General features: G+C 64.8%; 228 protein-coding genes, 1 tRNA gene and 4 pseudogenes (1 of these 233 running past the window's edge). 149 read left to right on the plus strand and 84 right to left on the minus strand.

Translation table 11 applies throughout. From position 1 onward, the window contains the following. From RAN53_RS09220 to RAN53_RS09270, 11 genes are all read left to right on the plus strand, one after another. Positions 1 to 894 (plus strand): electron transfer flavoprotein subunit alpha/FixB family protein (locus tag RAN53_RS09220; RefSeq protein ID WP_414842974.1); only part of this gene is annotated, 894 nt, incomplete at its 5' end. 381 nt (positions 895 to 1,275) lie between these two features. Next, positions 1,276 to 1,887, plus strand: a complete 612-nt coding sequence (locus RAN53_RS09225; RefSeq protein WP_305796524.1) for a superoxide dismutase — start codon at positions 1,276 to 1,278, stop codon at positions 1,885 to 1,887. 299 nt (positions 1,888 to 2,186) lie between these two features. Then, the gene (gene nrdH, locus RAN53_RS09230) at positions 2,187 to 2,414 is read left to right on the plus strand and encodes a glutaredoxin-like protein NrdH (protein ID WP_305796525.1); all 228 of its coding nucleotides are present in this window, start codon (positions 2,187 to 2,189) and stop codon (positions 2,412 to 2,414) included. Between the two features lie 2 nt (positions 2,415 to 2,416). Then, the gene (gene nrdI, locus RAN53_RS09235; RefSeq protein ID WP_305796526.1) at positions 2,417 to 2,842 is read left to right on the plus strand and encodes a class Ib ribonucleoside-diphosphate reductase assembly flavoprotein NrdI; all 426 of its coding nucleotides are present in this window, start codon (positions 2,417 to 2,419) and stop codon (positions 2,840 to 2,842) included. Further along, positions 2,824 to 4,986 carry a class 1b ribonucleoside-diphosphate reductase subunit alpha gene (gene nrdE / locus RAN53_RS09240; protein ID WP_305796527.1) on the plus strand — a complete coding sequence of 721 codons (2,163 nt, stop codon included), beginning with the start codon at positions 2,824 to 2,826 and terminating at the stop codon, positions 4,984 to 4,986. Before nrdI ends, nrdE begins: the two co-directional genes overlap by 19 nt. A gap of 14 nt (positions 4,987 to 5,000) precedes the next feature. Continuing rightward, positions 5,001 to 5,975 (plus strand): class 1b ribonucleoside-diphosphate reductase subunit beta, encoded by a 975-nt coding sequence (gene nrdF, locus RAN53_RS09245; protein WP_305796528.1) that lies wholly within the window; start codon positions 5,001 to 5,003, stop codon positions 5,973 to 5,975. Between the two features lie 123 nt (positions 5,976 to 6,098). Beyond that, entirely contained in the window at positions 6,099 to 6,878 is a 780-nt protein-coding gene (locus RAN53_RS09250; protein ID WP_305796529.1) for a DUF3450 domain-containing protein, read from the plus strand. After that, positions 6,875 to 8,263 carry a MotA/TolQ/ExbB proton channel family protein gene (locus RAN53_RS09255; protein ID WP_305796530.1) on the plus strand — a complete coding sequence of 463 codons (1,389 nt, stop codon included), beginning with the start codon at positions 6,875 to 6,877 and terminating at the stop codon, positions 8,261 to 8,263. The genes RAN53_RS09250 and RAN53_RS09255 overlap by 4 nt, the downstream gene beginning before the upstream one ends. Beyond that, entirely contained in the window at positions 8,250 to 8,780 is a 531-nt protein-coding gene (locus tag RAN53_RS09260) for a MotA/TolQ/ExbB proton channel family protein (RefSeq protein WP_305796756.1), read from the plus strand. Before RAN53_RS09255 ends, RAN53_RS09260 begins: the two co-directional genes overlap by 14 nt. Further along, positions 8,773 to 9,183 (plus strand): ExbD/TolR family protein, encoded by a 411-nt coding sequence (locus RAN53_RS09265; protein WP_305796531.1) that lies wholly within the window; start codon positions 8,773 to 8,775, stop codon positions 9,181 to 9,183. The genes RAN53_RS09260 and RAN53_RS09265 overlap by 8 nt, the downstream gene beginning before the upstream one ends. Continuing rightward, the gene (locus RAN53_RS09270) at positions 9,180 to 10,007 is read left to right on the plus strand and encodes an energy transducer TonB (RefSeq protein WP_305796532.1); all 828 of its coding nucleotides are present in this window, start codon (positions 9,180 to 9,182) and stop codon (positions 10,005 to 10,007) included. Before RAN53_RS09265 ends, RAN53_RS09270 begins: the two co-directional genes overlap by 4 nt. 24 nt (positions 10,008 to 10,031) lie before the next feature. Here RAN53_RS09270 and dinG read toward each other — a convergent pair whose 3' ends face one another. After that, positions 10,032 to 12,170: an ATP-dependent DNA helicase DinG gene (gene dinG / locus RAN53_RS09275; RefSeq protein WP_305796533.1), complete on the minus strand. Its 2,139-nt coding sequence runs from the start codon at positions 12,168 to 12,170 to the stop codon at positions 10,032 to 10,034. Between the two features lie 5 nt (positions 12,171 to 12,175). After that, on the minus strand, positions 12,176 to 13,450 hold the full coding sequence (gene rhlB / locus RAN53_RS09280) for an ATP-dependent RNA helicase RhlB (RefSeq protein WP_305796534.1): 1,275 nt from the start codon (positions 13,448 to 13,450) through the stop codon (positions 12,176 to 12,178). Positions 13,451 to 13,582: 132 nt separating this feature from the next. Between rhlB and RAN53_RS09285 the strand changes: the two genes are divergently transcribed. Next, positions 13,583 to 13,840 carry a hypothetical protein gene (locus RAN53_RS09285; RefSeq protein WP_305796535.1) on the plus strand — a complete coding sequence of 86 codons (258 nt, stop codon included), beginning with the start codon at positions 13,583 to 13,585 and terminating at the stop codon, positions 13,838 to 13,840. Beyond that, positions 13,840 to 14,667, plus strand: coding sequence for an exodeoxyribonuclease III (gene xthA, locus RAN53_RS09290; protein ID WP_305796536.1), 828 nt, complete (start codon positions 13,840 to 13,842; stop codon positions 14,665 to 14,667). Before RAN53_RS09285 ends, xthA begins: the two co-directional genes overlap by 1 nt. 98 nt (positions 14,668 to 14,765) lie before the next feature. On the opposite strand, the gene RAN53_RS09295 is transcribed toward xthA, so the two are convergent. Beyond that, positions 14,766 to 15,842 carry a 3-deoxy-7-phosphoheptulonate synthase gene (locus RAN53_RS09295; protein ID WP_305796537.1) on the minus strand — a complete coding sequence of 359 codons (1,077 nt, stop codon included), beginning with the start codon at positions 15,840 to 15,842 and terminating at the stop codon, positions 14,766 to 14,768. Positions 15,843 to 16,164: 322 nt separating this feature from the next. On the opposite strand from RAN53_RS09295, the gene rpoE reads away from it, so the two are divergent. The 5 genes from rpoE (at position 16,165) to RAN53_RS09320 (ending at position 21,774) form a co-directional block, all read left to right on the plus strand. After that, positions 16,165 to 16,770, plus strand: a complete 606-nt coding sequence (gene rpoE / locus RAN53_RS09300; protein ID WP_305796538.1) for an RNA polymerase sigma factor RpoE — start codon at positions 16,165 to 16,167, stop codon at positions 16,768 to 16,770. Between the two features lie 189 nt (positions 16,771 to 16,959). Next, positions 16,960 to 17,667 carry a sigma-E factor negative regulatory protein gene (locus RAN53_RS09305; protein ID WP_305796539.1) on the plus strand — a complete coding sequence of 236 codons (708 nt, stop codon included), beginning with the start codon at positions 16,960 to 16,962 and terminating at the stop codon, positions 17,665 to 17,667. A 14-nt stretch (positions 17,668 to 17,681) separates the two neighbouring features. Next, entirely contained in the window at positions 17,682 to 18,650 is a 969-nt protein-coding gene (locus tag RAN53_RS09310; protein WP_305796540.1) for a MucB/RseB C-terminal domain-containing protein, read from the plus strand. 70 nt (positions 18,651 to 18,720) lie between these two features. Beyond that, entirely contained in the window at positions 18,721 to 20,133 is a 1,413-nt protein-coding gene (locus RAN53_RS09315) for a DegQ family serine endoprotease (protein WP_305796541.1), read from the plus strand. A 414-nt stretch (positions 20,134 to 20,547) separates the two neighbouring features. After that, positions 20,548 to 21,774, plus strand: a complete 1,227-nt coding sequence (locus RAN53_RS09320) for a tyrosine-type recombinase/integrase (protein WP_305796542.1) — start codon at positions 20,548 to 20,550, stop codon at positions 21,772 to 21,774. Here RAN53_RS09320 and RAN53_RS09325 read toward each other — a convergent pair. From RAN53_RS09325 to RAN53_RS09430, 22 genes are all read right to left on the minus strand, one after another. Further along, positions 21,737 to 21,928: a helix-turn-helix transcriptional regulator gene (locus RAN53_RS09325; RefSeq protein ID WP_305796543.1), complete on the minus strand. Its 192-nt coding sequence runs from the start codon at positions 21,926 to 21,928 to the stop codon at positions 21,737 to 21,739. The two genes, RAN53_RS09320 and RAN53_RS09325, sit on opposite strands and share 38 nt — an antisense overlap. Continuing rightward, a complete protein-coding gene (locus RAN53_RS09330) occupies positions 21,921 to 22,655 on the minus strand; it encodes a hypothetical protein (protein WP_305796544.1) in 735 nt (244 codons plus the stop codon). Before RAN53_RS09330 ends, RAN53_RS09325 begins: the two co-directional genes overlap by 8 nt. Beyond that, a complete protein-coding gene (locus tag RAN53_RS09335; RefSeq protein ID WP_305796545.1) occupies positions 22,645 to 23,235 on the minus strand; it encodes an HNH endonuclease in 591 nt (196 codons plus the stop codon). Before RAN53_RS09335 ends, RAN53_RS09330 begins: the two co-directional genes overlap by 11 nt. Positions 23,236 to 23,312: 77 nt before the next feature. Continuing rightward, a complete protein-coding gene (locus RAN53_RS09340; RefSeq protein WP_305796546.1) occupies positions 23,313 to 23,879 on the minus strand; it encodes a hypothetical protein in 567 nt (188 codons plus the stop codon). 8 nt (positions 23,880 to 23,887) lie between these two features. Beyond that, on the minus strand, positions 23,888 to 24,565 hold the full coding sequence (dut, locus tag RAN53_RS09345) for a dUTP diphosphatase (RefSeq protein ID WP_305796547.1): 678 nt from the start codon (positions 24,563 to 24,565) through the stop codon (positions 23,888 to 23,890). Next, positions 24,565 to 25,437 carry a hypothetical protein gene (locus RAN53_RS09350; protein ID WP_305796548.1) on the minus strand — a complete coding sequence of 291 codons (873 nt, stop codon included), beginning with the start codon at positions 25,435 to 25,437 and terminating at the stop codon, positions 24,565 to 24,567. Before RAN53_RS09350 ends, dut begins: the two co-directional genes overlap by 1 nt. A 44-nt stretch (positions 25,438 to 25,481) precedes the next feature. Further along, positions 25,482 to 26,012, minus strand: a complete 531-nt coding sequence (locus RAN53_RS09355) for a hypothetical protein (protein ID WP_305796549.1) — start codon at positions 26,010 to 26,012, stop codon at positions 25,482 to 25,484. 69 nt (positions 26,013 to 26,081) lie between these two features. Further along, positions 26,082 to 26,606, minus strand: coding sequence for a single-stranded DNA-binding protein (locus RAN53_RS09360; protein WP_305796550.1), 525 nt, complete (start codon positions 26,604 to 26,606; stop codon positions 26,082 to 26,084). Positions 26,607 to 26,656: 50 nt separating this feature from the next. Further along, positions 26,657 to 27,454 (minus strand): DUF2303 family protein, encoded by a 798-nt coding sequence (locus RAN53_RS09365; RefSeq protein ID WP_305796551.1) that lies wholly within the window; start codon positions 27,452 to 27,454, stop codon positions 26,657 to 26,659. After that, positions 27,451 to 27,816 (minus strand): hypothetical protein, encoded by a 366-nt coding sequence (locus tag RAN53_RS09370; RefSeq protein ID WP_305796552.1) that lies wholly within the window; start codon positions 27,814 to 27,816, stop codon positions 27,451 to 27,453. The genes RAN53_RS09365 and RAN53_RS09370 overlap by 4 nt, the downstream gene beginning before the upstream one ends. Positions 27,817 to 27,867: 51 nt before the next feature. Continuing rightward, positions 27,868 to 29,502, minus strand: a complete 1,635-nt coding sequence (locus tag RAN53_RS09375; protein ID WP_305796553.1) for a lambda-exonuclease family protein — start codon at positions 29,500 to 29,502, stop codon at positions 27,868 to 27,870. After that, positions 29,499 to 30,260, minus strand: coding sequence for a recombinase RecT (locus RAN53_RS09380; RefSeq protein WP_305796554.1), 762 nt, complete (start codon positions 30,258 to 30,260; stop codon positions 29,499 to 29,501). The genes RAN53_RS09375 and RAN53_RS09380 overlap by 4 nt, the downstream gene beginning before the upstream one ends. Positions 30,261 to 30,334: 74 nt before the next feature. After that, complete coding sequence (locus RAN53_RS09385) at positions 30,335 to 30,604, minus strand: hypothetical protein (RefSeq protein ID WP_305796555.1); 270 nt, start codon at positions 30,602 to 30,604, stop codon at positions 30,335 to 30,337. Further along, the gene (locus RAN53_RS09390) at positions 30,601 to 30,828 is read right to left on the minus strand and encodes a hypothetical protein (RefSeq protein WP_305796556.1); all 228 of its coding nucleotides are present in this window, start codon (positions 30,826 to 30,828) and stop codon (positions 30,601 to 30,603) included. The genes RAN53_RS09385 and RAN53_RS09390 overlap by 4 nt, the downstream gene beginning before the upstream one ends. Beyond that, positions 30,825 to 31,160 carry a hypothetical protein gene (locus tag RAN53_RS09395; RefSeq protein ID WP_305796557.1) on the minus strand — a complete coding sequence of 112 codons (336 nt, stop codon included), beginning with the start codon at positions 31,158 to 31,160 and terminating at the stop codon, positions 30,825 to 30,827. Before RAN53_RS09395 ends, RAN53_RS09390 begins: the two co-directional genes overlap by 4 nt. Continuing rightward, positions 31,141 to 31,338, minus strand: coding sequence for a hypothetical protein (locus RAN53_RS09400; RefSeq protein ID WP_305796558.1), 198 nt, complete (start codon positions 31,336 to 31,338; stop codon positions 31,141 to 31,143). Before RAN53_RS09400 ends, RAN53_RS09395 begins: the two co-directional genes overlap by 20 nt. Further along, on the minus strand, positions 31,338 to 31,508 hold the full coding sequence (locus RAN53_RS09405) for a hypothetical protein (RefSeq protein ID WP_305796559.1): 171 nt from the start codon (positions 31,506 to 31,508) through the stop codon (positions 31,338 to 31,340). The genes RAN53_RS09400 and RAN53_RS09405 overlap by 1 nt, the downstream gene beginning before the upstream one ends. 91 nt (positions 31,509 to 31,599) lie before the next feature. Further along, complete coding sequence (locus RAN53_RS09410; RefSeq protein ID WP_305796560.1) at positions 31,600 to 31,761, minus strand: hypothetical protein; 162 nt, start codon at positions 31,759 to 31,761, stop codon at positions 31,600 to 31,602. Then, positions 31,758 to 31,895, minus strand: a complete 138-nt coding sequence (locus tag RAN53_RS09415) for a PA3496 family putative envelope integrity protein (RefSeq protein ID WP_305796561.1) — start codon at positions 31,893 to 31,895, stop codon at positions 31,758 to 31,760. The genes RAN53_RS09410 and RAN53_RS09415 overlap by 4 nt, the downstream gene beginning before the upstream one ends. Continuing rightward, positions 31,892 to 32,296 carry a hypothetical protein gene (locus RAN53_RS09420; protein ID WP_305796562.1) on the minus strand — a complete coding sequence of 135 codons (405 nt, stop codon included), beginning with the start codon at positions 32,294 to 32,296 and terminating at the stop codon, positions 31,892 to 31,894. Before RAN53_RS09420 ends, RAN53_RS09415 begins: the two co-directional genes overlap by 4 nt. A gap of 450 nt (positions 32,297 to 32,746) precedes the next feature. After that, entirely contained in the window at positions 32,747 to 32,959 is a 213-nt protein-coding gene (locus RAN53_RS09425) for a hypothetical protein (RefSeq protein ID WP_305796563.1), read from the minus strand. Beyond that, complete coding sequence (locus RAN53_RS09430; protein ID WP_305796564.1) at positions 32,956 to 33,420, minus strand: helix-turn-helix transcriptional regulator; 465 nt, start codon at positions 33,418 to 33,420, stop codon at positions 32,956 to 32,958. The genes RAN53_RS09425 and RAN53_RS09430 overlap by 4 nt, the downstream gene beginning before the upstream one ends. Before the next feature lie 375 nt (positions 33,421 to 33,795). On the opposite strand from RAN53_RS09430, the gene RAN53_RS09435 reads away from it, so the two are divergent. The 34 genes from RAN53_RS09435 (at position 33,796) to avd (ending at position 55,103) form a co-directional block, all read left to right on the plus strand. After that, complete coding sequence (locus RAN53_RS09435; protein WP_305796565.1) at positions 33,796 to 34,023, plus strand: YdaS family helix-turn-helix protein; 228 nt, start codon at positions 33,796 to 33,798, stop codon at positions 34,021 to 34,023. A gap of 55 nt (positions 34,024 to 34,078) precedes the next feature. Continuing rightward, positions 34,079 to 34,405: a hypothetical protein gene (locus RAN53_RS09440; protein WP_305796566.1), complete on the plus strand. Its 327-nt coding sequence runs from the start codon at positions 34,079 to 34,081 to the stop codon at positions 34,403 to 34,405. Positions 34,406 to 34,424: 19 nt separating this feature from the next. After that, a complete protein-coding gene (locus RAN53_RS09445; RefSeq protein WP_305796567.1) occupies positions 34,425 to 34,628 on the plus strand; it encodes a hypothetical protein in 204 nt (67 codons plus the stop codon). A 113-nt stretch (positions 34,629 to 34,741) separates the two neighbouring features. After that, complete coding sequence (locus tag RAN53_RS09450; protein WP_305796568.1) at positions 34,742 to 35,722, plus strand: replication protein; 981 nt, start codon at positions 34,742 to 34,744, stop codon at positions 35,720 to 35,722. Next, positions 35,722 to 36,402 carry a DUF6475 domain-containing protein gene (locus tag RAN53_RS09455; RefSeq protein WP_305796569.1) on the plus strand — a complete coding sequence of 227 codons (681 nt, stop codon included), beginning with the start codon at positions 35,722 to 35,724 and terminating at the stop codon, positions 36,400 to 36,402. The genes RAN53_RS09450 and RAN53_RS09455 overlap by 1 nt, the downstream gene beginning before the upstream one ends. Continuing rightward, positions 36,402 to 36,956, plus strand: coding sequence for a hypothetical protein (locus tag RAN53_RS09460; protein ID WP_305796570.1), 555 nt, complete (start codon positions 36,402 to 36,404; stop codon positions 36,954 to 36,956). The genes RAN53_RS09455 and RAN53_RS09460 overlap by 1 nt, the downstream gene beginning before the upstream one ends. Further along, positions 36,953 to 37,255 carry a hypothetical protein gene (locus RAN53_RS09465; protein WP_305796571.1) on the plus strand — a complete coding sequence of 101 codons (303 nt, stop codon included), beginning with the start codon at positions 36,953 to 36,955 and terminating at the stop codon, positions 37,253 to 37,255. Before RAN53_RS09460 ends, RAN53_RS09465 begins: the two co-directional genes overlap by 4 nt. Continuing rightward, on the plus strand, positions 37,252 to 37,710 hold the full coding sequence (locus RAN53_RS09470) for a hypothetical protein (protein ID WP_305796572.1): 459 nt from the start codon (positions 37,252 to 37,254) through the stop codon (positions 37,708 to 37,710). Before RAN53_RS09465 ends, RAN53_RS09470 begins: the two co-directional genes overlap by 4 nt. Next, positions 37,707 to 37,880 (plus strand): hypothetical protein, encoded by a 174-nt coding sequence (locus RAN53_RS09475; RefSeq protein WP_305796573.1) that lies wholly within the window; start codon positions 37,707 to 37,709, stop codon positions 37,878 to 37,880. The genes RAN53_RS09470 and RAN53_RS09475 overlap by 4 nt, the downstream gene beginning before the upstream one ends. Next, positions 37,877 to 38,347 (plus strand): hypothetical protein, encoded by a 471-nt coding sequence (locus RAN53_RS09480; RefSeq protein ID WP_305796574.1) that lies wholly within the window; start codon positions 37,877 to 37,879, stop codon positions 38,345 to 38,347. The genes RAN53_RS09475 and RAN53_RS09480 overlap by 4 nt, the downstream gene beginning before the upstream one ends. An 88-nt stretch (positions 38,348 to 38,435) precedes the next feature. Then, on the plus strand, positions 38,436 to 38,786 hold the full coding sequence (locus RAN53_RS09485; protein WP_305796575.1) for a nuclease domain-containing protein: 351 nt from the start codon (positions 38,436 to 38,438) through the stop codon (positions 38,784 to 38,786). Continuing rightward, complete coding sequence (locus tag RAN53_RS09490) at positions 38,786 to 39,199, plus strand: hypothetical protein (RefSeq protein ID WP_305796576.1); 414 nt, start codon at positions 38,786 to 38,788, stop codon at positions 39,197 to 39,199. Before RAN53_RS09485 ends, RAN53_RS09490 begins: the two co-directional genes overlap by 1 nt. Beyond that, positions 39,190 to 39,372: a hypothetical protein gene (locus RAN53_RS09495; protein WP_305796577.1), complete on the plus strand. Its 183-nt coding sequence runs from the start codon at positions 39,190 to 39,192 to the stop codon at positions 39,370 to 39,372. The genes RAN53_RS09490 and RAN53_RS09495 overlap by 10 nt, the downstream gene beginning before the upstream one ends. A gap of 1 nt (position 39,373) precedes the next feature. Further along, on the plus strand, positions 39,374 to 39,508 hold the full coding sequence (locus tag RAN53_RS09500) for a hypothetical protein (RefSeq protein ID WP_305796578.1): 135 nt from the start codon (positions 39,374 to 39,376) through the stop codon (positions 39,506 to 39,508). Beyond that, positions 39,501 to 39,851, plus strand: coding sequence for a RusA family crossover junction endodeoxyribonuclease (locus RAN53_RS09505; RefSeq protein WP_305796579.1), 351 nt, complete (start codon positions 39,501 to 39,503; stop codon positions 39,849 to 39,851). Before RAN53_RS09500 ends, RAN53_RS09505 begins: the two co-directional genes overlap by 8 nt. Continuing rightward, positions 39,848 to 40,111, plus strand: a complete 264-nt coding sequence (locus tag RAN53_RS09510; RefSeq protein ID WP_305796580.1) for a hypothetical protein — start codon at positions 39,848 to 39,850, stop codon at positions 40,109 to 40,111. Before RAN53_RS09505 ends, RAN53_RS09510 begins: the two co-directional genes overlap by 4 nt. Position 40,112: 1 nt before the next feature. After that, positions 40,113 to 40,727 carry a hypothetical protein gene (locus RAN53_RS09515; RefSeq protein ID WP_305796581.1) on the plus strand — a complete coding sequence of 205 codons (615 nt, stop codon included), beginning with the start codon at positions 40,113 to 40,115 and terminating at the stop codon, positions 40,725 to 40,727. Further along, a complete protein-coding gene (locus RAN53_RS09520; RefSeq protein ID WP_305796582.1) occupies positions 40,727 to 41,242 on the plus strand; it encodes an HNH endonuclease signature motif containing protein in 516 nt (171 codons plus the stop codon). Before RAN53_RS09515 ends, RAN53_RS09520 begins: the two co-directional genes overlap by 1 nt. A 79-nt stretch (positions 41,243 to 41,321) precedes the next feature. Next, positions 41,322 to 41,396 (plus strand) — tRNA-Met (locus RAN53_RS09525). A gap of 33 nt (positions 41,397 to 41,429) precedes the next feature. Next, the gene (locus RAN53_RS09530; protein WP_305796583.1) at positions 41,430 to 41,996 is read left to right on the plus strand and encodes a glycoside hydrolase family 108 protein; all 567 of its coding nucleotides are present in this window, start codon (positions 41,430 to 41,432) and stop codon (positions 41,994 to 41,996) included. Positions 41,997 to 42,052: 56 nt separating this feature from the next. Continuing rightward, positions 42,053 to 42,331: a hypothetical protein gene (locus RAN53_RS09535; RefSeq protein WP_305796584.1), complete on the plus strand. Its 279-nt coding sequence runs from the start codon at positions 42,053 to 42,055 to the stop codon at positions 42,329 to 42,331. Then, positions 42,331 to 42,888 (plus strand): 3TM-type holin, encoded by a 558-nt coding sequence (locus tag RAN53_RS09540; RefSeq protein WP_305796585.1) that lies wholly within the window; start codon positions 42,331 to 42,333, stop codon positions 42,886 to 42,888. The genes RAN53_RS09535 and RAN53_RS09540 overlap by 1 nt, the downstream gene beginning before the upstream one ends. A 122-nt stretch (positions 42,889 to 43,010) precedes the next feature. Beyond that, positions 43,011 to 43,592 carry a hypothetical protein gene (locus RAN53_RS09545; protein ID WP_305796586.1) on the plus strand — a complete coding sequence of 194 codons (582 nt, stop codon included), beginning with the start codon at positions 43,011 to 43,013 and terminating at the stop codon, positions 43,590 to 43,592. Further along, positions 43,573 to 45,189 (plus strand): terminase, encoded by a 1,617-nt coding sequence (locus tag RAN53_RS09550; protein WP_305796587.1) that lies wholly within the window; start codon positions 43,573 to 43,575, stop codon positions 45,187 to 45,189. The genes RAN53_RS09545 and RAN53_RS09550 overlap by 20 nt, the downstream gene beginning before the upstream one ends. A gap of 27 nt (positions 45,190 to 45,216) precedes the next feature. Then, complete coding sequence (locus RAN53_RS09555) at positions 45,217 to 45,672, plus strand: hypothetical protein (protein WP_305796588.1); 456 nt, start codon at positions 45,217 to 45,219, stop codon at positions 45,670 to 45,672. Further along, positions 45,665 to 47,944 carry a hypothetical protein gene (locus RAN53_RS09560; RefSeq protein ID WP_305796589.1) on the plus strand — a complete coding sequence of 760 codons (2,280 nt, stop codon included), beginning with the start codon at positions 45,665 to 45,667 and terminating at the stop codon, positions 47,942 to 47,944. Before RAN53_RS09555 ends, RAN53_RS09560 begins: the two co-directional genes overlap by 8 nt. A 262-nt stretch (positions 47,945 to 48,206) precedes the next feature. Further along, a complete protein-coding gene (locus tag RAN53_RS09565) occupies positions 48,207 to 49,160 on the plus strand; it encodes a hypothetical protein (protein ID WP_305796590.1) in 954 nt (317 codons plus the stop codon). Positions 49,161 to 49,216: 56 nt separating this feature from the next. Continuing rightward, positions 49,217 to 50,158 (plus strand): hypothetical protein, encoded by a 942-nt coding sequence (locus RAN53_RS09570; RefSeq protein WP_305796591.1) that lies wholly within the window; start codon positions 49,217 to 49,219, stop codon positions 50,156 to 50,158. A 56-nt stretch (positions 50,159 to 50,214) separates the two neighbouring features. Then, positions 50,215 to 50,562 carry a hypothetical protein gene (locus tag RAN53_RS09575; protein WP_305796592.1) on the plus strand — a complete coding sequence of 116 codons (348 nt, stop codon included), beginning with the start codon at positions 50,215 to 50,217 and terminating at the stop codon, positions 50,560 to 50,562. Between the two features lie 3 nt (positions 50,563 to 50,565). Then, positions 50,566 to 51,228 carry a DUF6682 family protein gene (locus tag RAN53_RS09580; protein ID WP_305796593.1) on the plus strand — a complete coding sequence of 221 codons (663 nt, stop codon included), beginning with the start codon at positions 50,566 to 50,568 and terminating at the stop codon, positions 51,226 to 51,228. Then, positions 51,215 to 51,778 (plus strand): hypothetical protein, encoded by a 564-nt coding sequence (locus RAN53_RS09585; RefSeq protein ID WP_305796594.1) that lies wholly within the window; start codon positions 51,215 to 51,217, stop codon positions 51,776 to 51,778. The genes RAN53_RS09580 and RAN53_RS09585 overlap by 14 nt, the downstream gene beginning before the upstream one ends. Positions 51,779 to 51,790: 12 nt before the next feature. Then, positions 51,791 to 53,314: a hypothetical protein gene (locus tag RAN53_RS09590; RefSeq protein ID WP_305796595.1), complete on the plus strand. Its 1,524-nt coding sequence runs from the start codon at positions 51,791 to 51,793 to the stop codon at positions 53,312 to 53,314. A gap of 1 nt (position 53,315) precedes the next feature. Beyond that, positions 53,316 to 54,656 carry a hypothetical protein gene (locus RAN53_RS09595; protein WP_305796596.1) on the plus strand — a complete coding sequence of 447 codons (1,341 nt, stop codon included), beginning with the start codon at positions 53,316 to 53,318 and terminating at the stop codon, positions 54,654 to 54,656. A 72-nt stretch (positions 54,657 to 54,728) separates the two neighbouring features. Continuing rightward, entirely contained in the window at positions 54,729 to 55,103 is a 375-nt protein-coding gene (gene avd, locus RAN53_RS09600) for a diversity-generating retroelement protein Avd (protein ID WP_305796597.1), read from the plus strand. Between the two features lie 102 nt (positions 55,104 to 55,205). On the opposite strand, the gene RAN53_RS09605 is transcribed toward avd, so the two are convergent. After that, complete coding sequence (locus tag RAN53_RS09605) at positions 55,206 to 56,033, minus strand: hypothetical protein (protein ID WP_305796598.1); 828 nt, start codon at positions 56,031 to 56,033, stop codon at positions 55,206 to 55,208. Between the two features lie 110 nt (positions 56,034 to 56,143). Between RAN53_RS09605 and RAN53_RS09610 the strand changes: the two genes are divergently transcribed. The 12 genes from RAN53_RS09610 (at position 56,144) to RAN53_RS09665 (ending at position 73,381) form a co-directional block, all read left to right on the plus strand. After that, positions 56,144 to 56,689: a hypothetical protein gene (locus RAN53_RS09610; protein WP_305796599.1), complete on the plus strand. Its 546-nt coding sequence runs from the start codon at positions 56,144 to 56,146 to the stop codon at positions 56,687 to 56,689. A gap of 4 nt (positions 56,690 to 56,693) precedes the next feature. Then, positions 56,694 to 56,987 carry a DUF5658 family protein gene (locus RAN53_RS09615; protein ID WP_305796600.1) on the plus strand — a complete coding sequence of 98 codons (294 nt, stop codon included), beginning with the start codon at positions 56,694 to 56,696 and terminating at the stop codon, positions 56,985 to 56,987. Beyond that, a complete protein-coding gene (locus RAN53_RS09620) occupies positions 56,988 to 58,613 on the plus strand; it encodes a hypothetical protein (protein WP_305796601.1) in 1,626 nt (541 codons plus the stop codon). It begins immediately after the preceding gene. 33 nt (positions 58,614 to 58,646) lie between these two features. Next, on the plus strand, positions 58,647 to 61,589 hold the full coding sequence (locus RAN53_RS09625; protein ID WP_305796602.1) for a hypothetical protein: 2,943 nt from the start codon (positions 58,647 to 58,649) through the stop codon (positions 61,587 to 61,589). 6 nt (positions 61,590 to 61,595) lie between these two features. Beyond that, complete coding sequence (locus RAN53_RS09630; RefSeq protein WP_305796603.1) at positions 61,596 to 61,775, plus strand: hypothetical protein; 180 nt, start codon at positions 61,596 to 61,598, stop codon at positions 61,773 to 61,775. Then, positions 61,765 to 61,956 (plus strand): hypothetical protein, encoded by a 192-nt coding sequence (locus tag RAN53_RS09635; RefSeq protein WP_305796604.1) that lies wholly within the window; start codon positions 61,765 to 61,767, stop codon positions 61,954 to 61,956. Before RAN53_RS09630 ends, RAN53_RS09635 begins: the two co-directional genes overlap by 11 nt. A gap of 70 nt (positions 61,957 to 62,026) precedes the next feature. Further along, positions 62,027 to 62,539 (plus strand): hypothetical protein, encoded by a 513-nt coding sequence (locus RAN53_RS09640; RefSeq protein WP_305796605.1) that lies wholly within the window; start codon positions 62,027 to 62,029, stop codon positions 62,537 to 62,539. After that, positions 62,536 to 63,198 (plus strand): hypothetical protein, encoded by a 663-nt coding sequence (locus RAN53_RS09645; protein ID WP_305796606.1) that lies wholly within the window; start codon positions 62,536 to 62,538, stop codon positions 63,196 to 63,198. The genes RAN53_RS09640 and RAN53_RS09645 overlap by 4 nt, the downstream gene beginning before the upstream one ends. 33 nt (positions 63,199 to 63,231) lie before the next feature. Continuing rightward, positions 63,232 to 63,693 carry a hypothetical protein gene (locus tag RAN53_RS09650; protein WP_305796607.1) on the plus strand — a complete coding sequence of 154 codons (462 nt, stop codon included), beginning with the start codon at positions 63,232 to 63,234 and terminating at the stop codon, positions 63,691 to 63,693. Continuing rightward, a complete protein-coding gene (locus RAN53_RS09655) occupies positions 63,690 to 63,929 on the plus strand; it encodes a hypothetical protein (protein WP_305796608.1) in 240 nt (79 codons plus the stop codon). Before RAN53_RS09650 ends, RAN53_RS09655 begins: the two co-directional genes overlap by 4 nt. Positions 63,930 to 63,938: 9 nt before the next feature. Continuing rightward, entirely contained in the window at positions 63,939 to 65,276 is a 1,338-nt protein-coding gene (locus tag RAN53_RS09660; RefSeq protein ID WP_305796609.1) for a hypothetical protein, read from the plus strand. A gap of 119 nt (positions 65,277 to 65,395) precedes the next feature. Next, complete coding sequence (locus RAN53_RS09665) at positions 65,396 to 73,381, plus strand: LPD38 domain-containing protein (protein ID WP_305796610.1); 7,986 nt, start codon at positions 65,396 to 65,398, stop codon at positions 73,379 to 73,381. On the opposite strand, the gene RAN53_RS09670 is transcribed toward RAN53_RS09665, so the two are convergent. Genes RAN53_RS09670 through RAN53_RS09680 form a run of 3 tightly spaced genes read right to left on the minus strand, consistent with a single transcriptional unit; the run spans position 73,378 to position 74,258 of the window. Next, positions 73,378 to 73,608 carry a hypothetical protein gene (locus RAN53_RS09670; RefSeq protein WP_305796611.1) on the minus strand — a complete coding sequence of 77 codons (231 nt, stop codon included), beginning with the start codon at positions 73,606 to 73,608 and terminating at the stop codon, positions 73,378 to 73,380. The genes RAN53_RS09665 and RAN53_RS09670 overlap by 4 nt on opposite strands. A gap of 46 nt (positions 73,609 to 73,654) precedes the next feature. Continuing rightward, a complete protein-coding gene (locus tag RAN53_RS09675) occupies positions 73,655 to 74,035 on the minus strand; it encodes a hypothetical protein (protein ID WP_305796612.1) in 381 nt (126 codons plus the stop codon). Beyond that, entirely contained in the window at positions 74,028 to 74,258 is a 231-nt protein-coding gene (locus tag RAN53_RS09680; protein WP_305796613.1) for an Arc family DNA-binding protein, read from the minus strand. Before RAN53_RS09680 ends, RAN53_RS09675 begins: the two co-directional genes overlap by 8 nt. 117 nt (positions 74,259 to 74,375) lie before the next feature. On the opposite strand from RAN53_RS09680, the gene RAN53_RS09685 reads away from it, so the two are divergent. The 10 genes from RAN53_RS09685 to RAN53_RS09730 all read left to right on the plus strand — a co-directional run bounded on the left by RAN53_RS09685 (position 74,376) and on the right by RAN53_RS09730 (position 82,312). Next, complete coding sequence (locus RAN53_RS09685) at positions 74,376 to 74,540, plus strand: Arc family DNA-binding protein (protein WP_305796614.1); 165 nt, start codon at positions 74,376 to 74,378, stop codon at positions 74,538 to 74,540. After that, on the plus strand, positions 74,518 to 75,351 hold the full coding sequence (locus RAN53_RS09690) for an antA/AntB antirepressor family protein (RefSeq protein ID WP_305796615.1): 834 nt from the start codon (positions 74,518 to 74,520) through the stop codon (positions 75,349 to 75,351). Before RAN53_RS09685 ends, RAN53_RS09690 begins: the two co-directional genes overlap by 23 nt. Continuing rightward, on the plus strand, positions 75,348 to 75,809 hold the full coding sequence (locus RAN53_RS09695) for a hypothetical protein (protein WP_305796616.1): 462 nt from the start codon (positions 75,348 to 75,350) through the stop codon (positions 75,807 to 75,809). The genes RAN53_RS09690 and RAN53_RS09695 overlap by 4 nt, the downstream gene beginning before the upstream one ends. Positions 75,810 to 76,008: 199 nt before the next feature. Continuing rightward, positions 76,009 to 77,826, plus strand: a complete 1,818-nt coding sequence (gene lepA, locus RAN53_RS09700) for a translation elongation factor 4 (protein ID WP_305796617.1) — start codon at positions 76,009 to 76,011, stop codon at positions 77,824 to 77,826. A gap of 28 nt (positions 77,827 to 77,854) precedes the next feature. Continuing rightward, positions 77,855 to 78,658 (plus strand): signal peptidase I, encoded by an 804-nt coding sequence (gene lepB, locus RAN53_RS09705; protein WP_305796618.1) that lies wholly within the window; start codon positions 77,855 to 77,857, stop codon positions 78,656 to 78,658. 52 nt (positions 78,659 to 78,710) lie between these two features. Beyond that, positions 78,711 to 79,400, plus strand: coding sequence for a ribonuclease III (gene rnc, locus RAN53_RS09710; RefSeq protein WP_305796619.1), 690 nt, complete (start codon positions 78,711 to 78,713; stop codon positions 79,398 to 79,400). Further along, entirely contained in the window at positions 79,397 to 80,296 is a 900-nt protein-coding gene (era, locus tag RAN53_RS09715) for a GTPase Era (RefSeq protein WP_305796620.1), read from the plus strand. Before rnc ends, era begins: the two co-directional genes overlap by 4 nt. Further along, positions 80,297 to 81,019: a DNA repair protein RecO gene (gene recO, locus RAN53_RS09720; RefSeq protein ID WP_305796621.1), complete on the plus strand. Its 723-nt coding sequence runs from the start codon at positions 80,297 to 80,299 to the stop codon at positions 81,017 to 81,019. 102 nt (positions 81,020 to 81,121) lie between these two features. After that, positions 81,122 to 81,931, plus strand: coding sequence for a pyridoxine 5'-phosphate synthase (pdxJ, locus tag RAN53_RS09725; RefSeq protein WP_305796622.1), 810 nt, complete (start codon positions 81,122 to 81,124; stop codon positions 81,929 to 81,931). Positions 81,932 to 81,934: 3 nt separating this feature from the next. Next, the gene (locus RAN53_RS09730; RefSeq protein ID WP_305796623.1) at positions 81,935 to 82,312 is read left to right on the plus strand and encodes a holo-ACP synthase; all 378 of its coding nucleotides are present in this window, start codon (positions 81,935 to 81,937) and stop codon (positions 82,310 to 82,312) included. On the opposite strand, the gene RAN53_RS09735 is transcribed toward RAN53_RS09730, so the two are convergent. Continuing rightward, entirely contained in the window at positions 82,252 to 84,975 is a 2,724-nt protein-coding gene (locus RAN53_RS09735; protein ID WP_305796624.1) for an ATP-binding protein, read from the minus strand. The genes RAN53_RS09730 and RAN53_RS09735 overlap by 61 nt on opposite strands. Before the next feature lie 110 nt (positions 84,976 to 85,085). Between RAN53_RS09735 and cysM the strand changes: the two genes are divergently transcribed. Genes cysM through ppc form a run of 5 tightly spaced genes read left to right on the plus strand, consistent with a single transcriptional unit; the run spans position 85,086 to position 93,316 of the window. Beyond that, positions 85,086 to 85,982: a cysteine synthase CysM gene (gene cysM, locus RAN53_RS09740; RefSeq protein WP_305796625.1), complete on the plus strand. Its 897-nt coding sequence runs from the start codon at positions 85,086 to 85,088 to the stop codon at positions 85,980 to 85,982. A 3-nt stretch (positions 85,983 to 85,985) separates the two neighbouring features. Further along, positions 85,986 to 87,437 (plus strand): TRAM domain-containing protein, encoded by a 1,452-nt coding sequence (locus tag RAN53_RS09745; protein WP_305796626.1) that lies wholly within the window; start codon positions 85,986 to 85,988, stop codon positions 87,435 to 87,437. Then, positions 87,430 to 89,727 carry a GTP diphosphokinase gene (gene relA / locus RAN53_RS09750; RefSeq protein ID WP_305796627.1) on the plus strand — a complete coding sequence of 766 codons (2,298 nt, stop codon included), beginning with the start codon at positions 87,430 to 87,432 and terminating at the stop codon, positions 89,725 to 89,727. The genes RAN53_RS09745 and relA overlap by 8 nt, the downstream gene beginning before the upstream one ends. Beyond that, positions 89,724 to 90,671 carry a nucleoside triphosphate pyrophosphohydrolase gene (mazG, locus tag RAN53_RS09755; protein WP_305796628.1) on the plus strand — a complete coding sequence of 316 codons (948 nt, stop codon included), beginning with the start codon at positions 89,724 to 89,726 and terminating at the stop codon, positions 90,669 to 90,671. Before relA ends, mazG begins: the two co-directional genes overlap by 4 nt. Then, positions 90,668 to 93,316, plus strand: a complete 2,649-nt coding sequence (gene ppc, locus RAN53_RS09760) for a phosphoenolpyruvate carboxylase (protein WP_305796629.1) — start codon at positions 90,668 to 90,670, stop codon at positions 93,314 to 93,316. Before mazG ends, ppc begins: the two co-directional genes overlap by 4 nt. Positions 93,317 to 93,466: 150 nt before the next feature. On the opposite strand, the gene RAN53_RS09765 is transcribed toward ppc, so the two are convergent. From RAN53_RS09765 to RAN53_RS09775, 3 genes are all read right to left on the minus strand, one after another. Continuing rightward, positions 93,467 to 94,099: a hypothetical protein gene (locus RAN53_RS09765; RefSeq protein WP_305796630.1), complete on the minus strand. Its 633-nt coding sequence runs from the start codon at positions 94,097 to 94,099 to the stop codon at positions 93,467 to 93,469. Between the two features lie 172 nt (positions 94,100 to 94,271). After that, positions 94,272 to 95,180: a ketopantoate reductase family protein gene (locus RAN53_RS09770; protein ID WP_305796631.1), complete on the minus strand. Its 909-nt coding sequence runs from the start codon at positions 95,178 to 95,180 to the stop codon at positions 94,272 to 94,274. Continuing rightward, positions 95,180 to 97,114, minus strand: coding sequence for a DNA topoisomerase III (locus RAN53_RS09775; protein WP_305796632.1), 1,935 nt, complete (start codon positions 97,112 to 97,114; stop codon positions 95,180 to 95,182). The genes RAN53_RS09770 and RAN53_RS09775 overlap by 1 nt, the downstream gene beginning before the upstream one ends. A gap of 118 nt (positions 97,115 to 97,232) precedes the next feature. On the opposite strand from RAN53_RS09775, the gene RAN53_RS09780 reads away from it, so the two are divergent. Then, complete coding sequence (locus RAN53_RS09780) at positions 97,233 to 98,477, plus strand: ABC1 kinase family protein (RefSeq protein WP_305796633.1); 1,245 nt, start codon at positions 97,233 to 97,235, stop codon at positions 98,475 to 98,477. Between the two features lie 249 nt (positions 98,478 to 98,726). Further along, positions 98,727 to 100,553, plus strand: a complete 1,827-nt coding sequence (locus RAN53_RS09785) for an SEC-C domain-containing protein (RefSeq protein ID WP_305796634.1) — start codon at positions 98,727 to 98,729, stop codon at positions 100,551 to 100,553. 130 nt (positions 100,554 to 100,683) lie between these two features. On the opposite strand, the gene RAN53_RS09790 is transcribed toward RAN53_RS09785, so the two are convergent. Further along, a complete protein-coding gene (locus tag RAN53_RS09790) occupies positions 100,684 to 102,063 on the minus strand; it encodes an AmpG family muropeptide MFS transporter (RefSeq protein ID WP_305796635.1) in 1,380 nt (459 codons plus the stop codon). A gap of 138 nt (positions 102,064 to 102,201) precedes the next feature. Here RAN53_RS09790 and rfaH point away from each other — a divergent pair, with 138 nt between their 5' ends. The 5 genes from rfaH to RAN53_RS09815 all read left to right on the plus strand — a co-directional run bounded on the left by rfaH (position 102,202) and on the right by RAN53_RS09815 (position 105,403). Beyond that, on the plus strand, positions 102,202 to 102,735 hold the full coding sequence (gene rfaH, locus RAN53_RS09795; protein WP_305796636.1) for a transcription/translation regulatory transformer protein RfaH: 534 nt from the start codon (positions 102,202 to 102,204) through the stop codon (positions 102,733 to 102,735). 55 nt (positions 102,736 to 102,790) lie between these two features. Continuing rightward, entirely contained in the window at positions 102,791 to 103,297 is a 507-nt protein-coding gene (locus tag RAN53_RS09800; protein ID WP_305796637.1) for an FKBP-type peptidyl-prolyl cis-trans isomerase, read from the plus strand. A gap of 129 nt (positions 103,298 to 103,426) precedes the next feature. After that, positions 103,427 to 103,537, plus strand: a complete 111-nt coding sequence (ccoM, locus tag RAN53_RS09805) for a cytochrome c oxidase subunit CcoM (RefSeq protein ID WP_305796638.1) — start codon at positions 103,427 to 103,429, stop codon at positions 103,535 to 103,537. Positions 103,538 to 103,766: 229 nt separating this feature from the next. Next, positions 103,767 to 104,204 (plus strand): hypothetical protein, encoded by a 438-nt coding sequence (locus RAN53_RS09810; RefSeq protein WP_305796639.1) that lies wholly within the window; start codon positions 103,767 to 103,769, stop codon positions 104,202 to 104,204. Beyond that, entirely contained in the window at positions 104,204 to 105,403 is a 1,200-nt protein-coding gene (locus tag RAN53_RS09815; RefSeq protein ID WP_305796640.1) for a PqqD family peptide modification chaperone, read from the plus strand. The genes RAN53_RS09810 and RAN53_RS09815 overlap by 1 nt, the downstream gene beginning before the upstream one ends. 10 nt (positions 105,404 to 105,413) lie before the next feature. On the opposite strand, the gene RAN53_RS09820 is transcribed toward RAN53_RS09815, so the two are convergent. Both RAN53_RS09820 and RAN53_RS09825 read right to left on the minus strand, forming a co-directional pair. Further along, complete coding sequence (locus RAN53_RS09820; RefSeq protein ID WP_305796641.1) at positions 105,414 to 106,052, minus strand: lytic transglycosylase domain-containing protein; 639 nt, start codon at positions 106,050 to 106,052, stop codon at positions 105,414 to 105,416. A 25-nt stretch (positions 106,053 to 106,077) separates the two neighbouring features. Continuing rightward, entirely contained in the window at positions 106,078 to 107,802 is a 1,725-nt protein-coding gene (locus RAN53_RS09825) for a proline--tRNA ligase (protein ID WP_305796642.1), read from the minus strand. Positions 107,803 to 108,042: 240 nt separating this feature from the next. On the opposite strand from RAN53_RS09825, the gene RAN53_RS09830 reads away from it, so the two are divergent. After that, positions 108,043 to 109,587 carry an acetyl-CoA hydrolase/transferase family protein gene (locus RAN53_RS09830; RefSeq protein ID WP_305796643.1) on the plus strand — a complete coding sequence of 515 codons (1,545 nt, stop codon included), beginning with the start codon at positions 108,043 to 108,045 and terminating at the stop codon, positions 109,585 to 109,587. Between the two features lie 101 nt (positions 109,588 to 109,688). Here RAN53_RS09830 and RAN53_RS09835 read toward each other — a convergent pair whose 3' ends face one another. Continuing rightward, positions 109,689 to 110,879: a vWA domain-containing protein gene (locus RAN53_RS09835; protein WP_305796644.1), complete on the minus strand. Its 1,191-nt coding sequence runs from the start codon at positions 110,877 to 110,879 to the stop codon at positions 109,689 to 109,691. 3 nt (positions 110,880 to 110,882) lie between these two features. Next, positions 110,883 to 111,737, minus strand: a complete 855-nt coding sequence (locus RAN53_RS09840) for an AAA family ATPase (RefSeq protein WP_213313138.1) — start codon at positions 111,735 to 111,737, stop codon at positions 110,883 to 110,885. Between the two features lie 159 nt (positions 111,738 to 111,896). Here RAN53_RS09840 and RAN53_RS09845 point away from each other — a divergent pair, with 159 nt between their 5' ends. Next, positions 111,897 to 112,217, plus strand: a complete 321-nt coding sequence (locus RAN53_RS09845) for a cupin domain-containing protein (protein WP_305796645.1) — start codon at positions 111,897 to 111,899, stop codon at positions 112,215 to 112,217. On the opposite strand, the gene RAN53_RS09850 is transcribed toward RAN53_RS09845, so the two are convergent. The 5 genes from RAN53_RS09850 to nhaD form a co-directional block, all read right to left on the minus strand. After that, the gene (locus tag RAN53_RS09850; protein ID WP_305796646.1) at positions 112,205 to 112,978 is read right to left on the minus strand and encodes an SDR family oxidoreductase; all 774 of its coding nucleotides are present in this window, start codon (positions 112,976 to 112,978) and stop codon (positions 112,205 to 112,207) included. The two genes, RAN53_RS09845 and RAN53_RS09850, sit on opposite strands and share 13 nt — an antisense overlap. Continuing rightward, entirely contained in the window at positions 112,975 to 113,871 is an 897-nt protein-coding gene (locus tag RAN53_RS09855; RefSeq protein WP_305796647.1) for an NAD(P)-dependent oxidoreductase, read from the minus strand. The genes RAN53_RS09850 and RAN53_RS09855 overlap by 4 nt, the downstream gene beginning before the upstream one ends. Positions 113,872 to 113,888: 17 nt before the next feature. Next, positions 113,889 to 114,185 (minus strand): type II toxin-antitoxin system RelE/ParE family toxin, encoded by a 297-nt coding sequence (locus tag RAN53_RS09860; RefSeq protein ID WP_305796648.1) that lies wholly within the window; start codon positions 114,183 to 114,185, stop codon positions 113,889 to 113,891. Beyond that, positions 114,173 to 114,430 carry a type II toxin-antitoxin system Phd/YefM family antitoxin gene (locus RAN53_RS09865; protein WP_305796649.1) on the minus strand — a complete coding sequence of 86 codons (258 nt, stop codon included), beginning with the start codon at positions 114,428 to 114,430 and terminating at the stop codon, positions 114,173 to 114,175. Before RAN53_RS09865 ends, RAN53_RS09860 begins: the two co-directional genes overlap by 13 nt. A 129-nt stretch (positions 114,431 to 114,559) precedes the next feature. Next, positions 114,560 to 116,044, minus strand: coding sequence for a sodium:proton antiporter NhaD (nhaD, locus tag RAN53_RS09870; RefSeq protein WP_305796650.1), 1,485 nt, complete (start codon positions 116,042 to 116,044; stop codon positions 114,560 to 114,562). Between the two features lie 141 nt (positions 116,045 to 116,185). Here nhaD and RAN53_RS09875 point away from each other — a divergent pair, with 141 nt between their 5' ends. From RAN53_RS09875 to RAN53_RS09885, 3 genes are read left to right on the plus strand one after another with little or no spacing between them, the layout of a single operon-like run. After that, positions 116,186 to 117,025, plus strand: coding sequence for a metallophosphoesterase (locus tag RAN53_RS09875; protein WP_321169818.1), 840 nt, complete (start codon positions 116,186 to 116,188; stop codon positions 117,023 to 117,025). After that, positions 117,022 to 117,324, plus strand: coding sequence for a DUF1294 domain-containing protein (locus tag RAN53_RS09880; RefSeq protein WP_305796651.1), 303 nt, complete (start codon positions 117,022 to 117,024; stop codon positions 117,322 to 117,324). Before RAN53_RS09875 ends, RAN53_RS09880 begins: the two co-directional genes overlap by 4 nt. Positions 117,325 to 117,328: 4 nt before the next feature. Then, on the plus strand, positions 117,329 to 119,707 hold the full coding sequence (locus RAN53_RS09885) for a DNA polymerase II (RefSeq protein ID WP_305796652.1): 2,379 nt from the start codon (positions 117,329 to 117,331) through the stop codon (positions 119,705 to 119,707). Positions 119,708 to 119,712: 5 nt separating this feature from the next. Here the strand turns inward: RAN53_RS09885 and RAN53_RS09890 are convergent, their stop codons facing one another. The 7 genes from RAN53_RS09890 to RAN53_RS09920 all read right to left on the minus strand — a co-directional run bounded on the left by RAN53_RS09890 (position 119,713) and on the right by RAN53_RS09920 (position 127,732). After that, positions 119,713 to 120,063, minus strand: coding sequence for a carboxymuconolactone decarboxylase family protein (locus RAN53_RS09890; protein WP_213313143.1), 351 nt, complete (start codon positions 120,061 to 120,063; stop codon positions 119,713 to 119,715). 91 nt (positions 120,064 to 120,154) lie between these two features. Further along, complete coding sequence (locus tag RAN53_RS09895; protein ID WP_305796653.1) at positions 120,155 to 121,963, minus strand: ABC transporter transmembrane domain-containing protein; 1,809 nt, start codon at positions 121,961 to 121,963, stop codon at positions 120,155 to 120,157. A 68-nt stretch (positions 121,964 to 122,031) separates the two neighbouring features. Further along, positions 122,032 to 123,366 carry a GGDEF domain-containing protein gene (locus tag RAN53_RS09900; protein WP_305796654.1) on the minus strand — a complete coding sequence of 445 codons (1,335 nt, stop codon included), beginning with the start codon at positions 123,364 to 123,366 and terminating at the stop codon, positions 122,032 to 122,034. Positions 123,367 to 123,612: 246 nt separating this feature from the next. Next, a complete protein-coding gene (locus RAN53_RS09905) occupies positions 123,613 to 124,650 on the minus strand; it encodes a nucleoid-associated protein (RefSeq protein ID WP_305796655.1) in 1,038 nt (345 codons plus the stop codon). A gap of 73 nt (positions 124,651 to 124,723) precedes the next feature. Further along, entirely contained in the window at positions 124,724 to 125,806 is a 1,083-nt protein-coding gene (locus tag RAN53_RS09910; RefSeq protein ID WP_305796656.1) for a response regulator, read from the minus strand. Continuing rightward, complete coding sequence (locus RAN53_RS09915) at positions 125,793 to 127,229, minus strand: sensor histidine kinase (protein ID WP_305796657.1); 1,437 nt, start codon at positions 127,227 to 127,229, stop codon at positions 125,793 to 125,795. Before RAN53_RS09915 ends, RAN53_RS09910 begins: the two co-directional genes overlap by 14 nt. Next, entirely contained in the window at positions 127,226 to 127,732 is a 507-nt protein-coding gene (locus tag RAN53_RS09920; RefSeq protein ID WP_305796658.1) for a molybdopterin-dependent oxidoreductase, read from the minus strand. Before RAN53_RS09920 ends, RAN53_RS09915 begins: the two co-directional genes overlap by 4 nt. A 187-nt stretch (positions 127,733 to 127,919) precedes the next feature. On the opposite strand from RAN53_RS09920, the gene RAN53_RS09925 reads away from it, so the two are divergent. Next, a complete protein-coding gene (locus RAN53_RS09925; protein ID WP_305796659.1) occupies positions 127,920 to 128,552 on the plus strand; it encodes a hypothetical protein in 633 nt (210 codons plus the stop codon). Positions 128,553 to 128,660: 108 nt separating this feature from the next. Here RAN53_RS09925 and RAN53_RS09930 read toward each other — a convergent pair whose 3' ends face one another. The 6 genes from RAN53_RS09930 to lexA form a co-directional block, all read right to left on the minus strand. After that, positions 128,661 to 129,422, minus strand: a complete 762-nt coding sequence (locus RAN53_RS09930) for an ABC transporter permease (protein WP_305796660.1) — start codon at positions 129,420 to 129,422, stop codon at positions 128,661 to 128,663. Continuing rightward, positions 129,419 to 130,357 (minus strand): ABC transporter ATP-binding protein, encoded by a 939-nt coding sequence (locus RAN53_RS09935; RefSeq protein WP_305796661.1) that lies wholly within the window; start codon positions 130,355 to 130,357, stop codon positions 129,419 to 129,421. Before RAN53_RS09935 ends, RAN53_RS09930 begins: the two co-directional genes overlap by 4 nt. Next, positions 130,350 to 130,556 (minus strand): DUF6494 family protein, encoded by a 207-nt coding sequence (locus RAN53_RS09940; RefSeq protein ID WP_305796662.1) that lies wholly within the window; start codon positions 130,554 to 130,556, stop codon positions 130,350 to 130,352. Before RAN53_RS09940 ends, RAN53_RS09935 begins: the two co-directional genes overlap by 8 nt. A 199-nt stretch (positions 130,557 to 130,755) precedes the next feature. Further along, positions 130,756 to 133,359, minus strand: coding sequence for a bifunctional aconitate hydratase 2/2-methylisocitrate dehydratase (gene acnB, locus RAN53_RS09945; RefSeq protein WP_305796663.1), 2,604 nt, complete (start codon positions 133,357 to 133,359; stop codon positions 130,756 to 130,758). 474 nt (positions 133,360 to 133,833) lie between these two features. Next, entirely contained in the window at positions 133,834 to 134,898 is a 1,065-nt protein-coding gene (gene dinB / locus RAN53_RS09950) for a DNA polymerase IV (protein ID WP_305796664.1), read from the minus strand. Further along, on the minus strand, positions 134,879 to 135,532 hold the full coding sequence (gene lexA, locus RAN53_RS09955) for a transcriptional repressor LexA (protein ID WP_305796665.1): 654 nt from the start codon (positions 135,530 to 135,532) through the stop codon (positions 134,879 to 134,881). Before lexA ends, dinB begins: the two co-directional genes overlap by 20 nt. A gap of 177 nt (positions 135,533 to 135,709) precedes the next feature. On the opposite strand from lexA, the gene RAN53_RS09960 reads away from it, so the two are divergent. From RAN53_RS09960 to RAN53_RS09970, 3 genes are read left to right on the plus strand one after another with little or no spacing between them, the layout of a single operon-like run. After that, on the plus strand, positions 135,710 to 136,375 hold the full coding sequence (locus RAN53_RS09960; RefSeq protein WP_305796666.1) for a TetR/AcrR family transcriptional regulator: 666 nt from the start codon (positions 135,710 to 135,712) through the stop codon (positions 136,373 to 136,375). Positions 136,376 to 136,377: 2 nt separating this feature from the next. After that, positions 136,378 to 137,430 carry a beta-N-acetylhexosaminidase gene (nagZ, locus tag RAN53_RS09965; protein ID WP_305796667.1) on the plus strand — a complete coding sequence of 351 codons (1,053 nt, stop codon included), beginning with the start codon at positions 136,378 to 136,380 and terminating at the stop codon, positions 137,428 to 137,430. A gap of 15 nt (positions 137,431 to 137,445) precedes the next feature. Then, positions 137,446 to 138,024 (plus strand): hypoxanthine-guanine phosphoribosyltransferase, encoded by a 579-nt coding sequence (locus RAN53_RS09970; protein ID WP_305796668.1) that lies wholly within the window; start codon positions 137,446 to 137,448, stop codon positions 138,022 to 138,024. Between the two features lie 502 nt (positions 138,025 to 138,526). On the opposite strand, the gene RAN53_RS09975 is transcribed toward RAN53_RS09970, so the two are convergent. After that, complete coding sequence (locus RAN53_RS09975; protein ID WP_305796669.1) at positions 138,527 to 140,218, minus strand: AMP-binding protein; 1,692 nt, start codon at positions 140,216 to 140,218, stop codon at positions 138,527 to 138,529. Between the two features lie 113 nt (positions 140,219 to 140,331). After that, positions 140,332 to 140,781, minus strand: coding sequence for a MerR family transcriptional regulator (locus RAN53_RS09980; RefSeq protein WP_305796670.1), 450 nt, complete (start codon positions 140,779 to 140,781; stop codon positions 140,332 to 140,334). Between the two features lie 264 nt (positions 140,782 to 141,045). Here RAN53_RS09980 and RAN53_RS09985 point away from each other — a divergent pair, with 264 nt between their 5' ends. The 3 genes from RAN53_RS09985 to mmsB all read left to right on the plus strand — a co-directional run bounded on the left by RAN53_RS09985 (position 141,046) and on the right by mmsB (position 144,377). Continuing rightward, the gene (locus tag RAN53_RS09985) at positions 141,046 to 142,212 is read left to right on the plus strand and encodes an acyl-CoA dehydrogenase family protein (protein ID WP_305796671.1); all 1,167 of its coding nucleotides are present in this window, start codon (positions 141,046 to 141,048) and stop codon (positions 142,210 to 142,212) included. 29 nt (positions 142,213 to 142,241) lie between these two features. Further along, positions 142,242 to 143,396, plus strand: a complete 1,155-nt coding sequence (locus RAN53_RS09990) for an enoyl-CoA hydratase/isomerase family protein (RefSeq protein WP_305796672.1) — start codon at positions 142,242 to 142,244, stop codon at positions 143,394 to 143,396. An 84-nt stretch (positions 143,397 to 143,480) separates the two neighbouring features. Next, positions 143,481 to 144,377, plus strand: a complete 897-nt coding sequence (mmsB, locus tag RAN53_RS09995; protein WP_305796673.1) for a 3-hydroxyisobutyrate dehydrogenase — start codon at positions 143,481 to 143,483, stop codon at positions 144,375 to 144,377. Between the two features lie 42 nt (positions 144,378 to 144,419). Here mmsB and RAN53_RS10000 read toward each other — a convergent pair whose 3' ends face one another. Next, positions 144,420 to 145,088: a transposase gene (locus RAN53_RS10000; RefSeq protein WP_321169819.1), complete on the minus strand. Its 669-nt coding sequence runs from the start codon at positions 145,086 to 145,088 to the stop codon at positions 144,420 to 144,422. 235 nt (positions 145,089 to 145,323) lie between these two features. On the opposite strand from RAN53_RS10000, the gene RAN53_RS10005 reads away from it, so the two are divergent. Together RAN53_RS10005 and RAN53_RS10010 are read left to right on the plus strand one after the other, a co-directional pair. Beyond that, complete coding sequence (locus tag RAN53_RS10005) at positions 145,324 to 145,986, plus strand: tRNA-(ms[2]io[6]A)-hydroxylase (protein WP_305796675.1); 663 nt, start codon at positions 145,324 to 145,326, stop codon at positions 145,984 to 145,986. 35 nt (positions 145,987 to 146,021) lie between these two features. Further along, complete coding sequence (locus RAN53_RS10010; protein WP_305796676.1) at positions 146,022 to 149,951, plus strand: AAA family ATPase; 3,930 nt, start codon at positions 146,022 to 146,024, stop codon at positions 149,949 to 149,951. A 265-nt stretch (positions 149,952 to 150,216) separates the two neighbouring features. Here the strand turns inward: RAN53_RS10010 and RAN53_RS10015 are convergent, their stop codons facing one another. After that, a complete protein-coding gene (locus RAN53_RS10015; protein ID WP_305796677.1) occupies positions 150,217 to 152,400 on the minus strand; it encodes a putative bifunctional diguanylate cyclase/phosphodiesterase in 2,184 nt (727 codons plus the stop codon). Positions 152,401 to 152,568: 168 nt separating this feature from the next. On the opposite strand from RAN53_RS10015, the gene RAN53_RS10020 reads away from it, so the two are divergent. Then, positions 152,569 to 153,735: a nucleotide sugar dehydrogenase gene (locus tag RAN53_RS10020; protein WP_305796678.1), complete on the plus strand. Its 1,167-nt coding sequence runs from the start codon at positions 152,569 to 152,571 to the stop codon at positions 153,733 to 153,735. A gap of 70 nt (positions 153,736 to 153,805) precedes the next feature. Here RAN53_RS10020 and cysQ read toward each other — a convergent pair whose 3' ends face one another. The 6 genes from cysQ to RAN53_RS10050 form a co-directional block, all read right to left on the minus strand. Beyond that, the gene (cysQ, locus tag RAN53_RS10025) at positions 153,806 to 154,597 is read right to left on the minus strand and encodes a 3'(2'),5'-bisphosphate nucleotidase CysQ (RefSeq protein ID WP_414842975.1); all 792 of its coding nucleotides are present in this window, start codon (positions 154,595 to 154,597) and stop codon (positions 153,806 to 153,808) included. A gap of 72 nt (positions 154,598 to 154,669) precedes the next feature. Continuing rightward, a complete protein-coding gene (locus tag RAN53_RS10030) occupies positions 154,670 to 155,248 on the minus strand; it encodes an OmpW/AlkL family protein (protein WP_305796679.1) in 579 nt (192 codons plus the stop codon). A 145-nt stretch (positions 155,249 to 155,393) separates the two neighbouring features. Then, positions 155,394 to 157,523, minus strand: a complete 2,130-nt coding sequence (locus RAN53_RS10035) for a YjbH domain-containing protein (RefSeq protein ID WP_414842976.1) — start codon at positions 157,521 to 157,523, stop codon at positions 155,394 to 155,396. Then, complete coding sequence (locus tag RAN53_RS10040) at positions 157,520 to 158,356, minus strand: capsule biosynthesis GfcC family protein (protein WP_305796680.1); 837 nt, start codon at positions 158,354 to 158,356, stop codon at positions 157,520 to 157,522. The genes RAN53_RS10035 and RAN53_RS10040 overlap by 4 nt, the downstream gene beginning before the upstream one ends. Before the next feature lie 55 nt (positions 158,357 to 158,411). Continuing rightward, positions 158,412 to 159,083: a hypothetical protein gene (locus RAN53_RS10045; RefSeq protein WP_305796681.1), complete on the minus strand. Its 672-nt coding sequence runs from the start codon at positions 159,081 to 159,083 to the stop codon at positions 158,412 to 158,414. Between the two features lie 103 nt (positions 159,084 to 159,186). Beyond that, the gene (locus tag RAN53_RS10050; RefSeq protein WP_305796682.1) at positions 159,187 to 159,345 is read right to left on the minus strand and encodes a hypothetical protein; all 159 of its coding nucleotides are present in this window, start codon (positions 159,343 to 159,345) and stop codon (positions 159,187 to 159,189) included. A gap of 477 nt (positions 159,346 to 159,822) precedes the next feature. Here RAN53_RS10050 and RAN53_RS10055 point away from each other — a divergent pair, with 477 nt between their 5' ends. Together RAN53_RS10055 and RAN53_RS10060 are read left to right on the plus strand one after the other, a co-directional pair. Further along, the gene (locus RAN53_RS10055; protein ID WP_305796683.1) at positions 159,823 to 160,953 is read left to right on the plus strand and encodes a polysaccharide export protein; all 1,131 of its coding nucleotides are present in this window, start codon (positions 159,823 to 159,825) and stop codon (positions 160,951 to 160,953) included. Then, a complete protein-coding gene (locus tag RAN53_RS10060) occupies positions 160,953 to 161,384 on the plus strand; it encodes a low molecular weight protein-tyrosine-phosphatase (RefSeq protein ID WP_305796684.1) in 432 nt (143 codons plus the stop codon). Before RAN53_RS10055 ends, RAN53_RS10060 begins: the two co-directional genes overlap by 1 nt. A gap of 62 nt (positions 161,385 to 161,446) precedes the next feature. Here RAN53_RS10060 and RAN53_RS10065 read toward each other — a convergent pair whose 3' ends face one another. Further along, positions 161,447 to 161,803, minus strand: a complete 357-nt coding sequence (locus tag RAN53_RS10065) for a four helix bundle protein (protein ID WP_305796685.1) — start codon at positions 161,801 to 161,803, stop codon at positions 161,447 to 161,449. Between the two features lie 90 nt (positions 161,804 to 161,893). Between RAN53_RS10065 and RAN53_RS10070 the strand changes: the two genes are divergently transcribed. The 3 genes from RAN53_RS10070 to RAN53_RS10080 all read left to right on the plus strand — a co-directional run bounded on the left by RAN53_RS10070 (position 161,894) and on the right by RAN53_RS10080 (position 165,370). Further along, complete coding sequence (locus RAN53_RS10070) at positions 161,894 to 164,101, plus strand: polysaccharide biosynthesis tyrosine autokinase (protein ID WP_305796686.1); 2,208 nt, start codon at positions 161,894 to 161,896, stop codon at positions 164,099 to 164,101. A 320-nt stretch (positions 164,102 to 164,421) separates the two neighbouring features. Then, the gene (locus tag RAN53_RS10075) at positions 164,422 to 165,210 is read left to right on the plus strand and encodes a Wzz/FepE/Etk N-terminal domain-containing protein (protein ID WP_305796687.1); all 789 of its coding nucleotides are present in this window, start codon (positions 164,422 to 164,424) and stop codon (positions 165,208 to 165,210) included. Between the two features lie 4 nt (positions 165,211 to 165,214). Then, the gene (locus tag RAN53_RS10080) at positions 165,215 to 165,370 is read left to right on the plus strand and encodes a GNVR domain-containing protein (protein WP_305796688.1); all 156 of its coding nucleotides are present in this window, start codon (positions 165,215 to 165,217) and stop codon (positions 165,368 to 165,370) included. On the opposite strand, the gene RAN53_RS10085 is transcribed toward RAN53_RS10080, so the two are convergent. Then, complete coding sequence (locus RAN53_RS10085; RefSeq protein ID WP_305796689.1) at positions 165,349 to 166,377, minus strand: site-specific integrase; 1,029 nt, start codon at positions 166,375 to 166,377, stop codon at positions 165,349 to 165,351. The two genes, RAN53_RS10080 and RAN53_RS10085, sit on opposite strands and share 22 nt — an antisense overlap. A gap of 102 nt (positions 166,378 to 166,479) precedes the next feature. On the opposite strand from RAN53_RS10085, the gene RAN53_RS10090 reads away from it, so the two are divergent. The 11 genes and pseudogenes from RAN53_RS10090 to RAN53_RS10135 all read left to right on the plus strand — a co-directional run bounded on the left by RAN53_RS10090 (position 166,480) and on the right by RAN53_RS10135 (position 174,745). Beyond that, on the plus strand, positions 166,480 to 166,779 hold the full coding sequence (locus tag RAN53_RS10090) for a nucleotidyltransferase domain-containing protein (protein WP_305796690.1): 300 nt from the start codon (positions 166,480 to 166,482) through the stop codon (positions 166,777 to 166,779). Between the two features lie 6 nt (positions 166,780 to 166,785). Then, positions 166,786 to 167,094 (plus strand): nucleotidyltransferase domain-containing protein, encoded by a 309-nt coding sequence (locus tag RAN53_RS10095; RefSeq protein ID WP_305796691.1) that lies wholly within the window; start codon positions 166,786 to 166,788, stop codon positions 167,092 to 167,094. A 10-nt stretch (positions 167,095 to 167,104) separates the two neighbouring features. Then, on the plus strand, positions 167,105 to 167,356 hold the full coding sequence (locus RAN53_RS16360) for a DUF2442 domain-containing protein (RefSeq protein ID WP_414842979.1): 252 nt from the start codon (positions 167,105 to 167,107) through the stop codon (positions 167,354 to 167,356). A 7-nt stretch (positions 167,357 to 167,363) separates the two neighbouring features. Beyond that, a protein-coding gene (locus RAN53_RS10100) for an IS5 family transposase (protein ID WP_305796692.1) occupies positions 167,364 to 168,217 on the plus strand; the annotation gives its coding sequence in 2 pieces (ribosomal slippage) (positions 167,364 to 167,718 and positions 167,718 to 168,217; 855 coding nt in all). A 354-nt stretch (positions 168,218 to 168,571) separates the two neighbouring features. Then, a pseudogene (locus RAN53_RS10105) lies at positions 168,572 to 168,691 on the plus strand (NAD-dependent epimerase/dehydratase family protein); the annotation flags it as partial. 61 nt (positions 168,692 to 168,752) lie between these two features. After that, positions 168,753 to 169,606, plus strand: a protein-coding gene (locus RAN53_RS10110) for an IS5 family transposase (RefSeq protein ID WP_305796693.1) whose coding sequence is annotated in 2 segments (ribosomal slippage) — positions 168,753 to 169,095 and positions 169,095 to 169,606 — 855 coding nt in all. Because the reading frame shifts where the segments join, the coding sequence is not laid out codon by codon here. Then, a pseudogene (rfbB, locus tag RAN53_RS10115) lies at positions 169,600 to 170,529 on the plus strand (dTDP-glucose 4,6-dehydratase); the annotation flags it as partial. The gene RAN53_RS10110 and the pseudogene rfbB (RAN53_RS10115), both read left to right, overlap by 7 nt. 227 nt (positions 170,530 to 170,756) lie before the next feature. Further along, positions 170,757 to 172,217: a lipopolysaccharide biosynthesis protein gene (locus tag RAN53_RS10120; RefSeq protein WP_305796694.1), complete on the plus strand. Its 1,461-nt coding sequence runs from the start codon at positions 170,757 to 170,759 to the stop codon at positions 172,215 to 172,217. Beyond that, positions 172,214 to 173,626, plus strand: a complete 1,413-nt coding sequence (locus RAN53_RS10125) for a Coenzyme F420 hydrogenase/dehydrogenase, beta subunit C-terminal domain (protein WP_305796695.1) — start codon at positions 172,214 to 172,216, stop codon at positions 173,624 to 173,626. The genes RAN53_RS10120 and RAN53_RS10125 overlap by 4 nt, the downstream gene beginning before the upstream one ends. Positions 173,627 to 173,668: 42 nt before the next feature. After that, a complete protein-coding gene (locus tag RAN53_RS10130) occupies positions 173,669 to 174,013 on the plus strand; it encodes a hypothetical protein (RefSeq protein WP_305796696.1) in 345 nt (114 codons plus the stop codon). Between the two features lie 24 nt (positions 174,014 to 174,037). Continuing rightward, on the plus strand, positions 174,038 to 174,745 hold the full coding sequence (locus RAN53_RS10135) for a polysaccharide pyruvyl transferase family protein (protein ID WP_305796760.1): 708 nt from the start codon (positions 174,038 to 174,040) through the stop codon (positions 174,743 to 174,745). A gap of 260 nt (positions 174,746 to 175,005) precedes the next feature. Here the strand turns inward: RAN53_RS10135 and RAN53_RS10140 are convergent, their stop codons facing one another. Next, a complete protein-coding gene (locus tag RAN53_RS10140; RefSeq protein WP_414842977.1) occupies positions 175,006 to 176,385 on the minus strand; it encodes an IS1380 family transposase in 1,380 nt (459 codons plus the stop codon). Positions 176,386 to 176,636: 251 nt separating this feature from the next. On the opposite strand from RAN53_RS10140, the gene RAN53_RS10145 reads away from it, so the two are divergent. From RAN53_RS10145 to RAN53_RS10170, 6 genes are all read left to right on the plus strand, one after another. Further along, positions 176,637 to 177,785: a polysaccharide pyruvyl transferase family protein gene (locus RAN53_RS10145; protein WP_305796698.1), complete on the plus strand. Its 1,149-nt coding sequence runs from the start codon at positions 176,637 to 176,639 to the stop codon at positions 177,783 to 177,785. Beyond that, positions 177,785 to 178,714 (plus strand): glycosyltransferase family 2 protein, encoded by a 930-nt coding sequence (locus tag RAN53_RS10150; protein ID WP_305796699.1) that lies wholly within the window; start codon positions 177,785 to 177,787, stop codon positions 178,712 to 178,714. The genes RAN53_RS10145 and RAN53_RS10150 overlap by 1 nt, the downstream gene beginning before the upstream one ends. A gap of 129 nt (positions 178,715 to 178,843) precedes the next feature. Further along, complete coding sequence (gene rfbB, locus RAN53_RS10155) at positions 178,844 to 179,923, plus strand: dTDP-glucose 4,6-dehydratase (RefSeq protein WP_305796700.1); 1,080 nt, start codon at positions 178,844 to 178,846, stop codon at positions 179,921 to 179,923. A 62-nt stretch (positions 179,924 to 179,985) separates the two neighbouring features. After that, entirely contained in the window at positions 179,986 to 180,858 is an 873-nt protein-coding gene (gene rfbA, locus RAN53_RS10160) for a glucose-1-phosphate thymidylyltransferase RfbA (RefSeq protein ID WP_305796701.1), read from the plus strand. 11 nt (positions 180,859 to 180,869) lie between these two features. Further along, positions 180,870 to 181,919 (plus strand): TDP-N-acetylfucosamine:lipid II N-acetylfucosaminyltransferase, encoded by a 1,050-nt coding sequence (locus tag RAN53_RS10165; RefSeq protein WP_305796702.1) that lies wholly within the window; start codon positions 180,870 to 180,872, stop codon positions 181,917 to 181,919. Next, positions 181,912 to 182,610, plus strand: coding sequence for an NAD-dependent epimerase/dehydratase family protein (locus RAN53_RS10170; RefSeq protein WP_305796703.1), 699 nt, complete (start codon positions 181,912 to 181,914; stop codon positions 182,608 to 182,610). Before RAN53_RS10165 ends, RAN53_RS10170 begins: the two co-directional genes overlap by 8 nt. Positions 182,611 to 182,887: 277 nt before the next feature. Here RAN53_RS10170 and RAN53_RS16365 read toward each other — a convergent pair. After that, a pseudogene (locus RAN53_RS16365) lies at positions 182,888 to 183,052 on the minus strand (helix-turn-helix domain-containing protein); the annotation flags it as partial. Between the two features lie 200 nt (positions 183,053 to 183,252). On the opposite strand from RAN53_RS16365, the pseudogene RAN53_RS10175 reads away from it, so the two are divergent. The 11 genes and pseudogenes from RAN53_RS10175 to RAN53_RS10225 form a co-directional block, all read left to right on the plus strand. Then, positions 183,253 to 184,146, plus strand: a pseudogene (locus RAN53_RS10175) (IS3 family transposase); the annotation flags it as partial. A 36-nt stretch (positions 184,147 to 184,182) separates the two neighbouring features. Beyond that, the gene (locus RAN53_RS10180) at positions 184,183 to 184,392 is read left to right on the plus strand and encodes a transposase (RefSeq protein WP_305796704.1); all 210 of its coding nucleotides are present in this window, start codon (positions 184,183 to 184,185) and stop codon (positions 184,390 to 184,392) included. Positions 184,393 to 184,434: 42 nt separating this feature from the next. Further along, positions 184,435 to 185,790: a hypothetical protein gene (locus RAN53_RS10185; protein ID WP_305796705.1), complete on the plus strand. Its 1,356-nt coding sequence runs from the start codon at positions 184,435 to 184,437 to the stop codon at positions 185,788 to 185,790. A 3-nt stretch (positions 185,791 to 185,793) separates the two neighbouring features. Then, positions 185,794 to 186,963 (plus strand): glycosyltransferase family 4 protein, encoded by a 1,170-nt coding sequence (locus RAN53_RS10190; protein ID WP_305796706.1) that lies wholly within the window; start codon positions 185,794 to 185,796, stop codon positions 186,961 to 186,963. A 15-nt stretch (positions 186,964 to 186,978) separates the two neighbouring features. Further along, positions 186,979 to 187,983 (plus strand): SDR family NAD(P)-dependent oxidoreductase, encoded by a 1,005-nt coding sequence (locus RAN53_RS10195; RefSeq protein ID WP_305796707.1) that lies wholly within the window; start codon positions 186,979 to 186,981, stop codon positions 187,981 to 187,983. Positions 187,984 to 188,025: 42 nt separating this feature from the next. Next, on the plus strand, positions 188,026 to 189,150 hold the full coding sequence (locus RAN53_RS10200; RefSeq protein ID WP_305796708.1) for an NAD-dependent epimerase/dehydratase family protein: 1,125 nt from the start codon (positions 188,026 to 188,028) through the stop codon (positions 189,148 to 189,150). Positions 189,151 to 189,162: 12 nt separating this feature from the next. Next, on the plus strand, positions 189,163 to 190,317 hold the full coding sequence (wecB, locus tag RAN53_RS10205) for a non-hydrolyzing UDP-N-acetylglucosamine 2-epimerase (RefSeq protein ID WP_305796709.1): 1,155 nt from the start codon (positions 189,163 to 189,165) through the stop codon (positions 190,315 to 190,317). Further along, entirely contained in the window at positions 190,317 to 191,549 is a 1,233-nt protein-coding gene (locus RAN53_RS10210; RefSeq protein WP_305796710.1) for a glycosyltransferase, read from the plus strand. The genes wecB and RAN53_RS10210 overlap by 1 nt, the downstream gene beginning before the upstream one ends. After that, positions 191,546 to 192,175, plus strand: coding sequence for a sugar transferase (locus tag RAN53_RS10215; protein WP_305796711.1), 630 nt, complete (start codon positions 191,546 to 191,548; stop codon positions 192,173 to 192,175). The genes RAN53_RS10210 and RAN53_RS10215 overlap by 4 nt, the downstream gene beginning before the upstream one ends. Beyond that, positions 192,172 to 192,834: an acetyltransferase gene (locus RAN53_RS10220; protein ID WP_305796712.1), complete on the plus strand. Its 663-nt coding sequence runs from the start codon at positions 192,172 to 192,174 to the stop codon at positions 192,832 to 192,834. The genes RAN53_RS10215 and RAN53_RS10220 overlap by 4 nt, the downstream gene beginning before the upstream one ends. Before the next feature lie 22 nt (positions 192,835 to 192,856). Next, a complete protein-coding gene (locus tag RAN53_RS10225) occupies positions 192,857 to 194,047 on the plus strand; it encodes a DegT/DnrJ/EryC1/StrS family aminotransferase (RefSeq protein WP_305796713.1) in 1,191 nt (396 codons plus the stop codon). 31 nt (positions 194,048 to 194,078) lie between these two features. Here RAN53_RS10225 and RAN53_RS10230 read toward each other — a convergent pair whose 3' ends face one another. Beyond that, positions 194,079 to 195,467, minus strand: coding sequence for a hypothetical protein (locus RAN53_RS10230; protein ID WP_305796714.1), 1,389 nt, complete (start codon positions 195,465 to 195,467; stop codon positions 194,079 to 194,081). Positions 195,468 to 195,540: 73 nt separating this feature from the next. Here RAN53_RS10230 and RAN53_RS10235 point away from each other — a divergent pair, with 73 nt between their 5' ends. Beyond that, positions 195,541 to 196,410, plus strand: a complete 870-nt coding sequence (locus RAN53_RS10235; protein WP_305796715.1) for a protein phosphatase 2C domain-containing protein — start codon at positions 195,541 to 195,543, stop codon at positions 196,408 to 196,410. 157 nt (positions 196,411 to 196,567) lie between these two features. Beyond that, positions 196,568 to 198,541 carry a polysaccharide biosynthesis protein gene (locus RAN53_RS10240; RefSeq protein ID WP_305796716.1) on the plus strand — a complete coding sequence of 658 codons (1,974 nt, stop codon included), beginning with the start codon at positions 196,568 to 196,570 and terminating at the stop codon, positions 198,539 to 198,541. 65 nt (positions 198,542 to 198,606) lie between these two features. Here the strand turns inward: RAN53_RS10240 and RAN53_RS10245 are convergent, their stop codons facing one another. The 3 genes from RAN53_RS10245 to pilB all read right to left on the minus strand — a co-directional run bounded on the left by RAN53_RS10245 (position 198,607) and on the right by pilB (position 202,819). Further along, positions 198,607 to 199,458, minus strand: coding sequence for a prepilin peptidase (locus tag RAN53_RS10245; protein WP_305796717.1), 852 nt, complete (start codon positions 199,456 to 199,458; stop codon positions 198,607 to 198,609). A 221-nt stretch (positions 199,459 to 199,679) separates the two neighbouring features. Further along, positions 199,680 to 200,915: a type II secretion system F family protein gene (locus RAN53_RS10250; protein ID WP_305796718.1), complete on the minus strand. Its 1,236-nt coding sequence runs from the start codon at positions 200,913 to 200,915 to the stop codon at positions 199,680 to 199,682. A 134-nt stretch (positions 200,916 to 201,049) separates the two neighbouring features. After that, the gene (pilB, locus tag RAN53_RS10255) at positions 201,050 to 202,819 is read right to left on the minus strand and encodes a type IV-A pilus assembly ATPase PilB (protein ID WP_305796719.1); all 1,770 of its coding nucleotides are present in this window, start codon (positions 202,817 to 202,819) and stop codon (positions 201,050 to 201,052) included. Positions 202,820 to 203,189: 370 nt separating this feature from the next. Between pilB and RAN53_RS10260 the strand changes: the two genes are divergently transcribed. Further along, on the plus strand, positions 203,190 to 203,687 hold the full coding sequence (locus tag RAN53_RS10260) for a pilin (RefSeq protein WP_305796720.1): 498 nt from the start codon (positions 203,190 to 203,192) through the stop codon (positions 203,685 to 203,687). A 108-nt stretch (positions 203,688 to 203,795) separates the two neighbouring features. Here the strand turns inward: RAN53_RS10260 and RAN53_RS10265 are convergent, their stop codons facing one another. Then, positions 203,796 to 205,592, minus strand: a complete 1,797-nt coding sequence (locus RAN53_RS10265; RefSeq protein ID WP_305796721.1) for a PglL family O-oligosaccharyltransferase — start codon at positions 205,590 to 205,592, stop codon at positions 203,796 to 203,798. Positions 205,593 to 205,802: 210 nt separating this feature from the next. Between RAN53_RS10265 and RAN53_RS10270 the strand changes: the two genes are divergently transcribed. The 3 genes from RAN53_RS10270 (at position 205,803) to RAN53_RS10280 (ending at position 207,113) form a co-directional block, all read left to right on the plus strand. Then, the gene (locus RAN53_RS10270) at positions 205,803 to 206,300 is read left to right on the plus strand and encodes a phasin family protein (protein WP_321169821.1); all 498 of its coding nucleotides are present in this window, start codon (positions 205,803 to 205,805) and stop codon (positions 206,298 to 206,300) included. A gap of 166 nt (positions 206,301 to 206,466) precedes the next feature. Further along, the gene (locus tag RAN53_RS10275) at positions 206,467 to 206,763 is read left to right on the plus strand and encodes a type II toxin-antitoxin system HigB family toxin (RefSeq protein WP_305796722.1); all 297 of its coding nucleotides are present in this window, start codon (positions 206,467 to 206,469) and stop codon (positions 206,761 to 206,763) included. After that, positions 206,763 to 207,113: a helix-turn-helix domain-containing protein gene (locus tag RAN53_RS10280; protein WP_305796761.1), complete on the plus strand. Its 351-nt coding sequence runs from the start codon at positions 206,763 to 206,765 to the stop codon at positions 207,111 to 207,113. The genes RAN53_RS10275 and RAN53_RS10280 overlap by 1 nt, the downstream gene beginning before the upstream one ends. Here RAN53_RS10280 and RAN53_RS10285 read toward each other — a convergent pair. Beyond that, positions 207,110 to 207,817 carry a transposase gene (locus tag RAN53_RS10285; RefSeq protein ID WP_305796723.1) on the minus strand — a complete coding sequence of 236 codons (708 nt, stop codon included), beginning with the start codon at positions 207,815 to 207,817 and terminating at the stop codon, positions 207,110 to 207,112. The genes RAN53_RS10280 and RAN53_RS10285 overlap by 4 nt on opposite strands. Positions 207,818 to 207,998: 181 nt before the next feature. Between RAN53_RS10285 and RAN53_RS10290 the strand changes: the two genes are divergently transcribed. The 6 genes from RAN53_RS10290 (at position 207,999) to RAN53_RS10315 (ending at position 211,697) form a co-directional block, all read left to right on the plus strand. Further along, entirely contained in the window at positions 207,999 to 208,253 is a 255-nt protein-coding gene (locus RAN53_RS10290; RefSeq protein WP_305796724.1) for a type II toxin-antitoxin system Phd/YefM family antitoxin, read from the plus strand. Continuing rightward, positions 208,253 to 208,669, plus strand: coding sequence for a type II toxin-antitoxin system VapC family toxin (locus tag RAN53_RS10295; protein ID WP_305796725.1), 417 nt, complete (start codon positions 208,253 to 208,255; stop codon positions 208,667 to 208,669). Before RAN53_RS10290 ends, RAN53_RS10295 begins: the two co-directional genes overlap by 1 nt. Before the next feature lie 36 nt (positions 208,670 to 208,705). Next, positions 208,706 to 210,151 carry an MBL fold metallo-hydrolase RNA specificity domain-containing protein gene (locus tag RAN53_RS10300; RefSeq protein ID WP_305796726.1) on the plus strand — a complete coding sequence of 482 codons (1,446 nt, stop codon included), beginning with the start codon at positions 208,706 to 208,708 and terminating at the stop codon, positions 210,149 to 210,151. 208 nt (positions 210,152 to 210,359) lie between these two features. Beyond that, positions 210,360 to 210,770: an SRPBCC family protein gene (locus tag RAN53_RS10305; protein WP_305796727.1), complete on the plus strand. Its 411-nt coding sequence runs from the start codon at positions 210,360 to 210,362 to the stop codon at positions 210,768 to 210,770. A gap of 110 nt (positions 210,771 to 210,880) precedes the next feature. Further along, entirely contained in the window at positions 210,881 to 211,351 is a 471-nt protein-coding gene (mscL, locus tag RAN53_RS10310; protein ID WP_305796728.1) for a large conductance mechanosensitive channel protein MscL, read from the plus strand. Positions 211,352 to 211,550: 199 nt separating this feature from the next. Next, positions 211,551 to 211,697, plus strand: coding sequence for a hypothetical protein (locus RAN53_RS10315; RefSeq protein WP_305796729.1), 147 nt, complete (start codon positions 211,551 to 211,553; stop codon positions 211,695 to 211,697). A gap of 17 nt (positions 211,698 to 211,714) precedes the next feature. Here the strand turns inward: RAN53_RS10315 and RAN53_RS10320 are convergent, their stop codons facing one another. The 7 genes from RAN53_RS10320 to RAN53_RS10350 all read right to left on the minus strand — a co-directional run bounded on the left by RAN53_RS10320 (position 211,715) and on the right by RAN53_RS10350 (position 216,147). Continuing rightward, positions 211,715 to 211,999 carry a type II toxin-antitoxin system RelE family toxin gene (locus tag RAN53_RS10320; RefSeq protein WP_305796730.1) on the minus strand — a complete coding sequence of 95 codons (285 nt, stop codon included), beginning with the start codon at positions 211,997 to 211,999 and terminating at the stop codon, positions 211,715 to 211,717. Then, a complete protein-coding gene (locus RAN53_RS10325) occupies positions 211,989 to 212,237 on the minus strand; it encodes a type II toxin-antitoxin system Phd/YefM family antitoxin (protein ID WP_305796731.1) in 249 nt (82 codons plus the stop codon). Before RAN53_RS10325 ends, RAN53_RS10320 begins: the two co-directional genes overlap by 11 nt. Before the next feature lie 91 nt (positions 212,238 to 212,328). Further along, positions 212,329 to 213,225 (minus strand): DNA replication terminus site-binding protein, encoded by an 897-nt coding sequence (locus tag RAN53_RS10330; protein ID WP_305796732.1) that lies wholly within the window; start codon positions 213,223 to 213,225, stop codon positions 212,329 to 212,331. A gap of 2 nt (positions 213,226 to 213,227) precedes the next feature. Further along, a complete protein-coding gene (yacG, locus tag RAN53_RS10335) occupies positions 213,228 to 213,458 on the minus strand; it encodes a DNA gyrase inhibitor YacG (protein WP_305796733.1) in 231 nt (76 codons plus the stop codon). 205 nt (positions 213,459 to 213,663) lie between these two features. Next, entirely contained in the window at positions 213,664 to 214,287 is a 624-nt protein-coding gene (gene coaE / locus RAN53_RS10340) for a dephospho-CoA kinase (protein WP_305796762.1), read from the minus strand. A 344-nt stretch (positions 214,288 to 214,631) separates the two neighbouring features. Further along, a complete protein-coding gene (locus RAN53_RS10345) occupies positions 214,632 to 215,894 on the minus strand; it encodes a type II toxin-antitoxin system HipA family toxin (RefSeq protein WP_305796734.1) in 1,263 nt (420 codons plus the stop codon). After that, complete coding sequence (locus RAN53_RS10350) at positions 215,884 to 216,147, minus strand: helix-turn-helix transcriptional regulator (RefSeq protein WP_305796735.1); 264 nt, start codon at positions 216,145 to 216,147, stop codon at positions 215,884 to 215,886. The genes RAN53_RS10345 and RAN53_RS10350 overlap by 11 nt, the downstream gene beginning before the upstream one ends. A 234-nt stretch (positions 216,148 to 216,381) precedes the next feature. On the opposite strand from RAN53_RS10350, the gene RAN53_RS10355 reads away from it, so the two are divergent. The 3 genes from RAN53_RS10355 to RAN53_RS10365 are packed head-to-tail and all read left to right on the plus strand — an operon-like array spanning position 216,382 to position 219,867. Next, positions 216,382 to 218,802, plus strand: a complete 2,421-nt coding sequence (locus tag RAN53_RS10355; protein ID WP_305796736.1) for a Lon protease family protein — start codon at positions 216,382 to 216,384, stop codon at positions 218,800 to 218,802. After that, on the plus strand, positions 218,792 to 219,601 hold the full coding sequence (locus RAN53_RS10360) for a universal stress protein (RefSeq protein ID WP_305796737.1): 810 nt from the start codon (positions 218,792 to 218,794) through the stop codon (positions 219,599 to 219,601). Before RAN53_RS10355 ends, RAN53_RS10360 begins: the two co-directional genes overlap by 11 nt. Positions 219,602 to 219,633: 32 nt before the next feature. Further along, positions 219,634 to 219,867 (plus strand): type II toxin-antitoxin system Phd/YefM family antitoxin, encoded by a 234-nt coding sequence (locus RAN53_RS10365; protein WP_305796738.1) that lies wholly within the window; start codon positions 219,634 to 219,636, stop codon positions 219,865 to 219,867. Here RAN53_RS10365 and RAN53_RS10370 read toward each other — a convergent pair. Next, a protein-coding gene (locus RAN53_RS10370) for a CopD family protein (protein ID WP_305796739.1) crosses the window boundary here: on the minus strand, positions 219,838 to 220,115 show its 3' portion. The gene runs 169 nt beyond the window's last position; the window shows 278 of its 447 coding nt (coding positions 170-447); the start codon falls outside the window, past its right edge; its stop codon occupies positions 219,838 to 219,840. The genes RAN53_RS10365 and RAN53_RS10370 overlap by 30 nt on opposite strands.

The following is a 220,115-nucleotide window of genomic DNA, read 5'->3' on the forward strand; positions in this document are numbered from 1 at the left end:
GGCGCCCTGGCCGGCGCCACCGCCCATGCGGTCGCGGCCGCACAACAGATCGGTGGCGATATCGACGTGCTGGTGGCGGGCGAAGGCGTGAGTGCCATCGCCGAGGCTGCCGCGAAGCTCGACGGCGTCAGCCGCGTGCGCGTGGCCGACAACGCCGCCTACGCCCATCAGCTGGCCGAGCCCATGGCCGCGCTGCTCAGTGAGCTGGCCGGCGACTACGGCCACGTGCTGGCGGTGGCCTCCACCACCGGCAAGAACGTGCTGCCGCGCCTCGCCGCGCTCAAGGACGTGGCGCAGATCTCCGAGATCATCGCGGTGGAGTCCCCGGACACCTTCAAGCGCCCGATCTACGCCGGCAACGCCATCGCCACGGTGCAGAGCGAGGATGCGCTGAAGGTGATCACCGTGCGCACCACCGGCTTCGACGCCGTCGGCGAGGGCGGCAGCGCCGCCATCGAGGCCGTGGACTTCGTGGCCGACAACGCCCAGTCCACCTTCATCAAGGAGGAGCTGGCCCAGTCCGACCGTCCCGAGCTGGGTGCGGCCAAGGTGGTGATCTCCGGCGGCCGCGGCATGGGCAACGGCGAGAACTTCAAGCTCCTCGACGGCATCGCCGACAAGCTGGGCGCGGCCATCGGCGCCTCGCGCGCCGCGGTGGACGCCGGCTTCGTGCCTAACGACATGCAGGTGGGCCAGACCGGCAAGATCGTCGCCCCGGATCTCTACATCGCCGTGGGCATCTCGGGTGCCATCCAGCACCTGGCCGGCATGAAGGACTCCAAGGTGATCGTGGCCATCAACAAGGACGAGGAGGCGCCGATCTTCCAGGTGGCCGACTACGGGTTGGTGGCGGATCTCTTTGAGGCGCTGCCGGAGCTCGAGAGCAAGTTGTAAGGCACGACCCGGTAGGCATGAGCGAAAGCCGGTTCCGTCAGGGACCGGCTTTCGCTCTCTGTAGGTCAATCGCAGATAGCTCTTATCGTCGGGGCTGATCTGGGGGCAAGCCTGTGAGGAGGCGCTGTGAACCCCTCCCTGGGCGCTACCGACGCCATCCCTGGCGTAGGACCTCCTCGTCGGCTTGCCCCCAGCGCCCCTCACGCCTGGTAACTGTTATAGCCCTGCCCTCGTCTGGTCCGCGCTAGACGGATTCACGCTGGCTGGAGTAGGGTGGCTCGAGGTCGAGAAAGTCTGCATGCTGCGGTTGAAATCCCTAACCGGCGACCGCATCTATCTAAATTGCAGCACAATGAAAGCCACCAAAAGGAGATGATCAACATGGCACATACCCTCCCTGACCTCCCGTATGCCTACGATGCGCTCGAGCCCCACATCGATGCGCTGACCATGGAGATCCACCACTCGCGTCACCACCAGACCTACGTCAACAACCTGAACGCTGCCCTCGAGGGCACCGGCCTGGAAGACGTGCCGGTCGACGAGCTGCTGGCCGATCTGGACAAGGTGCCGGCGGAGAAGCGTCAGGCGGTGATCAACAACGGTGGCGGCCACTCCAACCACACCATGTTCTGGCAGATGATGTCGCCCAATGGCGGCGGTCAGCCCAAGGGCAAGGTGGCCGAGGCCATCGACAGCGAGTTGGGTGGCTTCGAGGCCTTCAAGGATGCCTTCACCAAGGCGGCCCTGGGTCGCTTCGGCAGCGGCTGGGCCTGGCTCTGCGTCACTCCGGAAAAGACGCTGGTGGTGGAGAACAGCCTGAACCAGGACAGCCCGATCTCCAACGGCAACACCCCGGTGCTGGGTCTGGACGTGTGGGAGCACGCCTACTACCTCAAGTTCCAGAACAAGCGCCCGGACTACATCGCCGAGTTCTTCAACGTGATCAACTGGGACGAGGTCGAGCGTCGCTACCAGGCCGCTAGCGCCTGATCGACCGACCGACTTCCCGGTCTCACCATGCAGCGCCGCGGCCCCCAGGGCCGCGGCGCTGTGTTTTGTATGGGTTGTCGATACACTCGCTTGCCCCTTGCCCCTTGCCCCTTGCCCCTTGCCCCTAGCCCCTTGCCTGTCTGCCTGTCTGCCTGTCTGCCTGTCTGCCTGTGTCCACTTGTGTCTCTTTCTCCTTTATACCACTACATATGGTATTTCAAGGGTGACAGATCCTATATATGGTGTATTCTTTACCCTGTAACCACCACATATAGTTCTCCGCCACAGGGAGTATCACCATGGAGATCGAGGTCTATACCCGCCCGGCCTGCCCCCAGTGCACGGCCACCTGTCGCACCCTGGAGCGTCAGGGCATCGCCTACCGCCTGGTCGACCTTGAGCGTGACTCGGACGCCCGCGAGCGCGTGATGGCGCTTGGCCACCGTCAGCTGCCCGTGGTGGTCGCCGGCGACGAGCACTGGTCCGGCTTTCGCCCGGACCGCCTCGGCCATCTGGCCCGGGCGTGATCATGCACCCCCCGCGGGCGGCATCGCCGGAGCTGATCTACTTCTCGACCCGCTCCGGCAATACCCATCGCTTCATCCAGAAGCTGGACCTGCCCGCGCGGCGCATCCCCCTCGAGCGGGGTGCGCCGACGCTCGAGGCGACGTCCCCCTTCATCCTGGTCACGCCCACCTACGGTGGGGGCGAGGTGAGGGGGGCGGTGCCGGCCCCGGTGATCCGTTTCCTCAATGACGACGCTAATCGGGCCCTGCTGCGCGGGGTGATCGCCGCCGGCAATACCAACTTCGGGGCCGCCTACGGGCTGGCCGGCCGCATCATCGCCGAGAAGTGCGGCGTACCGCTGCTGTATCGATTCGAATTGCTGGGCACGGACGAGGACGTGACCCGGGTTTGCAAGGGAGTGAGAGAGTTTTGGACACGACCATCCTGACCCCGCCGCCCCGCCAGGGGGAGGCCGCCGCACGTGAGCTGGATTACCACGCGCTCAACGCCATGCTCAACCTGTATGGTGCCGACGGACGCCTGCAACTGGAGCGCGACCGCGAGGCGGTGCGCCAGTACTTCCTGCAGCACGTCAATCAGAACACGGTGTTCTTCCACTCGCTGGAGGAGAAGCTCGACTACCTGGTGGAGCAGGAGTATTACGAACCGGAGGTGCTCGCGGCTTATGCTCCCGGCTTCATCAAGGCGCTTTTCGAACAGGCCTACGCCTGGAAGTTCCGCTTCCCGAGCTTCCTTGGTGCCTTCAAGTACTACACCAGCTATACGCTGAAGACCTTCGACGGGCGCCGCTACCTGGAGCGTTTCGAGGACAGGGTGTGCATGGTGGCGCTGACCCTGGCCCGCGGTGACGAGACCCTGGCTCGGGCGCTGGTGGACGAGATCATCGGCGGCCGCTTCCAGCCGGCCACGCCCACCTTTCTCAATGCCGGCAAGCGCCAGCGCGGTGAACTGGTCTCCTGCTTCCTGCTGCGCCTCGAAGACAACATGGAGTCCATCGGTCGGGGCATCAACTCGGCCCTGCAGCTCTCCAAGCGCGGCGGCGGAGTGGCTCTGCTGCTCAGCAACATCCGCGAGGCGGGGGCCCCCATCAAGCAGATCGAGAACCAGTCGTCGGGCATCATCCCGATCATGAAACTGCTCGAGGATGCCTTCTCCTACGCCAACCAGCTGGGCGCTCGCCAGGGGGCGGGGGCGGTCTACCTCAACGCCCACCATCCCGATATCCTGCGCTTCCTGGATACCAAGCGCGAGAATGCAGACGAGAAGGTGCGTATCAAGACCCTCTCGCTGGGGGTGACCATCCCCGACATCACCTTCGAGCTGGCCAAGCAAAACGCGCCCATGTACCTCTTCTCGCCCTATGACGTGGAGCGGGTCTACGGCGTGCCCTTCGGCGATATCAGCGTCACCGAGAAGTACCATGAGATGGTCGATGACCGGCGCATCCGCAAGACCAAGATCGACGCCCGGGCCTTCTTCCAGACCCTGGCCGAGGTGCAGTTCGAGTCGGGCTATCCCTATGTGATGTTCGAGGACAACGTCAATCGCGCCAACCCCATCGCCGGGCGTATCAACATGAGCAACCTCTGCTCGGAGATCCTGCAGGTCAACACCCCCAGCGAGTTCGACGAGGATCTCGGCTACCGCCGCGTGGGGGAGGACATCTCCTGCAACCTGGGCTCGCTCAACATCGCCAAGGTGATGGATGCCGGGGATATCGGCGCCAGCGTCGAGGTCGCCGTGCGCGGCCTGACCGCGGTGGCCGAGATGACCGACATCGCCTCGGTGCCCTCGGTGGCCAACGGCAATGCCCGCTCGCGGGCCATCGGCCTGGGGCAGATGAACCTGCATGGCTTCCTGGCCCGGGAGCATATCCACTACGGCTCGCCGGAGGCGCTGGACTTCACCGGCGTCTACTTCGCCTGCGTGGCCTACCATGCCCTCGCCGCCTCCAACCGGCTGGCCAGGGAGCGCGGGGAGAGCTTCGCCGGTTTCGCGGCCTCCACCTACGCCAGCGGCACCTTCTTCGACACCTACACCGAGCGCGACTGGCTGCCCCGGACCGAGCGCGTCCAGGCACTGTTCGAGCGGTCCGGAATCGCGCTGCCGACCCGCGACGACTGGGCGGCGCTCAAGGGGGCGGTGATGGCCCATGGGCTCTACAACCGCAACCTCCAGGCGGTGCCGCCCACCGGCTCGATCTCCTATATCAACCATGCCACCTCCAGCATCCACCCGGTGGCCTCGCCCATCGAGATCCGCAAGGAGGGCAAGCTCGGCCGGGTCTACTATCCGGCGCCCTATCTCGACGACGACAACCTGGCGTTCTACCGCGACGCCTACGAGATCGGCCCCGAGGCGATCATCGACACCTATGCCGCGGCCTCGGAGCACGTCGACCAGGGGCTCTCCCTGACGCTGTTCTTCCCTGACACCGCCACCACCCGCGACATCAACCGCGCGCAGATCAGCGCCTGGCGCAAGGGCATCAAGACGCTCTACTACGTGCGCCTGCGCCAGAGTGCCCTGGAGGGCACCGAGGTAGAAGGCTGCGTTTCGTGCACACTCTGACGGAGGGATCCGACATGGCGACGGCAACATCGCGACTGACCCGTGTCCAGGCCATCAACTGGAACCGGCTCGAGGACGACAAGGACCTTGAGGTGTGGAACCGCCTGACCAGCAACTTCTGGCTGCCCGAGAAGGTGCCGCTCTCCAACGACATCCCGTCGTGGAACACCCTGAGCGAGCCGGAGCGGCGGCTCACTATCCGGGTGTTCACCGGACTGACGCTGCTCGACACCATCCAGAGCAGCGTCGGGGCGCCGACGCTGATGCCCGATGCGCGTACCCCCCACGAGGAAGCGGTCTACGCCAACATCGCCTTCATGGAGGCGGTGCACGCACGCTCCTACAGCTCGATCTTCTCGACGCTGTGTACCACCAGGGAGGTGGACGACGCCTTCCACTGGAGCGAGGAGAATCCGACCCTGCAGGCCAAGGCCGAGCTGGTGCTCGAGCGCTACCGCGCGGAGGACCCGCTGATGCGCAAGGTGGCCAGCGTCTTCCTGGAGTCGTTCCTGTTCTACTCGGGCTTCTACCTGCCGATGTACTGGTCGAGCCACGCCAGGCTCACCAATACCGCCGACCTGATCCGGCTGATCATCCGCGACGAGGCGGTGCACGGCTACTACATCGGCTACAAGTTCCAGCAGGCCCTGGCCGAGGCGACGCCGCAGCGCCAGGAGGCGGTCAAGGCCTACGCCTATGACCTGCTGCTGGCGCTCTACGATAACGAGGTGGCCTACACCGAGTCGCTCTACGACGCGGTGGGGCTGACCGAGGACGTCAAGAAATTCCTCCACTACAACGCCAACAAGGCGATGATGAATCTGGGCTTCGAGGGACTCTTCCCCGCCGAGCTGTGCGACGTGGATCCCACCATCCTGGCCGCGCTCTCGCCAGGCGCCGACGAGAACCACGACTTCTTCTCCGGCTCCGGCTCCGCCTATGTGATCGGGCGAACCGTGGCCACCCAGGACGAGGACTGGGCCTTTTGACGGCTCCCCTTCGCGACACCCTCGAGTGGGCGAGGGTTCACGCGGATTCCTGTCGAGTCATTGATAATTGTTATCATTCATGGGATGATCCGGCGTCATTCGAGATCGCTCAGGGAGCCTGACGTGGAGAGGACCGGACATCTGCTGATCGGGGTGGCCGCCGGGCTGGTGCTGGCGGCCACGCCTCTGATGGCCCAGGAACTGCTGGAAGAAGCCAGCGAGGCCCAGCGCGCCCAGGCCGAGCTTCAGACACGTATCGATGCCGCCGACGAGGCGAGTCGCGAGATGCTGGCCGAGCTGCGTCGCCTGGAAGCCGCTACCCGCCGGCTCGAGGCGCGCAGCGACGACCTGGCACCACGGCTCGAGCGCCAGGCGGAGCGGCTGGACGCTCGGGAAGCGGCACTGGAAAGCCTGGCCGAGACCCGTGAGGCCCTGCCCGAGGTGGAGCAGGCGCTGGTGAGGCGCCTGGGGGCATGGGTGGAAGGCGATCTGCCTTTCCTGGTGGACGAGCGTCGTGCCCGAGTCGAGGGGCTCGAGAAGGGCATGTCCGACCCCGACGCCTCCCGCGCCGAGCATCTGGATCGTCTGCTGGCCGCCTGGCGTACAGAGCTGGACTATGGCCGCGAGCTCGATGCCTGGCGCGGTACCCTTGGGCAAGGCGAGCAGCGCCGCGAGGTGGACTTCCTGCGAATGGGGCGGGTGGGGCTCTACTACTTGACCGTTGACGGGCGGGAGGGTGCGGTCTGGCGCAGCGATGCAGGGCGCTGGCAAGCGTTGGATGAGGCCGCCCGCGTGGAGCTGCGCCATGGCCTGCGCATCGCCCGTGACCAGCGAGCGCCGGAGCTGCTGACCCTGCCGGTCTCCCACCCCATCACACCAGCCAACCCGGGGGATGCCTCATGATGACAAGCGTCAAGTGCGGCGCCGGGCGCATCGCCGCGACAGCCCTGGCGGCGTTGCTGCTGGTCACGACGCTGCCCGCTTCCGCCCAGGAGGATGCCCAGAACACGCTGCGCGCCGAGCGGGAGGCCGTCGAGGCTCGCGATGCCGCCCGGCTCGCCGAGTTGATCGACGACCGCGAGGCGCTGGAGGCGGCCCTTTCGGAGGCCCGCGAGGCACATGCCGAGGCCGAGGCGCAGGGTGCCGAGCTCGACGCCCGGCAGGTCGAGCTGCAGGCGCGCGGTGACGCACTCGATGCACGCCAGGCCGAACAGGGCGATGACCTGGCGGCGGTGCTGGAGGTGCTGGCCCGCCACAGCGGCGAGCTGCGCGATGCCCTGGCTCAGGACTGGATCACACTGGGGGGGCCAGCGCTTCCGCCGCGCCTGGACGATGCCGAGGTGCTGCGCCTCGAGCACCTCGAGCGCCTGGGCGATGCGCTGATGGCGCTGACCGCCGAGACGGCCCGTATTCGGGCCTTCGCGGCGCCCGTGGCCGGCAGCAGCGGAGAGATCACCCGCCGCGAGGTGGTGCGGGTGGGGGACCTGGCCGCGTTCAGTGGCGGCGAGCTGCTCGAGCGTGGTGCCGAGGAGGGCGTGCTAGCGACGCTGGCGCGCACCCCGGACGAGGTCGCCGAGCGGTTGCGTGCCTTTCAGGCGGGTGACGAGGAGCGCGTGGTGCTGGACCCCACCGGTGGCGATGTGCTGGCCGCCCTGGCCCAGCGCCCCAGCCTGGTGGAGCGTTTCCATCAGGGCGGGGCCGTGGGCTATGTCGTGGTGGGGCTCGGCGCGTTCGGCCTGCTGGTGGCGCTGGCCCAGTACGCCTATCTGCTGCGCGTCAGCCTGGCGGTGAGGCGTCAGCGGCGACACCTGGACGACCTGAGTCGGGATAACCCGCTGGGCCGCGTGTTGTTGCGCTTCCGGGCACTCAGCGACGAGCCTGTTCCCGAGGCGCTGGAGGCGCGGCTCGACGAGGCGGTGCTGGCCGAGATGCCGCGACTGGAGCGCGGACAGCCGCTGGTCAAGCTTCTCGCCGCGGTGTCGCCGCTGCTCGGCCTGTTGGGTACCGTCACGGGCATGATCGTCACCTTCCAGGCGATCACCGTATTCGGTACCGGCGACCCGCAGCTGATGGCCGGTGGCATCAGTCAGGCACTGGTGACCACGGTGTTGGGCCTGGTCACCGCGGTGCCGCTATTGTTTGCGCATACCGCCCTGACCGGGCGCAGCCGCCAGCTGGCCGGCATCGTCGAGGGCCAGGCCAGCGCCGCTCTGGCCGAGACCCTCGAGCAGCGTCAGCCCGTATCCAGCTCGTCCGGGAGCCGGCACCGTGCTGATGCCCTGGCTTGAGCCCATTGCGCGGCTGGTCGATGCCGGCGGCGTGGTGCTGGTCGGCATCGCCGCGGTGGCGGCCCTGCTCTTCAGCCTGGCGCTGGAGCGGGTGCTGTTCTTCCGCCTTGCCTATTGCAGCGCCCGCCAGCGCCTGATCCGGCGCTGGACGGATCGCGGCGACCATCACAGCTGGAGTGCCCTGACCCTGCGTGAGGTGTGGACCCGCCAGCTGATCGCCCGGCTGCGCCGGCCGCTGCCCTGGCTCAAGCTGCTGGTGGCGCTCTGTCCACTGCTTGGCCTGCTGGGTACCGTCACCGGCATGATCAGCGTCTTCGACAGCCTGGCATTGAGCGATACTCATCAGGCCCGGGCCATGGCCGATGGCGTGGCGCGGGCCACCCTGCCGACCCTGGCCGGCATGGCCGTGGCCGTGGTGGGGCTGCTGTTTACCAGCCGACTCGAACAGATCATCCGACGCGAGGACCAGCGACTGCATGATCGCCTGGCCCGTGCCGTGGAGGAGAGTGATGCGTAGACGCCGCAGTATGGCCGGCGAGCCGGAAGATGCCGGCGAGATCAACCTGACCCCGATGCTCGACGTGGTCTTCATCATGCTGATTTTCTTCATCGTCACCACCAGCTTCATCAAGGAGAGCGGGGTGGAGATCGAGCGCCCCGAGTCGAGTGCCGCCACGCCGCGCCCGGATGCCCAGCTGATGGTGGCGATCACGCCGGAGGGAGCCGTCTGGGTGGATGGCGAACCGGTGGACCTGCACCGCGTCGGCGACGCGGTGGCCGCCCTGGTCAGCGGCGATGGCGGCGTGGTGATCCAGGCCGATCGCGACGCCACCACCGGCCTGCTGATCGAGGTGATGGACCGCCTGCGCCAGGCGGGTGTGGAGAACGTGGCGGTGGCCGCTACGCGGGGCGCCTCATGATACGCATCGCGGCCTCGGTCCTGGCCGGTGCGACGCTGGCGCTGGCGCTGTTCTGGCTGCTGGCGCTGCTGGTCTCGCCACCGGAGCAGGAGATCGAGGTTCAGGAGATGCCCATGACGTTGACCCGCGTCGAGGCGTCCGCCCAGCCCGAGAGCGCCGAGCCCGAGGCGGCCGAGTCGGTGGCCGAGATCGCTCCGCCGGAGGCGGTGACGCCCGAGCCGATGGCGGAGCCCGCGCCGATCACGGAGAGCCCGATGGCGCTGCCCGAGCCAGAACCCGAGCCAGAGCCCGAACCCGAGCCCGAGCCCGAGCCCGAACCCGAGCCAGAGCCTGAACCCGAACCCAAGCCCAAGCCCGAGCCCAAGCCCAAGCCCGAACCCGAGCCCGAACCCGAGCCCGAACCCGAGCCCGAACCCGAACCCGAACCCGAGCCCGCCCCGGCGCCGCGCGTAGAGCCACGGCCTAGCCCTAAGCCGAGCGAGTCGCCGGCGGCCGAGTCCTTCCTGACAGAGGCCGTGGGCCAGGCCCCGCAAGCCGCGCCGGCCAGCAACGAGCCGGTGGATGTGGGGCAGATCGCGCCCACCAGCAGGGTGCCGCCGGAGTACCCGTCCCGCGCCCAGCGGCGTGGGCTGGAGGGCTACGTGGAGCTGCAGTTCGTGATCCGTGGCGATGGTAGTGTCGACCCGGCCAGCATTCGCGTACTCTCCGCCCGTCCGGGCAATGTCTTCGACAAGGCGGCGCAGCGTGCCGTATCACGCTGGCGCTTCGCGCCGGCCGATGGCCTGCGTAGGGCGCGTCAACGCCTAGAGTTCCGGCTTCGCTAGCCCCCTGTCAGGCGAGTGGCCGGGTCACTGGCGGATGCCGTCGATCTCGCGCACGAAGGGCGGCAGGGAGTCGAGCAGTGCCCGCCCGTAGCGCCGGGTCAGCACGCGCCGGTCGAGCAGGGTGATGCGGCCGTGGTCGGCTTCCTTGCGGATCAGGCGGCCGCAGGCCTGGACCAGCTTGATGGAGGCGTCCGGCACGCTGATGCGCATGAAGGGATTGCCACCGCGGCTCTCGATCCATTCGGCGAGCGTCGCACCCACCGGATCGTCGGGCACCGCGAAGGGCAGCCGGGTGATCACCACATGGGTCAGGTAGTCCCCGGGCAGGTCGATGCCCTCGGCGAAGCTCGCCAGGCCGAAGATGATGCTGCCCTCGCCGGCGTCCACCCGCTCGCGATGGCGGTTGATCAGCTCGCGCTTGGGCAGCCGGTCCTGGGCCAGTACCCGCTCGGCCAGGGGCCTGGGCAGTGCCTTCTCCACGGCGCGCAGCTGGGCCCGTGACGAAAACAGCATCAGCACCGCCTCCTGCTTTCCGAGCCCCTGCACGAAGTCGACGATGGCGCGCTCATGGCCCTCGCGGTCGGCGGGGTCGACCGCCTCCCTGGGCACGCTGAGCACCGCCCGGGAGTAGTCGAAGGGGCTGGGCAGGCGCTGGTAGCGGTAGCGGTTGGCCAGCCCGGCGCGCTCCTGCAGGCGCTCGAAGCGCCCCAGGGCGGTCAACGTCGCCGAGGTGACCACGGCGCCGAAGGTGGTGCCCCACAGGCTCTTGGCCAGGGTGTGGGCGGCCGATACGGGGCTCGCCGAGAAGGTCAGCTCCGGCTCGCCGCCGAAACGTTCCAGGGTCAGCCAGCGTGCCCGCGGAGGCTCACCCTCGGGGTCGGCCTCGCCGAAGGCCTGCCACAGGGCGTGGGCCTCCAGGGCACGGCCGTGGAGCAGCGCGATCAGCGGCAGCCATGCCTCGGCGGCATCCCGAGGCAGGCCGGTGTGCTTCTCGGGGTCGAGACTCTCGCGCAGGATATCCGCCATGCTCTCGAGGGTGCGGGAGAGCTCGGCAAACAGCGTGACCAGCGCCGCGGCGTGCTCGCGCAGTGCCTCCGGGGCGCGTCCCATCTCGAAGCGGTGCTGATGGAACTCCTCGCCGTCGCCGAGCCCCTGGGGGCGCCCGGCCAGCTGATGGCCCAGGGCGAAGGCCTCGCCGAGGCGCGGCTCGGCGGCATCCATGGCCTGGGGCAGGCTGGCCAGCAGCCGGGCCAGGGTGGGCTGGCCGCCCAGGGCGGCGTTGAGCTCGGTGAGCGACTTCCTGAGATTGCGCAGCCAGCGCAGGCCGGCATTCACGCCGAAGCGATAGGTGAAGTGGTTAAGCGCCTTGTCGGGCAGGTGGTGCCCCTCATCGAAGACGTGGATGCAGTCGCCTGGGTCGGGCAGCACCACGCCGCCGCCCAGGGAGAGATCGGCCAGTACCAGGTCGTGGTTGGCGACGATGATATCGGCCTGTTCCATGTCGCGGCGGGCACGGAAGAAGGCGCAGGCGCCGAAGTGGCCGCAGCGCCGGTTGGTGCACTGCCGGTGGTCAACGGTCAGGCGTCGCCAGTGCTCATCCCTGATCGCCTCGGGCCAGCCGTCGCGGTCGCCCTCCCAGCGGCCACTGCCGTAGGCGTCACCCAGCGTTTTGACCAGCGCCTGGAAGTCATCGCCACCGCTGTCCAGGGCCTGTTCGAACATCGATAGGGTGGGGTTCTCCTCGCCGCCATCGAGGGCCTGGTCGAGGCGTGCCACGCACACGTAGCGGCCACGCCCCTTGGCCAGGGCATAGCTGAAGTCGATCCCGCTGTGGGCCTTGAGCGCCGGCAGGTCCTGATGGAGTACCTGCTCCTGCAGCGCCACCGTAGCGGTGGAGATCACCAGCCGCTTGCCGCGGGCCTTGGCCACCGGCAGGGCGGCCAGCAGATAGGCCAGGGTCTTGCCGGTGCCGGTGCCCGCCTCGAGCACGCAGACGTGCTCGTCGCTTATGCGCTTGCCGGACTCGTCGGCCTCGATGCCCGCCAGGGTGCGGGCGATCTCGGCGATCATCAGCCGCTGGCCGTAACGGGGCGTGAGCCCCAGGCCCTCCAGCGCATGGCGGTAGGCGGTCTGGATCTCGCGCTTGAGGGCCTCGTCGAGCATCGTGGCTACAGCAGTCCTTCGGGAGGATGCTCGCAGGGCAGTTTGTCGCCGATGAAGCGTTCGATCTCGGGCAGCGAGAAGGCATCTTCCTCACCCACGAAGCTGATCGATACGCCCTTGGCACCGGCCCGGCCGGTGCGGCCGATGCGGTGGACATAGTCCTCCGGGTCTTCCGGCAGGGTGTAGTTGATGACGTGGCTGACGTCCTCGATATGGATGCCTCGACCGGCCACATCGGTGGCCACCAGCACCTGGGTCTCGCCGGCGCGGAACTTCTCGAGGGTCTCGATGCGCTGGTTCTGCGGCACGTCACCGGAGAGCATGGCCACGTCGATGCCCGCCTTGCGCAGCAGGTCGTCGAGCTTGCGCACCAGGTCGCGGCGATTGCCGAACACCATCACGCGGTCGAAGCTCTCCTGCTGCAGCAGCTTGACCAGCAGGCGCTGCTTGTCGGCATCGCCGACCATGTAGACCCGCTGGTCGATGTCGGCGGCGTTGTCGACGGTCACCGCGATCTCGACATGGGCCGGTTCATGGGTCCACTGGCTGGCGAGCTCCAGGATGTCCTCGGTGAAGGTGGCCGAGAACAGGAAGGTCTGGCGCTCCTCCTTCTTCGGCGTATGGCGGATGATGCGCTTGACGTCGGGAATGAAGCCCATGGAGAGCATGCGATCGGCCTCATCGAGCACCAACACCTCAACCTGGGTCAGGTCGACGTCGCGCTTCTGATGGAAGTCGAGCAGGCGCCCCGGGGTGGCCACCAGGATGTCGAGCTTGCCGCCCAGGGCGTCACGCTGTTTCTGGTAGTCCATGCCGCCCACCACGCTTGCCACCTTGAGATCGGTGAAGCGTGCCAGCGCCTTGGCATCCTTCTCGATCTGCAAGGCGAGCTCTCGCGTCGGCGCCACGATCAGCGAACGCGGCGCGCCGTTCTTCTGCCCGTTGGGGCGCTCCTCCTCGAGGAAGTAGGCGATGATCGCGATCAGGAAGGCGGCGGTCTTGCCGGTGCCGGTCTGGGCCTTGCCGACGATATCGCCGCCGAGCAGGGTGTGGCCGAGGGCCTCCGCCTGGATCGGCGTGCAGTACTCGAAGCCCTGCGCATGGATGGCATGCATCAGTGGCAGGGGCAGGTCGAAGTCGTGAAAGCGCCACTTGCCGGCCACCGGGGGTACCTGGAACTGGCGCAGGTCCCAGTTCGACTGGCGACGGCGCGGCTTGCGACGACGACGCTTGGGCTTGCGGTTCTCGGCCGGGGCCGTGGTCTGTTCCGACTCGCTCATAGGCTTGCTGTCTTTCCGTATCGATAGGGTAGTCGTGTGATGCAAACGGACATTGTACCAGTCTATGCGACGAAGGGCGCGTCTCACCGCGAAGGGCTGGTAGAATGCGCGCCAAAGCAGAGGAGTTTCCCCATGACACGTCGCAAGAAGACCCGTTCGCTGGCCGACAAGGTGCAGATTCGCACCGGTCGGCGCAAGGATTACAAGCAGTGGCGCCACGAGAACCCCGATCAGGTGGTGTCGTCGACCCGCTATACCCAGAAGAAGCGTCAGCAACGCAAGCTGCAGGCCGCCCGCAAGCAGGCCCGCCAGGAGCAGGGCCAGGAGATCGCCATCCACCCCGAGCGCGACGGCGGCGAGGGGCCGGAGCAGGGAGGCACGCCTAGCTGATGCGCCTGGTCTCGTTCAATATCAACGGCATTCGCGCGCGCCTCCATCAGCTGGAGGCGCTGGTGGCGGCCCACCGCCCGGCGCTGATCGGCCTGCAGGAGACCAAGGTGCAGGACGCCGAGTTTCCCCGCGAGGCGGTGGAGGCCCTGGGCTATCGGGTCGTCTATCATGGCCAGAAGGGCCACTACGGCGTGGCCCTGATGATCGATGTCACCCAGTGTGGCGAACCCGAGGCGGTACACTACGGCTTCCCCGATGACCGCGAGGAGGCCCAGCGGCGCATGATCGGCGTGGTCCTGAGGCTGGCCGGTGGTGAGTCGCTGACGGTGTGGAACGGCTACTTTCCCCAGGGCGAGAACGTCGAGCACCCGCTGAAGTTTCCCCACAAGCGCGAGTTCTATGTCCAGCTCGGGGCGCTGCTCGAGCAGCACCACCGCCCCGACGAGCGCCTGGCGGTGATGGGCGACTTCAACATCTCCCCCGAGGATATCGATATCGGCATCGGCGAGGCCAACCGCAAGCGCTGGCTGCGCGAGGGCAAGACCAGCTTCCAGCCGGTGGAGCGCGAGTGGCTCACGGGTATCAAGGCCTGGGGGCTCAGCGACAGTTACCGGTTGCGTTATCCGACGGTGGATGACCGCTTCAGCTGGTTCGATTATCGCTCGAAGGGCTTCGACCGGGAGCCGAAGCGCGGCCTGCGCATCGACCATATCCTGGTGACCGCGCCGCTGGCCGAGCGGGTGGTCGACGCCGGCATCGACTACGCGCTGCGCGGCATGGAGAAGCCCTCCGACCACGCCCCGGTCTGGACCGAGCTGACGCTGTAGCGCCGCTGGCCACCAAAAAACCCCACGCCCGGCAGCGGGGCGTGGGGTTCGCGTTCATGCGGCAGTCCGCCGCCGGCTTGCCGCTTCGGGTGCCTCGATTAGCCCTCGATTCGCTTGGCCAGCACCGGCGCCAGCTTCTCGTCCATCTCCTTGAACGCGCGCTCGGTGGTGTCCCAGTCGATGCAGGCATCGGTGATGGAGACCCCGTACGCAAGCTGGCTGAGATCCTCGGTCAGCTTCTGGTTGCCCCAGCCGATGTTGGACTCGACCATCAGGCCGATGATCGAGCGATTGCCCTCGAGGATCTGGTTGGTGACGTTCTCCAGCACCAGGGGCTGCAGCCCCGCGTCCTTGTTGGAGTTGGCGTGGGAGCAGTCGATCATGATGTTGGGCTTGATGCCGGCCTTCTTGAGCTCCTGCTCGGCCAGCGCCACGCTGACGCTGTCGTAGTTGGGCTTGCCGTTGCCGCCGCGCAGCACCACGTGGCCATAGACGTTGCCGCGGGTGCGAATGATCGCCACCCGGCCCTTGTAGTCGATGCCCAGGAAGTTGTGGGGGTGTGCCACCGACTGCAGGGCGTTGACCGCGACATCCAGGCTGCCGTCGGTGCCGTTCTTGAAGCCCACCGGGCAGGAGAGGCCGGAGGACATCTCGCGGTGGGTCTGGGACTCGGTGGTACGCGCACCGATCGCCGACCAGCTGATGCAGTCCTGGATATACTGCGGCGAGATCGGGTCGAGCGCCTCGGTGGCCAGCGGCAGGCCCATCTCGGCCAGCTCCACCAGCAGCCGGCGGGCGATATGCAGCCCCTCCTCGATCTCGAAGGAGCCGTTCAGGTGGGGGTCGTTGATCAGGCCCTTCCAGCCCACGGTGGTGCGGGGCTTCTCGAAGTAGACGCGCATCACGATATACAGGCTGTCCTTCACCTCGTCGGCCAGGCGCCGCAGGCGACGCGCGTAGTCGAGGGCGGCGTCCACGTCGTGGATGGAGCAGGGGCCGACCACGACCAGCAGGCGCGGATCCTCGCCGTCGAGGATGCGCTGGATGGTGTGGCGCCCCTCGATGACCGTCTTCTCGGCGGCGTCGGTGAGCGGAATCTCCTGCTTGAGGGCTTCCGGCGTGATGAGCACGTCCTGGGAGAGGACGTTGAGATTGCTGACCTGCTGATCTGTCATTCGGGTACCTTAATGTCGTGTCTGCGCTGATGGCCTGACGGCGTGATTCTTGTGGCTCTACTATACACCGGCCGGGGCATGCCGGATCAATCGCGGGAACCTCTGCGGCACCCGCATTGTCTCAGCGCCCGCGTCCGCTATCGACCGCGGCTTGATGGATGAACTGGAAAAGGGAACACTTGTGCGATTGTTGTTGACGGTCATCGACCCCCACCCGCCCAGGCTCCAGGTAGACGCTATGCAAGCACGCCACGCTGTTGAAGTTTCAAGGCCCTCCGGTCGACGCCGCCTCGCCCGTCGCCTGATGACGGGGAGGGACTAGATGGGCGCCAGGGAAACCGACCAGCAGCTCGTCGAGCGCGCCCAGAAGGGCGATACCCGCGCCTTCGACCTGCTGGTGAAGAAGTATCAGCACAAGATCATCGGCCTGATCGGCCGCTACGTGCATGACCACGCCGAGGTGCAGGACGTGGCGCAGGAGGCCTTCATCAAGGCCTTTCGTGCCCTGGGCAAGTTTCGCGCCGAGAGCGCCTTCTATACCTGGATGTACCGGATCGCCATCAACACGGCGAAGAACCATCTGGTCTCGAAGGGACGGCGGCCGCCGGGCAGCGACCTGGATATCGTCGATGCCGAGATCCTCGACCAGAGCGGCCGCCTCTCGGATACCGAGACCCCCGAGGCGGCCATGGCCCGTGACCAGCTGGAGGCCGCCATCTTCGAGGCGATCGAGGCACTGCCCGATGACCTGCGCACGGCGATCACCCTGCGCGAGCTGGATGGCCTCTCCTACGAGGATATCTCCAACATCATGGAGTGCCCGGTCGGCACGGTACGCTCGCGGATCTTCCGGGCACGGGAGGCGGTGGATGCGCATATCCAGCCGCTGGTCACCACCGCGCGCAACCGCGAGGCGGGCGATGAGTGATCCGCGCCAGGAAATTGTCGATTTCTTGTCGATTCGCTGAACTGTCCGGCGCCTTTGGCGTCACATGCAGTGTTCGATCCGCCCATGGCGGTTAAGGATGTCGGCATTCCCGGAACCGCTACCGCGAATGCCGATATCTGGCTGATAACGGATGCAAGGCCACGGCCTTGCCAGGCTGAGGTGTTGAGAATGAGTCAGAACGCACGGGAATCGCTTTCTGCCCTGATGGACAACGAGGGCGATGAGCTGGAACTTCGCCGCGTGCTGAAGTCGCTGGACGACGAACCGGATGCCGCCGAGGCGTGGCGACGCTATCACCTCATGCGCAGCCTGATGCGGCGCGAGTCGGAGGTGGACGTCAGCGTCGACCTCTCCGCGGGCATCCTGGCGCGTCTCGAGAGCGAGCCGGCGCCGGCCCTCGATGATGACGCCGCGCCACCCGCGCCCCGTCGCTCCCTGCCTTTCGCGCGCAGTGCCGGCATCGCCGCCGCCGTGTCGCTGATGGTGATCACCGGTGTGCAGTTCTACAACGGCGGTGGCATCCCCACCGAGGGCGGGTCAACCGAACTGGCCGCTGGCGCCGGAGAGGGAGCCACCCAGGCCTCTCCCGCCGGCCTGGCGAGCGATGGGGTTCAGCGCCCCTCGCTGGCCGATCTGCCACTCTTCCAGCTGCCCCGGGGCGGTACCAGCGGCCTGATGACCGTGGGTGCCGATATGCAGAACACGCCGATGTTCATGGCGCCCAGCCAGCGGCAGTCGCTGATGGCCGACGAGGAGCAGGCGCGCCTGCTCCAATCCTACCTGGACCGCCACGCCGAGGGGGCCGCCTACCGCAGCGGTGACTCCTGGATGCCGCTGCTGCGCGCCAGCGGTGGCGACAGCCTCGGTCAGCGCTGAGCGGGAGCCGGGCGATGCGCCTCCTTCGCCGCTGCGCCGCGGGTCTCCTGCCGTGTCTGCTGGCGGCCGTCGCGCCGGCCGTGGCATTCGAGGCGACGCCCGACGCGGACCGTTTCGACTGCCGCGTCCTCGAGCAGGAGCCTGCCCCGCAGAGTGCCCTCGAATGGTATGAGCTCAGCCTCTGGGCGGGTCACTGCTACCGCTACGATGCCCACGCGGTGCGTATCGGCTTCGATGGCGTGCGTACCCTCGTGCTCAGTCATCAGGTGGACGACGGCGTCGAGCGGGGTCAGGCCCGCTTCCTCGACGGTCCCCCCATGGCCGTCGAGCGGCGCAGCCGCATCGGCCGCCTGGGCTGGTCGGGGGGTAGCGAGGCCCCCCCGACCCCCGAGGGCATCGCTACCAGCATTGCCTCGTACTACCGATTGAGCCTGGGCGGCGAGGAGCGCATCGCCAACCGGCGCGCCCGGCGCCTGGATATCTCGCCGCTCGACAGCTTCCGCTATGGCAAGCGGCTGTGGCTCGATGTCGACACCGGCTTGACCCTCAAGCAGAGCCTGCTCGACGAGACCGGGCGAGTCGTGGAGACTTTCCAGCTCACGGTGCTCGAGCGGCCGCGGCTGCACCAGGGCGAGGTGAGCGTCGACGCTCCCCGTGAGGCACCCCGGGATGCGTGGAGCCCCGGCTGGCTGCCCGCGGGCTTCCGGCCGCAGCCGGTGGAGACCCGCAGCGGACGTCACGGCAGCGATGTGATTCACCGCCTCTACAGCGATGGCCTCTCCACCTTCAGCGTCTTCGTCTCCCCCCTCGACGGCATCGAGCCCCTGGCCCCCGGCCTGCACCGGCTCGGCGTCTCCCACGCCGTGGTGCGTCATCGCGAGTTGGGCGGCGTCCCGCGGCAGGTGCTGGTCATGGGCGAGATGCCGCCGCGGGTGTTGCTGCGGGTCGCCGATGCCCTGAGCTGGAACGCCGCCGATTCCTGAATTCGTGACGACCCGCTGTCGTCACCCCGTGATCTTCGCATTGCCCAACCAAACCCACGCAGGAGCCAACATGATGCGAACGCTGCGACACCTTTCCCTGTGGATGCTGCTGGCCGGGACCCTGCTGGCCTGGCAGAGTGCCATGGCCCGTGACCTGCCCGACTTCACCGCGCTGGTGGAGGAGGCCGCCCCCGGCGTGGTGAACATCTCGACGACCCGCATGGTCGAGAGCCGCAACCCCTTTCAGGGGTTCGGCAGCGAGGAGATTCCCGAGATCTTCCGCCACTTCTTCGGCGACCGTTTCCCCGCGCCGCCGGGCCAGGCACCGGGCAGGCCCCAGGAGCGTCAGTCGCTGGGTTCCGGCTTCATCATCAGCGATGACGGCTACATCATGACCAACGCCCATGTGGTCGATGGTGCCGACGAGATCCTGGTGCGCCTCAATGATCGCCGCGAGCTGGCCGCGGAACTGGTGGGCAGCGACGAGCGCACCGACGTGGCGGTGCTCAAGGTCGACGCCAGTGACCTGCCGACGCTGCGCCTGGGCGACTCCGATGGCCTCAGGGTCGGCGAGTGGGTGGCCGCCATCGGCTCTCCCTTCGGCTTCGACCACTCGGTCACCGCGGGCATCGTCAGCGCCATCGACCGCACCCTGCCGCGGGATGCCTATGTACCGTTCATCCAGACCGACGTGGCCATCAATCCGGGCAACTCCGGCGGGCCGCTGTTCAACCTCGACGGCGAAGTCGTGGGCATCAACTCCCAGATCTTCACCCGCAGCGGTGGCTTCATGGGACTGTCGTTCGCGATTCCCATCAACGTTGCCATGGACGTCGCCGACCAGTTGCGCGACGACGGCGAAGTGCGGCGCGGCTGGCTGGGGGTGATGATCCAGCCGGTGTCGCGTGACCTGGCCGAGTCCTTCGGCATGGATGAGCCGCGGGGTGCGCTGATCGCCGACCTCGACCCCGAGGGGCCGGCGGCCGAGGGCGGCCTTCAGGCCGGCGACGTCATCCTCGCCGTGGACGGTGCCCGGGTAGATGACTCCAGCACCCTGCCGCGGCTGATCGGGCGCACCGCGCCGGGCAGCGACGTCGAGCTCGAGCTGATGCGTGACGGCCAGCGTCGCAGCCTCGAGCTGACCCTGGGCGATTGGCCCGACAGCGGCGGTGCCCCGGGCCAGAGTCGCGACAGCCAGCAGGCGCGCCTGGGCATCTCCGTGATCGAGCTGGACGCCGCCGAGCGCGAGCGCCTGGGCATCGAGGGCGGGGTGCGCATCTCCGAGGTCGACCCCGGCGGTGCCGCGGCGGCGGCGGGCCTGCAGCCCGGTGACATCCTGGTCAGCATCGATCATCGGGCCGTCAGCAGCGCGTCCCAGCTGGTGACCCTGGTGAGTGAGCTGCCCGCGGATCGCGCCGTGCCGGTGCGCCTGTATCGGGAGGGTCGTTCGCTGTTCGTGGCCCTGCGCCTGGCCGGCGACTGAGCCACTCTCCACGCCCCGCGCTCGGCAGCCCGACGGTCCTCCCGTCGGGCTGCTGTATCTGGCACCCGCATCCCGGTACAATGCGCACATCCTGGCCGCCGGCCCGCATTGCTGCGCCTGGCCCTGGCCCGAACCCCATCAGGCAGAAGTCCATCGATGTCCCAAGACACCTCCTCCGACAAGCTCAAGCACATCCGCAACTTCTCGATCATCGCCCACATCGACCATTGACCACCGGCAACAGACAGCCATAACCCGCCAAGAACACCCCGCCGCACCGCCTCCCGCCTCAGTTCTGCCAGCCATTACCAGCAACCACCAGAAGCCAAAAGACACAGCCAGCCACTAGAAATATGTACTTGCCTGCGTACATACTCGGCCCCTCAACGACACGATGCTGGGGAGCATGTACACATGGCGCTGACAGACGCATGGCTGAAGGCCGTCCACCGCAAGCCGCGGGACGCCACCACCGAGAAAGCTGACCGGGACGGGCTGGGCGCCCGAGTCACCCTGACCGGCAAAGTCGTCTTCCAAATCCGCTACCGCTATCGCGGCAAGGCCGCGCGCCTGGACCTCGGCACCTACCCGGCCATGACCTTGAAGCAAGCCCGGGATGAAGCGTTGCGTCGGCGAGGCCAGCTCGAGCAGGGGCACGACCCTCGCACCGTCAAGCGGGTGGAGCAGGCCACCATAGCCGACGCGCCTACCAATGAAGCCTTGGTCCGCGATTGGCATACGCGCTACTGCCAGGCGCGCAAGGTCGGCGAGAAGGAGATCCTGCGCAGCTTCGAGCTGCATGTGTTCCCGACCCTGGGAAAGCTGCCCGCGGACGAGACCGGGCTACGCCAGTGGATGGACCTTCTCGAGCCATTAGCGGAAGAGAAGCCGCGCATTGCCGAACGGGTGCTGACCAACATGAAGCAGGTGCACAAGTGGGGCGCTCGCCGCGGGATCGTGGAGCAGCAGCCGCTGGCGGCGATCTCGGCGAAGGAGGATCTTCACGTCAATCGCCGCCGCGTGAAGGGCAGGGCGCTGGATGATGGCGAGCTGTGGTTGATCTGGCAGTCCATGGAGCGCTCGCGGATGCCGCTGCGCTCACGCCTGTTCGTGAAGCTGGCGTTGCTGTATGGGTGTCGGCCTGGCGAGCTGACCGGGGCAAGGCGGGAGGAGTTCGACTTCGAGGAAGGGGTATGGGAGATGCCGCCTGAGCGACACAAGACGGGGAGGGTGACAGGCCGGGCATTGCGCCGGCCCATCATCGAGGAGGTGGTGCCGCTGCTGCGCCAAGCTATGACGCTGTCGCGCCATCCTGAGCTGCTGTTCAGCGGCGAGTCAAAGGCGGTTCCGCTCAACGACCGTTCGGTGTTGAGCTACCCGTACAACATCATGCGGGTGGCGAAGAACCAGATGGGGAAGGAGATGGCGCACTGGTCGATGTACGACCTGCGCAAGACGGCGAGGACGCACTGGTCCACGCTGACGGAGCCGCATGTGGCTGAGGTGATGCTGGGTCACTCGTTGCCTGGTGTCTGGCAGGTCTATGATCGTCACGACTACCTGGAGGAGCAGGCGAAGGCCTATCGGGCATGGCATGAGCGGCTCACGCGGCTTGTGTCCGGCGATCCTCCCATGCCTTGATGTCCTGCTCTCGCCACCGGGATTCGGCGCCGTGGCCGCCGGCAATCACCGGCTTGGGGAATCCCTCCTCGTGTTGCCAGCGGTTGAGGGTGCGGGTGGAGCGCCCGTAGCGCTCGCACAGTTCGCTGGTGCTGATCAGTCGATCGTCAGTCATGGTCTCCCCCTTCGGCCAGGCGACGGGTCTCGGCGATGGCGTCTGCTGCTGCGGCCCCGGCCTCCACCAGCGCCTCAACGTGCCCCAGAGATGCCTCGACGTTCTCCGCTATCAGGCGGTCGAGCGCCGCCTTATCCTCCTTCGCCCATTCCATGCGCGCTTGGTGTACCGCTTTCTGGATCGCTTGGGCGCGCTCGTCTTTCATGCGGGCGAGGGAGGTGGTGGGCCTCGGCGGCTGCTTATCGTCGCGGTAGAAGCTCACGTCCAGATCTTCAAAACGGTCGTCGCGTATCGCCTCAATAACATTACGGCGCAGACCGTCTAGCCACTCCATATGAGCCAACAGCGCCTCCACCTTGGCCTGCGCCTCCCGGGTCAGGTCGGCACCGGGGTCGAGATCTAGCGCGGAGCCGATGCGATGGAGGGCGTCGGCCTGCCCCCTGAGCATGGCCAGCTTATCCTCGGCCAGCGCTGCGGTGGTGACGAGCTCTTCCACTCGCTTTGCTGCCGCCTCGGCTACAGCATCGATAGAGACATTGGTTCCGGCCTGAGACCAGAGGTCCAATGTGGATGCGATCCTGTGCAAGGCATTGGCCTGCTTGCTCAAGCTGTCGATTCTCTCCTCGGCCCGGTCCAACTGGGTGGCCAGCACCTCCTTTTCGCGCTCGAGCTCGTCGATGCGGGCGCAAAGCATGCATTCCACGTGGTCCGAAGGGTCATAATTCATTTCGCTTTCCTCCGTGGTTTTTATGGAATCCAAGCTTATTTTCTTGTGACTTTCTGGCTGCCGCCGCATCAACCAAAGAATCAAAAGCCCCGAGATAAATCAACTTTCCGCTAAAGCCTATTCTTGCTCTCCATTTTAAGATCCTCTTATCCCAATAGACACCCGTTAAGCCCGATTTATTGTCATATCTCAATCTTTGATTTCTGCTGTTTTCAACCTGACCCACAAGGCGTAGATTGTCTATTCTGTTGTCAAGAGCGTTTCCATTTATATGGTCAATTTGTTGGCAGGAGCTGGGCCATGATCCATGGTAAATGGCCCATGCAAGCCTGTGGGCTAAGAATGACTTCCCATATATTACAACACACCTTCTTATGTATCTTTTACAATGAATGCTGCTCTTTACTGTTCCGGCCTCCTTGCCTTCAAACCTTTTGGTCCAGTTGTGCCACTGTTTTTTCGATGCGAATGAATCTTTGCTCCTTGGCAGCCAAGTCAACTTCCCTGTGCCTGGGTCGTAGTCGAGAAGCTCTCTGGCGCGCTTTGGTGTAATCGCGTCGCGTTCTGCTGTTGCTGTCATGGTGTCCTCCAGCGCCGACTGATGCGGCGCGGTCCAGAGATTGATTGGCGGGAATGTCAGGCGTGGCCAGCGGACTCTCATGGCGACCCCACCAGCGGCCAGGCGCGCATCACGTCGTGACTGTGGTGCCGCGGGTTGCCGCCGTTGCGGGCCTGCTCGAGCATGTCGCGCCAGGTGTCGGTGAGCTCGCCCAGCAGCAGGGCCTGGCCCACCTCGGCCTCGATGCTCTCGACGTACTCGCCGCCCTGCTCGTCGCGGAAGATGGCGCTGGCCTCGATCCGCCAGCGCTGCGGGCTGCGCGCGGCATAGTCGGCCACCGCATCCCAGCGGCTGGCCGGGACGGTGGGCGGGAAGCGCCAGTGCCCCGTGAGTCCGTGGATGGTCTCGCCGTCCTCCTCCCGGGTGCATGGGATGCCCTCGTAGCAGGCGCCGATCAGCCAGCGGCTGGCCCGGTGCCGGGCCATGTCGTAACCGCGGCGACCCATGCGCTTGGCGCGGGCGCGGGCATCGCCCTTGGCAGCGGCGCGGCGTTGCTGTCGGCTCATCAGGTAGCGCTCTGGAGTTTCTATCCAGGCTCGCCAGGCATCATTGGCCCGGCACTGCCGGTTGGCGGACAACAGCCAGTTTCCGTAGAGCTCCTTCATACCTCCTCCTAGCGCCCGCTTGAGCCGAAGGCCCCGGTGCCGCGCTGCGTGTCGTCCAGCTCCTCGACCTCGCAGGCTTCGCCCAGGTAGGGAACAACCACCAGCTGGGCGATGCGGTCTCCCGGGCGGAACTCGACAAGATCCAGGCCGTGGTTCACTAGGCTGACGTGGATCTCCCCGCGATAGTCCTCGTCGATTAGACCTGCCAGGCGGTCGATGCCCTGGCGGTCGGCCATGCCGGAGCGCGGCCAGAGCTGACCGCAAGTGCCAGGCGGCAGGGCAGCAGCGATGCCGGTGGGCAGCAGCATGCGATGCCCGGGCGGCAGGTCCACACGCTTGGTGCAGTAGAGGTCGAAGCCGGAACTGCCTGGCGTGGCGCGGGTGGGCAGGGTGGCGTCAGGGGTAAGGCGTTTGAACTGGATCATGGGTCCCTCCATCTTGTTGACGACGACCGAGATGAAGTCGTTGAGGTATTGCCTCATCCAGTCTTGGTCATGGCAGAAGTTGAGTTGCTCCAGTGCAATGCTGCACAGGAACTCGAGGTATTCGGTTTGATCGTTGCCGGTAAGCTTGTGGCCGAAAACAGCCATCTCCACGAGAGTGGTGATTCTGTCCCGCGAGGATAGCTGCTTCCTTTTCTGGCGGATGCTTACAACATCAGCAGACCTGTTTTCGTTATGGCCCATCACGCAGCCTCGGATAGCTTCGTCGGCAACTTGCGGCGCATATAGCTTCGAACGTCAGACCGCTTCGGCTTGGCGTTTTTGTAAGATCCTCCTGAGCGCCATGCTTCGAAAGCACTTATGGCCCGCTCGCATATCTCAAGGATATTGCCACGCCCTTTGTTTGCATCCTTGTCGCCACTCCTGACTCGCATCCACCATGACAGAGCCTCGATTGGGCAGCGCTCTCCACCAGGCATCTTTACCCCTTCATCGTTCGCGTATGACTGCCAGAAGTCCATCGCATCGGGGCCGTAGACCCTGGAGGTCAAAAGCATTGCTGACAGGAGACCGGCCGGAAAATCAGAGGAGGTGAACCCCTTTTCATCTACTATCCGGATGGCGTCCATCCATGGCGTGATCTCTTCGTAAACGCTGAACTGCTTTGTTGATGTTCCGTGATTCGCGGTCAGCGTCTGCACAGCAGAAGTAACTCCCCCATGAATTATCAAGCCGGAGCGAGGATTGAAACCGTGCAGTCGGAACGCGCCGTGCAGCCGGTCAGTAGCTGTTTCGGTCGAATAGGGCGAGTCGAACTGCTTATAGAGGTCTTCCACCTGCTGCATATTCCTGACGTGGTAGACATCAACGAATAGCACCTGGGGCGCCTCCAAGGACCCTTCTTGCCATAGGTGAGAGCGAGTGTGGCCGTCTAGCTTGAACTCCTCTCCAGTTACTAGCTTCGCCATTGAAACCCTGGCGTGGGTAGGGGATAGCTTCTTAAGGTGCTTGTTGCGCGCTTTCTTAGCGTGAAGCTCGGTGTTGCGCTGGATGGGGTTATCTTCGATGCGGGCCCACTCGTCGGTGGTCATCGTGGTCTGGGTGAGGGTGATCATGGTTTCTCCAGAATCAGAAAGCCCGCCGGGTGGCGGGCGGGTGGTCAGGCGGCGGAGTGCCGGCCTGGTTTCATGTGGAATTGCGGCAGCGGCGGATGGTTCGCGTTGGCCGCCTCGCCGTGCTTGTCGTGCCATGCCTTATGGCAGGCAGAACACAGCCAGCGCACGTCCAGCTGACTCAGGTAGTCATCGTGGTGAGCGTGGATCTGCCCCTCGCTGGTGCCGCATTCTTCGCACGACGTCTGTCGTTCGAGGCGGCCATCGGCAAGCGCCTTGCTGACGCGGTTGTGAGCCTGGAGCTTGATCGGGTTGCGCTGCCGGTACTTCGAGGTGCCGCGCCTGATAGCCTCCTTGCCATGAGGCGTCTCCTGGTAGCGCTTCCTGGCAGCCACCCGGTGAGGCGCCATGGCGCGACCGCGCTCGTACTCCCGATACTGCTTCAGCTTCTCCTTGCGGTTCTGCCTGACCCTGGCCTTGCGGCACTCCTTGCAGGTGTTGTCGCGGCCGTCCTTCGTGTTGCCCTTGTAGAACCCATCAAGCGGCTTTTCCTCGCCGCACTTGTGGCATGCCTTCATCTCGGCACCCTCCATGCAGGTATGAAAAAGGCCGCTCGGTGGCGGCCTATGTGCATCTAAATAACTGATCTAAAACGGAATCTCAGAGTCAAAGTCATCAAACGCCCCTGGGTCAGGCGCACCCTGGTTGCCCCCTTGCTGGGGCGGTGGCTGCTGCTGCCCGCCCTGCGGCGCCTGACCCTGGGGCGGCTGCTGATAGCCTTGCTGGGGCATACCCTGGCCATATCCGCCCTGGGGGCTATTGCCGCCCTGCTGCTGGCCGCTGCCCAGGAACTGCATGTCGCGGATGACGAACTCGATCGCGTTACGGTTGTTGCCCTGCTGGTCCTGCCACTTGCGCTCGCGCACCTCACAGCTGACGCGGATCTGCGAACCCTTCGTGAGGTACTGCTGGGCCAGCTCGGCGGTCTTCTTGAAGGCCACGCAGTTGATCCAGCTGGTCGCCTCTTGCTTACTGCCTGACTGCTTGTCGCGCCAGGTCTTGCCGACCGCCAGGCGGATATTCGCCACCGCATCACCGCTCGGCAGGAATCTCACTTCAGGGTCCGCGCCCAGCCGTCCGGTGAAGTGGCATGCGTTCAAGTCATTGGCCATGGGGCCTCCGTATGCTGTAAATGGAACGGGCCCCGTAGGGCCCGATGTCGTCAGGGTGAGAAGGTGCCTTGCAGGCACTCGAGCTCGGGCAGTGCTTCCTCGATGCTGCCGGCGAACTCCTCGGCGATGGCGGCGGTGATGGCGTCCAGTGCGATGGCGCGAAGTCGGAAGCCCGGACCTCCCTTGGTCAGGCTGGCGACGCGCATGGAAAACTCGCGGGTCTGGAGGCCGTCGTAGGGCGAGAAGTGCCAGAGGATCGCCGCCGGCAGGCGCTCGGCGTTCTTGACGGTGACTTTGCTCATGACGCCGACCTGGGAGCTGTGCTCCTGCTTGTCGCTGTCGATGCTGGTCAGGTCATCGATGGAGATCTTGCGGAAGGCGTGCAGCACCTTGCGCAGCTCCAGCACCTCGCCCTGGCTGTTGGTGAAGGACATGAGGTGACCCCAGTCCTCGAGCAGCTCGACGATGCCGTCCTGGTCGTAGGTGTTGCCGTTGGCGCGCAGGAAGGCGGTGAACTCCGGCGTCTTGGGCAGTGCCAGGCTGGCGGAGTGCTCACAGTGGCCAGGCTCGTGGACGTGGCCGATATCGAGGTAGCAGCGGGCGGCCATGGCGTCGCGGTCGATGAAGACGGGTGCGCGGGCCGGACCGTTGTTGCCGACGTAGCGGGTGAAGTCGTCGATGCCCTGGGTCTCGAACTTGCCGCGGAACCGGCGGCGCATGGCGCGGTACTTCTCGAGGTCAGCGAGCTTGAACTCGCCGCCCATGATCAGGGCCTCGCCGTCCAGCACCTCGGTACCGGTCTTGTGGCTTGCCTCGAGGTGCTCGAGCGCTTCCTTGGTCAGGCTCATTGGTCATTCTCCTGCTGTTGCTGGGTGGTCTTGCGGTGCGCGTGCCCGATCATGTCGAACTGGTTTTTCGGCTCCAGGGTCATCTCGCCGCCCTGGTTCACGTACATGACGGTTTCGGTGGTGTGATCCTCGGCGGTGGTGCCGTGGGCGGTGGGCACCTTGAAGGACAGCTTGTGGATCACGCCGACCTGGCTACCGGAGCCGATGTTCTCGATGGTCAGCTCGAGCGAGACCTTGGCCTTCTTCTTGGGGTTGTCCGTGGCGGATGCCGCGGCGTGGCTGAGGATGGTGCCCAGGCGCTCGGCCAGGACGCCGCCATCCAGGTCCTCGAAGAACCGGGTCACGTCGGTGGGTTTGCTCATCGTGGTGCCCTCCTGGGGCGAGTGGTGGGGCCTCACGGCCCCGGGTGGGTGTCAGGCGGCCCTGAGCTGGGCCATGGCGTCGTCGTAGCCGCTCCAGTTGTCCACGCCGGCAGCCTCCAGAGCATCGAGCTTCTCTCGGGCGGCCAGCAGCGCCTCGTACTCCTTGCGGGAGATCTCGACCGTCTCCGGCTTGGCCACCTCGCTGCCGCGCTGGAAGTTGCTCGCGGCCTGGGTGATGCGGCTGGTGTCGATGGGCTGGCGGACGGCCCTGTCGTCGCCAGCACCGGGATCGACGCCGACATGCGCCGGCGGGGCTTCTTCTCGAGACTTCTCCGCGGCCTTCCGATCGGCCTCGGCCTTCGCCTTGGCTTCCTCCTCCTGGCGGATGCGCTCGCGCTCGGCGTCGAGTTTCTTCTGCTCCTCCTGTTTGTGATGGGCGATGCGGTTCTCGACCTGGAGCTTGATGAACTCGGCATCCCGCTGGATCAGGTCGCGCCAGTCGCTGAACAGGAAGGCGTAGTCGCCCTGGTGTTTCTCGATCAGCGCCTTGTTGTCGGCCAGGCGGTGCGCCTCCTGGGTGGCGGCGACCTTGGCGCGCGCCACCTCGTCATCGGCGGCGGCCTGCAGGGTATCGATGGTCTTCTTGCCCTTCATGGCGCCTGCCACGTCGAACGTGTCATTGATCGGAACCGGCGTGTCGAGACCGACCAGCCACTCATCGAAGGTCTTTACCGCCTTCTGCTGGATCTCCAGCCGGCGGTTCTCCTTCTCGGCCTTCACCAGTTTGTCGAGCTGCAGGCGCTTCTGGCGCATGGTCTCGCGCAGCTCGTCGATGGTGCTGAACAGCTCGGCGATGCTGGCGGTCTGCTCGAGCGCCGCCTGCTTGCTGGCCTCGAGCTGTTTCTCGCCTTTCTGCAGGAACTTGACCGTCTCCGCGGCATCGGCGAAGTGCTGGTCAGTGGTCAGCTCGGTGCGGATGCCCTCGATCATGGCCATAGCCTGGGCCTTGAACTGCGGCAGGTTGCTGGCCTTGACCATGCCGGCCAGGTCGATCTTGATCGCGGGCAGGGCCTCGGGCGCCTCGCCCTGGGCGGCGACCTGCTGCGCCTGGGGCTGGTAGTCGGCGAGGTCCTGGCGGAACTGCTGCCAGCCGGCGAGCAGGCGATTGAAGCGCGCCTCGTCCGGGTAGTGCCAGCACCAAGCCGCGTTCTCCCGGGTGCCGTCGCTGCACATGAACAGGCACTTGTCGGCGCCGCTGACGAGGAGCTGCTGGTCCATCTGCACCAGGTAGTGCTCGGGCAGCTCCTCGGCGCGCACCGCGGCGGCCAGATCCTCGTTGAGCAATTTATGCTCCCAGATCACGTCCTCGAGCATGGTGCAGCCGTCCAGGCTGGCCAGGAGGTGCGGATGCTCCTCGCTGGTGCCAGTAATCGGGTACAGCTCCTCGCCGATGATCTCCTCGGCGAGAGTCCGGGCCGCGGCCTCGGCGGCATGGCCCTTGTCGAACAGGCGTTGCTGGGCGGGCGTGACCTCGGGGATCTCGCCGGTGTACTTCTGCTTGAGCAGCTCGGCGCGGCTCTGGTACTTGCTGACCCCGGCCATTGCCGGGGCCTCGCTGGCGGTGAAGTGATTGGCGCGCAGGGCGTGCCAGTCGTCGGTGCCTTGGCGGACGGTATGCGTGATCATGCGGCCTCCTCGGTAGTGCTGCGGATCTGCTGTTTCTGCTCGTCGGTCAGCGCGGCTTTGCTCTCGACCATGGCAATGATCTGCTCTGGCGTGCGCTTGCCGGCCTCGATGGCGGCCTGCCACTTCGGCAGATTGGTCTCGAAGGAGTCGGCTGGGTAATGAGGCAGGGCGGCCGGCTCCTGGCGCGGCTGGTGCTGCGGGGTAACGTCGCGCTCCTCGCGCTCGCTGGGAATGTCGCGCGCCTCCTCCACGGTGATCAGGCCGCCCAGGGCGTCGGCGAACTTGTCGCGCAGCGCGTAGCCGCGGGCGCGCCACATCAGCATGCGCTTCGGGTAGCTCTGCCACGGGCCCTGCTTGCCCCACAGTCCGGCACGCTCGGCGTCAGCCTGGCTGAAGGTGACGGTGTGCGAATTGGCATCGCCCTTGCGCCATACGGTGCAGGTGGCGGTCATGCTGGCGTCGTCGAAGCTTTCCTCATGGCCACCGAAGCGGGGGTTGATCTGCACCAGGGCCAGCAGCGCATCGCCGTAGATGGCCGGCTTTCCGTTGATCACCGCGATGTTCTGCAGCGACTGGATAGGGTTCAGGCCCAGCTCGGAGCCCATCATCATGGCGACCAGGGTGTCCTGCTCCTTCCCCTGGTAGGCCTTGGGCACCATGTTGCTGTGAGCCAACATGCTGGCGAGGCGCATGGCCTCGTCGAGGTTCTGCGGCTGCATGGCGAAGCCGTTGCCGCCTTGTCGCGTGATTGCGCTCATGTGCTATTCTCCGTGGTGATTCCTGTCGTGAATCGCTCGGCCCCGTCTCCTGCCCACCAGGAAACGGGGCTTTTTCATGCGCTCAACAGCTGATCGACGTAGGCCTCGATGCGGGCGTCATCGCGCGCGGCTTTTAGATCGGCCTCCCACTCCGCGAAGATCCGCACCTCGTCGTCCTCGGTGACCTTCCTTTCCAGCCAGGCAGCCGGGTATCCGCGGCGGTCGTAGACATCGAACGCGATTTCTCCACCGCTGGGCGGCTCGTGCCAGCTGCCCGGGTCGTGGGCCTCGTAGTGGGTGACATCGACCTGGCAGGGGATGCCGGCGATATGCGTGTGCATCATTTCGGCTTCCCCAGTGCGGCCAGTAGCTCGTCGGCGCAGTCAACGGATTCGATGGCAATGTGCCTGTTGGTGGCACTCACGCCAGGGCAAGCGAGAAGCCCCTGCATCGCCATCGCGGCGAAAAACTCGCGCTTGGTGAGGCCGAGGTTTAACGGCTCTTGGGCGAGGTTGTTGTAGTCTTCTCGGATGCCTGACGGCATCGCCGGCATATCTGCATTCTTCATGCGGCGGCCTCCTGCTTGCGATGGGTGGCGATGAACTCGACCAGCTCGTCGCGCTGCTGGGTCAAGGTGCGCTCGCCGTAGTCGGTGCCGTCCGGCAGATAGAGCAGGGTGGGCACCTCGTCGTGTCCGTCCTCGTCGATCTGCACCACGGTCTTGTGCAGCTCCGTGAGGTTCCGATCGACGATGCGCACCTCGCTGACTGTGTAGGCCTGGCCGGTGCTGTGGTGAATGTCGGCGCGCACCTCATGGCGGATGCGCAGGCCGGTCTGCTTGGGCACGGCCAGGGCGAGCGCCTGGATGCCGACGAGCACTTCACGCTGATTCGGGGTCATGGGGTGTCTCCTTCTGTGGCTCTTGCTCGATAACCTTGCGGATGGCGTCGTGAACGGTGTCTTCGTCCAGCTTGCGCACGCGGATCTCGTAGGCCTCATGGCCCACGATGACAACGTCGGTGCCGCCTACCTTCTCGAGATGACGGATGACTGGCTTGGCATGGCGCGGGTCGAGCATCAGATTCTCCGTAATTGGATGAGCGGCTCCTTGACGCCTTGTCGGCGCTGCACGTATTCGGCGTATCGCCGGGCATTGCGTGCCTGCTCGGCGGTCAGTGGAGCGTCCTCGGGGCGGCGTCGTGCCGGTGCGATGATGGGATCTAGCGGCGGGGCGATGATCTTGCTCACGACTTCCTCCTGTCGGCGAAGTGGGCGAAGGCAGCGAAGGCGCCGACCGTGAAGACGATCAGCATGATGTAGGCGACCTGGTCCTCGGTGATCATGCGGACCTCCTCTTGATCGGAACGATGGTGAAGTCGGCCAGACCCTGGCGGGCGGCCTCGGCTTTGGCAGCCTTGCGGCTGATGTGCGGGCCGAGATCGCAGCGCGGCACCCTGGGCCGCTGGCTTGGCGTCTCGACGATCAGGTAGCGAGAACTCATGCGACGGGCTCCTGTAGCTGCCTCTCCAGCCGTCGGCGCTCGAGGTAGGCGTCGATGTCGCGGCGCTTGGCATAGCGTCTGGTGGCGCGATAGTCGTTGCGAATGCGGGATTGGTGCTTGGTGATTGGCGTCATGTCGCCTCCCCAAGCAGGTCGCTCTCGATGGCCTCGGCGAGGTTGGCGTAGAGCTCACCCTTGTTCTTCTGGCGAGTGAAGCGGGCGATGGGCTGGGTGCCCCGCACCACCTCGAAGGTATGGCTCTGCCGGTTTCGCTTGATCCAGTAGGGAGAGGCGGTGATGAAGCGGTCTCCCTGTCCGGGCCAGCGGATGCAGAACCACTCGGTGGTAGCTCCGGGCCCGAACTTGAAGGTGGCGGTGACGATCTCGCGCAGACGCTGCTCGACGGCTAAGGGCAGCTGGTCGCAGCCCCGGGCATCGGCGATGTTCTTGGCGCGCTGCGCCTCGATGTCGTCGTGAAGTCCGGCATTGATGGTGCCGATGACCTTGTTCAGGTCGCGGCAGGCTTGCTGAAGCATGGTGACCTCCTGAGGAAAGTGGGTGTGGTGCATCGGAAAGCACCCCGCCGCAGCAACAGGCAGGAAGGCGACGAGATGCTTACCGATGGCCACCGATACGCTCGATGGCCAGCGTTCTTCACGCACAGCTGCTGTCGCCAGCGATAGCTCCTGAGGCAGGTGTCCCCCAGCAGCACGACGCCCCAACGTCTGTCATGGAGCGCCCCGCGACGCCGGCCTCTCTGGGGCCTTCACGTCTCCGCATGCGGGATGGCTGTGCGTGTCTTGCGTCGAGTTGTGTAAAGAGCGCGGCCCTGGTGGGGCCGGAACCGGCTGCGCCGTGTTCGTGCTGCTAAAGTTAGCGAGGCGCTAAAGTTTCGTCAATAGCGCAACGCTAAATATTTTCTCCCGGGCGCAAAAAACCCGCCTCGGAGGGCGGGCTGGTATGACTGCGAGCGAACTACTTGAAGGCTATTCGATCACGCGGCGACAAAGCTGGACGCCAATTTCTGCACCCCGCGAGGTGGGCGCTTGTTCGGCGAAGTAGAGCATGCAGAGGTTCTGGCTTGACCATGCCTCCTCGGCGGTGACAAACGTCACGCGGTCCTTCCACATCAGGCCGAAGGCAAAGCCGACGGCCAGTAGGAACACCGCAAGGCCGGTCCGAATGAAAGGGCGGATCATAGGAAGTTCTCCACCCAGAACACCTTGCCGAGAATCCGCGGGGCATCGGGATCGCCGGTGTGATAGATCTCCTCCGGGTACTCCTCGCAGTTCTCGCTGACCACGCGCATGCGCCCCGGAGGCAGACGATACAGGCGCTTGATCCTGAGCATGCCGTCGTGATCGAGGGCGTAGACCTGGCCGTCTTGGATCGTGCGGCACCCCTTGTCGATGCCGATGGTGGCGCCATCGAGAATCGCCGGTGTCATGGAGTCGCCCTTGGCCACGGCCAGGGCGGCATTCTCCGGCTGTACGCCTGATCTGGCCAGGCGGGGCAGGCTGAAACGCTCCTGGGCGCCATGGTTCTCGATCACCTTGGTGGCTCCATTCCCTGCGGCGAACTCGACCTCCCTGTAGATCGGCAGCCACACCTCGTCAGGGCGCAGCGGCTCGTCGCCTTCCACGATTTCCACGTCGAGCATCTCGGCATTGCTCTCCGGGGCGTAAGGCGCGCGGCTCGACGCCAGCTCAAGGCCGCGCTGCTCAACGTCCAGCCACCCAGGCGCCAACCCTTCCGCGCGCTCTATCTTCCTGGCGAGCTGATCCCCCAGGTTCCTGTTCGGGTTCTTGGAGGTGATCTGGCTGATCGTAGATGCCGACGTATCCCACTTGTCGGCACACGCTGCCTTGGTCCTTCCGCGCATCAGGCGCAGCAGGTTCGCCCTGCGAATCTCGTGTATGTCCATATCTCCAGAATCGCAGCCATTAGCGCGGTGATAAATAAGCACGCCGCTAACTCCATGCTTGCAAAATGATTAGCGCAACGCTAAATTATGAGCATCACGGAGGAGAACACCATGTCCCAACAGCTTCGCGACTGGCTCGGCCAGACCAACAACGATGAGCGCCAGGCGCTGGCGGACCGTGCCGGCACTTCTGTCGCTCATCTGTGGCAGTTGGCTGGCGGCCACCGCAAGGCCTCCCTCGAGCTGGCAAAGCGCCTGGAGGATGCCTCCAAGGGCGCCCTGACCATCGAGGGGCTGCGTCCTGACATCTTCGCAAGCCGGTCCATCAAGGCCGCTTGATTCCCATCGCCCGCCTGTGAAGGCCGCGTCATTCCCAAGGTAGAGAGGTGCATTCATGTCCCGATACCTGACCGAAGATCGCCGCCGGAAGCCGGAGGGCGAACACCTGCAACACGTCGTGAAGGTGAGATTCACCGACGCCGAGCTCGAGGACATCGAGCGGGCGGCGGCCATGACCACCGAGGGCCGACTGGCGCCACTGCTGCGCGAGCTGGTCATCGAGGGTATGCAGGCCCGCCGCGAGCATCAGGCTCGCTTGCTGGCCGACCTGGCCGAGGGTAAGCCCCTGGACGCCGGCTCCCGCGAGGCGCTGGCCGATCTGCTGGCCCGCACCGCTGAACGCCGCTTGCTCAGCAAGGTGGCACAACCCGCAACGGCCTGACAGGGCCCAGGAGGACGATGTGATCGATCGAGAGGTGGTGGCCATGGCGGTGGAGCGCATGACCCCGGAGGCCAAGCAGGCAGCCAGGCAGCAGGCACAGCAGCGCGGCATGACGCTGTGCGATGCGGTGCTGGAGGAGTGCCTGACGGACCTGCAGGGGCAGCTCTACGCGCTGCGCCATCGCAAGCCGACATTGGAAGTGCTGGAGGGCGGCCGGGTGTGAGCCCGGTCGTTCCGGTAGGAGGCCCTGTGAGTCCGGGGGCCGGAAAGAGAAAGCCCGGCGCTGCTGGGGGAGCATGCCGGGCTTCAGATACCACCAAAAGTGATAGGTGAAGTATGAGCGATACAGCCGAGATTATCCAGTTTCCTGAGCGTCGTGATGACGCCCAATCGCCGGGCCCTGAGAGGTCGGGCAGGAGTATTCAGGTGGAAGACGGTTTCACCCGAACGGCCAATCCTCTTGTTGAGGCATTCGCCCGGTCGCCGTTAACCAGTCGCGAGGCACGGATCATCCGTGTTGTGGAGCGCCTCACATACGGCTGGAACAAGGCCGAGGACTGGATCGCTGCGTCTGTGTTCAGCGAGATGACCGGCCTGTCCGAGGGGAAGTGTTCCGAGACGCTCAATGGCCTGATCCGCAAGCGCGTGCTCATTCGTCGTGGCGGCGGACAAAGCCCGGTCCGCATCAATAAGGCTATCGAAGAGTGGGATTTCTCCGCCCAGAAGTCACGAGCTACCCCAAAACGGAATGCCGATCCAGATTGGGGAAAGATTCCCCAAAGTGGGGTATCTAAGTCACCCCAAGATGGGGAGACACCGAAAGAAACTAAAGACATACCCCCTCTCCCTTCGGTCGAGGGGGAAGGACCCTCGCCTAAGCCGAAAGCCAAGCCATCCGGCGGAAAGCCGGCGAAGCCCAAGGCCAAACCCACCCAGCTCGACCTGAGCAACCTCCCTGACGATGTCACGGCAGAGGCGGTCCAGGGATTCATCGAGCACCGCAAGGCGCTGAAGAAACCGCTAACCCAGCGCGCCCTGGTGCTCAACGTCAACGAGGCGCTGCGCGCCGCCGAGCGCATCCCTGACCTGACCGCCGATCAAGCGCTGGACGAGACCGTTCTCGCCGGCTGGCAAGGCGTGAAGGCCGATTGGCTGGCTCGCCGACTGGGCAGCCAGCAGCGTCCAGGTTCCGGGATGAATCAAGCCGAGCGGCTGCATGCCGCAAACCAGCAGGCCATTCGCGAGGCCGTGGCTCGCCGCCAGCGCCGCCCCGACGACGCGGGCGACCTGCTCGACAACGACGGGGGGCACTGGTGATGACCGAGCAAGACTTTGAAGCATTCGCCGAGGTGTGGAGCCAGGCGCAGGAGATCTATAACCGCAGCGTCACGCCGGGGACCATCGAGCTGGTGTATCGCGCCCTCGAGAAGTTGGACCTGGACGAGATCCGCCGCGCCCTGACCCTGCACATTCAGAGCCCGGACACCGGGCAGTTTCCGCCCAAGCCAGGCGACGTGATCAAGTTCGCCCGCGGCGATAGCCAGAGTCGCACCCTGCAGGCATGGGCCAAGGTGGAGCGCGCAATTCGCAGTGTGGGCCACTACCGGGACGTGGCATTCGATGACCCGTTAATCCACGCCGCCATCGAGCGCATCGGGGGCTGGACCAAGATTGCCATGGTCGAGAGCGAGAAGGACATGGTGTGGCTTCGCCAGCGCTTCGAGGCGCAGTACCGGGCCTATGCCGTGCATCGCCCCGAGAACTGGCCGGCCTTCCTGGCGGGCGCCGCTACCCAGCAGAACGCACAGATCGGGCAGCACACCCGGGGCGCCTTGCCCGGTAAGGACATTGCCGTGATAGGCAACCAGCAGCGCGCCATGCGCGTGATGGAGACCGGGCGCGAGGCCCTGGCCAACGGCACCGAGGTGAAGCGCCTGACCGACAGCAGCTTGCAAGGCCTGATAGCCAACATGGGCAGCAAGAAGGGGGTGGCGTGATGCGTAAGCCAAAGACCTGGGTGGCGTGGAGCCCCGAGCAGGACGAGCAGCTGGAGACCCTGGTGCTCGAGGGCGTCACCCATCGCCAGATCGCCGCGATGATGGGGCGCCCGCTGGAGTCGATCCGCAGCCGCTGTAAGCACCGGAAGATCCGCAAGCCGCGTGACGACGTGTGGAGCGACGAGCAGATGGACTTCCTGATTCTGCACTACGGGCGGCACGGCTGGACGTTCCAGCGCATCGCCAACGAGCTGCCGGGAGAGCCGCGCCGCACCCGGCTGGCGTGCAAGGACAAGGCGGTGCGCTTGGGACTGACCGAGGGCAATAGTCGCGGCCACACCCAGAAGCTGCCGCCGATCTACGTCGAGCGCTGCCTGATGCTGGCCATGCAGGACCTGACCACGCCGGAGATTGCTGAACGCCTGGGCGTGTCGCCGGCCTGGGCCGCGCGCACGATCAACGCCTCACCCTACCACCGCGAGCGTTACAGGGAGCGCGAGTCGCTGCGCCGCGGCTATGGCCAGTCCACCCGGTACCAGCAGGAGGTCGCATGAGCAACGTCACCCCGCTTCGTCGTACGCCGCGCCGGCTCGATAACCCCGAGTCCCAGCTGGGCCGCACCTACCTTGTCCTCCGCGATGCGGAATACTGGCTGCAGCTGCACGAGATCGGCGAATCGATCCTGTCGCGCTTCAACCGCATGGACAGCCACGCCGGCATCAGCGCCCGCATCCGCGAGCTGCGCGCCATGGGGCAGACCATCGTCAGCCGGGAGGTGCCAGGCCCTGGCGCTGCGAGGCCCCATGAGTACCGGATGATCAGCGCCTGGGGTGGCGAGGATGGTGCCGCATGACCCGCTACGAACGTGAGGCCCTGGCCGCCATCCGCGATGAGCACAAGCAGACCCGACGCGCGGTGAGCGAGCGCATGATCGCCATCGCCTGCAACGCCACTGCCCAGGCCGAACGCCAGGCGGTGGCCGGCGCCCTTCGCCGACTGCGAGAGAAGGGCATGGTCAGTGCGTCGCCCGGTGGCTATGTGCCGACGACACGCGGGCTGTGTGCCGACCTGGCCGATGAGGCGCCGGTGGTGATGCCCGAGCCTACCCCCGAGCCTCAAGTGGTGACGGCGAGCGCCCGGCATCCGGCCGTGCCCCGGGAGCTGCTCCACCGCTGCGCGGCGATGCACTCGGCGCTGTTCGTCGAAGTGAAGGCGGCCTATGACCGAGGTGAGGCGGGGGCGGCCGAGGAGCTGGCGTGGCTGGTGGAGACCGGCGAGCAGCTGCTGGCGGCGGGAGGTGAGGCGTGAGCAAAGCACAGCAGATTGCAGACAAGGCGATGTACGCCATCAGCGGAGCCAACGGGACGCTCGCTTTTGTGCATGTCATCCAAGGCAGCTTTGTGTCGGCTGCGATATGCGTCGCCCTCGCGTATGGCGCATGGCGCATCGGCGACTGGAAGCCAAGGGGGTGGGGATGAGCAAGGAGCTGGTCTACGTCATTCGGGGCGTGGGCGACCTTCGCGCCACGATGGCCACGGTCTGGCAGATGGTGTGCAAGGGCATCCGGGCCGGTGCGGTGGAGGTGGTGATCCGCCGGCCGGGCAAGACCCGCCTCCAGGAGGAGAAATACCACGCCATGATCGGCGACATCCGCCGGCAGTGCTTCCGTGCCAACACGCCAGAAGGCGTCAAGGCCGTGCTGGTCAACCAGTTCGCTCTCGAGATGGAGGAGGCCGGTACACCGCTGGCCCATCCCGGGGAGAAGGTCTGGGACTGGAAGAGCCAGGAGGCCGTCTACGTCAGGCCGACCACCACCAAGTTCCGCAAGGCCGAGGCCGCCCAGTTCGTGGAGTTTCTGTACAGCACCGGCGTGGAGCTGGGCGTGCAGTGGAGCGAGCCGGCGCTGGCCGTCTATGAGGAATACCAGGAGGCGAAGGCGGCATGAATATCGACCTGTTCGAGATCGCCATGGGGCTGTCGATCACGTTGATGTGCGCGGGCCTGGCCTATCGCGTCGCTATGGGAGGCTGCTGATGTTGCCGAACCAGAACTACATGAAGCCGGTTCGCATCGAGAGCCAGGCCATGCGCCGGGCTGCCCAGGGCGAAGCCTGCACGGTGGAGATCCTGGGCGTGTGCAATCGCGATCCGGCGACCACGGTGCTGGCCCACCTGCCGGACGAGAGCCACGGCATGGGGCGCAAGAGCGATGACCTGAGCGCCGCGTTCTGCTGTGGCGCGTGCCATGACGTGCTCGACGGCCGCGTGCCATGGCCGGACCGGTTCGAGGAATCCTATCGGGAGTGGTACCAGCGCCGCGCCATGGTGCGCACATGGCGGCGCCTGGTGGAGCTGGGTGTGATCACCATCAAGGGGGTGAAGTGATGCTCGAGATCAAGGGCAAGTGCGGCGTGTGCCAGATGGAGTTCCGCCGCCCAGCGGCTGCCAGGGTGCCGGCGGGTTATTGCGCAGCCTGCTGGGAGAAGGCCGACCGCCACCTCCAGGAGCGTGATGACCTGGCCGACCGGCAGGCGGCGGACCCCGCCGGCCATTACCGCCACGTCATCCGCGCACCGATAACCGATGAGGACATCGCGCGCGGCTACACCGAGGTGAAGCTGGACCCGTACCGGGTGTGCGACATCTACGCCACTGGCGGCGGACCCCGGGAGCAGATGGTCAAGAAACTGCTGCGCTGGACCGACAAGGGGCAGAGCGAGGAGAGGGTGATCGGCGAGATTGAGAGCGCGCTCAAGCGCTGGAAGGAGATGCGCGAGGAGGATGCTGCATGCAGATGATCTCGAGCAAGGCCGGCACCAAGTTGGCGAAAGAGGTGGCCGAGTGGGATGACCCGACACAACCACTGAAGGACGTGGAGACCGTCATGGTATCCAAGGCGCTGGCGGATGCCGCATTGGATCTCGGCTATGGGCTGATGAAGCAGGGCTTCCACCAGACTGAGGGAGATTGAGATGCACCCGATGACCACTTTCATGATCGGCCTCGCTGTGGGCGTCTCCGTCACCATCGGCTTTCAGGTGCTGGTGGTGTGGTGCGTGACCAAGGATCTCGATGACGCCGGCTGGATGCGGGGGCGGGATGATTGAGCTCGAGCTGCCGTTCCCGCCAGCGGTGAACAACATCACCACCGTGGCCCGGGGGCGAAAGATCACCAGTAAGCGGGGCCGCCAGTACCGGGAGGAGGCGGTGCGCCTGATCGCTGAGCAGTTCGGCGGCGAGCCGCTCGATGGCCGGCTGTCGGTGGAGATCGACCTGTGGCCGCCATGCCGGCGCAAGAGAGACATCGACAACTACAGCAAGGCGATCCTCGACGCGATCACCGAGGCTGGGGTGTGGGTGGACGACGAGCTGGTGGACAGCCTGACGATCGTGCGACGCCCGGTGATCAAGGGCGGGCGCTGCTACGTGCTGATCGAGGAGGTGGCGTGATCTACGGCCGGCGACCCGAGGGCATGACCCCGGAGGCATGGACCATCGAATGCCAATGCCGCTTCGTCGCCCGGGAGATGCGCAAGGGCCGCAACCGCTCCGCCAGGCTGGCGATTTTCGAGGAGTGGCAGCGCAAGCTGCCGAGCATCGATAAAGCCAGGGTGGGGCAGATATGGCGCGAAGGGGTACCGATGCCAGGCAACGGCAACGCAACAACGAAGGCAACAAGACGCAACGATCAGGCAACGGAAGGGGCATAGGATGCGATACCAGTCGGCACGCCAGATGATCTTCGACGCCTATCAGGCACAGCGGGGCAGCGTGATGGAGTCGGCCTCGGAGATCATGCGGCTCGGGGCCAGGGTTCAGCACAGCCAGAAGCAGAACAACGACTGGCGGATAGCCCACGGCCTGGAGGCGGGCATGGTGATCAGCGCTGTCGAGCGCCAGGCGCCTCACCTGCAGGCGCTGTGCCGAGTCTGTTGGGGGCCTTTCACGCGCGACGAACTGGCCGGTGACCGCGAGTGGGTTCACGTCGCCCTGGTGCGGGCGATGATGCGTCGCAAGCTGCCGGGGCAGGGTGACAGTGAGCGCCCCAGCACCGAGGCCTGGCGCACGCTCACGGCGCTGGCCTGGGCGGCGATCTACCACCATGGCGAAAGCACGTATCCGTATAACCGCCCGGGGCTGGCTGGGCCGAGGGCGATCAAAAGCTGGCTGGAGGAGGAGCGCGGGCAGACGATCGACGTCGGTCGGTGGAGCAGGGCGGGACGGCTGAGTTGGGATGATGTGTGGCGCCAATTGCTGACGGTGCTCGACCAGTGGGAGAGCCAGGCACTGGGGCCGGTGGCGGCGCTGATTCAGAGGGCTGCGTGATGAAGACGAGGAAGCTGCCGGCGTTTCAGGATCTGAGAGTCCAGTTCGATTACGACGAAGAAGCAGGCCAGCTTTATCTGCGCGACGCCGGCCTTCGAAGAGGCAGGAAGGTCGGAGGTGTGATCCGCCAAGGCAACTGCGAATACCTGATCGTTAGCGTGAAGCACCCAAGCGGCAAGGCGGTAGGCGCTTTTGCGCACCGCGTGATCTGGAAGCTTGTGACTGGACAAGAGCCGCCCGATCAGATCGATCATTTTGATGGGAATGGCCTGAACAACCGATGGGAAAATCTCAGAGATGGCACCAACGCCGTGAACGCCAAGAACATGAGGATGAACAAGGGCAACTCAACTGGGCACAATGGAGTTCGCAAGAAGCGCGGAAAGTGGGTGGCCCTGGATGGGAAGGGGCGGCCTCTTGGCTCCTTCTCTGATATTCAGGCTGCTTCGAGAGTGGCGAGAGAAAGTAGGCTCAAGACGGGCTTCACAGAGAGGCATGGGATTCCCGAAGCTTGACGTGTGGGCACGGGGGAACGATCATATCCCCATAGTCCGATTCTGCGCCCTGGCCATTGAGCCGGGGCGCTGTCGTTTCAGCAGGCGGGACAGACGGAAAGTCGCCGGGCTCATAACCCGGAGATACCTGGTTCGACTCCAGGGCCTGCTTCCAGTTACTCCCACGCCGTGAGGCGCCGGAGACCTTATGCATCCCATCCAGAAACGCCTGATCGATGAAGTGATCGATCGAGAGGGCGGCTACGTCAATCACCCGGCTGATCGAGGCGGACCGACACGCTACGGCATCACCGAGGCGGTGGCCCGCGAGCATGGCTATCGCGGCGATATGCGCGAGCTACCCATCGAGACGGCTGCCGAGATCTACGCCGCGCGTTACTGGCATCCCAACCGGCTCGAGCGGATCGTCACCCTGTCCGGAAGCCTGGCGGTCTACATGTTCGACTATGGCGTGCACTCCGGTACCGGGCGCCCAGCCCGCGACCTGCAGCGCCTGCTGAACGTGCTTAACCGTCAGGAGCGCGACTACGACGACATCGCCGTCGATGGGATGGTGGGCCCGGCAACCCTGGCGGCGCTGCGCGCCTACCTGCAAACCCGGGGCCCGGACGGCATGACCGTCCTCGCCGAGTCGCTCAACAGCTTGCGCAAGGCCTTCCTAGTGGAGCTCTCCGAGAACCGCGAGAGTCAGGAGGCCTTCACTTACGGCTGGCTGCATCGCGTCCTCAGCCTTCGAGACGACGGAGGCGCGTGATGCCATGGAAGCAACTACCCCCAGATTGGTGGGCCGAGAGGCTCGACCAACTTTTCATGCTGATCTCACTTCTGTCTGCGGTGATGCTGGGCACGATCACCAAGGTGGCGGCTGAAGTGCGTGACGGTGAGCGTGACAAGATCCTGAGCCGGCGCTTGTACCTGGACGTGCCGGCTGTGCTGATGATGGGCGCCGTGACCTACGGCATCGCCGAGTATTTCGCGCTGCGCGCGGGTGCTGCCGGTGCAGTGGGTGCGGTGCTTGGCTATGTGGGCCCGAGGGCGGCCTACCTGCTGATCGACGCGATCGCGCATCGCATCCGTGGAGGTTCCTGATGAACCTGGAGTGGTCCGACGTTGCCGAGACGGTCGCCAAGATTGCGCCTGCTGCTGGCGGTGCTATGGGCGGTCCCGCTGGGGCTGCTGTTGGTGGCCTCCTCGCTCGGGTGCTGGGCGTTGACGAGTCACCGGAAGCGGTGCGCCAGGCGGTACAGCAGGACCCGGAGGCGGCAGCAAAGCTCAAGCGCATCGACCAGGAGCACGAACGGGAGATCCTGAGCCTGACCCTGGAGGCTGAGACATCACGCCTCGCCGAGATCAACCGCACCATGCGCGCCGAGATCGACAGTGACTCGGCCTGGCGTGCTGGGTGGCGGCCCTTCAACGGCTGGATGCTGGCCCTGTCGCTCGCCTGCGTGAACTTCGGCCTGGTGGCCGTGGTGATCATGGACCCAGCCCAGCTTTCCGCCGTGGTGGACGTGCTGATCTGGTCCGTCGTCGCCCAGGGCGCCGTGCAGGGCGTAAACATCAAACAGCGCTCCAACGACAAGGCCCGCAAGCTGGGCATGCAGCCCGGCGGCTTCATGGACCTGGTGAAGGGCATCCGCAAGTAACAGAATCCCCTCGGGGACAGGGCCATGCCGTGAGGCACCGCCCGCACCCGCCCGGCTCGTCGTGAGACGCCCGGGCCCTATTCCGATGGAGGCGCAATCCCCGCAAGGGCTGCGTATCTGATATGGCACAACGCTACGACTGGGAGGTCATCAAGGCCGACTACCGTACCGGCCGCTACTCGCTGCAGCAGCTGTCCGACATGCACGGCCCGAACAAGGCCACGATCAGCCGCAAGGCCGAGTCGCAGAATTGGGAGAAGGACTTGTCCGAGGCGGTGCGCCAACGCACCCGGGAGAAGGTGTCCCGCGCCCAGCTCGACCCGGCCGCCCGCGAAGTTCTGGACAAGAGCGACGAGGAGTTGGTCGAGGAGGCGGCGAGCCTCAATGCCGCCGTGGTTCATGGCCACCGCAAGCGCCTGGAGACCTGGCGCGAGATCCTCGACAAGTACGCCGGCCTGCTGACCGAGCAGCTTACCCGCGGGGTGATTCAGGTTCAGAACCGCAGCGGTGAAGTGGTTGAGATTGACCTGCCGCTGGACTACATCGGCAAGAGCCTGCAGCCCGGCACCCAGGCGCTGGAGCGCGTGATCAAGCTGGAGCGCCAGGCCTACGGCATGGACGAGGAGAAGCCCGACGAGGGCATGACCTTCGAGCAGCTGATGGAGGCCGTCGCGCCGAACGAAGATGACCTTGACGAGCAGTGATCGCGCCCGCGAGGTCAAGCGCGCCGAGGCGTACCTGCGCGCGCATGCCAAGGGCAGGCTCACCGAACAGTCCGACCTGGTCGAGGCGCTCAAGCTCAAGTGGTTCCGCCTCAGCTCGCTATACAAGATCAAGGACAAGAACGGCAAGGTGCGCCGCTTCCGTCCCAACAGGGCGCAGAGGCAGCGCTACCTGGATGGCCACGTCCGCGACATCATCCTGAAGGCCCGGCAGCTTGGCTTCACGACGTTCGAGATGATCGACGCGCTGGATGACTGCCTGTTCCGCGACAACTTCGCCGCCGGCTGCATTTGTCACAAGCTGGATGACGCCCAGGACATATTCCGCAACAAGATCAGCTTCGCCTACCAGAACATCGAGGCGCACTGGTTCAGCATCTTCAAGATGCTCGGTATCCGCATCCCCAAGCCGGTCAGCGACAAGAGCGGCTCCGGGGCCTACGTGTTCGACAACGGCTCGAGCATCAAGGTCTCGACCTCCTACCGGGGCGGGACCCTGCAGCGGCTGCATGTCTCCGAGTTCGGCAAGATCTGTCGCCAGTACCCGCACAAGGCACAGGAAATCGTCACCGGTGCCTTCGAGGCGGTGGGGCTGGGCAATCAGATCACCCTGGAATCGACCGCCGAGGGGCGCGAGGGCTACTTCTTCGATTACTGCGAGTCGGCGCGCCACCTGCAAGAGCTGGGCCGCGAGCCCACCGAGATGGACTTCCAGTTCCATTTCTTCCCCTGGTGGCAGGAGCCGGCCTACACCCTGGACCCGAAAGGCGTGGTGGTGCCGCCCCGGCTGCTGGAGTACTTCGAGGAGCTGGAGCACAAGCACGGCATCCCGACCACCGCCGGCCAGCAGGCGTGGTACGCGAAGAAGGCCGAGGTGCTGCAGGACGACATGCAGCGCGAGTATCCCTCGATTCCCGAGGAGGCCTTCGCCCAGAGCGTCGAGGGCGCTTACTACGCCAGCCAGATGCAGTTCCTGCGCAAGCACAAGCGCATCACCGCCGAGGTGCAGGTCAACCCCAGCCTGCCGGTCTACACCGGCTGGGACTTGGGCATGAACGACATGACTTGCATCTGGTTCGCCCAGGTCGTGGGCCGCGAGGTGCACCTGGTGGACTACCTCGAGGGCGAGGGCGAGGGCATCGAGTACTACGCCGACGAGCTCAACAAGAAGGGCTACCGCTACGGTGGCCACTTCGGGCCCCATGACCTGGCGGTGCGCGAGCTGGGTACCGGCAAGAGTCGCGCCGACGTGGCCCGCCAGTTCGGCATCAAGTTCGAGATCGTGCCCAGGATCAGCAGCCAGGCCGAGGGCGTGCAGGCGGTGCGTAACTTCCTGCCGGCCTGCTGGATCGCCGAGGAAGAGTGCCACCAGGGCATCCTGTGCATCGACAATTACCGCAAGGAGTGGGACGACAAGCGCGGCGTCTACAAGGACACTCCGCGCCACGACTGGGCCTCCCACGGCGCCAAGGCGCTGGAGACCCTGGCCCGCGCATCGCTGTTCGAGGCCCACCAGCGCGGCAGCATGCCGGCAGGCAGCCCACGGTCACGACGCGGCGGCTGGGCCGCCCACACCTGATACCACCGCCGAGAGGCAGAGGACTCCATGTCGAAGATCATCACCGAGCCCGACGGCGACCTGCAGCGTCGCATGGGGCGCACGGCGCACAAGCTGGCCGGGCTGACCCATGACGAGGTGCTGTCAATCATGCGCGACAGCGCCAAGGCCATCGCCGATGAGCTGGTGGCCCAGGGCATCCCCATCGAGACCAAGCGCTTCCGCCCGGACGTGGGCCCGATCCAGATCGACATGATCGTGATCGAGGAGAAGGTCACCAAGCCTGAGCCTGCCTTCCGTCTGCAATTCGAGGTCGAGGGCGGCATGGGCGTGACCCTGACAATCAAGCTGCTCGAGTTCCTCAAGGACCCGGCACAGTACGTGCGCGACCTGTTCACCCAGCTGGGCCCGATGCGCCGCAACATGCTGCGCATGCGGACCCAGAAGCAGGAGCTCAACAGCCGCATCTACGACGCGCTGACCAAGGGAGCCGCCAATGGCTAGTCTCGGCCTGTTGCAACATCGCTCCGCCGCCGACCTGCGCGCCGACGAGGAGGCCGAGGCACAGCGCGTCCGCGACGAGCAGGAGCGCCGCCGACAGCTGGTGGAGTCGTCCCTGGGGGCGCATATCCGGCGCAGCTGGGAAGCCGCCAAGATGGCCAAGCAGGAGGTGGAGTATCGCCTCCTCGACTGCCTGCGTCGCCGCAAGGGGGAGTACGACCCCGCCAAGCTGGCCGCGATCCGCAAGGAGGGTGGCGCCGAGATCTACATGATGCTCACCGCCACCAAGTGCCGTGCAGCGGCCGCGTGGATTCGCGACATCATGATGCCGACCAACGAGAAGCCGTGGGGGCTGAATCCAACGCCGGTGGCCGAGGTGCCCGACGCCTACCTGCGTCCGCTGGCCGCCCAGATTCAGGCCCAGGCCCAGCAGATGCAGCAGCAGGGCCAGCCGGTGGACATGGCCGCCCTGGTGGAGCAGGCCCGCGAGCAGATCCGCCAGGCCGTGCAGGAGAAGGCCGACGAGGCCGCCAAGCGCCACGAGGACGTGATCGAGGACCAACTGGCCGAAGGCGGCTGGGACGAGGCATTCGAGTCGTTCATCGATGACTTCGTGACCTATCCGGAGGCCTTCCTGCGCGCGCCCATCCTGCGCCGTGTGCCGACCCTGGCCTGGCTGGAGGGCTGGCAGCCGATCAAGACCGAGACCATTCGCCCGGAGTTTGACCGGGTCAGCCCCTTCGACCTCTACCCGAGCCCCGACGCTACCAGCATCGACGACGGCGCCTTCATCATCGAGCGTGCGCGCTTCACGCGCGGCCAGCTCAACCAGCTGATGGGTATCGGCCAGGCCAGCGGCTACAACGACGAGGCGATTCGCAGGGTGCTGGAGCAGTACGGCCAGGGCGGCCTGCGCGACTGGCTATGGACCGATGGCGAGCGTGCCGAGCTGGAGGGGCGTGGCCACGAGTGGATGACGCCGGGCGACACCATCGACGGGCTGATCTACTCCGGCGGCGCCCAGGGCGTGACCCTGCTGCAGTGGGGCATCAACCCTGACGAGGTCGAGGACCCGCTGGCCGAGTACGAGATCGAGGCCATTCTGATCGGTCAGCACGTCATCCGGGTGCGCATCAACCGCGACCCGCTGGAGCGCCGCCCCTACCACAAGGCGAGCTTCCAGCCGGTGCCGGGCAGCTTCTGGGGTCAGGCGATCCCTGAGCTGATGGCCGACATTCAAGACGTGTGCAACGCCACGGCGCGCGGCCTGATCAACAACCTGGCTATCGCTTCAGGCCCACAGGTGGAGGTCTACGAGGACCGCCTGCAGCCCGCCGAAGACCCCACTGACATGTATCCGTGGAAGATCTGGCGGACCAAGGACAGTGCCGTCACCGGCAACAACCCGGCGATCCGCTTCTATCAGCCCAACAGCAACGCCAATGAATTGTTGGGCGTCTACGAGGCCTTCGAGATCAAGGCGGATGACGCGACCAATATCCCCAGGTACGCCTACGGCAATGAGAAGGTCGGTGGTGCTGGCCAGACCGCCAGCGGCCTGTCGATGCTCATGGAGTCGGCCAACAAGGGCATCAAGGACGCCATCCGTCACATCGATCGCGGCGTGCTGCGCCGGGTGATTGGCGCGCTGTGGCTGCACAACATGCAGTACAGCGACGACCAATCGATCAAAGGCGACGTCAACGTGGTGGCGCGCGGTTCGTCCGCGATGCTGATCCGCGAGCAGACCCACGCCATGCGGCAGCAGTTCCTGCAGATGACCGCCAACGACTACGACATGGGCATCATGGGCCACGACGGCCGCCGCAAGCTGCTGGACAGCATCGCCGAGAAGCTCGACATGCCGGGCCTGATCCCCACCGAAGAGCAGATGCAGCAGAACCTGGCCGGCCAGCAGAAGGCCCAGCAGGCTCAGGCGCAGATCGAGCAGGCCAAGGCCCAGGCCGAGATTGCCGAGAAGCAGGCCCGCGCCCAGAAGTATGGCGCCGATGCTGGCCAGGTGCAGGCCGATACCGCCGAGACCCAGGCCGAGACCCAGATCGCCCAGCAGATGGCGCCCCTCGAGGCTCAGCACTTGCTGGCCGAGATCGCCAAGCTGATCGCCGAGACGCGAAGGAGCAACGATGCAGGAGCAGGACTGGAAGGCGTTGGCCCGAGTGGCCGAGTCGCCGGAGGGGCGCCGCTTGGTGGCGTTGCTCAAGGCCGAGCGGGAGGAATGCCGCGACCACCTGGAGCGATGCCGGGACGCCAGTGAAGTGGCCCGCCTGCAAGGGCAGGCCGCCGCCCTGGCCGAGCTGATCGAGAGGCTCGAGCAGGCCCGCGACGTCGTCAACACGCGCTTCACGCAGTAAGCCGCCGGGCTCCGGCCCGGCCTCACCACAAAGCCGCTCATGGTTCGCCCTGGGCGGCTTTGTCGTGGGTGCGCTCTGGACTGCAGCCAGAACCCGTTACCCGAATCGTGAACCCCGGCCCATGCCGGCTCACAGGTCGCGCCGTGAGGCGCCACAGGAGTGGAAATGTCCCTACCCAAGTCCGTACAGGCCCAAGCCGAGGCCGCCCGCCAGCACTTCGAGCCCAAGCCCGAGAACCCCGAGGCCGCCCCGGCTCCGGCTCCCGAGGAAGGCGCCCGAAATCCGCAGGACGACCCCCCGGTGCCTGACGAGCCCAAGCCGAAGGAGGAGGCGCAACCCGCCCAAGATCCCGACAAGTCCGAGCCCGAGGAGAAGGGGGCGCTCTACTGGGAGCACCGCTTCAACGTCATTCGTGGCAAGTACGACAAGGAGATCCCGGCGCTGCGTCAGCAGAACGACGAGCTCAAGCAGCAAGTCGCCGACAAGGATCGGCGCATTGCCGAGTTGGAGCAGCAGTCACCGGGCGCCGACAACAGCGGCGTCTCCGATGATCAGCTGACCCAGTTCAAGCAGGAGTTCGGCGAGGACCTGGTGACCTTCGTCGAGCGCATGGTCAAGCAACGTGCGCCGGCACCCCAGGCCGACACCGGCAACACCCGCGAGCTGCAGGAGCGCCTCGACCGTCTCGAATCCGAGCGGACGGAGGATGCTCAAGCGCGCTTCTGGGTGAACCTGGAGAAGGCCGTGCCGACGTTCCGCGAGATCAACGCCGACAACAAGTTCCACCAGTTCCTGGCGCAGTTCGATCCCTCTACCGGCAAGCAGCGTCAGCAGATGCTGACCGAGGCTCAGCAGGCCCTGGACGCGAAGGGTGTGGCTGACGTCTTCCAGTCCTACCTCAACCAGGCGGCCCAGGCGCCGCGCCCGCAAGTCCCCGAGGAGCAGGTCGAGCCCCGCACCACCCGCGCCACTGACGTGCCGCAAGGCAAGAAGCTGTGGACGCGGGCGGAGATCGGCCAGTTCTACCGGGACAAGAACAGCGGGCGTTACAGCGCCGAGGAGGCCGAACGCCTGGAAGCCGACATCTTCGCCGCCCAGACAGAAGGCCGAGTCCGCTGACCCGGCGGGCGGTTCCCGATTCTCGCCGAGAGGCGACAAGCAAGAGGTAACACACCATGGCAGGTCCGACTCGTGACGGGGGCCACCCCGATTACTCCAGCTCCTCCGCTTCCGGCTTTATCCCGGAGGTTTGGTCCGGAAAGCTGGTCGAGAAGCTCTACAAGAGCACCGCGTTCGCGGAGATCTCCAACACCCTCTACGAGGGCGAGATCAAGAACCAGGGCGATACGGTGCAGATCCGTACCACTCCCTCCATCACCATCAACGACTACGTCATCGGCGGCGGTCTCACCTACGAGAAGCCGACCAGCGACAAGGTCGAGCTGCACATCGATCAGGCGAAGTACTTTGCCTTCGAGGTGAACGACATCGACGCCTACCAGGCGGACATCAAGCTGATGGACGACTGGTCCGACGATGCCGGCCAGCAAATGAAGATCGCCATCGACAAGGTGATCCTGGGCGACGTCTACGCCGATGCGGCAGCCGAGAACGCCGGTGCCGCGGCTGGTGTGGAGTCCGGCTCCATCAACCTGGGCGCGGCCGGTGCGCCGGTAGCCGTCACCAAGGACAACATCCTCGACACCTTGGTGGACTGCGGCACCGTGCTCGACGAGCAGAACTGCCCGGACACCGACCGCTACGTGGTGCTGCCCGCGTGGATGAACGGCATGCTGAAGAAGTCCGACCTGCGCGATGCCAGCGCGATGGGGGATTCCACCAGCGTGTTCCGCAACGGCAAGGTCGGCATGCTCGACCGCTTCACCGTGTACATCAGCAACAACATGTCCACGGTCACCGACGCCACCACCACCCGCAAGGCCACCAACGTCATCTTCGGCCACAAGAAGGCGCTGACCTTCGCCAGCCAGATGACCAACATGGAGACCCTGCCCAACCCGCAGGACTTCGGCAAGCTGGTGCGCGGCCTGAACGTCTTTGGCTACGAGGTCATCGATCCCAACGCGATGGGCCACCTCTACGCCGAGCGCGGCTGAGCGTGACGCCACCCTCCGGGGTGGCGTTTTTCTTCTGACCGAATGAGGGCAACACCATGTCACTGATCAAAAAGATCGAGGACGCCGAGACCAAGGACCAGCTCGAGACGCTGGGCAAGGAGCTGTTTGGCGTGGACGTCGATAAGCGCAAGGGCGTCGAGACCATTCGTGCCGAGCTGCTGGAGCTGGCCGAGGCCCAGGAGAACGACACTACCGGCGTGACCGACCCCGAGACCCATGCCGAGGCTCAGGCGGCACAGGCTGAGCAGCAGGCGGCCAAGAATGAGGAGGCCGGTGAGACCAAGGCCAGCTACTCCGGCCGCATGCTCAAGCACCGCAAGACCGGCCGCCTGTTCCCCTGGACTGCGCAGCTCGCCAAGAAGCGCGACATGCAGGAGGTCTGATCCATGGCGCAGACCGTCGGCGACATCATAGATCGGGCGAAGCGAATCCTGCAGGAGCGCGGGGAGGGCATCCGCTGGACCGACAGCGAGCTGATCGGCTGGCTGAACGAGGCCTATGTGGCGGTTGCCGTCGAGCGTCCGGATGCCCACTCCACTGTCGGCACGATCAATCTGTCGGCAGGTCCTCGCCAGGAGCTGCCCGCCGGCGGCCTGCGCTTGATGGATGTCCTGGCCAGCGCGTCTGGCCGGGCCGTTCGCCCCACGACGCAACGCATGCTAGCAACCATGCGCCCGACCTGGCAGAGCGAGACTGCCACGACGGATCCGGAGTTCTATGTACCGGATGACCGCCACCCCACTACCTTCTGGGTCTACCCGCCTGCCACCGAAGGGGCGAGTGTAGAGGCCCTGTATGTCACCACACCGGAGCAGCACGCGACCGACACCCTGGCGGCCATCGCCGACAGCCCAATCAGCGTTAGCGATCGTTACGCCACAGCGCTGCTCGACTTCACTCTCTATCGTGCCTTCGCTAAGGATGCCGAGAGTCCCGCGAACCTCAATCGCTCCCAGGGCCACTACCAGGCCTTCGCCAATGCCGTGTCGGGCAAAGGGCGTGGCGATGTCCTGACCTCGCCGACGGGAGGCACCGATGACGCTGGATGATCTGATCGATGACGTTGCGCTCGATGTGCCGGACGCTCCGCGAGCCTCGATCCGCGACACCTTGCGCTGGGCGCAGCGCGAACTGGCCAGAGAGGGCAATGCCTGGGTGGTCAGTGATGAGCCGGTGATCGTGGCTGCCGATACTCCCTATGCCGAACTGGAAGCGCCACCCGATACCGAGCCGGTGCGCATCCTTTCGGTGGACGTGGATGGCAGAGCGATCCGCCCCGGTAGCGACTACCGACAGGTATCGCCGACCCGCATCGAGCTACGCCGCACGCCAGACGCCAGCACCCTGCGCGGACGCCTGGCGGTGGCGCCGACCGGTGATGCGCCCGACCTCCCTCTCGAGCTGATGTCCCAGCATGCCGAGACGCTCAAACATGGCGCTCGCTATCGTCTGCTGATGCTGCCGCAAGCCTGGCGCAGTCCGGAGATTGCCATGCTTCACCAGCGCTATTGGCTGGCCGGCATCAACGACGCCAAGCGCCTGGCTTCCTATGGGTTCCAGGCGGGCGGCGCCCGCGTGCGGACACGCCGCTTCATCTAAGGGGAAACCGCCATGCAAACAACCACCGTGCGGGTTCGCGTGTCGAGCCCCAGCGGCCTCCCTGTGCCTGGCGCCACGGTGCGCGCCACGCTCAACGGGGTCGGCGTCACCCTCAGCGACGGCTATGTCGATCGCTCCGACGTGATCGCCACCACCGACGATACCGGCGTTGCCGAGATGATGTTGTGGCCCAGCCAGGAGGGCGCCACCGGCATCGAGTACCGGATTGTGGCGCGCGGCGCCGAAGGCCGCCGCCTGATCGACGAGTCAGTCAGTGTGCCTGCCTCCGAGGTGCCGGTATGGCTGCATGACATCGTGATGCTCCCGCCCCCTACGCCCAAGGCCTACGACGAGGCGTCGATCCTTGCGATTCAGCAGGAGCGCATCCTGACCCAGGACGCCAGCGACAATGCCAGCGCCATGGCGCAGGCCGCCGAGTCGATCCGGGACTACGCCGACACCGCGGCAACGCAGGCCGGCGCCGCCCGTGACGCTGCCCAGGCCGCTCAGGGTGCCGCCGAGCTTGCCCAGCAGGGCGCCCAGACCGCCGAGCAGACCGCCAGTGGCGCCGCAAGCCAGGCCGCGACCGACCGAGCCGCCAGCGAGCAGGCGGCCCAGCAGGCAGCCGTCAGCGCGGATGACGCCCAGCTTGTCGCCAGCGACATCACCTCGCTGTATGGAAGCGCTACTGCGCTGAGCGATGCCGAGGCATCGGCATCGGCATCGGCCCAGGCCGCCCTGGCGGACCGCCAGACAGCGGAGGCCCAGGCACTGGAGGCAGCAGGCAGCGCCACAGCTGCCGGCGACAGTGCCGCCGCCGCCAGTCAGCATGAGGGCAGGGCGCAGACCTACGCCGACACCGCCACGCTCGAGGCCGCCGCCGCGATTGCGGCCGCCGATGGCCTGACCGTGGACAGGGTGGCGGCCCAGGATGCGGCCGAGGCCGCCGCGGCCCACCGCATTGCCGCCGAGGCAGCCGCCAGCGACGTGGCGATCGATGCCGCTGCCGCGCTGGATCGCAGCGCCGACCTGATCGCTCAGGCGAACGCCGTGTCCTCGTCCATCGAGCAGGCCAGGCAAGCCACGCAGCAAAGCGTGACCGATGCGCTCGCCCTGTATGGCGACGCCCAGGCCCTCGCCGACGCGGTTACCGCCGCCCAGGGGCATGAGAGTGGTGCCGAGGCGGCACAGTTGGCTGCCGAGCAGGCTGTCACCTCCGCCCAGGCGCATGCCAGTGCTGCCAGCGCTGCCAGCAGCCAGGCTCAGGCGTCAGCCTCAGCCGCCGCCAGTGATGCGGCAGACGCCGAATCGGCCCGTGTCGCCACCCAGACGGACCGATCAGCCGTCGGCACCCTGCACGCTAATGTGGTCAGCCTCTCCCAGGAGGTTCAGGCCGACCGCGATGCCATCACCACCCTGCGAAGCGAGGTCGCCGCTGATGCCCAGCAGTCCAGCGACGATGTCGCCATCACCTACGCCAACCGCGTGATCGTCAACGCCGCCCTCTCCAATAACCTGATCCTTCTGCGAGGCTGATATGACTCTCGAAAGCGCCGTCCAGCAGTACGAACAGACCAACGCCAAGCTGGTCGAGGAGGTCGTGGACCTCAAGAGCAGCTACCGCGCCTCCGCGGCTGCCGCCAACAACCTCTACGAAACCGTCTCCGCCGGCCTCTCGGCCACCGGTACCGGGGAGTATTTCAGTGTCCCGGGCGACGGCAACTACCTGACGATCTACAAGAACGCCTCCGGCACCGCCGAGGCTGTCGCCACATACCCGAAGGCGGATGCGGTGGAGCAGGCTGGGCTAGATGCCACCTCCGTGGCTGCCGACCGCACCGCTGTAGAGGCATCCGCCACCCAGGTGGCCAGCGACGCAGCAGACGCTACTGCCGCCAAGACCGCCGCCGAGGCCGCGCGTGACGACGCGGTCAACATCGCCGGCGGCGACAGCCAGCCGATCTTCGATGCCTGGGTGGTGGACGTCGAGCGCCGCAAGATCGAGAACGCCACCGGCGGCGCCTGCACCCTGGAGCGCACCGCCGGCGGCGAGCCCTGCTACATGTTCGTCATCCCCAAGATGAAGTGGGAGGACCTGGTGCCCTCCGGCGAGCTGGGCACCGGCGTGCACGAGGCCTTCCTCCAGGGCGGCGTCGAGAAGTCCGAGCTACTCGTCGGCATGTACCTGGCAAGCACCGTAAACGGTGAGCTGGTCAGCCAGGCCAAGAAGGTGCCGCGCCGTTCCATCAACTGGGACAACAGTCGCACCGAGGCCCAGGCCGCCGGCTTCGACATCATGAGCACCTGGGAGTGGTCCGCCATCGCCTTCTGGTGCCTCGCCAACGGCTTCCAGCCGCGCGGCAACACCAGTCGCGGCCAGAGCCACAGCCACCCGCACGAGCAGGGCCTCAACGTCGAGTACGACAACACCGCCACCGGCTCGGGCCCCAACAGCTGGAGCCACAACAACGCCGCCAACGGCATCGCCGACCTCGTCGGCAATCTGTGGGAATGGCAGTGGGGGCTGAAGCTCGTGGATGGCCGCGCCTTCCTGGCCGCCGATAACGACAAGTCGCTGGTCGAGTCCAGCTGGGTCGATACCGGCTGGGATATGCCCAGCGCCTCGAGCTCCAACTGGGCGAACTTCTACAACAGCGAAAACGAGGCCCCGCTCGATGTTCGTCGCGCCCTGATCATGCCCAACGGCGTGGCCGATCCCGACGGCAGCATGTGGACGACGCTGACTGGCGAACGCTTCCCGTTTCGCGGCGGCTACCGCAGCGACGGCGGCAATGCCGGCCTCGGCGCGCTGGCCCTCTACCACGAGCGCACGAATGCGGGCAACACTTTCGGGCTGCGGCTCTCGCGTTTGGTCTAATCCGCCATCGGCACCCCGGCAATCTGAACGCGGCGCGGTAGCGCCGCATCCCAGCCACCCAAGGACGACTCCATGGAAGATCTACGCATCAAGCTAAGGATCGAGAAGATGATCGTTTATGGGTATGCCGCCCTGCGGCAATTCCCCAAGAGCGAGAAGCATACGCTGGCGGCGGAGATCCGCCAGTGCATGTATCGGCTGCTGCGCCAGGTGATCATCACCAATCGGCGCTACTTCAAAAAAACGACCGCCCAGGAGATCGATGCCGAGCTCGACCTGCTGCGCAGCCTGGTGCGCGTGGCCATGGATCTCGGCTTTCTGCCCTATCGCCAGTACCAGCTATGGGCCGAGCACCTCTACGAGATCGGCTGCATGGTGGGCGGCTGGCTGCGCTGGATCAAGAGCAACCCGCCCACCCCGCCGGAGCGCGACGCGCTGCCGGCCTGAGCAGGAGGGGTTATGCGTCAACCTGTACCGCTTCCCGTATCGCGGCGGCAACCGCAACAACGGCGGCAATGCCGGCCTCGGCGCGCTGAACCTCAACAACGGTCAGCGCCGGTTGTAAGCGGTGCGCGAGCTGGCGTCCGCCTCACTCACCAGCTCCCGATACTTCTCCATCTTCCGGTCGAGATAGACCGTCGCATCGCGGTACATCAAGTCGAGGATTTCACGGCAGCGGTGAGTGCCGGACCACGCCAACCGATGGATACCGCCGCTGTGCCGAATAGCGGCAGGGTGCCCGCCGAGATGCTGATGGAGCCAGTCGCGGAAGGCCAGCAGGAAGTGCTCGCCAGCAGCGATGTTGATCGACCATCGGCTTCTTGCGTGGCGAGAGAGGCCACCGTTGCCATCAAAGTAGCCTCGGAAGTAGTGGGGCAGCATCGCGTCAGGGATTCGCGAGGAGAAGCGGTGCTGCGCGCTCTTCCTCGGGACCACCTCGAACTTGGCAAGGTCATCGACCAGCTCGGCAGAGGAGACGGAAAACTGAACGCAGCCATCCACGTCGATGATCTTGTGACCCGAGCCAAGAGCAGCGGCCAGCTTCTCAAGGTGCGGTCTGTCGATGCCGGCGAGACGCACGGTGACTGCCGCTGTTTGGCGGTACTTCTTCTCGGTGACGCCGCCATCGGCGAGCAGGAAACCGATCCAGTAGGCCCGCTCCTCGTCCATCGGCTCATCGAAATACCCATGGTTGCAGGCAACCGAGCGCCTCGCCTCGGAGAGCGAACGGCTGGCAGCGCCATGTTTCTTGACCTGATTCCTGATTGCAGTGCCGGAGACGCCCAGTCGTTCTCCGACCTGCGCGAACGAAAGCCCCTCATCTGCGTAGAGCGAGAGGGCCATGCTGACTTCTTCGGGGGAGAGACGCTTGCTCATGCTGATGCTCCATTGAATGTACAACTGCACATTAAACCCGAACGAGAACATATGCAACAGGCCGAGGGCTTCGTGCGCTCGGTCATCTACGACACGCCCTGGGAGGCACCATGTCACAGCTGATCGTTATCGACCGCACCAACGACGACCCCGAGAATCCGCTGGAGATCCAGCTGCCGGAAGGCACCCAGAAGCTGGGCTTTGCCGGCGGGGTGGAGTGGCACCGCCTTCCCGAAGGCGAGCTGATGCCTGGCGGGACTCGCGCACCCACCGAGGAGCAGCTGGCCGCGGCCATGCTGGAGCTGCCGGCGATTCGCCAACTCAAGGCCAATGCGCGCCGTCGCATCGAGGCCGAGGTGGGCGACGTCCACGAAATCCTGGCCGACCAAGCCAAGCAGATCGAAGCGCTCACCGCGCTGGTCTCACGCATGGCTGCCGACTATCTAGGCGGCACCGCGATGGATGAGGCCACTAAGGCCACCTATCTGCAGCGTGTCGAGACCATTGTGGGGGCGCTGGATAGCGGCAGCCTGACCCTGCGCGGCGACATGGAAGGCGCCGACGCGATGATCATGAAAGTGCTGGAGCGCTCCAACCGCATCAACGAGATTATCGCCCAGGAGTACCTGCCGCGCCGCAACGGCGTGATGGAGTGAAACCATGACGCCCACTCTCATCGCAGCGGTCACCATGGCGCTCGCCGCCCTGGCCGACACCGTGACCACCGTCGGCGCGCTGCGTCGTGGCGCGCGTGAGGCCAACCCAGTGCTGCGCTGGCTGATGGATAAGCTCGGCCCCGGCTGGGTGCCGGTCAAGCTGGCCCCGGTGGCGTGGGCCGGCTGGGCCGCCTGGCAGTATCCGCACGACGTGCGCCTGGCGCTGGTGTTGGCGGCGCTGTCTGCCGTCTACGCCGGCGTGGCCGTGCATAACCACCGACTGCATCGCGAGGACTAGATGAAGCTCCAGCACAGCGCCTTCCGTGGCGAGCTGCCGATCCTCGATGCTCGCCTGCTGCCCGAGAACAATGCCCAAGTGGCGCGTAATCTCTACCTGCGCCGCGGCACCCTGAAGCCGGAGAGGGCGCCCGGCGCCGTGACCGGGCTTCCAGCGGTGGCCGATCCCGCCACCCTGTACCGCTATCCCAACGGCAATGCCGGCGCCGGGTTCTGGTTCGTATGGGGCATGGGAAAGCAGGTGGATGTGGTCAAGTCGCCGCTGGCAAACGACGAGTGGCACCGGGTCTACTGGACCGGCGATGGCGTACCCAAGGTGGCCGGCATCGACGTGGCCACCAGCGGCACGCCGCCATACCCAAGCACCGCCTATACCCTGGGGATGCCGGCGCCGACCAGCGCCCCTCAAGTGGCGGCGCCGAGCAACCGTGTGCCCCTCAGTGATCACCCCGATACCGCCGTGGAGACCGCCTACGTAGTCACCGTGGTGAGCGCCTATGGCGAGGAGGGCCCGCCCAGCAACCCCAGTGCGGCTATCGTGCGCTGGGACATGGTCGATGAGGCGCCCGCCGGGGGTAACGTGGAGATCACCCTGCCAGCCGCGCCCAGCGGCGCCTACAACGTCACCGCCAAGCGCCTGTATCGCGTAGAGAGTGGCGGCGTCTACCAGTTCGTCGCCGAGGTCTCGCCGGGGACCAGCAGCTACACCGATAGCGTGCCCAGCGAGAGCCTGGGGCGCGCGCTTCCGTCCACCGAGTGGGACGGCCCGGATGCACGGATGATCGGCCTGACGGCACTGCCCAACGGAATCCTGGCGGGCTTCTTCGAGAACACCCTGTGCTTCTCCGAGGCTTACCTGCCGCATGCCTGGCCGGTCGGCTATCAACTGGCCTTCCCCGACGACATCGTGGCGATTGCTTCCACCGCCGCCGGCCTGGTGGTGGTGACCGAAGGCCAGCCACACCTGGTGTCGGGCTCCAGCCCCGAGGCCATGGCGCAGATCGAGCTGGACGTGAATCAGTCATGCGTGTCGCGGCGCTCGCTGGTGGACATGGGGGAGTTCGCACTCTATGCCTCGCCCGACGGCCTGGTGGCCGCGGCCGGCCGGGACGCCCGGGTCGCTACCCGGGAGGTGATGAGTCGCGAGCAGTGGCAGGCATTGAAGCCCGAGACCATCCACGCCTACCGCTACGACGGACGCTATCTGGCGTTCTACGAGAGTGGCTGCTTCACCTTCACGCCCGGCGAGGGCATCGAGTTCTTCGACATCACGGCCAGCGGCGGCTACTACGACATCGCCGACGACACCCTCTACCTGATCCAGGACGCCGGCATCACCGCCTGGGGGAAGGGCGACCCTCTGACCTTCACCTGGCGCTCGCGCCTGCATGAGATCCCGCCCGGGGCGGCCGGCTTCACCTGCGCCAAGGTGATCGCCCGCGACTACCCAGTCGCCCTGCGCCTGTTCGCCGATGGCGAGGCGGTGCTCGACCTGAGCGTGAAGGATGCGCAGATGTTCCGCCTCCCCGCCGGGTATACTCTCAACCGGGACTGGGAGATCGAGCTGGCCGGCACTCATGAGGTCAACTCGGTGCAGATCGCCACCAGCCCTACCGAGCTCGTCTAACCCCATCCCTATCTGGCTCACCGTGAGGTGCCCATGACCAAGCGTCGCCGCACGCTGCCGCCGGTATCGCCCAAGGTGCCGGCCGAGCTGCGCCCCCTAATCAGCGCCATGACCGAGATCCTCGAGACCGGGGAAGGCGTGCGCGGTGATCCGCTGGACCGCAAGATCACCCTGCGCGACCTGGTGGACAGCGGCATCGGCAAGATGAAGGGCGGCGTGCGCCCCGGAAGCGGTGGCGGCCTGATCCCTGGCGTCGAGCCGCCGGCCCCCGACCTCCGTACGCCGCCTCCTCCCCAGGGCTTTTCCGCTGACGGCAGCTTCTTTGGCCGCATCAACCTGAGCTGGCAGATCCCCTCCGAGCTCTACCGCAACCACGCCTACACCAACATCTACCGCAGCGAGGAGGACAACTTCGCCAATGCGGTGGTTGTGGGGCGTGAGGTGGGCGCCTTCTTCAGCGACTACGTGCGCAACGATGCGCTCGATCCCCAGGACCCGCTGCAGCTCAAGGGCTACTACTACTGGATCACCTTCACTTCCAGCTCCGATGTGGAGGGGCCGCCCAACGCCACGGCGGGGCTCTGGGCTCAGCCGTTGCCGGACCTCAACTATGTGATGGACCTGCTTTCCGAGCAGATCGATGACAGCCACCTGGCCGACAGCCTCCGCCAGGAAATCGAGCTGATCACTGCGCCGGAGTCGATCACCGGTTCGGTCGCCTCGCGCATCGCCGAGGAGCGCGACGATCGCATCGCCGCCCTGCAGGACGCCTACGACGCCATCGATGCCGAGGCGTCCGCACGCACCGCCGACATCAATACCGAGCAACAGGCGCGCGTCGATGCTGATAGTGTGCTCTCTACCCAGATCACCGAGCTGTCGGTCAAGATCGACTCGCTGCCGGTCTTCTCCAGCGGATTCGAGTCGGGTAACGACTTCACCCAGTGGGCAGCTGACGCCACGGCTACGATCACCGCCGACGCCGAGGCCTACACCGGCCTGCAGTCGGCGCTGATCACCTCCACCGCTACCGCACCAAGCAGCGCCACCCCGGAAGGCGCCACCGCCACCATCCCCGAAGGCACCGCCACCGCCTTCGCCGGACGCAGGGTGCGCATTTCCGGCTATGCCAAGCAGCCCGCCACCGGTGCGGCCACCGAGTTTGCCCTTGCTTACGCTACCGGCGATGGCGATTCCGGCTGGCAGGCGTTCGCCGCTGCCGCCGACTGGACCGCCTTCGAGTTCCTCTACGATGTGCCGGCGGAAAGCACCACGGTGACCGACGCCCTGGCGATCTGGGGCGATACTAGCGGCAACGGCAACGGCATACTGATCGACGCCATCTCGGTACAGAGCGCCACCAGCGAGGTGCCGGAGTTCACTGCTGCGCTGGAGGCCGAGCAGCAAGCCCGTGCCGACGGTGACGCAGCCCTGGCCAGCGACATACAGACGCTGACCGCCATCGCCGACGACAACGCCGCCGACATCGCCAGCGAAGCCCAGGTGCGCGCCTCCGCCGACGAGACCCTGGCCAGCGACATCCAGGCCACCTATGCCCAGTTCGACGACCTGCGTGGCGAGATCGTCGAGGAGGCCCGGGTTCGCGCCACCGAGGATGAGCTGCTGGCCGGCATGCAGCGGGTCATCTCCGCCGCCGGCGAGACCCAGGCCGCCTCTCTCTACACGCTCAGCGAGATCCGCATCAGCGAGCAGGAGGTGGTGGTACAGCGAGTAGAGGGGCTCGAGGCTTCGATGGGCGACGCCACAGCCGCCATCCAGCAGGAAGAGACCGCCCGGGTCACCGCCGACGACGCCCTGGCCCAGCAGATCAACACCGTGCAGAGCACGCTGGGCGACGACGTGGCCTCCGTGCAGCAGAGCCTGACCACCAACGTCGAGCGCATCGACGGCGAGCTGGTGGCGCTGGGCGCCGAGTACACGGTCCAGGTGCAGGCCAATGGTCTGGTGGGCGGCTTCGGGCTCTACAACGACGGCACCACCATCGATGCCGGCTTCGATGTGGATCGCTTCTGGATCGGCAGCAGCCAGGACGACAAGCGCAAGCCGTTCATCATCGACGGCGGCGTGACCTATATCGACGAGGCGATGATCCGCGACGCCTCGATCCAGGAGGGCAAGCTAGGCCCGATCACCATCGGCAAGCTGCAGCTCGACGACGGCACGCCGGTGACTACCGTGGGAGGACTGATTCGGGCCGATGCCATCGACGTGGGGAACCTGTCTGTAGCCGAGGCGGCCACCTTCACTGGGAATGTGTTTTCAAGCAACTACGTCTCTGGGTCTAAGGGGTGGGCGATATTCCAGAATGGATTTATGGAGATCAACGAGGCCTCGATCCGTGGCAATGTGGACTTGGCGTCCATTACGGTGAACGGGCAACAGCCTTCCGATGGCTCTCATCTCACGGCCAGTGCAATCAACTCTTCTACCTCCCAGATACCTGTCAACTGGAGTTACGCCAGGGACAAGAGCGTTACATTTAACGAGGTTCCTGGCGGGGCTAAAATCGAGGTCAGTGTGCCGGACGTGGTGCGCGCCTCTGTTTATGGCACTGACATGTGGTACACGACCCAGTCGTGTGGCTTTTGGGGGCCAGACGGCATGTACGTCTGCGACCAAAGCACGCATGTGGTGAAGCTTGACTATCGGATCATAGCTCGCGTTCGCGTATGGATAGACGGCGCGATCAAGTACGACCGCAACATTGACTACGACACCGTATGGACGCCGACCAGCTCCAACCCCTCCATGTCGCGCTCAACAGGTTGGGCAGGGAATACAACGGTCAGGTACACATATCCCAGCAGTCGATCCAGTACGGCCGTCAGGGTTCGCGCAGATGTGATGCTTCAGGCTGTTCGCCAGCCCAGCCCGAGCGCTACCTGGTATCGCGCTGGCGGCACCATCGAGATCCGAAGTAGTTTGGCATCTGTTCAGTTATCCAGGCTCGGGTGATAAACCATGAAAAGCTACACACGCTACCCACTACAGATGAAAGACGGCGAAGAGGCTGTCCTTGTTTCTAAGAACGGGGTCGGGGATCTTTTTATTTCCGGCACCTCTACCGATGATGCTGACCTCGTTCAGCTGCTCGAGGCTGCATTAACGGCTATGAAAGGAGTACAGGCTGATGGCGAATAGCGACAGGGCCCAACAGGCTTTGGATAAGGCGTGCGCTGCGACCGATCTCGAAGACGCTATTGTGGTGGGCAAAGATGCCAACGGCAAGGTGGCCTTCTACACCGCGGACGTGGACAAGGAGCGGATGATCGCGCTACTCGAGCGAGCTCGCAACAAGCTGGTCAGGCTGCTCGACGACTGATCCTCTGGTCCGGATGAGCCGGAGCGCCGCCCCTGCTACAATCAACCCATCGGCTCACCGTGAGGTGCCCATGCCACGCCAAGATGAACACGCCTTCCTGCAACAGGCGCTGCGCCAAGACGCCGGCGCCGTTGCCTTCTGCGAGACCCTGTTTCGCATCTCCCAGACCCTCGATGACCTGATCGACGGCGACAAGCCGGTGACGGGCGACGTTGTCGTGTCTGCCTTCTGGCAGGCGCTGATCGAGCTGCCCGGCAACCCCTTCTACCGCCAGCACGAGCCCTACTTGCGCCCCCTGATGGCCGGGGCCCTGCAAGACTGGCGCGACAGCGTCGCCCTGGAGCGCTCCGGGTCGCAGCATGAGAGGACCCTGGCCTTCGTGCTGCGCGACCAGCTGACCAGCGTCGTGGTGCAGTGCGCCTACCTGATCGGCGGCGAGGCGTGGATGCGTCAGGCCGGCCCGGCGATCCGCCGGCACTTCCATGAAGACAGCCTGGAGGACTACCTGGCCGAGCTCGACCCCACCCAAGACCCGGACTATCAGGCCGATGTCGATGAATCTCTCAACGGAGGTGATCAATGAGCGGTGGCGGCGGTGGTGACAACAAGGTCAAGGACACGCCCGAGCAGCGCCAGTTGGCGGCGGTAGCGGCGGAGAAGTGGAACTTCGCCCAGGAGAAGCTCGCCCCGCTGGAGGACGCCTATATGGAATCGGTCGCCGAGATGACCGACGCCGGGCGCATGAGCTATATCCGCGGGCGCACCATGCAGGGGCAGCAGCAGGCCGGCAGCGAGCTTAACCGCCAGGCCGGGCAGCAACTCCAGCAGGGTGGCATCGACCCCTCCAGCGGGCGCTACCAGGGCGCCATGCAGGGCCTGGCGCTGGGCAATGCCCAGGCCGGCGGCGAGACGCTGGGGCGCGCCCAGTTCGAGCAGGACAGCCAGCAGATCCAGGGCATGCAGAACATCGTGGCCATGGGGCAGGGGGAAGCCACGCAGGCTCAGGCCGGGCTGGCAGGCCTTGCCGATCAGGCGGCCGCCGATGCCCGACAATCCTCCGTCAACCAGTTCAACCGGCGTAGCGCCAACCTCCAGCTCCTCGGCCAGGTGGCCGGTGCTGGCACGGCCTACGGGCTGGACGGCATGGGTGGCGGCAATGCGGCCGGCGGCGCTCCGACAGGCGGCTTTGGTGTGGGCGGATACGCGCCCGGCCAGGGGCTCGACCTCTACGGCAACATGTAAGGAGCCTCTATGTTCGGATCAGGGTTCAGTTCGGTGCTTGCCAACATGCACCTTCCTTCCAGTCAGGTTGGCCAGACGCGCGTCGATCCCAATCAGGCGTTCCGTGGCGATCAGGGGGCCAGCGAGCTCCTCGGTCAGCTCAACCGCGCGCAGTGGCAAGACTGGCGCAACCGCTTCGCGCCCTACATCGATCAGCTGGCAGGGGCGGCGCAAGACGCCGGCGCCCCGCGAGCCGCCGGCCGCCAGGCCAGCCAAGCCATGGGCCTGGCCTTCGACGCCAACCAACAGGCCCGCGAGCAGGATCGCCAGGCATTCGGGCTCCAGCAGACCGGCGCCCAGGCCGAGGTCGATGACCGCCGCAGCGCACTCCAGCGCCGCGCCTCGATGGTTAGCGCCGGCAATCAGGCGCGCATCTCCGCCCAGGACCGCCAGCAATCCATCCTCGCCGGCGGCATGGGCCTCTCCAATATTCCTGACAGGGTGCTGAACCAATGAGCTACGGACTGATCGGGCTTCGCCAACAGATGGAAGGCGAGGCGATGCAAGGGCTTTCCGACCTGGCCGGACAGCAGCGCCAGGCCAAGATGCAGGAAGAGCAGATGGAGCAGGCCGAGAAGCAGCAGACCATGAGCGCCGTTGGCACCGGTGCCGGCATCGGCATGATGGCTGGAGGCCCCGTGGGCGCCGCGATTGGTGCCGGTATCGGCCTTCTGGCCGGCGAGCTTTTCTAGGAGATCACCATGGCAGGACTCGACACACGCGGCCTGGCCTCCGGCTTCGCCCAGGGCTTCGGCCTGATGAACCAGTACCAGCAGCAGGAGCGCCAGAACGAGCGCGCCGACCGCCAGATGGGCATGCAGGAGGAGCGCTTCGAGTGGCAGAAGGAGCAGGCCGAGACCCGGCAGCAGGAAGTGAAGCGCGCCCGGGATCTCGAGGAGCTCCAGTTCACTCTCGGCAAGATTGGCTCCGGCATGGAGGTGGACGAGAGCGAGATCGAGCTGCTGCGACAGTACCCGAAGTACTGGGCGGCGCTGGACCCTGATACCGACGCTTCAATCGAGCAGGCCCAGCAGGTGATCGACCCGCAGAGCCCGGTGGACGCCAACGACCCCGAGAGCCTGGCGGCGCTCAACCAGATGTTCGGCGCCGAGATCAACAAGGGCGAGGGTGGGCAGAAGCGCGTCGTCGGTATGGTGCCGGGGCCTGACGGCGAGAGCGTGATGCTCGAGCTCGAGGTGGTCGGCGAGGACGGCAGCACCTACACCGCGCCGATGACCGAGGGGCGCAGTAATCGCGAGGATGACGACCTGGTGATGCAGGTTCCGGTGGAGCGCCTCGTCGAGCAGACCCAGGGCATGCGCATGTTGCGCAACGTCTTCCAGCGGCCCGAGGCCCAGCAGCGGGCCAATCAGGTGCTGAATATCTTGCGTGGCGATAGCGGCGAGAGCTGGGAACTCGAGGAGCACCCGCGTCTCGGCGCCATTCAGCGCAACACCAAGACCGGCGAGATCAAGCCGGTGCGGCCCGGGGCGGGAAGCCCATACGAGCAGCGCGGCAGCTCAGGCGGAAGCTACAAACCACCCAGCAACATTCAAGAGGCCGAGGCGCTGGTGCAGCGTGGCGTCTACGACAACTTCGGCGATGCTTACGAGGCGGTGCGGGCCCGGGCGGGGCAGGGGCAGCAGGGCGACCTGAAGTACATCGACTTCCTTCAAGACCAGCTGAAAGCTATCGACTCTCAGCTTGAGGTGGCAAACACCGCGCTATCCACCGTTCCCGAGGAAGAAGCCACCAAGCTTCGCGAGCGTCGGGAGCAGCTGGCGGAGGAGTTGGAGGCCGCTTCTCGTCAGGCATTCAGCCGCCCGGACGGCGGTAGCCAACCGCAAGCGGGCGGGCAGCGCTACCCCCGGGAAGGCGACATGGTCGGTAACCCGGATCCCAGCGCCGGCGCCAATGATCCGGTGCGTGCGCAAGGTCGAGAGGGCCCGGTGCAAGTCGGAAGCGCCAAGGACTACGAAAGCCTGCCTTCTGGCTCTCAGTATATCGATCCCGACGGAAACTTGCGGAGGAAGCCCTGATGTCCACCCCATGGGCCAATGACCCGATTATTGAGGAATCGAAATCCAGCGCCTCCTCGGCCCCATGGGCCAATGACCCGATTATTGATGGTCGGACCGAAGCGCCGCGCGGCCTGGATATGCAGCAGCGGCAGCCCGAGCAGGAGCCCGCCGTCCAGCAGCCGCAGCGCCGCCCCGAGCTGATGGCAGAGCCTTGGCAGTCGGGCTCTGTCGGCCAGACGCCGCGCGGCCTCGACATGCAGGCCGAGGAGGACGGCGCCGAGCCGGCACAGCCTCAGCAGCCTGACCGCATCCGCGCCAGTGACTTTGGTCTCGAGACGCTGGAGGGTGGCGTCAGCGGTGTCGGCTCGGCTGCAGGTGGTACCGGCGACTTCCTTACCTTTGGCGGCAACCTGGTGGAATCCGGGCTGCGCAAGCTGGGCCTTGGCGACCTGATCGACGCCGGCGACCGCGCCATGGGCAACATGGCACCCAGCGACGCCTTCCAGGCTTTCGAGAAGTGGATGCAGCGAGGCGCCGAGGAGATCGACGCCAGCCAGACCGAGGCCTTCCGCGAGACCATGAAGGCCAGCACGCCAGATGGCGACCTGTTTGACTGGAGCACCTGGTCCTTTGGCGACGACCCCAGCGTGACCGGCTACGCCGCGCAGCTGGCCGGCCTGGTCGGGCAGTTTGCCCCGCAGGCCGCCACCATGCTGGCCGGCAGCCCCCAGCGCGTGGCCACCGCCATGACGCTGATGGGTGGCGCCCAGGCGGGCGGCTCCCAGGCCAACGAGGCCGAGGAGCGCATCATGGGTATGCAGGAGGGCGAGCTCGCCGAGTCATCCGGGCTCTACCGCGATCTCCGCGAGGGTGGCCTCGACCATGCTGAAGCCCAGCGACAGACTGCCAAGGTGGCGGGCGCCGCCGCCTTCCAGGGTGGCGCGCCGACCGGTGCGGCCGGTGGCGCGCTGACCAGCTACGTGCTGGGCCCGCTTCAAGCCAAGATCGGCGGCAGCCTGGCCGGGCGCCTGGTGGACAGTGTCGGCCTTCAGGGTGGCGGCGAAGCCCTGCAGGAGGTCAGCGAGACCATGCTAGCCCGGGCCAACACCAACCGCGCCATTGAGGGCAATCAGGACATCGGCGAGGGCACCTTCGGCGATGCGGTGCTGGGCGGCATGTTCGGCGCCGGCCTGGGTACCGCCGGTGCGGCAGGTGGCGCAGCGAGGGGTGACGGCGAGGTGCGCACCCCGAACGACGCCGTTCGCGAGCGCACCCCGGAGGATCGCGCCGCCCTCAACGAGCAGTTCGAGCAGCAGCAGCGCGAAGCCGCCGCCCGCCAGACTGTCGAGGAGGCGCCGCAGCCTGAACAGCCGATGGGCCTGCAGGGTGTCAGCGACGCCGACTTCGAGAACGCCTGGCGCGAGTTCGAGCGCGACAACGAGCTGGAGCCGCTCGACGACATCAACGCGCCCACCGGGCTCGAGATCCCCATCACCGGCGAGACCCGGGCCAAGGTAGAGGAGGCCGCCGCCGAGACCGACACCGAGCCGACTCCCGGCCAGGCCGAGGCGGGTAACTACCGCAAGGGCAAGGTGCGCCTCAACGGCTTCGAGATTGCGATCGAGAACCCCAAGGGCTCGACGCGCCGCGGCACAGCCCCGGATGGCACCGAGTGGGAGAACCGGATGGCCCACCACTACGGTGACATCAAGGGCACCACCGCCGCCGACGGCGATAACCTCGATGTCTTCGTGGGCGACAATCCCGAGGCGCCGCGCGCCTTCATCATCGATCAGGTGAACGAGGACGGCAGCTTCGACGAGCATAAGATCCTGCTTGGGTTCAACTCCCTGGAGGAGGCCCGCCAGGGCTACCTCGCCAGTTATGACGAGGGCTGGCAGGGGCTGGGCGAGATCTCCGAGGTAAGCGTCGATGACCTCAAGGGCTGGGTGCGCGACGGCGCCCACGACATGCCGTTCAGCGATATGGCGGCGCCCGAGCCTGCCCAGCCGGAGCCCCGCGGCCTGGACATGGGCGACACGCCAGCCGCGCCTCCGGTATCGCCAGACACCACCCGCCCGGAGGCGGCAGAGGAGCGCGAGGAGCCGGCCGACGATCTTCTGGGCGACCCGATCCCCAGTAGTTCGCTGGAGGCAGACGCAGAGCCTGGGGCCTTGACCCCGGTGCGCGTTCCGGTGGGGCGCATCCGCGTGGACCCCGAGGCCTACCAGTTCCGCACCGAGGTCAACGAGCGTGGCGTCGATGACCGGATGGATGGGATTCGGCGCTGGGATGATCTGCGCGCCGGCGAACTGGTACTCCATGAGCGCGCCGATGGTGAGCTGTACGTGGCCGATGGACATCATCGCCTGGACCTGGCTCGTCGCCTGGAGCAGCCCGGCGTCAACGCCTTCGTGCTGCGCGAAGCTGACGGCTACAGCGTCGAGGATGCCCGTCGCCTGGCCGCCGAGCGTAACATCGCCAGCGGCTCCTCCACGGCCATCGATGCCGCCAAGGTATTCCGAAACACCGAGGGTGACCCGGCTCAAGTGATCGAGGATCGCGACCTTCCGCGTCGAAGCCAAGTCGTGCGCGACGGGGCGGACATTGCGCGCCTGCAGGGCGAGGCCTTCGGCGCCGTGCTCAACGGCGTGGTGGCCGAGAAGGACGGGGCCGCCATCGGACGGTCCTCCGATGACGCCGATCAACAACTGGCCGCCATTGATGTCTTCCGGCAGGTGAGCCCCCAGAACGATAATCAGCGCGCCCTGCTGATCAACGAGATCCGCCAGGCCGGATTCTCTGATGGGCAGAGCAATCAGATGGGCATGTTCGGCGATGACCCCATGCAATCGCTGATCGGTGAGCGGGTACGGGTCATGGATCGCCTGCATCAAGTTCTGTCGCGCGACCGGCGCTTGTTCGCTACCCTTAATAGCAACGCCAAGACCGCGGAAGCTGCCGGAAATCGAATCGCCACCGAGCGCAACGAGCAGCTTTCCGACACCGCGGCGCAGGCTATCCAGCTACTCAGCCGCGCCACCACCACGCCCGAGATCAACCAGCAGATCAACGACGCCGCACGGCGAGTGAGCGAAGGCGAGCCTGTCGCCTCTGTCGTGCGCGAACTCAAGGAGGCGTTACTCAGTGGCCCTGTCACAGAAACAGCTCAACAACCTGCTGCACCAGACCCTGGCCGGGGATCGTCTGAAGGCCGAGGGCAAGTCGAACGAGGAAATCGCCGAGCACCTGCGGCAGACGCAGCACGAGCAGAGGATGCAAGCGAACAACGCTTGGCTGGAGCAGAAGCAGAAGCCCAAGGCATAACCCTCAAGGCCAACGGCACGCCCTTCCAGACAGAACGCGCCGTTCAGCTCTCCAAGCGTTTCCGCGACACCCCGGGCGCCGTGGCCGTCGAGGTCGAGGGTGGCTGGGGCTTCACGGCGCAGGGAGATGGAGCGGTTACCCCCGCCCCTGCAGAAAGCCCGCAGAATGATGCAGAAAGCCTCACCCTCGAGACCCAGACCGAGGAAAGCCTGGCCGCCCGGGAGCGTGAGCAGCAGCAAGCGGAGCAGGCCGAGGCCGACCGCCGCCGCCAGGAGGAAGAGCGCGCCCAGGCTGACCGCGATGCCGATGACTTCACGCTCGCCGGCAGCGATCTTCCTGCTGATCAGGCTGCGGCCCGGGGCCAGGATACCCTGTTCGCCTTTGCCGGCCAGCGCGCACGCACCGCCGACCCCATGGCACTGGAGTCTGCGCAGCGACGCCTGGCGCGTGGCGACGATCCCGATACGGTTCGCCGAGAGGTCGGGTGGTTCCTTGGTGCCGATGAAAAGTGGCGCTTCGAGATCGACGATAGCGATGCTCGCTTCCTTCCCTTCGTGGACAAGAGCGCTGGCGAACTGTGGACCAAGCCGCTAGAGGAAGTGATCGACCATCCGCGCCTGTTCGCAGCCTACCCTGAGCTGCGCGAGATGGACGTGGTTTCTGCCCGCGGAATGGGCAATCAGCGCGGCCGTTTCGTGGCTCGCCGCCGAGAAATCATGCTAAACGCCGAACGCGATCCGATGGAGCAGTTCAGCACCTTGCTTCACGAAATCCAGCACGGCATCCAGAACATCGAAGGTTTCGCCTCTGGCGGCGACCCCTCTTCTTACCGTCTGCCTCCTCGCCGAGAGCAGTGGCTGCGCGACAAGGTGCAGGAACTGACTCGCGAGTCCGGCGACTTCGCTCGTGAAGTGCTAGATCGCTACAAGGCTGGCGATCTCACCTCTGATGAAGCTCAGCAGCGCATTCAGGAGCGCGCCGACGAGATTGGGCTCAACGAGCTTCGCCAGAAGCTTCGCGAGGGCGATGCCCGAGGCGCCTACCGCTACTACCAGCGCCTCTACGGCGAGACCGAGGCCCGCAACGTTCAGGCCCGCCAGGGAATGGGCGAAGAAGAGCGGGTCAGTACGCCTCCCTCGGAGACTCAGGACGTGCCCGACAGCGATGTCGTGGTGGTGTTCAATGGAGAGGAGGTGGCTGGAGCGCCGCCACCGGCCAATGCCGACCCAGAAGTGCAGCCGGAGAGGGAGGTGCCGCCACCGCGCGTGGAAGATGTCGCCGAGGCGCTGAAAGGGTTGGACGAGCTCGGCGATGCCACGGCGATCCAGTCGCCGCGCGAGCTCCCGCCGCAGGCATTGCTTGGCATGGCGATTCGTGGCGTTGATCCGGCCGACGTTCGAGGCATGTATATCGGTGGCGACCTCTATGTGATCGCCGACAACGTCGATAGCGTGGAAGAGGCGGTGCGTACCGCCGTTCACGAGGCGGTTGGGCACAAAGGCATCCGTGGCGTGCTGGGCGAGGAGCTCGAGCCGGTGATGCGTCAGCTCTACCGCCGACTGCCGCATAGCCGAATCGGCCGCGAGGCGCGCGACGAGGTGCTGCGTGATTACCCCTTCCTCGATCGCGACAACCCCGACGACCAGATCACCATCGCCGAGGAGATGGTGGCGCATCTGATCGAGAAGGGGCATCGACCGGCCGCCTGGCAGCGCGCCGTGGCCAAGATCAAGGAGCTGCTGCGCAAGCTCTTCCCGTCGATCCCCTGGACCACCACCGACGTACTCGAGCTGGGTGAAAAGTCGCGCGACTACCTTCGCCGCCGTCAAGCCGAGGCCGACGAGGGGCAGGCCGACGATATGACCTTCGCAATGCGTAGGCGCATGGACACCAGTCGCGTCTCCGACGAGTTCAGCGACCTCGACGCCGACCAGGCCGAGGCGCTGGACATGATCGGCCCGCTAGGCGTGACTGGCTCGGCTCTGACGAAAGCACGCGACGTGATGGACCGCGCCGCGGTGAAGCTGCGCGCCGGGCTGTTCGACAAATACGCCGCCCTGAAAGAGCTGGACGAAAAGGCGCTGGGGCGCGACTTCATCGAGAGCAGCACCGCCTCCTCGAGCTGGATCTTGGCGCGCATGGCGCCGGCAGCCCAGGGGGCGCTCCACACCCTGATCCACAACGGCCGCATCCGGCTGGATCCGGAGCAGAAGGTGCTGGAGCTCCAGGAGGGCGACTCACCAGGGCTCGCCGGCGTGCTGGCCCAGCTGGGCGATGCCGCCGAGGTGACGCGTTTCATGGGCTGGATCGCCGGGAACCGGGCGGAGAAGCTGGCCGAGCAGGGGCGCGAAAACTACTTCGAGCCTCGCCACATTGCTGGCCTCATGGAGCTGAACAGCGGCCGCACCAAGGAAGGCAAGGCGCGTCGCACGCTGTACGCCGAGGTCTTCGAGGAATTCCAACAGTACCGTGACGACGTGTTGGCCATTGCCGACCAGGCGGGGCTGCTCAAGAAAGCCATGAGCGAGCCGGAAGCTGATCTGGTCATTGCGCGGAAGTACGGCGCGCCAGAGGCCATCATCAACAAGCTTCGCCATGAGGGCGATTCGTTGGCGAAGGCCGAGGAGGGCGACCTGCTGGACCGCGCCCAGGCGCGCTATGCCATGGCGCATCGTGAGCTGGCCGACTGGCTGGCGGAGTCGGTCGAAACGGCGCAAGGTGACGCCCTGGAGCCGGCCTCTCAGCGCCTGGATGCCATCATGCAGGAGCTGGAGAGCCTGCAGCGCGATCAGCGCGAAATGTGGGCGGAAGAGTTCTATGTGCCGTTCTACCGGGTGCTGGACGAGAACACCAACGACGTTCAGGGGCCGGCCTCCACCGCGGGCCTGACCCGACAGCGCGCCTACCAGCGTCTCAAGGGTGCCGACATGCGCATCGGCGACCTGCTGGAAAACACGCTGATGAATTACCACCACCTTCTCTCGGCCAGCATGAAGAACCTCGCCGCCGTGCAGGCCATCGAGAATGCCGAGCAGGTGGAGATCGCCCGCGAGGTGCCGGAAAGCGACCGCGACCCGAAGACCTCTACCTTCGTCCTTCGGGAGGGCCAGCAAGTCTTCTACGAGATCTCCGATGACCTGGTCTACAAGGCACTGGTCAACATGACCGATGCCGGCATGTCGGCGCTGATGAACAGCTCGTCTCTCAAGACCATGCGCTGGTTCAAGCGCCTGCTCACCAACATGGTGACGGTGACCCTGGAGTTCGTGGGCGCCAACACCATCCGCGACTCGCTTCAGTCTGCGGCGGTGACGCCGGCCGGCATGAACCCCATCTGGAATGCGGTGCGCGGTGCCGGCTACTACGCCAACAAGAAGAACCGCGCGCAAATGATCGCCAGCGGCGGCTCCTTCAACTTCGGCCACCTGTATGGCAACCGGAGCGACGAACTCAAGGCTCAACTCAAGCGCAACCTGCGCGATTCGAGCGTGATCTCCGACCCGGCCTCGGCGCTGAAAGCGGCCAAGTGGAGCTGGCGGCGCTGGAACGACGCCACCGAGTTTGCCGAGAACATCAACCGCGCCAAGGTCTATCAGGCCAACCTGGATCGCGGCAAGCTGTATGCCGCCTTCCAGTCGCGCGACCTGATGGACTTCGCCAGCCACGGAAGCTGGTTCATGACCCGCTTCCTGATCGACACGGTGCCGTTTCTCAACGCCAGGCTGCAAGGCTTGGATAAGCTCTACCGGGATGGCTTCAAGCCCACCCTGCTGACCGCCTTCGGTCAGGGCGGCGCATCGGACAGAGTGCGGGCCAAGCGCTTCTCGATCGTGACCGGGGCGCTGATGGTCGCCTCCATCGGACTGTACCTGCACAACCAGGACGACGAGGACTACCAGGCGCTCGAAGAGTGGCAGAAGGACACCTACTGGTTCTTCAAGAACGGCGATGACGCCTATTTCGTGCCCAAGCCCTTCGAGGTAGGCGCCATCGCCACCATGGCCGAGCGCATGACGCAGCAGTTCGCTGACCCGAACGCCGGCGGTGATCTGTTCAAGGAGCGGCTGTGGCACATGCTGACCCAGACCTTCGCCTTCAGCCCGGTGCCACAGATGGCGGCGCCGGTGCTCGACGTGTACGCCAACCGCGACCCGTTCCGCGACCGGCCAATCGAGTCATACTGGGATCAGGTACTGTCGCCCAGCCTGCGTTTTCGCTCCAGCACTACGATGCAGATGCGCTATTTGTCCAAGGGGCTGGAGAACACCCTCGGTGACGAGAGCTTTCTGTCGCTATCCCCGAAGCAGCTCGACTACCTATTCAACGGTTACCTGGGCAGCGTGGGCAGTTATGCGGCCGGGATGATCGACACTATGCTGCGCCGCGCCAAAGGCATCGAATCGCCGAGCAGCCGCTGGACGGAGTCGAAGCCGATTCGCCGCTTTTACCGCGACCTGGCCACGCCGGCCTATTACACCCGCTATCAGACGCTGTTCTATGAGGGGCTGAGGGAAGCCGACCGCGTGTATGCCGACGTGAAGAAGCTAGAGAAGATGGATGCCATCGAAGAAGCGCGCGAAAAAGTGAAGAACAAAGGCGACCTGCTGCGCCTGCGCAAACACTTGAACGATGCGCGGAGTGATCTTTCCGATATAAGCAAGCGCATGGATCAGATAAAGACCAGTGCTGACATGGATGCCGACTACAAGCGCCGGGAGCTTGAGAGGCTGCGCACGGTGCGCAACCGAATCACCGAGGTGCTGGGCAAAGAAGTGGAGAAGCTCAACGCCAACTAATGGCGGAAGGAATACAGGCCCAGAAGGATAAGTGCGCCAAACAGCAGGCCAGGCACGTTGATCAGCAGTGCCGCAACCATGAAAAAGCCAGGGATGGCCACGAAGCTTACCAGCAGCCACATGCCGATGCCGCCGGGGAGCTGGGTCATGACCAGGCCGCCGGTCACGAGCAGGCAGGTGGCGGCCAGAATGATGTTGGTGACGGTTTCGCCGAGCAATTGTTCCATGAGGTGAGATTAGCCAACCTTTCAAGGGAATGCGAGGGCCTGGCGCTCAGGTGTTGAAGAAGTACAGGTACGCCAAAAACGCCGTTACGAGGAATGTGATGGAACTCAATATGTAATATGCAAATGTAAGCCTGATAGACATGGCTAGCTCACTTGATGTATGGCCGATTTCTGATGCTCCCTTTGCGGCCTTTCTCATGGGCATAAGTCCAAGAGCTAGCAATGCAGCTTCTATTGCGAAGAACCAAAGAATAAACCCTGGCGCTACGAATTCGAAAACAAGCCATCCAGTTAAAATAGAATACCCGACAAGAATGGGCGATGACTTAAAAAAATATTTATGATAGGTAGTTACAGAAAAAATCTTCATCAATATTGGGTGGACGAATATTATCGCCATCACTAATAAAATAAATTCCTTAATCATCTTTTTCCCTCTCCTTCGCCCTCTCCCGCAACAGATCCAACAACACATCCAGGTCGCTGTCCTGCATCGGCCTGGCGACTGGTTTATCGAAGCTCTCCCGCAGGCGCGCGACGATCTCTGCGTTCAGGCTGCGGTGGTTTTCCTTTGCGGCTGCCTCCAGCTGCTGCCGAAGCTCAACGGGCATTCGAAGCGGGTAGGGCTTGGTCTGGTGCCGGTCGCTCATTCGATCCTCCTGAAGTGAGCGAAGAATGGCTGTGGGCTCTTATGGAGTCAAAGAATCCATTTGACATCCACAAAGGTGGATGCCAAATTGATACCACACCAGAGCAAAGGAGGTGTCATGCGAACCCATCGAACCCAGATCCGCATCCCCGGTGACCTCGCCGAGTGGATCAAGCAGAAGGCCTGCCAGGAGCACAGGTCAATGAATGCACAGCTGGTGCACTACCTGGAGACCCAGCGCAAGGAGGAGGAGCAGCGCGATGAAACAGCCACCCAGAAATGAAGAAGCCCCCGGTGCGGGAACACCAGGGGCCTCGAAAGCAGAGCAAACCAACGATCAGAGGAAAGCTCACATGGACGAGTCTAGCACCAACACCGCCATGATCGCCATCGGCACCGCCTCCATCGGCGGCCAGGCCATCGAGACCGTCAACGCCCGCGAGCTGCATGCCTTCCTGGAAATCGGAAAGCGCTTCACTACTTGGCTGCAAGATCGCATCGAGCAGTATGGGTTTGTCGAGGGCCGGGACTTTCTCCCGATTCTGGGCAAAACCCCGAACGGAGGGCGTCCCAGCAAGGAGTACCACCTCTCGCTCGACATGGCCAAGGAGCTGTCCATGGTCGAGCGGAACGAGAAGGGCAAGCAGGCGCGCCAGTATTTCATCGAGTGTGAGCGCCGAGCGAAGGAGATAACGCCCCAGCTCCCGCAGACCATGGCCGAGGCGCTGCGCCTTGCAGCCGATCAAGCCGAGCGCCTCGAGCAGCAGGAGAGGGCGCTTCAGGAGGCGGCACCCAAGGTGGACTTCGCCAACCAGGTCGAGGTCGCGCCCGATGCCATCACGGTAGGGCAGGCGGCCAAGACCATCGGCACCGGTCGCACACGGCTATTCTCCTTCCTCCGCCATCATGGCTGGGTCAATCGCCGGAACGAGCCCTACCAGGCCAAGATCGAGGCTGGATTGATGGACGTGAAGGTAGGGCACTGGGAGCACCCAGAGAAGGGGCTGCAGGAGAACATTACGGCCTTGGTAACGGGAAAAGGGCTGGTCAGGCTGCAGAAACTGTGGAGCCAGCAGCGGAGGGATGCGGCATGAGCACTCTCACCTCAGTTGCCAACCAGATCGAGGCCGGCGCACGGCTTCTCCAGTGCGTTCGCTGGATGCAAGAGCGAGATCATCATCCCATCACCGACATGGCTGTTCGCGGGCTGGCCCTCTACGTCGAGGCTATTCGCGCCGCCGACTCTCGGCGCGCGGGCTCGCCCTGGGTGGTGAGCCAAGACCTTCACCACGATATTGCTGTGGCCTTGCCTGGCGAGAACATTGAAGAGGTCACGGCGGACTGGCTGCTCGACAGCTACGTCGCCTGTCACCTCTCGTCGCTGGTATCTGCTGTCCGAGTCGTCTCGACCGTCTATCTTGAGGACGACGACAGCCGTGCCAACCAGGTTCTTGGCGACGCGCTGTTCGAGTGCCTGCACTGGATCGAGTCCGCGCGTCAGCAGCTCATCGACCTGATCGATCCAGAGGAGGCGCTACCGGCTGCCGCCTGATCATTTGGCAGACGACGAAGGCCGCCCTTCCCGGGCGGCCTTTTCGTGTCGCCAGGGCAGCGCAGCGGCCAGGGGCATGCGAGGGCCTGACGACATCGCCGGCCCGTCACGCTACAATGCGCGCATTCTCCACGCGCGCCCGTTAGGGGCAACTCTCCAGAGTGGTACATGGGCGCGTACATGAAGCGGATTTCAGCGAATGTCGAATACCGAAAAACCTAGTCAGCTCAGCCACATACGGAACTTCTCGATCATCGCCCACATCGACCATGGCAAGTCCACGCTGGCCGACCGGTTGATCCAGACCTGCGGCGGCCTGACCGAACGCGAGCTCAAGGAGCAGGTGCTGGACTCCATGGACCTTGAGCGTGAGCGGGGCATCACCATCAAGGCCCAGTCGGTGACGCTCGACTATCACTCGCCGGACGGCAATACCTACCAGCTCAACTTCATCGATACTCCGGGGCACGTCGACTTCTCCTACGAGGTGTCGCGTTCGCTGTATGCCTGCGAAGGCGCCCTGCTGGTGGTGGACGCCGGCCAGGGCGTCGAGGCGCAGTCGGTGGCCAACTGCTACACCGCCATCGAGCAGGGCCTCGAGGTGCTCCCGGTGCTCAACAAGATGGACCTGCCCCAGGCCGACCCCGACAAGGTCGCCCACGAGATCGAGGAGATCATCGGCCTGGACGCCACCGACGCCTGCCAGGTCTCGGCCAAGAGCGGGCTGGGCATCGATGCGCTGCTCGAGCGGCTGGTGCGCGACATCCCGCCCCCCAAGGGGGATCCCGAGGGCCAGCTGCAGGCGCTGATCATCGACTCCTGGTTCGACAACTACCTGGGCGTGGTCTCGCTGGTGCGGCTCTTCGACGGCACCCTGAAGAAGGGCGAGAAGATCCGCATCAAGTCCACCGGTCGCGACTGGCAGGTCAATGAGGTAGGCATCTTCACCCCGCAGCGCAACGAAACCGGTGTCCTGCGTGCCGGCGAGGTGGGCTTCATCGTGGCCGGCATCAAGGAGATCCAGGGGGCGCCGGTGGGGGATACCATCACCCACACCAAGACCCCCGATGTGGAACGCCTGCCCGGCTTCCAGAAGGTCAAGCCCCAGGTCTATGCCGGCATGTTCCCGGTCAGTGCCGACGACTACGAGGACTTCCGCGACGCCCTGGAGAAGCTGGCGCTCAACGACGCCTCGCTGGCCTACGAACCCGAGAACTCCGATGCCCTGGGCTTCGGCTTCCGGGTCGGCTTCCTCGGTACCCTGCACATGGAGATCGTCCAGGAGCGTCTCGAGCGCGAGTATGACCTGGACCTGCTGACCACCGCGCCCACCGTGGTCTATGAGCTGGCGCTCAAGAACGGCGAGGTGATCTACGTTGCCAATCCCTCCAAGCTGCCCGACATGGCCGACGTCGAGGAGATGCGCGAGCCCATCGTGCGCGCCAGCATCCTGGTGCCCCAGGAGTTCGTCGGCAACGTCATCACCGAATGCGAGCAGCGCCGCGGCACCCAGAAGGATATGCAGTTCCTGGGCAGCCAGATCCAGCTCACCTACGAGCTGCCGATGAGCGAGGTGGTGATGGACTTCTTCGATCGCCTGAAGTCGATCTCCAAGGGCTACGCCTCGCTGGAGTACAACTTCGAGCGCTTCGAGGCCGCCAAGCTGGTGCGTCTGGACGTGCTGATCAACGGCGACAAGGTCGATGCCCTGGCGGTGATCATCCATCGCGACCATGCCCACTCCCGCGGCCGCCTGCTGGTGGAGAAGATGAAGGAGCTGATCCCGCGCCAGATGTTCGACGTGGCGATCCAGGCGGCCATCGGCGGCCAGGTGGTGGCGCGCTCCACCGTCAAGGCGCTACGCAAGAACGTCACCGCCAAGTGCTACGGCGGCGATGTCTCCCGCAAGAAGAAGCTGCTCGAGAAGCAGAAGGCGGGCAAGAAGCGCATGAAGCAGGTGGGCCGGGTGGAGATTCCCCAGGACGCCTTCCTCGCCGTGCTCCGGGTCAACGACTGATTCCACCAGCCAGGGACAAACAACTGCCATGGACTTCTCACTGCTGCTGGTGATCGCCGTCGCCGTCACCGGCGTGATCACCCTGCTCAACCTTATCTGGTGGCGTCCGGCACGCCGCCAGTCGCTGCAGGCCGCCGAGGCCGGTACCACCGAAGGCTTGACGCCCCATGCCCGGGAGCAGGTGATGAAGGAGCCCTGGCCGGTGGACTACGCCCGCTCCTTCTTCCCCGTGCTGTTGGTGGTGCTGGTGCTGAGAAGCTTCGTGGTGGAGCCGTTCCAGATCCCCTCCGGTTCCATGCGCCCGACCCTGGAGATCGGCGACTTCATCCTGGTCAACAAGTTTGCCTACGGGCTGCGCCTGCCGGTGGTGCATACCGAGATCGTCGATCTGGGCGAGCCCGAGCGCGGTGACGTCATGGTGTTCCGCTTCCCCAGCGAACCCTCGGTCAACTTCATCAAGCGCGTGGTGGGCCTGCCCGGGGACCGCATCCGCTACGAGGGCAAGCAGCTCTACATCAATGGCGAGGCGGTGCCCAAGGCACTGCTGGCGGAGGGGCCGGCGGCCGCCCCCGGTGAGCTGATGCTCGCCGAGCTGCTGGGCGAGGCGGAGCACCGCATCTACAATAATCCTCGGGATCCGGGGCCCCAGATGCGCGAACTGGTGGTGCCGGACGGCCACTACTTCACCATGGGCGACAACCGCGACCACTCCAACGACAGCCGCTACTGGGGCTTCGTGCCGGAGGACAACGTGGTGGGTCGCGCCTTCGCCGTATGGATGCATTGGGATGGCGGCCTGCCCAGCTTCACCAGCATGCGGCGCATCCACTGACCGTGCTTCGCGCCATCCGCACCAGACGACAGAATCAGACAACAGGATTTTCGTGAGCCAAACCCTCAACGCCTTCAGCCGACGTCTCGGCCACGACTTCGGCGACGACTCGCTGCTCGAGCTTGCCATGACCCACCGCAGCTTCGGTGGCCAGAACAACGAGCGCCTCGAGTTTCTGGGTGACTCCATCGTCAACTTCGTCATCGCCGAGGCCCTGTTCCGGCGCTTCCCCGAGGCCCGGGAGGGGCAGCTGTCACGCCTGCGCGCGCGGCTGGTCAAGGGCCAGACCCTGGCCGAGCTGGCCCGCGAGATGAGCTTCGGCGAGCACCTGCGGCTCGGCTCCGGCGAGATGAAGAGCGGTGGGCACCGCCGCGAATCGATCCTCGCCGACGCCGTCGAGGCGATCATCGGCGCCATCTACCTGGATGCCGGCATGGAGGCGGTACGCGCCCGGATCCTCTCCTGGTACGCGGTACGACTCGAGGAAATCAGCCTGCAGGATACCCAGAAGGACCCCAAGACGCGCCTCCAGGAGTTCCTGCAGTCGCGCCAGGTGCCGCTGCCACGCTACGAGGTGGTCAACGTGGAGGGCGAGGCACATGCCCAGACCTTCACCGTGGAGTGCCACGTGGAGTTGCTGGACGATCACACCACCGGTATCGGTGCCAGCCGCCGTCATGCCGAGCAGCAGGCCGCCGAGATGGCCCTCAAGCAACTCGAGCCGAAAGGAGTCAGGTCATGACCCAGACCTGTGGTTTCGTGGCCATCGTCGGCCGTCCCAACGTCGGCAAGTCCACGCTGATGAATCGTATCCTCGGGCAGAAGGTCTCGATCACCTCGCGCCGGCCCCAGACCACTCGCCACCAGGTGATGGGCATCAAGACCGAGGGGGAGGCCCAGTTCATCTACGTCGATACCCCCGGCATCCATATCATGGCCAAGGATCGCAACAAGGCGATCAACCGCTTCATGAACCAGGCGGCCACCCAGGCCCTGCGCGACGTCGACTGCGTGGTGTTCATCATCGACCGCACCCGCTGGAGCGAGGAGGACCAGATCGTCCTGCAGCGTCTCGAGCACGTCCAGGCGCCGGTGATCCTGGCCGTCAACAAGGTCGACCGCCTGCAGGACAAGGCCAGCCTGCTGCCCTGGCTGGAGGAGGTCGGCGCGCGTCGCGACTTCGCCGCCATCGTGCCGATCTCCGCCAAGCACGGCACCAACGTGCCGGAGCTGGAGGCCGAGGTGGCCAAGCACCTGCCGGAGAGCGTGCACTACTTCCCCGAGGACCAGATCACCGACAAGAGCCAGCGCTTCCTGGCCGCCGAGATGGTGCGCGAGAAGGTGATGCGCCAGCTCGGCGACGAGCTGCCCTACCAGATGACCGTGGAGATCGAGGAGTACCGCGACGAGGGCAGGGTGGTGCATATCAGTGCCCTGATCCTGGTGGAGCGCCAGGGCCAGAAGAAGATCCTGATCGGTGAGAACGGCGAGCGCATCAAGAGCATCGGCCGCGAGGCGAGGCTCGACATGGAGCGTGCCCTGGACGCCAAGGTGATGCTCAACCTGTGGGTCAAGGTCAAGCGCGGCTGGTCCGACGACGAGCGGGCGCTGAAGAGCCTGGGTTACGATCTCGACTGAATGACCCCCGAACCCGCCTTCCTGCTGCATAAGCGTCCCTATCGCGAGACCAGCGCCCTGGTGGAGCTGCTGACGCTTCACCACGGCCGGGTGCGGGCGGTCGCCCAGGGGGTGCAGCGTCCTGGGTCGCGCTCCCGCGGCCGGCTGCAGCCCTTCGCTCCGCTGCACGTGACCTGGGTGGGCGAGGGCGAGCTCAAGCGGCTGCGGCTGATGGAGAGCCGCGGAGGGGTGGCGCTGCTGGCCGGGGAGGGGCTGCTGTGCGGCCTCTATGCCAACGAGTTGCTGACACGCGTGCTGCCGGTGGAACTTCCGGTGGCCGAGGTGTTCGCCTTCTATACCTCGCTGCTCGAGGCGCTGCCGCGTCCCGACGCCCGCGCCGGTGGGCTGCGCCGCCTCGAAGCGGCGCTGCTCGACGCGCTGGACGCCGCGCCGCGCTTCATCGACGCCGAGGGTGGCGAACTTGACCCCCAGGCACGCTATGTCTTCGACGCCGCGACTCGCGCCTTTCGCCCCGGCCGGCCGGGGCTGGACGGGCGAACCCTGCGCCTGCTCGCCGCCGGCGACTGGGATGCCCCCGGCCTGGCCGGCCCCGCCAAGGCGCTGACCCGGGCGGCGCTGGCACCGCTGCTGGGCGCCCGACCGCTGCGCTCCCGGGAGCTGATGCGCCAGCTTGCCGAGCGACGGCGGGCCGGCCTTTTGGGGACAGACCCCGGCGGCGGGTAATATTGCCGCTGTAGTGCTCCAAGATGGGCAGGGTGGTCCGGCCGGGGTCTGTCCCCAAAAGGGCCCTGCCTCCCGACTTCCCGCATACTCAAGGATCGTGCCATGCATCCCCCCAGAATCCTGCTCGGCGTCAATATCGATCATATCGCCACCCTGCGTCAGGCCCGCGGCACGCGCTACCCGGACCCGGTCCAGGCGGCGCTGCTGGCCGAGGAGGCCGGTGCCGATGGCATCACCGTCCACCTGCGCGAGGATCGCCGGCATATCCAGGAGCGCGATGTGCGCCTGCTGGCCGAGGTGCTCAACACCCGCATGAACCTCGAGATGGCGGTGACCGAGGAGATGATCGCCCTGGCCGAGGAGGTGCGCCCGGCACACGTCTGCCTGGTGCCCGAGAAGCGCGAGGAGCTCACCACCGAGGGCGGTCTCGACGTGGTGGGTGGCTTCGAGGCGATCCGCGGGGCCTGCCGCCGCCTGGCGGCGGCAGGCTGCGAGGTATCGCTGTTCATCGACCCGGAGCCCGCGCAGATCGAGGCCGCCGCCAAGGCCGGCGCGCCGGTCATCGAGCTGCATACCGGGGGCTATGCCGAGGCCGCGGGTGACGAGGCGTCCCGTGAGCATGCGCGGCTCTCGGCGGCCGCCGAGATGGCAATGGAGCTCGGCCTGACCGTCAACGCGGGCCACGGTCTTCACTACCACAACGTGGAGGCGGTGGCCGCCATCCCGGGCATCCATGAGCTCAACATCGGCCACGCCATCATCGCCCGCGCGCTGTTCGTGGGCCTCAAGGAGGCGGTGGCCGAGATGAAGCGCCTGGCGATCGCCGGTCAGGAGGCCGGCTTCGTCGCCGCCCTCGAGGAGCATGACCACGACCACGAGCATGGTCATGCGCATGACGATCGCGTGCACTGAATCATGATCCTGGGGATCGGCACCGACATTGCCAGGGTGGCGCGCTTCGAGGCCGCCCTGTCACGCCGGGGCGAGCGGCTGAGCGGGCGCCTGCTGGGCGAGGTGGAGCGGGAGCGTTTCCAGTCCCATGCTCGGCCCGCGGCCTTCCTGGCCAAGCGCTTCGCGGCCAAGGAGGCCTTCGTCAAGGCGCTGGGCACCGGGTTGCGCAACGGCATGCGCTGGACCGAGATCCAGGTGGTCAATGACACCCTCGGCAGGCCCTCGCTGCTGCTCGCCGGCAAGGCCCACGACCTGGCGCTGGCCGCCGGGGTGCGTGCCACTCACCTGTCGTTATCCGACGAGGTGGAGTTCGCGGTGGCCTTCGTGGTGCTGGAGGGGTGACGCTCCAGGGGATTTTCGCTTCGCCAGCGGCGCAGCTCCGCCATGGCGCAGAACAGGTCCTCCAGCAGCGGTGTCACGGCCTCGCGCCCGCGGGTCCTCAGGCGGGTCTCCATGGTCTCGGCGAGCAGCCCCAGGCGCGGCGCCCCGCAGTAGCGGCAGGCGCCGTTGAGGGCGTGAATCGCGTCCAGTAGCGCCTCGTCATCCTGCTCGGCGTGGGCACGACGGATCTCGGCCTCGCTCTCGTCGAGCGAGTCGGTCAGCTGGTCGAGCAGCTGGCGGGCCAGCGCCTCCCGGCCGCCGGCCAGGTCCGTGCCCAGCGACAGGTCCACCGCGTGCAGCTCCGACGCACCGGCCCGGGCGGGCACCGTGGCGGGGCTGGCGAGCGGTGCCGTGAGATGGTCGGGCGCGCTGCCCAGATGGCGAGTCAGCAGGGCGGCCAGCTCCTCGGCGTCCAGCGGCTTGACCAGCACGTCATCCAGGCCGCTGGCCAGCAGGCGTCGACGCTCGTCCTTCAGGGCATGGGCGGTCACGGCGACGATCGGCGTGCGGCCCCATGCCTCCCCGAGGCGACGCAGCGCACGGCTCGTCTCGATGCCGTCCATGCCCGGCATGCGGATATCCATCAGCACCAGATCGAAGCCCTGCCGGCGACCCAGGGCCACGGCCTGTTCACCGCTGCTGGCCAGGGTGACCTCCATGCCGGGCCCGGACAGCAGTTCGCCCATCAGCCGGCGATTGGCGTCGTTGTCGTCGACGGCGAGCAGGCGCAGGCGGGCCTCGGAGTTCCTCGAGGCGTCGCCGTCATCGGCGGCCTCCTGCCGCTGGGGCAGCAGGCGCTCGATGGCCTCGGCCAGGGTATGGCGGGCCAGCGGCTTGGCCAGGATCTCGCCGCCGTGGGGCAGCGGCAGGTCGGGGAAGTCCAGCGGGCTGGCGGTGCACAGCAGCAGGGCCGGGCAGGGCAGCTCGGCGAGGCGTTCGCGCCAGCGGCGCAGCCAGTCGGGGCGGTAGGGCGGAGTGCCCAGGCTGGCCACCAGCAGGCTTGCCGAGCCGGGGCTCGATGCCCTGGCGTCCAGCGTCCTGGCGCCCCAGCGACGCAGCAGGTGCTGCATGGCGCGTCGCGTGGGCGGATGTGGCTCCTCCAGCAGGATGCACTCCCCCGCCAGGTGCAGCTCCGGTGGCCGCTCCGGCCCGGCTTCGCCGGCCAGCGGCAGGGTGAAGGTGAAGGTGCTGCCGCGTCCCGGCTCGCTCTTTACCCCGATCTCGCCGCCCATCTGCTCCACCAGCTGGCGGCAGATGGAGAGCCCCAGTCCGCTGCCACCGAACTCCCGTGAGTGGCTGGGCGCCGCCTGATGAAAGGCATCGAACAGCCGGCGGCAGTGCTCCGCGGACAGGCCGATGCCGGTGTCCGACACGCTGATACTCAGGGTGACCCCGGTGGGGTCGCTCGCCTCCACCATGACCCGCACCATGACCTCACCACGCTCGGTGAACTTGACCGCATTGCTGACCAGGTTGGTCAGCAGCTGGCGGATGCGCATGGGGTCGCCATGCAGTACCGGCGGCACGTCGTCATAGACCATGCCGACCAGCTCCAGCCCCTTCTGCTGGGCCATGGGAGCCTGCAGGGCCAGCACCTCGTCGACCAGTTCCACCATCTCCACCGGCAGCTGCTCGAGCTCCAGCCTGCCCGCCTCGAGCCGGGAGTGGTCGAGCACATCATTGACCAGCAGCAGCAGGTTGCCGCAGGCGCGGTTGACGTGCTCCAGCCACTCCCGCTGGCGGGCATCCAGCGGCGAGCGGCCCAGCAGACGGCAGAAGCCGACGATGCCGTTGAGCGGCGTGCGGATCTCATGGCTCATGTTGGCCAGGAACTCCGACTTCACGCGGTTGGCCTCCACCGCGCGTCGATGGGCCAGGTCAAGCTGCATGTTCTGGACCTCGACGGTCTCCATCGACTCCTCGAGCTCCGCGGTGGCCTGGGCGATCTGGCGCTGCATCTCCTCGCGGGCCTCCTCCAGTCGCGTGGCCAGTGCATTGATACGGCTGCCCAGGGGAGGCAGCTCGGCGGGTGAGGGGGGCAGGGCAGGCGCGGGTTTGCCCCTGATCAGTCGTTCCAGGGCGGCATCTATCTCCTCGAGGGGACGCTGCAGGCGCCGGTAGGTGACGCTCGTGGCCAGCGCGAGTACGCCCGCGCCCAGTACCAGCAGCAGGCCGGCACTCGCCAGCTGTCGGTAGTGCTCGAGCAGCAGCCCGCTGGCATCGATATCCATGACCAGGCGCTCGCCGCTGCCCTCGAGGGGGTCGCTCATGCGCCAGTGGCCATCGCCATGGCGCTGCCATCCCGGCTCGGCGTCGAGGGGCACGCCCGCCTCGAGGCGCCCGATCTCCACGCGTGGCGTGCCGCCGGCATCGACCACCGCCACCGCCTTCACCTCCTTGAGATCGAGCAGGCGGCCGGCGCGTTCTTCCAGGGCCCGAGAGTCATTCGCCCGCAGGGCGGCCGACAGACCGGGCTCGATCAGGCCCACGGCCCGCGCCAGCTCCGCCTCGAGCCGCGCCTCATGGTGTCCTTGGTGCAGGGGCAGGGTGATGAGCGCCACGCTGATCATCAGCAGCATGGGCAGTACCAGGGCGATCAACAGCAGGCGCAGCTTCAGTGACATGGGGACTCTCGGGTGAGGGTGACGCGAAACGCCACGCGGCCGAGGATGCCTGTCCACCCCGGAGCCACGCGGATATAATGTTGAAAATACCTTTAGAGAAGGATGCTTGCATGCATTTTCCCACCATCGAGGAGAGCGTCGGCCATACCCCGCTGGTGCGCCTCAAGCGGATCGGCGCCGGCCGCAACAATGTTCTGCTAGCCAAGCTCGAGGGCAACAACCCGGCGGGCTCGGTGAAGGATCGCCCGGCCCTCTCCATGCTCGAGCAGGCCGAGGCCCGCGGCGAGATCGTGCCGGGAGACACCCTGGTCGAGGCCACGTCGGGCAATACCGGCATCGCCCTGGCCATGGCGGCGGCCATCAAGGGCTATCGCATGGTGTTGATCATGCCAGAGAACGCCTCGGAGGAGCGCAAGCAGTGCATGGCCGCCTATGGCGCCAGGCTGATCACGGTCAGCAAGGCGGGGGGCATGGAGGAGGCCCGCGACCTGGCCGAGGCCATGCTCGCCCGCGGCGAAGGCAAGCGTCTCGACCAGTTCGCCAACCCCGACAATCCGCTCTCCCACTACCGCGGCACCGGCCCGGAGATCTGGGAGCAGACCGGCGGCACGGTGACCCACTTCATCAGCTCCATGGGCACCACCGGCACCATCATGGGGGTCTCCCAGGCGCTCAAGGAGCGCAATCCCGGGGTCGAGATCATCGGCCTGCAGCCCGAGGACGGCGCCAGCATCGCCGGCATCCGCCGCTGGCCGGCGGAGTACCTGCCGAGCATCTTCGATGCCAGTCGCGTCGATCGCGTGCTCGATATCGGCCAGCACGAGGCCGAGGTGCACATGCGCCGCCTGGCCCAGGAAGAGGGCATCCTGGCCGGCGTCAGCTCCGGTGGCGCCCTGGCCGGTGCCCTGCGCGTTGCCGAACAGGTGGAGAACGCGGTGATCGTGTTCATCGTCTGCGACCGCGGCGACCGCTACCTCTCCACCGGCCTGTTCGCCCCGGAGGCCTGAGCCATGGCGATGCTGGGCAAGCGGCGGCCGCCCCGTGAGCGGTCGGGTATCTCCGGTCTGCAGGGCCGTCAGCCCTCCCCCGGGGCGGCGGCCAAGGCGGCGGACGCTGGCGAGGCGCCGGGTCTGCTGATCGAACGGCTGGCCCATGATGGTCGGGGGCTGGCGCACGATGCCGCCGGCAAGGCGCTGTTCGTCGAGGGCGCGCTGTCCGGCGAGCGAGTCGAGGCGGCGGTCCATCGCACCCGCAAGCGCTTCGATGAGGCCCATGTGCGTGAGGTGCTCGAGGCCTCGCCGGAGCGCGTCGAACCGCCCTGCGGCTACTATGCACGCTGTGGCGGCTGCGACCTCCAGCACCTGGCGGTGCCCGCCCAGCGGCGTCACAAGCAGGCGGTGCTGATGGAGCTGCTGGCCCGCCAGGGCATCGATATCGACGGCGAGCCCGAGCTGCTGGCCGGCGCCAGCCATGGCTATCGCCGGCGGGCGCGGCTGGGGGTGAAGCGGGATGCCGAGGGTCGCCTGCATCTGGGCTTTCGGGCGCGGCATACCCATCGCCTGGTGGATATCGAGCACTGCACCATCCTGGTGCCGGAACTCGATGCGCTGCTGGCGCCCCTGCACCGTCAGGTGGCGTCGCTCCAGGCGCCACGCCAGGTGGGGCACCTGGAGCTGCTGGCCAGCGACCAGGGCACCACCCTGGTGGTGCGTCAGCTGAAGGAGCATGCCGCGGATCGCGAGGCCTGGCGTGCCTTCGGCGCCGCGCACGGGGTGCACCTGGCCTGGCTGGCGGGACGCGAGGGCCCCGTGCTCGAGTGGCTGACCCCCACGCCGGCGCTGAGCTGTCGAGTGCCGGGGGCCGGGAGAGAGCTCGAGCTGGGATTCGCCCCCGGCGACTTCCTGCAGGCCAATGCCGAGGTCAACCGACAGATGGTCACCACCGCCCTCGAGTGGCTGGGAGCGCTCGATGGCGCCTCGCTGCTCGACCTCTTCGCCGGGGTCGGCAACTTCAGCCTGCCCCTGGCGTCTGCCGGGGCTCGGGTGACCGCGGTGGAGGGTAGCCCGTCGATGGTCGAGCGCCTGGAACACAACGCCCGGGCCAACTCGTGGGGGCCGGGCCTGGCGGTCACGGCCCGCCAGGCCGACCTGGCCGAAGAGGGCGCCGTGGCGGCGCTGCTGGCCGATGTCGCCCCCGAGGTGGTGGTGCTCGACCCGCCGCGGGACGGCGCCGAGGAGGCCGCCCGGGCGCTGGTGGCCGCGCCGGTGCCGCGCGTGCTCTATGTCTCCTGCGATCCGGCCACCCTGGCCCGGGATGTGGCACACCTCGTGCATGGTGGCTATCGGGTCACGCGCATCGCGGTGGCGGACATGTTCGTGCACACCTCACACCTGGAATCGATGCTGCTGTTCGAGCATTCGCGGGCTCGGCGGCAGCGGCAAGGAGCATCAGCCGATGGTTAAAGTCCGTGAGGACCAGCCCCTGACCGCGTCGGGGCGCGTGGATATCGACCTGTGGGTGGCGCGCCTGCAGGAGGACGTCAAGCTTCGCGACCCGGGCAGGATGGTCGAGGCCTGCCGTCTCGCCGAGCGGCTGGAGCGCGAGTCGGAGCGTCCCCACCGCGACTGGCTGGCGGAGAGGTCGAGCTTTCGCATGGGCCTGGAGATGGCCGATATCCTGGGGGAGCTCAGGCTCGACCAGGCGGTACTCGAGGCCGCCGTGCTCTATCGCGCGGTGCGTGAGGGGCTGATCGGCCTGGAGTCGGTCACCAAGCAGTTCGGCGGCGAGGTGGCCAGCCTGATCGACGGCGTGCTGCAGATGGCGGCGATCAGTGCCACCCAGCTGCCGAGCCAGGCGATGAGCCAGCATGACCAGCAGGACAACCTGCGCAAGATGCTGGTCAACATGATCGACGATGTCCGCGTTGCACTGATCAAGATCGCCGAGCGCACCTGTGCGCTGCGCCAGGTCAGGGACGCCCCTCGCGAGAAGCAGCTGCGCGTGGCCCGGGAGGTGTTCGACATCTATGCGCCCCTGGCCCATCGCCTGGGCATCGGCCACCTCAAGTGGGAGCTGGAGGACCTCTCCTTCCGCTATCTCCACGAGGACGACTACAAGGCCATCGCCCGCCAGCTGGCCGAGAAGCGCCTGGATCGCGACCGCTATATCGCCGAGGTGGTCGACACCCTCAAGGCGCTGCTCGAGGCCCAGGGCATCAATCGCTATGACGTCGATGGCCGGGCCAAGCATATCTACTCGATCTGGCGGAAGATGAAGCGCAAGCGCATCGACTTCTCCCAGGTCCATGACATTCGCGCGGTGCGCATCCTGGTGCCCGAGGTGGCCGACTGCTACACCGTGCTGGGGCTGGTGCATTCGCGCTGGCACCACGTGCCCAACGAGTTCGACGACTACATCGCCAACCCCAAGAAGAACGGCTATCAGTCGCTGCATACGGCGGTGATCGGGCCCGAGAGCAAGGTGCTGGAGATCCAGATCCGCACCTTCGCCATGCACGAGGAGGCGGAGCTCGGGGTGTGTGCCCACTGGCGCTACAAGGGCCACGACACCAAGGCCAAGAGCAGCAGCTACGAGGAGAAGATCGCCTGGCTGCGCCAGGTGCTGGAGTGGCAGGAGGAGGTCGGCGACTTCGGCGATCTGCGCGAGGGGCTCTCGAGCGACGTGGCCCCGGATCGCATCTATGTCTTTACCCCCGACGGCCATGTCATCGACCTGCCGCGCATCGCCACCCCCATCGACTTCGCCTACCGGGTGCACACCGAGGTGGGCCATCGCTGCCGGGGGGCCAAGGTCAACGGGCGCATCGTGCCGCTCACCTATCGGCTCAAGACCGGCCAGCAGGTGGAGATCCTCACCGCCAGCAAGGGCGGCCCCAGCCGCGACTGGCTCAACCCGAGCCTGGGCTATGTGCGTACCTCCCGTGGCCGTGCCAAGATCCAGGCCTGGTTCAAGCATCAGGCCCGCGACCAGAACCTCGAGGAGGGGCGTGCGCTGTTCGAGCGCGAGATGAAGCGCCTCGATCTCGAGGACATGGACCTCGATACCCTGGCCCACAAGGTCAACTACCAGAGCCCCGATGACATGTATGCGGCGCTGGGGGCAGGCGACCTGCGCATCGGCCAGGTGCTGCACCAGGCCCAGCAGCTGTTCGGCGAGAATGACGACCAGGAGCAGCTCGAGCGCCTGCTGGCCAAGCCCAGGCGCTCCCCCGCCAAGGGGGAGAAGAGCGATATCACCGTGCTCGGGGTCGGTAACCTCAAGACCAGCATGGCCAACTGCTGCCACCCGGTGCCCGGCGAGCCCATCGTCGGCTTCATCACCCAGGGGCGCGGCGTCACGGTCCATCGCCAGGACTGCCCCAACATCCTCCAGCTGCGCCTCGACGAGCCCCAGCGCATCATCGAGGCGGAGTGGGGCGAGCGGGCCCGCACCCAGTATCCGGTCAATATCGAGGTGCAGGCCTGGGACCGCTCCGGCCTGCTGCGCGACGTCACCGGGGTGCTCGGCAACGAGAAGGTCAATGTGCTGGCGGTCAACACCCTCACCGACAGCGACGACGGCATCGCCCGCCTGCAGATCACCGTGGAGGTGGATGGCCTGGAGACCCTGGGGAGGCTCTTCTCGCGCATCCAGCAGCTCTCCAACATCATCGAGGTGCGCCGCCTGCGCGGCGGCGCACCCGGCGAGCGCCGGGGCAAGGGGAAGGGCAAGGGCAAGGAGAAGAAGCCATGAGCCGGCGCCATACGTTGGACGATCTGCTGACCCTGATGGCGGTGCTGCGCGACCCCGACCAGGGCTGCCCCTGGGACCTCGCCCAGGGGTGGGACTCCATCGTCCCCCACACCCTGGAGGAGGCCTACGAGGTCGCCGACGCCATCGAGCGCCGCGCCTGGGAGGAGCTGCCCGGCGAACTCGGCGACCTGCTCTTCCAGGTGGTCTACTACGCCCGCTTCGGCGAGGAGGAGGGGCGTTTCGACTTTGACGACGTCGTGGATACCCTCACCGCCAAGATGCTGCGCCGCCATCCCCACGTCTTCCCCGACGGCACCCTGGCCTCGCGTCGCCCGCCGGGCGTGACGGCCGAAGAGATCGAGCGCCACCAGATCCACTCGCGCTGGGAGGCGCTCAAGGCCGAGGAACGCGCCGAGCGCGCCAGTGCCGAGGTCGCCTCGACGCAGGACAGCGCCTCGGCGTCGGTGCTGGATAGCGCCGCGGCTTCGGTTCTGGATGACGTCCCGCGCAACCTGCCGGCGCTATCCCGCGCCGCCAAGCTCTCCAAGCGCGCCGCCCGGGTGGGCTTCGACTGGCCCGACGCCCGTGGGGTGATCGCCAAGATCCGCGAGGAGCTCGACGAGGTGGAGGAGGCGCTGGCCGAGGGTGACCGGGACCACGCCGCCGAGGAAGTGGGCGACCTGCTGTTCGCGGTGACCAATCTCGCCCGTACCCTCAAGGCCGACCCCGAGCGATGCCTGCGCGCCACCAACGCCAAGTTCGAGCGCCGCTTCCGCCATGTGGAGGCGGCCCTGGCCGCCGAAGGTGGCAGCCCCGAGGCGGCCGATCTCGACACCATGGAGCGACACTGGCAGGCCGCCAAGCGCCTGGAGGCGCGGCACCCGGACGCCGACCGCGCCCTCGACAACAACGCCACCGCCATTCCCGGAGAGCCACGGTCATGAGCCACGATCTGCACGAATCCCTGCGCGACAACGTCCGTATCCTGGGCGACAGCCTGGGGCGCACCATCGCCGATGACCTGGGCCATGGCTTCGTCGACAGGATCGAGGCCATCCGCGGCTTCGCCAAGCGTGGCCGCCAGGGCGACGAGGCGGCCCAGCGCGAGCTGATCGACTACCTGCGTTGCCTGCCCGACCGCGACCTGCTGCCGGTGACCCGGGCCTTCAACCAGTTCCTCAACCTGGCCAATATCGCCGAGCAGCACTACCGGGCGCGCTTCCGGCGTGTCGAGGACTATCGCCCGGGCACCCAGCCGGTGCTCTCGGAGCTGCTCGAGCGGGCGCGCGGTGCCGGCAACTCGCCGCGCAAGCTGGTGGAGAGCCTGGCCGGCATGCGTGTCGAACTGGTGTTGACCGCCCATCCCACCGAGGTCATCCGGCGTACCCTGATCCAGAAGTACGACGCCATCGACGACTGCCTGACCGCCATCGAGTCCTCGGCGGACTATCCCGAGCGCGGTGCCCGGGCCAAGGGGCGCCTCGAGGAGCTGATCGGCCAGGCGTGGCATACCGACGAGATTCGCCACGAGCGTCCCTCGCCGGTGGATGAGGCAAAGTGGGGCTTCGCGGTGATCGAGAACTCGCTGTGGCAGGCGGTGCCCGACTTCCACCGCGACCTGGACAACCTGCTGCTGGAGACCGCCGGCGAGCGCCTGCCGCTGGACGCCGCGCCGATCCGCTTCGCCTCCTGGATGGGGGGCGACCGCGACGGCAATCCCAATGTCACGTCCCGGGTGACCCGCGAGGTGCTCCTGCTGGGGCGCTGGATGGCCGCCGACCTCTACCTGCGTGACCTGGAGCAGCTCAAGGCCGAGCTCTCCATGTGGAAGGCCAACAGCGCGCTGATGGCTGAGGTCGGCGATGCGGCCGAGCCCTATCGCGAACTGCTGCGTCGGCTGCTGGCGCGGGTCGAGGCGACCCGCGACTGGGCCAAGGCGAGCCTCGACGGCAGGCCCTACGACGGCGGCCCGATCATCGAGAGCCGCGACCAGCTCTATTCGCCCCTGCTCGCCTGCTACCGCTCGCTGTGCGACGTGGGGCTCGATACCATCGCCAACGGCGCGCTGCTCGACACCCTGCGCCGGGTGGCGGTGTTCGGCGTTACCCTGACCAAGCTCGATATCCGCCAGGAGGCGGGGCGCCATGCCCAGGTGATGGAGGAGCTGACCGACGGCCTGGGGCTCGGCCACTATCGAGAATGGAGCGAGGAGCAGCGTCAGGCCTTCCTGCTCGAGGAGCTCGCCGCGCGACGGCCGCTGATTCCCCGGCGCTGGGAGTGCTCGCCGGAGTCCCGGGAGGTGATCGATACCTTCCGGGTGATCGCCGCCGAGCAGTCCGAGGCGTTGGGGACCTATGTCATCTCCATGGCGGCAGAGCCCTCCGACGTGCTGGCCGTGGCGCTGCTGATGAAGGAGGTGGGGGGTGAGGTCAAGCTGCCCATCGCGCCGCTGTTCGAGACCCTGGACGACCTCAACCATGCCGGCGAGGTGGTCGACCGGCTGCTGGCGCTGCCCGGCTACCGTCGCCACGCCGGGGATCGCCAGGAGGTGATGATCGGCTATTCGGACTCGGCCAAGGATGCCGGCCAGCTGGCCGCCGCCTGGGCCCAGTACCGCGCCCAGGAGAGCCTGGTCGAGGTGTGTCGCCGACACGCGGTGGACCTGACCCTGTTCCACGGCCGCGGCGGTACCGTGGGGCGTGGCGGCGGCCCGGCCCACGCCGCCATTCTCTCCCAGCCGCCGGGCTCGGTGAACGGCAGCCTGCGGGTGACCGAGCAGGGCGAGATGATCCGCTTCAAGTTCGGCCAGCCGGAGATCGCCCTGCGCTCCATGGAGATCTACGCCTGCGCGGTGCTGGAGGCGACCCTGTTGCCGCCGCCGGACCCGGAGCCACGCTGGCGCGAGGAGATGGACCGCCTGGCCGAGATCGCCCATGGCGCCTACGTGGGGGTGGTGCGCGAGGATCCCGACTTCGTGCCCTACTTCCGGGCGGTCACCCCGGAGGGCTCGCTGGGGCGGTTGCCGCTGGGCTCACGGCCCACCAAGCGCCGCCAGGACGGCGGGGTGGAGACCCTGCGCGCGATCCCCTGGATCTTCGCCTGGACCCAGATCAGGCTGATGCTGCCGGCCTGGCTGGGCAGCGGCGAGGCTTTCGCCACGCGTCTCGAGGAGGAGGGCGGTCGCGAGGTGCTCCAGGAGATGCGCAATCGCTGGCCCTTCTTCGGTACCTACCTGGACATGCTCGAGATGCTGCTGGCCAAGGCCGATGTGGGCATCGCCGCCTACTACGAGCATCGCCTGGTCGACGAGCCGGCGCTCAAGGCACTGGGCCAGCGCCTGCGAGATCGCTTTGAGCGCCTCAACGAGGTGCTGCTGGAGATCCTCGAGCAGCAGGAGCTGCTGGAGAACACCCCGCTGATCCACCAGGCAATTGCCGTGCGCAATCCCTACATCGACCCGCTGCACGGCCTGCAGGCGGAACTGCTGCAACGTAACCGGGACGCCGACGGGGCGATCAGCGCCGATCTCTCCCGGGCGCTGATGGTGACCATGGCGGGTATCGCCGCGGGGCTGCGTAACACGGGTTAGGCCTTCGGCCAGGAGCAAGGGGCAAGGAAACAAGGATGCGAGGGCGTTGCGTTCATGCCTGGGAGCGTCGCTACGCTGCTTGCGCCTTGCGCCTTGCGCCTTGCGCCTTGCGCCTTGCGCCTTGCGCCTTGAAGCGGCGTGGCCGCGCTCTTAGAAGGGAATATTGATCGAGGCGGTCAGCAGGTTGAGGTGGGCCATGTCCGGGGCGTCGTACTCCTCGACCTCCAGGCGGCTGGTGAAGCCAGGGAACTGCAGCCGGGCACCGAAGCCCCGCACCCGGGTGGTGCCGGCCTCATCGAAATCGCCGCGGGGAATCACGGCATCTCCCTCCCAGCCGACCAGGCCGGACTTGGCATAGAGGCCGAAGCGGCCCAGACGCACGCCCGCCACAAGGCTGCCGCCGAGGCTGACGGTATTGACCAGCAGCTGCTGGTCGCCGAGGCGGGTGGGCACTTCGTCGCTCTCGCGGTAGCTGAATTCGGCAGCGAGATCGAGCCTGGGCAGCCGGAAGGGACTGAAGCCGGCGATCAGGCGAAAGCCGGAGGTATAGCCATCGGGGGTTTCGATGTCCTGGCCGTCGATGGTGACGCCGTTGTCCAGGCGCATCAGGTCTTGCGGGTGACCGGCGTAGGCGGGGCTTTCGCTATCGGCTCGCTTGGCCTTGCTGGCAATCTCGTCCCTGGCAATGTCGTCGTCGAGGCCTCCCTCGGCGGCGGCCGCCCCCTGCGACACGGCGAGGGCAAGGCAGGCCAGCAGCACGGCGATGGTGTGACGGGATGTCATGTGTCCCTGTCCTTGCGCTACGGCCTGACCCGAAGGGACAAGCCGCAGGGCGAGTAGCGATGAGATCCCTCTAGGCTAGCAAGCCGCCTCGAGATCTGCCAGCTATTGGCGCGTGAATCCAGGCTCCCGGAGGTGGCATTGCCGGCTAGAAACGCCCGCGTGGGTGCCCGAGTTATCGGCGCTCGGCCCCGGCCATGGCGGCAAGGAGGGCAGCCAGACGCGGCGTGGCCAGGCCGTGGCGGGCGGCGGCGGACACCAGAGGCCCCAGGATGGCCTCGTGCTCGGTGGGGCGCCCCGCCAGCACATCCTGAAGCATCGAGGCGCGGTTATCGGCGGTGGCCGCCACCACCTTCCAGACCAGCGCCCGCCAGCCCGCCAGGCCCTCGCCCTCCGCTGGGGTGACCCCTTCGGCGGCCATCACCCCTGCCACCTCGGCGATGATCGCCTCCACCTCGGCACGGTAGGGGGCATCGCGCAGCTCGCCATTGCGAATCCGGTAGCGTGCGACCAACGGGTTGATGGCGGCGTTGACGGCGAGCTTCTGCCATAGCCGGCACCGGATGTCCGGCACCGCCGCGGAGCGAAGGCCGGCCTCGCTCAACACGCCGGCCAGTGATTCGGCGAGGGCAGCATGGCCGCCGTCCAGGCTGCCGATGGCGGTGTCGCCATGCCCGGCGTGAACCACCCGGTCATCCGCTTCCACATAGGCGCCTTCGGTGGTGGTGGCGCAGAGCACCGGACCCGGGTGACGCGCGCTTAGCCGCGGCTGGGAGTGAAAGCCGTTCTGCCACAGCACCAGCGGGGTATGCGCAGGAAGGTGCCCGGCCAGGGCCGCATAGGCCGCCTCGGCGGCGTAGGCCTTGGTGGTCAGGTGAACGATGTCCGGGGAACCCTGGGGCGGGCTGGTCCGGGTGGTGACCTCGAGGCTCGACGCTTCACCCTCGGGTGTGACAAGGGTCTGGCGGCTGGGCAAGTGGCGGCGGCCGATCAGCGTCACCCGCTGGCCGTGCTGGACCAGGCGCAGGGCGAGCAGGCGGCCGATGGCCCCAGGGCCGACGATCCAGTGGTTCAGACGGGCCATCAGCTGCCCTCCTTGCGGCGTCGCGGCGCGCGGCGCTTGCTGCCCTTGGGTGCCGAGCGACCGGGACTCCGACGCCGAGACGCCCGCTGGGGTATCTTGGCCTCCTCGCCCTCGGCGTTATGCAGCGCCTGGCGCAGGCGACCGGCATCCGCGGCGCCGAGCAGCGCACGCAGGTCGGCTACCAGCGACTCGAGGAAGGGGGCGGGCGCGGCGGCCTCCTCGGCGATGGCGGTGAGTCTCTGCTCCCATAGCGCGGTGCGCTCGGGGCGGCCGACCGCCTCGGGCAGCGAGGCGATCAGTGCACTGCCCAGGCGGGTGGCGCGCAGCGCCTTGCCCTGGCGTACCAGATAGCCGCGCTCCACCAGGGTCTCGAGGATGCCGGCCCGGGTCGCCTCGGTGCCCAGGCCGTCGTGCTCGCGCAGGGTGCGCCTGACGGCGGGGTCGTCCACGTAGCGGCCGATGTTCATCATCGCCTTGATCAGGCTGGCGTCGTTGAAGGGTTCGGGCGGGCGGGTCTCGCGATCCTCCACGCCGGCCTCTTTTACACGACACCCCTCGCCCTCGGTGAGGGGCGGCAGCGGCGGCGCCTCGTCGCGGGTGGTGAACAGCGGTTTCCAGCCCGGGTCGAGGATCTCCTGGCCCCGGGCGCGAAAGGTCTCCTCGAGGATGCGGAACTCGGCCTTCACCTCGCGGGTGGAGAGCGCGGGGTAGAACTGGGCCAGCACGTTGCGGGCGATCAGCCGGAAGACATTGGCCTCGGTGGCCGAGAGCCGCGTCGGGTCCATGGGACGCCCGGTGGGCGCCAGGGCGTGGTGGGCGCCCACCTTGGCGTCGTTCCAGGCCCTGGAGCGACGCGAGAAGTCGGCGCCGGAAAGCCACCCGCGCAGGGTCTCATCGTCCCGGCAGGCGCTCTGCAGAGTGCTGCGGGCGGCGGCGAAGTGCTCCTCGGGCAGGTAGCGGCAGTCGGAGCGCGGGTAGGTGATCAGCTGGTGGCGTTCGTAGAGCGCCTGGCAGGTGTCCAGTACCACCTTGGCGGAGATGCCGTAGCGCCTGGCGGCGTCGACCTGCAGCGCCGACAGCGAGTAGGGCAGGGGGGCGGCCTGGCGCTTCTGCTGGGTCTCCAGGGACTCCAGTCGGCCCTCGGCCCCCGGCAGGCGCTCGGCCAGGGTCGCGGCGGGCTCCCGGGCCAGCAGGCGCCCCTGGTCGTCGAGCGGATGGTGCTCCCCGGGGGCCCACCAGGCGCGCAGCTCACCGTGCGCCACCGCGAGGTCGGCCCACAGCACGAAGAAGGGCCGGGGCGTGAAGTCGCGGATCTCGGCATCGCGGCGCACCACCAGGCCCAGCACCGGCGTCTGCACGCGGCCCACCGAGAGCACACCATCATGGCCGGCCTGGCGACCGGTCAGCGTCCAGGCCCGGGTCAGGTTGATGCCGTACAACCAGTCGGCGCGGGAGCGGGACTCGGCGGCGCGGTAGAGCGGCTGGTAGCGACCGTTGTCCTCCAGGCGTGCAAGCGCCCGCTGCACCGCGGGGCGGTTGAGGTCGCTGACCAGCAGTCGGGATACCCTGCCCTTCCAGCCGAGGTACTCGATCACCTCCTGGACCAGCAGCTGACCCTCGCGGTCGGGGTCCCCGGCGTGCACCACCTCGTCGGCCGTCTTGAGCAGCTTGCGAATCGCCGCCAGTTGGCCGCGGGCCTTGGGGCGAGGCGCGAGCTTCCAGCGCTCGGGCAGGATCGGCAGGGTATCCAGGCGCCACTGCTTGAGGGCGGGATCATAGGCATCGGGGGGCGCCTGCTCCAGCAGGTGGCCCAGGCACCAGGTCACGGTGGTATCGCCCACGGCGATCGCCCCCTCCACCTTGCGGGGGGAGCCGGGCAGGGCGTCGGCGATGGCCCGGGCCAGGCTGGGCTTCTCGGCGATGATCAGGCGCATGGCGGCCTCGGGAACGGTGAAGTATGGACATTCTTCCAGTGTTCGTGGCGATTGGCCAGGTGTCACGTGTCAGATATGGTGTACAATTCCTGTATCATTATTTTTCGGGGTCCATGAGATGCGTGAGAGAGGCAGGACGAGGCGACTGCTGGGACTGGGGGCGCGCACCGGCGGGGCGCTGCTGAGGACCCGGATGGGCGGTCAGGCCGACTGGCGCGCCCTGGGCGAGGCGCTGTTCGAGGGGCTCTCCGAGCTCAAGGGGCCGGCCATGAAGCTGGCCCAGATCATGTCCCAGTGGGATGACCTGTTGCCGCCGGACCTCGCCGAGGAGCTGGCCCGGTTGCAGCGTCAGGCCGAGCCGATGCCCTGGAAATCGATACGCCGCACCCTGGATGACCACTATGGCGATATCGATGGGGTGTTTTGTGAGGTCGAAACGAAGCCCTTCGCCAGCGCCTCCATGGGGCAGGTGCATCGTGCGGTGACCCGCGACGGCGAGACCCTGGTGCTCAAGGTGCAGTACCCCGGCCTGGCCGAGGTGCTGGAGGGGGACCTCGCCCAGGTCAGGCGTCTGATGCGTCTGGGGCGCTGGTTCAAGGTGCCCCAGGCGCGCCTCGATGCGTTGTTCGAGGAACTGGCGGCGAGCCTGCGCGGTGAGCTGGACTACCATGCCGAGGCCGCCGCGCTGGCGCGCTATCGGGAGCGCTACGCCGACTGGCCGGGGCTGGTGATCCCCGAGCCGCTGCCGGACTACTCCGGCGAGCGGGTGCTGGCCATGCGTCATGTGCCGGGCACCCCGCTGCGCGAGCTGGAGGCCGCCGACGATGGCACCCGCCAGCGCATCGCCCGGACGCTGGCCGACTGGCTCACCGAGGAGCTCTTCACCCATGGCGAGCTGCACGCCGACCCCCATGCCGGTAACTTCGCCGCCGACGCCGAGGGGCGGCTGGTGATCTATGATCTGGGCGCGGTCATACCCGTGCCCGAGGCGCGGCTCAAGGCGATGATGCGCCTTCTCGAGGCTACCCTGGCCGGAGACCCGATGGCCATGGACAGCGCGCTGCTCGCGCTGGGCGGACGCCAGGGGCAGGGCGCGCCGCTGGCGCTCTACCGGGAATCCGCCGAGGCGGTCTCCGCGCTGTTCGCCCCCGGCGAGCAGGACTTCGGCGATGTGCGGGTCCATCGTCGCCTGCGCGAGCTCTCGCCCAAGGTGTGGGCGGCCATGGACCGCCTGCAGCCTCCCGCCGACACTCTGCTGCTGTCGCGAACGCTCAACGGCCACTACTGGAACCTGGTTCGCCTCGGCGCCCGACTCGACATGCGCTCGCGCACCGACCCGCTGCTGGCGTGGGCCAGGCCCTAGCGGTTATTCCGGGCAAGGTTATCGTGGAAGGAACGCTCGCGGCTGTTCCGGCGACAGGCCTTCGGGGAGGCGCTGTGAACCCTTCCCTGGGCGCTACCGATGCCATCCCTGGCATAGGACCTCCCCTTCGACCTGTCCCCGGCGCCTCTCGCTTCGGGTAGCTGGATAGCTCGAACGCAGCAGCTAGCGGCTGCCAAGCCCCCGCGCAGACTGCTAGACTGTGCCGTTTTCCGGACGGTGGAGTGCGCAATGCTGGCGGTATGGGTCGAACAGCTGCTGGGATTTGCCTCGGGAGCGCTCAAGGCGATTCGCCAGGACGAGCGCTATCCGACGCTGATGGCCTGGGCTCGGGAAGAGGGGCCCGCGCTGGTGGGCGGCAATCTGCCGCTGGCCCAGGCGTTGGCGCCGGAGTTGTGGTCCCAGGCGCCGCTGGCGCGCCTGGACTTCCGCTGCGAGCCGTTGGCGCGCCCGGGACGTAACGAGCCCTGCTGGTGCGACTCCGGTCGCAAGACCAAGCACTGCTGTGGCGCCGTGACGCTGCCCGGCTCGGTGCCCGATCACCTGATGTGGATGCTCTCGCTGCGCGACTGGAAGGGCGACACCCTCAAGGCGGCGCTGGCCAGTGGCCGGGCCCCGGCCCAGGCGCTGCTCGAGGCGGGCCTGATCGCCGCCGAGACCGGCCAGCGCGGGCGCGCCCAGCAGATACTGGAGTCGCTGTTCGAGCGTGGCGACTGGTCGCGGCTGCCGGAGCAGGCCGAGCCCGCCTTCGAGATCCTCATCGACCTCTATCAGGAGCGCGGCTTCCATCGCAAGCGCGAGAGCCTCCTCGATGCCGTGCTCGAGCATGGTCCGCTGTTCCTGCGCGGCGTGGCCCTGGAGCGGCTGTGCCTGATGCACCTCGACAACGACGACCTGGACAGCGCCCGGGCCGCCTTCGTGCGCGCTCAGCAGGCGCTGCCCGACTCGCCCACCCTGGCCTATATCGAGGCCATGCTGCTGCTCCACGAGGGGCACGAGGAGGAGGCCGCCGAGCGGGCGCGCTTCTGGTTCCGGCGCCTGGCGCGCCAGGGCGACCTGGACCCCGACCAGCTGCAGTTCCTCGCCGACCTGGCCGAGAATCCCGGTGCCACCCTGGCCGAACAGTTGCTCAACGCCGAGGAGGATCTGGCCGGGCCGCTGGCCTCGCTGCAGGCGCTCCTCGAGGAGCTGCCCATCGCCCCGCGCCTGGCCGTGTCATGCACGCCGCAGGGCCGGCTCGAGTATCGCACCACGGCCCGGGAGGACACCCTGCACGCCGCCTGGCGCCAGGTCTTCCCCGTCTCGGCCGTCCTCGACTCGCCGCTGGGGCTCGAGGACGATCCCTGGCCGAGTGCCGCGGAGTGGCTGCCCGAGCTGTGCAGCCATCCGGAGTGGCTGGATGCCCCGGCGGTCATGCAGGAGCTGGCGCTGGCGCTGACTACCCGCTTCGGCAGCCTGCCGTGGATGGCACCCAGCCTGTTCGTGCCGCTGGCCAGCCGGCTGGAGCGCTGGCTCGAGCAGGTGGCGGCAGAGGGCCCCGGCACCCTGGCCTGGGAGGACGCCGACAACGCCCTGCTGCTGCGCACCGGGCTGGCGCTGGTAGTGGGCATGGAGCGCGGCTCCCGGGAGCGTTCCCGGCGGCTGGCCGAACGCCTGCTGGCGCTGGATGACCATGACAGCCTGGGGCTGCGGGAGCTGGTGCTCGACCAGCTGCTGCGGGATGGTCGCGACAGCGATGCCCTGGCGCTCAGCGAGCAGCCGCCGGAAGCCGAGGCCGAGGGGCCGGCGCTGGGCGTGCTGATGGGGCGGGCCCTGGCACTTTATCGCCTCGACCGTCCAACGGAAGCCGCACAGGCACTGAACGAGATCCATGCCCACAACGCCCACGCGCTGAGACTGCTGTGTGCTGACCACCCGCGGCCGGTGCCGGGAGGCGATGATGGCCCCGCGGAACCCGGCAGCCGCGCCGAGGCCTGGCAGTATCGTACCCTGATGCGCGACCAGTGGCGGGCGACCCCGGGGGCACTCGCCTGGCTGCAGGCGTGGCTGGACGGTTAAGAAAGGATGCCTCGCAGACTAGCGGGAATGAGTTCGGTTGGGGCGCCTGGCGGCGCCATTCGCCCGGCCTAGACGGCCTCCCACGGCACTGCAGCTCGCTAATTGTGGGCAGGTTCCCGCGCCTGGCGTCTCAGGTTTCCCCTGGTTGTGGTGCCGGCTGCGGCGCGGGCACCAGCTCCCGGTCTCGGCTGATCCATAGCGCCAACAGCACCGCCGGAATCCCCATGATGGCGGAGATCATGAAGAAGGTGGCGTAGCCCTCGACCTCGACCACCAGCCCACCGAAGCCGCTCAGGAACTTGCCGGGCAGGGTCATCAGCGACGAGAACAGCGCATACTGCGTCGCGGTATAGGCCCGCGACGTCAGGCTGGAGAGAAAGGCGATGAACACCGCACTGGCCAGGCCGTTGGCCAGGTTATCGCCGACGATGGCCATCACCAGCAGCGGCAGGCTCTGGCCGGTGAGCGCCAGGGCGGTGAACAGCAGGTTGGTGAGTGCCGCCGCGGTGGCGCCCAGCACCAGGATGGGCCCGATGCCGTAGCGGGCCACCAGGAGCCCGCCCAGCATGCCACCGGCGATGCTCATGGCGATGCCGAAGGCGTTGGTGACGTTGGCGATCTCGGTCAGCGTGAACCCCAGGTCGATATACAGCGGGTTAGCCATGGAGGCCATGGCCAGGTCGCTGATGCGGAATACCGCCACGAAGAGCAGCAGCCACAGGGCCTTGCGCCGATAGCGGGTGAAGAAGTCGGTGAAGGGGCAGACGATGGCCCCGATTATCCAGGCCCCCAGGCGCCGCAGCGTCCTGGGCTTGCCGCGGCTGGCACTCAGGAAGGCACGCACGCGCGGCTCGTGGATCAGCTGGCTGGTCAACGAGAGGCGCTCGGGCTCGGGACGCACCAGCACCGTGATCACGCCGATGCCGACCAGCGCGGCCATGGTCAGGTAGGCGGCCTCCCAGGAGAGCCAGGAGGCGACGTAGAGCGCCCCGGCGCCGGCCGCCAACAGGCCGCCGCGGTAGCCGATGATATAGGTGGAGGCCATGGCCGCCTGGATGTCCTCGGGCGCCGACTCGATGCGGAAGGCATCGATGGCGATGTCCTGGGTGGCGCTACCGAAGGCGACCAGCAGGGCGAAGGCGGCCACCAGCGGCAGGTGACCCAGCGGGTCGACCCCGGCCAGCCCCACCAGGCCGGCGACGATCATCGCCTGGGCCAACAGCATCCAGCCGCGTCGCTGGCCGAGGCGGCGGGTCAGCAGCGGCAGTGGCAGGCGGTCCACCACCGGGGCCCAGAAGAACTTGATCGAATAGAGCATGCCGATCCAGGCGAAGAAGCCGATCGCCGCCACCTCGACGCCATCGCTGCGCAGCCAGGCCGAGAGCGTGGAGAACACCAGCAGGAAGGGCAGGCCGGCCGAGAAGCCCAGGAACAGCATGGTGAGGACGGGGGCGCGCAGGTAGATCGCCAGGGAGGCTTGCCAGCTTCTCTGGACGGTAGGCGTCGGCATGGGGCTCTCCTTGCAACGGTGTTAGAATCCTTGCCTCTTTCGCCGGGTACCCGGCCCGCGAGACGGGTCGCACAGGGCAGCAGTCGATTGTTGCAGAGCCCCGGCAGCGATACCAGCGTCCAGCCTGACAGGAGTCCCATGAACGAGAGCGATGCGATCCGCGGGGAAGGCGATGCGGCCGTGCCGCGCTGGTATGTGATCCAGTGCAAGGGCGGCGAATCCTTCCGCGCCACCGAGAATCTGCTCAACCAGGGTTTCGAGGTCTTCCATCCGGTGCTCGAGGTGCAGAAGAAGCGCCGCGGCAAGCTGACCTGGGTGGCCGAGCCGCTGTTTCCCTACTACCTGTTCATCCGCCTCGACCGGTTGGTGAGCAACTGGCGTCCCATCCGTTCCACCCGCGGCGTGCTCAAGCTGGTCGGCTTCGGCGAGAGCCCCATCGCCGTGGATGACGGCCTGATCGCCGCCCTGCGCGATAATGGCAGCGAGCGCGATCGGGACGCCAACCTCTACTTCCACGCCGGCGAGGCGGTGCAGATCACCGACGGCCCCTTCAAGGAGCTGCAGGCGGTGTTCGAGAGCCACAAGGGCGAGGAGCGCGCCATCGTGCTGCTCAACCTGCTGCATCGCCAGCAGCGCCTGGAGATGCCGGTGGCCAATCTGCGCCGGAGCTGAGCCGGTCACCGCCGCCTGCATCTACCCGCCACCCCTCCCCAATCAGGAGACCCGCATGACCATTGCCCCCCAGCGTGTCGTCACCCTGCACTATGTCCTCAGCGATGCCGACGGCCGGGTCCTCGATGACTCCCGCGCCCGCCAGCAGCCCCTCGAGTACCTGCATGGCCACCACAACATCGTCGCCGGCCTGGAGCGTGCCATGGACGGCCAGGACGCCGGCGCCGAGCTGACGGTGACCCTGATGCCGGCCGAGGCCTACGGCCTGCGCGACGAGGCGCTGCAACGCGAGGTGGGGCGTGATGCCTTCCCGGTACCCGAGCTCGCGCCGGGCATGCGCTTCCAGACCCCCGGCGATGATGGCCCCGAGATCGTCACCGTCATCGAGGTGCGCGACGACAGCGTCCTGATCGACACCAACCACCCCCTGGCCGGCCACACCCTGCGCTATGCGCTTCAGGTGCTGTCGGTGCGTGATGCCACTCGTGCCGAGCTGGCCAAGGGCCACCCCCTGCCCCCCGACACCGATCACACCCAGGTCGAGGACAAGAAGCTGCCGTGAAAACTGACCTGAATCAATTACGCTCCCTCTCTCGTCAGCCCCCGGGGCGTAACTTGATTCAGGTCAGGGTTCCCCTTGCCTTCCCGGTCTACAGTGCCCTCAACACATCGAGTCGGGGAGGACACCACCATGTATCTGGATGACGCCGTAATCTTCGGGCTGGTCACCGTCGCGATGATGATCGCCTTCATGGGTGGCTGGATCGCCTTCATCTTGCGGGACCACCGCAAGAAGCACTGAAGCCAGCCGCAGCACGAGTCGTCAGGGGAGGGGGGAGTCTTTCCCCCCAGTGGGCCGACCTTCACGGGTCGGCCTTTTTTTCGTGCGTGTGATCAGCCGGTGTCGCGGTTCGGCAACGCCCGTGGAACAAATCGGCAACGCCTCTTGGGCGGCGGCATCTCGCGGCCTCAGTGGCTAGGATGAACAGTGTTCGAGCATGACACTGCTCGCCGAGCCGCAGGAGGTTCCCATGTCACACCACGATCATGAAATCGAGGCCGCCGAGACCCATCGCCGGCGTCGGCGCCGGCTCCTCGCCACCCTCGGCGTGGGACTGGCCGGTGCCTATGTTGCCCCCACGCTGTTCAGCGTCGGCCAGGCCCAGGCCTGGGACGGGCGCCGCCGTTCGCGTCCCAGCCACTCACGGCCCAGCTGGTCGCGCCCCAGCCGCTCCCGGCCCAGCCGCTACGACGGCGCCTATCGGCGGCACGAGCGGGCCCGCCAGGAGCGTCGCTATCGTCACGACGACCGCTATCGCCGGGACGATCGCTATTACTCGCGCCGGGATGACCGCTACTACTCGAGGCGTGAATACGAGCACGACCGTCGCCGGCTGCGCGATTATCGTGAAGACCCGGTGACCATCGTCGAGGATATCGTCTTCGGTCGCCCCGATCGCCGTTGGTAATGGTCGAGGCCCGGGATATTTCCCTGCCCGGCCTCGGACGCATTCTGCGCGTGCAGGAGGCGCCCGAGGTCGTCGCGGCCCTGAGCCAGGCGTTGCCCGGCTGGCCACTCTCCGTCGCGCGTGCCCGGGGCCTGGCACCGGCCATCCGCCTGCGGCGCAGTCGCGGAGGCTATCTGCAGCGCTCGCCCCAGCTGCCCCGCGGACTCGAGCTGCCGTCCCCGGCCTCGGCGGTGTGCAGCCTGATCGCGGACCTGGGCGGCGACCTGCTCGAACACGATGCCTCGCTGCTCGGCCTGCACTGCGCCAGCGTGGAGGTGGGTGGCCGCCTGGTGCTGTTTCCCGAGAGCCACCGCGCCGGCAAGAGCACCCTGGCGGTGGCCTTCGCGGCCGCCGGGTATCGGCTGTTCGGCGATGATGTGCTGGGCCTGACGCGGGAAGGAGATGGCGTGGGGCTGGGTATGGCGCCGCGTCTGCGCCTGCCGCTACCCGAGACGCTCGCCCCCGAACTGGCCGCTTACGCCGAGGCCCATGGCGGACCCGAGGATGCCCGCTACCGCTTCGTGGTGCCGGCCGGGAATTCCCTGGCTCGCCATGGGGAATCGAGTCAGGTGGGGGCACTGGTGCTGCTGGAGCGAGATGACCAGGCTAGCATTCCCGAGGTTGTCCGGCTCCAGCCGGGAGAGGGGCTGCTGCAGCTGTTCTCCCAGAACTTTGCCCGGCATGCCGCTCCCGAATCGTTGATGGCACACCTGCTGCCGCTGATGCAGCGCCTTCCCTGCCTGCTGCTGCGCTATGCCGAGCCGCTGGCAGCGGCCCGCCACCTGGGCGCCGTACTCGAGGGTGAAACGAGCGAGGTCGGCCAGGGGGAGAGCGACAGGTTCGTGGTGGCCAGGCGTGAGGCCTCGCCGCTTAGCGGTCCGGTGCCCGCGGAGCGGCGCTGGCTGGCGACTCACGAGGCGAGAAGCTACCCGCTCGGACGTGAGCTGTTCCTGATTCAACCCGCCAGCGGTGCCATTCACCGCTTGAACGCCACCGGCGAGGCGGTGTGGCGACTGCTGTGTCAGGAGCCGCTCAGCGGGGAGGAGCTGGGGGAGCTGTTGGCCGAGCACTTCGGCGCGCCGCGTGCGTCGGTCACCGAGGATGTCTGTCGCCTGCTGGCAGGCCTTGCCGATGCCGGCCTGGTGGCCGCCGCCGAGTAGCAGGCAGCACTTATCGCTGGACCGTGACGCGCTCGTCGACGGGGCGCCAGTGGCGCTGCCAGGCGCGCATCACGCGTTCCGGGTACCAGGTCTTGCCCAGGCTGCCGTTGTATCGGGCCAGGGCCCGGGTGAAATCGCCATCTTCTACCGCCAGGTAATGGGCGAGTATCGTGCAGCCATAGCGCAGGTTGCGCCACGGATCCTTGAGGTCGTCGGCGGGCAGGCCCAGTTCCCGGATCCAGAACGGCATGATCTGCATCAGCCCCACCGCACCGGCGGAGGATACCGCCTCGAACTGGAAGGCACTCTCCACCTGGATCAGGGCCAGCACCAGCTCGGGAGGCAGCCCCGCCAGCGTCGCCTCGTGATAGACCCGCCGTAGCAGCTCGCTGCGCAGCAGGGGGTCCTTCACATGGCGCGACAGCGTCGGCTCCATGGCACTGAACCACTGGCGTGCGGCCCACACCTCGGCCGGGGCGCGAGACCCGGAAAGTGCCTCGTCGAGGGTGGTGCGCAGCGTATGCGGGGTATCCGGCAGCGGCTGGACCAGCAACGATCGACCCTCGGCCGCGAGGGACGCAAGGAAGTCTCGCTCATCGGCCTCGGCACCCGCCGCGAGCAGGATGCTTGCCGCCAGGGCGGCAAGCAAGCGGCGCGTCCTGGCCGAGGTGAAACTAGCCGAGCCGAATCGTCTTGCGCAGGAAGTCGAGGATCTCCCCGGCCGGTACCATGGTGGCATCGCTGTCACGGCGTCCCTTGTATTCCAGTTCACCCTTGTCCAGTCCGCGATCCCCGACCACCAGGCGATGGGGCAGGCCCATCAGCTCGTGGTCGGCGAACTTCACGCCGGGGCGCAGGTCGCGGTCGTCCAGCAGCACCTCGAAGCCGGCGGCGGTCAGCTCGGCGTAGAGCTTCTCCGACTCCTCGCGCACGCGCTGCGACTTGTGGGCATTCATCGGCACCAGCGCGAGGTGGAAGGGCGCGATGGGGTCGGGCCAGATGATGCCGGCGGCGTCGTGGTTCTGCTCGATGGCAGCCGCCACCACGCGGGTCACCCCGATACCATAGCAGCCCATCCAGGGATGGATGGCACGACCTTCGTCGCCCAGCACGGTGGCGTTCATCGCCTCGCTGTACTTGCGCCCCAGCTGGAAGACGTGCCCCACCTCGATGCCACGCTTGATGGAGAGCGTGCCCTGACCATCCGGCGAGGGGTCGCCCTCCACCACGTTGCGGATGTCGGCCACCTTGGGCAGCGCCACATCGCGCTCCCAGTTGATGCCGAAGTAGTGCTTGCCGTCGATGTTGGCGCCGGCGCCGAAGTCGCCCATCAGCGCCACGCTGCGATCGATGATCACCGGCATGTCGAGGTTGACCGGACCCAGGGAGCCGGGGCCGGCACCCACCACGGCGCGGATCTCCTCCTCGCTTGCCATGGTCAGCGGGGCGGCCACCTCGGGGAGGTTCTCGGCCTTCACCTCGTTGAGCTCGTGGTCGCCACGCACCAGCAGGGCGATCAGGCCGCCCTCGGCGGCGTGGACCATCAGCGTCTTGATCGTCTTCTCGATGGGCAGGCCGTGCTGCTCCACCAGGGCGGCGATGGTTTTGGCATCCGGTGTATCCACCAGGCGCAGCTCCTCGCCGGGCGTGGGGCGCCGGGCATCGCTGCCCAGCGGTGCCGGCAGCGCCTCGGCCTTCTCCATATTGGCCGCGTAGTCGGAGCCGGTGGAGAAGACGATGTCGTCCTCGCCGGAGTCGGCCAGCACGTGGAACTCATGGGAGCCGGTGCCGCCGATGGCGCCGTTGTCGGCGATCACCGGGCGGAAATCCAGCCCTAGGCGGGTGAAGATCCGCGTGTAGGCGTCATACATCGACTGGTAGGTCTCCTTGAGGGAGTCCTCATCGACGTGGAAGGAGTAGGCGTCCTTCATGATGAACTCGCGAGAGCGCATCACGCCGAAGCGCGGGCGGATCTCGTCGCGGAACTTGGTCTGGATCTGGTAGAAGTTGGTCGGCAGCTGCTTGTAGCTGGAGATCTCCTTGCGCACCAGGTCGGTGATCACTTCCTCGTGGGTGGGGCCCACGCAGTAGTCACGATCGTGGCGGTCCTTGAGACGCAGCAGCTCGGGGCCGTACTGCTCCCAGCGGCCGGACTCCTGCCACAGCTCGGCGGGCTGGACCGCCGGCATCAGCACCTCCTGGGCGCCGGCGCGATCCATCTCCTCGCGCACGATGCGCTCCACCTTGCGCAGGGTCTTGAGCCCCAGCGGCAGCCAGGTATAGAGGCCGGAGGTGAGGCGGCGGATCATGCCTGAACGCAGCATCAGCTGGTGGCTGATGACTTCCGCATCGGCGGGGGTTTCCTTCAGGGTGGCGATCAGCATCTGGGTGGCGCGCATGGGTCCGGCGTGTCCTCGGTGGTCAAACGGGATGGCCGCAAGGGCGGCGATGATGCAGGCATTGTACGGTGAACCCACGGGCGCGGCAAAAGCCGGCGCGCCGCGAGCCGGAAGCCTGGCAGGCCTTGAGTGGAATCAAGTTGATCATGCTTATGTCTAGCAAGCTAAATGAAAGCATGGAATCATCATGCCGTGATCTAATCCTGCGGCCCCCGCCGCCGATCGTGAAAGGAGACGACCTTGGACAAGCTGGACAGGAATTCCCTCGAGGCGCGCTGCCGTTGGCCCGGCTGGCAGGACAAGCTGCGCACCGCCGAACAGGCCGCGGCGCTGATCGAGGATGGCATGACGGTGGGCATGAGCGGCTTCACCCGGGCCGGAGAGGCCAAGGAGGTGCCGCGGGCCCTGGCCGAGCGTGCCGCCCTGGACCCGCTCTCGATCACCCTGATGACCGGGGCCTCGCTGGGCAACGACCTGGACAAGCTGCTCACCGATGCCAACGTGCTGTCGCGGCGCATGCCCTTCCAGGTCGACGCCACCCTGCGCCGGGCGATCAACGACGGCCGGGTGATGTTTATCGACCAGCACCTCTCCGAGACGGTGGAGCTGCTGCGCAATCGCCAGCTCGCCGAGCTCGACGTGGCAGTGGTGGAAGCCTGTGCCATCACCGAGGAGGGCGGTATCGTGCCCACCACCTCGGTAGGCAACTCGGCCAGCTACGCGATCCTCGCCGACAAGGTGATCATCGAGCTCAACCTCGACTCGCCCGCCGAGCTGGAGGGGCTGCACGATATCTATATCCCCCAGATGCGGCCCACGCGCCCACCGATTCCGGTGGTGGCGCCGGACTCGCGCATCGGCACGCCCTATATACCGATCGATCCGGAGAAGATCGCCGCCATCGTCGTCACCCGGGGCAAGGACAGTCCCTCCACGGTGTTGCCACCGGACGCCGATACCCGACATATCGCCGATCACCTGATCCGCTTCTTCTCCGATGAGGTGAGTGCCGGGCGTCTGGCCCCCTCCCTGCTGCCGCTCCAGGCCGGCATCGGCACCATGGCCAACGCGGTTATGAGCGGGCTGGCCGAGGGTCCCTTCGAGCACCTCACGATGTACTCCGAGGTGCTGCAGGATTCCACCTTCGACCTGCTGGATGCCGGCAAGCTCGACTTCGCCTCCGGCTGCTCCATCACCCTCTCCGAGGCGTGTGGCGAGCGGGTCTGGTCGAACCTGGATGCCTATCGCGATCGCCTGGTCCTGCGCCCCCAGGAGCTCTCCAACCACCCGGGCATCGTGCGCCGTCTGGGCATCATCGCCGTCAACACGGCGCTGGAGGTGGATATCTACGGCAACGTCAACTCCACCCATGTGGGCGGCACCAGGATGATGAACGGCATCGGTGGTTCCGGTGACTTCGCCCGCAACGCCCAGCTCTCGGTGTTCGTCACCAAGTCGGTGGCCAAGGGCGGCGATCTCTCAAGTGTGGTGCCCTTCGTCAGCCACGTGGACCACACCGAACATGATGTTGACGTGCTGGTGACAGAGCATGGGCTGGCCGACCTGCGTGGCCTGGCGCCGCGGGAGCGCGCCGAGCGCATCATCGAGCAGTGTGCCGATCCGCGCTATCGCCCGGCGCTGCGTCGCTATTTCGAGGAGGCCTGTCGGCGTGGCGGTCACACGCCGCACTGCCTGGAGCAGGCGCTGTCGTGGCATATCGCCGTGGAGCGCGATGGCCATATGCGCAGCCTCCAGGAGCAGGACGCCGAGACCGTGGGCGCCTGACTGCCGGGCTCGCCTCAAGCAGCCCCCTCCCGGCAAACCGATGCCGCCATATACCCCAGGGGCGATATGGCGGCTTAATAGCCCCCGAGGGCTATATGGTCCTACCGGGCCAGCTCCCGCATGGCGTTCTCCAGCCCCTCAAGGGTCATGGGATACATGCGGTCATCGATCAGCTGGCGGATCAGATGGGTGGAGTGGGTGTAGTCCCAGGCGCGCGGCGGCATGGGGTTTAGCCAGGCCAGGCGCGGGAACTTGTCCGCCAGGCGCTTGAGCCACACGGCCCCGGCCTCGTCGTTGAAGTGCTCCACGCTGCCGCCGGGATGGGTGATCTCGTACGGTGACATGGCGGCGTCACCGACGATCACCACCTGGTAGTCATCGCCATAGGTGTGCAATACATCCAGGGTGGGGATGCGCTCGTCGGCGCGGCGCTTATGGCTCTGGGCATTGCTGCGCCATAGCCCTTCATAGGGGCAGTTATGGAAGTAGTAGGCCTCCAGGTGCTTGAACTCCGAGCGCGCCGCCGAGAAGAGCTCCTCGCAGGTGCGGATATGGTCATCCATGGAGCCGCCCACATCGAGCAGCAGCAGCACCTTCACCGCATTGTGGCGCTCCGGGCGCATCTGCACGTTGAGCAGGCCGGCGTCCCGGGCCGTCTCGCGGATGGTGGCGTCGACATCGAACTCTTCCGCCGCCCCCTGGCGGGCGAACTTGCGCAGCCGGCGCAGCGCCATCTTGATATTGCGGGTGCCCAGTTCCAGGGAGTCGTCGTAGTCGCGGAAGCGGCGCTCGTCCCATACCTTCACCGCGCGGCGGTGGCGTGAGCCATCCTGGCCGACGCGGATCCCCTCGGGGTTGTAGCCATAAGCGCCGAAGGGGCTGGTGCCGCCGGTACCGATCCACTTGTTGCCGCCGGCGTGGCGCTCCTTCTGCTCCTCGAGGCGCTGCTTGAAGGTCTCGATCAGTTTCTCGAGCCCGCCCAGGGACTCGATCTGCGCCTTCTCCTCCGCGGAGAGCTGCTTCTCGAACTCCCGGCGCAGCCAGTCGTCGGGGATCAGCGCCTCGATGGCGGCGTCGAGGTTCTCGAGCCCCTCGAACCAGGCGGCGAAGGCGCGATCGAAGCGGTCGAAGTGGCGCTCATCCTTGACCATCACGGTGCGGGCGATGCGGTAGAAGGCCTCCATGTCGGCGAACACCACGCCGCGCTCCACCACCGCGTGGAGGTCGAGCAGCTCGCGCAGCGATACCGGCACCCCGGCGCGCTTGAGGGTCTCGAACAGGCCGATAAACATGGGTCAGCGCCTCTGGTTGCCCTGGCGGCGCATCATGAACGCCAGCCGCTCCAGTAACTGCGTATCCTGCTCGTTCTTGACCAGTGCCCCGGCCAGCGGCGGGATCGCCTTGGCGGGGTCGCGCTGGTAGAGCGCCTCCCGGGCCAGGTCGTCGGCCATCAACAGCTTCAGCCAGTCCACCAGCTCCGAGGTCGAGGGCTTCTTCTTGAGTCCTGGCGCCTGGCGCAGCTCGAAGAACACCTCCAGCGCCTCACCGACCAGCTTCGGGGCGATCTCGGGGAAGTGCACGTCGACGATCGCCTGCATGGTCTCGCGGTCGGGGAATTCGATGTAGTGGAAGAAGCAGCGGCGCAGGAAGGCGTCGGGGAGCTCCTTCTCGTTGTTGGAGGTGATGACGATGATCGGGCGGTGTTTCGCGCGGATGGTCTCGCCGGTCTCGTAGACATGGAACTCCATGCGATCCAGCTCCTGGAGCAGGTCGTTGGGGAATTCGATGTCGGCCTTATCGATCTCGTCGATCAGTAGCACCACCCGCTCGTCGGCGGTGAAGGCGTCCCACAGCTTGCCGGGCTTGATGTAGTTGGCGACGTTCTCCACCCCCTCGACCCCGAGTTGGGAGTCGCGCAGGCGGCTCACCGCATCGTACTCGTAGAGCCCCTGGGCCGCCTTGGTGGAGGACTTGATATGCCAGGTGTGCAGCTCGGTACCTAATGATGCCGCCAGCTCCTCGGCGAGCAGGGTCTTGCCGGTGCCCGGCTCGCCCTTGATCAGCAGCGGACGCTCCAGGGTCACGGCGGCGTTGACCGCCTGCTTGAGGGCCTCGGTGGCCACATAGGTGGAAGTGGAATCAAACGCCATGAGTCTTGCCTCGGCTTGTCGTCAGCGGGTCAATGGGATTCGAACGAGTGTACGGAAGGGCAGTGGCGGGGACAAATGCCTGGTTGACGGCATCGGATCGGCGGCGGCGAGTCGGTTAGGATATCGACCAGGTGCACGAAGACAGAAGGAGCCTGCGGCATGACCGACAACCTGTTCGCCTCGATCCCCCTCACCCTGGAGGCGGAGCAGTTCGATGAGCTGGCGGTCGGCAGGGACGTGCGCATCGAGCGCATCGTCTCCCGTGGCCACACCTCGCCGGAGGAGGACTGGTACGACCAGGCGCAGCAAGAGTGGGTCACGGTGCTGCAGGGACGCGCGGTGCTGGCTTTCGCCTCGGGGGAGGAGGTCGCGCTGGGCCCTGGCGATCATCTGACGATACCGGCGCACTGCCGACACCGTGTGAAGTGGACGGATCCGCAGCAGGTGACCGTCTGGCTGGCGGTGCACTATTCCGCGTAGAACATCCGCCGGGTCATGCCGCCGTCCACCACCAGGTTCTGGCCGGTAATGAAGCCCGCCTCGTCGGAGAGCAGGAAGGCCGCCATGGCGGCGATATCCTCGGGGCGCCCCACGCGCCCCACGCGCCCGACCGGGTGCTGGTCGCGGTCGATATCGCGATGCTCGACGGGCGTGCGCCTGGCCGCCTTCTGCCGGTCGCCGACCTCGATCCACCCCGGGCTGATGGCGTTGACGCGGATCTCGGGGCCCAGGCTCACCGCGAGGGCGTGGGTGAGCGCCACCACGCCGCCCTTGCTGGCGGCATAGGCCTCGGTATCGGGTTCCGACTGCAGCGCCCGGGTGGAGGCCATCAGTACGATGGCGCCGCGGCTTGTGCGCAGGTGGGGCGCGGCGTGCTTGGCACAGAGCATCGCCCCGGTAAGGTTGGTGTCGAGGTAGGCCTGCCAGGTGTCGAGAGTCAGCGTCTCCACCGGGCCCTGGAAGGGGCCGGCCAGGCCGGCATTGTGGATCACGCCGTCGAGCCGGCCGAAGAGGGCCACCGTCCTGTCGAGGCTCTCGGCCACCTGGCGCTCGTCGCGCACGTCCGAGACCATGGCAAGCAGGCGATCGGGATGTGCGAGGCGCTCGCGGCACTCGGCCACCGCCTCGGCGTCGATATCGGTCAGCGCTACGCGGTAGCCGCGGCCCAGCAGGTGCTCGGCGATACCCAGGCCGATGCCCTGGGCGCCGCCGGTGAGATAGATCACGCGAGGTTCGCTCATGCGTCGCTCTCCTTGCGGGCGGGGCGGTAGGCCTCCACCAGGGTCGCGGGGTCGTGTTCGGCATGGCCGCGGGTGGCGTGGGCGCGCAGCAGCTGGGCGGCCAGGCCACTCATGGGGGTGGCACTGGCGCTGCGGCGGCTCTGGGCCACCGCCATGTCCAGGTCCTTGAGCAGGGTACGCAGGTGCCAGGGCGGGTCGGCGAAGTCGCTCGCCGCCATGCGCGGGGTGAGGATCCGGAAGGGGGTGGAGTCCGCGAAGCCGCCGGCCAGCGCCTCGGTCAACCGGCCGGCCTCCACCCCGCTGGCCTCGGCGAGGGCTACCATCTCGGCGAGCACTGCGGCCTGGCAGCCCACCACCATCTGGTTGCACACCTTGGTGACCTGGCCAGCGCCCACCGGGCCCATATGGGTCACCCGCGAGGCCAGCGGGGCGAGCAGCGGGCGCAGGGCGTCGATCCGCGCCGCCTCGCCGCCGGCCATCATCACCAGGCTCCCCGCCTCGGCGCCGGCCACGCCCCCGGAGACGGGGCAGTCGACCCACCTCATGCCACACCGCGCCTCGAGCCGGGTGGCGAAGTCGCGGGTGGCCTCGGGGTCGCTGCTCGAGAAGTCGATCAAGGTCTGGCCCTGGCGGCCGTGCTCCGCTACGCCGCCCTCGCCGAGCACCACGGTTTCCACCACCTCGGTATTGGCCAGGCAGAGCATCACCACGTCCACACCCTGCACCAGCTCGCCGATGGAGCCGGCCACCCTGGCACCGGTGCTGCCCAACGTCTCCGCCTTGGCGGGTGTGCGGTTCCAGACGGTGACCTCGAAGCCGGCGTCGAGCAGGCGGCGGGTCATGGGGTCGCCCATCAGGCCGAGGCCGATGAAGCCGAGCGTGGGGTGGGGCATGAGGTTCACCTCGAGAATCACTTCAATAGATAGGCCCTGAGCAGCCGCTCTTCGCGCATGACGTGCAGAATCAAGACCCGCTCACCATCAAGGCGATAGAAGATGCGACATGGCGTCACGACCACTTCCCGGTAGACGGAGTCGGAGAGTTCCGGTGGTACACGGCCTGACTGGGGGAAGCGTTCCAGGCGGTCGGTGGCGGCAAAGATGGCATGAACCAACCGTCGAGCGGCCGCGGGGTTGTCCAGGGCGATGTAGTCGGCGACGTCCTCCATGTCGAGGAGGGCTGGCTCGGTCCAAACTACTTCAGCCATCTGCCCAGCCTTTCCTTCGCCTCCGACTGGGTGAGCGTCCGTTTCTCAAGGGCCGCTCGCTCACCTCGGGAGAGTCCCTCCAGCAGTGCCATTCGGCGCTGCATCAGCTCGTAGTCATTCACGTCGACGAGATAGGCGGACGGCCTGCCGTGCTCGGTGATCATCACCGGCTCCTTGGAGTGGTGCAGTTCGGCCAGAATGCGGGTGGCCTGGCGTTTCAGGTTGGTAACCAGTTCGACTTTCACCGGCGTTATCCTCGAAATCCACTGTGTAGTGATACTATAGTGCCACTTCTTGGGCTTGGCAAAGCGGTCTGCCGGGTTGCACAACGCAGAAGGCCGCCCGAAGGCGGCCTTCTGTTAGCAACTTCGGCACTACCCGTAGACCTGGAAGCTCCCGGCATTGAGCCACAGGTGCACCAGGATGCTGGCGACATAGCCCAGGGCGATCACCGGCGCCCAGCGCAGGTGGCCGGCGAAGGTGTAGTAGCCGCGGGCCTGACCCATCAGCGCCACCCCGGCGGCGGAGCCGATGGAGAGCAGGCTGCCACCGACGCCGGCGGTCAGGGTGATCAGCAGCCAGTGGCCGTGGGACATCTCCGGCTGCATGGTCAGCACCGCAAACATCACCGGGATGTTGTCCACCACCGCCGAGATCAGGCCCAGGGCGATGTTGGCCCAGGTGGCGTCCCAGCCGGTGTAGAGCGCCTCGGATAGCAGGCCGAGATAGCCCATGAACCCCAGGCCCCCCACACACATGACCACGCCGTAGAAGAACAGCAGGGTGTCCCACTCGGCCCGGGCGACACGGTTGAAGACATCGAAGGGCACCACGCTACCCAGCTGGGCCAGGCGCTTGTCGTCGCCCAGGCGCGTGTAGCGGGCGCGCTTACGCTCCAGTGAGCGGGGCAGGGTACGGCGCAGGAAGAAGCCGAAGAACTGCAGGTAGCCCAGGCCCGTCATCATGCCCAGTACCGGAGGCAGGTGCAGCAGGCTGTGGCAGGCCACGGCGGTAGCCACGGTCAGCAGGAAGAGCAGCACGATGCGGCGAGCGCCACGCTTGAGTTCCACCTCCTCCTGAACGCCCTCCGGGGTGCGATTGCCGATAAACAGGCTCATGGCGATGGCGGGTACCAGGAAGTTGACCAGCGATGGGCCAAGCAGGGCGAAGAACTCGTAGAACTTGACCATGCCGGCCTGCCACACCATCAGGGTGGTGATATCGCCGAAGGGGCTGAAGGCGCCGCCGGCGTTGGCCGCTACTACGATATTGATGCACGCCATGTTGATGAAACGCTTGTCACCCTCGGCCACCTTGATCACCACCGCGCACATCAGCATGGCGGTGGTCAGGTTGTCGGCGATGGGGGAGATCACGAAGGCCAGGCCGCCGGTGATCCAGAACAGCTGGCGATAGCTGAAGCCCTTGCGCACCATCCAGGCGCGCAGGGCGTCGAACACCCGGCGCTCCTCCATGGCGTTGATGTAGGTCATCGCCACCAGCAGGAACAGCATCAGCTCGGTGAACTCGAGCAGGGTCTCGCGGAAGGCATGTTCGGCATCAGTGGGCATGCCGGCCTGCACATAGACCCAGCCGATCAGCGCCCAGATCAGGCCGGCGGCGATCAGCACCGGCTTGGACTTGCGCATATGCAGCTTCTCCTCGCCCATGACGAGTGCATAGGCGAGGATGAATAGCGCCACCGCCACGAACCCGGCAAGCGACCCGGTCAGGTCCAGGGGGCCGGTGGCGGCATGGGCGGGAGTGCCGGCGAGCAGCGCAACGGAAACGACGGACAGCAGAAGACCCGGCCGGCGGAGGTTCCGCGGCCAGGCTGAAGGGTGACAGCCGGTAGGCATGGCAGTGTGTCCTGGGAAGGAAGGGAAGGGTGGGAAAGCCCCTTCCTTATAGCACGCGATGCTGCGCTGCGGTATCGACGCGCACTTCCCAGGCCATGCCAATTCGGCATGAGCGCGATCGGGCCTGCCGGATGCCCCCGCATGAGCAGTAGAGTTTGCTCGAAGCGTGTATCACACTGCCACGAACGGTCGCTGGAAAGGGAACCGATCATGCGATTCAGGATACTTTCCGACCTGCATCTCGAATGTTTCGACAAGGAGCGAGAGTTGCCGGACAAGGCGTGCGATGTGGTGATCCTCGCCGGCGATATCTCGTGCAAGACCCGTGGTCTTGAGTGGGCGGCGAAGCGTTTCGCCGGCACACCGATACTCTATGTCCCCGGCAACCACGAGTTTTATCGGAGCAGCATGCAGCAACTGCGCAGGGAGCTGGAGGTCGAGGCAGACCGTCTCGGTATCCATCTGCTCGACAACCGCACCCTGACCCTGGGTGGCGTGCGTTTTCATGGTTCCACGCTATGGACCGATTTCGATCTCTATGCGGGGAAGCCGGATCACGATCCGGCACTCACCGAGGAGAGGGTGCTGGCCTTCATGCCGGATTTCCACATCATCGAGCAGCCCGACGGGGTGGTGTTCTCCCCGGCGGAGAGCCGACGCCTGCATGCCGAGGCGCTGTCCTGGCTGGAAGGGGAACTGGCACAGGCGTTCGATGGTCCGCGGGTAGTGATTAGTCACCACGCGCCCCTGGCCGAGTGTATCCCGCCCCGTTACCGCGGTGATGCGGCCTCTCCGGCCTTCGCCTCGCATCTGCCGCAGCTGATGGGCCGGATGGATCTGTGGATCCATGGCCATGTGCACGAGCCGGTGGACTTCGAATCAGGTGGTACGCGTATCATCGCCAACCCTGGCGGTTATCCTGATGAGTTCGACTTGCCCCTGTTCTCGCCCGACCTGACGGTCGAAGTGAACGTGCCATGATGTTGCTGATTGGTCTCTACCTGCTGGCGAGCCTGGTGGCCCTGGGCCTGTATGGCATCGACAAGGCCGCGGCGCGCCGGGATCGGCGACGCATCCGCGAGTCGACCCTGCATCTTGTCGCCCTGGTGGGCGGCTGGCCCGGCGCCCTGCTGGCGCGGCGCTGGTTTCGCCACAAGACGCGTAAGCAGCCCTTCGGGACGATCCTCTGGGGGTGCGTCGCCTTGAATCTCGGCGCCGTGACCTGGCTGGCCATGGCGGATTCCGCGGCGGGGCTGCGGCGACTGGTCGCCCTGGGGTAGCCCCTTGCCGAGTCGACAAGGATTCATCCTGACCCGCCACTGGCAGGATGCCGCCGAGGGCATCCGGGTATGGCTGTGGCTGGCCACCGACGAGGGGCCACTGTGCGTCACCCTGCCGGTGCAGCACGCGGTAGCCTTCCTGCCGGCTGTGCAGCGTGCCGAGGCCGAATCGGTGGTCGGTAGCGAACCGGGCCTCGAGCTGCGTGGCCTCGAGATGAAAGACTTTCGGCACCGGCCGGTCCTTGGGCTATATGCGCGACACTATCGTCAGCTGCAGGCGGCGGAGCGTCGCCTGCAGGAGGTTGGCGTCACGCTCCACGAGGCCGACATCCGTCCCCCGGAGCGCTATCTGATGGAGCGGTTTATCACCGCGCCCGTTCAGGTGCAGGGGTCTCTGGACGGAGAGGGTGGCCTGGTCGAGGCGCGCCTGCGCCCGGCCCCCGACTACCGCCCGCGCCTGCGCACGGTCTCGCTGGATATCGAGACCAGCGCCCGGGGCGAGCTCTACTCCATTGCCCTGGAAGGCTGTGGGCAGCGCCAGGTCTACATGCTGGGGCCGGCCAACGGTGAGTCAGGCGAGGGGGATTTTTGTCTGGACTACTGCGCCACCCGAGGCGAGCTTCTCGAACGGCTGAACGCCTGGTTCGCGGAGTTTGATCCCGATGCCATCATCGGCTGGAACCTGGTGCAGTTCGACCTGCGTCTGCTGAACGAGCATGCCCGTCAGTTGGGAGTGCCGCTGAGGCTCGGGCGCGGCGGGGCACAACTCGAGCTGCGCGCCCATGGCCACCAGCCCAGCCATCTCTTTGCCGCTGCCGAGGGGCGGCTGATCATCGATGGCATCGAGGCGCTGCGCTCGGCCACCTGGAGCTTCCCCTCCTTCAGCCTGGAGAACGTGGCCCAGACACTGCTCGGCGAGGGCAAGGTGATCGAGGATCCCTACCGGCGCCTCGACGATATCCTGCGCATGTTCGCCGAGGACAAGCCGGCGCTTGCCCGCTACAACCTCAAGGACTGTGAGCTGGTCACGCGCATCTTCGCCAGGACCGAGCTGCTGACCTTCCTGCTGGAGCGGGCCACGGTGACCGGCCTGCCCGCCGACCGCAGCGGCGGTTCGGTCGCGGCCTTTACCCACCTCTACCTGCCACGGCTGCACCGGCTGGGATGGGTGGCACCCAACCTCGGTGAGGGAGAGGCGGCCGAGAGCCCCGGTGGCTTCGTTATGGATTCCCGTCCGGGGCTTTACGATTCGGTGCTGGTGCTGGATTTCAAGAGTCTCTACCCCTCGATCATCCGCAGCTTCCTGATCGACCCGGCGGGGCTGGTGGCGGGGTTGGCCGAGCCCTCTGACGCAGCCTCGGTGCCGGGTTTTCGCGAGGCCCGCTTCTCGCGCACCCGCCATGCGCTGCCGGCCATCGTCGAGCGGGTCTGGGCGGGTCGCGAGGTGGCCAAGGCGGAGGGCAACGCGCCGCTCTCACAGGCGCTGAAGATCATCATGAACAGCTTCTACGGCGTACTGGGTTCCCGGGGCTGTCGCTTCTTCGATGCACGTCTCGCCTCGTCGATCACCCTGCGCGGGCACGAGATCATGCGACGGACGCGTGAACTGATCGAGGATAAGGGATATACCGTTATCTATGGCGACACCGACTCTACCTTCGTCTGGCTCGGGCGGGCCCGCGAGGAGGCCGACGCCGCAGCAATCGGAAAGGCACTCGTGGACCACGTCAACGCCTGGTGGCGCGACCATCTGGAGGTCGAATATGGCCTGGCCAGTGCCCTGGAGCTGCAGTTCGAGACCCACTATCGACGCTTCCTGATGCCTACCATCCGCGGTACCGAAGCGGGCAGCAAGAAGCGCTATGCCGGACTGGTGTGCGATCCAGCAGGGGAGGAGCGGATCGTCTTCAAGGGCATGGAGACGGTACGCAGCGACTGGACGCCACTGGCGCAACAGTTTCAGCGCGAGCTATACCGGCGCATTTTCCAGGATGCGCCGTACCGGGACTACGTGCGTGGCTACGTGGCTGCCTTTATCGAAGGCGCCAGAGGCACGTCGCTGGATGAGCGGCTGGTCTACCGCAAGCGTCTGCGGCGTCGCCTGGAGGAGTACCGACGCAACGTGCCGCCCCATGTTCGGGCGGCCCGCCTGGCCGATGCCGAGAATGATCGGCTGGGCCGGCCGCGCCGCTATCAGCGTGGTGGCTGGATTCGCTACGTGATCACCGTGGCCGGTCCGCAGCCTCTGGAGGCGTGGCATTCGCCCATCGATATCGACCACTACCTGAGCCGCCAGCTGCAACCCGTGGCGGATGCCATCCTGCCCTTGGTGGGCGATGACTTCGCCGCTCTGGTCGATCGCCAGCTGGGGCTGTTCGGCTAGCCCGCTCAGCCGCGCTCGGCGGCGAAGGTGTCGTAGGCTTCCAGCGCCTGGGCGCCAGTGGTGAAGGCCGGGCCGCCACCCATGTAGATACCCACGCCGATGGTCTCCATGATCTCGTCGCGGCTGGCACCGAGATCCGCGGCCGCCTTGGCGTGGAAGGCGATGCAGCCCTCGCAGCGGGTGCTGATGCCGATGGCCAGGGCCATTAGCTCTTTGTGCTTATGGGACAGGGCGCCATCGACGTTGGCCCCCTTGGCCATTTGCGTAAAGCCTTTGGCGACCTCGGGAACGCCCTTGCGTACCTCCTGCATGAGGGCAGAGAGGTCCTGGGTAGTCTTCTTCCAATCCTTGTGCATCGCGCAAACCTCAACGTGGTTATCAGGGTATTCGGTAGCGCGATATGCTAGGGTCCAGACCGATCCGCCACCGTGATCTGGGTCAACTCCCTCACCGTCCAGTGTCGGGCGGAATGTCGCACTCATGAGCCACCGGTGAACGCTTGCCGAACTGCAGCTCGGCCAGATGGCGATAGAGTGGGCTTGTCTCCATCAGCTCGGCGTGGCGACCGGCGGCGACCAGGCGCCCCTCGTCCATCACCAGCAACCGGTCGGCGGCGACCACCGTGGCCAGGCGATGGGCGATCACCAGACTGGTGCGCCCCACCATCAATCGGTCCAGCGCCTGCTGCACCAGGCGTTCGCTCTCGGCATCCAGGGCGCTGGTCGCCTCATCCAGCAGCAGCACCCGGGGGTCCTTGAGCAACGCCCGGGCAATTGCCAGGCGCTGACGCTGGCCACCGGAGAGCTGCACGCCGCCGGGGCCCAGCGGGGTGTCGAATCCCTCCGGCAGTGCGTCGATAAAGGCCAGGGCGTTGGCGTCCCGGGCCGCTGAGCGCAGCGTCTCGAGATCCGCCCCGGGGTCTCCATAGCGCAGGTTGTCGGCCACGCTGCCGGTGAAGAGCACGGGCTCCTGGGCCACCAGGCCCAGCGCCGAGCGCAGCTCGCCCGGCTCCAGGTCGCGCAGGTCTATGCCGTCCAGGCGCGCGGTGCCGGTGTCGGGATCGTGGAAACGCAGCAGTAGCGTGAGCAGGGTGCTCTTGCCCGCGCCGGAGGGGCCCACCAGCGCCACCCGCTCGCCCGGCTGGATGATCAGGTCGAAGGCTGCCAGTGCCGGGGTATCACGCCCCGGATAGGTGAAGCTCACCCCCTCCAGGCGGATCTCTCCGGTGAGCGGTCGGGGCAGCGGGACGGGACAGGCCGGTGGCGCGATGGTGGGGCGGGTATCCAGCAACTCCAGCAGGCGCTCCGCGGCCCCTGCCGCCTGCTGGACATCCCCGGCCACCTCGGCCAGGGTCGCCACGGCACCGGCCGCCAGCACCGCATAGAAGACGAAGGCCGAGAGTTCGCCGGCGGTCATGGTGCCGGCCAGCACCGCCTGGCCACCCTGCCACAGCATGATACCCACCGCGGCGAACACCGCCAGCATGGCCAGCCCCGTCAGCATGGCGCGCTGTCGGGTGCGCGTCACGGCGCTGGCGAAGGCCTCCTCGACGCGCCCGGCATAGTCGCGCCGATCGAGCGTCTCATGGGTGAAGGCCTGGACGGTGCGGATACCGGACAGGGCCTCGCCGGCATAGCGGCCGAGTTCCGCCACCCGGTCCTGGCTGACCCGGGATAGCCGCCGCACCCGTCGCCCGAACCACAGGATCGGCAGCACGGTGGCGGGGATGCCCAGCAACACGATGGCCGAGAGCCAGGGCTGGGTCACCAGCATCAGCGCCACGGCGCCGATCAGAATCAGCAGATTGCGCAGGGCCAGCGACACCGAGGAGCCGAACAGGCTCTGCAGCACGCTGGTATCGGCGGTAAGCCGCGAGGTGATCTCCCCGGCGGCCTGGCCCGGCGCCTGGGCACTCTCGAAGAAGCTCGGCTCCAGGGTCAGCAGGTGGTCGAAGACCCGGCGGCGCAGGTCCGCGGCCAGCCGCTCGCCGATCCAGGTCACCAGGTAGTAGCGTAGTGCCGAGGCCATGGCCAGCACCGTCACCACGGCGAGCATCCCCCCCAGGGTGCGCCCCAGGGCGGAGCTGTCGGCGGCCATGAAGCCACGGTCGATCACCAGGCGCAGCCCCTGGCCGAGCAGCAGCACGCTGCCGGAGGCCAGCAGCAGGGCCAGGGCGGCCAGGGTCAGGCGCCAGCGGTAGGGAGCCAGCAGGCTCAGCAGGCGCAGCAGCACCCGCGGGTCGGGGCGTGAAGGCATCGCGGATCTCGACAGGCAGGGAAGGAACGCAGCACGCGTCGACCATAGCATTCCCACCCTGATGATGTTCAGTGACGGCCGCGAGGAGGCCCGTCAGGCCGGCACGATGCAAGGGGGGCAGTTGCGTCAATGGTTGCGTCAGCAGCTGGCATGGCCACACCGCCGGCGTGCCGGACTGGATGTGTCAGGGGATCGCCTCTCTCCGGTGCCGGCCGGGGGCGGGGGGCCACAACCACGCGGTTGCGCCCCTGGGCCTTGCCGACATAGAGCGCCTGGTCGGCGCGCAGCAGGGCGGGTTCGAGGCCCGTTTCCCCCTCTTCGACGCGGCTGATGCCCACGGTGACGGAGAGCGACGTCTCATCGTCGAACATCGTCAGGGCCAAGGCGCTGACCCGCTCACGCAGTCGCTCGGCGATGGCGGTGGCCGTGCCGAGGTCGGCGAGGGGCAGGGCAAGCACGAATTCCTCGCCGCCATAGCGGCCCAGTATGTCGGAGTCCCTCAGCACCGCCTGGCAACAGCCGGCCACGCTCGCCAGCACCCGGTCGCCTACCGCATGGCCGTGGTGGTCATTGAGCCGCTTGAAGAGGTCGACGTCGACCATGCAGACCGCCAGGGGTGTCCCGTCGCGTCGAGCGCGGCGCAGCTCCTGCTCGGCCAGTTCAAAGAAGTGGCGGCGATTGGCGACGCCGGTGAGCCCATCTGTGCAGGCCATGTGACGCAGCTGCGCCTCGAGTGCCTCGCGCCCGCGGATCTCATCCTTGAGACGGCGGTTCGCCGAGCGTTCCTCCAACAGCATGGCAAACTGCTCTCGCTTGAGGCGTTTGATCCGGGTGATGGTCATCCAGCCGAGCAGGTTGACGAAGGCCAGAAGCAGCATGCTGGTCAGCACCAGGCCCGGCGGCAGGGGGGCCCAGAGCGTGATGGCCACCGGAAAGCCGAGGAGCAGGTAAGCGTTGGCGGCCAGCATCCAGCGAATACGGTTGGGAATGAACAGGTAGAGCGCCATGCTGGCGGTCACCACCGAGGCGACATGGATGCCTTCGCCGGGTCGCAGGGGGATGGTCAGCAGCAGCCCCGAGAGGCCGAGCAGGCAGGTCAGGTTGACGGGCAGTGGCGCGTGGGCCACCGCCGGTCGGCGCCAGGCGGCCAGGGCGAGCAGCAGGCTGACCAGAACAACCAGCAGGCGCATGGCCAACAGTGTCTGGAAGGGCTGTCCGGGGCCGAGCACGGTGTAATCCGCCAGGGCGAAGGCCAGGAAGAGGCCTGCGATCACGGCCAGCGCCAGCCGCAACTGGCAGGCGTGATAGGTGATCAGGGTGCGTTGGAACAGGGCCTCCAGCGCCGAGTCGCGAAACTCGGCCTGCCAGTTCAGCTCCCCACCGCTCTGAGATACCGCTTTCATGCCGGCCTCCTGGCGGCATCGGCCGCACTGCCGCGCCTTGCTGCGCTCCGTGTCGTGTCCCCGCGGCCCGGGATGCTCGGCCAGGCGTCGTGAGGCATCACCCCAGTTTGGTCGCCGATGGCGCCATGCGCCAGTCGACGGCCGATGCTGTCCTGTCTGGCGTACAGGCGGCGTAAGCGATCGCTTACTTAATCAGTTTTTCTTTATAATCATGTCGTTAGTATGAGAATACTCATCGCTGGCGGATCAGTTCCCGGACTTTAGCTGATCCTTCAACTGCTTGGGCACCTGCTTGATGATCAGCCGGTCGCCGGCCTCGTCATACTCCACGCTGGAGCCCAGCAGGTGGGAGTCGAAGCTGATCGAGACCCCGCCGGCGCGGCCGGTGAAGCGCCGGAAGCGGTTGAGGGTCTTCCTGTCCGGCGGGATCTCCGGCGACAGCCCGTAGTCGGCGTTGCGGATATGCTCATAGAAGGCCCTGGGTTGCTGTTCGTCGAGCATGCCCGAGAGCTCCTCCAGGGTGATCGGCTCGCCGCGGCTGGCCTGCTCGCTGGCGTAGTCGACCAGTGTCTCGGTCTTCTCGCGGCTGGCCTCCTCCGCCAGATCCTCCTTCTCCACGTAGTCGCTGAATGCCTTGAGCAGGGTGCGAGTCTCACCCGGGGCGTCGACGCCTTCCACCGCCCCCAGCAGCGCCGCGAAGCCTTCGGCGAGCGCCTTGCCGCCACGCTCGCGGGTCCAGGAGAGGTACTGCTTGGAATCACCGCTCTGCCACTGGCCGATATCCAGGCGCGCCGCCAGGCTCATCTGGGTCAGGTTGAGCTGTCGCGCCGGTACCGGCCGCAGGTTGTCGTCGATGGCGAACCCCTCGCGATGGTGCAGCAGGGCCAGGGTCAGGAAGCGCGCATCGCCGAAGCGGGTGTCCAGCACCATCAGGTCGCCGGAGACCGAGAGGTGCGCGTCCAGCAGCTTGGCCAGACGCTCGGCGAGGCCGCGGGTCAGGGCCACGAAGTCGCGCTTCTCCGCGAGGTAGTCGGTGATCTCTGCGGCCAGCGCCGAGCCGCCGCCTGCGCCGGCGTCACCCGCCTCGGTATCGCCTTGGGTGTCGAACTCGACGTCCTGGAAGTGCCCCCACGCCTTGCTCTTGGCGTGGTAGGCCCGGGTCAGGCTCTCCAGCATGGCTTCCAGGGCGTCCGAGGCGGGCAGAGGCTCGCTTGCCGGCAGCAGGCGTGCCGGGGCGTCGCCGGCCTTCTCGATGCGATGAACGATGGCGTTGAGGATCGGCATGGGGGCTCCCGCGATGATGGACGAGGAGCCGGATGATACCTGTCGCGGTGCGCGGCCGATAGGCGATCCCGCCTCAACGGCCCTCGAGGTAGGCGGTCATCGAGCCGGCCATCAGCAGGGCGATCAGGTCGGCCTGGCGATGGGTGTCGGTCTTCTGGAAGAGGTTGCGCAGGTGGAAGGCGACGGTGGTGGGAGAGACGCCCATCTGTTCGGCGATCTCCTCGCTGCGCAGCCCCTCCAGCAGCGCCAGGGCGATGCGGGTCTCGGTGGGGGTCAGCCCGAACAGGCTGGCCAGCACCCCGCGCGGCAGTGGCGGGCGCTGATCCGGTGCCGACAGCAGCGCCACCACGCTGGCCTCCTCGCCGCCGCTCTCCGGTGACTGGCCCAGGGCACAGATCAACACCAGCAGGCCATGATCCCCCGGGCGATGGGGAAGGCGCAGGGAGAAGACCGGTTCCTCCCCCCGCCGGCTGGCCTGGGTCGCCGCCGCGAGGCACTCCCGCAGGCGTCGGGCCATGGCGCCGCTCGCCGAGAGCGTCGCGTTCAACGCCAGCACGTCACTCTCGCCGGCCAGCTGTTGGGCACGCTGGTTGGCGAAGGTGACGCGGCCTTCGCCATCCAGCAGCACCATGCCGGGGGCGACCAGGTCCAGGGCGCGGGTGGCCGTCTGGAAGGCCTGCTGCGAGGCTTGCTGGTGGAGTGTCGCCATGGCCTCGCGAAGCTCATTCAGCTCGTGGTTGGACTTGTCGCGCATGCGCCGCACCTGGCGCAGACGGGCGGCAATGGTGGCCAGCAGCAGGTCATAGTCGATGGGCTTGACCAGGTAGTCATCGGCGCCCAGGCGCTTGCCTTCCACCACTTCCTGGGGGTCGGAGAGCGCGGTGAGGAACACGAAGGGGGTATCGGCCAGGTGAGGCCGGCGTTCGCGCACGGCATCGAGGACCGCATAGCCGTTCAAGCCGGGCATGTTGATGTCGCACAGGATCAGGTCCGGGGTGCAGGCGTCCAGCTGCTGCAGGGTGGCGTCGCCGTCGGCCGCCTCGAGCACGGCGTAGCCGGACTCCCTCAGCTCTTCGCAGATATCCGCGCGCAGGTCCTCCTGGTCCTCGGCACACAGGATCAGCGGCGGACGAGGAGTGGGCTCATGACGGGGCATCACTTGTCTCCCGGGTATCGGCGGCGGGTAGCCGCAGGGTGACGCGGGTGCCCTCGCCGGGGGTCGACTCCAGCGTCAGGTCGCCGTGCTGGATGCGGGCCAGGTGGCGGGCGATGTTCAGTCCCAGGCCGGTGCCATCGGTGCCCGCGGCATTGCTGCCGCGGAAGAAGCGTTCGAACAGTTGGGGCTGCTCATCTGCTGGAACCCCGGGCCCGAAATCCGTGACCCGGCAGGTCACCCGGTCGCCATCCCGCGCGGTGGTGATCCGCACCGGCTGACCCTCTGGCGAGTACTTCAGGGCATTGCCGATCAGGTTGGCCAGTGCCTGCTCGGTCAGGGCGCGGTCGCACCAGGCCCAGGGTTCCGGTGTGGCGTGTTGCGTCTCCAGGCGCTGGGTACCGGTGGCTTCCGATTGCAGGCGGCAGAGGTGGTCGACGATACGGCTCAGGGAGTGACGGCCCAGGTTGGGCTCGACCTGCTTGCCGTCGATGCGCGCCGCGGTCAGCGAGGACTCCACCAGTCGCGTCATCTGGGCCACCGCCTCGCGCAGCCGCGTGTAGCGCTCGCTGCGCTGCTCGGCGGTGAACTGGTGATGACGTCGCTGCAGCCGCTGCAGGCCGGAGTCGATCACCGCCAGCGGTGTCCGGAACTGGTGCGACACCATGGCCGCGAAACTGCGGTAGAACTCGCTGACGCTGCGTTCGCGATCGAGCGCCTGGGCCAGGGCCTCGGCGGCCTGTCGGTAGCGGTGGATGTGACGCTCCACTTCCTCCTCCAGTTGGTCGCGATGCGCCGTCAGGGCGCGCTGGGCGGCGCGCCGCTGGTGCAGGGCAATGACCAGCAGCATGACCAGTATCACACCGCTCAGGCCGATCCCGACGATGGCGGCGATGACCTTCTCGAGGCTGCTGCGGTAGGTGTCCAGGCGTGCCCCGGTACTCTCCCACTCGGCCATCATCACCCGGTTGGCGATGCGGTTGAGGCTGGCCATCAGCGCATCCAGATCGGGCGTGAGCCGCTCGGGCGCGAACCGCGCCTCGCCCTGGGCGGCCATGACGGCCTCGCGCAGGGACTGCATCCGGGTCAGTGCCTCGTCGAGACGCGGCTCCACCCCCTCGGCGGCCAGGTAACGGCGCTGCGGCCCCTCATCCATCAGCGCCAGGCGGCTGGAGAGGATGTCCAGGCGTAGCTCGGGATCCACGTCGCTGTCGCCGACTGCCCGGCGGTTGACCGCCTGATCGAGGCGGTGGCTGGCCACCTGCGCCTGGGTGACGACCCACAGCATGTTCTCGTCCACGTTGACGCGCATGGCCTGCTCGACCTGGAAGAGACGCACCAGGGCGAAGGCCAGGAAGGCGGTCAGGGCCACGATCACCAGGCTGGGTACGGCATAGGCCGGGATGGCACGCAGCCTGCCCATCATTCGATCTCGAGGCGGTGTAGCTGCCAGACCCAGCGATAGTCGTAGCGGATGTCCTGCAGCTCGGTGTGGTCATCGCGGGGATAGACGATCCACAGGGGCCCCTTGTCACGCCGGGTCAGGCGTTCGCCGTTCATGGTGTCGGCCAGCAGGACGTCATAGCGCTCGAAGTCCTCGGCGGGAATCTCGGCCAGGTAGTCGTTGAGGGCCAGGGCGGTCACCCTCTCGCCCTCGGCATGCAGGGCATCCAGCAGGTCCCGGGCCAGAAAGCCTTCGAAGGTCTGGGGGCCATCGGTGACGCTGGTGTGGGTCATCAGGCGTTCACGGGGCAGGGCCGCCAGCATGTCTGCATCCAGGTGCGCCTCATCATCCACGTTGGTCAGGCCGATCTCGCCGCCCACCGTCAGGATGACCTCCCCCGAGGGCGGTGGCAGTGGGGCAGCGGCGAGTGGTAGTGCGGTCAGCAGCACTCCCCAGAGCAGCAGGGCGATCCGTGTTGCCTTCACAGCGTTCCTCCTTTCCCGGGGCCTGCCCTCAGCCTAGTCGAAGCGCCGGCCGTGTCCCCCTGCAAACGAAGGGGGGCGAGTCACCGAATAGCGGCTAACCTGCCCTTATCCTGCCGATACCCGGCGGACGCGTCGTATCTGGGCGCCTGGGCAACGGGCTGCCACAGACACAAGGAGAATAACGATGATGAAAGCAGGCTTGACGTTCATGACCGCCGGCATTCTGGTCGCGGCCCTGGGGGCTTCCTCCACTGCCCTGGGGCAGTCGGATGAGGTCACGGAGCAGATCGAGCTGGGCCTGGAGCTCTATCAGGAGCAGGAGTACGGCGCGGCGATCACCGAGCTGGAGTTCGCCATCGGTGATATTCGCAAGCTGATGTCGGCGCGTATCGGCGAGACCTTTCCGGAGCCTCCCGAAGGTTGGAGTGCTGCCGAGGTCGCCTCCAGCGGCGGGGGTGGCGCGGCGGCGATGTTCGGCGGGGGTGGCAGCATGTTGGAGCGTGAGTACCAGCAGGAAGGGGGAGAGGGACGTCTCACCGCCAAGCTGATGATCGACAACCCCATGATCCAGGCGATGTCGGCGATGTTCAACAACCCGGCGATGATCGCCGCCCAGCCGAACATGGAGCGTATCCGCATCGGGCGCGACTCGGCGCTGCTCAAGTGGCAGCCGGAGCGCGGCAGTGCCGAGGTCTCCTTCCTGATGGATGGGCGCATCCTGATGCAGATCGACGGTCAGGGGCTGGAAGCCAGCGACCCTGCCGTCGAACTTCTCGAGGCGTGGGATCTCGACGCCGTGCGTGAGCAGGCCGCGCGCTAGGTTGTCGGCGGTCGGCGTCCACGGCCCCCCCCCGGTGGCTACTCCACCCGGAAGCGCTGGCGGCCCCCCCCCTCATTCACAGAGGATGGGCCCGTGTAGGGAAGGCGATTACGGCTTCAGGCGATAGCCGGTGCGGAAGATCCAGGCCACCAGGGCGATCGCCGCCCCCAGGAACAGCAGGATCATGGCCAGGCTGACCAGCGGGCTGACGTCGCTGATGCCATAGAAACTCCAGCGGAAGCCGCTCACCAGGTAGACCACCGGGTTGGCCAGGGTCACCGCCTGCCAGAAGGGCGGCAGCATGTCGATGGAGTAGAAGGTGCCACCGAGGAAGGTCAGCGGCGTGATCACCAGCAGCGGCACCAGCTGCAGGCGCTCGAAGCCTTCGGCCCAGATGCCGATGATGAAGCCCAGCAGGCTGAAGGTCACCGCGGTCAGCAGCAGGAACAGCACCATCATCAGCGGATGCTCGATGGAGTAGGGCACGAACAGCCGCGCGGTGATAAGCGCGATCACTCCCAGGATCAGCGACTTGCTGGCCGCCGCCCCCACGTAGCCGACCACCACCTCCCAGTAGGAGATGGGCGCCGAGAGCACCTCGTAGATGGTCCCCGAGAAGCGCGGGAAGAAGATCCCGAAGGAGGCGTTGGAAACGCTCTGGGTGAGCAGCATCAGCATGATCAGCCCGGGCACGATGAAGGCGCCGTAGCTGACCCCATCGACCTCGCTGATCCGCGACCCGATGGCGGCACCGAACACCACGAAGTAGAGCGAGGTGGAGAGAACCGGCGAGACGATGCTCTGCAGCACCGTGCGCAAGCTGCGTGCCATCTCGGCAAGGTAGAGCGTCTTCACGGATTCGAATTTCACGCTGTCTCCTTGACCAGATTCACAAAGATCTCCTCCAGGGAGCTCTGGCGCGTGTGCAGATCCTTGACGGCGATGCCCGCGGCCTCGAGATCGGCGAGCAGCTCGGCGATACCGGTACCGTCATCCTCCCCCGCCTCGGCATCATAGGTGTAGACCAGGGCGTGGCCCTCATCGCTAAGCCTCAGCCCATGGCTCGAGAGGCGTTCCGGCATGGCCTCCAGCGGGTCACGCAGGTGGATCGTCAGCTCCTTGCGGCCGAGCTTCTGCATCAGCGCCCGCTTGTCCTCCACCAGCACCAGTTCACCGGCGCGGATCACCCCGATGCGGTCGGCCATCTCCTCGGCCTCCTCGATGTAGTGGGTGGTGAGGATGATGGTGACCCCGCTGTCGCGCAGCTGGCGCACTACCTCCCACATGTCGCGTCGCAGGGCCACGTCGACACCCGCGGTGGGCTCGTCGAGGAACAGGATCTCCGGCTCGTGGGCCAGCGCCTTGGCGATCAGCACCCGGCGCTTCATGCCCCCGGAGAGGGTGATCATGCGGTTGTGGCGCTTCTCCCACAGCGACAGCGAGCGCAGCACCTTCTCGATATGGGCCGGGTCCTTGGGCTTGCCGAACAGTCCGCGGCTGAAGCTCACCGAATCCCACACCTTGATGAAGGCGTCGTTGGTCAGCTCCTGGGGCACCAGGCCGATGCGCGCCCGGGCCTCGCGGAACTGGTGCACGTTGTCGAAGCCGTCGACCAGCACCCGCCCGCGGCTGGGGTTGACCAGCCCGCAGATCACGCTGATCAGGGTGGTCTTGCCGGCGCCGTTGGGGCCGAGTAGGGCGAAGATCTCACCACGGCGGATCTCGAGGTCGATATCACGTAGCGCCTCGAAGCCGCCGGCGAATGTCTTGTCGAGCGCCTCGACGCGGATCACGTCCTCACTCAAGGGTAATGTCCCCGTCGAAGGTCAGCGCCAGGCTGAGGCCATCCACCTCCACGGTGACCCGCGCCGGTAGGCGCTCGTCGCCCTGCAGGTGGCCTGCCTCGAGGCCCTCTGCCACCGCCTTCTCGATCTCCTGCTGGGTGGTCACGCCGACATTCTTGAGCAACTTGCGGATGCTGTGCTGGAAGGTGTCCTGGTCCATGGTGGGCTCCCGTTTCTGGTGACTTTGATCCCTCTATCCTACCCGCTAGCAGCGTTTCGTACAGGCCGTGTATAAAAAAAGCGCCCCTTGCGGGGCGCTTCGTTCATCGACTTCGGGGAGTACCCCGGGCCACCGCGGACGGCAGCCTACGATGTTGCGAGCATCGGCGTCGAACCTGAGGGTATCAGAATACCGCGTATCAGGCTTCCTGGGCGATCGGAATCACGTTGGAAGCGGCGTTCTGATACTCCTCGATCTCGTGGAAGTTCATGTAGCGATAGATCTCGCCGGCCATGGCGTCGAACTCGCCCATGTAGCGGCGATACTCGTCGACGGTGGGCAGGCGACCCTCCACGGCGGCCACGGCCGCCAGTTCCGCGGAGGCGAGGTAGACGTTGGCACCGTCGCCCAGGCGGTTCGGGAAGTTACGCGTGGAGGTGGAGACCACGGTGGACTTGGCGGCCACGCGGGCCTGGTTGCCCATGCACAGCGAGCAGCCCGGCATCTCCATGCGCGCCCCGGCGCGACCGTAGATGCCGTAGTAGCCCTCTTCGGTCAGCTGGTGCTGGTCCATCTTGGTGGGCGGGGCCAGCCACAGGCGGGTCTTCAGGCTGCCGGCCGGAATTTTTTCGAGCAGCTTGCCGGCGGCACGGAAGTGGCCGATGTTGGTCATGCACGAGCCGATGAAGACCTCGTCGATCTTCTCGCCGGCCACCTCGGAGAGCAGGCGGGCGTCGTCCGGGTCGTTCGGCGCGCAGAGTACCGGTTCCTTGAGCTCCTCGAGGTCGATCTCGATGACCTCGGCGTACTCGGCGTCCTTGTCGGCGCGCATCAGGCTCGGGTCGGCCAGCCACTCCTCCATGCCCTGGATGCGGCGCTCGATGGTCCGGCGGTCGCCGTAGCCGTTGGCGATCATCCACTTGAGCAGGGTGATGTTGGACTTCAGGTACTCGCTCACGCTGTCCTCGGACAGGGTGATGGTGCAGCCCGCGGCGGAGCGCTCGGCGGAGGCGTCGGAGAGCTCGAAGGCCTGCTCGACGGTGAGGTCCTCGAGGCCCTCGATCTCCAGTACGCGACCGGAGAAGGCGTTCTTCTTGCCGGACTTCTCGACGGTCAGCAGGCCGTTCTTGATACCGTAGTAGGGGATGGCATGGACCAGGTCGCGCAGGGTGACGCCGGGCTGACGCTTGCCCTTGAAGCGCACCAGCACGGACTCCGGCATGTCCAGCGGCATCACGCCGGTGGCGGCGGCGAAGGCCACCAGGCCCGAACCGGCCGGGAAGGAGATGCCCAGCGGGAAGCGGGTGTGGGAATCGCCGCCGGTGCCCACGGTGTCGGGCAGCAGCATGCGGTTCAGCCAGCTGTGGATGATGCCATCGCCCGGACGCAGCGAGACGCCGCCGCGGTTCATGATGAAGTCGGGCAGGGTGTGGTGGGTGTCCACGTCCACCGGCTTCGGGTAGGCGGCGGTGTGGCAGAAGGACTGCATCACCAGGTCGGCCTGGAAGCCCAGGCAGGCGAGGTCCTTGAGCTCGTCGCGGGTCATCGGGCCGGTGGTGTCCTGGGAGCCCACGGTGGCCATCTTCGGCTCGCAGTACATGCCCGGACGCACGCCGTCCAGGCCGCAGGCCTTGCCGACCATCTTCTGGGCCAGGGTGAAGCCCTTGCCGGTGTCCTTGGGCTGCTCGGGCAGGCGGAACACGTCGGAGGGCGCCAGGCCCAGGGACTCGCGCGCCTTGGTGGTCAGGCCGCGACCGATGATCAGCGGGATACGGCCGCCGGCACGCACCTCATCGAGGATCAGCTGGGTCTTGAGCTCGAAGGTGGTCAGCACCTCGTCGGTGCCGTGCTTGCACACCTTGCCCTCGTACGGGTAGACGTCGATGACGTCGCCCATCTCGAGCCTGGAGACGTCCATCTCGACGGGCAGGGCGCCGGAATCTTCCATGGTGTTGAAGAAGATCGGGGCGATCTTGCCGCCGAAGCAGAAGCCGCCGGCGCGCTTGTTGGGCACGTTGGGGATATCGTCGCCGAAGAACCACAGCACCGAGTTGGTGGCGGACTTGCGCGAGGAGCCGGTGCCGACCACGTCGCCTACATAGGCGACCGGGAAGCCCTTGGCCTTCACCTCTTCGATCTGCTTGAGCGGGCCGGTGGTGCCGGGCACCTCGGGCTCGATGCCATCACGCTCGTTCTTGAGCATGGCGTTGGCGTGCACCGGGATATCGGGGCGCGACCAGGCATCCGGGGCGGGGGAGAGGTCGTCGGTGTTGGTCTCGCCGGGCACCTTGAAGACGCTGAGAGTGATCTTCTCTTCCAGGGCCGGCTTGGAGAGATACCACTCGGCGTCGGCCCAGGACTGGATGACGTCCTTGGCCACGGCGTTGCCGGCCTTGGCACGCTCTTCCACGTCGTGGAAGGCATCGAACATCAGCAGGGTGTGCTTGAGCTGCTCGCCCACTTCCTTGGCCAGCTCGGCGTCGTCGAGCAGCTCGACCAGGGAGACGATATTGTAGCCGCCCTGCATGGTGCCCAGCAGCTTCACCGCGTGGACCTTGTCGATCAGCGGGGACTCGGCCTCGCCCTTGGCGATGGCGGTCAGGAAGCCGGCCTTGACGTAGGCGGCCTCGTCGACGCCCGGGGGTACGCGATTGGTCAGCAGGTCGAGGATGAACTCCTCCTCACCGGCCGGCGGGTTCTTCAGCAGCTCGACCAGGGCGGCGACCTGCTCTGCGTTCAGCGGCTTAGGCGGCACGCCTTCGGCGGCACGCTCCTCGACATGTTGGCGATAGGCTTCAAGCACGTTAGGGCCCTCATTGCGTGTGGGGCCAGAGTGTCGCGACCCGGCATGACCTCGCCGGAACCAGCCTCTGGCGCGTGAAAACAGGCGGTGGAACTCCCGTCTCAGGTGGCCGCGATTCTACGCGAGACTGTCGACAATGTTAAGCGAGGCCCATGCTGGCGGGCCTTGCACTTTGGTCGGCGGCGTGTGGGTTGGGCTACACAGTGTTTGGCGTGGAAGGTGGGGGCGCCTTGTGGGAGGGCGGCTATTTGTGGGAGGGCGGCTATGCCGCGCGAATGGCGCCGTCAGGCGCCCTGGCGGTGTTTCCCATGTTAGAGGCATTACCGGGAGGCCTGCGGCCTCCATTCGTCGAGATGTCGAACCACCGGGAGGACCCGGCCTCCCACAGGAGCGACAGGCGCCGCCTTGTGGGAGGGCGCGGTTCGGCGCTCCGGCTATGCCGCGCGACTGGCGCCGTCAGGCGCCCCTGCTAACTCAGATTGGCAGGCTGAGCTGGCGCCTGGCGTCGGCTTCAACCAGCCGGGTGCCCACGCCGAGCAGACGCACCGGCCGGCGGCCGCGCTCCCAGGCCTGTTCCAGCAGACGGGCGTAGTTCTCCGCCGCCGGCGCCAGGCCGCGGCTCTCCAGGGTGGTGAGGCTGAAGTCGTCGAAGCGCACCTTGATCACGATGCCGGAAAGCGGCGGATGGCCGTGGCGGGCCAGGCGCTCCTCGAGCTTCTCGCACAGCGGCACCAATGCCTCCCGGCAGTGGGCCAGGTCGGGCAGGTCACGGGCGAAGGTGGTCTCCACGCTGACCGACTTGCGCTCGCGCTCGACCCTCACCGGCCGGTCATCGATGCCCCGGGCCAGCTCGAACAGGCGCTTGCCGAACTTGCCGAACTCCTCGATGAGCCGCTCCAGGGGGAGCTCGCGCAGCTCGGCGCAGGTAGCGATGCCCAGGGCATCGAGCCGGGCCCCGGTGGCCGGGCCCACGCCATGCAGCTTGTTCACCGGCAGGGCGCTGATGAAGGCGTCGACCCGCTCAGGCGTGATCACCGTCAGGCCGTCGGGCTTCTCCCAGTCGCTGGCGATCTTGGCCAGGAACTTCGCGGGCGCCGCTCCCACCGAGACGGTGATGCCGGTGCGCTTGAGGCTCTCCTGCTTGATCCACTGGGCCATCCAGGTGGCGCTGCCCGAGAAGCGCTCGATGCCGGTGACATCGAGGAAGGCCTCGTCCAGGGAGAGCGGCTCCACCAGCGGCGTCAGCTCATGGAAGATCGCCTGGATCTGGCGGGAGACCTCGCGGTACTTGTCGAAGTCGCCGCGCAGCAGGGTGAGGTGAGGGCACAGGCGCAGGGCCCGGGCCGTGGGCATCGCCGAATGGATGCCGAAGGCCCGCGCCGGGTAGTTGCAGGTGGCGATCACCCCGCGGCGGTCGACGCTGCCACCGATCGCCAGCGGAATATCGCGCAGCGCCGGGTTGTCGCGCATCTCCACCGCCGCATAGAAGCAGTCGCAGTCGGCGTGGAGGATCTTGCGCTCAGGAGAGGGCTTGGCCATTGCCGCCGCGGATCACGCCCACCCCGACGCCCTCGATCTCCAGCGGATCGTGGCGCAGGTCCAGCTCGATGGGCGCGAAGTCGTGATTCTCGGCGCGCAGGGTGACATGGTGACCGTGGCGTTCGAAGCGCTTGACCGTGACCTCCTCCTCCAGGCGTGCCACCACGATCTGGCCGTTGCGCACCCGGTCGGTACGGTGCACGGCGAGAAGGTCGCCCTCCAGGATACCCACATCCTTCATGGAGAGGCCGCGCACCCGCAGCAGGTAATCCGCTCGAGGCGTGAAGTACTCGGGGGGCAGTGGGCAGTAGCGGTCGATATGCTCGGCCGCCAGGATCGGGCTACCGGCGGCGACCTCGCCGATGATCGGCAGGCCCTGGGAGGGGGCCTCGTCGCCGCTCGGCTCGGCTTCCGCCTCCTGGGCGGGCAGGCGAATCCCCCGCGAGGTGCCGGCGATCATGCGGATGGCGCCCTTGCGCTCCAGGGCGCGCAGGTGCTCTTCGGCGGCGTTGGGGGAGCGGAAGCCCAGGGCGCGGGCGATCTCCGCGCGGGTGGGGGGATAGCCGAGCTCCTGCATGGTCTTGACGATGAAGTCGTAGACGTTCTGCTGGCGCTGAGTGAGGGGGCGTGCCATGGGACCTCCTGTGCGGATGGCATAACCGTATTGATCAAGCATACAGCATGTTGTTCCGTACAGTAATATTTCGCCCTGTTTCAAACACCCCGTGGGCTTGGCGTTGAGCCGAAACGTGCGTCTGGCGTAGAATTGCGCCACGTTTGAAACAATTGTTTATAACCAGGCGCTCCATCCATGGCACAGAACGATACCGTCACCAGGATCCTCGATACCGCCGAGGTGCTGTTCGCCGAGCGTGGTTTCGCCGAGACGTCGCTGCGCACCATCACCAGCAAGGCCAAGGTCAACCTGGCGGCGGTGAACTATCACTTCGGCTCCAAGAAGTCGCTGATCCAGGCGGTCTTCGCGCGCTATCTCGACCCCTTCACCGAGCGCTTTCATGGTGCCCTGGATGACCTCGAACGTCGCTATCGGGGCCAGGCCATCCCCCTCGAGGAGCTGCTCGAGACCATGGCGCGTAGCGTGCTGGAGGTGCCGGCGGAGCGCAATAGCCTCAAGGTCTTCATGCGCCTGCTGGGGCTCGCCTACAGCCAGGCCCAGGGCCACCTGCGCCGCTATATCCAGCAGGATTACGGCAGCGTCTTCACCCGCTTCACCGAGCTGATTCGCCAGGCCACGCCGGAACTGCCCGACGCCGAGCGTTTCTGGCGCCTGCACTTCATGCTGGGCAGCGTGATCTTCACCCTCTCGGGGCTCGATGCCCTGCGCGATATCGCCGAGAAGGACTACGACGAGCACGTCACGGTGCGCGATCTGGTGCGCCGCCTGCGCCCGGTGGTGGTGGCCGCCATGCAGGCGCCCTTGCCGGCCCCGGCGCCGGCCACCGCTCAGGAGGCCTGATCATGACGGTAACCAGTCCACACTCGCATCCCCAGCCGCTGGGCCCGGTGATGCTCGATCTCGAGGGAACCCGGCTGACGGCCGATGAGCCGGAGCTACTGCGGCGCCCCGAGGTCGGCGGGGTGATCCTGTTCGCCCGCAATGTCGAATCCGCCACCCAGGTGCGCGAACTGTGCGATGCGATCCGCCGGGTGCGCCCCAACCTGTTGATCGGCATCGACCAGGAGGGCGGGCGCGTGCAGCGCATCCGTCAGGGCGTGACGCGGCTGCCCGCCATGCGTCGGCTGGGCCGTGACGCCGCCAGCGACCCCGAGGTCACCCGCCGCCTGTGTCAGGACACCGGCTGGCTGCTGGGCATGGAGATGGCCGCCTGTGGCATCGACATCACCTTCGCCCCGGTGCTCGACGTCGACGGCGGCACCTCCACGGTGATCGGCGATCGCAGCTTCTCGTGCTACCCCGAGACCGTGGCGGCCCTGGCCGGTGCCTTCATCGACGGCCTGCACGAGGCCGGCATGGTGGCGGTAGGTAAGCACTTTCCCGGCCACGGCAGCGTGGCGGCGGACTCGCATCTGGAGCTGCCGGAGGACGACCGTCCGCTGGAGGCCCTGCGTGCCCACGACCTGGTGCCCTTCGAGCGCCTGGTCCCGAGGCTCGACGCGGTGATGCCGGCCCACGTGGTCTACTCCGCCTTCGACCCGCGCCCGGCAGGCTTTTCTCCCGCCTGGCTGGGCATGCTCAGAGAGAGCCTCGGCTTCAAGGGGGTGATCTTTTCCGACGACCTGAGCATGGCCGGCGCCGCCGCGGCGGGTTCCCCCGGCGAGCGGGCTCAGGCCGCGCTCACCGCCGGCTGCGACATGCTGCTGGTGTGCAACGACCGCGCCGCCGCGCTGGAGGTGCTCGACGCCTGTCGTGAGCACCCACCCGGGCTGCGTCTGTCGAAGTTGCGCTTCGCCCGGGCCCGTCCCCAGCTCGAGAGCCTGCCGGCGCTCTCCCGCTGGCGCCGCCTGCATGCCCACCTCGAAGCCCTGGGGGCAGACCCCAAAGCAAACTAACCACGAGACCCTTCGATGTCCCGACTCGATCCCGAGATGCATCAGTCCCTGACCGACATGCGCGAGCTGATGGCCAGCGCCGATTGCCTGATCAGCCAGGAGCAGGTCGAGCTCGCCCTCGATCGCATGGCCGACGAGATCACCCGCGACCTGGGTGACAAGCTGCCGGTGTTCTACTGCGTGATGAACGGCGGGCTGATCACCACCGGCCACCTGCTGACCCGGCTGGGTTTCCCGCTGGAGGTGGACTACCTGCATGCCACGCGCTACCGCGGCAAGACCCGCGGCGGGGAGCTGTTCTGGCGCGTCTCCCCGGAGGTGCCCATGGCCGGGCGCCACGTGGTGATCGTCGACGATATCCTCGACGAGGGTGCGACCCTGGCCGCGATCCTCGCCTACTGCCGCGAGGCGGGCGCCGCCAGCATCACCACCGCGGTGCTGGTCGACAAGCAGCACGACCGCAAGGCGGTGCCCGGCCTCAAGGCCGACTACTGCAGCCTGGAAGTCGCCGACCGCTACGTGTTCGGCTTCGGCATGGATATCAAGGGCTACTGGCGCAACGCCCCGGGGATCTTCGCGCCCAAGGGGATGTAAGCAGCGCTAACCGCTTGTGGGAGGCCGGCTTTGCCGGGCGAAGGCGCCGTCAGGCGCCCCGCTTCGTGCCTGGAAGCTTGAAGCTGGAAGAGCTCGGCTCCGAGGCGGAAGGGGCCGCCGAAGGATGCCCAGGCCACCTTGTGGGAGGCCGGCTTAGCGGCGAAAGGGGGCTGCCGAAAAGTGCCCCGGCCACCTTGTGGGAGGCCGGCTTTGCCGGGCGAAGGCGCCGTCAGGCGCCCCGGAGGAGTTGTTCAGCTCTCTGGCATTGCCAGGGAGGCCTTCGGCCTCCATTCGTCGAAGCGTCGAACCGCCGGGGCCCCGGCCTCCCACCACAGGCCCCAGCCTCCCAGCACAGCCCCCAGCCTTCCTGCCATAGTTTGTCGGCCTCCTACAGGGAGCCCCATAGAATCAAAAACCCCGCGGGCCCTGAAGGCCTGCGGGGTTTCTCTTTCTACTTTCCGCTTGGCCGCTTGGCCGCTTGGCCGCTTGGCCGCTTGGCCGCTTACTTCAAGCCGAGCTCGTGGGTGGCTTCCTCGCGCATCTTGAACTTCTGGATCTTGCCGGTGACGGTCATCGGGAACTCGTCGACGAACTTCACGTAGCGGGGGACCTTGTAGTGGGCGATCTTGCCCTTGCAGAACGCCTTCAGCTCCTCTGCGTCCAGCTCCTGGCCGTCGGCGAGCTTGACCCAGGCCATCACCTCCTCGCCGTACTTCTCGTCGGGCACGCCGATCACCTGCACGTCCGAGATGGCCGGGTGGGTGTAGAGGAAATCCTCGATCTCGCGCGGGTAGATGTTCTCGCCGCCGCGGATGATCATGTCCTTGATGCGCCCGACGATGGCCACGTAGCCCTCATCATCCATTGTCGCCAGGTCACCGGTGTGCATCCAGCCGGCCTCGTCGATGGACTTGTCGGTCGCCTCGGGATTGTTCCAGTAGCCGAGCATCACGCTGTAACCCCGGGTGCACAGTTCGCCGGTCTCCCCGCGGGGCACCACGGCGCCGGTCTCCGGGCTCACCAGCTTCACCTCCAGGTGGGGGTGGATGGTGCCGACCGTGGTGACGCGCTTCTCCAGCGGGGCGTCGGTCTGGGTCTGGAAGCTTACCGGGCTGGTCTCGGTCATGCCGTAGCAGATGGTGACGTCCTGCATGTTCATGCGCTCGATCACCTTGCGCATCACCTCGATGGGGCAGATGGAGCCCGCCATGATGCCGGTGCGCAGGTGCGAGAGGTCGAAGTTCTCGAACTCGGGGTGCTCCAGTTCGGCGATGAACATGGTGGGCACGCCATACAGGGTGGTGGCCTTCTCCTCGGAGACCGCGGTCAGGGTCTGCTCGGGGTCGAAACCGTCCCCCGGGTAGATCATGGTGGCGCCGTGGGTCACGCAGCCCAGGTTGCCCATCACCATGCCGAAGCAGTGGTAGAGCGGCACCGGGATGACCATGCGGTCCTCCTCGGTGAGCGCCATGGTGCGCGCCACGAAGAAGCCGTTGTTGAGGATGTTGTGGTGGGAAAGGGTGGCGCCCTTGGGCGCGCCGGTGGTGCCGGAGGTGTACTGGATATTGATCGGGTCGTCGAACTGCAGGGTACCCTGCACCTCGGCCAGGTGCTCGGCGGAGACCTCGTCGGCATGAGCCAGCATCGACTGCCAGCTGAACATGCCGGTCAGGGCGCGGTCGGCGTCCAGGCACACTACCCGCTTGAGCTCGGGCAGCTTGGCGCTCTTGAAGGTGCCGGGGCCACCGTCGCGCAACTCGGGCGCCAGCTCGGCCAGGGTGGCCACATAGTCGGAGCTCTTGAACACCCCCTGCAGGATCAGCGTCGCGGCGCCGGACTGCTTCAGCGCATACTCCAGCTCATGGCTGCGGTAGCTGGGGTTGATGTTGACCAGGATGGCGCCGATCTTCGCCGTGGCGAACTGGGTGATGGTCCATTCGGCGCAGTTGGGCGACCAGATGCCCACCCGCTCGCTCTTCTTGACGCCCAGGGCGAGCATGGCGCGGGCGGCCTGGTCCACGGCGGCCTGCAGCTCCTTCCAGGTGTAGCGCAGGCCCTGGTGGCGGCTGATCAGGGCGTCGCGGTCGGGGAAGCGGGCCACGGTGTCATCGAAGCAATCACCGATGGTCTGCCCCTTGAGGGGGGTGTCGCTGATGCCGCTGACATAGCTGATGGGGGTGTATTGGCGTGTCATGAGCGTGTCTCGCGATTGTTGGCAAAAACCGTTGACCAGGAAGTGTTGGGCAAGATTCGTTGCTGGAATTGTTAGGTGTTGTGACACCGCTGTCATGAGCCTGGCAGGGCGGTTCAGTCCGGCTGGTCGCCGAGGCTGGCCAGCACGTCCCGGGCGCGGCGCTCGACATCGTCGATCTCGAGCTGCATGAGCCGGATGTCCTCCTGCTGGCGCTCCAGGTTGCCGCGCTTGTCCGCCAGGATCTCGAGAAGACGCCGCAGCTGACGCCGATTCCCGTCGGGCATGGCGTCGTACATCATCACCACCTCGCGGATCTCGGCCAGCGAGAAGCCCAGGCGCTTGCCGCGCAGGGTCAGCTTCAGGCGCACGCGATCCTTCTCATTGTAGATTCGCGTCTGCCCGCGCCGCTCGGGCGCCAGCAGCCCCTCCTGCTCGTAGAAGCGGATGGTGCGCGTGGTCACCTCGAACATCTTGGCCAGCTCGCCGATGCTGTAGCTGCGAGTCTGGCGGGGGAGGGGGCCGTCCTGAGAGGCGTCGGGCGCCGGGGAGGATGAGTGCGTCATGAGCGTCTTCCGTTTTATTGGCAAGCGGAGCGTTGCTCGCCCGCCTGCAGGCAACACTAGCCGAGGTTTACGTTAACGTAAAGTGCTTGTTCGACCATGGGGTGATAGGGTAAAAACCAAGCAAGTGCTAGGTTGGGGCTCGTCAACTACCCTCATGGTCAGCACGCATGCTTCACAGCGATTCTTAGCAACGATTCTTAGTAACGATTTTTAACTACGATTCTTAACAACAATGTCTTACAACCACGCGACGAGGAACTCCTGATGGACTTCTCCTTGACCGACGACCAGAAGGCGCTGGCCCAGGCCGCCGCCGACTTTGCCCGGGCCGAGCTCAGCGATCATGCCGCCGAGTGGGACGCCAACGCCCACTTCCCCCTGGATGTGATCCGCCGCGCGGGGGAGGCGGGCTTCCTGGGCATCTACACCCCGGAGGAGCACGGCGGCCTGGGGCTCTCGCGGCTCGACGCCTCGCTGATCTTCGAGCAGCTCGCCCAGGGCTGCGTCGCTACCACCGCCTATCTCACCATCCACAACATGGTGGCCTGGATGATCGCCAACTGGGGCGACGACGCCCTGCGCGAGGCCTGGGTCCCCGCCATGGTAGCCGGTGAGGCGCTCGGCTCCTACTGTCTCACCGAGCCCGGCGCGGGCTCCGATGCCGCCAGCCTGCGCACCAAGGCGGTACGCGAGGGCGACGAGTACGTCATCTCCGGCAGCAAGATGTTCATCTCCGGCGCCGGCAGTACCGAGGTGCTGGTGGTGATGGCGCGCACCGGCGCCCCCGACAGCGGCGCCGGCGGCGTCTCCGCCATCGTGGTGCCCGCCGATGCCGCGGGCATCGAGTACGGCAAGAATGAGGAGAAGATGGGCTGGAAGAGCCAGCCGACCCGCCTGGTCAGCTTCGATGGCGTGCGCGTCCCGGTCACCAACCGCCTGGGCGAGGAGGGTGAGGGCTTCAAGTTCGCCATGAAGGGTCTCGATGGCGGCCGCCTCAATATCGCCAGCTGCTCGCTGGGCGCCGCCCAGCAGGCGCTGACGCTCTCGCGGGACTACCTGGCCGAGCGCAAGCAGTTCGGTCGCGAGCTCAGCCAGTTCCAGGCCCTGCAGTTCAAGCTCGCCGACATGGCCACCGAGCTCACCGCCGCCCGCCTGATGGTGCGCCAGGCGGCCTGGCGCCTGGACAACAACGACCCCGAGGCCCCCGCCCACTGCGCCATGGCCAAGCGCTTCGCCACCGACATGGGCTTCAACGTCTGCAACGAGGCCCTGCAACTCCACGGCGGCTATGGTTATATCCGCGAGTACCCCCTGGAGCGGCTGGTGCGCGATACCCGCGTGCACCAGATTCTCGAGGGCACCAACGAGATCATGCGCCTGATCGTCGCCCGGCGCCTGCTCGCCGACGGTGTGATCGAATCGCTGCAATAAGCTCGCTTCCAACCAACAAGGAGACCAGGATGTCGGATCTGCCCGTGATCTTCGAGGAGTTGCCCACCGCCTGTGGCGGGTTCATCGGCGTCGCCACCCTCAATGCGCCACGCTCGCTCAACTCCCTGTCGCTGGAGATGGCCCGCCAGCTCGAGGTCAAGCTCGACGCCTGGGCGGTGGATCGCAACATCGTCGCCGTGTGGCTCGAGGGCAGCGGTGACAAGGCCTTCTGCGCCGGCGGTGATGTGGTCGCCCTCTATCGTGCCCTGACCGAGGAGGGCGAGAACCGCGGCTCGGGCCGCGACAGCGAACTTCCCGCCACCTACTTCACCGTGGAGTATCGCCTCGACTACCGCATCCACACCTATCCCAAGCCGGTGATGGTGTGGGCCGACGGTATCGTGATGGGCGGCGGCCTGGGCCTTACCGCCGGCGCCTCGCATCGCCTCGTCACCGAGACCACCCTGATCGCCATGCCCGAGATCACCATCGGGCTCTACCCGGACATCGGGGCCAGCTGGTTCCTCAATCGCATGCCGCCCGGGGTGGGCGCCTACCTGGGCCTCACCGGTGCCCAGCTCAACGCCCGCGACGCCCTGGATCTGGGCCTGGCCGACCGCTTCGTGCCCCGCGCTCGTCGCGCCGATCTGCTCGCGGCCCTGGGCGAAGCCGACTTCGGCGACCGCGGCCCCGAGGCGCGCCGCGCCGCCGTGCAGGCCGTGCTCGACCGCTTCGAGGACCGTGGCGAGGCCCCGGCGGGGCAGGTGCAGCCGCACCAGGATGCCATCCAGGCGCTGGTCGGCAGCGTCGACGCCGAGACCGCCGTGGCGCGGATACTCGCCGACGACAGCGACGACACGTGGCTCGCCGCCAATCGCAAGCGCCTCGCTAACGGCTGCCCGATCAGCGCCCACCTGGTGTGGCGCATGCTCGAGCGCCACGCTCACTCTAGCCTCGCCGACGCCTTCCGCGACGAGCTGGTGCTCTCGGTGCAGTGCGGCCGCCTCGGCGACTTCACCGAAGGCGTGCGCGCCCTGCTGATCGACAAGGACAAGAATCCCCAGTGGACCTACAGCGACGTCGGCAGCGTCCCGGAAACCTTCATCGACGCCATGTTCGTCTCACCCTGGACCAGCGAGGCGCACCCGCTGCGCGACCTCGGCTGGGGCCACCGGGTGGGGTAACCCCCCCCCCCCCCTTTGGGGTCAGACCCCTAAGTCCATTGAGGGGTCTGACCCCAAATCTCGAATAATCACAAGGAGCCAACCATGAAAATCGCCTTTATCGGCCTCGGCAACATGGGCGCCCCCATGGCCAGCAACCTGGTCAAGGCCGGCCACGAAGTCACCGTCTTCGACCTGGTCGAGGGCGCCATGCAGGCACTCGAGAGCGAGGGCGCCAAGCGCGCCGACACCGCCGAGGGTGCGGCCAAGGGCGCCGAGGTGGTCATCTCGATGCTGCCCGCCGGCGTCCACGTCAAGGAACTCTACCTAGGCCGCGACGGTGCCCCCGGTCTGCTCGAGGCGCTGCAAGCCAAGCCTCTGATTATCGACGCCTCCACCATCTCGCCGGAGGACGCCCGCACGGTAGCCGCTGCCGCTAAGGAGAAGGGCCTCACCTGGCTCGACGCCCCGGTCTCCGGCGGCGTGGGCGGCGCCAAGGCCGGCACCCTGACCTTTATCGTCGGCGGCGCCGCCGACGGTTTCGACCAGGCCAAGCCGGTGCTCGAGGCCATGGGCAAGAACATCTTCCACGCCGGCGACAGCGGTGCCGGCCAGGTCGCCAAGATCTGCAACAACATGCTGCTCGGCATCCTGATGAGCGGCACCGCCGAGGCCCTGGCACTGGGCGTCAAGAACGGCATGGACCCCGCCGTGCTCTCCGAGATCATGAAGCAGAGCAGCGGCGGCAACTGGGCGCTCAACGTCTACAATCCCTGGCCCGGGGTGATGGAAGGCTCTGCCGCTAGCCGCGACTACCAGGGCGGCTTCCTCACCGACCTGATGGCCAAGGACCTCGGCCTCGCCTGGGAGCTGGCGCTCGGCTCCAAGGCAACCGTGCCCATGGGCTCACAGGCCCGCAACCTGTTCGCCCTGCACAGCGCCCAGGGCAACGGCGCCATCGACTTCTCCAGCATCCAGAAGCTGTATAGGGCAGGGGAGTAACCCTCCCATTGGGGTCCATTGGGGTCAGACCCCTCAGTTCACTTAAGGGTCTGACCCCAGTCGCTGAATAAGGCGGGCGCGGAAGGTTTCGCTGGCGAAGGCGTGGCCACGTCGCGTCTGGTGGCGGATATCCTCCAGCGTGGCGTCGGGCAGAGGGTCCTTGAAGAGTCGTCGATACAGGCGTTGGCGAGCGCTGGGGTCCTGGCCGCTCGCCAGATAGGCGCCATGGGGCACGACCAAGAGATCCTCCACCCCCAGGGCATTGGCGTGATAGCTCGACCAACGATACTCCCCGGGCTCGTTCACCATCCCCGCTCGCACCGGATTCATCTCGATATAGCGGTAGCAGGCGAAGAGGTAGGCCTCTTCTCCGATCAGGCAGGAGTGGTAACGTCCCTCGAACAGTCCGCCTGTCCGATGGTGGCGCTTGTTGAAGTTCTGGGCATAGCGCTGCCCGAGAAGCTTCATCATCTGGCTGACGCCTTCGGGCTCACCGCGTGGCGTGACCAGCAGATGGATATGGTTTGTCATCAGCGCGTAAGCGTGGATGTCCACCTGACACAGCTTCCTCGCCTCGTCGAGAAACTCCAGATACCGTTGAGCGTCACCGAGAAATTCAAAGACGGTGCCTCGGTTGTTGCCGCGCTGCACGAGATGTAGCGGGGTCTCTGGGAGAAGAATGCGCGTTGAGCGTGCCATGCCAGCCCTCATGTCACTCGCCCTGATGGCTTTCAGTGTAGATGCTTGGGCTCAGTTTCCTGTGGGGTCAGACCCCTAAGTGGATTGAGGGGTCTGACCCCGCTGTATCCCACCGTGGATTGAGGGGTCAGACCCCGCTGTATCCCACCGGGCTACCCACCAAGGTCGAATGACCTCCACTCAGGGCGCGGTTCGCGCTACCATGACGTTTTAACGTTATCTTCACCCGGTGAGACGCGAACCGATCATGTCCGAGACCCTGACCGAGCCAGCTGCAGTGTGTGACACGGGCGCCGCCGATGCCGAGGCGCTGCTCTCCGACGAGCTGCTGGCGTTTTTGGGCTGCCGTACCCCCGATGCCTGGCTGACCTGGGCACTGGAGAACCCCGAGCTGCTGCTGATCGACCATGCCCAGTGCGAGAAGAAGGCGGCCTCCACCGCCATGAGCCTGCTCTACCGCTACGTCGACCAGCCGCTGCTGCTGACCAAGATGAGCCAGCTGGCCCGCGAGGAGCTGCTGCACTTCGAGCAGGTGGTCAAGCTGATGGAGGCGCGTGGCATCGCCTATCGCCACCTCAGCGCCTCGCGCTACGCCGAGGGGCTGCGCCGCCATGTGCGACCCGCCGACCCCGAGCGGCTGACCGATATCCTGATCATCGGTGCGCTGATCGAGGCGCGCAGCTGTGAACGCTTCGCGCGGCTGATTCCGCACCTCGATGCCGAGCTTGCCAAGTTCTATCGCACTCTGGTTAAGTCGGAGGGACGCCACTACGAGGACTACCTGATGCTGGCTCAGCACCTGAGCGACACGCCGGTCGAGTCCCGAATCGCCTTCTTCGTCGAGCGCGAGGCGGCGCTAATACAAGAGCCGGACACGGCCTTTCGTTTTCACAGCGGTGTGCCGGCCTGATCCCGGCCCGCCGCTCAGGACGCAGGAATACCACGATGCGGGATGCCTCCGACGTCGCCGAGACCCATACCTCGGCTCGGCTGACACTCTTCGGCCACTTCTCGCTCTCTCTCGGCGAGGATGACACCCTTACCCAGTTCAGCTACGACAAGGTCAAGGCGCTGCTGGTCTACCTGCTGCTGCACCATCAGCCGGTGAGCCGTGCCACCCTGGCCGAGCTGCTGTGGCCCGACCAGGGCCTCTCGTCGGGGCGTACCAACCTGCGTCACGCCCTGCACTGCCTGCGCCAGTCGCTGGGCGAGCACGCCGATGAGGTGCTGGTGGTGTCGCGCCAGACCATCGCCTTCCAGCTGCCCGAGCGCTGGAGCCTCGACCTGCACGATATCCAGACGCTGCTCGATGGCGAGCGCGACCTGCCGACCCTGGCCACCCTGCTCGAGCACTATCAGGGCGACCTGGTGGAGGAGCTGCAGATCGCCAACTGCCCCGAGTTCCAGCGCTGGCTGGTGCAGGTGCGCAACGACTGGCGCCAGCGGGTGATCCGTTTTTCCGAGGCGGTGCTCGAGCGCTTCGACAGCGTGCCCGATACGCTCCTCGAGTCGCTGGTCAATCGCTTCTCCGGCTATGGCCCCTTCCACGAGCGGCTGGTGCGCCAGCTGGCCGAGCAGGGTCAGCTGGCCGCCGCCCACGAGCAGTACAATGCCTACTTGCAGTTGCTGGCGCTCTCCGGCCAGCAGCCCGAGCCCGGTTTCCTGCAGCTGGCGCGCTACTGGTCCGACGCCCAGGCCGATGCCGCCGGCGCCGGCAGCGTCGGCTTCTCGCGCACCCTGGCGGCGGACAGCACGCCGCTGCGCGAGGAAGAGATCGAGCAGCGCCAGCTCTCGGTGATGGCCATCCGCCTGCGTCTCAAGGGCGACCTCTCCTCGCGGCCGGCCAGCCGCGCCTGCCTGATGCTGCAGTTCGAGCTGATGCGCTGGCTGGAGGAGCAGTGCCACCACCTGGGTGGCTTCTGGCTGTCCGGTGCCACCGGTGGCCTGGGCCTGGCCTGCTTCGGCACCCACGGCCCGGCGCACCAGCTGGCCGAGCTGGTGGCGCTCTACGAGCACTGCCGGCGCATGCTGCCGGAGGAGTCCGCTCGTCACTGGACGGGGGAGGGCGAGCCGCCGCGCATCGAGCTGGCCGCCGGCCTCAACAGCGGCCGGGTGATCTACCTGCCCGAGCGCCGCATGGTCGACCCCCTGGGCCAGGTCACCCAGGGCTCCCTGGATCTGATGAGCGCCTCCGAGGGCAGTGAGCTGGTGATCTCCCAGGACGCCAGCCAGCACATGCCGCCGGCGCTGGACCTGCAGCCGCGGCTCAGCTCGCGCCTGGTGGCCAGCGACGGCCGGGTGCGCCTGCGGGCGTTGGTGCTGGGGGCGAATGAAGGTGGTCGCGAGGCACTGCCGCCCAGCCTGGTAGGTCGCGAGACGGCGCTGCGCAGCCTGCGCGACGCCCTGGCCCGAGCCGGCATCGGCCTGCGCCAGAGCGTGCTGGTGCGCGGCCCCTCGGGGATGGGCAAGTCGGCGCTGATGGTCGGCTTCCGCCAGCTCGAGCAGAGTCGCGAGGCCGCCATCTGCTGGCAGCCCACCACCCGACTCTCGGTGCAGGAGCCCTACGGCGTGGCACGCAAGCTGCTGCGCTGGCACCTCGGCCATGAGTGCGACGTGGATAGCCTGCAGGCGCTGTGTGAGGCGCTCGGCGCTCCCGAGCTCGACGAGGCGCGCTGCCGGCTGCTGGAGGAGGCGCTGGGCGCCCGCGAGGTGCATGCCGTCGCCGAACTCACCCAGAGCGGCGAGGCGGTGGAGCTGGTGGTCGGCCTGCTGCAGCGCCTGATCGGCCGCATCGCCGCCGAACGCACCCTGGTGCTGATGATCGACGATCTGCAGTGGCTGGACGAGCCCAGCGTCAAGGTACTGGCCGGCCTCCAGGCGCGCCTGCCGATCAATTGCGCCTTGATGCTGGTGGCCAGCCACCACGGCCGCGAGGGGCTGCCCGCCAAGCTGCACTGGGATCAGCAGATCACCCTGGGCAAGCTCGATGCCATGCACTCCTCGCGGCTGCTCTCCCAGCTGGCGCGGCGCTACCGTATCCATATCAGCCCGCGTCTGCGCGGCCAGATCATCGAGCGCTGCGACGGCGTGCCGCTCTATCTGCAGGAGATCGTGCGGCGCGTCGACATGGATCGCCGCGAGGGGCGCAGCGTGCAGCTCGACGAGCTGCCCCACGGCCTGCTCGGCCTGCTCGCCAGCCGCATCGACCAGCTCGACGGCGACCGCGAGGTGGCGCATATGGCCGCCGTGCTGGGGCGCCGTTTCCGCTACGACTTCCTCGCCGAGTGCAGCGAGCTGGACGGGGCCCGCCTGACCCAGGCTCTCGAGCAGATGCGCCGCCTCGAGATCATCGAACCCGTGGAGGGCGACGACGCCGGCCGCGAGTTCCAGTTCACCCACCAGCTGCTGCAGGAGGCCGCCTACCTCTCCTGCCCGCGGGACGTGCGCAGCGCCATCCACCGCCAGGTGGTCGCGCTGATCGAGGAGCGCTTCCCGATGTGGATCGGCCGCCACCCGGGCGACTTCGCCACCCACCTGCGGCGCAGCGGCCACTATGCCCGCGGCGCGCGCTACTACGAGCTGGCCGCCCGCGAGGCGCTCAAGGTCAGCGCCAATCGCACCGCCCTCAAGATGGCCGACCTGGGGCTGGTCAGCCTGCGCCAGGTGGCGGGCCAGGCCGAGCGCGAGATCAGCCTGCTCACCGTGCGTGGCCAGGCCGCCTTCGCCCTGGAGGGGCACGGCTCGCCCACCGCCCACGAGAGCTTCGTGCGCGCCCGCGAACTGATCAAGGCGCTGGCCGAGGAGGGCGAGAGCGTCGACCTGGAGCAGGCCTTCCTGGTCAAGTGGGGCCTGTGGGTGGGCTGCAGCCAGCGCCACGCCCACGCCGACGCCTTCCGCCTGGCCGCCGCCCTGGCCGACCTGGCCCGCCAGCTCGAGGACCCCCGCTACGCGCGCCTGGCCGAGTACGCCCAGGCCAGCTGCGAATACTGGGCCGGGCGCATCCCGCTCGCCTACGACCACCTCGACGAGATCGCCCCCCTCGAGTCGCCGATGATGATCGAGTGGCTACCGTTCTCCGATCACCCCCAGGTGGCGGCGGCCTGTTTCCAGGGCTGGGCGCTGTGTCTGCGCGGCGACTATCGTCGCGCCGAGACCCAGGTCGAATCCGCCATCCGCCTGGCCGAGACCATCGGTCATCCCGGCAGCCTGGCCATGGCGCTGATGTACGCCGCCGCGCTCTATCGCCAGCTGGGCCACGTGCACCTCGCCGCCGACCGTGCCGAGCGTGCCCACCGGCTCACCGGCACCCCCGACCTGCACCTCTGGCAGATGGCCGCCCGCGGCGTGCTCGGCTGGCAGCGCGCCATCTCCGGCGACCGCGACGGCCTGGCCCAGATCGAGGCCACTCAGGAGGAGCTCACCGAACTCACCGGCCGCGACCCCCATGCCCGGCCCTCGCTGTGGCTGGTGGACGCCTGCATCGCCCTGGGTGAATTTGCCCGCGCCGAGGAGTACCTCGACCAGGCGTTGATGCTCGCCCGGGAGCGCACCACCCTGTTCGTGCCGGAGCTCGCCGTGCAGCTCGCCCGCGTGCGCCACCGCCTCGGCCACCCCCGGGAGGAACTCGTCGCCCTGATCGAACTCGCCCTGAGCCAGGCCCGCGAGGACGGCAACCTGCACCAGCAGATCAGCGCCCTGGAAGCCTGGCTCGCCCTGATTGCCCCCGCCGACGACGGCGTCCGCCAGGAATTCCGCCAGCTGCTCGCCGAGGTCAGCTACAGCGACGCCCCCATCCTCACCCGCTGGCACAGCCTGCTTGATCGCGTCCAGCCCCGCCCAGTGGGGTCAGACCCCTCAATGCACTTAGGGGTCTGACCGGTTTTCTGTGGGAGGCCGGCTCTGACGGGCGAAGGCGCCGTCAGGCGCCCTGGCGGTGTTGCTGAATTTTACTGGCGTTACCGGGGAGGCCTTCGGCCTCCTTCGCCCGGGAAACCCGGCCTCCCACAGAGGCTGGTGGGCCACCCTCACCTGTGGGACACGCCTGCCGGGAAACCCGGCCTCCCACAGAGGCTGGTAGGCCACCTTCACCTGTGGGACACACCTGCCCGGGGGACCGGGCCTCCCACCTGGATTGTCAGGTTTAAGCCAGCGGCTCCGGCCTCCCGAAGAGGTAGCCCTGGAAGCGGCGGCAGCCGCGGGCCTGGAGCCAGCGGTGCTGCTCGGCGGTCTCCACGCCCTCGGCGGTGACCTCGAGACCCAGGCGGTTGGCAAGCGTCAGGGTGGTGTCGACGATGGCCATGTCGGCGGGGTCATCGGGGATGCCGGCGACGAAACTGGCGTCGATCTTCAGCTCGTGCAAGCTCAGGCGCTTGAGGTAGTTGAGCGACGAGTAGCCGGTACCGAAGTCGTCCAGCGCCAGGCGCACGCCCAGGTCGCGCAGTTCGCTCAGGCGCCGGCTGACGCATTCGGGGTTCTGCATCAGCAGCGACTCGGTCACCTCCAGCACCAGCCGCCGCGGCGGGGCGCCGGTGGCGTCGAGGATCTCCCTGAGCTCGGCGACGAAGTCCTCCTCGCTGAACTGCACGGGGCTTACGTTGACCGAGATCGCCTGGTCGGCAAGCGCGGGATCGCTTGCCCACGCGGCCAGCCGGCGGCAGGCGGTCGCCACCACCCAACGCCCGATCGGCACGATCAGGCCGGTCTCCTCGGCGAGGGGAATGAAGTCCATTGGCGAAATCATCCCCTGCACCGGGTGTTCCCAGCGCAGCAGCGCCTCGCGTCCCGAGACTTCGCCGCTCTCATCCACCTGAACCTGATAGAAGAGCCTGAGCTCATCGCGCTGCAGGGCACGCCGCAGGTCGGCCTCCAGCCGTACCTGGCGGTTGACCGCGGCCTGCACCGCGTCGTCGAAGAAGCGCAGCCGGTTGCCGCCGGCCGCCTTGGCCTGACTCACCGCCATATCGGCCTGCTGCAGGGCGGTGTCGGGAGTCGGCGCCTCGCCATCGAACAGGCTGACGCCGATGCTGCCGGTAATGCCGAGGTCGGCCACCTCCGGCGTCTGCGCGGCCACCACAGCGGAGAGCAGCCGGTCACCCAGCCGCTCGACCCGCTGGGCGGCCTGATCGGCACGCTCGCCCAGGTCGTCCACCAGCACGGCGAACTCGTCGGCACCCAGGTGGGCGAGGAAGGTCGTGGTGTGCCCCAGCACCGCCTCGAACTGCTCGGAGAGCTGGAAGAGCAGCTCGTCCCCTTCGCGGTGGCTGTGGGTGTCGTTCACCCGCTTGAAGCGATCCAGGTCGATCAGCAGCAGTGCCGTGTAGCTATGAGCCGCATGTGGCGTGTCGAGCCGGCGGTGCAACTGCTCCATCAGGTGGCGGCGGTTGGGCAGGCCGGTGAGGGAGTCGTAGAGGGTCAGCCGGCGGTTGTCCTCGCGCACCTGACGGATCGCCGCCAGGTGGTCGCGCAAGCGGCGGCGCAGCGTGAGGTTGCCGAGCATCGCCAGCGCCATCAGGCCGATGGAGCCAATCAGCGCCCAGCGCAGCCACCTCGGCACCGGGCGCCGGCCCTCGCCGCTTCGCCAGCTCTCCAGCGCCTGGTGGTAGGGGGAGCCCGGCTGACGCTTCCAGCGCAAGAGCTGCGCATCGATCCGCTCCAGCCGCGCCGCCGGCCGGCCCGGCGGGGCAGCGAAGAACAGCCGCGAGGGTTCGAACATGATCGGGCTGGCGGTGAGGCCGTAGCGCGGCGCCTGCCAGCCGCCGAAGAGATGGTTGCTGACCACCGCATCCGTCGCCCCCTGCTGCACGCTTGCGAAGCTCTCCTGGAAGCTCGGCAGCGCCACCAACTCGGCGTCGACGCCGAAGCTTGTCAGCATCCGCGAAAGCGAGCGCTGCTGCATCGAATCCGCCAGCACCGCGATGCGCAGCCCCTCGAGGTCCAGCACCCCCTCGATGCTTAGCTCCGGGCGATGGTAGAGCTGCGACCAGCTGTGCAACACCGGCTCCCGGTGGAAGGCGAAGCGCTCGGCACGGCTCTCGGTGAAAGCCACGTCAGGCATCAGGTCCAGCTCGCCGGCCTCCAGCATCACCAGGCACTCGCGCCAGGCACACTCCACCGGCTCGAGGGTCCAGCCATTCTCATCGGCCAGCGCCCGGGCGAGATCGCCGAAGATCCCGCTCGGCTCGCCGCTCTCGCTCAGCTGGATCTTGGGCGGGTTGTGGTAGACGCCGATCCTCACGGGCTCTGCGCCCACGGCCGATGGCAGGGTGAAAATGATCAGCGCCAACAGCGGGGCGGCGGCTAGGGCAGGGCGGTAGGGCAGGTGCATCCATTCACCGTGGTTGGTGGCTCGGCACATTCAGTTATAGCAGATCGGGGCCTGGTGCCGGTCAAAGCCTGCTTCGCATGGCCCGGATCAGAGGCGGGGCCTCACATCGCGGTCATGGGCCCGTATAATGTGTTGCTGGCTCACCCTCACGCAACGAAAGGACTCACCATGAAGATCGCCATCGCCGGTACCGGCTACGTCGGCCTCTCCAACGCCATGCTGCTCGCCCAGCACAATGAGGTGGTGGCGCTGGATATCGTCGCCGAGAAGGTCGCGGTGCTGAACGCGGGGCGCTCGCCCATCGAGGATGCCGAGATCAGCGACTTCCTCGCCCACCGCGAGCTCGACTTCACCGCCACCCTGGATCGAGAACAGGCCTACCGCGACGCGGACTTCGTCATCATCGCCACCCCCACCGACTACGACCCGGTGACCAACACCTTCGATACCTCAAGCGTCGAGGCGGTGATCCAGGACGTGATGGCGATCAACCCGCAGGCGCTGATGGTGATCAAGTCCACGGTACCGGTGGGCTACACCGTGGAGGCCGGCCGGCGCTTCGGCACCGAGAACCTGATCTTCTCGCCGGAGTTCCTGCGCGAGGGCAGGGCGCTCTACGACAACCTGCACCCCTCGCGGATCATCGTCGGCGAGCGCTCGGCTCGTGCTGAGACCTTCGCCGAGCTGCTCGAGCAGGGCGCCGAGAAGCAGGATATCCCGGTGCTCTTCACCAACAGCACCGAGGCCGAGGCGATCAAGCTGTTCGCCAATACCTATCTCGCCATGCGCGTGGCCTACTTCAACGAGTTGGATACCTACGCCGAGACCCACGGCCTCGATACCCGCCAGATCATCGAAGGCGTGGGCCTGGACCCGCGCATCGGCAAGCACTATAACAACCCCAGCTTCGGCTACGGCGGCTACTGCCTGCCCAAGGATACCAAGCAGCTGCTGGCCAACTACCAGGATGTGCCGAGCAACATGATCCAGGCGGTGGTCGACGCCAACCGCACCCGCAAGGACTTCATTGCCGAACAGGTGCTGGCGCGCAAGCCAAGGGTTGTGGGCATCTACCGTCTGATCATGAAGACCGGCTCCGACAATTTCCGCGCCAGCGCCATGCAGGGGGTGATGAAGCGCCTCAAGGCCAAGGGCATCGAGGTGATCGTCTATGAGCCGGTGCTGGAGGAGGAGAGCTTCTACGGCTCCCGGGTGCTGCGCGACTTCGAGGCCTTCAAGGCCGAGGCCGATGTGATCCTGAGCAACCGCATGGCCGAAGAGCTCGCCGATGTGGCGGAGAAGGTGTATACGCGGGATGTGTTCGGCAGCGACTAACTATTCCTGATCAGTGATCCTGTCGACCCAGCCCGGCCATGTGCCGGGCTGGGTGCTTTCTGGGTTTGGATCAGTCGCCGTGGCCCCAGACGACAAAGTACGGGTTGAGCTTCTCTGATGGCGCGGCATAGTCGAGCGCTTCGCCCTCCAGGGTCTCAACCCGGCCGCCGGCCTGTTCCACCACCGCATGGGCGGCGCCGGTGTCCCACAGGCAGGTGGGGCCGAGGCGCGGGTAGACGTCGGCTTTGCCCTCGGCGACCAGGCACAGCTTCAGCGAGCTGCCCATGGGCACCATGTCATGTCGGCCAAGCGTCTCCAGCCAGTCGGCGAGATCGGGGCTCGGGTGGGAACGGCTGCCCATCACGCGCCAGGTCGCGCCATCTGTAGGCTTGCCGGCCACGCGGATCGGGGTGCGCTCGGCGGTCTTTCCATCGGCCCATTCGACCTTGAAGGCCGCCACGCCTCGGGCGGCGAGATACGACACCCCCAGCGCCGGGGCCACCACCACGCCGAGCACCGGGCGGCCGTTCTCGATCAGCGCGATATTCACGGTGAACTCGCCGTTGCGCTTGATGAACTCCTTGGTGCCATCCAGCGGGTCCACCAGCCAGTAGCGGCCATTGGCATCGGCACCGGCGAAGCTCCCGATGTCTTCCTCGGAGAGCACCGGGATGCCCTGGGGCAGAGCCCGCAGGCCCGCCATGATCACCCTGTGGGCGGCCATGTCCGCCGCGGTCAGCGGACTCTTGTCGTCCTTCTCCTCGATGGAGAAGTCGCGGGCGTAGACGGCCATGATGGCATCGCCGGCCTGCAGGGCGATGCGCTCGACCTTGGTGAGCAGTTCAGAAAGATTCAACGTCATGGGGGGTTCCGTAACAGCAAAACGCCGGACCCCGTGAGGGGCCCGGCGCTGAGTGCTTGAAGTGAATGCCGCTTAAAAGCGGTAGGTGACACCCGCGCCGACGGAGACCGGGTCGAGGCGCACGTCGTCGACGGTCTGGCCGGCCTGCTCGAACTCGGCGTCGACCTCGGTGTAGCGGGCGAAGCCGGTGGCGCTCAGGTTGTCGGTGATGGTCAGATCGACACCCAGCTGGCCGGCGAAGCCGTAGCTGTCGTCGACGTCCATGCCGGCGCCGCTCACGCTGGAGAAGCGGGTGTAGTTCACGCCAGCGCCGATGAACGGTTGCACACGGGCGTCTTCCACGCCGCCCAGCGGGTAGTACTGGAGCAATAGGTTGGCCGGCATGCGGTCGAGGTCGCCGTTATGACCGGATTCGAGCTGGTAGTCATGCTCCACGTCCTCGCCGATGCCGAGCTCCACCCCAAGCTTGTCGTGGAACAGGTAGCCACCGGCCAGGCCGAAGGCGTTCTCCTTGGAGAGCTCGTCACCGTTGACGTCGGACTTCTCGAACTCGCCGCGCACGTACACATCGCCTGCCTGGTAGGCCATGGCCTGACCGGCAACCAGAGACAGTGACAGGGCGGCGGTAGCGATGACAGGGGATAAGCGCATGGTGTTCTCTCCTTCTCGTGTTCTACATCATCCAAGATGTAACACCCTCACTATACGATAGGGAAACGCTGTTTTCAAACTATTCTGCTCTAGCCAAGCGCTAGGTAGATCCGCGGGAACACCGAGCTGTGGGAGAGGCTTTCTCTCACTCCCAACTGCTCTCGTAATCCTCCCAATACCTCCCCAGATCCCGCTCCTGGGTCAGGTCATACAGCTCATAGCGGCGGTGGAGGCGGGCGCCGCCGTCGCGGGTCAGGGGCTGCCAGGCGATGGTGGCGCGGTCGCGGCTGGAGCGCACGAAGAAGGCGTCCATGGGGATGGAGAGGTAGAGCGCCTTGTCAAAGCTGCCTTCGCCGAAGTCGTCGCCGGCATCGGTGAAGGTGGCCCAGGCGCCCATCCGCACGCCGTTGTCGAACTCCCGCGAGAGATCCAGGGTGGCGCCCACGTCGCCGGCGAGGTAGCGGCCCACGCTCAGCTTGGCCAGCACGTCCTCAACGCCGGTCTCCAGGTAGGCGCTTAGATGGCCGGTCCAGGCGTCGTAGTCACGCAGGCCGAACTGCTGGTCGAACTCGCGCTGGCGCACCCAGTTGAGGTCGGCGCCCAGCGCCAGGGGGCTATCGAAGGGACGATAGAGCACCTCGCCCCCCGCGCCGGCATACATCATCTCCAGCAGACCGCCGTAGCCCATGGCGTACCAGTCATCGCCGAGCTGCGTGGTGCGGGTGTACTGCAGGTTGCCGATGCCCACGTCCGCCTCGGCCAGGTAGTCGCCGATATAGGTGCGCACCCGCGGCAGGTCGGACTCGGCGATATAGCTGTACTCGTCGAGGTTGTCGGCCAGGGTGGCGGTCAGGCTACCGGAGAACCAGCCGTTGGCGTCGGTGCTGTATTCTGCCGATGCGTAGGCCGAGAGCCGATAGAGATAGCCATCCGGCCCGCCGAAGTTCTGCTCGATGGACGGGCCGACGGACCAGCTCAGACGCTGCGGGTCGGCGGTGTAGAGCGCCTCGCCCCGGACGGGCTTAAGGCGTGCGTGACTGTAGAGCCCGTAACGATGGTGCCCCTCCTCGTCGGCCGATTCAGCGGCGGCGACGAAGCTTGCCCGGTCGTGCACGTCCTCGCGCAGCGCCATGCCGCGGTTCTGCCAGCGATAGCGGAAGGTCTCCACCTGATCATCGGCCTTGGCGTGCAGGAGTCGTCCGGCCCGCGCCTCGCTCTTCGCCAGGTTTCGATAGACGGTGGGCTCGGCGTTCACCACCAGATCCTCGCCGTCTCGGCGGATCTCGCTGACCCGCATGCCGGCATTCTCTTCCAGGCGTGCCGCCACCGCCGGCCAGTCGGCCTCTGCTTCGGCCCCCAGAGGCATCGGCGGCGGATCCTGCTTGGCCTGGGAGAGCCCTGCCAGGTTGGTGGAAAAGCTGATTCCCGCCATGGCGGTATTGCCGCGCTGCCAGCCGGCCCGCAGTTCGAGATTGTCGCTGAGCCGGTAGCGTGCCCCCAGGTTTACCCGGGAATCCTGCGGCTGGTCATTGTCCTGGGGCTCGTTGGCGTAGTCGTTGCCCTCCACCTCCACTTGCAGCACCAGTGGCGCCCAGGGCGTCTGCCACTCCACGCCACCGAACAGTGCAACGGGGCCGCGGAACAGCTGATCAAGGGCGAATTCGCCGCCCTGATCGCCGCCGGCATTGTCCGGGCGTGACTCGAAGCGGCTATCCAACCAACCCAGCGGTGAATCGCCATCATTGGCGTTGCCCAGATAGCCCCAGCCGATCCCCAGGGTGAAATCGAGGCCATACCAGCGTTTGCTCGCCACCAGATACTCGGCGCCGAACAGGGTGGTGCCCCCGGCATCGCGCAGGCCCAGCGCCAGGGCCGGCCGATAGCGTCCCTCTTCCCACAGCCGAACCTTGGCATCGATCCCCTTGTCGAGGTTGTTGCGCGGTTCGTCCGCCACCGCGTAGTTGCGGTTCTCCACCGAGACATAGCGAAAACCCGCCTCCAGCCAGTCGGTGGGCTGCACGAAGATAGCGTAACGCCGATAGGGCGCCGTCCGGCTCCAACTCGCCGCGAAGTGCCCCGGCTCCTCCATCCGTGCGCTCGGCGTCTGCATCAGGCCGATCCCGCCGAAGTCGCTCTGGCCACGCCCCAGAAGCACCGGATCAGCGGCGAGTGTTGGTGCTGCCACCAGCCATAAGGAACAAGGGACAAGGAGCAAGGCACCCCTTGACCCCTTGATACCTTCTTGCCCCCTTGGCACTTGAAGCCTGCTACTCATTCCCTTGACCCCTTGACCCCTTGAATCTCGCACTCCTCCCCCGGCACCCGCATCGCCAGCCATTCCGCCAGCCGCGCATTGATCAGCCTGACTACTGCGCCTTCGGCGCCGTCGTCGCCCGGCAGCTCGACCACCACCCGTGCGCCGGGGGCGAGCGGGGCACCTTGATGGTTCCATGCGGCGATGCCCAGGCGGTGGCGCTCGCCGACGGGGTCGATCAGCCGTGCATGGTCCACGCCGGCCGCGGCATCGTCCGGCAGCGCCGCCAGGGCGTCGTCCAGAGTCATGCCGGGGTGCCAGGCCAGGCGCCCGACGCCGGCGAGCGTCCAGGTCTCCACCCACTCGGGAGGCGTGCAGGTGCCCAGCTGGGCGATCTCGCTCATCGGTGGATTGTGGCGCAGGTTGGCGGCAAGCCGAGGCAGTCCGAGTCGTTCCGGCGTGCGCAGTGGGGCGCCAGCGCTCGCCGCGATCGCCTCCGCCCAGGCCGCAAGCGCCTCGGCCTGTTGAGTCTTGCCGGCGACACCCAGCCGCTCGCCCAGGCCGTGCAGCTCATTGACCAGTCGCGCCCGTGCAAACGCCACCTCGGGAGCATCCTCACGGCGCAGGGCGAAGCTGTAGGCCCAGTCAAGCGGAGGCTGACCCTCGGCCTGGCGCCGCTCCTGCCACGCCAGCCACGCTTCGGCCAGGGTGGCAGACTGGGAGCCCGCTTCGTGGGAGCCCGATTTATCGGCGATAGCGGTGTCAGCAGCAGTCTGGGCACCAGCGGCACCCACACCCACACACAGACTCAAGGGAATCACGGCCAGGGAAGTGGCCAGCAAGCGTTTCAACATCGGGACGGGATGGCCTTGCGATCGAATGGAGAGAAGTGGCGAATGAAAAAGGCGGCTACCACCAGTGCCGCGCCACCTGCCAGCGCAGGGTGAGCGCGTCCGGCCATGGCTGCTCTTCCAGCGCCCACAGTCGGCGGCTATCGGGATCGCGCCACCAGCTGGCCTCGCTGCTGGCCCCGCTCGCCCAGGCGAGCGACACCTCGCAGCGCTCGAGTACGCGCTCCCCCAGCGGCAGGCGGACCGGACCGGGCGCCTCACAGCGCATGACCCCCTCGGCTTCGCCGCGCTGAACGAACCCTTCGGCATCCCGCCAGTGGCGGGTGAGCGTGAAGCGCGCGGGGGAGGACTCGTGCCAGGGCGACTGCGGGGCATAGGCGGTGCCGAGAAGCGCGACGTCGCCCCCGCTGAACGATTGCAGGCCGCCGTCGTGAAGCTCCAGCGTCCCGCCCTGGGCGGAGGGCCACAGCGTGATATCGCCGGCCTGGGTGCCCATCACCAGCAGTCCCTGAGCGTTGCCAAGCCGCGCGATTAGCGAGGCATAGGGCAGCTCGGCGGCGCGATGTTCGGCCGCCTGCGTATCGGGCCACAGGGCCGCCAGGGAAGAGGCGAGCGGTGTGGCCTTGCCGCTGGCGCAGCCGGCCAGCCCGGCCAGGGAAAATACCAGGCCACACGACAAGACCGCCCGCAGGCGGTCTCGTGAAGGTGTAGACTCTGTCGCGTCAGGCATGGTCAGCGGGTACCGGTGGTTCCCGTGGTGCCGTTGCTATCACCCCCGCTGGTTGCGGCGCTGACACCGGCACCCACTGCCACCGCCCCGGCCACACCCACGCCTACCAGGGCGGTGGTGGAGAGACCGGTCGCCGCGGCCAGGCCGGCCAGGCCACCGGTGGCCGCAGCGCCGCCGGCGGCACCCGCCCCAGCCGCGGCACCTGCACCGGCAGAGCCTGCACCAGCACCAGCCCCGGCACCTGCGCCAGCAGAGCCTGCACCAGCCCCGGCTCCCGCACCGGCGGAGGTGGAAGAACCCGCAGCGGCCCCGGATTCGGTACCCTGAGCCAATGCCAGCGGTGAAGCCAGCATGGCGGCGATGGCGCACAGCGCGATCTGACGTCGAATCATGATCCCATCCTTTTCATTGTCTTCATGGAACAAATCGTGGCACACCTATACCGCAGACACCATGACAACTCAATGATTTTACGAAGAAATAGGGGCCTCCCGCCGCGGCTTTCAGCGATTGCCCCGTCGCTTTGTAGGAAATCACCTACAAAATTCCATCCCGACACCATCGGTGGTGGTTAGTGTCATCGAGTTTCGTTAGCATGCGTCGCTCTGATTCCCATGGCCGACGCTCCAGCTCGTTTGACAGTGAGGGCGCCTGGCCGCCAAGAATTTCCCCGCCGGCCTCGAGGATGTGCCATGACACCTCGGGGCGGTAGCGTGCCCGAACGGTTCCCGAGACCCCCATGACGCGACTCCTGCTGACCACCCTGCTGCTTGCCGCCTTCCTGTCCGGCTGCGCCTTCGCCCCCGGCAGCCATATCGATTCGAATGTCGAGAGCGCCCCCATCGATGATCTGGTGGAGATCGAGCCCATCACACCCGGGCTGGTCAACGCCCTGAACCCGGCGCAGGGTCTGGCACAGGGCAGCGACGAGCTGAAGCGCCTCGGCGAGCAGCAGCGCGCCTCCATCGACAACTACGACTACCGCATCGGCAAGGGCGACGTGCTCAGCATCATCGTCTACGACCACCCCGAGCTCACCATTCCCGCCGGCGGCGAGCGTAGCGCCGCGGAATCCGGTAACACCGTGCACCGCGATGGCACCATCTTCTACCCCTATATCGGCCGCGTGCTGGTCGAAGACAAGAGCGTGGCCGAAGTGCGCGACCTCATAGCCAACCGCCTGCAGACCTATATCGCCGAGCCTCAGGTGGAGGTGCGCGTGGCGGCCTTCAACTCCCAGAAGGTGCAGGTCACCGGTGAGGTGCGCGACCCCGGTCCACAGCCCGTTACCCACGTGCCCCTCACCCTGCTGGACGCCGTCGGCCAGGCCGGCGGGCTCGACGAGCAGGCCAACTGGCACGGCGTGCAGCTCACCCGCGATGGCGAGACGCGCACCATCTCGCTCTACCGCATGCTCAATGATGGCGATCTCTCCGCCAACTTGCTGCTCAAGGATGGTGACGTTCTCCACGTGCCGGATGTCGGCAATCAGCAGGTCTACGTGATGGGCGAGGTGGGCGAGCCTCAGGCACTGCCCATGGGCCGCACCCGCCTGACCCTCACCGACGCCCTCAGCCAGTCCGGCAGCTTCAACGAGGCCAGCGCCAACGCCAGCGGCATCTTCGTCATCCGCCGCGCACCGGAGACCAGCGACAAGTTGGCCACCGTCTACCAGCTCGATGCACGCAACGCCGCGGCCATGGTGCTGGGAACGCAGTTCACCCTCCAGCCCACCGATATCGTCTACGTGACCTCCACGCGGATGGGCCGCTGGAACCGCGTGATCAACCAGCTGCTGCCCACGGTAACGGCTGTCTACCAGGTCACCCGCGCCGCCAACGACGCCAACGAACTGCGAGACGACCTCTGATGTTCGACCGCATCCTGGTGGTCTGCGTCGGCAACATCTGCCGCAGCCCCGTCGCCGAAGCCATGCTGCGCCAGGCCCTGCCCGGCAAGCGGCTCAGCTCCGCCGGCCTCGGCGCCCTGGTCGGCCAGGGCGTCGACCCCACCGCGCGAGAGCTCGCCGAAGCGGACGGCCTCGACGTCTCCGCCCACGCCGCCCGCCAACTCAACCGCGAGATCCTCGCCGACGCAGACCTGGTCCTGGTCATGAGCCCCGGCCAACGCCGCGCCATCGGCGACATCGCCCCCGAAGCCATGGGCAAGACCATGACCCTTGGCAAATGGCTCCCCGGCGAACCGGATATCCCGGATCCGTACAGGAAGAGCAGGGAAGCGTTTGAGCATGTGCATGAGCTTCTATCGGCTGCGGTGGGGGCGTGGGCGAAGAGGCTGTAGCGGCTCGAAGGATCAAGGAGTCAAGGAAGCAAGGGTGTGGCTCCCCTTGCCCCCTTGGCCCTTTAGTCCTTGCTCCCTTGGCTCCTCGCGCTTTGCATCAACGCATACAACATCCGGGATAGCTCACGGGTTTCTTCGAGCCACTGCTTGCCTTGTCCCTTGTCGATGTAGCCAATATCCATGCCGATGTAGATCTGAGTTCGAAGCTCGCCGCAGGAGCCCTTTGCAAAACTGAGGAAACGCGACTTCTCCTTCATGCTGTCACGCTCGTAGCCTTCGGCGATGTTGCTGGCTATCGACAATGACGACCTCGTGATCTGGTCACGAAAGCCATAGTCTCGAGAGCCTTGGAAGGCCCGATAGATATCGGCACTGAGCCGCGCAGCCCGTTTCCAGGCGTTCAAATCTTCAAACTTCATCCTCGTACACCGGTCAGCCACTGCAGTCTCAAGATAGCAGGCCTTGACCCCTTGACCCCTTGACTCCTTGATCCTCTACGTAGCGCACCCATGACCGACCCCACTCAGAACTCTCCCCGGCCCGCCGCACCCGCGGATGATGAGATAGACCTCGGCCGCCTCTTCGGCCTGCTCCTCGACCACAAGTGGCTGATCATCGCCGTTACCTTCCTGTTCACTCTGGGCGGGGTGGCGTATGCGCTGCTGGCTACGCCGGTGTATCGCGCCGATGCGTTGGTGCAGGTGGAGAACAAGGCCGGCATGGCCAATCCACTGGAGGACGTGCGGGCGATGCTGGGCGAGGAGCCCAAGGCCGATGCCGAGGTGGGGATCATCCGTTCGCGCATGGTACTGGGCCAGGCCGTGGAGCAGGAGCGCCTGGACCTGGTGATCACACCGCAGCGATTCCCGGTGGTGGGGGAGTTCCTGGTGCGCCGAGGCATGGAGCGACCCGGGTTTGTAGAGAGCTTCGCGGAGAGCAGCGTATGGGCCGGTGAGGCCATCAACGTCGGCGAGTTCCAGGTGGCGCCCGAGTACGAGGGGAAACCCTTCGAGCTGAAGGTACTCGGCGAGCAGCGCTATAGCCTCAGCCTCGAGGACGAGACCCTGGGCGAGGGGCAGGTGGGCGAGGACGCCAGCTTCCTGGGGGGGGATGTACGCCTGCGGCTCGCCGAGATCCGGGCGGGGGAGGGCGCCGTGTTCACCCTGCAGCGCCGCTCCACCCTGGCCACCATCACCGGTCTGCGTGCCAGCCTGAGCGTGGGCCAGCAGGGCAACGACAGCGGCCTGCTCGACCTCTCCCTGACCGATACCGATCCCCAGCGCGCCCGCCGCGTGCTCGACGCCATTACGCAGGTCTACCTCTCCCAGAACGTGCAGCGCCAGGCCGCCGAGGCCGAACAAAGCCTGGAATTTCTCGAGGAGCAGGCGCCCAAGGTGCGTGATGAGCTGAACCTGGCCGAGAACCGGCTCAACGACTACCGTGCAGAGCGCGATAGCGTGGATCTGTCACTCGAGACCCAGTCGATCCTCGAACGCATCGTCGACCTCGAGAAACAGCTCAACGAGCTGGAGTTTACCGAAGCCGAGATCTCGCGGCGCTTCACGCCCAGCCACCCCACCTACTCGGCCCTGCTGGAGAAGAAGGCCCAGTTACGCCAGCAGCGTGACCGACTGGAGGAGCGGGTCGGCAGCCTGCCCGAGACCCAGCAGCAGGTGCTGCGCATGCGTCGCGACGTGGAGGTCAACCAGCAGGTCTACGTCCAGTTGCTCAACAAGATCCAGGAGATGCAGATCGCCCGGGCCAGCACCGTGGGCAATGTGCGCATCATCGACGGCGCCGTGGCCCAGCCAGGCCCCATCGAGCCCAAGAAGTCGCTGATCGTGGTGCTGGCCACCCTGCTCGGCGGCATGCTCGCGGTGGGTCTGGTCCTGGTGCGTGGCCTGTTGCGGCGTGGCGTGGAATCACCCGAGCAGATCGAGGAGGCCGGGCTGCCCGTTTACGCCAGCGTGCCGCTCTCGGATGAGCAGCAGAAGCTGGTGCGACGGGTCAAGCACAAGAACGACAAGCACGCCCATGAGGTGGCCACCGCGGTGCTCGCCGAGCGTGCCCCGGCGGATAACTCGGTGGAGGCGCTACGCGGCCTGCGCACCAGCCTGCACTTCGCCATGCTCGAAGCGGCCGACAACCGTCTGGTGATCACCGGCTCCAGCCCTGGCGTGGGCAAGAGCTTCGTCTCCACCAACCTCGCCGCGGTGTGTGCCCAGGCCGGCCAGCGGGTGCTGGTGGTGGATGCCGATATGCGCAAGGGGCACATCCATAACGCCTTCGGCGGGCGCAGCAAGGGCGGCCTCTCCGAGATGCTCACCGGCAAGCTGGAACTGGAGCAGGCGATCCGCGAATCCAGCCTGGAGGGCCTGCACTACGTGGCCCGCGGTGAATCGCCGCCCAACCCCTCCGAGCTGCTGATGCACGAGCGCTTCAGCGAGTTCCTGGCCGCGGTAAGTGACCGCTACGATCTGGTGATCATCGACACTCCGCCGATCCTCGCCGTCACCGACCCCGCCATCGTCGGCCGCCAGTGCGGCACCACCCTGATGGTCGCCCGTTTCCAGCAGAACCCGGTCAAGGAGATCCAGATCGCCACCCGGCGCCTGGAAAACGCCGGGGTTACCGTCAAGGGCGCCATCCTCAACGCCATGGAGCGCAAGGCGGCCACCGAATATGGCTATGGCTACTACCAGTACAGCTACAAGTAGGGTCAAGGTACCAAGGTAACAAGGGGTCAAGGAGCAAGGGGGCAAGGGGGTAAGGAACCATCATCGCGCCGGGTCAGACTCCGGCGGGGGTTGGCCGGGGTCTGACCCAAGAGGCCTCCAGCGTCAGAAACCCCCAACAAGCAGGCTTAGTCCTCGGCAACGGGGTGTGGCTCAGCAGGCTTAGGTCATGGTCACGGGAGTGTGATCTCAGTAGAATGCGGCTGACCGCTCGGGCAACCGAGCCCATACTGAAGGGGAGTGCCAATGGCATCGCCCCCGGCGGTAGCGTGCCGAAACAAGGGAACTCGACGGGAACAACAATGAACCAGCCTCCTCAACAGCCCACCCCATATTCCAGTAACGACGATGAGATCTCCCTGGTCGATCTCGCCAAGATGCTGATCAGGCGATGGAAACTCATGGCGGTGACCTTCCTGATCATTGTTGGGATTGCCCTTGGCTATGCCCTCATGATGGAGAGAACCTACGACTACGTGTCGCTCTACCGTGTTGCCGAGCAGGCGCCGTCGTCATCGAACGAGCAGGGCAATCTGGAATCACCGGCTGCCATCGTTGCCAAGACCAATAACCTTTACGCCGGTGTCGTTACCCGGCGGATCCTCGAGGAGAAGGGGCTGGCCGGTCTTCCCTTCCAGTTGCAGGTCAGTGCGCTGGAAGACACATCGCTCGTCCGATTCGTGACCGAGTCCAGCGAGAAGAACGCGGCACTGGTCGAAGAGATGCACAGCCGCGTGCTGGAAAGGGCGGCGGAAGATCAACAAGCCTTACTGGAAAGCCGCAAGGCGACCCTGCAGCGCCAGCTGGAAAATGCCCAGCGCGCTCTGGAAACAGCGCAAGAATCCACTAGCCCATCGGCGGCAGAACTCGTGGCCAACTACGCCACCCGGGTGGCAGAGATCGAGGACCAGCTGGCACAGTTGCATCCCGGCGAATTGGTCCAGACTGCCGTGCGAAGCTTGACGCCCACGGGCACCAGCCGAAGCCTGGTGATGGCGCTGGCATTGGTCCTGGCAGGCATGCTCGCCGTGATGATGGCGTTTTTCTCGCATTTCGCGGTTGCCGTGCGAGATAGCCTTCAAGAGGAGTAGACCGGTGGAATACGCCTTCCCCCCGGCCGGCCCCAGCGAGCCACGCCGTGCACTGATCCTGGCGCTCTCCCTGGTGCTGGGTGGCATGCTCGGTGTGATGCTGGTGTTCCTGGCACGGTTTTCGGGGAGCCTGAAAAGCTACCGGCAGCGCCAGGCGTAGACCCGCGCTTCCTCCACGCCGTCATAGAAGTCACCGGCGTGGTCTTCGAAGGCATCGCTGCGCCGGATATAGCGCTCGAAGGTGCTCTGGGAGCGGTGGCCGCTGACGCGCTTGATATCCACCGCCGCCTTACCGCGACGGTGCGCCTCGGTGATGAAGCCGGCCCGAAAGCTATGCGGCGAGAAGCCGCGATCGGCCATGCCGGCGGCTTCCAGATGATGCGCCAGGCGTTGTGCCACCACGCAGCCGGTCATCCGCCCGGCGCCCAGCTTCCCGGTCAGGCTTAGGCTGCGAAACACCGCCCCGCGCCGGATGCCCGAGGCCGACAACCAGGCTTCCAGCAGACGCACGGGGCAGTAGGCAAAGGTTCCCGGCGCGCGAAGGATCGCCTTGGTCTCCTCGGCGCCCTCCTGGTTGGTCTTGCTGCGCCGCAGGCCCACCACGAGTCCGCGCGACTCCCACTGGATATCCTCCAGGTAGAGCGCCACCACCTCGCTGCGCCGAAAGGCGCCGTGGAAGGAGAGGGCAAAGAGGGCGCTATCGCGCTTGCCGCGCAGGGTCGAACGATCGATGTGATCCAGCAGCCGCTGCAGGTCCTCGAGCAGCAGCGGTGGCGCCTCCTTCTGGCGGGTACCGGCGGCGCGGCGAATGCCACGCATCACCGCGCGCACCGGCATGCTCCTCACCGGTGACGGCAGGTTCATGTAGCGGTGCCACATGTGCAGGGAGTTGAGGTAGCGCTCCAGGGTCGCGGGCTTCTTGCCCAGGGCACGCTGGTCGGCGATGAAGTTGGCGATATCGAACTCATCCGCTGGCAGCAGGCCTCCCGCACGCTGGTAGACGCGCAGGTCGGCCCGCATGCCGCGGATGGTGTTCTTCGATACGCTGTTGGCGATATGCCGCCGCGCCCGGGCCGAGAGCCGCTTCACCACCTGGGGAAGGCGTTCGAACTCCACCACCGCCTCAGCGGGCGCGGCGAGCTCTCCGGAGTGAATATCATGGGTCATGGCGCTGCCCCCACCTGATCGGGCTAGTCGATACTGAATAAATAACCAGTATAGACGCCAAGAAGGCAACCGCCATGGGCCAGCATCACGGCACAGACGAGCATGCGACTGAATCAGCACGAAATCGATGTCATCAAGACGGCTGCTGCCGAGATCTTTGGCAAGGAGGTTGAGGTACGGCTCTTCGGTTCCCGTGTTGACGACGCTGCCAGGGGCGGCGACATCGATCTGATGGTCACGGTCACCCAGCCCATCGATAACCCGGCTTGGGACTGCGCGCGCCTCGAAGGTTCAATCATCATGAAACTCGGGGAGCAGAAGATCGATGTTCTACTGGAGGCTCCGGGGTTGAAGCGTTTTCAGATCCACGAGACCGCCAGGGAGCAGGGCATACTGCTGTGAGGGAAAATGCGTCTATCCCAGCATGACATCAATGCTATCAAGGCAGTGGTTACTGAAATCTGTGGTGAAAGGGCCGTCGTCCGGCTTTTCGGCTCCCGCCTCGATGACGCCGCCAAGGGCGGCGATATCGACCTCATGGTGGAGCTCGATGAAGCGGTTGAGCACCCTGCGCGCCTGTCGGCCTGGCTCAGCGTCAAGATCATGCGCGCCACGCAGGGCCGTAAGGTGGATGTGATACTGTCGGCACCGAACCTCGAAGAACTGCCGATTCATCGTGTCGCTCGAGAGCAGGGGGTTATACTGGTCCATGAGTGATGCGACAGTCATGTACAAAATCACTTATGTAGTAGCACTGCCCGATTACCGGTTGCATGTAGTCTTTGCAGATGGCTCCAGTGGCGTTGTTTCGCTTAAGGATAGGCTGTTCGGACCAGTGTTCGAGCCATTGAGAGATCCTGCTTTCTTTTCCTTGGTATCCATTGATGAATTTGGGGTTGTCTGTTGGCCTAACGGTGCAGACCTAGGCTTTGTCCGAAAAGTCGAATGTGCTAATTTTCCCTATGTCGCAGCTGCATAGGTGACGTATGGCAGGACGCTACGAGATCTCCGACCACGGTTGGGACCTGATCGAAGATATTGTCTCCCCGCCTCAAACGATGGGGCGTCCACGCCGTGATGACCGCCAGGTGTTGAACGGGATCTTCTGGATCCTATGCTCAGGGGCCAAGTGGCGCGATCTGCCCGAGCGTTATGGCCCCTGGAAGACGGTCTATGACCGCTTTCGGCAATGGCGCGACGATGGCACTTTCGAAGCTATCCTGGCTCGGCTCCAGCTGCGACTCCGCGAGGATGGTTTGATGGATCTTGATACGTGGATGATCGACTCGACCTCAATCCGGGCAACGCGAGCCGCCTCGGGAGGCGGTAAAAAGGGGGGCACCAAGAACCCGTAGACCATGCCCTGGGGCGCAGCCGAGGAGGCCTGACGACCAAGATCCACATGGTGTGCGACCTACATGGTTGGCCGCTGACCTTCACGTTGTCGCCGGGACAGGACTCGGATACGCAGCACTTCATTCCGACCATGGAAAATGTTCACCTGCCTGGCCCCATGGGCAGGCCGCTCAAGCGCTGCCACTTCATCGTGGCGGATAAAGGCTATGACAGCGACGAGCTTCGCCATTACTGCGACCGCCACCGAATGAAGCCGATCATTGCCAAACGAAAGATGCACCGAAAGCCGCGCCCCGGTGCCCCGAGGGGCTTTGACAAACCTCGCTATCGAGAAAGAAACATCATCGAGCGCTGCTTCGGCTGGGTCAAAGAACTGCGCCGCGTTTGCACTCGCTACGATAAGTTGGCCAGCAGCTTCAAGGCCATGGTATGCCTGGCGTGCATAGACCGCTGCCTGCGTGCGGACTTCTCAGACAAAACCTAGCACCTGATGCACTTTATAAGCAGATAGAGAAGGCTGCATGAGGCCTGAGGGGATCGGCAGCCTTGGCTTATCGCTAGGTTCTTGCAAAATCAATGGGTTAGGTGGCGCGCTTCCACCAAGATGCGGGTCCACCCCGCCAAATGGCGGGGCCTTTGGCGAAACGGCCAAGCCCGCCAATTGGCGGATTCGGCCCGCCAATTGGCGGGACCAGGTGTTTCGGCAGAACGCTGCCAAAGGTCATTTTTCACTCAGTAGCCACTCTTGTGATGACGTTCTGTTTACCGCGAATTGCTGCGTTTATTTCTTCAATTCAGAATTTTGATTATCTAATCTTAGCGATACTGATATATAGCCATGAAACTCCTCATCACCGGCGGCGCGGGCTTTATCGGCTCGGCCGTGATTCGACATATTATCCGCCATACTGCGGACAGCGTCGTTAATGTAGACAAGCTCACCTACGCCGGCAATCTAGGCTTTGTCCGAAAATTCTAATTTGCTAATGTCACCTATGCCTCAGCAGCATAGGTGACCCATGGCAGGACGCTACGAGATCTCCGACAACGGCTGGGCCCTCATCGAGGACATCGTGTCGCCGCCACAAAGGACGGGGCGCCCCCGCCGTGATGACCGCCAGGTGCTGAACGGCATCTTCTGGATCCTCTGCTCAGGCGCCAAGTGGCGCGATCTGCCGGAGCGCTACGGTCCTTGGAAGACGGTCTATGACCGCTTCCGTCAGTGGCGCGACGATGGCACCTTCGAGGCCATCCTGGCGCGTCTCCAGCTCCGCTTGCGAGAGGATGGCTTGATGGACCTGGACACCTGGATGATCGATTCGACGTCGATCCGCGCAACTCGTGCCGCCTCTGGAGGCGGCAAAAAGGGGGACACCAAGAACCCGTAGATCATGCCTTGGGTCGTAGCCGTGGCGGTCTGACAACCAAGATCCACATGATCTGTGATCGGCATGGATGGCCGCTGGCCTTCACGCTCTCACCCGGGCAGGATTCGGATACACGGCACTTCATTCCGGCCATGGAACACGTTCACCTGCCTGGAACCAGAGGCAGGCCACGTAAGCGCTGTCGCTACATCGTGGCGGACAAGGGCTACGATAGCGACCCGCTTCGCCGCTACTGCGACCGGCACCGCATGAAGCCGATCATCGCCCGGCGCAAGATGAAGCGAAAGCCGCGCCCTGGCGCCCCACGAGGCTTCGACAAGTCTCGCTATCGAGAGCGAAACATCATCGAGCGCTGTTTCGGCTGGATCAAAGAACTGCGCCGCGTCTGCACCCGCTACGACAAGTTGGCCAGCAGCTTCAAAGCAATGGTATGCCTGGCCTGCATAGATCGCTGCCTACGTGCCGACTTTCCAGACAGAACCTAGAGTCTCTGGCGGAAGTGGCAGGCAGCGACCGCTACGCCTTCGAGCAGGTCGATATCTGCGATCGCGCCGAGGTGGAGCGCGTCTTCCGCGAGCATCAGCCGGATGCGGTGATGCACCTGGCCGCCGAGAGCCATGTGGACCGCTCCATCGTCGGCCCCGCGGAGTTCATCCAGACCAATATCGTGGGCACCTATACGTTGCTGGAAGTGGCCCGGGCCTATTGGAACGGCCTGGATGCCGAGCGTCGAGATGCCTTCCGCTTCCACCACATCTCCACCGACGAGGTCTATGGCGACCTGGAAGGGCCCGAGGGACTCTTCACCGAAGAGACCTCCTACGCCCCCAGCTCTCCCTACTCGGCCAGCAAGGCAAGCTCGGATCATCTGGTGCGCGCCTGGCAGCGCACCTATGGCCTGCCGACGCTGATCACCAACTGCTCCAACAACTACGGCCCCTATCACTTCCCCGAGAAGTTGATCCCGCTGATGATCCTCAACGCCCTGGAAAGCAAGGCGCTGCCGGTCTACGGCAAGGGCGAGCAGATCCGCGACTGGCTCTATGTAGAAGACCACGCCCGCGCGCTCTACAAGGTGGTGACGGAAGGGGAGGTAGGGGAGACCTACAACATCGGCGGCCATAACGAGAAGCAGAACATCGAGGTGGTGAATACCATCTGTGCGCTGCTGGATGAGCTGGCCCCGTCCCAGCACTCCCCCTACGCCAACCTGATCACCTATGTGGCAGACCGCCCCGGCCACGATGTGCGCTACGCCATCGATGCCGACAAGATCGAGCGAGAGCTCGGCTGGCGGCCGGAAGAGACCTTCGAGTCCGGCATCCGCAAGACGGTGCAGACGACGACGCCATCGTCGGCGCTTTTATCGACTGGTTTCACCGTGCCTGATTCCCTTGCCATACGGTGACGGCAAGGCTTAGGTAGCAATTAGCTACGAACGACCTACGATTAATGCCGTCGGTGTCGTAATGAGTTTTCGCCAGGAAGGTACAATGATGTTCTTCCCCTATGAGTCCCACCGCTCAGTGCCAGTATGGGTTAGCGGTTCATACACTCGGTAGACTTAACAACGAAACCCCACAAGTGCCAAACCCTAAAGACCAGCTCTTCAATGCCGATCATCTCAAGACTGGCATGAAAGAACGCGCTGTAAAAAGTGCAGGCATCACCTTGGCTGCCCAAGGGATCAAGCTGATCCTGCAGCTAGGCTCCATCGCCATCCTGGCTCGACTGCTGCAACCGTCAGACTTCGGTCTGATTGCTATGGTCACGGTGTTTACAGGATTAGCCCTCCAGTTCATGGAAGGTGGCCTCTCAATGGCAACCATCCAGCGCGACCAGATTACCGATGCCCAAGTGTCAAATCTGTTCTGGGTGAATGGTGCTTTGGGCGCTGGCATGTGCTTGCTCGGCATCGTGGTTTCGCCCCTTGTTGCCACAATTTATGGAGAGCCACGCCTGACATTGGTGATGGCGGCAATGAGTTTGACCTTCCTCATTGGTGGGCTCTCCGTTCAGCACGATGCCCTGCTGCGTCGGCAGATGCGGTTCAAAGCCATATCACTGATCGACATCGTCTCCATGGCTGCAGGAATAGTGGCAGGTATTGCGGCAGCCTTGGGTGGTCTTGGGTATTGGGCGCTTGTGATCAGTCCCATTACGACCTTCGCAACTAAAACAGTCATGCGTTGGCTGAGCGCCCGCTGGGTTCCTTCAAGGTTGAGCCGTGGTTCCGGTGTGCGGCCCCTTTTAGGATTTGGGGCTAACTTGACTGGGGCAAATTTCATCGGATATGTGGCGACAAACCTAACCCCATTCGCCATAGGTTACATTGGTGGTGCACAAGCGATGGGGCTTTTCAATCGGGCTAAATTGCTCACGTCGATTCCCTCAAGTCAGATGCTGCCGCCGGTAATGAATGTGTTACAACCAACCTTGGCTAGGGTTGCCAACGATTCCGTACGGTTACGAAGCACTATTACCTCGATCATGGGTAAAATAGTATTAGGCACCATGTTTGTGACGCTCATCATGGCAGTGCTAGCAGACTGGATCGTCCTTCTGTTCCTGGGGCCTGGCTGGGAAGATGCCATTCCCATCTTCCGAATGTTGGCAGTTTTTTCACTAGTAGAGCCGATTGCCAGTTTTCTGGCTATTTCCCTTGTCGCAATAGGAAACGCCAGAGCGCTGCTGCGCTGGAAAGTAATCACATTAGCTATACTGATTGTTTCTATCGGAATCGGCTCATTCTGGGGAGCGTTTGGGGTTGTGGCGGCCTATGCTCTTTCGGGTGTTTTTGTTCGTTTGCCAGGCTTTCTTTATTATGCTTCCAAGTTCCTTCCTGTTACGTACCTTGAGTTGGCCAAGACATTAGTGCCGCCTTTAATCTGTGCCATAGTGACTATTGCGACTTTACATTTTCTTCGCCAGCTCATTCTCATAGAAAGCCCGGTAGCAGGTTTGGCTGTGTTTGTTTTCGTTGCAGCAATGATTTACATGGCCCTTTGTATAGTGATAAAGCCTACCCGACATGAGTTAATAGAGACCCTAGGTCTGCTCAAACTTATAACTGCCAGGAAACTAGCCACAAAGTGACTATCAACAAAAGCCACCAAGCACTTAATGATACTGTTATCGCTAACGGCTATTGTGTAGGCTGTGGTGCCTGTGCGGTGCCAGAGGACAGCCCGTTCAAAATCGTTATGGACGACTATGGGCAGTATCAATCCAGCCTGAAAGATGCCAACGTCTTTGCTTCAACGCATATTGACTATGAAAAACTCTGCCCGTTCGGATCGGGTGCTAAAAATGAAGATGAAATAGCCAGGCAGATTTTCTCGGATACCTGCGAGCACAACAGTCAAGTAGGTTATTACAACGGCGTGTTCGCAGGGCATGTTGATGAAGGCGAATTTCGGAAACGTGGTAGTTCAGGCGGAATGGGTACTTGGGTGCTCAATGAGCTTCTTTCAAAGGGGCTGGTGGATTACGTCGTGCACGTAAAATCCGAGTCAGCCGGCCAAGACCTGAACAGTATTCCGTTCAAATATCAGGTTAGCGAGACTCTAGAAGAAACCCAACAGGGTGGCAAATCCCGATACTACCCAATCGAGCTGTCTGAGGCACTTCAGGCTATTAGAAACAATCCCGGGCGGTATGCCGTTGTTGGTTTGCCATGCTTTATCAAGAGCGTTAGATTGCTCCAGGCCCAAGACTCCATTCTCGCTGAGCGCATCCAATACTGCGTAGGCTTGGTGTGTGGCCACCTTAAAAGTGCCCATTATGCAGAAAGCCTGGCCTGGCAAATGGGGATACCCCCGCAGGAGCTTGAGGGCATAGACTTCCGAATCAAAGACGCTTCCCAGCCTGCCAACCGCTACAGTACCTATGCCAAGGGTAGCTCTGGAGAAAAGGTCGTGCCGACCAATCAGCTTTTCGGCGCGGACTGGGGCGCGGGCGCATTTAAGTACAAGGCCTGTGACTTCTGTGATGACGTATTTGCCGAAACTGCCGATGTCGTACTGGGCGATGCCTGGTTACCCGAGTATGTGCAGGACAGTTATGGCACTAACGTGGTGGTCACCAGAAATCAGCAGATCCGTCAGTTGATTGTGAATGCCCGCACTGAGGGGCGTTTAGAGATGGATGATCTAGGTGTTGAGAAAGCTGTGCAGTCTCAGGATGCAGGGTTGCGGCACAGGAAGGTTTCGATAGGTTACCGAATTTACCGCGAACAAATCGCTAAGGCTTGGGTTCCGGCCAAAAGAACAGGGCCAGCCAAAACCTTGAGCCCGCGTTATGAAAAGAAACGGCAGCGGTTAAGGACCGAGCTGAGGGCCCTGTCGCATGAATCGTTTTTGAAGGCGAAAACGAGGGGAGAACTCTCTGTTTATCTGAGCACTATGAAGCCGGTTTACTCCCGGTATTCTCGCCAGGGGCGTTCGTTTGTTCGTAGGGTGCTTTCTTTTGTAAAGCGCAGGCTTAAAGCGGTTGTGAAGTTTTAAAACGGCCGCGTAGGTCAATAAATTTATTGTTTGGCATCTCTAATGAAAAAAGTCGGAATCCTGAACTTCCAATACTCAACCCACAACTACGGCGCAGTGCTCCAGGCCGCAGCGTTGGAGCATATCTGCCGCCAGCTCGGCCACGACGCCCGGCACCTGGATTACATGGCGAAGCCAAAAGTCTCGCTAAAGGGGCGAGTTGGCCAGTTGCTTCGCAAGCTGGGCTTGAGAAAAACACCAAAAGCCAATCAAGTGGCTAATGAAGAAGCGTTTGAGCGGTTTAGACAAAGCTTTCTTAACAGAACCCCGCGTATCACATCACGGCAGCAATTCTCAACGGTCGCGAAGGAGTTCGATGCCACCATTGTTGGTAGCGATCAGGTATAGCGCCCGGCTTACGCAAAAGACGCGCTGGCTTTTTTCCTCGGCTACGTCCCAAAGGGCGTAGACCGTATAGCCTACGCCGCTAGTTTTGGTACAGCGACATGGGAACAGGCAGACGATGCGGTTCTGACAGAAGCTGTAAGGCAAGAGCTCCTGGCGTTTAAAGCCATTTCTTGCCGCGAAGTGTCGGGAGTACAGATCTGTAGGGACGTATTCGGTGTAGGGGCCGAGCATGTTCTTGACCCGTTGCTTCTGGTTGATGATTCGTTTTTTGAAAAAGTGGTCAACAACTCTGCAATCCAGACCGATGCGAAGCTTGTTTACTACAAACTGGATAGTTCACCTGAGTTTCAGGAGGATCTGAAGGCGGTGGGAGAAGAGCTCGGTAGTGAAGCGGTAAACATCTACCTGAAAGATTCCAGCGTTCGCGAGTACCGCGAGGTATCGGATTGGGTAGCGCTGATTCGCAACTCTGAAGTTGTGGTTACCGACTCATTCCACTGCATCTGTCTCGCACTGCGGTTTGGAAAAGAGGTGATTTTTTGCCCCAATGAGAAGCGAGGGCAAACCCGCCTGGATAGCTTGTTTAACATGCTGAATGTTGACGCAGATCCGCTAGCAATTCAGCTGAAAACGCCCATGTTCAAACTGGTCAGACGCGGTGATATTAGCGTTACGCTCGAAGGATTACGTTCACACTCCATGAAATTCCTAGCAGATTCATTAAATAGCTGACCGTACACGGCCATGAATTTCCTTGAACCCGCCTCATTCACGAGGGTGCTGATTGAGCGGTCTGAAGGTGCTGGCTGTTGGCATCGCTTATCAGGATCGCCCTCTTCAGCGCGAGTGGTCGTTGAGTAATGCCATAACGAGGCCTTTTTCCCGATTTCTTATATCTCTTTGGAATCCATTGCGGCCGCCCACGCAGCCGTGATCGCCGACCGCCGCTCCGGTCGCTCGCTTTCTGATGCTGTGGTGGTCTCGCAGGAGCGTCAGCTCAGTGCGGTCAGCTTCGGCAGTCCCTTCAGCAGCGTCGGCCACCACTTGTCGGCGGCGGCACCCAGATGAACGGTGATTCGCCGAGCGTGCAGCCTCAGCGTGGCGGCGACCTTCAGCACCTGCTCGCGCATCCGGCTGAGGCTCCAGCCTTGCCGGGTCTGCCGCTCCAGCAGGCAGCGCAGGCCATGCAGGACCTGGTACGCATACAGGCTGATCAGCAGGTTCACCTCGTTGCGTGCCATCACGTCCTGAACGGTGGAGGCGCCGCGATCGGTCGACGAGAGGTGCACGTCGAGCGCCGACTTCACCTCGCCCATGTGGGCCTCGGCGCTGCCGCGCTTGCGGTAGAGCGCCAGGACCTTCTCCGGCGGCCAGTCGAACTTGCTGAGGTTGGTGACCAGAAAGAAGGCATGCAACAGCTGATCATCGGGGCGTTCCTGCACCACCAGCACGACGCGACGCGGTGCCGACCAGGAGCCCGCTTGATACTCCAGATCGTGGCACCACTCGCGAGGCTGCTCGGGTGGCCGGCCTGGTGGCCGCTTCAGGTGCGGTGCCGCCAGCTTCTGCAGGCCGGTGTGACTGCGCAGCCGGCCCAGGTACTCGATGTCGCGCTCTTCCAGGGCCGCCAGCGTCGCGTTGTCGGTGAAACCGGCGTCGATGCGCACGCGAACCTGAGCCCCGGTGCTCTCATTGAGTCGCCGCACCAGATGCGGGATCCAGGTGTCGGCGTTCTCGGCTGGGCCGGCGTTGCCCTCGCGCAGCAGCCCACCCACCATGTCGCCGGTCTCGGCCAGCGAGGCGACCAGCGGCGAGTAGATGCGGGCACCGTAAAGTCCGTGAAATGTGGACCCGCCTTGGTGGCCGTGGACTTCGATCGGCAGGCCGTCGATGTCCAGCGTCAGCTGCTTGGGACGCTCGCCGTTCTGCAGCGAGGTCAGGCGCCAGACCACCAGCCGCAGCAGGCCTTCGTGCACGGCATCGATGTTGTCGTTGCGTCCGAGGCAGCTCAGCAGCCGCGACAGCGTAGCTTGAGACGGCCGGTCCTGGGCCAGAGGCATCATCCCGCGCGCGTCGCTGCAGGCCAACTGCCAGAGCGGGTCACGGCGCAGCGTGTCGGTATCGCTGAGATCGATCCAGCCCATCGCCCGTTGCAGCACCAGGGTACGCAGCTGGCTGGCCAGCGAGTGGCGGATGCGTAGCGGGTTGCGGAGGTCGACCAGATTGTCTTCCAGCGCCTCGACCACGCCGCTGTTGTCGAGGGCTTCACGCAGCAGCAAAGCGCCGCTGTCGCTGGTGGTGCGCTGGCCGCTCAGCTCGACACGCACAGCGCCGTTGCACGAGGGCGTCCAGGTGGATAGGCTTTCACCCATAGCGGATGGCTCTCTTGGTTCAGGTTCTTGGCGGAACACACTGAATTTTCAAGAGAATACCATCCGCTATCTTCGTTTTCAGACCGACCTCATGAATAAGCCGGGATGAGAAGTTTTATATCTGTTGAGGGAGAGGTGCTGGAAACATCGGGTGACACGTACAGTGCCAATTATTACTCCAGTACGTTTGGCAAAAGTGAGCTTTCGCAAGGCCTCTTACTCTCAATCATTAGCCAACTTTAGTGTTCAAGATGAAAAAAATAGCCATCCTAACCCAGCCCCTGCACGACAACTACGGCGGCCTACTACAAGCCTACGCACTGAAAGAAACCCTGAAGTCCTTGGGCCACAGCCCATTGGTCGTTAACAGGCACGGGGCAGGGGTGCATCCCTTTCGAAGAAAGCTGTCAAAGCTAAAGAGCTCCTTGCTTAACCGACCAGTCAGGCCTAATCAATACCTGAATGACCGGCAGAAGGCAGTGATTTCAGAAAAGACCATAGGTTTTCGAGCGAAGTACATTCCCGAGCTGTCCAGCCTGATTACGTCGCAACGAGGTATGAAGCGCCTGTTAACAAAGGATATTGATGCGTATGTAGTCGGCAGTGACCAGTGTTGGCGGCCGCGATATTCGCCTTGTATTAGCAACTACTTTCTGGATTTTGCCAAAGAATCTAAGGGTATAAAAAGAATTGCCTACGCTGCATCGTTTGGAACGGCTGAGTGGGAGTTTAACGACGCGGACACCCTTGAATGTAAAAACCTGCTCAAGCTGTTTGATGCGATCAGCGTGCGTGAGGACGATGGCGTTGACCTGGTGCAGAACCATCTGGGCCGGGCTGATGCGATACACGTGCTAGACCCAACGATGCTGCTGCCAACCAGCGCCTATGACCGAATTACAGCCGATCAGAAAGTACCGGATTCCAGCGGTAACCTGAAAGTCTATGTGCTGGACAAGAATGCTGAGAAGGAAGAATTCATACGGCAGGCTGCCAGCAGGCTACAACTAGAAACCTTCGAGGTGATGCCAGAGCTCCGGCTGCAGCAAGAGAAAGTAACAGACGCCAACCTAGATTTATTTAAATACCCATGCCCCTCGCAATGGTTGAAAGGCTTTCAGGATGCAGAGTTTGTAATCACAGACTCCTTCCATGGTACCGTTTTCTCAATCCTGTACAACAAGCCATTCATCGTATTGGGAAATGAGCAGCGGGGTATGTCTAGGTTTACTTCATTATTAAAAATGTTCGGGTTAGAAGATAGGCTTGTTTTAGATATTAATGCCAAGTCTACAGTGGAAGTTTTTAATACAGACGTTGACTGGCCAAGAGTTAACAGTGTCTTGGATCGTGAAAAAATTAAATCCATCTCTTTTTTAAGAGATAACCTGGAGTCTTAATGTTTTCTGTTGTCATTCCCTTGTATAATAAAGAGGCACATATTGCTAAAACTCTAGATTCAGTGCTGAGTCAGACTTATTCAGAGTTTGAGATAATTGTTGTCGATGATGGTTCGACAGATAACGGAGCTCCGATTGTAAATTCATTCGATGATGCCCGAGTTAAGTTGTTTCACCAAGAAAATGCCGGGGTTTCAACCGCAAGAAATCGTGGGATATGTGAAGCCAATTTTGAATATATAGCATTTTTGGATGCCGATGATTTTTGGGATGCTGATTATCTTTTAGAGATGAGTCATTTGATTGAGTCAAGCCCTGGTTGTGGCTTGTACGGGAGTGCTTACAGCGTTGTCGATAAGTCGGGCTGTGTAATCAAGGACTTTAAACTCCCTATTAATTACATGCACGGAAACTTCCTAGTTAAAAACTATTTTAAGTCACTGTTTGAATTTGGAAGTTTTATTTGGACATCTTCAGTTTGTGTTCCTAAAAGTGTCTTTTACGATTTTGATATTTGGTTTCCTGTAGGACAGGCATATGGTGAGGATCAATATGTTTGGTCTAGGATCGCCATGTGTAAACCTGTTGCGTATACTGCTTCGGTCAATTCTTTTTATTTAATTGATGCAGACAATAACACTGCTTCAAAATTAGAGTCAAGAGTAGAGCCTAGCCCTTGCATTCTTGAGTTAGAAGTGCCGGGAAAAGAGTATCTTGATAAGCATAGCTTTTCTTATCTTAAAAAATACTTAGAGCGCCATGCTGTTGGATCAGTACGTAGGAATGCTAGGAATGGCCGTCGATTGATTGCTATTCGTCAATTATTTGCATACCGTATTTCTGTTGGCATGTTTGCGCTTTGTGTCGTGGAGATTATAACCTTTACGAGTCTTCGTCGAATTTTGAAAGCAGTTAAAGATTGTTTTTGAATTTTCTTGTTGGGCTGTATGGTATTAATCACTAAGAGAGCACGTGACCCGTTAGGTATTGTGTTGCTATGACTCTCTGCTATCGCCTTGGCCTGTATCTCCGTGTAATAAAAATCTTTGTAGGAATTTATGGGATATAAATTATTAGTTACAGGCGGCGCCGGCTTCATAGGGTCCGCAGTTATCCGCCACATCATCAATAACACCAAGGACGAAGTGGTTAACCTCGACAAACTCACCTACGCTGGGAACCTCGAAAACTTGGCGGAAGTGAGTAACAGCGTACGCTACACCTTTGAACAGGTAGACATCTGCAACCGAGCCGAAGTAGACCGCGTGCTGGCCCAGCACCAACCAGACGCCATAATGCACTTAGCCGCCGAAAGTCATGTAGACCGGTCCATTGACGTACCGGCAGACTTTATCAATACCAACATCGTCGGCACCTACACCTTGCTGGAAGCCACTCGCCAGTACTGGCAGGTACTGGAAGGAGATAAAAAATCGAGCTTCCGCCTTCATCACATAAGTACAGATGAAGTTTACGGTGACCTCCCGCACCCGAGTGAAACAGCTGATGCTGAAGAGCATCTTTTCACCGAACAAACCGCATACACACCAAGCAGCCCCTACAGCGCCAGCAAAGCCAGCTCAGACCATCTTGTCCGTTCCTGGCTACGCACCTACGGTCTGCCAACTCTGGTAACTAACTGCAGCAATAACTATGGCCCCTACCAATTTCCGGAGAAGCTCATCCCGTTAATGATCTTGAATGCCTTGGAAGGAAAGCCACTCCCGGTATACGGTAAAGGCGACCAAGTCCGGGATTGGCTCTACGTGGAGGACCACGCCCGCGGCCTCTACAAAGTGCTCACTGAAGGAAAACCCGGCGAAACTTATAACATCGGCGGTCATAATGAAAAACAGAACATCGATGTAGTACACACCATTTGCGACATCCTCCAGGAACTACGCCCACAACTAACCAGCTATCGTGACCTGATCACCACCGTGAAAGATCGACCGGGCCACGATAGGCGCTACGCGATAGACGCCAGAAAAATCCAGCAAGAGCTCGGTTGGATGCCCGAAGAAACCTTCGAAACGGGCATCCGTAAAACTGTCCAGTGGTACCTCAACAACCTCGACTGGTGCCAACGAGTACAAGACGGCAGCTACCAAAGAGAACGCTTAGGACTAACAGGTTAGGCTAGGGCCAGACCCCATTTAAGGCCAGAACTCCCAGTATCAGATATCTTTAAGGAGTTAAAATGAAAGGCATCATCTTGGCCGGCGGCTCCGGCACTCGCCTGTATCCAATAACACTCGGCACTTCCAAACAACTCCTGCCAGTGTACGACAAACCCATGATCTACTACCCGCTCTCTGTACTCATGTTGGCGGGCATCCGGGATGTTCTCATCATCACCACACCGGAAGATCAGGTCAGCTTCAAACGCGCCTTGGGTACTGGCGAACAGTTTGGCGTTAACCTCAGTTACGAAATACAGCCAACCCCGGATGGCCTCGCACAAGCTTTCATTATTGGCGAGGAATTTATTGGTGACGACAGCGTGTGCCTCGTACTGGGCGACAACATTTTCTACGGCCAAGGCTTTACCCCCAAGCTAAAACAAGCTGCCCAGAAAACAGAAGGGGCCACCGTATTCGGTTACCAGGTAAAAGATCCCGAGCGCTTTGGTGTAGTAGAGTTTGACGAAAATAAACGCGCCATCTCTATCGAAGAGAAGCCTGAGCATCCAAAATCCCACTACGCGGTCACCGGCCTCTACTTCTACGACAACAGTGTGGTAGACATTGCCAAACAGGTAACACCCAGCCACCGGGGCGAACTGGAAATCACCTGCGTAAACCGTGCCTACCTTGAAAAAGGGAATCTGAACGTAGAATTGCTCGGGCGGGGCTTTGCCTGGCTAGACACAGGTACACATGAGAGCCTGTTGGAAGCTGCACAGTTTGTAGAAACCATTGAAAAGCGGCAAGGATATAAGATTGCTTGTCTGGAAGAGATTTCTTATAATCAAGGTTGGTTAAGCAAAGAAAAACTCAAAGAACAGGCCAATGATCTCAGAAAGAATAGTTATGGCGAGTACTTGAACGCTTTGGCAATTGGCAAGATTTGATAGGTCACACTTTGATACTACATGTAGCTGGGCTTGATAAATTTATTCCTCCATTCATCGAGCTTGTAAAAAATGAATTCAGTGAAGATGAGCATCGATACTGGTTAACGGGTTCGGTAGACAAATACCCAGTAGAGTTAGCCGAAAATGTAACCCTTTGCGGAAGAACGATTAAAGATATAGTGCCTGGTTATTTTAAATTGGTTAAAGAGCTGTATTCCGCTGAAAAGATAATACTCCACGGCCTTTTTAATATACGTATCGTTGTGCTATTGGTTTGCATGCCTTGGCTACATAAAAAATGCTATTGGGTGTTGTGGGGAGGCGACCTGTATGTTCGAAGAAATGGTGCTCGTACCCTGTCTTGGCGAATAAAAGAGGTGTTCCGAAAAATTTTGATTAGGCGTTTGCATGCCGTCATAACAACGGTTCCGGGTGACTATGAGCTTGTAAAAAAATGGTACTCAACAAAAGCGAAATATATTTCAAGTTTGATGTATGATAGTCATGTTTCAAGAAACTTTGATTTTCAATCAACTTCTGTAAAAAAATCTATTGATATTCAAGTTGGTAACTCAGCAGATCCAGAAAACAGGCATGCTGAGGTTTTCGATATGCTTGACCAGCTTGGGGAGGGTGCCAAATTTAATGTTTACTGCCCACTCTCCTATGGTAACGAAGAATATGCTCAAGCAATAATTTCCAAAGGAATTAGTATGTTTGGGGAGAAATTTCTTCCTTTGACTAGATTTATGTCATTTGAGGAATATAATTGTTATATGGCGTCGATTGACATTGCTATTTTTAATCATCGTCGTCAACAGGCGATGGGAAATATTATTGGTCTTCTTTCTATGGGGAAAACGGTTTACCTGAGGCCCACTGAGACCCCGTATAAGTTTTTTAAAGAACTAGGGGTTACAGTTTTCAGCAGTGACACTATTTATGAAGGATTGAGAGTCCTAGACGAAAAGCAGAAGCTCAATAATGTAGAGCTGATGAAGCGCAAATTTTCTAGGAACTCGTTGGTTGAGTCTTGGCGGTTGATTTTTAATGAATAGTGTCATTGGAAATGGTCTTCTCGGTCGTAGTTTTCGGAGTCTGTCTTTGCCCGGGGCGCTATATTTTTGCTCTGGAGTTTCCGACTCGAAAGAAACTCGGGTTTCTGAATTTAACCGAGAACGAGAACTGCTGCTGAGTGTTTGTGCGGGTGCGCAGACGTTTTCTAGTTTTGTCTACTTTAGCAGTATCATGGCGCCTGAGCGTGCCAATGAGTATTTCGAACACAAGTACAAAATGGAGCAACTTGTTAAGTTGCTGTTCCCAGAAAAATATCTGATTATTAGGCTGCCGCAAGTTGTTGGGCTGGTTAATAATGCGACTTTGTTCCCTGAATTTGTTCGGAGGATTAGGTGCGGGTCGCCAATTTTAGTTCAAGAAAATGCAGCCCGTTCGTTAATTGATATTGATGATGTGGCAAGGATAACAAATCAGATGATAGAGCTTGGCGCAAAAAAAATAGTTGTAAATTGTATGCCGAATGAAATCATTTCGGTATCGGATATTGTTGACTTTATTTCGGATGAACTTAGAATTCCCGCTAACAAAAAATATGTAAAAGCAGGCGTTTCTCAAGACGCGGATCGTACTTTCTTGAGGAATTATTTGGCTTTGGATGATCCAATTTTACTTCCTGGTTACACTCGACTCGTTGTGGCTAAGTATGCGGATAAGCTTACTTTTAATGTGTGATTTTCTATCTGAGATCTGAACTCATAGAATTTACAGAGAAAGTATTCACCTGACACAATCCCCCCCATGGGCTCCCTATTGTTAAGCAGTATTTTTGCCGTTTTCCGGTTCTTCGTCACTCCATGTGGATTTGGCCTGATCGAACAGGCGGCCCACTGGACTGCTAATCAGGTAGATCATGGGTAACCAATGGGATGGAGTCCTCCCCACCCTACTCCGGCGTTGTTGCGCCACACTGGTGGGTGAGAGCATCACTTACCAGCCTGAGGATCTGGCCGCGTCCTCCATGGCGAACGACTTCCCGGCTCACCGTGGAAACAGAGCGCCCAAGCTGCTGGGCGATTCGCCGAAAGGACAGACCAGCGGCGATACCACGAGAGATCGTCTCCCGCTCAGTGAGGGTCAAGTGCCGTCTGGATCGTGAACGAGACTTCGGCGCGATACCACCATGGTTGGACAGCACCCGATGCACGGACCCAGGATGCTGACAAAGTAACCGACTGATCTCACTTAAGGATTGTCCTGCTTGCCACTGCTCCCAGAGTAACTGCTTCTGGCTTGCGGAGAGTCCTCCTGGCCGTCCTCGTCTTGCCATGTCATCCCCTACAAGGTGGCAGTGTTGCGATGATCAGTTGAGCGTACCGCGGTGTACTTCGCGAAAAGCGTGAAGTGAAGTACGCCTTCATTGAGCGGCATCGTCAGGCCTTCAGCATTCAACGGATGTGTGCGTTTCTCGGTGTCGCCCGCAGCGGCTACTACGCCTGGCGACAGCGGGGAGGTGAACCGTCTCCTCGCCGCCGCCGGCAAGCGCTCTCCGATCAGCGCGTGGTTCACGCCTTCGAGCAGGGCAAGGGGCGCTCAGGCGCCCCCAGGCTACCCCATGGCCTGAACGATGCCGGCGTGGCCATCTGCCGCAATACCGTGGCTACCAGCCTCCGTCGGCAGAACCTGCGGGCGAAAGCCGTTCGCAAGTTCAAGGCCACGACGAACTCACGGCATAGCCTGCCAGTCGCACCGAATCTGCTGGAGCAGGACTTCAGCGCTATGGCACCGAACCGCAAATGGGTCGGCGACATCACTTACCTGGCGACCGGTGAGGGCTGGCTCTACCTGGCGGTGCTGATTGACCTGTATTCACGCAAGGTGATCGGCTGGGCGATGAGCGAGCGCATGATGGCTGACCTGGTTGGCGACGCCCTGCAGATGGCGCTGTGGAGCCGCAAGATGCCCAAGGGTGTCATCGTGCATAGCGACCGTGGTAGCCAGTATTGTTCGTCCCTATACCAGTCGTTGCTGACCCGGCACGATCTCCGGTGCAGCATGAGCGCCAAGGGCAACTGCTACGACAATGCCTGCGCTGAAAGCTTCTTTCACAGTCTCAAGGTCGAAGCCATTCACGGCGAGCGATTCGCGACCCGGGAAGCCATGCGGCAGCAGGTGTTCGAGTACATTGAGTTGGACTACAAACGGCAGCGCCGGCACAGTGCCATCGGGATGATCAGCCCGGAGGCCTTTGAGGCCCGAATGATCGCTTAGATTGGTGTCCACCAATGCTGGGTAGGATCAATTGAAGTGTTCTACCTTCCACCCTACTCGCCGGAGTTGAACCCCGATGAGTATCTGAACTGCGACCTCAAAGCCGGCGTGCATAGCGGTACTCCGGCGCGCAGCAGAGACCAGCTGAAGAGAAAGGCGATGTCTCACCTGCGGAAGCTTCAGAAGCTCCCGAGGCGAGTCGCGAAATACTTCAAAGCCCCGTCAATCCGATACGCCGCATCATAGCTATTTTATTGCCGGGTTAATAATAAAAGTGTCCGCTACGACTTGACCAGAACAGTCCTGAGAGGCGAAGAATTCCTTGACAACTGTCGCCCCACCCAAGCATATAAAGCATTCTTTGTCGAAGGTTATGCAATGCCATTATACAGCCAGCATGCTTCTCATTTAAACAGCAATAAAAAATCCTCACCTACTGTTCTTTTTTTGCTTGGAATATTGTTTTTTCCCTCTCTTCCAGGTGATCAGTGGGGGGAGGTTCATGTTAACATTCTTGTTTTATCCGCTTTCGTGCTTTTTTTTTTGGTTCATCCTGAAAGATTCAGATTAAATAGATCAGATGCGACAGTTGCAACTTTTTTTCTGTTTCTCCAGCTTTTTTTGCTGGTTTCTCTGATTCTGGAGTTCATTCGTGGTGAAGCTGAACTTGGCAGTATTCCCAGTTCGCTTAGGCCATTATTTATGTGCTTTACATATCTGGGGTTTAGAGCCCTATTTGAAAAGAATAGACCAGAATTAATTCTTGGTTATTTTTTTTCAACTGCGTTAGTTTTATTTTCATTGTGGTTATTGGTCGAGTTTTTATTTCCTGTATTCAGAAGTATAGTAAACGTGATTTATTTTGATACAGATAGGATTAAGGGGTTTTCTTTTTTAACTGTTTTTGCAACAACATATTTTTCTGGGTTTTTTTACTTTATGCTTTTCATGTACTCGCTTGCGAGGTTTGTTTTTGGAAGCTCGTTAAGGATGTTTTGGTTTTTGGGAGTGCTTGTTTCGGGAGTCATGATCTTTTTCTCACAGGGGAAAACATCATATCTGGCTGCAGTTCTTGGTTCTTTTTTTATTGTTTATTTTAAGGCTGGGAGTGTTGGAAGGCTTTTAGCATTGGCTTTCTTTTCCTTCTTAGTTTTAAATTTCGTACTTTACTATGAACAGATTAAGTCAGTTGTATATAATATAGATTATTTTTCTATGCATCAGCTCTATTTGATTTTAGAACATGGGCTCGACTTTGGTTCAATGAGTGTCCGAATTGAACAGGTTGTGTTTGCCTTTCAATTGTCTATTGATAATTTAATGTTTGGGGTTGGTATGGGTAGAGGGATATATCTAGAATCTTTTTTAGCTGCTTTTTTTTATAGATACGGGGTTGCAGGCACTTTTTTTTATTTTTTCCTTTTCATTTACTTGGCTTGCCTTTCTGTTAAGGGATTGGGTATAAAAGAAAGCGAAGAAAGGATGCTGATCGTATTTTTTTTCTCATGGCTTATTTTGACTCCTGTGATAATGATAAGTAGCCCAATGATTGAAATGGGAAAAAATTCAGTTTTCTCGATGATGCTTGTTGCAGCGGCTGTGACCACATTAAGTCGAAGTCATTTTACTCAATTGGCAGATTAGGCGATGAAGGAAGTTGCACTGATTCCAGACAGGTTTGCCCACTATAGGTATCCTGTCTTTAAGAAGCTGACACAGCTTGGAGGCGAAAAATATTCCCTTCATATATATGCAGATGCAAAACAAGATGAAAGTGGGATAGATATTCCTCCGCTTCAGTATGTTGGGAATAATTTGGCTGAAGGGGGGGTGTGTTGGCAGCCAGTAAGTAGTATGTTTGTAAGGGGTATATGCTTCTGGCAGACAGGTTTGTTGAAACTGGCGGCTAGTAATAAGTACGATGTCCTTGTATTCTGGGGTGATGCGTACAGGCTGTCTACTTGGTTGTCCGCTTTTTTAGCAAGAGTCAGGGGGAAAAAGGTCGTTTTTTGGTCTCATGGGCTTTATGGGAAAGAGTCTAGGCTAAAGCTTTTCATAAGAAAGATTTTCTACAGAATTCCTCATGCTATGTTGCTATATGGGTATCATTCAAAAGCGTTGTTGGTTTCTGAAGGTTTTGATGAGGAATTATTGTATGTAATTAACAATTCTCTTGATGTAGAGCATCAGGCAACATCTTATCAGCGAGCGTTAACTAATAGCTCATTCTCGGGCGTAAACGTAAAAGAAGAGCTTGGAGTTGACTGTCTTATAATTTTTGTTGGTAGAATTGTTGAGTCAAAGAAGATCGAGCTGATTCTTGATTGTGTAAAGTCAATCAATTCTTCTGGAGAAATGAGCTTAGGTGCCCTCTTCGTGGGAGGTGGAGATTACAGGAGTAACCTAGAGTCCCTTAGCTTGAAACTGAATATTTCTGATAAAGTAAGGTTCTATGGTCCATGCTATGATCATGATATCTTGGCTGCACTTTATATGCAAAGTGATATCTGTGTTTCACCAGGTAACGTTGGCCTGACTGCCATGCAGAGTTTGATTTTTGGGACACCAGTAGTAACCCATAATGACATGATGCACCAAATGCCTGAGAGTGAGTCAGTGCGTGAGGGTATTACTGGAGCATTATTTTCGCGTGATGACGTAAACTCGCTAGTTGCTGCAGTAAAAAGATGCTTGAAATACATTGATGATGGGCTTGTCACTGAAAAAACCTGCAGGGAATTGATTTTTTCTGAATATACTCCTGAATATCAAGCCAAGGTGTTTCATGAAATGCTGGATGGCCTGGAAGAAAAGTGAATAATTAAGGTTTATATGAACTCTACAGTATTAATCACCGGCGGCACCGGTTCCTTCGGCAAGACCATGGCCAACTACCTGCTTGAGCGCGGCTGCAAGGAGATACGCATCCTCAGTCGTGACGAGGCGAAGCAGGAGGAGATGCGTATTGCCTATGGCCGACCTGAGCTGAAATTCTATATCGGTGACGTTCGTGACCGTCAGTCAGTCGACAAGGTGATGCGCGGTGTCGATCTGGTCTTCCACGCCGCTGCACTCAAGCAGGTGCCGTCCTGCGAATTCTTCCCGCTGGAGGCGGTGAAGACCAATATCCTGGGCAGCCAGAACGTGATCGACTCGGCGGAGGAGGCGGGGGTCAAGAGCGTGGTCTGCCTGAGTACCGACAAGGCGGTGATGCCGGTCAACGCCATGGGCATGACCAAGGCGCTGATGGAGAAGACGGCCCAGGCGGCGAGTCGGCAGCTGGGAGAGGGGGAGACCATCGTTTCCTGCGTGCGCTATGGAAACGTGATGTGCTCCCGGGGCTCGGTGATTCCGCTCTTCATCAAGCAGATCAAGGATGGCAAGCCGCTGACCATCACCGAGGCCAGCATGACGCGCTTCATGCTCTCGCTGCCGGATGCCATCGAGCTGGTCAACTTCGCCTTCGAGAATGCTCGCCAGGGCGACATCTTCATCAAGAAGGCGCCGGCCTGCACCGTCAAGCTGCTGGCCGAGACTCTGCTGGAGATGTTCGGCGCCGATAACGAGCTGCGCGTCATCGGCATGCGCCATGGTGAGAAACTCTACGAGACTCTGGCCAGCCGCGAGGAGCTACGTCGCTCCGAGGACATGGGCGACTACTACCGCGTCAGCTTCGATGACCGGGACCTCAACTACGGCAAGTACTTCACCGAGGGAGATGTGGAGGAGGCGGCGGTCGAGGACTACCATTCTCACAATACCTACCAGCTCAACAAACAGGAGCTGAAGGAACTGCTGCTGACCCTGCCGGAAGTTTGCGACGCGCTCGAGAGCTGATTCAGCCCACCACTCTGCCCGCCAACCCTTCAGGGAGATTCCATGAAGATCGTTATCACCGGAGCCAATGGACTGCTCGGCCGGCATGTTCACCTCTACCTACGTGCCCAGCCCTACTATCGTGAGGGGCTGGTGCTGCTGGATCGTCATGCCTTCCAGGGCGATGCAACGCTTACGGCCGCCCTGAAGGGGGCCGACTGGGTGATCCACTGTGCCGGCATCAACCGCGACAGCGAGGAGCGGGTCGAGCAAGGCAACCGCGAGCTGGCCGAGCGGCTGGTCGAGGGCTTGCGACAGTCTTCGGCTACCCCGCACCTTTTCTTTGCCAACAGCATCCAGCGCGACCGGGACGTGCCCTACGGCCGTGGCAAGCAGGCGGCGCATCGCGTTTTCTCGCAGTGGGCCGAGGGAAGCGGTGCGCGTTATACCGAGTTGGTGCTGCCCCATGTATTCGGCGAGGGCGGCAAGCCCCACTATAACTCCGCGCTCCACACCTTCTGCCATCAGCTGGCCGTGGGTGAGGAGCTGGCCATCAACGGCACCGGCCAGCTGGAGTTGCTGCATGCCCAGGGTATCGCCCGGGCCATGGTAGAAGCCTTCGAGCGGGGCCAGAGCGGCGAGCTGAGGCTGGAGGGGCGCACCATGAGCGTGGCCAGCGCCGCCGGCAAGCTGGTCGAGATGCATCGCAGCTACACCTCGGACGTGATCCCCGATCTGCGCGATTCCTTCGACCTGCAACTGTTCAATACCCTGCGCTCGTTCCTCTATCCCCGCTACTACCCCAAGGCGCTGACCCTCCATAGCGACGAGCGCGGTGCGCTGTTCGAGGGGGTCAAGAACCGCAATGGCGGCCAGGCGTTTCTCTCTACCACCAAGCCCGGCATCACCCGCGGCAACCACTACCACTTCAACAAGGTCGAGCGTTTCCTGGTGGTGAAGGGGCAGGCAGTGATCCGCATCCGACGCCTGCTGGATGACCACGTCGAGGAGTTTCACGTCAGCGGCGATGCGCCGGCCTACGTGGATATGCCGACGCTGCACACCCACAGCATCACCAACACCGGTGACGAAGAGCTGCTGACCCTGTTCTGGAGCCACGAGATCTTCGACCCCGAGAAGCCGGACACCTATTTCGAGCCGGTGCTGAACCCTGAAGCCTCCGACTGAGCGAGCCAGTTGATGAAAGTCATGACCATTCTGGGCACTCGCCCGGAGATCATTCGCCTCTCACGGGTGATGGCAGCGCTGGATCAGGTGGTTGATCACAAGATCGTCCACACCGGCCAGAACTACGACTATGAACTCAATGACGTCTTCTTCGAGGAGCTGGGCGTACGCCGGCCGGACCACTTCCTCAACGTGGATACCTCATCCCTTGGGCGCAGCCTGGGCGAGATCCTGATCAAGACGGAGCAGGTGCTGCTGGAGGAGAAGCCCGACGCCGTGCTGGTGCTGGGCGATACCAACAGCGCCATCGCCACGCTGATGGCCAAGCGCATGAAGATCCCCACCTACCATATGGAGGCGGGGAACCGCAGCTTCGACGCCAACGTGCCGGAGGAGATCAACCGCAAGCTGGTCGACCACCTGGCCGACTTCAACCTGGTCTACACCGAGCACGCCCGGCGCCACCTGATCAGCGAAGGGCTCTCGCATCGCTTCATCTACCTTACCGGCTCGCCCATGCGCGAGGTGCTGGAGCACATGCTGCCTCAGATCCAGGCGTGCACCATCCTGGAGACCCTGGGCCTCGAGGCCGGCAAGTACTTCATCGTCAGCGTCCACCGCGAGGAAAACGTCGACAGCCGCGACAATCTGCGCGAAGTGGTGGAGGCGCTGCAGGCCCTGCACCAGCACTACGGCTATCCGGTGGTGGTCTCGACCCACCCGCGCACGCGTAACCGTCTGGAGAAGCTGGAGCTGGCAGGAGAGGGCGAACAGGAAGCGGGCATTCGCTTCCTGAAGCCGTTCGGGTTCCTGGACTATAACCACCTGCAGATGCACAGCTACTGCGCCATCTCGGACAGCGGCACCATCAGCGAGGAGGCCTCCATTCTCGGTTTCCCGGCGGTGACGCTGCGCCGCTCCATCGAGCGCCCGGAAGCGCTGGATACCGGTGCCATTGCTCTCACCGGCCTCGGCAAGGAGGGGCTGCTGGATGGCGTGCGCATCGCCACGGCGTCGCGGGAGGTGTTCTCCGGTACCGAGCGGGAAGTGCCCGAGGCCTACCAGGTGCGTAACACCTCCGAGCGGGTGGTGCGGCTGATCACCGGCACCGCCAAGCTGGCTAACCGCTGGCGGAACATGGATGACTTCAACAGGTACGACTGGTAATGCGCAAGAAGAAGACGGAGCTGGCGATCGTTAACCGTGGCTTCTGGCCGCAAAGCCAGGTGATCGGCGAGGCACTGCTCCAGCTGGCCGAAGCCTGCGCCATCGAGCATCGCGTTACCGTGATCACCCAGTCGCAGGATGGGCGGCTGCGCCGGCAGCTCGATGAGGCGGGGCGCGGCGAGGGCGTCAGGCTCATGGATTGCCGCTCTCGCTCGGATTCCTCCACGGGGCTGATCAAGCGCAGCCTGGATGCGCTGCATTTCATGGCCTGGACCTTTATCAGCCTGGTGCGCTGCCGACCGGCCAAGGTCTATGTTTCGACCAATCCACCGGTCGTCGTGCCCTTTATCGTGATGCTCTACTGCAAGCTGTTCGGTGCACGTTATTACTATCATCTTCAGGATATCCACCCAGAAGCCGCCAACATCGTGGTACGGCTGAACCCGCTGCTGAGCCGGGTGCTGAACTGGATGGACTGCCTGACCATGCGCCATGCCGAACGGCTGATCACGCTCTCGGAGGACATGCGTCGCTGCATCGTTGAGCGATCCGGCACTCAGGCCGAGGTCGAGCTGCTCGATAACCCGGCCTTCCCGGTAGAGGAAGGGGAGGGATACCGCCGAGACGGCGACGTGGTGTTCTGCGGCAACGCCGGCAGGCTGCAGCGTATCCCGCTGCTGCTGGAGGCAATCGGCGACTACCTGGAGCAGGGTGGTAGGCTGCGCTTTACCTTTGCCGGTGCCGGCCTGCATGCTCCCCAGATCGCGGCTCTGGCCAGCGTGCATGAATCCGTGACCTATCGCGGGCTGATACCCGCACCCGAGGCCGCAGCCCTGGTGAATCGCCACCGCTGGGCGCTCCTGCCCATCGACGACGAAGTGACCCGCTACGCCTTTCCCAGCAAGTCCTCCGCCTATGTGCTGGCCGGCTGTCAGATCCTCGCCATCTGTGGCCGCGACACCAGCGTGGCCCGCTGGGTGGAGCAGCATGGGGTAGGGCTGGCCGCCGAGCCGGCCAAGCAGAGCATCATCGATAACTTCCGGCAGATGGAAGCAGGTGTGGCATCCACCCATCAGCAGGCGATTGACGGAGACAGACGGTGTGTCCTGAGGGAGCGCTTGAGCTTCGACTACTTTACCAAGTGCCTTTGCAGCATCATGGGGATGGCCCCATCAGCCAGAAGCCATGCCGCATGCACACAACCCACATTTGCTCGTGGTTCTTCCAAATGATCAAACGCTTATTCGATATTGCGGCTTCCTCTATTGCGCTTTTGCTGTTGTCTCCAGTGCTTCTGGTCGTGGCAATTTTAGTGCACCGAAAACTCGGCTCTCCCGTGCTTTTCCGCCAGATCCGCCCCGGCCAGCATGGAAAGCCCTTTGAAATGATCAAGTTTCGCACCATGCGTGATGCCTTTGATGAAAATGGCAAGCCTCTTCCGGACACTGAACGTATTACGCCCTTTGGCCGCTTCTTGCGCTCCACCAGCCTGGATGAGTTACCGGAGCTGTGGAACGTGCTCAAGGGCGACATGAGTCTGGTGGGGCCGCGGCCGCTGCTGATGGAGTATCTGCCGCTCTACAGCCCTGAGCAGTATCGCCGCCATGAGGTGCGCCCAGGGGTGACCGGCTGGGCGCAGGTCAACGGGCGCAATGCGCTGAGCTGGGAAGAAAAGTTCAAGCTGGATGTCTGGTACGTGGACAATCAGACGCTGTGGCTGGATCTGAAGATCCTCTGGCTGACCGTCAAGAAGGTGGTAGTCCGCGAGGGCATATCGGCGGAAGGAGAAGCGACCATGACTCGTTTTGAAGGCTCCCGCGATCCAAGCCATGAAGGACAAGGAAGGAGTTCACCATGACCGATACTTTATATGCAGTATATGGGGCTAGTGGTTTTGGCCGCGAGGTTTTGCCCGTCGCACGAAAGCAAATGGAAAAGGCTGATCCTTCTGGGCAGCTTGTTTTCATTGATGATGGCGATTTAAACGGGCCAATTAATGGATATGAGGTTTTAAGTTACCCAGAGTTCCTTTTTCAGTCTCACTCAACGAAAAAAGTAACAGTTGCCATAGCTAATAGCGAAATAAGGCAAAGGGTTGCTCAGACACTTAAGGCTGACGGTGTTTCTTTCTGGGATGTTCAAGCCGATAATGTCGAAGTATTGGATGGTGTTCAGTTTGATGAAGGGGTCTTGCTATGTCCTTTCGTGACGCTAACTTCCAATATTAGAATTGGCAAACAATTTCATGCCAACATCTATAGCTATGTGGCTCATGACTGTGTGATCGGTGATTTTGTCACCTTTGCTCCTCGAGTTTGCTGCAATGGTAATGTTCATATTGAAGACCATGCTTATATCGGAACAGGGGCAGTGTTGAAGCAAGGCGCTCCTGGTGAACCCCTTGTCATTGGCCGTGGCGCTGTAGTCGGCATGGGCGCAGTTGTTACCAAGAATGTTCCGCCGGGTGCTGTTGTGGTTGGTAACCCAGCTAAACCTTTCGTAAAACCTTCCACATAATTCATCGTCTCAGGTTCCTTCAATGCTTAATGGCCCCTTTTCCCCTTGGCCCTCCTTCACCGAGGAAGAGGCCCAGGCGGTGCAGCGTGTGCTGCTCTCCAACAAGGTGAATTACTGGACGGGCAACGAAGGCCGCGAATTCGAACGAGAATTCGCTGCCTTCGCGCAAACGGAGCATGCCATCGCTTTGGCTAACGGCACTACGGCGCTGGATCTGGCGCTGAAGGGGCTGGGCATCGGCGAGGGCGAGGGCAGGGGACGTGACGAAGTGATCGTCACCTCGCGCACCTTCCTGGCGTCGGTATCCAGCATCGTCACCGCCGGCGCTGTGCCGGTATTCGCCGATGTGGACCGCGACTCCCAGAACATCACAGCCGAGATCGTGACCGAGAAGATCACGCCTAACACCAAGGCGATCCTCGCCGTGCACCTGGCCGGCTGGCCCTGCGAGATGGATGCGCTGATGGCGCAGGCCGAGCAGCATGGCCTGTATGTGATCGAGGATTGTGCCCAGGCGCATGGTGCCCGCTACCGCGGCCGCAGCGTGGGCGGCATAGGCCATGTGGGCTGCTGGTCGTTCTGCCAGGACAAGATCATGACCACCGGTGGTGAAGGCGGCATGGTGACTACCAGTGACGAAGCCCTGTGGCGCAAGATGTGGGCCTACAAGGATCACGGCAAGAGCTTTGAGGCGGTCTATGAGCGTGAGCATCCGCCGGGCTTCCGCTGGCTGCACGAAAGCTTCGGCACCAACTGGCGGCTGACCGAGATGCAGTCGGCCATAGGTCGTATCCAGCTCGCCCGCATGCCGGAATGGAAGGCCGCTCGCCAGGCCAATGCCAAGCGCATTTGGGGGGTGGCCAGCGACAGCCCGGGTCTCCGGGTGCCGGCGATTCCCGACCATATCGAGCACGCTGCCTACAAGTGCTATGTGTTCGTCGAGCCGGAACAGCTGGCCGAAGGGTGGGACCGCGACCGCATCATGAGCGAGATCGTCGCCCACGGTGTGCCCTGTTTCTCAGGCTCCTGCTCTGAGGTCTACCGTGAGAAGGCGTTTGATGGCACCGGCTGGCGGCCCGAGCAGCCGCTGCCCGTTGCTCGCGAACTGGGTGAGACTAGCCTGATGTTCCTGTGTCACCCGACCTTGACCGAGGCCGAGATCGACAAGACCTGCCGGGTGATCAAGACAGTGATGGCCGAGGCCACCAACTGATACCCAGTAGCCTTCAGTCGGTCCCCGGGTGTCAGGCCGTGGCGGCCGGGTACTTGAGGCGATAGAGGATCAGGTTGGCCAGTAGCGATTCCGAGAGGATGTCGGCCTTGTCACCTTGGGGCAGCGTCACATGCAGTTCGAGCGGTTTGGCGCTCGGCCAGCGGCGTTTCGACAGCACCGCTTTGGGTGTGATGCGCTGGAATAGTTCGGCCTCATCGATCAGCAGCAAACCGGCATTCTCGTTATGGTCGATGCCCTGCAAACCGCTCAGCTGCTTGGCGCTGCCGTCCCCTTGCTGGTGTTCGTTCCACAGGCCCATGACCCGCTCGGCATCGATCTCCAAGGGCAGGTAGAAGAATATCTCCGGTTTACCGCAGCGGCGCAGCTCGCGGGTCATCCCGAGGAACTCGGCCCGTTGCAAGCACTGGCTCAAGGGCTCGGCAAATGCCTCTTCGGAGTAAGCCAGGAAGGGGAGCTCTTCGATTAGCTCCTGGATCAGCCAGGCGAGTGGCGAGTAGCCACCCGAGGGGGCACGGCAGGTCGATAGGTTGGCGGCGCCCGAGACGCTGGGCGACAGTTGCCCCTTGAAAACATTGGTGTGTTGGCTGCGGCGGGGGATGATCAGGGCGCCGTCCCGGGTACGAATCAGGCAGCTGAGCCCCAGGTGATTTTCCGGCAGGGCCGTGTCCAGGTCGCTGAGGCCGGGTCCGGGCTCCAGCAGATCGCGGTAGGTCAGGCCCCCGGGCAGACGCATCTCCGGCAGCATGTTGGTCGCCAGGTAGTTGTAATAGAAAGACTTTTTGAAGCGCAAGGCAAAGCGGTCGGAGGTGGCCCGCCAGTCGTGGGTGGCTAGGGTCAAGCCGTTATAATCGTAACGATCCACGGCATTGAAGCGCTTGAGAATAGTATCCAGGCCATGCTCCGCGACGATCCATGGCAGCTCGTACCACTCGTCCATCAGCTCGAACGTCACCTCGTCGATCATCATGCGGCGTTGCGGTGCCCACTCCAGCACGCTCTGGCTGATCATCAGGTCGCGGCGTGACGTCAGTCGCATCAGCCCTGGGACCAAGAGCTCGCTGGCAGGAATGCCCGCCAGGGCGCGTGTTCCCCCGGTCGTGCGGCGTTGCAGTGCCAGAAATCGGTGGCGCTCGTCCTTGTAATGCGTGAGGTAGAAACGGGTATCCAATGAGTAGCGCTGGCCTTCCTGCTTGCTGGTGTTGCTGTAGAGCAACATCAACGCGGCCTGGATCAAGGCAAACTGCACGCTATTGATCAGCAGGGACAGGTTGAGCCCCGGGGCGATGTCCTGGGTGAAGGCATAGGCGCCTAGCCCGAAATGCAGTAGCAGGGCTGCCAGCAAGGCGTGGCGCCAGCGTTGCCGAGAAAACAGGATGCTCAGGTAATGAGTGACGGACAACGCGGTGCCTCCTTGCCGGCGAGATAAGCGGAGATTGTACTCGCCCGACGATAGCGTAGCGAACGGAGACGAGATGAGTCATTGGCATGGCCTGGCCAGGGTCTGTGAGGCGGGCAGCCCGCCGAAGAATGAAGACCTGTGCCATATCGGGGACGACCTGGCATTCGTGCTGGATGGCGCCACTGGCTTAGGGCCTTCGCGGCTGACGGATCAGCCCAGCGATGCCAGCTGGTTCGTGGGGCGGCTCGCTGACCACCTGCGGCATGTTTGGTGTGAGACTCACCGGGTCGAGAAGGCCTTGAGGATAGCGCTGGCCCGAGTGGCCGAGGCGTGGCATGCCCGGGTGCCCGACAACCTGCCCGTGGAGCAGCTGCCTTCCGCCGCCATGGTCTTGGCGGCCCGGGAAGGTGATGAACTGGTCATGCTGCGTCTGGGCGATTGCGAGCTCTACCTGGCGACTAAGCATGGCGTAGAGCGGGTCTTCGGTGACTCGCCTCTGCAGACGCTGGATCGGCGGGCCATCGATGCCGTCATGGATTTGCGCCAACGAGGCCATTCGCTGGAGGATGCCTTGACGGCGGTCCGACCCATGCTGGTGTCACACCGCACGCTGATGAATACTCCCGGGGGCTACTCGGCGCTGAGCGTGGCGCACCAGGAGCAGATCAGGCCGGACATCAAGCGAGTCGAGGCGGAGGGTGTGTGCCGCATGCTGTTGGCCAGCGATGGTTTCGCCGCCGCGTGGCAGGCCTATGATCTCGGTACTCCGGACGCCCTGTTAGGTTCCCGAGATGCCCAAGAGGCCCTCGAGGCCCTGCTGCGACGGTTGCGCAAGCTCGAATGGCAGGATGCCGACGGGGACCGTTTTCCCAGGCTCAAGTGCCACGATGACGCCACGGCGTTGCTGCTGGAAGCCCAGGCTTCAGCCCTGAGATCCGGTTGAGTGGCGTCGCCGGCGAGCCGGTACTCACGCGAGTGACGTTTGCGCTATATGTGGTGCGGTATATGGGGCCCCCCACTGAAACGCCAATGAGCCGCAATTAAGGTCTCATCCCAGTAGTTTTGCTACCATCGCGCCAGCTCAACGACAGGACGTTGTCATGACCCAATCAGGAAGAATGCACCGCTCCATCGCCACCCTCAGTCGCGGCAAGAAGCGCCTGATCATGGTGGCCGCGGACCTCGTGGCGTTGCCGCTGGCGCTGTGGTCGGCCTACGCGCTTCGGCTCGCCGAATGGTGGCCTGAGCGATACCTGCAGCCCTATTGGTGGTTGTTCGTGATCCTGCCGCCGGTTGGGGTGTTCATCTTCGCTCGGCTGGGGTTGTATCGCGCGGTGGTGCGCTTCATGGGGCCCCAGGCGATGTGGGCGGTGATCAAGGGTTCGCTGCTCATGGCGGTGCTGATGTGGGCGGCGGCATACTTCTATGGCTGGGAAGGTTTTCCGCGTTCGGTGCCGGTGAACTTCGCCCTGGTCACCCTGGTGTACGTGGGCGGCACGCGGCTATTGGTGCGCAGCTACTATCAGTGGTTGGTCAAGCACTACACCGAGAAGGAGCCGGTGGCGATCTACGGCGCCGGCGGAGCGGGGGCGCAGCTTGCACTGGCGCTCTCCAGCGGGCGCGAGTTCTATGTCGCCGCCTTCCTGGATGACGACCCGGCGCTGTGGCAGAGCACCATCAAGGGCGTGAAGGTGCATGAGCCGGCCGACTTCAGGCCGGTGGCCGCGGAGCTGGGCATCAAGCGCGTGCTGTTGGCCATGCCCGCCGCCACCAAGGCCCAGCGCAAGCAAGCGTTGGACCAGCTGGCCGACCTGCCGGTGCACGTGCAGACGGTGCCCTCCATGCCCGAGATCGTCGCCGGGCTGGCCAGTGTGGATCAGCTGCAAGAGGTGGAACTTGAGGACCTGCTGGGTCGCGATCCGGTGCCGCCACGCCCCGAGCTGATCGATGCCAGCGTGCGTGGCAAGGTAGTGATGGTGACCGGTGCCGGTGGCTCCATCGGCAGCGAGATGTGCCGCCAGGCGATGCGTGGTGAGCCCAGCGCGCTGATCCTGTTCGAGGTCAGCGAGTACTGCCTCTACGCCATCGAGCGTGAGCTCGAGGCCATGCGTATCGAGATGGGCGCGAGTTTCCCCCTCGTCGCGCTGCTCGGAAATGTGTGCGATCGCAACCGGGTGGAAGCGGCCATCCGCCACTATGGCGTGCAGACCCTCTACCACGCCGCCGCCTACAAGCACGTGCCCATCGTCGAGAACAACGTGCTGGAGGGCGTGCGCAACAACGTGCACGGCACCCGTGTGGTGGCGGAGAGCGCCGCCCGGCTTGGCGTGGAGCGCTGCGTGCTGATCTCCACCGACAAGGCGGTGCGCCCCACCAACGTGATGGGCGCCACCAAGCGCATGGCCGAGCTGGTGCTGCAGGACCTGGCTAGCCGCTATGCGCTGAAGGAGGGCCACCGCACCATCTTCAGCATGGTGCGCTTCGGTAACGTGCTGGGCTCCAGCGGCTCGGTGGTGCCGCTGTTTCGGCGCCAGCTGGAGCAGGGCGGGCCTCTGACGGTTACCCATCCAGAGATCACCCGCTTCTTCATGACCATTCCCGAGGCGGCGCTGCTGGTCATCCAGGCCGGCTCCATGGCCGAGGGCGGCGATGTGTTCGTGCTCGACATGGGCGATTCGGTGAAGATCGTCGACCTGGCCCGGCGCATGATTCAGCTCACCGGCCTGGAGGTGAAGGACGAGGAGAACCCCGATGGCGACATCGAGGTGGTGTTCAGCGGCCTGCGTCCCGGCGAGAAGTTGTATGAGGAGCTGCTGATCGGCGACAGCGTGGTCGGCACTCAGCACCCCAAGATCCTGCGCGCCCATGAGGAGGTGCTGCCGCATCGGGAGCTGGTGGCACTGCTCGAGGAGCTGCGCGAGGCCGAGCAGGGGCTGGACAGTGTGCGCGCCTGTGCGGTCCTGAAGCGTGGTGTGAGCGGCTTCGCGCATAGCGGGGATATGGTGGATCTGTTGCCCAATGGGTGTGGAAAGTCATGCAACACCGTGGTGGAGGTGATCGCGGCGAGGCATTGAGCTGCTGGCTTTCATGATGATCAGAAGCCGCCGTCTCGAGAGATCGAGGCGGCGGCTTCGTTGTTTTACATCAGAAAAAACTGCCCATACGCCGCCATCAGCGGCTCGCCACCCAGCAGGGTGATCCAACCGGCCACTGCCAGATAGGGCCCGAAGGGCATAGGGGCGCCGCGCAGCTTGGGTACGGCGAGTTGGATGAGGATGCCGAGCACCGCACCGACGCCGGCGGAGAGAATCAGCAGCAGCGGCAGGTACTGCCAGCCCATCCAGGCGCCCAGGGCGGCGAGCAGCTTGAAGTCGCCATAGCCCATGCCTTCCTTCCCGGTTATCAGCTTGAAGGCCCAGTAGAAGCTCCATAGCACCAGGTAGCCCGCCATGGCGCCGATCACGGCACTGGGCAACATTAGCGGTTGGAACAGCAGTTGGTAGAGCAGGCCGGCCCACAGCAGCGGCAAGGTGAGGGAGTCCGGCAGCAGCTGGGTGCGCAGGTCGATCACCGCCATGGCCAGCAGCGCAAGGCAGGCGACAAGCACGAACAGCCCCTGCCAGGTGGCGCCGAACAGCGCTACCACGGCGAGTGCCAGGGCGCCGCCGGCGAGTTCCACCAGCGGATACTGGGGACTGATGCGGGACTCACAGCTGGCACAGCGCCCTCGGCGCTTCAGCCAACCGAGCAGCGGGATGTTGTCGTGCCAGGCGATGGGGTGCTCACAGCTGGGACACATGGAGCGCGGGGTGAGCAGGTTGAAGGGTTCGTTGTGCTCCTCGGGCAGCTCCAGCGCTTCACGCGCCTCGGCCCGCCAGCCGCGCATCAGCATTACCGGCAGTCGGGCGATTACCACGTTGAGGAAGCTGCCGAGGCAGAGGCCGACGAAGGCTGTCAGGGGATAGAGGAGAGTAGGGGGGAGGTCGAGCAAAACAGGGCCTCAAGGAGTCAAGGTATCAAGGAGCATGGAGCCTGTTGCCCTTTTGGGGTCAGACCCCGGCCAGGGCGTCTGGCGTTGTCAGGGTGCACGATTCTAGCGGTGATCCCACCGCCGGGGTCTGACCCCAAAAGGAGGTTCGGTGGCATCGTCAGGGCGCCTGACGGCGCCAGTCGCGAGGCGGAGCCTCCCTCCTACTATTTGGTGGCCGCTTGTCAGATGACCGAGCCGAGTTCGAAGATAGGCAGGTACATGGAGATGACCAGGCCGCCGACCAGCACGCCGAGCACCACGATGATAAAGGGTTCGAGCAGCGAGGTGAGGGTGTCGACCATGTTGTCGACCTCCTCCTCGTAATAGTCGGCGACGCGGTTGAGCATGGCGTCCAGCGAGCCGGCTTCCTCGCCGATGCCGACCATCTGGACCGCCAGCGGCGGGAACTGCTCGGTCATGCGCATGGCGAAGGCGAGCTGCTGGCCGGTGGCGACGTCCTCGCGGATCTGGCCCACGGCACGTTCGTAGACCTTGTTGCCGGTGGCGCCGGCGGCGGTGTCCAGGGCTTCCACCAGCGGTACACCGGCGCCGAAGGTGGTGGCGAGGGTGCGTGAATAGCGTGCCACGGCGGACTTGTCGAGGATCTGGCCGATCACCGGGATCTTCAGCGACCAGGCGTGCATGCGGTAGGCGAAGCGCTCGGATTTCTTCACCCCGGTGCGGATAAAGAAGATCAGCGCGGCGATGCCAACCACGCCCCACCACCAGTACTTCTGGGCGAATTCGGACATCGAGATGGTCATCCGGGTCATGGCAGGCAACTCGGCGCCAAATCCCTGGAATAGGCTCTCGAACTGCGGCACCACCTTGATCAGCAGTAGTGCGGTGACGCCGATACCCACCACGATAACCGCGGCGGGGTACCACAGCGCCTTCTTCACCCGGGCCTTGAGCGACTCCACTTTTTCCTTGTAGGTAGCCACGCGCTCGAGCATTCGGTCCAGTGAGCCGGATTGCTCACCGGCCGCCACCAGGTTGCAGAACAGCTTGTCGAAGTGCTGAGGGTGGCGCTGCATCGCCTCGGAGAAGCTGGCGCCGGCGCCCACGTCGTTCATCAACTCCTGCACCAGGGCACTCATGGCAGGCTTCTTCATGCTCTCCGCCACCACTTGGAAGGCCTGCAGGATGGGCACCCCGGCACGGATCATGGTGGCCATCTGACGGGCGAACAGCATGATGTCGCGGGGCTTGATCTTGCCCATGCCGCCGCCGATGCCGCCCTTGCGGCGCACGTTCTTGACGATGATGTTCTGGCCGCCGAGGATCCGCTCAACCTCCTGCTTCTGGGCGGCGATCAGCTCGCCACCCACCTTGCGCCCGCCGGGGCCCTTGCCGGTCCAGTTCCAGCGGTAGAGCTTGGTCTTCTGGTGAGCCCTGAGTTTGCGTGCTGTGGCCATAGGTGATCCCTTCCCCTGCGTCGCACGCTGTGGCATGCGTTGATATTTGGCTGTGACTGAGTAGAAAGTAGAAAGGACCCAGGAGCAAGGAATCAAGGAAACCCCTTGCCCCTTGACCCCTTGACCCTTCCAGATCAGTCCTTCGTCACCCTGAACACTTCCGCCAGGCTGGTCACGCCCTGCATCGCCTTGAGCAGGGCGCTGCGGCGCAGGTCGGGGTGACCCTCCTCGCGGGCCTGGGTGTCGAAATCCATGGAGTTGCCGTTGCGCATGATCAGCTGGCTCATGGCGTTGCTGATCGGTACCACCTCGTAGATACCCACGCGGCCCTTGAACCCCTTGGTGCAGTGCTTGCAGCCTACCGGCTCAAAGATGGTGGCCCCGGCGATCTCCTCGGGGGTGAAGCCCTGTTGCTCCAATACCTCGTGGGGGATGTCGGCGGGTTGCTTGCAGTGCTTGCACAGCCGCCGCGCCAGGCGCTGGGCGATGATCAGGCTTACGGAGCTGGCGATATTGAATGGCGCCAGGCCCATGTTGGCGAGACGCGTGAGCGTTTCCGCCGCCGAGTTGGTGTGCACGGTGGAGAGCACCAGGTGGCCGGTCTGGGAGGCCTTGACGGCGATCTCGGCGGTCTCCAGGTCACGGATCTCGCCCACCATCACCACATCCGGGTCCTGACGCAGGAAGGCGCGCAGGGCGCTGGCGAAGTCGAGCCCGATCTTGGGCAGCACGTTGACCTGGTTGACCCCTGGCACCTTGATCTCCACCGGGTCCTCGGCGGTGCAGATGTTACGCTCCACCTCGTTCAGGATATTGATCCCGGTGTAGAGCGTCACCGTCTTGCCGCTGCCGGTGGGGCCGGTGACCAGGATCATGCCCTGGGGCTGGTCAAGCACCGTCTCGTACATCGCCTTCTGCTCGGGGGTGAAGCCGAGCTGCTCGATGCCGATCTGCGCCGAGGTGGGGTCGAGAATACGCAGCACCACCTTCTCGCCGTACACCGTGGGCAGCGAGTTGACGCGGAAGTCGATGGAGCGTGACTTGGAGAGCCGCAGCTTGATGGCGCCGTCCTGGGGCAGGCGGCGCTCGGAGATATCCAGCCGCGACATCACCTTGAGGCGCGCGGCGATGCGGGTGCGCATGGCAAACGGCGGGTGGGCCACGTCGTGGAGCATGCCGTCGATGCGGAATCGTACCCGGTAGCTTGTCTCGTAAGGCTCGAAGTGGATATCCGAGGCGCCGCGGTTGATGGCGTCGAGCAGGATCTTGTTGACGAACTTGATGATCGGCGCATCTTCGCGGGCTGACTGTGCGTCGGCGTGGATATCCACCTCGCCGCTGCCGTCATCCTCGGCGTACCCGAGCTCGCCGATGGCGTCGTCCACACCCTTGAGCGATTCGAGCATGCTCTTCTCGCTGTTGGCCAGATACCCTTCCAGCACCGGCACCAGCTGGTCCACCGGGGCCAGAATCCCCTCCGGCGTGAGGCCGGTAGCGAACTGCAGCTCATCTAGCTGGGCGAGCGTGGAGGGGAAGGGCACCGCCACGGTAAGCCGGTGGCCGTGCTGGATCAGCGGCAGCACCTTCAGCTTGCGCAGGATCTTCTCGGGGAAGCGCTCCGCCTTGGGCAGCGTCTCCGCGCGGATGGCATCCAGGTCCATGATCGGCAGGCCATACTCCCACGCGGCGGTGAGAGTGGCCTGGCGGGCCGAAACCAGCCCGGTATCGATCACATGCTCCAGCAGCGAGACCTCGCTCTCCCGCGCCTCCTCCTCAGCGCGAACCGCTGCGGCATGTGAGAGCCGACCATCCGCCACCAGCCGCCGCGCCAGGCCACGCAGCCCGCTGGTATCGGGCTGGGCGGTGTGCAGTGAAGCATCGGGTGGGGAGCGGTAGTCGTTCATGGCGTCTCGTGCTGTGGGGGCTGGGGGCGGCGGCCCGCGTATGGCAAATGCCATACCGGCCTCACGATATGCCCCATTCTAGCCCCCAACCCCACCCCGCGCCCAGCCGCATTGCCAGCCAATCCGACGCGAATTCAACACACTGGCCCCCTGCCTATCTGCTTCTGCCAGCAAAACGTTGACCCAAGGCATGAAGAATTTGCCTCCAAAGGCTACCTTGCACCTTGCAAGAGCACGGTTCGTAACTTAATGTAACCTTAGGTGCTGGATCTAGAGAGACTGGTGCCGCAGCTGTGAACCGGGCGGCGCGCCGCCCACCACAACCCGAATGGCTCTCGGGCCGGACGGACAGGAGCAAAGGGGCAAGACGATGAAAAAGCATGAGATGATGAAAACCAAGCGCAGTCAGGGTGGTTTTACCCTGATTGAGTTGATGATCGTGGTGGCGATTGTGGGTATTTTGGCAGCAATTGCGATTCCGAGATATCAAGACTATGTTGCTAGGTCTCAAGTTTCTGAAGGCCTGAGTTTGGCTTCCGGTCTTAAAGCGACAATGTCAGAAATCTATACTTCCACGGGGGCATTTCCAACCTCTGCTTCAGCCGCTGCAGCTGGTTATAATTTGGCAGCCGATGCCGGTCGATATGTTAGTACTGTTACTTTTGAAAGTACAGCTGATGACGAAGGGTTTATCGAAGTGTTAATGCAAAGTGGTGCTCCGGTTGCTGAAGGCGTGCAAAATGCTGCCTTTAGATTGTCTGCAGAGGCTTCCGGGGGAAACATTACTGGTTGGCCTTGTGAAGCAAATGCTGGCAGTACTGGTGGAGATGTAATTGAAGGAAAATATCTGCCCAGTTCTTGTCAGTAATATTTTACAGGCAATCGGAGGAGGAGCTCAATTCTCTCCTCCCCCCCGCCCCCACACAGCTTAATGTACAACACCAGCGGTCGGCAGCAATGCTGATCGCCGGTTTTTTTACATACTAGGGCTAGCAGCTGAATTGGATTTATCTTGATATCCTTTTTCCATAGCTAGATGGATCTCGCGGGAATAAGGGAATAGGTGATGAGATTTCTTGATAATAGTTAAAGATCGTGAATCATCAATTTTAAATCTAGTTTCGGCACGAATCATATTGGCATAGAGTACTGGGCTGGGCTTGAGCCTGCTGAAGTCTTCGGCCCAAGCCAGATAGTCATTCACCATGCCAACCATTTCAAGCTCAGCAGCGACACCAAGCTGCTGCGACATCACCAGAAACTCCAGCGTTCGACCAACCCCAAAAGGGTTGATCACATTCGTTAGTGCCTGATACTCCTCCCCTTTTGTTTCCACATAACGCTTCGTCTGCCATAGAGTATGAAAATGCGTGCACATGAACACAATCAGCACTGCTGGGATTAGCACTCCACCAGTTCGAACCCCGAAGTTAGAGCGATTCTCCTTCTCCTTCTCCTGCCAGCACTTCCTGGCTACCATTCCCATCAACACCAAAAGCACCAGCCAATGCCCCTGGCTATGGTAGAAGGGTAGCTCCAGCATGCTGTGAATAACTAGTGGCAGCAACAGCGCAGCCAGCAGTAGCCTTTCTCCAGCTGGCCCGTTTGTGATTAACCTCCAAAACACCCAGCTACCGAAACCAACCAGACCCAATAGTGGCAACAGTCCACCCTCTATACCCCAGTAGAGCAGCTCGTTATGGGGGTGGGCATAGGTCTGGGTGATGATGGGGTCGACGATCTCGGGCTGGTTCTGCGGAAGCGCCGCACGCCAGTCGGCGAAGCTATGCAGGAAGTCATGTTGGAAACGCCCATAGCCCCAGCCGGTCAGTGGCTCCTCCACTATCATCTTCAGGCTATGCAGATAGACCGGGATGCGCTCGCCGCCGCCTTGTTCCAGCTTGCGGGCTACGGCACCGCCACCTTCCGTTGTCAGCAGGAACAGCGCGGTGGCGATCACGATACCGGCGAGCAGGGCACCACTCCATTGTTTGAAGCGTGCGCGATCCTGGTGCCACAGATAGCCCATCACCAGCGGCACGGCGATTAGCGTGCCCAGGAAGCCGCTGCGCGAGGCGATGGTAAGCAGCAGGAAGGGGATAAAGAGCGGCGCCAGAAGGGTGATACCGCGTTGCACATTGCTGCGGGCCTCGGCAAACAGCCAGGCAGAGATCACCAGCCCCGTGGCCAGGAAGCTAGCCATCACGTTCACCTGCTGGAAGACGCCGTAGGGGCGGCCGGTCTCGACGGGGTAGCCCAGCCAGTTGCCCGACTGCAGCACGAAGTGCTGCACATAGCCGAAGGCGGTCTCCAGCAGCACGCCGGAGAGGATTGCCATGCCGATCCACCACCAGTCGCGGCGGGTCAGCTGCAATTGCGCGATGCCGAGCAACAGGATCGCGCCGGCGGTGACGGTTAGCATGCGCGGCAGGGCGATCAACGAGGCTTCGTTCCAGGACCACAGGAAGGGCAACCATAGCGCGAGCAGCAGCAGGCCCAGCCCTTTGTGGAAGGCGCTGAAGCGGATCACTCCTCGGCTCGCCGGCCACATGGCGATGGCCATCATCACTCCGAAGCCCATCCACACTGCGGCGTTGTGGGGCATGCGCAGCCCGGTGCCGCCCAAGTTGGGGAAGGTGACGTGCAACAGCACGGTAAAAGTGACGAAGGCGGTGATGATAAACGCCTTGCGCAGGCGCGGGTTGGGGGCCTGGTCGTGTGTGGCGTTTTGCGCGTGGGCGTAGGCCTCGGCATCCATGGCGGTGGCTGACATGACGGTTCCTGGGGCTGTATCGGTTTGTAACCGCTAGTGTCACGTGTGCAGGCGTCGAGCGCAATCGGGGACAGACCCTGATTGGCGCTGTGGGTTGTGCCGGATAGTCGATGTTGCACTGCACAAACATGGGTGCTATTGTTGCGTTGCAGCAGAGCGGGGCCTTCATCCTGAGATCCCGTTCCCATCAGCCAGAACCGGGAGTTCACCATGACCAACGCCTTCAACTTCGATTCCAAGCAATTCGACACCGCTCAGCTCGAGTCGCTGTTCTTCGCTCCGGCACGCGCCTATGCCGCGCTGTCCATCGACCTGACCGAGAAGCTGGTCAACGCCCAGCTCGAGGCCTCCAGGGCCTACACCGACACCAGCCTGGCGCAGCTGCGCAGCCTGGTGGAAGTGAAAGACGCCGAGGGCCTCAAGAGCTACCTCGAAGGCCAGCAGCAGGTCGCCAAGGAGCTGACCGAGCGCCTGAAGGGCGATGCCGAGAAGGTCGTGGCCCTGCAGCAGGAGTTCGTGCAGGAGAGCCAGAAGCTGACCGAGAGCAGCGTCAAGCAGGTGCAGGAAAGCGCCCAGCAGGCCGCCAAGACCGCAACAGAGAGCGCAACCGAAAGCGTCGCTGAGACCGCCGAGGCCGCCACCGAAACGGCTGCCAAGAGCACCAGCAGCCGGGCCGCCGCCTCCAGGGCCAAGTCTGCCCAGGCGTAAGCCTCCGGCCCGCACCGCGGGCTGACAGAGAAGTAAGCGTTCAACAGGCCGCCGATCCATGATCGGCGGCCTGTTTTATTTCGGGGACAGACCCCGATTTCGTCATCGCGGGGCTTGACTCCCAGAATGGGAGGGCGTATGTTTTCTCCCGAAATGGGAGGTGCCGGTGAGAGTCATCGCGAAGCGAACGCTGAGAGAATTCTGGGAGCAGGGCTTTGACGATGCCGAAACGCCCCTTACCGAGTGGTACAACATGATGTCGAAGGCGGCTTGGGCGACCCCTCAGGAGCTAAAGGCCGATATCCGTACGGCCAGTATCCTCAAAGGGGGGCGAGTCGTCTTCAATATAGGGGGTAACAAGTATCGGGTCATCGTGGCGATTCGGTACACCCAGCAGATAGCGTGGGTCCGTTTCGTGGGCACCCATGCCCAGTATGATCGGGTTGATGCGGAGACCATATGATGTATATCCAGCCGATCCACACTGATGTAGACCTCGCACGGGCTTTTGCTCGCATGGAAGAGCTGTGGGCTGCCGAGGACGGTACCCGGGAGGCCGATGAGCTGGAAGTGCTCTCTATCCTGATCGAGAAATACGAGAATGAGCATTTTCCCATCGGGCCGTCCGATCCTGTCGAGGCCATCAAGTTTCGCATGGAGCAGCAGGGACTCAGCCAACGAGACCTTGAACCCTTCATTGGCTCGAGTGGTCGGGTATCCGAGGTGTTGAGCCACAAGCGAACGCTCAGCCTGCGCATGATCAAACGCCTGCATGATGGGCTCAATATCCCGTATGAGAGCCTGATGGGCTAATCGGGGACAGACCCCGATTTCTTGGACTTGCGGCCGGGCGTTCCCGGTACGGTGCGGCGTCCCAGCAGCTCGGCGACCTGCTGTTGGAAGTGCGTTGTGCCGAGCACCAGGCCGCTGTGGGTGATCCGCCGGATCTCGTCGATCCGGTCTTCCGCCAGCCGGCCACGAAACAGCTCGCGGTAGGCCTGTCGCCGCGCGGCGGGGGAGGCGCCAAGTTCACGGATAGTGGCATGTGGCGTGACGATGGGGTCGGGGCTGCCCTGGGCGTTGGCGGCGTAGCTCGACCAGCGGTAGTCGGCCGGATGGGCCACCATGCCGGCCCGCACCGGGTTGAGCTCGATATAGGCATGGCAGGTCAGCAGGTAGCGGAATTCTCCCACCAGGCATGAGCGGAAACGCCCCTCGAAGAGCGCGCCGGTTCGCCGGTAGCGGCGGTTGAAGCGTTGTGCATAGACCTGGCCGAGGCGTTTCATCATGGCGCTGATGGCTTGCGGGTCGCCCCGTGGCGTGGCCAGCAGATGGACGTGGTTGGTCATCAGCACGTAGGCGTGGATGGCGATGCCGTTGTCGTGGCTGGCCTCCTCGAGCAGCTGCAGGTAGGCCAGGCAGTCTTCGGGGTCGGCGAAGCAGACGCTGCGGTTGTGGCCCCGCTGGATCAGATGCAGCGGGGTGCCGGGAAGCAGCAGACGGGCGCGGCGGGTCATGGCGTTGCTCGTGACGGCGGCGGTTGCTGTCAGCGTCGACCATGCAGGGGACGATGGCCGTCAGTGAGAGTCGACGGTAGCTGTAGGTGATTCGCTAATCTGGGTCCGTCCCCGGTTTTTCTTGCAGCTATGTAGTAATGTACCTACATTGTGTAGCGGGCGATGAGCCAGGAGAAACGTCATGACGATCACCACGCTTTCCAGCCGTGAGCTCAACCAGGATATCGGCCGTGCCAAGAAGGCGGCACGGCATGGGCCGGTGTTCATTACTGACCGTGGCACGCCGGCTCATGTGTTATTGAGCATCGAGGACTACCGGCGGTTGATCGGAAAGAAACGTAGCCTGGTCGAGGCGCTTGCCATGCCTGGGCTGGCGGATATCCCGTTCGACCCGCCGCGGGTGAAGATCGAAAGCCGTCCTTCGGACCTGTCCTGATGTACCTGCTCGACACGAACGTCATCTCGGAACTGCGCAAGGCGGGCAGTGGCAGGGCGGATGAGCAGGTGGTGGCTTGGATATCCGGGCAGGATGCGGCCTACTTCTACGTCTCCGCCCTGACGATCATGGAGCTGGAAATCGGCGTATTGCGAGTGGAGCGCAGGGATGCCACGCAAGGCGCCTTGCTTCGCACCTGGCTGGATTCACATGTGTTGCCTGAGTTTGCCGAGCGTACCTTGCCCGTGGATACCAGCGTGGCGCTCTGCTGTGCCCGGCTACATGTTCCCGATCCGCGCGCCGAGCGCGACGCCATCATTGCCGCCACTGCCATCGTTCACGGCATGACCGTGGTGACCCGCAATATCGCTGATTTTGAAGCGGCCGGGGTAGCGCTGGTGAATCCTTGGGATTAATCGGGGTCTGTCCCCGGTTTTCTGGAGGCCAGCGCAATGCCCCACTACCCCTATCTTGAACACCATGGCGGCGCCAGCGGGGTGACCGGCAGCTGCCATCGCCTGCAGATCAGTGACGACCGTGCGTTGCTGGTGGACTGCGGGCTCTTCCAGGGCCAGGATGCCGACCACGTCGATAGCTTCGAGCAGCTCAAGGTGAGCTTCCCGGTCGATGACGTGCTGGCGCTGGTGGTGACCCATGTGCATATCGACCATATCGGCCGGCTGCCCTATCTGCTGGCGGCGGGGTATCAGGGGCCGATCATTTGCTCGGTGCCCTCGGCAAGGCTGCTGCCGCTGGTGATCGAGGATGCGCTGAAGATCGGTTTTACCCGAGACCGGGCGCTGATCGAGCGCTTCCTGGCCGAGGTGGCGGGGCGCTTGGTGGCGTTGCCTTACCGGGAGTGGCACACCCTGGTGGACGATGCGCGCCATCGGGTGCGGGTCAAGCTCAAGCGCGCCGGGCATATCCTGGGTTCCTGCTATGTGGAGGTCGATGTGCTCGACCGGCAGCGCGGCGATACCCAGCGCACGCTGTTCTCCGGCGACCTGGGCGCGCCCTATGCGCCGCTGCTCTCGGCGCCAGAGCCGCCCTGGGGCTGCGACAGCCTGGTGCTGGAGAGCACCTATGGCGATCGCCGCCACGAGGATCGCCGCCACCGCCGCGGGCGGCTCAAGGCGGCCATCGATCGGGCGCTGGAGAATGGCGGCACGCTGGTGATCCCGGCGTTCAGCATCGGCCGCACCCAGGAGCTGCTCTACGAGCTGGAGATGCTGATCCATCAATCCTCCACATCATTCGCCAGGGCATCCGCCAGCGCGCGCTGGCGGGAGCTGGAGATCATCGTCGACTCGCCCCTGGCGGCGCGCTTCACCGCGGTATATCGCGAGCTGAAACCCTGGTGGGACGCCGAGGCCCATGCGCGGCTGCGGGCGGGGCGCCATCCGCTCAGCTTCGAGAATCTTTATACCGTTAGCTCGCATGAGGAGCACGAGCGGACGGTGGCCTATCTGGCCGATAGCCATCGCCCGGCGGTGGTGATCGCGGCCAGCGGCATGGTGAGTGGCGGGCGGGTGGTCAACTACCTGAAGCGCATGCTGGGCGACCCGCGCCACGCCGTGCTGTTCACCGGCTACCAGGGCACCGGCACGCCGGGGCGCGATATCCAGCGCTACGGACCCCGCGGCGGCTGGGTGGCACTCGACGGCGAGCGCATCGATATCCGCGCCCGGGTGGAGACGGTCTCGGGCTACTCGGCCCACGCCGATCAGCACGACCTGCTCAATTTCGTGCGCCGCATGCGCCGCCCGCCGCGGCATATCCGCCTGGTGCACGGCGAGCGAGACGCCCAGCAGGCGCTGCGCGAGGTGCTGCTGGCCTGGGCGGCCGAGAAGGGGCACGAGTTGGCGGTGACGCTGGGGGTGGATCTTGCCGGTGGCTGAAATACCAACAAGGCAATTGCAGTTACCGTGTCGCCCTTTGTGGGAGCGCAGATTCTGCGCGATGGCTGATCGCCGATAAATCGGGCTCCCACACTAGCCTTGTCTCTCTCTGCGATAGTACTGGATTTTCCCAACCCTGGTTTTCCCAATATCGAGGCTAGCTGCGATACTCTGCCGCTAAGCTCGATCATCGTTGCAGGGAGCATGCATGGCCACCATCGAACACTCCACCATTCTCAAGGCGCCGCCGGGGAGGGTCTTCGCCCTGCTGGAGCGGGTCGAGGACTTCGCCGACTACTCCGATCTGATCCACAGCATCGAGGCGCTGGGCGACGACCGCTACCGCTGGCACGTGCATGCGGTGGGGCGCGACTGGCACTTCGACGTGGAGATCACCGAGCGGCGCGCGCCGGAGTCGCTGGCCTGGGCCTCGCTGGATGGGGTGGAGAACCAGGGGCGCTATCGACTGCGCCCGGTGGAGGGCGGCACCGAGGTCAACCTGACCCTGACCTACAAGCTGCGCAACAAGTTGCTGGAGAAGGCGGTGAACAAGGCCGCCACGCCGCTGGTGAACCGGGTGAGCCGCCAGATCCTGGAGCGGGTGGCGGAGAGGCTTTGATCCCGAAGGGCGGCGCGGCCGTTAACATTCGAACTATACTTGCTTCGACCGGAATGGCCGGCACCGGCGCAGGGGCGTCGGGGAAGCCGTTGCCACAGGGAGGGCGGGAGATGTTCAAGGAGTTCAAGGAGTTTGCCGTGCGCGGCAACGTCGTCGACATGGCGGTGGGTATCATCATCGGTGGCGCCTTCGGCACCATCGTCACCAGCCTGGTGAATGACGTGCTGATGCCGCCGATCGGCCTGCTGATGGGCGGGGTCGATTTCTCCAATATCTTCCTGGTGCTGAAGGGCGAGGGGCCCTACGCCACCCCGGTCGAGGCCGCGGCGGATGGGGCGGTGACCCTGAATATCGGGCTGTTCGTCAATAACGTGATCAGCTTCCTGATCGTGGCCTTTGCAGTGTTCCTGCTGGTCAAGGGCATCAACCGCCTGCGCCGCCAGGAGGCCGCGGCGCCCACCGAGCCGGCGGCGCCACCCGAGGATATCCTGCTGCTGCGCCAGATCCGCGACAGCCTGGCCGTGCGGGGCGATAACAGCCCGGGTGAGCCGGTAGACCCGGCTTCGACGAAGATGGGCTGAACGAGTCGTTGCAGGATCGGGGCCGGCCCCGGGGCGTTTCGGGCTATCGACTCTTGGCTATTGACCCTGAGCTATCGAACAGGGCGCCCAGATTCATAAATACTATTAGCCGGCTATCTAGCTTGGCCCGAGAGACGGGGCTATGATCACTGCTGAGGAGGCCGCGGGCCTCCCTTGAGCCTCTCTTGAGGGTATGGTGATGATCAAGGCGCTGTTCTGGTGTTTCCTGGCGCTGTTCTCGCAGCTGTGGCTGCTGAGCTGGGTCGACAGGCGGGTGGTGGGGATGCGGTTCGGGGACAAGGCAGAGAGGGACGAGCTGCCGGAAGAGGCGCGGCCGGAGGGCTGACGTCTTGGTGGTTGGTGCTACTGCCGCCTGTCAGCCTTGAGATAGACGCTGTTGCGATCCCGCTTGCCCACCGCGATAACCAGTATCACCAGTTCCTTGTCACGAACCTCGTAGACGAGCCGGAAACCCGCGCTGCGCAGCTTGATCTTGTAGCGGTTCTGGCTACCAGACAGGCGAGAGCCGGGGATGATGGGAGACTCGATGATAGCCCGGGGCTTCTTCTTAAACTGCTCACGGACGCTGCCATCGAGCTTGTGCCACTCCTTCAGCGCCTCGGCGCGAAAGCGAAGCTCAGAGCTCATCCAGTGTCGCCGGGATCTCCGGCTGGTCGCGACGCTGGTCGGCGATGCGGTTGAGCTCGGCGTCCTCCAGTTTCTCGAGCAGCTCTTCGTAGACGGCAGCCGGAATGCAGTAGAAGGCTGGTTCGTTGCGGTTCAGCACGACGACGGGGAAGCCTTCTCCGGCTGCCACGGTGGCCATGGGGTTCTTCTTGAGCTCGGAGATGCTGGCGGTGGTTGTTGCCAGGATATGGTGGGGCATGAGGAACCCTCCTTGCTTGCTTACGCCACTCTTTCTAGACCTGTTAGAAGTCTTTTAACAGGTCTTTTGGGTAATCGGGGTCTGTCCCCGATTAAGACCGATAGCGGTAGACCCTTAGGCTGGGCAGGAAGGGCTCGTCCTCGAGCTTCTCGTCGCGGCGGCGGGCGCGGGTGCGTGCCTCGGGTGGCTGCAGCGGCGGGAGGTTGTGGTCGGGGAGGCGGCCGTCGGCCGAGGGGACGAACAGCGGCAGGGCGACGTTCATGGCGCGGCGGGTGCGGCCATCCTCCAGCGGTTCGCGGTAGAAGAGGTTGGCACGCATCAGCGGGGCCTGGCGCTGCACCTGGGCGAGGGGCTCGGCACTCGGCAGGCCGGCGAGCTTGCGCAGCTGGATGCGGATATGCGGCGCCTCGTGATCCAGGGCCAGCAGCTTCTGCTCGGCCTCGGCCACCGTGAGCTTCTTGATCGAGCGCCCGCTCGAATACCAGGCCAGGCGCACCCGGGCCAGGGGCGCCTCGCTTGCGGGGATGGCCCGCCAGCACTGCTTGAGGTGGACCCGGGCCAGCCCCTCGCCGCGCAGGTGGTCGTGCAGGGCGGGGTGACGAAAGGGCAGCACCGCCTTGGCCTCGGGAATCAAGGCCGGGGCCTGGTCGCGAATCCGCGCGGTCAGGGCGGCGAACTCGGCCTTGGCCGTGTTGGCCGCCGCAACGGCTTCCATCACGCTCTCACTCGCCGCCACCAGACCGATATGCGCACGCGTGGCGCGGCCGTCCTGGCCATCCTGATACCAGACATCCTGCAGCGCCCCGCGCAGCCACTCCTCGGCACGCTCGTGCTCGACCGGCTCGGGCTCGCCGAAGATCCAGCAGGCGCCGGGGGTGTGGGCATAAGCCGCGGCGACCTCGGCGGTGCGCTCGATCAGGGCATCGAACACCGCCTCCAGCTCGGCGAGCAGGCGGTACTCCGGCGGCTGGAGGTGGGGCGCCGTCATGGTTATTGCTCGTCCTGGAAGGCGCGCTCGGCACGCATGATCATCTCGTCGATCTCGGTCTCGTCCATGGCCGGCTCACCGGCGATGCGGTGGCTGCCATCGGCCCAGGCGCCGAGATCGATCAGCCGGCAGCGCTTGCTGCAGAAGGGGCGGTAGGGGTTGTCCTCGCGCCATTGGACATTCTTACGGCACTGGGGGCAGGCAACTTCCAGGGGGCGATTTGAATCGGTCATGGGGCTCCGGGGGTTGATTAGGTTGGTGTGGAGCGTGAGGGAGGGATGCTCCGCATCGCGACTGGCGCTGTCAGGCGCCCAAGCAGTGTTGCCAATTGCGAAGGCATCGCCGGGAGGCCTTCGGCCTCCAGTCGCGCGGCAAAGTCGGAACGCCGAACCGCGCCTTCCTACAGGTTGGCTTCCAGCTTGATGAGACAATAGCCAGTCAAACCGGGTCGCTTTCGTTCTTCCGTGTGGCCAGCTGGCGGTACTGCCAATCCAGTTCTGCGACCTGGCGGCGCATCTCGGCTTCGCTGCCGCCATTATCCAGCACGTCGTCGGCGCGGGCCAGGCGTTCGGCGCGGGGCATCTGGGCGGCGATGATGGCGCGGGCCTGGGCGTCGTCCACGTCGTCGCGGGCGGCGGTGCGCTTGATCTGCAGCGCCTCGGGGACGTCGATGACCAGGGCGCGGTCGACCATCTGATACTGTCCGGATTCGAACAGCAGCGGCGAGACCAGCAGCACATAGGGCGCGCCGCCTGCGGCGAGGCGCTCGAGATGGGCGATCAGCCGCTCGCGGATGCGTGGGTGGGTGACCGACTCCAGCCAACGCCGCTCGCTCTCATCCTTGAACACGATCTCGCGCAGCGCCCGGCGGTCGAGGCTGCCGTTGCTGTTGAGCACCTCGGCGCCGAAGCGTTCGGCGATCTCGGCCAGGGCCGGCTCGCCGGGCTCGACCACCTCGCGGGCGACGTCGTCGGCGTCCACCCAGGGCGCACCGAGTGCCTCGAAGGCGCGTGCCACGGTGGACTTGCCCGAGGCGATGCCGCCGGTCAGGCCGATGATCAGGGCCATGTCGCTGCTCTCCTTGAAGCTCGCGTGTCGGGAAGGTCGATGCTGCTGTGGTGGCATGATGCCATTCGGCGGGCGTGTGCTCCAGCAAGTCGAACGATCCTTGGCTACTGGCATTGTGCCGAAATGGTAGGGTAGCCATCCAGAATCCGCAGGGTACCCACACCGTCGTAGAACCGGAAAAACAGGTGGCCTAAAAGACCTCAGAGGCGACAGACTCCTTGACAACTACCGCTGGGGACCCCAGGGCAATCGCATGTCAGCAGCAGGAACTGGCCACCCGAGCGATCAGGCTGGCACTCGATAGAGTGCCTGAGAAAACAGTGAAGGGGGGGAGGGCGTTATCGGCTTTTCGACCACCGTTCCGGCAGCTTCCTGCAGTTGCTCAACAGCCTTTTTTGCAACCTCTCCAACAGCGTCCGCTCCGCGCCCTGATGGGCCTGGGGGCCCAGAGCGGCGAGGGTGCTGTCGATGGCCGCCGGGATGCGTTCGGCGAGTCCAAGCCCTTGGCGCAGGAAGTAGCGTGGCTGGAACTGCATCGAGCGCGCTAGTGTTTCGAGGTGCGAGCGTTCGATGCTGCCGGGGCGATCCTCACCGGCGATGCGAAACGCGAAGCGTCGAGAGAGGCCGCTATAGAGCGTCGTGCTCAACAAGTCGTAGAACGGTGCCAACCGCGGACCTTCCTCCGTGTAGAGGATGGAGAGGTTCTTGGCGTGGCTATCGTTGTTGCCGATCAGCAGGTTGAAGAAGAACCAGGCGATCAGGCGTTGCAAGTCCTTGGCCGGTGTTCCCACCTGCTGCAGGAGTTCACGGCAGCGCACCAGGCCGGGGCCTCCGTCACTTTCGTATTTGATCAGCGAGGGAGTGCCGGCAAGCTGGCAGAAGTCGAGCTGGTGCAGACGCTGCAGCCTGCCCTGTTCGTCGGGCATCCGGTCGTATCGTCGTACGAGGCAGGCGCGGGTATCGGGCTGGTAGCTAGCCTCAGCGACTTCGAGCCCGAGTTCGGCGGCCAGCTGCATGCAGAAGGTCTCGTTGATGGCGGTGGCCCATATGCCTCCCAAGCCTCGAATGTCCGGCTTGAGAACGTGGCTGGACGGTGCCGATCCTTCCGGTATGGCGGGGCTTCCGTCTGCCTGCAACATCACCAGCAACTTGTCCTGGGCACCCGCCAGCGAGATACGAGCCTCTTCGCCCTGTTGTGAGAGCAGAGGGCCACGTTCCCTGTGCCGCAGGTGTTCCGCCAGTGCTTCCCAACTGATGGGCCGATAGTGCGGTGGAGCGGGTGTCACCCCTGGAGGCAGCAGAGTGAAGCCGCTGGCCGTGTCTCCGCCGATGGCTTTCAGCAGCCCGAAAACGGTAGTGGTGTGGTGGCGAAGCTCTAGGTGATGACGCAAGTCGCCTTCTGGCAGCAGGTTCTCGAAATAGGCCAGCACCGCATCGCCTACGTGCACCTGCTGCGAGAGGGGCAGGGAAGGTGAAAGACTCACCGCTTCAGGGTGTTCCAGCCACGCCGGGGCATACTCGAAGCGCAGCGGTTGAGCGTCATGCAGCCGACCGACATGCTTGTGGCCGTGGTAAACCTCCAGGGTATCGTCACCCGCCATGGTGGCTGCCGCCCTTGCGCCGTACGACCACCTCGAGCCCCATTAAGTCCAGCACGTCCAATACCTTCTGCAATTGCAGGGTCGGCTTGCCCCGCTCCAGGTCGACGATGAAGCGATTGCCGGTGCCGGCCAGCCCTGCCAGGTCGATCTGCAACAGCCCCTGCTCGGTGCGCATCTGGCGCACCAGCCTGCCGAGCTCTTCGCTGTCGCGGATGGTGGCGGCCTGGGGAGTGAGGGAGTCGGTGGTCGGCATGGAAACCCGCATGTGATTACCGTTCGGTAATTTTAGCCAGGATTCCGGTGCCTCGCAACGAAATAATTACCGAGCGGTAACTATTCTAGCGGCTTAGCTTAGATTAACGGATGAAATTACCGATCGGTAATCATTCGATGGGATCGCGGGTGCAGCAGGCATTATGCTGGCGGCAAGCCCGCTCCTGCTCCATGGTTGTCATATCTGCCATAGATGTTGCAACAGGAGAGGACAATGGTCGAGCCGCTTGGCGTGACGCAGGTGTTTCAGGCGTGTTCGGAGGAGGCGTTCGCCTTCGAGGTCTCGAGCGAACTGGAGTCGCTGGATCTGCTGGCCGGCCACGAGCGGGCGCGCGAGGCGCTGGCCTTCGGCACGGCGATCCGCAGCGACGGCTTCAACCTCTTCGTGCTGGGCCAGCCGGGGCATGGCAAGCACAGCCTGGTGGGGCGCTACCTGACCGAGCGTTCGAGCAACGACCCCGCGCCGCCGGACTGGTGCTATCTCTACAACTTCGAGGACCCCTCGGTGCCGCTCTACCTGGCGCTGCCCCCGGGGTTGGGGCGCCAGCTGCGGCGCGATATCGAGGAGCTGACCGACGAGCTGCGTGGGGCGATCCCCGCGGTATTCGAGAGCGACGAGTACCAGAATCGCCTGCAGGAGATGAAGCAGGCCATGAGCGAGCGTCAGCGCGATGCCATCGAGGCGATACGCCGCGAGGCTCGCGAGCAGGGCGTGCTGCTGCTCTCCACCCACAACGGCTTCACCTTCGCTCCCGCCGGTGGCGATGGCGATGGCGACAAGATGCTGTCGCCCGAGGAGTACGAGACGCTGCCCAAGGAGGAGCGCGAGCGCATCGAGCACACGGTGGAGATCCTGCAGCGCAAGCTGACCCAGACCATCCGCCGCATGCCCAGGCTGGCCAAGGAGCTGCGCGAGCAGGTCCAGCAGCTCAACGAGGAGGTGCTGGAGGGCGCCATCGGGGCTCCCCTGGCCGAACTGGAGGAGCGCTACCAGGACGAGAAGGGGGTGATCGCCCATCTGACGGCGATCCGCGAGGCGATCCTGCAGCACGCCGAGGCGTTTACCGCCGATGACCCGGAGATACCGCCGGAGGCGATCTTCAGCCGCTTCTATCTCAACCTGCTGGTCGACAACGCCGATACCCAGGGCGCCCCGGTGATCTACCAGGACCTGCCGGGCCACCAGCACCTGGTGGGGCGCATCGAGCATCATGTGCACAACGGCACCCTGCTTACCGATTTCTCGCTGATCCGCGCCGGGGCCCTGCATCGCGCCAACGGTGGCTATCTGGTGCTGGATATCCGCGGGTTGCTGACCCAGCCCGGCGCCTGGGAGACCCTCAAGCGGGTGCTGCATGCCGGCGAGATCCGTACCGAATCCCTGGAGCAGGCCTATGGGCTGATCAGCACCGTGAGCCTGGAGCCCCAGCCGATCCCGCTGGACGTCAAGATCGTGCTGCTCGGCGAGCGGCTGCTCTACTACCTGCTCTGCGAGCACGACCCGGAGTTCCTGGAGCTGTTCAAGGTGCAGGTGGACCTGGAGGACGAGCTCGAGCGCAACGAGGAGAGCCTGGCCCTCTATGCGCGGATGATCGCCACCCTGGCCCGTGAGGCGGCCCTGGCGCCGCTGGATCGCAGCGGCGTGGCGGCCACCATCGAGCGCGCCAGCCGGCTGGCCGACGACCAGCAGCGCCTGACCGCGCGCCACCGCGACCTGCATGACCTGCTGATGGAGGCCGATCACTGGGCCAGCGTGGCCGGTTCCAGCGTGATCCAGCGCGAGCACGTGGAGAAGGCGGTGGCCCAGCAGCTGTGGCGGGCCGGGCGCATCCGCGAGCGCAGCCACGAGCAGATCACCCGCGGCACCCTGATGATCGCCACCCAGGGGCTCGTGGTGGGGCAGGTCAACGGCCTCTCGGTGCTGGCTCTGGGCGACTTCGCCTTCGGCCAGCCGACCCGTATCACCGCCACGGCGCGGCCCGGCCACGGCCAGGTGGTGGATATCGAGCGCGAGGCGCGCCTGGGCGGGCGCATCCACTCCAAGGCGGTGATGATCCTGTCGCGCTACCTGGCCGGGCGCTATGCCCGGGAGGCACCGTTGTCGCTGTCGGCGAGCCTCGCCTTCGAGCAGTCCTACGGTGGCATCGAGGGCGACAGCGCCTCGGTGTCCGAGGTGTGTGCGCTGGTCTCGGCCATCACCCGGGTGGGGCTCGACCAGGCCTTCGCGGTCACCGGCTCCATCAACCAGCACGGTGAGGTGCAGGCGGTGGGCGGCGTCAACGAGAAGATCGAGGGGTTCTTCGATGTCTGCCGCGCGCGGGGCGAACTGAACGGCCAGGCGGTGATCCTGCCGGCCACCAACGTCGAGCACCTGATGCTCAAGCGCGAGGTGCGCGAGGCGATGGCGGCGGGCACGTTTCGAATCTACGCGGTGCGCCACGTGGATGAGGCACTCGCCCTGCTCACCGGCGAGACACTGGGCGAGGCCGACGCGGAGGGCAACTTCCCGGCGGAGAGCCTGAACGGTCGCGTCCAGGCGCGCCTGGCGGCCTTCCAGGCCGTGGTCAAGGCCGCCTCCAGTGATGACGAGGAGGATGCCGCCGACGGCGGCGAGGAGGGCGGCGATGCCTCGTGAAGTGATACCTCGAGAGGCGATGCCCCATGAAACGCAAGCCCCGCTGGAGCAGGCGGTAGGTGCCGAGGCGCTACGCGTACTGGCGCTGCTGGATGACTCCCGCCAGGGGCTGGCGGCGCTGCAGGCCGCGGCGGCCCTGGCCGAGCAGGCGCGTGCCGAGCTGGTGGCGCTGTTTGTCGAGGACCTGGACCTGCTGCACTGTGCCGCCTTCCCGTTCTCCCGGGAGGTGGGGGCGAGCAGCGGCGTGGCACGCCCGCTCAGCCTGGAGGGGCTGGAGTCGAGCCTGACGCGTCAGGCTCGCCGCGTGGAGCGTGCGCTGCAGCAGGCCGCGGCAGGCGGGTCGCTTCGCCACCGGTTGCAGGTCAGCCGGGGCCAGGTGGCAAGCGAGGCCCTGGCCGAGGCGTCGCCCGGCGATGTGCTGGTACTGGGCAAGGCGGGCCTGTCGGCGCGCTGGGGCAGCCGGCTGGGCTCCACCAGCCGACGGCTGATCCTGGAGGCGCCCTGCACCGTGGTCATCTGGGACGAGCGCCACCCGCCGGAACCGGGGCCGCTGCGTTACTTCCGCGGCGAGGCGCCGGTACTGCCCTGGGGCGAGACGCCCGAGGAGGCGGTGCGCCGCCATCCGCTGTTCCTGGGCCGCGAGGAGCTGGCCCCCATGGAGGCGCCGACGCTGGAGCGCTACCTGGCCCGCGCCCGCCGCGGCGCCCTGGCCATCAGGCGGAAGCGCCTTATTGCGTTGTTGGAACAGGATGCCGACCTGCTGGCCCGCATTCCCGTGCCCATCGTGGTGGTGCCGTGATGGCTACCAACGCCAGCTCAAGGAGCCCAAAAATGAAAGAAATTAGCATCAGTGAGCTTCACGATCATCTTGAAGCCATTCTCGATGATCTTGAAGAGCCACTAATGATCACCCGAGACGCGGGTGAGCCTGCCGTTCTCTTTTCGTATCAAGGATTTAAGTCCCTTGAGGAAACTCTATATCTCATGGCGAGCCCACGAAATGCTCAGCGACTTGATGAAGCTATTGCTGAGGTTTCACATCCCCCAGCTGACCCGGAACGATAGCCCGGTGGCCACGAAGGCCACCGAGAGCAGGGTGACCGCGGCGATATGCCAGCCCATCAGCGGCAGGGTGGCGGCAGAGAGCCGGGGGATGACCCGGAAGCGCGCATGGGCGGCGACCAGGGCGGTGAGCAGCAACAGCACCAACTTTACGCGGATCAGCTGGGCGATGGGGCCGGCGGCCGGGTCGAACCACAGCGAAAGCGACGGCACCTTCTGCCAGGCCAGCCACAGCCCGGTGATGATCTGCA

Origin of the sequence: Halomonas sp. SSL-5, assembly GCF_030708455.1 — a bacterium.
Taxonomy (GTDB): Bacteria; Pseudomonadota; Gammaproteobacteria; order Pseudomonadales; family Halomonadaceae; genus Halomonas.

What these genes read in the sequence shown, in the direction of transcription:
- cysM (WP_305796625.1), top strand. Translation starts at nt 85,086, where the DNA reads ATGCATTTTCCCACCATCGAGGAGAGCGTCGGCCATACCCCGCTGGTG.
- RAN53_RS10250 (WP_305796718.1), bottom strand. Translation starts at nt 200,915, where the DNA reads ATGGCCACAGCACGCAAACTCAGGGCTCACCAGAAGACCAAGCTCTAC.
- rfaH (WP_305796636.1), top strand. Translation starts at nt 102,202, where the DNA reads ATGAACGAGAGCGATGCGATCCGCGGGGAAGGCGATGCGGCCGTGCCG.
- RAN53_RS10075 (WP_305796687.1), top strand. Translation starts at nt 164,422, where the DNA reads ATGAACCAGCCTCCTCAACAGCCCACCCCATATTCCAGTAACGACGAT.
- RAN53_RS09465 (WP_305796571.1), top strand. Translation starts at nt 36,953, where the DNA reads ATGAGCAACGTCACCCCGCTTCGTCGTACGCCGCGCCGGCTCGATAAC.
- lexA (WP_305796665.1), bottom strand. Translation starts at nt 135,532, where the DNA reads ATGGCACGCCCCCTCACTCAGCGCCAGCAGAACGTCTACGACTTCATC.
- RAN53_RS10010 (WP_305796676.1), top strand. Translation starts at nt 146,022, where the DNA reads ATGCGGGATGCCTCCGACGTCGCCGAGACCCATACCTCGGCTCGGCTG.
- RAN53_RS09410 (WP_305796560.1), bottom strand. Translation starts at nt 31,761, where the DNA reads ATGAGTTCTCGCTACCTGATCGTCGAGACGCCAAGCCAGCGGCCCAGG.
- pilB (WP_305796719.1), bottom strand. Translation starts at nt 202,819, where the DNA reads ATGAACGACTACCGCTCCCCACCCGATGCTTCACTGCACACCGCCCAG.
- RAN53_RS10290 (WP_305796724.1), top strand. Translation starts at nt 207,999, where the DNA reads ATGACGATCACCACGCTTTCCAGCCGTGAGCTCAACCAGGATATCGGC.
- RAN53_RS09400 (WP_305796558.1), bottom strand. Translation starts at nt 31,338, where the DNA reads ATGCTCGACCCGCGCCATGCCAAGCCAGTCATCCGTCATCTCGAGAAG.
- RAN53_RS09735 (WP_305796624.1), bottom strand. Translation starts at nt 84,975, where the DNA reads ATGTCACTGAAGCTGCGCCTGCTGTTGATCGCCCTGGTACTGCCCATG.
- yacG (WP_305796733.1), bottom strand. Translation starts at nt 213,458, where the DNA reads ATGACCGATTCAAATCGCCCCCTGGAAGTTGCCTGCCCCCAGTGCCGT.
- RAN53_RS10000 (WP_321169819.1), bottom strand. Translation starts at nt 145,088, where the DNA reads ATGAGGGCTGGCATGGCACGCTCAACGCGCATTCTTCTCCCAGAGACC.
- RAN53_RS09825 (WP_305796642.1), bottom strand. Translation starts at nt 107,802, where the DNA reads ATGCGCGCCACCCAGATGCTGATCGCCACCCTGAAGGAAACCCCCGCC.
- RAN53_RS09765 (WP_305796630.1), bottom strand. Translation starts at nt 94,099, where the DNA reads ATGACATCCCGTCACACCATCGCCGTGCTGCTGGCCTGCCTTGCCCTC.
- RAN53_RS09780 (WP_305796633.1), top strand. Translation starts at nt 97,233, where the DNA reads ATGCGTGAGAGAGGCAGGACGAGGCGACTGCTGGGACTGGGGGCGCGC.
- RAN53_RS09225 (WP_305796524.1), top strand. Translation starts at nt 1,276, where the DNA reads ATGGCACATACCCTCCCTGACCTCCCGTATGCCTACGATGCGCTCGAG.
- RAN53_RS10345 (WP_305796734.1), bottom strand. Translation starts at nt 215,894, where the DNA reads ATGGCGGGTGACGATACCCTGGAGGTTTACCACGGCCACAAGCATGTC.
- RAN53_RS10150 (WP_305796699.1), top strand. Translation starts at nt 177,785, where the DNA reads ATGTTTTCTGTTGTCATTCCCTTGTATAATAAAGAGGCACATATTGCT.
- RAN53_RS09900 (WP_305796654.1), bottom strand. Translation starts at nt 123,366, where the DNA reads ATGAAAGCGGTATCTCAGAGCGGTGGGGAGCTGAACTGGCAGGCCGAG.
- RAN53_RS09895 (WP_305796653.1), bottom strand. Translation starts at nt 121,963, where the DNA reads ATGCCTTCACGCCCCGACCCGCGGGTGCTGCTGCGCCTGCTGAGCCTG.
- cysQ (WP_414842975.1), bottom strand. Translation starts at nt 154,597, where the DNA reads ATGACGTTGAATCTTTCTGAACTGCTCACCAAGGTCGAGCGCATCGCC.
- RAN53_RS09860 (WP_305796648.1), bottom strand. Translation starts at nt 114,185, where the DNA reads ATGGCTGAAGTAGTTTGGACCGAGCCAGCCCTCCTCGACATGGAGGAC.
- rpoE (WP_305796538.1), top strand. Translation starts at nt 16,165, where the DNA reads ATGGGCGCCAGGGAAACCGACCAGCAGCTCGTCGAGCGCGCCCAGAAG.
- RAN53_RS09360 (WP_305796550.1), bottom strand. Translation starts at nt 26,606, where the DNA reads ATGGCCAATGACTTGAACGCATGCCACTTCACCGGACGGCTGGGCGCG.
- RAN53_RS09485 (WP_305796575.1), top strand. Translation starts at nt 38,436, where the DNA reads ATGTTGCCGAACCAGAACTACATGAAGCCGGTTCGCATCGAGAGCCAG.
- recO (WP_305796621.1), top strand. Translation starts at nt 80,297, where the DNA reads ATGACCCCCGAACCCGCCTTCCTGCTGCATAAGCGTCCCTATCGCGAG.
- RAN53_RS10210 (WP_305796710.1), top strand. Translation starts at nt 190,317, where the DNA reads ATGCGCAAGAAGAAGACGGAGCTGGCGATCGTTAACCGTGGCTTCTGG.
- RAN53_RS09810 (WP_305796639.1), top strand. Translation starts at nt 103,767, where the DNA reads ATGTCACACCACGATCATGAAATCGAGGCCGCCGAGACCCATCGCCGG.
- RAN53_RS09320 (WP_305796542.1), top strand. Translation starts at nt 20,548, where the DNA reads ATGGCGCTGACAGACGCATGGCTGAAGGCCGTCCACCGCAAGCCGCGG.
- RAN53_RS10055 (WP_305796683.1), top strand. Translation starts at nt 159,823, where the DNA reads ATGACGCGACTCCTGCTGACCACCCTGCTGCTTGCCGCCTTCCTGTCC.
- RAN53_RS09545 (WP_305796586.1), top strand. Translation starts at nt 43,011, where the DNA reads ATGGCACAACGCTACGACTGGGAGGTCATCAAGGCCGACTACCGTACC.
- RAN53_RS09975 (WP_305796669.1), bottom strand. Translation starts at nt 140,218, where the DNA reads ATGACACGCCAATACACCCCCATCAGCTATGTCAGCGGCATCAGCGAC.
- RAN53_RS09335 (WP_305796545.1), bottom strand. Translation starts at nt 23,235, where the DNA reads ATGACAGCAACAGCAGAACGCGACGCGATTACACCAAAGCGCGCCAGA.
- RAN53_RS09285 (WP_305796535.1), top strand. Translation starts at nt 13,583, where the DNA reads ATGACACGTCGCAAGAAGACCCGTTCGCTGGCCGACAAGGTGCAGATT.
- lepA (WP_305796617.1), top strand. Translation starts at nt 76,009, where the DNA reads ATGTCGAATACCGAAAAACCTAGTCAGCTCAGCCACATACGGAACTTC.
- RAN53_RS09295 (WP_305796537.1), bottom strand. Translation starts at nt 15,842, where the DNA reads ATGACAGATCAGCAGGTCAGCAATCTCAACGTCCTCTCCCAGGACGTG.
- RAN53_RS10085 (WP_305796689.1), bottom strand. Translation starts at nt 166,377, where the DNA reads ATGACCCATGATATTCACTCCGGAGAGCTCGCCGCGCCCGCTGAGGCG.
- RAN53_RS09395 (WP_305796557.1), bottom strand. Translation starts at nt 31,160, where the DNA reads ATGACCCCGAATCAGCGTGAAGTGCTCGTCGGCATCCAGGCGCTCGCC.
- RAN53_RS09850 (WP_305796646.1), bottom strand. Translation starts at nt 112,978, where the DNA reads ATGAGCGAACCTCGCGTGATCTATCTCACCGGCGGCGCCCAGGGCATC.
- RAN53_RS10215 (WP_305796711.1), top strand. Translation starts at nt 191,546, where the DNA reads ATGATCAAACGCTTATTCGATATTGCGGCTTCCTCTATTGCGCTTTTG.
- RAN53_RS10270 (WP_321169821.1), top strand. Translation starts at nt 205,803, where the DNA reads ATGACCAACGCCTTCAACTTCGATTCCAAGCAATTCGACACCGCTCAG.
- RAN53_RS09770 (WP_305796631.1), bottom strand. Translation starts at nt 95,180, where the DNA reads ATGGCCCGTCTGAACCACTGGATCGTCGGCCCTGGGGCCATCGGCCGC.
- pdxJ (WP_305796622.1), top strand. Translation starts at nt 81,122, where the DNA reads ATGCATCCCCCCAGAATCCTGCTCGGCGTCAATATCGATCATATCGCC.
- RAN53_RS09260 (WP_305796756.1), top strand. Translation starts at nt 8,250, where the DNA reads ATGCCCTGGCTTGAGCCCATTGCGCGGCTGGTCGATGCCGGCGGCGTG.
- mscL (WP_305796728.1), top strand. Translation starts at nt 210,881, where the DNA reads ATGTTCAAGGAGTTCAAGGAGTTTGCCGTGCGCGGCAACGTCGTCGAC.
- RAN53_RS09790 (WP_305796635.1), bottom strand. Translation starts at nt 102,063, where the DNA reads ATGCCGACGCCTACCGTCCAGAGAAGCTGGCAAGCCTCCCTGGCGATC.
- RAN53_RS09340 (WP_305796546.1), bottom strand. Translation starts at nt 23,879, where the DNA reads ATGAAGGAGCTCTACGGAAACTGGCTGTTGTCCGCCAACCGGCAGTGC.
- RAN53_RS09365 (WP_305796551.1), bottom strand. Translation starts at nt 27,454, where the DNA reads ATGAGCCTGACCAAGGAAGCGCTCGAGCACCTCGAGGCAAGCCACAAG.
- RAN53_RS09970 (WP_305796668.1), top strand. Translation starts at nt 137,446, where the DNA reads ATGTCCCGACTCGATCCCGAGATGCATCAGTCCCTGACCGACATGCGC.
- RAN53_RS09425 (WP_305796563.1), bottom strand. Translation starts at nt 32,959, where the DNA reads ATGATCCGCCCTTTCATTCGGACCGGCCTTGCGGTGTTCCTACTGGCC.
- rfbA (WP_305796701.1), top strand. Translation starts at nt 179,986, where the DNA reads ATGAAAGGCATCATCTTGGCCGGCGGCTCCGGCACTCGCCTGTATCCA.
- RAN53_RS09800 (WP_305796637.1), top strand. Translation starts at nt 102,791, where the DNA reads ATGACCATTGCCCCCCAGCGTGTCGTCACCCTGCACTATGTCCTCAGC.
- lepB (WP_305796618.1), top strand. Translation starts at nt 77,855, where the DNA reads ATGGACTTCTCACTGCTGCTGGTGATCGCCGTCGCCGTCACCGGCGTG.
- RAN53_RS09305 (WP_305796539.1), top strand. Translation starts at nt 16,960, where the DNA reads ATGAGTCAGAACGCACGGGAATCGCTTTCTGCCCTGATGGACAACGAG.
- RAN53_RS10060 (WP_305796684.1), top strand. Translation starts at nt 160,953, where the DNA reads ATGTTCGACCGCATCCTGGTGGTCTGCGTCGGCAACATCTGCCGCAGC.
- RAN53_RS10225 (WP_305796713.1), top strand. Translation starts at nt 192,857, where the DNA reads ATGCTTAATGGCCCCTTTTCCCCTTGGCCCTCCTTCACCGAGGAAGAG.
- RAN53_RS09265 (WP_305796531.1), top strand. Translation starts at nt 8,773, where the DNA reads ATGCGTAGACGCCGCAGTATGGCCGGCGAGCCGGAAGATGCCGGCGAG.
- RAN53_RS09450 (WP_305796568.1), top strand. Translation starts at nt 34,742, where the DNA reads ATGAGCGATACAGCCGAGATTATCCAGTTTCCTGAGCGTCGTGATGAC.
- RAN53_RS10260 (WP_305796720.1), top strand. Translation starts at nt 203,190, where the DNA reads ATGAAAAAGCATGAGATGATGAAAACCAAGCGCAGTCAGGGTGGTTTT.
- RAN53_RS10355 (WP_305796736.1), top strand. Translation starts at nt 216,382, where the DNA reads ATGGTCGAGCCGCTTGGCGTGACGCAGGTGTTTCAGGCGTGTTCGGAG.
- ccoM (WP_305796638.1), top strand. Translation starts at nt 103,427, where the DNA reads ATGTATCTGGATGACGCCGTAATCTTCGGGCTGGTCACCGTCGCGATG.
- RAN53_RS09580 (WP_305796593.1), top strand. Translation starts at nt 50,566, where the DNA reads ATGGCGCAGACCGTCGGCGACATCATAGATCGGGCGAAGCGAATCCTG.
- RAN53_RS09575 (WP_305796592.1), top strand. Translation starts at nt 50,215, where the DNA reads ATGTCACTGATCAAAAAGATCGAGGACGCCGAGACCAAGGACCAGCTC.
- rhlB (WP_305796534.1), bottom strand. Translation starts at nt 13,450, where the DNA reads ATGAGCGAGTCGGAACAGACCACGGCCCCGGCCGAGAACCGCAAGCCC.
- RAN53_RS09985 (WP_305796671.1), top strand. Translation starts at nt 141,046, where the DNA reads ATGGACTTCTCCTTGACCGACGACCAGAAGGCGCTGGCCCAGGCCGCC.
- RAN53_RS09495 (WP_305796577.1), top strand. Translation starts at nt 39,190, where the DNA reads ATGCAGATGATCTCGAGCAAGGCCGGCACCAAGTTGGCGAAAGAGGTG.
- RAN53_RS09590 (WP_305796595.1), top strand. Translation starts at nt 51,791, where the DNA reads ATGCAAACAACCACCGTGCGGGTTCGCGTGTCGAGCCCCAGCGGCCTC.
- RAN53_RS09355 (WP_305796549.1), bottom strand. Translation starts at nt 26,012, where the DNA reads ATGAAGGCATGCCACAAGTGCGGCGAGGAAAAGCCGCTTGATGGGTTC.
- RAN53_RS10120 (WP_305796694.1), top strand. Translation starts at nt 170,757, where the DNA reads ATGAAAGAACGCGCTGTAAAAAGTGCAGGCATCACCTTGGCTGCCCAA.
- RAN53_RS10295 (WP_305796725.1), top strand. Translation starts at nt 208,253, where the DNA reads ATGTACCTGCTCGACACGAACGTCATCTCGGAACTGCGCAAGGCGGGC.
- RAN53_RS09875 (WP_321169818.1), top strand. Translation starts at nt 116,186, where the DNA reads ATGAGCAGTAGAGTTTGCTCGAAGCGTGTATCACACTGCCACGAACGG.
- RAN53_RS10200 (WP_305796708.1), top strand. Translation starts at nt 188,026, where the DNA reads ATGAAGATCGTTATCACCGGAGCCAATGGACTGCTCGGCCGGCATGTT.
- RAN53_RS09695 (WP_305796616.1), top strand. Translation starts at nt 75,348, where the DNA reads ATGAGCACTCTCACCTCAGTTGCCAACCAGATCGAGGCCGGCGCACGG.
- RAN53_RS09640 (WP_305796605.1), top strand. Translation starts at nt 62,027, where the DNA reads ATGCCACGCCAAGATGAACACGCCTTCCTGCAACAGGCGCTGCGCCAA.
- RAN53_RS09490 (WP_305796576.1), top strand. Translation starts at nt 38,786, where the DNA reads ATGCTCGAGATCAAGGGCAAGTGCGGCGTGTGCCAGATGGAGTTCCGC.
- RAN53_RS09835 (WP_305796644.1), bottom strand. Translation starts at nt 110,879, where the DNA reads ATGTTTATCGGCCTGTTCGAGACCCTCAAGCGCGCCGGGGTGCCGGTA.
- dinB (WP_305796664.1), bottom strand. Translation starts at nt 134,898, where the DNA reads ATGGCCAAGCCCTCTCCTGAGCGCAAGATCCTCCACGCCGACTGCGAC.
- avd (WP_305796597.1), top strand. Translation starts at nt 54,729, where the DNA reads ATGGAAGATCTACGCATCAAGCTAAGGATCGAGAAGATGATCGTTTAT.
- RAN53_RS09535 (WP_305796584.1), top strand. Translation starts at nt 42,053, where the DNA reads ATGCTGATCTCACTTCTGTCTGCGGTGATGCTGGGCACGATCACCAAG.
- RAN53_RS16360 (WP_414842979.1), top strand. Translation starts at nt 167,105, where the DNA reads ATGTACAAAATCACTTATGTAGTAGCACTGCCCGATTACCGGTTGCAT.
- RAN53_RS10360 (WP_305796737.1), top strand. Translation starts at nt 218,792, where the DNA reads ATGCCTCGTGAAGTGATACCTCGAGAGGCGATGCCCCATGAAACGCAA.
- RAN53_RS09880 (WP_305796651.1), top strand. Translation starts at nt 117,022, where the DNA reads ATGATGTTGCTGATTGGTCTCTACCTGCTGGCGAGCCTGGTGGCCCTG.
- RAN53_RS10330 (WP_305796732.1), bottom strand. Translation starts at nt 213,225, where the DNA reads ATGACGGCGCCCCACCTCCAGCCGCCGGAGTACCGCCTGCTCGCCGAG.
- RAN53_RS09385 (WP_305796555.1), bottom strand. Translation starts at nt 30,604, where the DNA reads ATGATGCACACGCATATCGCCGGCATCCCCTGCCAGGTCGATGTCACC.
- RAN53_RS09565 (WP_305796590.1), top strand. Translation starts at nt 48,207, where the DNA reads ATGTCCCTACCCAAGTCCGTACAGGCCCAAGCCGAGGCCGCCCGCCAG.
- RAN53_RS09905 (WP_305796655.1), bottom strand. Translation starts at nt 124,650, where the DNA reads ATGCCGATCCTCAACGCCATCGTTCATCGCATCGAGAAGGCCGGCGAC.
- RAN53_RS10320 (WP_305796730.1), bottom strand. Translation starts at nt 211,999, where the DNA reads ATGAGCTCTGAGCTTCGCTTTCGCGCCGAGGCGCTGAAGGAGTGGCAC.
- RAN53_RS09570 (WP_305796591.1), top strand. Translation starts at nt 49,217, where the DNA reads ATGGCAGGTCCGACTCGTGACGGGGGCCACCCCGATTACTCCAGCTCC.
- RAN53_RS10030 (WP_305796679.1), bottom strand. Translation starts at nt 155,248, where the DNA reads ATGCGCTTATCCCCTGTCATCGCTACCGCCGCCCTGTCACTGTCTCTG.
- RAN53_RS09270 (WP_305796532.1), top strand. Translation starts at nt 9,180, where the DNA reads ATGATACGCATCGCGGCCTCGGTCCTGGCCGGTGCGACGCTGGCGCTG.
- RAN53_RS10015 (WP_305796677.1), bottom strand. Translation starts at nt 152,400, where the DNA reads ATGCACCTGCCCTACCGCCCTGCCCTAGCCGCCGCCCCGCTGTTGGCG.
- nrdF (WP_305796528.1), top strand. Translation starts at nt 5,001, where the DNA reads ATGGCGACGGCAACATCGCGACTGACCCGTGTCCAGGCCATCAACTGG.
- RAN53_RS09515 (WP_305796581.1), top strand. Translation starts at nt 40,113, where the DNA reads ATGCGATACCAGTCGGCACGCCAGATGATCTTCGACGCCTATCAGGCA.
- RAN53_RS10240 (WP_305796716.1), top strand. Translation starts at nt 196,568, where the DNA reads ATGACCCAATCAGGAAGAATGCACCGCTCCATCGCCACCCTCAGTCGC.
- RAN53_RS10140 (WP_414842977.1), bottom strand. Translation starts at nt 176,385, where the DNA reads ATGGGTGAAAGCCTATCCACCTGGACGCCCTCGTGCAACGGCGCTGTG.
- dinG (WP_305796533.1), bottom strand. Translation starts at nt 12,170, where the DNA reads ATGCTCGACGAGGCCCTCAAGCGCGAGATCCAGACCGCCTACCGCCAT.
- wecB (WP_305796709.1), top strand. Translation starts at nt 189,163, where the DNA reads ATGAAAGTCATGACCATTCTGGGCACTCGCCCGGAGATCATTCGCCTC.
- RAN53_RS10095 (WP_305796691.1), top strand. Translation starts at nt 166,786, where the DNA reads ATGCGTCTATCCCAGCATGACATCAATGCTATCAAGGCAGTGGTTACT.
- RAN53_RS10005 (WP_305796675.1), top strand. Translation starts at nt 145,324, where the DNA reads ATGTCCGAGACCCTGACCGAGCCAGCTGCAGTGTGTGACACGGGCGCC.
- rfbB (WP_305796700.1), top strand. Translation starts at nt 178,844, where the DNA reads ATGGGATATAAATTATTAGTTACAGGCGGCGCCGGCTTCATAGGGTCC.
- RAN53_RS09480 (WP_305796574.1), top strand. Translation starts at nt 37,877, where the DNA reads ATGAGCAAGGAGCTGGTCTACGTCATTCGGGGCGTGGGCGACCTTCGC.
- RAN53_RS09845 (WP_305796645.1), top strand. Translation starts at nt 111,897, where the DNA reads ATGACCGACAACCTGTTCGCCTCGATCCCCCTCACCCTGGAGGCGGAG.
- RAN53_RS09585 (WP_305796594.1), top strand. Translation starts at nt 51,215, where the DNA reads ATGACGCTGGATGATCTGATCGATGACGTTGCGCTCGATGTGCCGGAC.
- RAN53_RS10285 (WP_305796723.1), bottom strand. Translation starts at nt 207,817, where the DNA reads ATGACCCGCCGCGCCCGTCTGCTGCTTCCCGGCACCCCGCTGCATCTG.
- RAN53_RS09430 (WP_305796564.1), bottom strand. Translation starts at nt 33,420, where the DNA reads ATGCTCGACGTGGAAATCGTGGAAGGCGACGAGCCGCTGCGCCCTGAC.
- RAN53_RS09530 (WP_305796583.1), top strand. Translation starts at nt 41,430, where the DNA reads ATGCATCCCATCCAGAAACGCCTGATCGATGAAGTGATCGATCGAGAG.
- RAN53_RS10280 (WP_305796761.1), top strand. Translation starts at nt 206,763, where the DNA reads ATGTATATCCAGCCGATCCACACTGATGTAGACCTCGCACGGGCTTTT.
- RAN53_RS09350 (WP_305796548.1), bottom strand. Translation starts at nt 25,437, where the DNA reads ATGATCACCCTCACCCAGACCACGATGACCACCGACGAGTGGGCCCGC.
- era (WP_305796620.1), top strand. Translation starts at nt 79,397, where the DNA reads ATGACCCAGACCTGTGGTTTCGTGGCCATCGTCGGCCGTCCCAACGTC.
- RAN53_RS09940 (WP_305796662.1), bottom strand. Translation starts at nt 130,556, where the DNA reads ATGGACCAGGACACCTTCCAGCACAGCATCCGCAAGTTGCTCAAGAAT.
- RAN53_RS09635 (WP_305796604.1), top strand. Translation starts at nt 61,765, where the DNA reads ATGGCGAATAGCGACAGGGCCCAACAGGCTTTGGATAAGGCGTGCGCT.
- RAN53_RS09440 (WP_305796566.1), top strand. Translation starts at nt 34,079, where the DNA reads ATGTCCCGATACCTGACCGAAGATCGCCGCCGGAAGCCGGAGGGCGAA.
- RAN53_RS09415 (WP_305796561.1), bottom strand. Translation starts at nt 31,895, where the DNA reads ATGACGCCAATCACCAAGCACCAATCCCGCATTCGCAACGACTATCGC.
- ppc (WP_305796629.1), top strand. Translation starts at nt 90,668, where the DNA reads ATGAGCCACGATCTGCACGAATCCCTGCGCGACAACGTCCGTATCCTG.
- RAN53_RS09420 (WP_305796562.1), bottom strand. Translation starts at nt 32,296, where the DNA reads ATGCTTCAGCAAGCCTGCCGCGACCTGAACAAGGTCATCGGCACCATC.
- RAN53_RS09655 (WP_305796608.1), top strand. Translation starts at nt 63,690, where the DNA reads ATGAGCTACGGACTGATCGGGCTTCGCCAACAGATGGAAGGCGAGGCG.
- RAN53_RS09375 (WP_305796553.1), bottom strand. Translation starts at nt 29,502, where the DNA reads ATGATCACGCATACCGTCCGCCAAGGCACCGACGACTGGCACGCCCTG.
- RAN53_RS09255 (WP_305796530.1), top strand. Translation starts at nt 6,875, where the DNA reads ATGATGACAAGCGTCAAGTGCGGCGCCGGGCGCATCGCCGCGACAGCC.
- RAN53_RS09550 (WP_305796587.1), top strand. Translation starts at nt 43,573, where the DNA reads ATGACCTTGACGAGCAGTGATCGCGCCCGCGAGGTCAAGCGCGCCGAG.
- RAN53_RS09685 (WP_305796614.1), top strand. Translation starts at nt 74,376, where the DNA reads ATGCGAACCCATCGAACCCAGATCCGCATCCCCGGTGACCTCGCCGAG.
- RAN53_RS10350 (WP_305796735.1), bottom strand. Translation starts at nt 216,147, where the DNA reads ATGCCGACCACCGACTCCCTCACTCCCCAGGCCGCCACCATCCGCGAC.
- RAN53_RS09840 (WP_213313138.1), bottom strand. Translation starts at nt 111,737, where the DNA reads ATGGCGTTTGATTCCACTTCCACCTATGTGGCCACCGAGGCCCTCAAG.
- nrdI (WP_305796526.1), top strand. Translation starts at nt 2,417, where the DNA reads ATGCACCCCCCGCGGGCGGCATCGCCGGAGCTGATCTACTTCTCGACC.
- mmsB (WP_305796673.1), top strand. Translation starts at nt 143,481, where the DNA reads ATGAAAATCGCCTTTATCGGCCTCGGCAACATGGGCGCCCCCATGGCC.
- RAN53_RS09910 (WP_305796656.1), bottom strand. Translation starts at nt 125,806, where the DNA reads ATGCCCCGTCATGAGCCCACTCCTCGTCCGCCGCTGATCCTGTGTGCC.
- RAN53_RS10020 (WP_305796678.1), top strand. Translation starts at nt 152,569, where the DNA reads ATGAAGATCGCCATCGCCGGTACCGGCTACGTCGGCCTCTCCAACGCC.
- RAN53_RS09615 (WP_305796600.1), top strand. Translation starts at nt 56,694, where the DNA reads ATGACGCCCACTCTCATCGCAGCGGTCACCATGGCGCTCGCCGCCCTG.
- RAN53_RS10130 (WP_305796696.1), top strand. Translation starts at nt 173,669, where the DNA reads ATGAAAAAAGTCGGAATCCTGAACTTCCAATACTCAACCCACAACTAC.
- relA (WP_305796627.1), top strand. Translation starts at nt 87,430, where the DNA reads ATGGTTAAAGTCCGTGAGGACCAGCCCCTGACCGCGTCGGGGCGCGTG.
- RAN53_RS10070 (WP_305796686.1), top strand. Translation starts at nt 161,894, where the DNA reads ATGACCGACCCCACTCAGAACTCTCCCCGGCCCGCCGCACCCGCGGAT.
- RAN53_RS10170 (WP_305796703.1), top strand. Translation starts at nt 181,912, where the DNA reads ATGAATAGTGTCATTGGAAATGGTCTTCTCGGTCGTAGTTTTCGGAGT.
- RAN53_RS09315 (WP_305796541.1), top strand. Translation starts at nt 18,721, where the DNA reads ATGATGCGAACGCTGCGACACCTTTCCCTGTGGATGCTGCTGGCCGGG.
- RAN53_RS10035 (WP_414842976.1), bottom strand. Translation starts at nt 157,523, where the DNA reads ATGAGTAGCAGGCTTCAAGTGCCAAGGGGGCAAGAAGGTATCAAGGGG.
- RAN53_RS10305 (WP_305796727.1), top strand. Translation starts at nt 210,360, where the DNA reads ATGGCCACCATCGAACACTCCACCATTCTCAAGGCGCCGCCGGGGAGG.
- RAN53_RS10145 (WP_305796698.1), top strand. Translation starts at nt 176,637, where the DNA reads ATGAAAAAAATAGCCATCCTAACCCAGCCCCTGCACGACAACTACGGC.
- RAN53_RS09925 (WP_305796659.1), top strand. Translation starts at nt 127,920, where the DNA reads ATGAAAGCAGGCTTGACGTTCATGACCGCCGGCATTCTGGTCGCGGCC.
- RAN53_RS09855 (WP_305796647.1), bottom strand. Translation starts at nt 113,871, where the DNA reads ATGCCCCACCCCACGCTCGGCTTCATCGGCCTCGGCCTGATGGGCGAC.
- xthA (WP_305796536.1), top strand. Translation starts at nt 13,840, where the DNA reads ATGCGCCTGGTCTCGTTCAATATCAACGGCATTCGCGCGCGCCTCCAT.
- RAN53_RS09660 (WP_305796609.1), top strand. Translation starts at nt 63,939, where the DNA reads ATGGCAGGACTCGACACACGCGGCCTGGCCTCCGGCTTCGCCCAGGGC.
- RAN53_RS10315 (WP_305796729.1), top strand. Translation starts at nt 211,551, where the DNA reads ATGATCAAGGCGCTGTTCTGGTGTTTCCTGGCGCTGTTCTCGCAGCTG.
- RAN53_RS09325 (WP_305796543.1), bottom strand. Translation starts at nt 21,928, where the DNA reads ATGACTGACGATCGACTGATCAGCACCAGCGAACTGTGCGAGCGCTAC.
- RAN53_RS09560 (WP_305796589.1), top strand. Translation starts at nt 45,665, where the DNA reads ATGGCTAGTCTCGGCCTGTTGCAACATCGCTCCGCCGCCGACCTGCGC.
- RAN53_RS09555 (WP_305796588.1), top strand. Translation starts at nt 45,217, where the DNA reads ATGTCGAAGATCATCACCGAGCCCGACGGCGACCTGCAGCGTCGCATG.
- RAN53_RS10190 (WP_305796706.1), top strand. Translation starts at nt 185,794, where the DNA reads ATGAAGGAAGTTGCACTGATTCCAGACAGGTTTGCCCACTATAGGTAT.
- RAN53_RS10045 (WP_305796681.1), bottom strand. Translation starts at nt 159,083, where the DNA reads ATGCCTGACGCGACAGAGTCTACACCTTCACGAGACCGCCTGCGGGCG.
- RAN53_RS09630 (WP_305796603.1), top strand. Translation starts at nt 61,596, where the DNA reads ATGAAAAGCTACACACGCTACCCACTACAGATGAAAGACGGCGAAGAG.
- RAN53_RS09960 (WP_305796666.1), top strand. Translation starts at nt 135,710, where the DNA reads ATGGCACAGAACGATACCGTCACCAGGATCCTCGATACCGCCGAGGTG.
- RAN53_RS09980 (WP_305796670.1), bottom strand. Translation starts at nt 140,781, where the DNA reads ATGACGCACTCATCCTCCCCGGCGCCCGACGCCTCTCAGGACGGCCCC.
- RAN53_RS10090 (WP_305796690.1), top strand. Translation starts at nt 166,480, where the DNA reads ATGCGACTGAATCAGCACGAAATCGATGTCATCAAGACGGCTGCTGCC.
- RAN53_RS09330 (WP_305796544.1), bottom strand. Translation starts at nt 22,655, where the DNA reads ATGAATTATGACCCTTCGGACCACGTGGAATGCATGCTTTGCGCCCGC.
- nrdH (WP_305796525.1), top strand. Translation starts at nt 2,187, where the DNA reads ATGGAGATCGAGGTCTATACCCGCCCGGCCTGCCCCCAGTGCACGGCC.
- RAN53_RS09645 (WP_305796606.1), top strand. Translation starts at nt 62,536, where the DNA reads ATGAGCGGTGGCGGCGGTGGTGACAACAAGGTCAAGGACACGCCCGAG.
- RAN53_RS09310 (WP_305796540.1), top strand. Translation starts at nt 17,682, where the DNA reads ATGCGCCTCCTTCGCCGCTGCGCCGCGGGTCTCCTGCCGTGTCTGCTG.
- RAN53_RS09470 (WP_305796572.1), top strand. Translation starts at nt 37,252, where the DNA reads ATGACCCGCTACGAACGTGAGGCCCTGGCCGCCATCCGCGATGAGCAC.
- RAN53_RS09370 (WP_305796552.1), bottom strand. Translation starts at nt 27,816, where the DNA reads ATGAGCAAACCCACCGACGTGACCCGGTTCTTCGAGGACCTGGATGGC.
- RAN53_RS09380 (WP_305796554.1), bottom strand. Translation starts at nt 30,260, where the DNA reads ATGAGCGCAATCACGCGACAAGGCGGCAACGGCTTCGCCATGCAGCCG.
- RAN53_RS10235 (WP_305796715.1), top strand. Translation starts at nt 195,541, where the DNA reads ATGAGTCATTGGCATGGCCTGGCCAGGGTCTGTGAGGCGGGCAGCCCG.
- RAN53_RS09390 (WP_305796556.1), bottom strand. Translation starts at nt 30,828, where the DNA reads ATGAAGAATGCAGATATGCCGGCGATGCCGTCAGGCATCCGAGAAGAC.
- RAN53_RS09670 (WP_305796611.1), bottom strand. Translation starts at nt 73,608, where the DNA reads ATGGAACAATTGCTCGGCGAAACCGTCACCAACATCATTCTGGCCGCC.
- RAN53_RS09775 (WP_305796632.1), bottom strand. Translation starts at nt 97,114, where the DNA reads ATGCGCCTGATCATCGCCGAGAAGCCCAGCCTGGCCCGGGCCATCGCC.
- RAN53_RS09815 (WP_305796640.1), top strand. Translation starts at nt 104,204, where the DNA reads ATGGTCGAGGCCCGGGATATTTCCCTGCCCGGCCTCGGACGCATTCTG.
- RAN53_RS10065 (WP_305796685.1), bottom strand. Translation starts at nt 161,803, where the DNA reads ATGAAGTTTGAAGATTTGAACGCCTGGAAACGGGCTGCGCGGCTCAGT.
- RAN53_RS09730 (WP_305796623.1), top strand. Translation starts at nt 81,935, where the DNA reads ATGATCCTGGGGATCGGCACCGACATTGCCAGGGTGGCGCGCTTCGAG.
- RAN53_RS09540 (WP_305796585.1), top strand. Translation starts at nt 42,331, where the DNA reads ATGAACCTGGAGTGGTCCGACGTTGCCGAGACGGTCGCCAAGATTGCG.
- RAN53_RS09785 (WP_305796634.1), top strand. Translation starts at nt 98,727, where the DNA reads ATGCTGGCGGTATGGGTCGAACAGCTGCTGGGATTTGCCTCGGGAGCG.
- RAN53_RS09505 (WP_305796579.1), top strand. Translation starts at nt 39,501, where the DNA reads ATGATTGAGCTCGAGCTGCCGTTCCCGCCAGCGGTGAACAACATCACC.
- RAN53_RS09915 (WP_305796657.1), bottom strand. Translation starts at nt 127,229, where the DNA reads ATGATGGGCAGGCTGCGTGCCATCCCGGCCTATGCCGTACCCAGCCTG.
- dut (WP_305796547.1), bottom strand. Translation starts at nt 24,565, where the DNA reads ATGGGCCATAACGAAAACAGGTCTGCTGATGTTGTAAGCATCCGCCAG.
- RAN53_RS09690 (WP_305796615.1), top strand. Translation starts at nt 74,518, where the DNA reads ATGAAACAGCCACCCAGAAATGAAGAAGCCCCCGGTGCGGGAACACCA.
- RAN53_RS09680 (WP_305796613.1), bottom strand. Translation starts at nt 74,258, where the DNA reads ATGAGCGACCGGCACCAGACCAAGCCCTACCCGCTTCGAATGCCCGTT.
- mazG (WP_305796628.1), top strand. Translation starts at nt 89,724, where the DNA reads ATGAGCCGGCGCCATACGTTGGACGATCTGCTGACCCTGATGGCGGTG.
- RAN53_RS10195 (WP_305796707.1), top strand. Translation starts at nt 186,979, where the DNA reads ATGAACTCTACAGTATTAATCACCGGCGGCACCGGTTCCTTCGGCAAG.
- RAN53_RS09605 (WP_305796598.1), bottom strand. Translation starts at nt 56,033, where the DNA reads ATGAGCAAGCGTCTCTCCCCCGAAGAAGTCAGCATGGCCCTCTCGCTC.
- RAN53_RS09455 (WP_305796569.1), top strand. Translation starts at nt 35,722, where the DNA reads ATGACCGAGCAAGACTTTGAAGCATTCGCCGAGGTGTGGAGCCAGGCG.
- RAN53_RS10265 (WP_305796721.1), bottom strand. Translation starts at nt 205,592, where the DNA reads ATGTCAGCCACCGCCATGGATGCCGAGGCCTACGCCCACGCGCAAAAC.
- nagZ (WP_305796667.1), top strand. Translation starts at nt 136,378, where the DNA reads ATGACGGTAACCAGTCCACACTCGCATCCCCAGCCGCTGGGCCCGGTG.
- RAN53_RS09435 (WP_305796565.1), top strand. Translation starts at nt 33,796, where the DNA reads ATGTCCCAACAGCTTCGCGACTGGCTCGGCCAGACCAACAACGATGAG.
- RAN53_RS10325 (WP_305796731.1), bottom strand. Translation starts at nt 212,237, where the DNA reads ATGCCCCACCATATCCTGGCAACAACCACCGCCAGCATCTCCGAGCTC.
- RAN53_RS09890 (WP_213313143.1), bottom strand. Translation starts at nt 120,063, where the DNA reads ATGCACAAGGATTGGAAGAAGACTACCCAGGACCTCTCTGCCCTCATG.
- RAN53_RS09595 (WP_305796596.1), top strand. Translation starts at nt 53,316, where the DNA reads ATGACTCTCGAAAGCGCCGTCCAGCAGTACGAACAGACCAACGCCAAG.
- nhaD (WP_305796650.1), bottom strand. Translation starts at nt 116,044, where the DNA reads ATGCCTACCGGCTGTCACCCTTCAGCCTGGCCGCGGAACCTCCGCCGG.
- RAN53_RS09620 (WP_305796601.1), top strand. Translation starts at nt 56,988, where the DNA reads ATGAAGCTCCAGCACAGCGCCTTCCGTGGCGAGCTGCCGATCCTCGAT.
- RAN53_RS10300 (WP_305796726.1), top strand. Translation starts at nt 208,706, where the DNA reads ATGCCCCACTACCCCTATCTTGAACACCATGGCGGCGCCAGCGGGGTG.
- RAN53_RS10220 (WP_305796712.1), top strand. Translation starts at nt 192,172, where the DNA reads ATGACCGATACTTTATATGCAGTATATGGGGCTAGTGGTTTTGGCCGC.
- RAN53_RS09990 (WP_305796672.1), top strand. Translation starts at nt 142,242, where the DNA reads ATGTCGGATCTGCCCGTGATCTTCGAGGAGTTGCCCACCGCCTGTGGC.
- RAN53_RS09520 (WP_305796582.1), top strand. Translation starts at nt 40,727, where the DNA reads ATGAAGACGAGGAAGCTGCCGGCGTTTCAGGATCTGAGAGTCCAGTTC.
- RAN53_RS09665 (WP_305796610.1), top strand. Translation starts at nt 65,396, where the DNA reads ATGCAGCAGCGGCAGCCCGAGCAGGAGCCCGCCGTCCAGCAGCCGCAG.
- RAN53_RS09745 (WP_305796626.1), top strand. Translation starts at nt 85,986, where the DNA reads ATGGCGATGCTGGGCAAGCGGCGGCCGCCCCGTGAGCGGTCGGGTATC.
- RAN53_RS09675 (WP_305796612.1), bottom strand. Translation starts at nt 74,035, where the DNA reads ATGATTAAGGAATTTATTTTATTAGTGATGGCGATAATATTCGTCCAC.
- RAN53_RS09610 (WP_305796599.1), top strand. Translation starts at nt 56,144, where the DNA reads ATGTCACAGCTGATCGTTATCGACCGCACCAACGACGACCCCGAGAAT.
- RAN53_RS10365 (WP_305796738.1), top strand. Translation starts at nt 219,634, where the DNA reads ATGAAAGAAATTAGCATCAGTGAGCTTCACGATCATCTTGAAGCCATT.
- RAN53_RS09460 (WP_305796570.1), top strand. Translation starts at nt 36,402, where the DNA reads ATGCGTAAGCCAAAGACCTGGGTGGCGTGGAGCCCCGAGCAGGACGAG.
- RAN53_RS10040 (WP_305796680.1), bottom strand. Translation starts at nt 158,356, where the DNA reads ATGTTGAAACGCTTGCTGGCCACTTCCCTGGCCGTGATTCCCTTGAGT.
- RAN53_RS09625 (WP_305796602.1), top strand. Translation starts at nt 58,647, where the DNA reads ATGACCAAGCGTCGCCGCACGCTGCCGCCGGTATCGCCCAAGGTGCCG.
- RAN53_RS09500 (WP_305796578.1), top strand. Translation starts at nt 39,374, where the DNA reads ATGCACCCGATGACCACTTTCATGATCGGCCTCGCTGTGGGCGTCTCC.